The 223,443-nt window shown below is 64.2% G+C and carries 224 protein-coding genes, 7 tRNA genes and 1 pseudogene (2 of these 232 cut by a window edge); 127 read left to right on the top strand and 105 right to left on the bottom strand.

Translation table 11 applies throughout. The features are described from left to right. The 3 genes from J2X11_RS01980 to J2X11_RS01970 form a co-directional block, all read left to right on the top strand. On the top strand, positions 1-678 hold the 3' portion of the coding sequence (locus J2X11_RS01980) for a TIGR03619 family F420-dependent LLM class oxidoreductase (RefSeq protein WP_309966084.1). It extends 195 nt beyond the left edge of the window; only the last 678 of its 873 coding nucleotides appear in the window; its start codon lies off the left edge, out of view; its stop codon occupies positions 676-678. An 88-nt stretch (positions 679-766) separates the two neighbouring features. Further along, a complete protein-coding gene (locus J2X11_RS01975; protein ID WP_309966081.1) occupies positions 767-1,099 on the top strand; it encodes a YciI family protein in 333 nt (110 codons plus the stop codon). Continuing rightward, the gene (locus J2X11_RS01970) at positions 1,096-2,307 is read left to right on the top strand and encodes an RNA polymerase sigma factor (RefSeq protein WP_309966079.1); all 1,212 of its coding nucleotides are present in this window, start codon (positions 1,096-1,098) and stop codon (positions 2,305-2,307) included. The genes J2X11_RS01975 and J2X11_RS01970 overlap by 4 nt, the downstream gene beginning before the upstream one ends. Here J2X11_RS01970 and J2X11_RS01965 read toward each other — a convergent pair. After that, positions 2,297-3,304: a TIGR03617 family F420-dependent LLM class oxidoreductase gene (locus J2X11_RS01965; protein ID WP_309966076.1), complete on the bottom strand. Its 1,008-nt coding sequence runs from the start codon at positions 3,302-3,304 to the stop codon at positions 2,297-2,299. The two genes, J2X11_RS01970 and J2X11_RS01965, sit on opposite strands and share 11 nt — an antisense overlap. A 35-nt stretch (positions 3,305-3,339) precedes the next feature. Between J2X11_RS01965 and J2X11_RS01960 the strand changes: the two genes are divergently transcribed. Next, on the top strand, positions 3,340-3,885 hold the full coding sequence (locus J2X11_RS01960) for an MOSC domain-containing protein (protein ID WP_309966073.1): 546 nt from the start codon (positions 3,340-3,342) through the stop codon (positions 3,883-3,885). On the opposite strand, the gene J2X11_RS01955 is transcribed toward J2X11_RS01960, so the two are convergent. Continuing rightward, entirely contained in the window at positions 3,882-4,358 is a 477-nt protein-coding gene (locus J2X11_RS01955) for an SRPBCC family protein (protein WP_309966070.1), read from the bottom strand. The genes J2X11_RS01960 and J2X11_RS01955 overlap by 4 nt on opposite strands. Before the next feature lie 9 nt (positions 4,359-4,367). Continuing rightward, complete coding sequence (locus tag J2X11_RS01950; RefSeq protein ID WP_309966067.1) at positions 4,368-5,438, bottom strand: aldo/keto reductase; 1,071 nt, start codon at positions 5,436-5,438, stop codon at positions 4,368-4,370. A 54-nt stretch (positions 5,439-5,492) separates the two neighbouring features. Between J2X11_RS01950 and J2X11_RS01945 the strand changes: the two genes are divergently transcribed. Continuing rightward, positions 5,493-6,104 (top strand): NIPSNAP family protein, encoded by a 612-nt coding sequence (locus J2X11_RS01945; RefSeq protein WP_309966064.1) that lies wholly within the window; start codon positions 5,493-5,495, stop codon positions 6,102-6,104. Here J2X11_RS01945 and J2X11_RS01940 read toward each other — a convergent pair. The 5 genes from J2X11_RS01940 to J2X11_RS01920 all read right to left on the bottom strand — a co-directional run bounded on the left by J2X11_RS01940 (position 6,101) and on the right by J2X11_RS01920 (position 11,655). Beyond that, positions 6,101-6,718: a maltokinase N-terminal cap-like domain-containing protein gene (locus tag J2X11_RS01940; RefSeq protein ID WP_309966062.1), complete on the bottom strand. Its 618-nt coding sequence runs from the start codon at positions 6,716-6,718 to the stop codon at positions 6,101-6,103. The two genes, J2X11_RS01945 and J2X11_RS01940, sit on opposite strands and share 4 nt — an antisense overlap. A gap of 9 nt (positions 6,719-6,727) precedes the next feature. Beyond that, the gene (locus J2X11_RS01935) at positions 6,728-7,567 is read right to left on the bottom strand and encodes a transglutaminase family protein (RefSeq protein ID WP_309966058.1); all 840 of its coding nucleotides are present in this window, start codon (positions 7,565-7,567) and stop codon (positions 6,728-6,730) included. After that, complete coding sequence (locus J2X11_RS01930) at positions 7,564-8,490, bottom strand: alpha-E domain-containing protein (protein ID WP_309966055.1); 927 nt, start codon at positions 8,488-8,490, stop codon at positions 7,564-7,566. The genes J2X11_RS01935 and J2X11_RS01930 overlap by 4 nt, the downstream gene beginning before the upstream one ends. After that, positions 8,484-10,070 (bottom strand): circularly permuted type 2 ATP-grasp protein, encoded by a 1,587-nt coding sequence (locus J2X11_RS01925; protein WP_309966052.1) that lies wholly within the window; start codon positions 10,068-10,070, stop codon positions 8,484-8,486. The genes J2X11_RS01930 and J2X11_RS01925 overlap by 7 nt, the downstream gene beginning before the upstream one ends. Positions 10,071-10,149: 79 nt before the next feature. Next, entirely contained in the window at positions 10,150-11,655 is a 1,506-nt protein-coding gene (locus J2X11_RS01920) for an MDR family MFS transporter (RefSeq protein ID WP_309966051.1), read from the bottom strand. Positions 11,656-11,893: 238 nt separating this feature from the next. On the opposite strand from J2X11_RS01920, the gene J2X11_RS01915 reads away from it, so the two are divergent. Then, positions 11,894-12,331 (top strand): HNH endonuclease, encoded by a 438-nt coding sequence (locus tag J2X11_RS01915; protein ID WP_309966048.1) that lies wholly within the window; start codon positions 11,894-11,896, stop codon positions 12,329-12,331. Here J2X11_RS01915 and J2X11_RS01910 read toward each other — a convergent pair. Next, positions 12,328-13,224, bottom strand: a complete 897-nt coding sequence (locus J2X11_RS01910; RefSeq protein WP_309966045.1) for a siderophore-interacting protein — start codon at positions 13,222-13,224, stop codon at positions 12,328-12,330. The genes J2X11_RS01915 and J2X11_RS01910 overlap by 4 nt on opposite strands. A 23-nt stretch (positions 13,225-13,247) precedes the next feature. Between J2X11_RS01910 and J2X11_RS01905 the strand changes: the two genes are divergently transcribed. From J2X11_RS01905 to J2X11_RS01895, 3 genes are read left to right on the top strand one after another with little or no spacing between them, the layout of a single operon-like run. Beyond that, positions 13,248-13,709: a hypothetical protein gene (locus J2X11_RS01905; protein WP_309966042.1), complete on the top strand. Its 462-nt coding sequence runs from the start codon at positions 13,248-13,250 to the stop codon at positions 13,707-13,709. A gap of 20 nt (positions 13,710-13,729) precedes the next feature. Next, a complete protein-coding gene (locus J2X11_RS01900; protein ID WP_309966039.1) occupies positions 13,730-14,851 on the top strand; it encodes a lipid II:glycine glycyltransferase FemX in 1,122 nt (373 codons plus the stop codon). Further along, positions 14,848-15,879 (top strand): alanine racemase, encoded by a 1,032-nt coding sequence (locus tag J2X11_RS01895; protein WP_309966036.1) that lies wholly within the window; start codon positions 14,848-14,850, stop codon positions 15,877-15,879. The genes J2X11_RS01900 and J2X11_RS01895 overlap by 4 nt, the downstream gene beginning before the upstream one ends. Here J2X11_RS01895 and J2X11_RS01890 read toward each other — a convergent pair. Next, entirely contained in the window at positions 15,876-18,266 is a 2,391-nt protein-coding gene (locus J2X11_RS01890) for a transglycosylase domain-containing protein (RefSeq protein WP_309966033.1), read from the bottom strand. The two genes, J2X11_RS01895 and J2X11_RS01890, sit on opposite strands and share 4 nt — an antisense overlap. Positions 18,267-18,482: 216 nt before the next feature. On the opposite strand from J2X11_RS01890, the gene J2X11_RS01885 reads away from it, so the two are divergent. Next, a complete protein-coding gene (locus J2X11_RS01885; RefSeq protein WP_309966029.1) occupies positions 18,483-19,058 on the top strand; it encodes a PadR family transcriptional regulator in 576 nt (191 codons plus the stop codon). A gap of 41 nt (positions 19,059-19,099) precedes the next feature. Next, positions 19,100-20,179 carry an inositol-3-phosphate synthase gene (locus tag J2X11_RS01880; protein ID WP_309966026.1) on the top strand — a complete coding sequence of 360 codons (1,080 nt, stop codon included), beginning with the start codon at positions 19,100-19,102 and terminating at the stop codon, positions 20,177-20,179. A 72-nt stretch (positions 20,180-20,251) separates the two neighbouring features. Here J2X11_RS01880 and J2X11_RS01875 read toward each other — a convergent pair whose 3' ends face one another. The 3 genes from J2X11_RS01875 to J2X11_RS01865 form a co-directional block, all read right to left on the bottom strand. Beyond that, complete coding sequence (locus J2X11_RS01875; protein ID WP_309966023.1) at positions 20,252-20,548, bottom strand: hypothetical protein; 297 nt, start codon at positions 20,546-20,548, stop codon at positions 20,252-20,254. A gap of 61 nt (positions 20,549-20,609) precedes the next feature. Further along, positions 20,610-21,188, bottom strand: a complete 579-nt coding sequence (locus J2X11_RS01870; RefSeq protein ID WP_309966020.1) for a TetR/AcrR family transcriptional regulator — start codon at positions 21,186-21,188, stop codon at positions 20,610-20,612. Continuing rightward, positions 21,185-22,618 carry a CCA tRNA nucleotidyltransferase gene (locus tag J2X11_RS01865; RefSeq protein ID WP_309966017.1) on the bottom strand — a complete coding sequence of 478 codons (1,434 nt, stop codon included), beginning with the start codon at positions 22,616-22,618 and terminating at the stop codon, positions 21,185-21,187. Before J2X11_RS01865 ends, J2X11_RS01870 begins: the two co-directional genes overlap by 4 nt. 45 nt (positions 22,619-22,663) lie before the next feature. Between J2X11_RS01865 and J2X11_RS01860 the strand changes: the two genes are divergently transcribed. The 5 genes from J2X11_RS01860 (at position 22,664) to trxA (ending at position 29,387) form a co-directional block, all read left to right on the top strand. Beyond that, positions 22,664-24,724, top strand: coding sequence for a DUF6049 family protein (locus J2X11_RS01860; RefSeq protein WP_309966015.1), 2,061 nt, complete (start codon positions 22,664-22,666; stop codon positions 24,722-24,724). Next, entirely contained in the window at positions 24,717-26,351 is a 1,635-nt protein-coding gene (murJ, locus tag J2X11_RS01855) for a murein biosynthesis integral membrane protein MurJ (protein WP_309966010.1), read from the top strand. The genes J2X11_RS01860 and murJ overlap by 8 nt, the downstream gene beginning before the upstream one ends. A gap of 60 nt (positions 26,352-26,411) precedes the next feature. Next, positions 26,412-27,983, top strand: a complete 1,572-nt coding sequence (locus J2X11_RS01850) for a protein kinase family protein (protein WP_309966007.1) — start codon at positions 26,412-26,414, stop codon at positions 27,981-27,983. 79 nt (positions 27,984-28,062) lie between these two features. Continuing rightward, positions 28,063-29,019, top strand: coding sequence for a thioredoxin-disulfide reductase (gene trxB / locus J2X11_RS01845; RefSeq protein WP_309966004.1), 957 nt, complete (start codon positions 28,063-28,065; stop codon positions 29,017-29,019). 35 nt (positions 29,020-29,054) lie between these two features. Then, the gene (gene trxA / locus J2X11_RS01840) at positions 29,055-29,387 is read left to right on the top strand and encodes a thioredoxin (protein ID WP_309966001.1); all 333 of its coding nucleotides are present in this window, start codon (positions 29,055-29,057) and stop codon (positions 29,385-29,387) included. Positions 29,388-29,467: 80 nt separating this feature from the next. Here the strand turns inward: trxA and J2X11_RS01835 are convergent, their stop codons facing one another. From J2X11_RS01835 to rpmH, 8 genes are read right to left on the bottom strand one after another with little or no spacing between them, the layout of a single operon-like run. Further along, complete coding sequence (locus J2X11_RS01835; RefSeq protein ID WP_309965998.1) at positions 29,468-30,361, bottom strand: ParB/RepB/Spo0J family partition protein; 894 nt, start codon at positions 30,359-30,361, stop codon at positions 29,468-29,470. Then, positions 30,361-31,308 (bottom strand): ParA family protein, encoded by a 948-nt coding sequence (locus J2X11_RS01830; RefSeq protein ID WP_309965995.1) that lies wholly within the window; start codon positions 31,306-31,308, stop codon positions 30,361-30,363. Before J2X11_RS01830 ends, J2X11_RS01835 begins: the two co-directional genes overlap by 1 nt. A gap of 43 nt (positions 31,309-31,351) precedes the next feature. Continuing rightward, a complete protein-coding gene (gene rsmG, locus J2X11_RS01825; RefSeq protein WP_309965993.1) occupies positions 31,352-31,987 on the bottom strand; it encodes a 16S rRNA (guanine(527)-N(7))-methyltransferase RsmG in 636 nt (211 codons plus the stop codon). 1 nt (position 31,988) lies between these two features. Continuing rightward, positions 31,989-32,462: a Jag family protein gene (locus tag J2X11_RS01820; protein WP_309965989.1), complete on the bottom strand. Its 474-nt coding sequence runs from the start codon at positions 32,460-32,462 to the stop codon at positions 31,989-31,991. Continuing rightward, the gene (gene yidC, locus J2X11_RS01815) at positions 32,462-33,466 is read right to left on the bottom strand and encodes a membrane protein insertase YidC (RefSeq protein ID WP_309965986.1); all 1,005 of its coding nucleotides are present in this window, start codon (positions 33,464-33,466) and stop codon (positions 32,462-32,464) included. The genes J2X11_RS01820 and yidC overlap by 1 nt, the downstream gene beginning before the upstream one ends. After that, a complete protein-coding gene (gene yidD / locus J2X11_RS01810) occupies positions 33,451-33,717 on the bottom strand; it encodes a membrane protein insertion efficiency factor YidD (RefSeq protein ID WP_309965983.1) in 267 nt (88 codons plus the stop codon). The genes yidC and yidD overlap by 16 nt, the downstream gene beginning before the upstream one ends. Continuing rightward, positions 33,714-34,028: a ribonuclease P protein component gene (gene rnpA, locus J2X11_RS01805; protein ID WP_396127845.1), complete on the bottom strand. Its 315-nt coding sequence runs from the start codon at positions 34,026-34,028 to the stop codon at positions 33,714-33,716. Before rnpA ends, yidD begins: the two co-directional genes overlap by 4 nt. 25 nt (positions 34,029-34,053) lie before the next feature. Then, positions 34,054-34,191, bottom strand: a complete 138-nt coding sequence (rpmH, locus tag J2X11_RS01800; protein ID WP_309965974.1) for a 50S ribosomal protein L34 — start codon at positions 34,189-34,191, stop codon at positions 34,054-34,056. A gap of 352 nt (positions 34,192-34,543) precedes the next feature. Here rpmH and dnaA point away from each other — a divergent pair, with 352 nt between their 5' ends. The 5 genes from dnaA to J2X11_RS01775 all read left to right on the top strand — a co-directional run bounded on the left by dnaA (position 34,544) and on the right by J2X11_RS01775 (position 40,087). Continuing rightward, entirely contained in the window at positions 34,544-36,007 is a 1,464-nt protein-coding gene (gene dnaA / locus J2X11_RS01795) for a chromosomal replication initiator protein DnaA (protein ID WP_309965971.1), read from the top strand. A 385-nt stretch (positions 36,008-36,392) separates the two neighbouring features. Further along, the gene (dnaN, locus tag J2X11_RS01790; protein ID WP_309965968.1) at positions 36,393-37,535 is read left to right on the top strand and encodes a DNA polymerase III subunit beta; all 1,143 of its coding nucleotides are present in this window, start codon (positions 36,393-36,395) and stop codon (positions 37,533-37,535) included. 20 nt (positions 37,536-37,555) lie between these two features. Next, positions 37,556-38,476, top strand: a complete 921-nt coding sequence (gene gnd / locus J2X11_RS01785) for a phosphogluconate dehydrogenase (NAD(+)-dependent, decarboxylating) (RefSeq protein ID WP_309965966.1) — start codon at positions 37,556-37,558, stop codon at positions 38,474-38,476. 5 nt (positions 38,477-38,481) lie between these two features. Next, on the top strand, positions 38,482-39,606 hold the full coding sequence (gene recF, locus J2X11_RS01780; protein ID WP_309965963.1) for a DNA replication/repair protein RecF: 1,125 nt from the start codon (positions 38,482-38,484) through the stop codon (positions 39,604-39,606). Continuing rightward, positions 39,599-40,087: a DciA family protein gene (locus J2X11_RS01775; protein WP_309965960.1), complete on the top strand. Its 489-nt coding sequence runs from the start codon at positions 39,599-39,601 to the stop codon at positions 40,085-40,087. Before recF ends, J2X11_RS01775 begins: the two co-directional genes overlap by 8 nt. Before the next feature lies 1 nt (position 40,088). Here J2X11_RS01775 and J2X11_RS01770 read toward each other — a convergent pair whose 3' ends face one another. Continuing rightward, a complete protein-coding gene (locus J2X11_RS01770; RefSeq protein ID WP_309965957.1) occupies positions 40,089-40,883 on the bottom strand; it encodes a phosphatase PAP2 family protein in 795 nt (264 codons plus the stop codon). A gap of 226 nt (positions 40,884-41,109) precedes the next feature. On the opposite strand from J2X11_RS01770, the gene gyrB reads away from it, so the two are divergent. The 6 genes from gyrB (at position 41,110) to J2X11_RS01740 (ending at position 47,847) form a co-directional block, all read left to right on the top strand. Continuing rightward, the gene (gyrB, locus tag J2X11_RS01765; protein WP_309965953.1) at positions 41,110-43,095 is read left to right on the top strand and encodes a DNA topoisomerase (ATP-hydrolyzing) subunit B; all 1,986 of its coding nucleotides are present in this window, start codon (positions 41,110-41,112) and stop codon (positions 43,093-43,095) included. A gap of 10 nt (positions 43,096-43,105) precedes the next feature. Next, positions 43,106-45,655 carry a DNA gyrase subunit A gene (gene gyrA, locus J2X11_RS01760; protein WP_396127844.1) on the top strand — a complete coding sequence of 850 codons (2,550 nt, stop codon included), beginning with the start codon at positions 43,106-43,108 and terminating at the stop codon, positions 45,653-45,655. Next, positions 45,652-46,485, top strand: coding sequence for a DUF3566 domain-containing protein (locus J2X11_RS01755; RefSeq protein WP_309965950.1), 834 nt, complete (start codon positions 45,652-45,654; stop codon positions 46,483-46,485). Before gyrA ends, J2X11_RS01755 begins: the two co-directional genes overlap by 4 nt. 54 nt (positions 46,486-46,539) lie before the next feature. Beyond that, a tRNA-Ile gene (locus tag J2X11_RS01750) sits at positions 46,540-46,614 on the top strand. A gap of 151 nt (positions 46,615-46,765) precedes the next feature. Continuing rightward, a tRNA-Ala gene (locus J2X11_RS01745) sits at positions 46,766-46,838 on the top strand. 154 nt (positions 46,839-46,992) lie between these two features. Further along, positions 46,993-47,847, top strand: coding sequence for an alpha/beta hydrolase (locus J2X11_RS01740; RefSeq protein WP_309965947.1), 855 nt, complete (start codon positions 46,993-46,995; stop codon positions 47,845-47,847). Here the strand turns inward: J2X11_RS01740 and J2X11_RS01735 are convergent. The 5 genes from J2X11_RS01735 to J2X11_RS01715 form a co-directional block, all read right to left on the bottom strand. Further along, entirely contained in the window at positions 47,844-48,131 is a 288-nt protein-coding gene (locus J2X11_RS01735; protein WP_309965943.1) for a hypothetical protein, read from the bottom strand. The genes J2X11_RS01740 and J2X11_RS01735 overlap by 4 nt on opposite strands. Positions 48,132-48,181: 50 nt before the next feature. Continuing rightward, complete coding sequence (locus J2X11_RS01730) at positions 48,182-49,027, bottom strand: FkbM family methyltransferase (RefSeq protein WP_309965940.1); 846 nt, start codon at positions 49,025-49,027, stop codon at positions 48,182-48,184. 34 nt (positions 49,028-49,061) lie between these two features. Continuing rightward, positions 49,062-51,725, bottom strand: a complete 2,664-nt coding sequence (locus J2X11_RS01725) for a dipeptide ABC transporter ATP-binding protein (RefSeq protein ID WP_309965937.1) — start codon at positions 51,723-51,725, stop codon at positions 49,062-49,064. Position 51,726: 1 nt separating this feature from the next. Further along, positions 51,727-52,809: an ABC transporter permease gene (locus J2X11_RS01720; protein ID WP_309965934.1), complete on the bottom strand. Its 1,083-nt coding sequence runs from the start codon at positions 52,807-52,809 to the stop codon at positions 51,727-51,729. 77 nt (positions 52,810-52,886) lie between these two features. Beyond that, positions 52,887-54,521, bottom strand: a complete 1,635-nt coding sequence (locus J2X11_RS01715; protein WP_309965931.1) for an ABC transporter substrate-binding protein — start codon at positions 54,519-54,521, stop codon at positions 52,887-52,889. Between the two features lie 168 nt (positions 54,522-54,689). Here J2X11_RS01715 and glyA point away from each other — a divergent pair, with 168 nt between their 5' ends. From glyA to J2X11_RS01700, 3 genes are read left to right on the top strand one after another with little or no spacing between them, the layout of a single operon-like run. Beyond that, positions 54,690-55,967, top strand: coding sequence for a serine hydroxymethyltransferase (gene glyA, locus J2X11_RS01710; RefSeq protein WP_309965928.1), 1,278 nt, complete (start codon positions 54,690-54,692; stop codon positions 55,965-55,967). Further along, the gene (locus tag J2X11_RS01705) at positions 55,964-56,689 is read left to right on the top strand and encodes an SURF1 family protein (RefSeq protein ID WP_309965926.1); all 726 of its coding nucleotides are present in this window, start codon (positions 55,964-55,966) and stop codon (positions 56,687-56,689) included. Before glyA ends, J2X11_RS01705 begins: the two co-directional genes overlap by 4 nt. 4 nt (positions 56,690-56,693) lie before the next feature. Further along, a complete protein-coding gene (locus J2X11_RS01700) occupies positions 56,694-57,032 on the top strand; it encodes a DUF3817 domain-containing protein (RefSeq protein ID WP_309965923.1) in 339 nt (112 codons plus the stop codon). Here J2X11_RS01700 and J2X11_RS01695 read toward each other — a convergent pair whose 3' ends face one another. Beyond that, the gene (locus J2X11_RS01695) at positions 57,033-57,809 is read right to left on the bottom strand and encodes an enoyl-CoA hydratase/isomerase family protein (protein ID WP_309965920.1); all 777 of its coding nucleotides are present in this window, start codon (positions 57,807-57,809) and stop codon (positions 57,033-57,035) included. A 193-nt stretch (positions 57,810-58,002) separates the two neighbouring features. Between J2X11_RS01695 and J2X11_RS01690 the strand changes: the two genes are divergently transcribed. Continuing rightward, the gene (locus J2X11_RS01690) at positions 58,003-58,518 is read left to right on the top strand and encodes a peptidylprolyl isomerase (protein WP_396127864.1); all 516 of its coding nucleotides are present in this window, start codon (positions 58,003-58,005) and stop codon (positions 58,516-58,518) included. Positions 58,519-58,652: 134 nt separating this feature from the next. Further along, positions 58,653-59,342 (top strand): rhomboid family intramembrane serine protease, encoded by a 690-nt coding sequence (locus J2X11_RS01685; RefSeq protein WP_309965914.1) that lies wholly within the window; start codon positions 58,653-58,655, stop codon positions 59,340-59,342. 67 nt (positions 59,343-59,409) lie between these two features. On the opposite strand, the gene J2X11_RS01680 is transcribed toward J2X11_RS01685, so the two are convergent. Beyond that, a complete protein-coding gene (locus J2X11_RS01680; RefSeq protein ID WP_309965912.1) occupies positions 59,410-59,643 on the bottom strand; it encodes a cell division protein CrgA in 234 nt (77 codons plus the stop codon). A gap of 94 nt (positions 59,644-59,737) precedes the next feature. On the opposite strand from J2X11_RS01680, the gene J2X11_RS01675 reads away from it, so the two are divergent. Then, complete coding sequence (locus tag J2X11_RS01675; RefSeq protein ID WP_309965909.1) at positions 59,738-60,469, top strand: DUF881 domain-containing protein; 732 nt, start codon at positions 59,738-59,740, stop codon at positions 60,467-60,469. A 41-nt stretch (positions 60,470-60,510) separates the two neighbouring features. Here J2X11_RS01675 and pknB read toward each other — a convergent pair. The 6 genes and pseudogenes from pknB to J2X11_RS01645 form a co-directional block, all read right to left on the bottom strand. After that, positions 60,511-62,190: pseudogene (gene pknB / locus J2X11_RS01670) on the bottom strand (Stk1 family PASTA domain-containing Ser/Thr kinase); the annotation flags it as partial. Between the two features lie 76 nt (positions 62,191-62,266). After that, the gene (locus tag J2X11_RS01665) at positions 62,267-63,739 is read right to left on the bottom strand and encodes a peptidoglycan D,D-transpeptidase FtsI family protein (protein ID WP_309965903.1); all 1,473 of its coding nucleotides are present in this window, start codon (positions 63,737-63,739) and stop codon (positions 62,267-62,269) included. After that, positions 63,736-65,106: an FtsW/RodA/SpoVE family cell cycle protein gene (locus tag J2X11_RS01660; protein WP_309965899.1), complete on the bottom strand. Its 1,371-nt coding sequence runs from the start codon at positions 65,104-65,106 to the stop codon at positions 63,736-63,738. The genes J2X11_RS01665 and J2X11_RS01660 overlap by 4 nt, the downstream gene beginning before the upstream one ends. Continuing rightward, a complete protein-coding gene (locus tag J2X11_RS01655) occupies positions 65,103-66,377 on the bottom strand; it encodes a PP2C family protein-serine/threonine phosphatase (RefSeq protein WP_309965895.1) in 1,275 nt (424 codons plus the stop codon). The genes J2X11_RS01660 and J2X11_RS01655 overlap by 4 nt, the downstream gene beginning before the upstream one ends. A 3-nt stretch (positions 66,378-66,380) precedes the next feature. After that, positions 66,381-66,857 (bottom strand): FHA domain-containing protein FhaB/FipA, encoded by a 477-nt coding sequence (locus J2X11_RS01650; RefSeq protein ID WP_309965892.1) that lies wholly within the window; start codon positions 66,855-66,857, stop codon positions 66,381-66,383. Further along, entirely contained in the window at positions 66,857-67,576 is a 720-nt protein-coding gene (locus tag J2X11_RS01645; RefSeq protein ID WP_309965888.1) for a DUF3662 and FHA domain-containing protein, read from the bottom strand. The genes J2X11_RS01650 and J2X11_RS01645 overlap by 1 nt, the downstream gene beginning before the upstream one ends. A 160-nt stretch (positions 67,577-67,736) precedes the next feature. On the opposite strand from J2X11_RS01645, the gene J2X11_RS01640 reads away from it, so the two are divergent. After that, positions 67,737-67,819: transfer RNA gene (locus J2X11_RS01640), tRNA-Leu, on the top strand. A gap of 105 nt (positions 67,820-67,924) precedes the next feature. Here J2X11_RS01640 and J2X11_RS01635 read toward each other — a convergent pair. The 3 genes from J2X11_RS01635 to J2X11_RS01625 are packed head-to-tail and all read right to left on the bottom strand — an operon-like array spanning position 67,925 to position 70,047. Next, positions 67,925-68,410 (bottom strand): hypothetical protein, encoded by a 486-nt coding sequence (locus tag J2X11_RS01635; protein WP_309965885.1) that lies wholly within the window; start codon positions 68,408-68,410, stop codon positions 67,925-67,927. A gap of 44 nt (positions 68,411-68,454) precedes the next feature. Beyond that, positions 68,455-69,711, bottom strand: coding sequence for a YncE family protein (locus J2X11_RS01630; RefSeq protein ID WP_309965883.1), 1,257 nt, complete (start codon positions 69,709-69,711; stop codon positions 68,455-68,457). A 48-nt stretch (positions 69,712-69,759) separates the two neighbouring features. Next, positions 69,760-70,047 carry a WhiB family transcriptional regulator gene (locus J2X11_RS01625; RefSeq protein WP_309965880.1) on the bottom strand — a complete coding sequence of 96 codons (288 nt, stop codon included), beginning with the start codon at positions 70,045-70,047 and terminating at the stop codon, positions 69,760-69,762. Between the two features lie 55 nt (positions 70,048-70,102). On the opposite strand from J2X11_RS01625, the gene J2X11_RS01620 reads away from it, so the two are divergent. Next, complete coding sequence (locus tag J2X11_RS01620; protein ID WP_309965877.1) at positions 70,103-70,903, top strand: crotonase/enoyl-CoA hydratase family protein; 801 nt, start codon at positions 70,103-70,105, stop codon at positions 70,901-70,903. Positions 70,904-70,936: 33 nt separating this feature from the next. Continuing rightward, positions 70,937-71,695, top strand: coding sequence for a class I SAM-dependent methyltransferase (locus J2X11_RS01615; protein ID WP_309965874.1), 759 nt, complete (start codon positions 70,937-70,939; stop codon positions 71,693-71,695). On the opposite strand, the gene J2X11_RS01610 is transcribed toward J2X11_RS01615, so the two are convergent. Continuing rightward, positions 71,696-71,971: a DUF2277 domain-containing protein gene (locus J2X11_RS01610; RefSeq protein ID WP_309965871.1), complete on the bottom strand. Its 276-nt coding sequence runs from the start codon at positions 71,969-71,971 to the stop codon at positions 71,696-71,698. A 21-nt stretch (positions 71,972-71,992) separates the two neighbouring features. After that, positions 71,993-72,520, bottom strand: a complete 528-nt coding sequence (locus tag J2X11_RS01605; protein WP_309965869.1) for a TetR/AcrR family transcriptional regulator — start codon at positions 72,518-72,520, stop codon at positions 71,993-71,995. Positions 72,521-72,624: 104 nt separating this feature from the next. Between J2X11_RS01605 and J2X11_RS01600 the strand changes: the two genes are divergently transcribed. Then, entirely contained in the window at positions 72,625-74,145 is a 1,521-nt protein-coding gene (locus tag J2X11_RS01600; protein WP_309965864.1) for an MFS transporter, read from the top strand. 51 nt (positions 74,146-74,196) lie between these two features. Here the strand turns inward: J2X11_RS01600 and J2X11_RS01595 are convergent, their stop codons facing one another. From J2X11_RS01595 to J2X11_RS01585, 3 genes are all read right to left on the bottom strand, one after another. Next, on the bottom strand, positions 74,197-74,481 hold the full coding sequence (locus J2X11_RS01595; protein WP_309965861.1) for a hypothetical protein: 285 nt from the start codon (positions 74,479-74,481) through the stop codon (positions 74,197-74,199). A gap of 89 nt (positions 74,482-74,570) precedes the next feature. After that, positions 74,571-75,101, bottom strand: coding sequence for a hypothetical protein (locus tag J2X11_RS01590; RefSeq protein ID WP_309965858.1), 531 nt, complete (start codon positions 75,099-75,101; stop codon positions 74,571-74,573). A 31-nt stretch (positions 75,102-75,132) separates the two neighbouring features. After that, on the bottom strand, positions 75,133-75,684 hold the full coding sequence (locus J2X11_RS01585) for a TetR/AcrR family transcriptional regulator (protein WP_309965855.1): 552 nt from the start codon (positions 75,682-75,684) through the stop codon (positions 75,133-75,135). 46 nt (positions 75,685-75,730) lie between these two features. Here J2X11_RS01585 and J2X11_RS01580 point away from each other — a divergent pair, with 46 nt between their 5' ends. The 3 genes from J2X11_RS01580 to J2X11_RS01570 all read left to right on the top strand — a co-directional run bounded on the left by J2X11_RS01580 (position 75,731) and on the right by J2X11_RS01570 (position 80,112). Beyond that, complete coding sequence (locus J2X11_RS01580) at positions 75,731-77,272, top strand: carboxyl transferase domain-containing protein (protein ID WP_309965852.1); 1,542 nt, start codon at positions 75,731-75,733, stop codon at positions 77,270-77,272. A 78-nt stretch (positions 77,273-77,350) separates the two neighbouring features. Beyond that, entirely contained in the window at positions 77,351-79,204 is a 1,854-nt protein-coding gene (locus J2X11_RS01575; protein WP_309965848.1) for an acetyl/propionyl/methylcrotonyl-CoA carboxylase subunit alpha, read from the top strand. After that, positions 79,201-80,112 (top strand): hydroxymethylglutaryl-CoA lyase, encoded by a 912-nt coding sequence (locus tag J2X11_RS01570; protein WP_309965845.1) that lies wholly within the window; start codon positions 79,201-79,203, stop codon positions 80,110-80,112. The genes J2X11_RS01575 and J2X11_RS01570 overlap by 4 nt, the downstream gene beginning before the upstream one ends. On the opposite strand, the gene J2X11_RS01565 is transcribed toward J2X11_RS01570, so the two are convergent. Further along, on the bottom strand, positions 80,104-80,481 hold the full coding sequence (locus tag J2X11_RS01565; RefSeq protein WP_309965842.1) for a YunG family protein: 378 nt from the start codon (positions 80,479-80,481) through the stop codon (positions 80,104-80,106). The two genes, J2X11_RS01570 and J2X11_RS01565, sit on opposite strands and share 9 nt — an antisense overlap. 30 nt (positions 80,482-80,511) lie before the next feature. Beyond that, entirely contained in the window at positions 80,512-81,180 is a 669-nt protein-coding gene (locus J2X11_RS01560; RefSeq protein WP_309965841.1) for an EcsC family protein, read from the bottom strand. Positions 81,181-81,220: 40 nt separating this feature from the next. On the opposite strand from J2X11_RS01560, the gene J2X11_RS01555 reads away from it, so the two are divergent. The 3 genes from J2X11_RS01555 to J2X11_RS01545 all read left to right on the top strand — a co-directional run bounded on the left by J2X11_RS01555 (position 81,221) and on the right by J2X11_RS01545 (position 83,218). Next, positions 81,221-82,186, top strand: a complete 966-nt coding sequence (locus J2X11_RS01555; RefSeq protein ID WP_309965838.1) for a phosphotransferase — start codon at positions 81,221-81,223, stop codon at positions 82,184-82,186. 65 nt (positions 82,187-82,251) lie between these two features. Beyond that, positions 82,252-82,839 carry a leucyl/phenylalanyl-tRNA--protein transferase gene (gene aat / locus J2X11_RS01550; RefSeq protein ID WP_309965835.1) on the top strand — a complete coding sequence of 196 codons (588 nt, stop codon included), beginning with the start codon at positions 82,252-82,254 and terminating at the stop codon, positions 82,837-82,839. A 97-nt stretch (positions 82,840-82,936) separates the two neighbouring features. After that, the gene (locus tag J2X11_RS01545; RefSeq protein WP_396127843.1) at positions 82,937-83,218 is read left to right on the top strand and encodes an HU family DNA-binding protein; all 282 of its coding nucleotides are present in this window, start codon (positions 82,937-82,939) and stop codon (positions 83,216-83,218) included. Positions 83,219-83,270: 52 nt separating this feature from the next. On the opposite strand, the gene J2X11_RS01540 is transcribed toward J2X11_RS01545, so the two are convergent. After that, a complete protein-coding gene (locus J2X11_RS01540) occupies positions 83,271-83,588 on the bottom strand; it encodes a rhodanese-like domain-containing protein (RefSeq protein ID WP_309965833.1) in 318 nt (105 codons plus the stop codon). A gap of 160 nt (positions 83,589-83,748) precedes the next feature. Between J2X11_RS01540 and J2X11_RS01535 the strand changes: the two genes are divergently transcribed. The 3 genes from J2X11_RS01535 to J2X11_RS01525 all read left to right on the top strand — a co-directional run bounded on the left by J2X11_RS01535 (position 83,749) and on the right by J2X11_RS01525 (position 85,684). After that, complete coding sequence (locus tag J2X11_RS01535; RefSeq protein ID WP_309965830.1) at positions 83,749-84,144, top strand: ATP-binding protein; 396 nt, start codon at positions 83,749-83,751, stop codon at positions 84,142-84,144. A gap of 34 nt (positions 84,145-84,178) precedes the next feature. Beyond that, positions 84,179-85,015, top strand: coding sequence for a DUF5926 family protein (locus tag J2X11_RS01530; RefSeq protein ID WP_309965827.1), 837 nt, complete (start codon positions 84,179-84,181; stop codon positions 85,013-85,015). A 75-nt stretch (positions 85,016-85,090) separates the two neighbouring features. After that, on the top strand, positions 85,091-85,684 hold the full coding sequence (locus J2X11_RS01525) for a carboxymuconolactone decarboxylase family protein (protein WP_309965824.1): 594 nt from the start codon (positions 85,091-85,093) through the stop codon (positions 85,682-85,684). Here J2X11_RS01525 and J2X11_RS01520 read toward each other — a convergent pair. Continuing rightward, positions 85,653-86,567 (bottom strand): sigma-70 family RNA polymerase sigma factor, encoded by a 915-nt coding sequence (locus tag J2X11_RS01520; protein ID WP_309965821.1) that lies wholly within the window; start codon positions 86,565-86,567, stop codon positions 85,653-85,655. The two genes, J2X11_RS01525 and J2X11_RS01520, sit on opposite strands and share 32 nt — an antisense overlap. Positions 86,568-86,571: 4 nt before the next feature. Further along, on the bottom strand, positions 86,572-87,753 hold the full coding sequence (locus J2X11_RS01515; RefSeq protein WP_309965818.1) for an arginine deiminase: 1,182 nt from the start codon (positions 87,751-87,753) through the stop codon (positions 86,572-86,574). Positions 87,754-87,896: 143 nt separating this feature from the next. On the opposite strand from J2X11_RS01515, the gene J2X11_RS01510 reads away from it, so the two are divergent. The 5 genes from J2X11_RS01510 (at position 87,897) to J2X11_RS01490 (ending at position 93,868) form a co-directional block, all read left to right on the top strand. After that, on the top strand, positions 87,897-89,111 hold the full coding sequence (locus tag J2X11_RS01510; protein WP_309965815.1) for a fibronectin type III domain-containing protein: 1,215 nt from the start codon (positions 87,897-87,899) through the stop codon (positions 89,109-89,111). A 65-nt stretch (positions 89,112-89,176) separates the two neighbouring features. Then, positions 89,177-89,887, top strand: a complete 711-nt coding sequence (locus tag J2X11_RS01505) for an HAD family hydrolase (protein ID WP_309965812.1) — start codon at positions 89,177-89,179, stop codon at positions 89,885-89,887. A gap of 35 nt (positions 89,888-89,922) precedes the next feature. Further along, complete coding sequence (locus J2X11_RS01500; protein ID WP_309972263.1) at positions 89,923-92,367, top strand: glycoside hydrolase family 65 protein; 2,445 nt, start codon at positions 89,923-89,925, stop codon at positions 92,365-92,367. A 75-nt stretch (positions 92,368-92,442) separates the two neighbouring features. Then, on the top strand, positions 92,443-92,820 hold the full coding sequence (locus tag J2X11_RS01495) for a hypothetical protein (RefSeq protein ID WP_309965810.1): 378 nt from the start codon (positions 92,443-92,445) through the stop codon (positions 92,818-92,820). A 43-nt stretch (positions 92,821-92,863) separates the two neighbouring features. Continuing rightward, positions 92,864-93,868 carry an adenosine deaminase gene (locus tag J2X11_RS01490; RefSeq protein ID WP_309965806.1) on the top strand — a complete coding sequence of 335 codons (1,005 nt, stop codon included), beginning with the start codon at positions 92,864-92,866 and terminating at the stop codon, positions 93,866-93,868. Here J2X11_RS01490 and J2X11_RS01485 read toward each other — a convergent pair. Beyond that, positions 93,861-95,255 (bottom strand): leucine-rich repeat domain-containing protein, encoded by a 1,395-nt coding sequence (locus J2X11_RS01485; RefSeq protein ID WP_309965801.1) that lies wholly within the window; start codon positions 95,253-95,255, stop codon positions 93,861-93,863. The two genes, J2X11_RS01490 and J2X11_RS01485, sit on opposite strands and share 8 nt — an antisense overlap. 190 nt (positions 95,256-95,445) lie before the next feature. On the opposite strand from J2X11_RS01485, the gene J2X11_RS01480 reads away from it, so the two are divergent. Both J2X11_RS01480 and J2X11_RS01475 read left to right on the top strand, forming a co-directional pair. After that, entirely contained in the window at positions 95,446-95,778 is a 333-nt protein-coding gene (locus tag J2X11_RS01480; protein WP_309965798.1) for an ArsR/SmtB family transcription factor, read from the top strand. A 1-nt stretch (position 95,779) separates the two neighbouring features. Continuing rightward, positions 95,780-96,259 (top strand): SRPBCC domain-containing protein, encoded by a 480-nt coding sequence (locus J2X11_RS01475; RefSeq protein WP_309965795.1) that lies wholly within the window; start codon positions 95,780-95,782, stop codon positions 96,257-96,259. Here the strand turns inward: J2X11_RS01475 and J2X11_RS01470 are convergent. Then, positions 96,256-97,869, bottom strand: coding sequence for a bifunctional phosphatase PAP2/diacylglycerol kinase family protein (locus J2X11_RS01470; protein WP_309965793.1), 1,614 nt, complete (start codon positions 97,867-97,869; stop codon positions 96,256-96,258). The two genes, J2X11_RS01475 and J2X11_RS01470, sit on opposite strands and share 4 nt — an antisense overlap. 87 nt (positions 97,870-97,956) lie before the next feature. On the opposite strand from J2X11_RS01470, the gene serS reads away from it, so the two are divergent. Further along, complete coding sequence (gene serS / locus J2X11_RS01465) at positions 97,957-99,225, top strand: serine--tRNA ligase (protein WP_309965790.1); 1,269 nt, start codon at positions 97,957-97,959, stop codon at positions 99,223-99,225. Next, positions 99,222-100,004 carry an HAD family hydrolase gene (locus J2X11_RS01460; RefSeq protein WP_309965787.1) on the top strand — a complete coding sequence of 261 codons (783 nt, stop codon included), beginning with the start codon at positions 99,222-99,224 and terminating at the stop codon, positions 100,002-100,004. Before serS ends, J2X11_RS01460 begins: the two co-directional genes overlap by 4 nt. Here the strand turns inward: J2X11_RS01460 and J2X11_RS01455 are convergent, their stop codons facing one another. From J2X11_RS01455 to J2X11_RS01445, 3 genes are all read right to left on the bottom strand, one after another. Continuing rightward, entirely contained in the window at positions 100,005-100,562 is a 558-nt protein-coding gene (locus tag J2X11_RS01455; RefSeq protein ID WP_309965784.1) for a WhiB family transcriptional regulator, read from the bottom strand. It abuts the gene before it with no gap. Positions 100,563-100,637: 75 nt separating this feature from the next. Further along, entirely contained in the window at positions 100,638-101,141 is a 504-nt protein-coding gene (locus J2X11_RS01450) for a bacterial proteasome activator family protein (RefSeq protein WP_309965781.1), read from the bottom strand. A 9-nt stretch (positions 101,142-101,150) separates the two neighbouring features. Beyond that, positions 101,151-102,125, bottom strand: a complete 975-nt coding sequence (locus tag J2X11_RS01445; protein ID WP_309965778.1) for an NAD(P)H-quinone oxidoreductase — start codon at positions 102,123-102,125, stop codon at positions 101,151-101,153. 61 nt (positions 102,126-102,186) lie between these two features. Between J2X11_RS01445 and J2X11_RS01440 the strand changes: the two genes are divergently transcribed. From J2X11_RS01440 to J2X11_RS01420, 5 genes are all read left to right on the top strand, one after another. Beyond that, positions 102,187-102,963, top strand: coding sequence for a carbon-nitrogen hydrolase family protein (locus tag J2X11_RS01440; protein ID WP_309965776.1), 777 nt, complete (start codon positions 102,187-102,189; stop codon positions 102,961-102,963). Next, the gene (locus J2X11_RS01435; protein ID WP_309965772.1) at positions 102,960-104,015 is read left to right on the top strand and encodes a hypothetical protein; all 1,056 of its coding nucleotides are present in this window, start codon (positions 102,960-102,962) and stop codon (positions 104,013-104,015) included. The genes J2X11_RS01440 and J2X11_RS01435 overlap by 4 nt, the downstream gene beginning before the upstream one ends. A 43-nt stretch (positions 104,016-104,058) precedes the next feature. Then, positions 104,059-104,147 (top strand) — tRNA-Ser (locus J2X11_RS01430). 4 nt (positions 104,148-104,151) lie between these two features. Next, on the top strand, positions 104,152-104,574 hold the full coding sequence (locus J2X11_RS01425) for a hypothetical protein (protein WP_309965770.1): 423 nt from the start codon (positions 104,152-104,154) through the stop codon (positions 104,572-104,574). A 73-nt stretch (positions 104,575-104,647) separates the two neighbouring features. Further along, positions 104,648-104,734 (top strand) — tRNA-Ser (locus J2X11_RS01420). A gap of 134 nt (positions 104,735-104,868) precedes the next feature. On the opposite strand, the gene J2X11_RS01415 is transcribed toward J2X11_RS01420, so the two are convergent. After that, positions 104,869-105,306, bottom strand: coding sequence for an EamA family transporter (locus tag J2X11_RS01415; RefSeq protein ID WP_309965768.1), 438 nt, complete (start codon positions 105,304-105,306; stop codon positions 104,869-104,871). 53 nt (positions 105,307-105,359) lie between these two features. On the opposite strand from J2X11_RS01415, the gene J2X11_RS01410 reads away from it, so the two are divergent. The 3 genes from J2X11_RS01410 to J2X11_RS01400 are packed head-to-tail and all read left to right on the top strand — an operon-like array spanning position 105,360 to position 107,181. After that, entirely contained in the window at positions 105,360-106,145 is a 786-nt protein-coding gene (locus tag J2X11_RS01410) for an MBL fold metallo-hydrolase (RefSeq protein ID WP_309965765.1), read from the top strand. Between the two features lies 1 nt (position 106,146). Further along, entirely contained in the window at positions 106,147-106,917 is a 771-nt protein-coding gene (locus J2X11_RS01405) for a potassium channel family protein (RefSeq protein ID WP_309965761.1), read from the top strand. Beyond that, positions 106,918-107,181: a hypothetical protein gene (locus J2X11_RS01400; protein WP_309965759.1), complete on the top strand. Its 264-nt coding sequence runs from the start codon at positions 106,918-106,920 to the stop codon at positions 107,179-107,181. A 57-nt stretch (positions 107,182-107,238) separates the two neighbouring features. Here the strand turns inward: J2X11_RS01400 and J2X11_RS01395 are convergent, their stop codons facing one another. Beyond that, complete coding sequence (locus J2X11_RS01395) at positions 107,239-109,056, bottom strand: phosphoenolpyruvate carboxykinase (GTP) (protein ID WP_309965756.1); 1,818 nt, start codon at positions 109,054-109,056, stop codon at positions 107,239-107,241. Positions 109,057-109,260: 204 nt separating this feature from the next. After that, positions 109,261-111,084, bottom strand: a complete 1,824-nt coding sequence (locus tag J2X11_RS01390) for a hypothetical protein (RefSeq protein ID WP_309965753.1) — start codon at positions 111,082-111,084, stop codon at positions 109,261-109,263. A 138-nt stretch (positions 111,085-111,222) separates the two neighbouring features. Here J2X11_RS01390 and J2X11_RS01385 point away from each other — a divergent pair. Together J2X11_RS01385 and J2X11_RS01380 are read left to right on the top strand one after the other, a co-directional pair. After that, a tRNA-Arg gene (locus J2X11_RS01385) sits at positions 111,223-111,295 on the top strand. 329 nt (positions 111,296-111,624) lie between these two features. Further along, positions 111,625-112,155, top strand: a complete 531-nt coding sequence (locus J2X11_RS01380) for a hypothetical protein (RefSeq protein ID WP_309965751.1) — start codon at positions 111,625-111,627, stop codon at positions 112,153-112,155. A gap of 4 nt (positions 112,156-112,159) precedes the next feature. Here J2X11_RS01380 and J2X11_RS01375 read toward each other — a convergent pair whose 3' ends face one another. Together J2X11_RS01375 and J2X11_RS01370 are read right to left on the bottom strand one after the other, a co-directional pair. Then, entirely contained in the window at positions 112,160-112,696 is a 537-nt protein-coding gene (locus J2X11_RS01375) for a hypothetical protein (RefSeq protein ID WP_309965748.1), read from the bottom strand. A gap of 52 nt (positions 112,697-112,748) precedes the next feature. Next, a complete protein-coding gene (locus tag J2X11_RS01370) occupies positions 112,749-115,118 on the bottom strand; it encodes an ATP-dependent DNA ligase (RefSeq protein WP_309965745.1) in 2,370 nt (789 codons plus the stop codon). Positions 115,119-115,268: 150 nt separating this feature from the next. Between J2X11_RS01370 and J2X11_RS01365 the strand changes: the two genes are divergently transcribed. Further along, entirely contained in the window at positions 115,269-116,033 is a 765-nt protein-coding gene (locus tag J2X11_RS01365; RefSeq protein ID WP_309965742.1) for a sigma-70 family RNA polymerase sigma factor, read from the top strand. 1 nt (position 116,034) lies between these two features. On the opposite strand, the gene J2X11_RS01360 is transcribed toward J2X11_RS01365, so the two are convergent. Further along, positions 116,035-116,532: a hypothetical protein gene (locus tag J2X11_RS01360; RefSeq protein WP_309965739.1), complete on the bottom strand. Its 498-nt coding sequence runs from the start codon at positions 116,530-116,532 to the stop codon at positions 116,035-116,037. Positions 116,533-116,681: 149 nt separating this feature from the next. On the opposite strand from J2X11_RS01360, the gene J2X11_RS01355 reads away from it, so the two are divergent. Then, a complete protein-coding gene (locus tag J2X11_RS01355; protein WP_309965736.1) occupies positions 116,682-117,395 on the top strand; it encodes a GAF and ANTAR domain-containing protein in 714 nt (237 codons plus the stop codon). Here J2X11_RS01355 and ku read toward each other — a convergent pair. After that, positions 117,392-118,237, bottom strand: coding sequence for a non-homologous end joining protein Ku (ku, locus tag J2X11_RS01350; protein WP_309965733.1), 846 nt, complete (start codon positions 118,235-118,237; stop codon positions 117,392-117,394). The two genes, J2X11_RS01355 and ku, sit on opposite strands and share 4 nt — an antisense overlap. Before the next feature lie 67 nt (positions 118,238-118,304). Between ku and J2X11_RS01345 the strand changes: the two genes are divergently transcribed. The 3 genes from J2X11_RS01345 to J2X11_RS01335 are packed head-to-tail and all read left to right on the top strand — an operon-like array spanning position 118,305 to position 120,789. Beyond that, the gene (locus J2X11_RS01345; protein ID WP_309965730.1) at positions 118,305-119,543 is read left to right on the top strand and encodes an NAD(P)/FAD-dependent oxidoreductase; all 1,239 of its coding nucleotides are present in this window, start codon (positions 118,305-118,307) and stop codon (positions 119,541-119,543) included. Between the two features lie 12 nt (positions 119,544-119,555). Further along, positions 119,556-120,143, top strand: coding sequence for a hypothetical protein (locus J2X11_RS01340; RefSeq protein ID WP_309965727.1), 588 nt, complete (start codon positions 119,556-119,558; stop codon positions 120,141-120,143). A 25-nt stretch (positions 120,144-120,168) separates the two neighbouring features. Beyond that, complete coding sequence (locus J2X11_RS01335; protein ID WP_309965724.1) at positions 120,169-120,789, top strand: Pr6Pr family membrane protein; 621 nt, start codon at positions 120,169-120,171, stop codon at positions 120,787-120,789. On the opposite strand, the gene J2X11_RS01330 is transcribed toward J2X11_RS01335, so the two are convergent. Further along, positions 120,764-121,447: a cache domain-containing protein gene (locus J2X11_RS01330; RefSeq protein WP_309965721.1), complete on the bottom strand. Its 684-nt coding sequence runs from the start codon at positions 121,445-121,447 to the stop codon at positions 120,764-120,766. The two genes, J2X11_RS01335 and J2X11_RS01330, sit on opposite strands and share 26 nt — an antisense overlap. A gap of 43 nt (positions 121,448-121,490) precedes the next feature. After that, on the bottom strand, positions 121,491-122,234 hold the full coding sequence (locus J2X11_RS01325; RefSeq protein WP_309965719.1) for a FadR/GntR family transcriptional regulator: 744 nt from the start codon (positions 122,232-122,234) through the stop codon (positions 121,491-121,493). A gap of 137 nt (positions 122,235-122,371) precedes the next feature. Between J2X11_RS01325 and J2X11_RS01320 the strand changes: the two genes are divergently transcribed. The 5 genes from J2X11_RS01320 to J2X11_RS01300 all read left to right on the top strand — a co-directional run bounded on the left by J2X11_RS01320 (position 122,372) and on the right by J2X11_RS01300 (position 127,795). Further along, a complete protein-coding gene (locus tag J2X11_RS01320; RefSeq protein ID WP_309965715.1) occupies positions 122,372-123,436 on the top strand; it encodes an ABC transporter ATP-binding protein in 1,065 nt (354 codons plus the stop codon). A 35-nt stretch (positions 123,437-123,471) separates the two neighbouring features. Continuing rightward, entirely contained in the window at positions 123,472-124,653 is a 1,182-nt protein-coding gene (locus tag J2X11_RS01315) for an extracellular solute-binding protein (protein ID WP_309965711.1), read from the top strand. 86 nt (positions 124,654-124,739) lie between these two features. Beyond that, positions 124,740-125,579, top strand: a complete 840-nt coding sequence (locus J2X11_RS01310; RefSeq protein WP_309965708.1) for an ABC transporter permease — start codon at positions 124,740-124,742, stop codon at positions 125,577-125,579. Between the two features lie 9 nt (positions 125,580-125,588). After that, on the top strand, positions 125,589-126,389 hold the full coding sequence (locus J2X11_RS01305; RefSeq protein ID WP_309965705.1) for an ABC transporter permease: 801 nt from the start codon (positions 125,589-125,591) through the stop codon (positions 126,387-126,389). A 47-nt stretch (positions 126,390-126,436) separates the two neighbouring features. Beyond that, positions 126,437-127,795 (top strand): NAD-dependent succinate-semialdehyde dehydrogenase, encoded by a 1,359-nt coding sequence (locus J2X11_RS01300; RefSeq protein ID WP_309965702.1) that lies wholly within the window; start codon positions 126,437-126,439, stop codon positions 127,793-127,795. Positions 127,796-127,798: 3 nt separating this feature from the next. Here the strand turns inward: J2X11_RS01300 and gabT are convergent, their stop codons facing one another. Together gabT and J2X11_RS01290 are read right to left on the bottom strand one after the other, a co-directional pair. Continuing rightward, complete coding sequence (gabT, locus tag J2X11_RS01295) at positions 127,799-129,130, bottom strand: 4-aminobutyrate--2-oxoglutarate transaminase (RefSeq protein WP_309965698.1); 1,332 nt, start codon at positions 129,128-129,130, stop codon at positions 127,799-127,801. Positions 129,131-129,149: 19 nt separating this feature from the next. After that, positions 129,150-129,488, bottom strand: coding sequence for a DUF3817 domain-containing protein (locus J2X11_RS01290; RefSeq protein ID WP_309965694.1), 339 nt, complete (start codon positions 129,486-129,488; stop codon positions 129,150-129,152). 56 nt (positions 129,489-129,544) lie between these two features. On the opposite strand from J2X11_RS01290, the gene J2X11_RS01285 reads away from it, so the two are divergent. Further along, on the top strand, positions 129,545-130,189 hold the full coding sequence (locus tag J2X11_RS01285) for an ACT domain-containing protein (protein ID WP_309965691.1): 645 nt from the start codon (positions 129,545-129,547) through the stop codon (positions 130,187-130,189). Here J2X11_RS01285 and J2X11_RS01280 read toward each other — a convergent pair whose 3' ends face one another. After that, entirely contained in the window at positions 130,190-131,071 is an 882-nt protein-coding gene (locus J2X11_RS01280; RefSeq protein ID WP_309965688.1) for a short-chain dehydrogenase/reductase, read from the bottom strand. Between the two features lie 112 nt (positions 131,072-131,183). On the opposite strand from J2X11_RS01280, the gene J2X11_RS01275 reads away from it, so the two are divergent. From J2X11_RS01275 to J2X11_RS01265, 3 genes are read left to right on the top strand one after another with little or no spacing between them, the layout of a single operon-like run. Then, positions 131,184-132,707, top strand: coding sequence for a Re/Si-specific NAD(P)(+) transhydrogenase subunit alpha (locus tag J2X11_RS01275; RefSeq protein ID WP_309965684.1), 1,524 nt, complete (start codon positions 131,184-131,186; stop codon positions 132,705-132,707). Between the two features lie 5 nt (positions 132,708-132,712). Next, positions 132,713-134,101, top strand: a complete 1,389-nt coding sequence (pntB, locus tag J2X11_RS01270; RefSeq protein WP_309965681.1) for a Re/Si-specific NAD(P)(+) transhydrogenase subunit beta — start codon at positions 132,713-132,715, stop codon at positions 134,099-134,101. Positions 134,102-134,123: 22 nt separating this feature from the next. Continuing rightward, entirely contained in the window at positions 134,124-134,255 is a 132-nt protein-coding gene (locus J2X11_RS01265; RefSeq protein WP_309965678.1) for a hypothetical protein, read from the top strand. Here the strand turns inward: J2X11_RS01265 and upp are convergent. Then, complete coding sequence (gene upp, locus J2X11_RS01260) at positions 134,252-134,893, bottom strand: uracil phosphoribosyltransferase (protein WP_309965675.1); 642 nt, start codon at positions 134,891-134,893, stop codon at positions 134,252-134,254. The genes J2X11_RS01265 and upp overlap by 4 nt on opposite strands. Positions 134,894-135,000: 107 nt before the next feature. Here upp and J2X11_RS01255 point away from each other — a divergent pair, with 107 nt between their 5' ends. From J2X11_RS01255 to J2X11_RS01225, 7 genes are all read left to right on the top strand, one after another. Further along, positions 135,001-135,468, top strand: coding sequence for a tRNA adenosine deaminase-associated protein (locus J2X11_RS01255; RefSeq protein ID WP_309965672.1), 468 nt, complete (start codon positions 135,001-135,003; stop codon positions 135,466-135,468). Between the two features lie 14 nt (positions 135,469-135,482). Continuing rightward, positions 135,483-135,917, top strand: coding sequence for a tRNA adenosine(34) deaminase TadA (tadA, locus tag J2X11_RS01250; protein WP_309972262.1), 435 nt, complete (start codon positions 135,483-135,485; stop codon positions 135,915-135,917). Beyond that, entirely contained in the window at positions 135,917-136,993 is a 1,077-nt protein-coding gene (locus tag J2X11_RS01245) for a GNAT family N-acetyltransferase (protein WP_309965669.1), read from the top strand. The genes tadA and J2X11_RS01245 overlap by 1 nt, the downstream gene beginning before the upstream one ends. Before the next feature lie 73 nt (positions 136,994-137,066). Next, positions 137,067-138,161: a CE1758 family FMN-dependent luciferase-like monooxygenase gene (locus J2X11_RS01240; RefSeq protein WP_309972260.1), complete on the top strand. Its 1,095-nt coding sequence runs from the start codon at positions 137,067-137,069 to the stop codon at positions 138,159-138,161. Further along, positions 138,158-138,766, top strand: coding sequence for a CE1759 family FMN reductase (locus tag J2X11_RS01235; protein WP_309965666.1), 609 nt, complete (start codon positions 138,158-138,160; stop codon positions 138,764-138,766). Before J2X11_RS01240 ends, J2X11_RS01235 begins: the two co-directional genes overlap by 4 nt. 53 nt (positions 138,767-138,819) lie before the next feature. After that, a tRNA-Ser gene (locus tag J2X11_RS01230) sits at positions 138,820-138,909 on the top strand. Between the two features lie 313 nt (positions 138,910-139,222). Then, positions 139,223-141,499 carry a beta-glucosidase family protein gene (locus J2X11_RS01225; RefSeq protein WP_309965663.1) on the top strand — a complete coding sequence of 759 codons (2,277 nt, stop codon included), beginning with the start codon at positions 139,223-139,225 and terminating at the stop codon, positions 141,497-141,499. A gap of 4 nt (positions 141,500-141,503) precedes the next feature. Here J2X11_RS01225 and J2X11_RS01220 read toward each other — a convergent pair whose 3' ends face one another. Together J2X11_RS01220 and J2X11_RS01215 are read right to left on the bottom strand one after the other, a co-directional pair. After that, positions 141,504-142,337 carry an acyl-CoA thioesterase domain-containing protein gene (locus J2X11_RS01220; RefSeq protein WP_309965660.1) on the bottom strand — a complete coding sequence of 278 codons (834 nt, stop codon included), beginning with the start codon at positions 142,335-142,337 and terminating at the stop codon, positions 141,504-141,506. A gap of 29 nt (positions 142,338-142,366) precedes the next feature. After that, complete coding sequence (locus J2X11_RS01215; RefSeq protein WP_309965657.1) at positions 142,367-143,989, bottom strand: PD-(D/E)XK nuclease family protein; 1,623 nt, start codon at positions 143,987-143,989, stop codon at positions 142,367-142,369. Positions 143,990-144,075: 86 nt separating this feature from the next. Here J2X11_RS01215 and J2X11_RS01210 point away from each other — a divergent pair, with 86 nt between their 5' ends. The 5 genes from J2X11_RS01210 to J2X11_RS01190 all read left to right on the top strand — a co-directional run bounded on the left by J2X11_RS01210 (position 144,076) and on the right by J2X11_RS01190 (position 148,548). Further along, positions 144,076-144,876 (top strand): SDR family oxidoreductase, encoded by an 801-nt coding sequence (locus tag J2X11_RS01210; RefSeq protein ID WP_309965654.1) that lies wholly within the window; start codon positions 144,076-144,078, stop codon positions 144,874-144,876. Continuing rightward, complete coding sequence (locus J2X11_RS01205) at positions 144,873-145,940, top strand: NAD(P)H-dependent amine dehydrogenase family protein (RefSeq protein WP_309965651.1); 1,068 nt, start codon at positions 144,873-144,875, stop codon at positions 145,938-145,940. Before J2X11_RS01210 ends, J2X11_RS01205 begins: the two co-directional genes overlap by 4 nt. A gap of 88 nt (positions 145,941-146,028) precedes the next feature. Continuing rightward, on the top strand, positions 146,029-147,099 hold the full coding sequence (locus tag J2X11_RS01200; protein ID WP_309965648.1) for an NAD(P)H-dependent amine dehydrogenase family protein: 1,071 nt from the start codon (positions 146,029-146,031) through the stop codon (positions 147,097-147,099). 4 nt (positions 147,100-147,103) lie between these two features. Then, positions 147,104-147,799, top strand: a complete 696-nt coding sequence (locus tag J2X11_RS01195) for a hypothetical protein (protein ID WP_309965645.1) — start codon at positions 147,104-147,106, stop codon at positions 147,797-147,799. A gap of 80 nt (positions 147,800-147,879) precedes the next feature. Continuing rightward, complete coding sequence (locus J2X11_RS01190) at positions 147,880-148,548, top strand: hypothetical protein (protein WP_309965642.1); 669 nt, start codon at positions 147,880-147,882, stop codon at positions 148,546-148,548. On the opposite strand, the gene J2X11_RS01185 is transcribed toward J2X11_RS01190, so the two are convergent. Beyond that, a complete protein-coding gene (locus tag J2X11_RS01185) occupies positions 148,545-149,141 on the bottom strand; it encodes a TetR family transcriptional regulator (protein ID WP_309965639.1) in 597 nt (198 codons plus the stop codon). The two genes, J2X11_RS01190 and J2X11_RS01185, sit on opposite strands and share 4 nt — an antisense overlap. 130 nt (positions 149,142-149,271) lie before the next feature. On the opposite strand from J2X11_RS01185, the gene J2X11_RS01180 reads away from it, so the two are divergent. Continuing rightward, on the top strand, positions 149,272-151,380 hold the full coding sequence (locus tag J2X11_RS01180; protein ID WP_396127842.1) for an acyl-CoA dehydrogenase family protein: 2,109 nt from the start codon (positions 149,272-149,274) through the stop codon (positions 151,378-151,380). Here the strand turns inward: J2X11_RS01180 and J2X11_RS01175 are convergent. Next, a complete protein-coding gene (locus J2X11_RS01175; RefSeq protein WP_309965634.1) occupies positions 151,366-152,607 on the bottom strand; it encodes an alpha/beta hydrolase in 1,242 nt (413 codons plus the stop codon). The two genes, J2X11_RS01180 and J2X11_RS01175, sit on opposite strands and share 15 nt — an antisense overlap. Positions 152,608-152,673: 66 nt before the next feature. On the opposite strand from J2X11_RS01175, the gene J2X11_RS01170 reads away from it, so the two are divergent. Next, positions 152,674-154,062, top strand: coding sequence for a WS/DGAT/MGAT family O-acyltransferase (locus J2X11_RS01170; RefSeq protein ID WP_309965631.1), 1,389 nt, complete (start codon positions 152,674-152,676; stop codon positions 154,060-154,062). Here J2X11_RS01170 and J2X11_RS01165 read toward each other — a convergent pair whose 3' ends face one another. Then, positions 154,063-155,013 carry an alpha/beta fold hydrolase gene (locus tag J2X11_RS01165; protein ID WP_309965628.1) on the bottom strand — a complete coding sequence of 317 codons (951 nt, stop codon included), beginning with the start codon at positions 155,011-155,013 and terminating at the stop codon, positions 154,063-154,065. A gap of 93 nt (positions 155,014-155,106) precedes the next feature. Here J2X11_RS01165 and J2X11_RS01160 point away from each other — a divergent pair, with 93 nt between their 5' ends. From J2X11_RS01160 to J2X11_RS01150, 3 genes are read left to right on the top strand one after another with little or no spacing between them, the layout of a single operon-like run. Beyond that, positions 155,107-157,272, top strand: a complete 2,166-nt coding sequence (locus J2X11_RS01160; RefSeq protein WP_309965625.1) for an acyl-CoA dehydrogenase — start codon at positions 155,107-155,109, stop codon at positions 157,270-157,272. Continuing rightward, on the top strand, positions 157,269-158,591 hold the full coding sequence (locus J2X11_RS01155) for an OB-fold domain-containing protein (protein ID WP_309965620.1): 1,323 nt from the start codon (positions 157,269-157,271) through the stop codon (positions 158,589-158,591). Before J2X11_RS01160 ends, J2X11_RS01155 begins: the two co-directional genes overlap by 4 nt. After that, positions 158,588-159,754, top strand: coding sequence for a lipid-transfer protein (locus J2X11_RS01150; protein WP_309965617.1), 1,167 nt, complete (start codon positions 158,588-158,590; stop codon positions 159,752-159,754). The genes J2X11_RS01155 and J2X11_RS01150 overlap by 4 nt, the downstream gene beginning before the upstream one ends. Before the next feature lie 138 nt (positions 159,755-159,892). Here the strand turns inward: J2X11_RS01150 and J2X11_RS01145 are convergent, their stop codons facing one another. Genes J2X11_RS01145 through kstD form a run of 3 tightly spaced genes read right to left on the bottom strand, consistent with a single transcriptional unit; the run spans position 159,893 to position 163,047 of the window. Next, entirely contained in the window at positions 159,893-160,495 is a 603-nt protein-coding gene (locus J2X11_RS01145) for a class I SAM-dependent methyltransferase (protein WP_309965614.1), read from the bottom strand. Between the two features lie 21 nt (positions 160,496-160,516). After that, entirely contained in the window at positions 160,517-161,386 is an 870-nt protein-coding gene (locus J2X11_RS01140) for a MaoC/PaaZ C-terminal domain-containing protein (RefSeq protein WP_309965611.1), read from the bottom strand. Continuing rightward, positions 161,386-163,047: a 3-oxosteroid 1-dehydrogenase gene (kstD, locus tag J2X11_RS01135; RefSeq protein ID WP_309965608.1), complete on the bottom strand. Its 1,662-nt coding sequence runs from the start codon at positions 163,045-163,047 to the stop codon at positions 161,386-161,388. Before kstD ends, J2X11_RS01140 begins: the two co-directional genes overlap by 1 nt. Positions 163,048-163,095: 48 nt before the next feature. Between kstD and J2X11_RS01130 the strand changes: the two genes are divergently transcribed. From J2X11_RS01130 to dmpG, 3 genes are read left to right on the top strand one after another with little or no spacing between them, the layout of a single operon-like run. Then, a complete protein-coding gene (locus J2X11_RS01130) occupies positions 163,096-163,920 on the top strand; it encodes a 2-keto-4-pentenoate hydratase (RefSeq protein WP_309965605.1) in 825 nt (274 codons plus the stop codon). A gap of 5 nt (positions 163,921-163,925) precedes the next feature. Next, on the top strand, positions 163,926-164,822 hold the full coding sequence (locus tag J2X11_RS01125; protein ID WP_309965602.1) for an acetaldehyde dehydrogenase (acetylating): 897 nt from the start codon (positions 163,926-163,928) through the stop codon (positions 164,820-164,822). Then, a complete protein-coding gene (gene dmpG, locus J2X11_RS01120) occupies positions 164,819-165,922 on the top strand; it encodes a 4-hydroxy-2-oxovalerate aldolase (RefSeq protein WP_309965599.1) in 1,104 nt (367 codons plus the stop codon). Before J2X11_RS01125 ends, dmpG begins: the two co-directional genes overlap by 4 nt. On the opposite strand, the gene J2X11_RS01115 is transcribed toward dmpG, so the two are convergent. Then, complete coding sequence (locus tag J2X11_RS01115) at positions 165,919-166,725, bottom strand: isocitrate lyase/PEP mutase family protein (RefSeq protein ID WP_309965596.1); 807 nt, start codon at positions 166,723-166,725, stop codon at positions 165,919-165,921. The two genes, dmpG and J2X11_RS01115, sit on opposite strands and share 4 nt — an antisense overlap. 89 nt (positions 166,726-166,814) lie before the next feature. On the opposite strand from J2X11_RS01115, the gene hsaA reads away from it, so the two are divergent. Genes hsaA through J2X11_RS01095 form a run of 4 tightly spaced genes read left to right on the top strand, consistent with a single transcriptional unit; the run spans position 166,815 to position 170,419 of the window. Beyond that, positions 166,815-167,981 (top strand): 3-hydroxy-9,10-secoandrosta-1,3,5(10)-triene-9,17-dione monooxygenase oxygenase subunit, encoded by a 1,167-nt coding sequence (gene hsaA, locus J2X11_RS01110; protein ID WP_309965594.1) that lies wholly within the window; start codon positions 166,815-166,817, stop codon positions 167,979-167,981. Then, positions 167,981-168,883, top strand: coding sequence for a 4,5:9,10-diseco-3-hydroxy-5,9,17-trioxoandrosta-1(10),2-diene-4-oate hydrolase (hsaD, locus tag J2X11_RS01105; RefSeq protein WP_309965591.1), 903 nt, complete (start codon positions 167,981-167,983; stop codon positions 168,881-168,883). Before hsaA ends, hsaD begins: the two co-directional genes overlap by 1 nt. Then, entirely contained in the window at positions 168,880-169,779 is a 900-nt protein-coding gene (hsaC, locus tag J2X11_RS01100) for an iron-dependent extradiol dioxygenase HsaC (protein ID WP_309965588.1), read from the top strand. The genes hsaD and hsaC overlap by 4 nt, the downstream gene beginning before the upstream one ends. 19 nt (positions 169,780-169,798) lie before the next feature. Beyond that, complete coding sequence (locus J2X11_RS01095; protein WP_309965586.1) at positions 169,799-170,419, top strand: flavin reductase family protein; 621 nt, start codon at positions 169,799-169,801, stop codon at positions 170,417-170,419. Positions 170,420-170,446: 27 nt separating this feature from the next. Here the strand turns inward: J2X11_RS01095 and J2X11_RS01090 are convergent, their stop codons facing one another. Then, the gene (locus tag J2X11_RS01090) at positions 170,447-170,899 is read right to left on the bottom strand and encodes a pyridoxamine 5'-phosphate oxidase family protein (RefSeq protein ID WP_309965583.1); all 453 of its coding nucleotides are present in this window, start codon (positions 170,897-170,899) and stop codon (positions 170,447-170,449) included. A gap of 95 nt (positions 170,900-170,994) precedes the next feature. Beyond that, entirely contained in the window at positions 170,995-171,897 is a 903-nt protein-coding gene (locus J2X11_RS01085; protein WP_309965578.1) for an alpha/beta fold hydrolase, read from the bottom strand. 91 nt (positions 171,898-171,988) lie between these two features. Between J2X11_RS01085 and J2X11_RS01080 the strand changes: the two genes are divergently transcribed. The 6 genes from J2X11_RS01080 to J2X11_RS01055 all read left to right on the top strand — a co-directional run bounded on the left by J2X11_RS01080 (position 171,989) and on the right by J2X11_RS01055 (position 177,578). Next, the gene (locus J2X11_RS01080; RefSeq protein ID WP_309965575.1) at positions 171,989-173,464 is read left to right on the top strand and encodes an FAD-dependent oxidoreductase; all 1,476 of its coding nucleotides are present in this window, start codon (positions 171,989-171,991) and stop codon (positions 173,462-173,464) included. Next, positions 173,461-174,579: a hypothetical protein gene (locus J2X11_RS01075; protein WP_309965571.1), complete on the top strand. Its 1,119-nt coding sequence runs from the start codon at positions 173,461-173,463 to the stop codon at positions 174,577-174,579. Before J2X11_RS01080 ends, J2X11_RS01075 begins: the two co-directional genes overlap by 4 nt. Positions 174,580-174,581: 2 nt before the next feature. Beyond that, positions 174,582-175,178, top strand: coding sequence for a TetR/AcrR family transcriptional regulator (locus J2X11_RS01070; RefSeq protein ID WP_309965568.1), 597 nt, complete (start codon positions 174,582-174,584; stop codon positions 175,176-175,178). A 33-nt stretch (positions 175,179-175,211) separates the two neighbouring features. Continuing rightward, positions 175,212-176,495, top strand: coding sequence for an FAD-binding oxidoreductase (locus tag J2X11_RS01065; protein WP_309965566.1), 1,284 nt, complete (start codon positions 175,212-175,214; stop codon positions 176,493-176,495). A 20-nt stretch (positions 176,496-176,515) separates the two neighbouring features. Further along, complete coding sequence (locus J2X11_RS01060) at positions 176,516-177,136, top strand: alpha/beta hydrolase family protein (protein ID WP_309965563.1); 621 nt, start codon at positions 176,516-176,518, stop codon at positions 177,134-177,136. A 79-nt stretch (positions 177,137-177,215) separates the two neighbouring features. Continuing rightward, a complete protein-coding gene (locus J2X11_RS01055; RefSeq protein ID WP_309965560.1) occupies positions 177,216-177,578 on the top strand; it encodes a YciI family protein in 363 nt (120 codons plus the stop codon). Positions 177,579-177,609: 31 nt separating this feature from the next. On the opposite strand, the gene J2X11_RS01050 is transcribed toward J2X11_RS01055, so the two are convergent. The 5 genes from J2X11_RS01050 to J2X11_RS01030 are packed head-to-tail and all read right to left on the bottom strand — an operon-like array spanning position 177,610 to position 183,101. Continuing rightward, complete coding sequence (locus tag J2X11_RS01050) at positions 177,610-178,650, bottom strand: acyl-CoA dehydrogenase family protein (protein ID WP_309965557.1); 1,041 nt, start codon at positions 178,648-178,650, stop codon at positions 177,610-177,612. Next, on the bottom strand, positions 178,647-179,609 hold the full coding sequence (locus J2X11_RS01045) for an acyl-CoA dehydrogenase family protein (protein WP_309965554.1): 963 nt from the start codon (positions 179,607-179,609) through the stop codon (positions 178,647-178,649). Before J2X11_RS01045 ends, J2X11_RS01050 begins: the two co-directional genes overlap by 4 nt. After that, the gene (locus J2X11_RS01040) at positions 179,606-180,739 is read right to left on the bottom strand and encodes an acyl-CoA dehydrogenase family protein (RefSeq protein WP_309965551.1); all 1,134 of its coding nucleotides are present in this window, start codon (positions 180,737-180,739) and stop codon (positions 179,606-179,608) included. The genes J2X11_RS01045 and J2X11_RS01040 overlap by 4 nt, the downstream gene beginning before the upstream one ends. Then, positions 180,736-181,587, bottom strand: a complete 852-nt coding sequence (locus tag J2X11_RS01035) for an enoyl-CoA hydratase (protein ID WP_309965547.1) — start codon at positions 181,585-181,587, stop codon at positions 180,736-180,738. The genes J2X11_RS01040 and J2X11_RS01035 overlap by 4 nt, the downstream gene beginning before the upstream one ends. Next, on the bottom strand, positions 181,584-183,101 hold the full coding sequence (locus J2X11_RS01030; RefSeq protein WP_309965544.1) for a FadD3 family acyl-CoA ligase: 1,518 nt from the start codon (positions 183,099-183,101) through the stop codon (positions 181,584-181,586). The genes J2X11_RS01035 and J2X11_RS01030 overlap by 4 nt, the downstream gene beginning before the upstream one ends. 81 nt (positions 183,102-183,182) lie before the next feature. Between J2X11_RS01030 and J2X11_RS01025 the strand changes: the two genes are divergently transcribed. The 6 genes from J2X11_RS01025 (at position 183,183) to J2X11_RS01000 (ending at position 188,437) form a co-directional block, all read left to right on the top strand. Next, entirely contained in the window at positions 183,183-184,361 is a 1,179-nt protein-coding gene (locus J2X11_RS01025) for an acyl-CoA dehydrogenase family protein (protein WP_309965540.1), read from the top strand. Continuing rightward, positions 184,358-185,161 carry an SDR family oxidoreductase gene (locus tag J2X11_RS01020; protein ID WP_309965537.1) on the top strand — a complete coding sequence of 268 codons (804 nt, stop codon included), beginning with the start codon at positions 184,358-184,360 and terminating at the stop codon, positions 185,159-185,161. Before J2X11_RS01025 ends, J2X11_RS01020 begins: the two co-directional genes overlap by 4 nt. Before the next feature lies 1 nt (position 185,162). After that, positions 185,163-185,753 (top strand): TetR/AcrR family transcriptional regulator, encoded by a 591-nt coding sequence (locus J2X11_RS01015; RefSeq protein WP_309965533.1) that lies wholly within the window; start codon positions 185,163-185,165, stop codon positions 185,751-185,753. A gap of 79 nt (positions 185,754-185,832) precedes the next feature. Next, positions 185,833-186,981, top strand: a complete 1,149-nt coding sequence (locus tag J2X11_RS01010; RefSeq protein WP_309965529.1) for an acetyl-CoA C-acetyltransferase — start codon at positions 185,833-185,835, stop codon at positions 186,979-186,981. 2 nt (positions 186,982-186,983) lie between these two features. Then, complete coding sequence (locus J2X11_RS01005; protein WP_309965525.1) at positions 186,984-187,979, top strand: NAD-dependent epimerase/dehydratase family protein; 996 nt, start codon at positions 186,984-186,986, stop codon at positions 187,977-187,979. Positions 187,980-188,002: 23 nt separating this feature from the next. Next, positions 188,003-188,437 carry an SRPBCC family protein gene (locus J2X11_RS01000; protein ID WP_309965522.1) on the top strand — a complete coding sequence of 145 codons (435 nt, stop codon included), beginning with the start codon at positions 188,003-188,005 and terminating at the stop codon, positions 188,435-188,437. Here the strand turns inward: J2X11_RS01000 and J2X11_RS00995 are convergent. Next, positions 188,412-189,032 (bottom strand): TetR/AcrR family transcriptional regulator, encoded by a 621-nt coding sequence (locus tag J2X11_RS00995; protein WP_309965519.1) that lies wholly within the window; start codon positions 189,030-189,032, stop codon positions 188,412-188,414. The two genes, J2X11_RS01000 and J2X11_RS00995, sit on opposite strands and share 26 nt — an antisense overlap. Before the next feature lie 66 nt (positions 189,033-189,098). On the opposite strand from J2X11_RS00995, the gene J2X11_RS00990 reads away from it, so the two are divergent. Further along, positions 189,099-189,593, top strand: a complete 495-nt coding sequence (locus J2X11_RS00990; RefSeq protein ID WP_309965516.1) for a cupin domain-containing protein — start codon at positions 189,099-189,101, stop codon at positions 189,591-189,593. On the opposite strand, the gene J2X11_RS00985 is transcribed toward J2X11_RS00990, so the two are convergent. Beyond that, on the bottom strand, positions 189,590-190,375 hold the full coding sequence (locus J2X11_RS00985; RefSeq protein WP_309965513.1) for an SDR family oxidoreductase: 786 nt from the start codon (positions 190,373-190,375) through the stop codon (positions 189,590-189,592). The two genes, J2X11_RS00990 and J2X11_RS00985, sit on opposite strands and share 4 nt — an antisense overlap. Continuing rightward, positions 190,372-191,913, bottom strand: a complete 1,542-nt coding sequence (locus tag J2X11_RS00980) for a hypothetical protein (RefSeq protein WP_309965510.1) — start codon at positions 191,911-191,913, stop codon at positions 190,372-190,374. The genes J2X11_RS00985 and J2X11_RS00980 overlap by 4 nt, the downstream gene beginning before the upstream one ends. 46 nt (positions 191,914-191,959) lie before the next feature. On the opposite strand from J2X11_RS00980, the gene J2X11_RS00975 reads away from it, so the two are divergent. The 4 genes from J2X11_RS00975 to J2X11_RS00960 all read left to right on the top strand — a co-directional run bounded on the left by J2X11_RS00975 (position 191,960) and on the right by J2X11_RS00960 (position 196,094). Continuing rightward, the gene (locus J2X11_RS00975; protein WP_309965506.1) at positions 191,960-192,520 is read left to right on the top strand and encodes a TetR/AcrR family transcriptional regulator; all 561 of its coding nucleotides are present in this window, start codon (positions 191,960-191,962) and stop codon (positions 192,518-192,520) included. An 85-nt stretch (positions 192,521-192,605) separates the two neighbouring features. Beyond that, on the top strand, positions 192,606-193,517 hold the full coding sequence (gene cysD / locus J2X11_RS00970; protein WP_309965503.1) for a sulfate adenylyltransferase subunit CysD: 912 nt from the start codon (positions 192,606-192,608) through the stop codon (positions 193,515-193,517). After that, positions 193,517-195,355, top strand: a complete 1,839-nt coding sequence (gene cysC / locus J2X11_RS00965) for an adenylyl-sulfate kinase (RefSeq protein WP_309965500.1) — start codon at positions 193,517-193,519, stop codon at positions 195,353-195,355. The genes cysD and cysC overlap by 1 nt, the downstream gene beginning before the upstream one ends. Next, positions 195,348-196,094, top strand: coding sequence for a 3'(2'),5'-bisphosphate nucleotidase CysQ (locus J2X11_RS00960; RefSeq protein ID WP_309965498.1), 747 nt, complete (start codon positions 195,348-195,350; stop codon positions 196,092-196,094). Before cysC ends, J2X11_RS00960 begins: the two co-directional genes overlap by 8 nt. Here J2X11_RS00960 and J2X11_RS00955 read toward each other — a convergent pair. From J2X11_RS00955 to J2X11_RS00935, 5 genes are read right to left on the bottom strand one after another with little or no spacing between them, the layout of a single operon-like run. Continuing rightward, positions 196,091-196,996, bottom strand: a complete 906-nt coding sequence (locus J2X11_RS00955; RefSeq protein ID WP_309965495.1) for an esterase/lipase family protein — start codon at positions 196,994-196,996, stop codon at positions 196,091-196,093. The two genes, J2X11_RS00960 and J2X11_RS00955, sit on opposite strands and share 4 nt — an antisense overlap. A 46-nt stretch (positions 196,997-197,042) precedes the next feature. Then, entirely contained in the window at positions 197,043-198,110 is a 1,068-nt protein-coding gene (locus J2X11_RS00950) for an NAD(P)H-dependent flavin oxidoreductase (RefSeq protein WP_309965492.1), read from the bottom strand. Continuing rightward, on the bottom strand, positions 198,107-198,883 hold the full coding sequence (locus J2X11_RS00945) for a CoA-transferase subunit beta (RefSeq protein WP_309965489.1): 777 nt from the start codon (positions 198,881-198,883) through the stop codon (positions 198,107-198,109). Before J2X11_RS00945 ends, J2X11_RS00950 begins: the two co-directional genes overlap by 4 nt. Further along, entirely contained in the window at positions 198,880-199,776 is an 897-nt protein-coding gene (locus J2X11_RS00940) for a CoA transferase subunit A (protein ID WP_309965486.1), read from the bottom strand. The genes J2X11_RS00945 and J2X11_RS00940 overlap by 4 nt, the downstream gene beginning before the upstream one ends. Then, a complete protein-coding gene (locus tag J2X11_RS00935; protein WP_309965484.1) occupies positions 199,773-200,531 on the bottom strand; it encodes an enoyl-CoA hydratase family protein in 759 nt (252 codons plus the stop codon). The genes J2X11_RS00940 and J2X11_RS00935 overlap by 4 nt, the downstream gene beginning before the upstream one ends. A 48-nt stretch (positions 200,532-200,579) precedes the next feature. Here J2X11_RS00935 and J2X11_RS00930 point away from each other — a divergent pair, with 48 nt between their 5' ends. Genes J2X11_RS00930 through J2X11_RS00920 form a run of 3 tightly spaced genes read left to right on the top strand, consistent with a single transcriptional unit; the run spans position 200,580 to position 202,700 of the window. Next, on the top strand, positions 200,580-201,326 hold the full coding sequence (locus J2X11_RS00930; protein WP_309965481.1) for an SDR family oxidoreductase: 747 nt from the start codon (positions 200,580-200,582) through the stop codon (positions 201,324-201,326). A gap of 29 nt (positions 201,327-201,355) precedes the next feature. Beyond that, positions 201,356-202,234, top strand: coding sequence for an SDR family oxidoreductase (locus tag J2X11_RS00925; RefSeq protein ID WP_309965478.1), 879 nt, complete (start codon positions 201,356-201,358; stop codon positions 202,232-202,234). Positions 202,235-202,259: 25 nt separating this feature from the next. Then, a complete protein-coding gene (locus J2X11_RS00920; protein ID WP_309965475.1) occupies positions 202,260-202,700 on the top strand; it encodes a limonene-1,2-epoxide hydrolase family protein in 441 nt (146 codons plus the stop codon). A gap of 2 nt (positions 202,701-202,702) precedes the next feature. Here J2X11_RS00920 and J2X11_RS00915 read toward each other — a convergent pair whose 3' ends face one another. From J2X11_RS00915 to J2X11_RS00885, 7 genes are read right to left on the bottom strand one after another with little or no spacing between them, the layout of a single operon-like run. Next, complete coding sequence (locus tag J2X11_RS00915) at positions 202,703-203,452, bottom strand: SDR family NAD(P)-dependent oxidoreductase (protein WP_309965473.1); 750 nt, start codon at positions 203,450-203,452, stop codon at positions 202,703-202,705. After that, positions 203,449-204,525 (bottom strand): NAD(P)H-dependent amine dehydrogenase family protein, encoded by a 1,077-nt coding sequence (locus tag J2X11_RS00910; protein WP_309965470.1) that lies wholly within the window; start codon positions 204,523-204,525, stop codon positions 203,449-203,451. Before J2X11_RS00910 ends, J2X11_RS00915 begins: the two co-directional genes overlap by 4 nt. After that, the gene (locus tag J2X11_RS00905; protein WP_309965467.1) at positions 204,522-205,007 is read right to left on the bottom strand and encodes a carboxymuconolactone decarboxylase family protein; all 486 of its coding nucleotides are present in this window, start codon (positions 205,005-205,007) and stop codon (positions 204,522-204,524) included. The genes J2X11_RS00910 and J2X11_RS00905 overlap by 4 nt, the downstream gene beginning before the upstream one ends. Then, positions 205,004-206,086 (bottom strand): NAD(P)H-dependent amine dehydrogenase family protein, encoded by a 1,083-nt coding sequence (locus tag J2X11_RS00900; RefSeq protein WP_309965466.1) that lies wholly within the window; start codon positions 206,084-206,086, stop codon positions 205,004-205,006. Before J2X11_RS00900 ends, J2X11_RS00905 begins: the two co-directional genes overlap by 4 nt. Then, positions 206,086-207,642, bottom strand: a complete 1,557-nt coding sequence (locus J2X11_RS00895) for a succinic semialdehyde dehydrogenase (RefSeq protein ID WP_309965463.1) — start codon at positions 207,640-207,642, stop codon at positions 206,086-206,088. Before J2X11_RS00895 ends, J2X11_RS00900 begins: the two co-directional genes overlap by 1 nt. Further along, positions 207,639-209,258, bottom strand: coding sequence for a GMC family oxidoreductase (locus tag J2X11_RS00890; RefSeq protein WP_309965460.1), 1,620 nt, complete (start codon positions 209,256-209,258; stop codon positions 207,639-207,641). Before J2X11_RS00890 ends, J2X11_RS00895 begins: the two co-directional genes overlap by 4 nt. A gap of 14 nt (positions 209,259-209,272) precedes the next feature. Then, positions 209,273-210,436, bottom strand: a complete 1,164-nt coding sequence (locus tag J2X11_RS00885; RefSeq protein WP_309965457.1) for a steroid 3-ketoacyl-CoA thiolase — start codon at positions 210,434-210,436, stop codon at positions 209,273-209,275. A 113-nt stretch (positions 210,437-210,549) separates the two neighbouring features. On the opposite strand from J2X11_RS00885, the gene J2X11_RS00880 reads away from it, so the two are divergent. Continuing rightward, entirely contained in the window at positions 210,550-211,791 is a 1,242-nt protein-coding gene (locus tag J2X11_RS00880; RefSeq protein ID WP_309965453.1) for a cytochrome P450, read from the top strand. 62 nt (positions 211,792-211,853) lie between these two features. Here the strand turns inward: J2X11_RS00880 and J2X11_RS00875 are convergent, their stop codons facing one another. The 7 genes from J2X11_RS00875 to J2X11_RS00845 are packed head-to-tail and all read right to left on the bottom strand — an operon-like array spanning position 211,854 to position 219,016. Continuing rightward, the gene (locus tag J2X11_RS00875; protein WP_309965450.1) at positions 211,854-213,023 is read right to left on the bottom strand and encodes a thiolase domain-containing protein; all 1,170 of its coding nucleotides are present in this window, start codon (positions 213,021-213,023) and stop codon (positions 211,854-211,856) included. Further along, complete coding sequence (locus tag J2X11_RS00870; RefSeq protein ID WP_309965447.1) at positions 213,020-214,081, bottom strand: thiolase domain-containing protein; 1,062 nt, start codon at positions 214,079-214,081, stop codon at positions 213,020-213,022. The genes J2X11_RS00875 and J2X11_RS00870 overlap by 4 nt, the downstream gene beginning before the upstream one ends. Further along, complete coding sequence (locus J2X11_RS00865; RefSeq protein ID WP_309965445.1) at positions 214,078-215,034, bottom strand: Zn-ribbon domain-containing OB-fold protein; 957 nt, start codon at positions 215,032-215,034, stop codon at positions 214,078-214,080. The genes J2X11_RS00870 and J2X11_RS00865 overlap by 4 nt, the downstream gene beginning before the upstream one ends. Before the next feature lie 52 nt (positions 215,035-215,086). Continuing rightward, positions 215,087-215,539 (bottom strand): nuclear transport factor 2 family protein, encoded by a 453-nt coding sequence (locus J2X11_RS00860; RefSeq protein ID WP_309965443.1) that lies wholly within the window; start codon positions 215,537-215,539, stop codon positions 215,087-215,089. Further along, positions 215,536-216,663 (bottom strand): NAD(P)/FAD-dependent oxidoreductase, encoded by a 1,128-nt coding sequence (locus J2X11_RS00855; protein ID WP_309965441.1) that lies wholly within the window; start codon positions 216,661-216,663, stop codon positions 215,536-215,538. Before J2X11_RS00855 ends, J2X11_RS00860 begins: the two co-directional genes overlap by 4 nt. Then, entirely contained in the window at positions 216,660-217,532 is an 873-nt protein-coding gene (locus J2X11_RS00850) for a DUF1295 domain-containing protein (RefSeq protein WP_309965439.1), read from the bottom strand. Before J2X11_RS00850 ends, J2X11_RS00855 begins: the two co-directional genes overlap by 4 nt. Beyond that, positions 217,529-219,016, bottom strand: a complete 1,488-nt coding sequence (locus J2X11_RS00845; protein WP_309965437.1) for an FAD-dependent oxidoreductase — start codon at positions 219,014-219,016, stop codon at positions 217,529-217,531. The genes J2X11_RS00850 and J2X11_RS00845 overlap by 4 nt, the downstream gene beginning before the upstream one ends. A 57-nt stretch (positions 219,017-219,073) precedes the next feature. Here J2X11_RS00845 and fadD8 point away from each other — a divergent pair, with 57 nt between their 5' ends. Continuing rightward, positions 219,074-220,648, top strand: coding sequence for a fatty-acid--CoA ligase FadD8 (fadD8, locus tag J2X11_RS00840; protein WP_309965435.1), 1,575 nt, complete (start codon positions 219,074-219,076; stop codon positions 220,646-220,648). Between the two features lie 3 nt (positions 220,649-220,651). Here fadD8 and J2X11_RS00835 read toward each other — a convergent pair whose 3' ends face one another. After that, positions 220,652-221,215 carry a DUF2834 domain-containing protein gene (locus J2X11_RS00835; protein WP_309965433.1) on the bottom strand — a complete coding sequence of 188 codons (564 nt, stop codon included), beginning with the start codon at positions 221,213-221,215 and terminating at the stop codon, positions 220,652-220,654. Positions 221,216-221,295: 80 nt separating this feature from the next. Between J2X11_RS00835 and J2X11_RS00830 the strand changes: the two genes are divergently transcribed. Both J2X11_RS00830 and J2X11_RS00825 read left to right on the top strand, forming a co-directional pair. Further along, positions 221,296-221,907, top strand: a complete 612-nt coding sequence (locus J2X11_RS00830) for a TetR/AcrR family transcriptional regulator (protein ID WP_309965430.1) — start codon at positions 221,296-221,298, stop codon at positions 221,905-221,907. A gap of 32 nt (positions 221,908-221,939) precedes the next feature. Further along, on the top strand, positions 221,940-223,443 hold the 5' portion of the coding sequence (locus J2X11_RS00825) for a phytoene desaturase family protein (RefSeq protein ID WP_309965427.1). The gene runs 65 nt beyond the window's last position; only the first 1,504 of its 1,569 coding nucleotides appear in the window; the start codon lies at positions 221,940-221,942; its stop codon lies off the right edge, out of view.

Raw genomic sequence — 223,443 nt, 5'->3', positions numbered from 1 at the left:
ATGATCCTCTGCGCGCACCTGTTCGCCGTCACCACGACGCTGCGCCTGACGCCGTTCGTGCTCAAGCTCCCCGTACGCCCGCCGGTGCTGGTCGCCAAGCAGGCGTCGTCGCTGGCGTTCCTGTCAGGCAACCGCCTCGGACTCGGTGTCGGCATCTCGCCGTGGCCCGAGGACTTCGCCAACCTGCAGGTCGACTGGGCTCGCCGCGGCAAGCGCATGGACGAGTGCATGGACATCCTGAGTGGCCTCACCCGTGGTGAGTTCTTCGGCTACAAGGGCGAGTTCTACGAAATCGACGAGCTCAAACTGGCCCCCGGCGCAACCGAGAAGATCCCACTCCTGGTCGGCGGTCACGTCGATCTCGCGCTGCGCCGCGCCGTTCGCAAGGGCGACGGCTGGATGCACGCCGGCGGCGACGGTGAAGAACTCGACCGCCTCCTCGTACGTCTCGCCGAGATCCGTAAGGAAGAGGGCGACACCCGCGACGACTTCGAGGTCCACGTCATCTCGTACGACGCGTACGACCTCGACGGCATCAAGCGCCTCGAGGACAAGGGCGTCACCGATTGCATCGTCGGCTTCCGGGTGCCCTACATCAAGGGTCCGGACACCGAGCCGCTCGACAAGAAGATCCGTCACCTCGAGCAGTACGCGGAGAACATCATTCACAAGTTGTGACGCAGGTCACACTCTGAGTTGTCCGAACCGGGCTGCGCCATTCGTCCCATCGGTGAGACGTTCACATCCACCAGCGAAAGGTACGACCATGACTCAGTACGCAGCCCTCATCTACACCGCCGACACCGACCCGTCAGAAGAGACCGGCACGTTGTATGACGAGTTCGGCAACAACAACGGCGCTTCACTCCGCGGTGGAGCCGGGCTCCACCCGACCTCGACTGCCACGACCGTTCGCGTCCAGGGCGGCCGAGGTGGCGACGTCGTCACGACCGACGGACCCTTCGCCGAAGCTCGCGAGGTCCTCGCTGGCTTCTACCTGATCGAAGCAGCCGATCTCGACGAGGCCGTCAAGATCGCGGCGCAGATCCCCGGTGCTTGGGAGGGCGGCGTAGAGCTGCGTCCCACACTGGACATGTGACCGAAGCATCCTCGGCGCTGGCCGAGATCGTTCGAGGTGAGGGTCGTCGCGTGCTGGCGACCCTCATCCGGACGACCGGCAGCGTCACGCTCGCCGAGGACGCCGTACAAGAAGCCGCCATCGAGGCGCTCAAACACTGGACCGCCGAGGGCCTCCCTGACAATCCGCGCGCATGGCTGACGACCGTCGCGCGCCGCAAAGCCGTCGACATGATCCGGCGCGACGCCAACCGTACGGACAAGGAGGTGGAGGCCATGGACCTGACCGGACCGGCACCCGACCTCCCGGAATCTGTTGTACGCGACGATCTCCTGCGGTTGGTCTTCACCTGTTGTCACCCGAGCCTGTCGCACGCCTCGCAGACGACTCTCAGTCTCAACACGCTGTGTGGTCTGAGCATCGCCGACTGTGCGCGGCTGATGCTGACGACCGAGACCGCGATGGCCCGCCGGCTGGGTCGCGTCAAGCAGAAGATTGCCGTCGCCGGAATCCCCTATCGGATCCCGTCGGATGCTGAGCTGCCCGAAAGGCTGGATGCCGTCGCCTCGACGGCGTACCTGATGTTCACCGCCGGAATTGCCGGCGAAACCGTACGCCCAGAGCTCTGCGATGAGGCCATCCGACTCGCGCGGCTGCTCGGCGAACTGATGCCGGACGAGTCGTCACTACAAGGACTGCTCGCACTGATGCTGCTCACGGACGCCCGCCGTATGACTCGCATCGACGCAGCCGGAGACCTCGTCCTTCTGGCCGACCAGGACCGCTCGCAATGGGATCGCGCCAAGATCGCCGATGGGCTCGAACTGGTCGAACGTGCGCTCAAGCGATCCCGGCATCGTGCCGGTCGCTTCGAGCTGCAGGCTGCAATCGCGGCCGTCCATGCGTCAGCGACGTCGAGCGACGACACCGACTGGGCCGACATCGTCGAGTTGTACGACGCGTTACTGCTCGTCGAGCCGACCGACGTAGTGCGCCTCAACCGAGGAGTCGCACTCGGCGAACGCGACGGCCCGGCGGCTGGCCTCGCAGCTCTCGACGAGCTCGAAGGTCTCGACCGCTTTCATCTGTGGCATGCGTGCCGCGCGGAACTACTCGTACGTATTGGCCGTACCGGCGAAGCCGCCGCGGCATTCGATGCTGCACTCTCGTGCGACCCACCAGCCGCAGATCGTCGCCATCTGGAGCGACGGATTGCGGCTAGTCGCTGACGAGGTCGATCGCGAGCATTTTGTCCGTGTCGTAGTTGATCGAGGTGATGACGCGCTGGGCCGAACCCGCGAAGCGGGACCGGAACTCTGCGCGCGCCGTGTCGAGATCACCGACGACCGCGAACATCTCCAGGACCTCGTCCGGGATGAGGTCGCCGAGTTCGGTCCACCGACCGCTCTTGGTGTACGCGTGCGCATCCTTGTGCAGATCGCCCCACCCGTGGTGTTCAAGCACCGGGACGTACGCCGGTGTCGACGCGTAGAAGCCGATCTGACGCTTGGTGCCGGCGATCGCTGCTGCCACGTCCTCATCGGTTCGACCTGTCGCAACCATGCAGAGCACCGATGTCGTGAACGGCTCGTCGGCATGGGCACCACCAGCACGACCAGCGGCCACGGTCGGGACGATGACCTCGTCGAGGTAGCTGCGCGAAAGCAGCGGATGACAGATCAGTCCGTCGGCGACAGCGCCTGTGGCAGCCAGCATCCGTGGTCCGACGGCCGCCAGCCAGATCGGCGGAGGACCGCCATCGATCGGACCCGGGTTGAACAGCGGCGGCAGGAGGGTGTGGTTGTAGAAGTCGCCCTGGAAGTCGAGCTTCTCGCCGTTCTGGAAGCTGTCGAAGATCGCTCGCAGCGCCTCGACGTACTCCGACATCCGAGGTGCAGGACTGGACCACGGCATATCGAAACGTCGGGTGATGTGCGGCTTGATCTGGGTTCCGAGCCCAAGGATGAGTCGCCCACCGCTCAGCCGGTGCACGTCCCAGGCCGAGTAGGCCGTCGACATCGGCGTACGAGCGAACGCAATCGCGACCGAGCTGCCGATCTGGATTTTGCTCGAGGCCTGGCCTGCAAGCGCGAGCGCGATGTACGGATCGTGGGCGGCTTCGGCGACGAACAACCCACCGACTCCACGTGCTTCGGCTTCTTTTGCAACGCCGGCGATTTCGGCGGCGTCACCATGGAATGCAATGTCGAGGATCGGATCAGTCACGCGCCTGAGCATAGGGTCCCGGTTATCTTCGAGGTGTGGACTTGGAGATCGTCACACTCGTCGTGTCACCGCGGCACGCGTACGAGGGCCGTCCTACGGATGGTGTGGCACCGTTCGACGGGGTCGAGGTCGTCGACTCGGTACGCGTACGAGCGCACAAAGGACTCGTCGGCGATCGCTACTTCGGCACGAAGTTCGCATACGCCTCAGTGACCCTCATTGCCGAGGAGTCAATCCACTGGCTCGAGGGTGAGTTGGCGGCAGGGCCGTTCGATCCTTCGCTGGCCCGGCGCAACGTCGTGACCCGCGGGCTCGACGTCGACGCTCTCGTTCGGATGTCATTCACCCTCGACTCAGGCAGCGGGCCGATCCGGTTCAGGTCGATCACCCCGGCCAACCCCTGCGCGTGGATGAACGAGGCCTTCGCTCCGGGCGCGCACCAGGCGCTGCGGGGCCGCGGCGGCATCCGCTGCGAGCCGCTCGACGACGGGGACCTGTCGGTCGGCCGCGCGACGATCAGCGACATCGAGCCACTGCCGCCTGAAGAGCTCAACCGCCGGGTCAAAGCGGCGACGACCTAGCCCTCTGCGGTGACCTTGATCCGCTCGAGCGTCGCGCGCATGCCCTCGAGAAGTGTCTTCGTGAACTCGTCCTGACCTCCCATGAACCCGTCGGTGAGCTCGTGGGAGAGATCGGAGATGCCGTCCGGCGTCACGCGCCGCTGGGTCAGCACCGTCCCCTCAGCCGACGGGGCGAGTGCGAACGACCACACGGCCCAGTTCTCCTCAACGCGGAACGCAATCTCGCGTCCGACCTCAAAGCGAACGATCTCGGCGTGGGTCGTCCACTCCAACTCTCCAAGCTTGTTGCGGTTGGTGAACTGGGCGCCGAGCTCACAGGTCTCGAAGCCGTCACGCAGCCTGGTCGAGGTGACCTGCGGACTCCATTCGGACATGAGTCGTACGTCGCTCACCAAGTCCCAGACAACCCCCACTTCTGCTGCGATCTCGACGGACTGCTCGAGCAGGGGGCGAACGGCGTTGGCATCATCCATGCGCCGAGCCTAAAGGTCGGCGGACACCTTCCAGAGATCGACGCCCTTGGCATCGCCGGCGAACGTATCGATCGCCGCGAGCTCTTCGTCGGTGAAGTCAGTGTTGGCGGCGGCCGCGAGGTTCTCGTCGAGCTGGGCTGTCGACGAGGCTCCGATCAGTGCGGAGGTCACACCTCCTGGACGCAGGATCCAGGAGATCGCCATCTGCGCGAGTGACTGATTGCGCATCTTCGCAATGTCGGCGAGACCCTGAAGTCGCTCAAGGTTGTCCTTCGTGAGTACGCCCTCGTCCAGGCTTCCGCGGTTGACGGCGCGCTCGACCGGATCCGTGCCGAGGTAGCGATCCGTCAGCAGCCCCTGTGCCAGCGGCGAGAAGCCGATCGACCCGAGGCCGTGATCGTCGAGCACTGTCAGCAATCCACCTTCGACCCACCGGTTGAGCATCGAGTAGGACGGCTGGTGGATCACCAACGGCGTACCCAAGTCACGCGCGACAGCTATGGCCTCCGCCGTGCGTTCGGGTGAGTACGACGAAATGCCCGCGTACAACGCCTTGCCCTGTCCGACGGCGGTATCGAGCGCCATGATCGTCTCCTCGACCGGAGTGCCCGGATCGGCGCGGTGCGAGTAGAAGATGTCGACGTAGTCGACGCTCATCCGCTCCAGCGATGCATCGAGGCTCGACAGGAGGTACTTGCGCGAGCCGAGCTTCCCGTACGGGCCTGGCCACATCTCCCAACCGGCCTTGCTCGAGAGGATCAGCTCATCGCGGTACGGCTTGAAGTCCGTACGCATCATGCGGCCGAAGTTCTCCTCCGCAGAGCCAAACGGAGGTCCGTAGTTGTTGGCCAGGTCGAAGTGCGTGATGCCCTTGTCGAACGCGTGACGCAGCACCTCGCGCTGAGTGGCGAACGGTCGGTCGTCTCCGAAGTTCCACCAAAGACCAAGCGAAATCGGCGGCAACAGCAGACCCGTCGTACCGACCCTGCGGTAGTCGAGGTGCTGGTAGCGATCCTCGGCAGCGACGTACGGGCGGTGGGTGTCGGGGACGGCGTCGGCGTAGTAGCGCTCTTCGGTCATGGCGACCACGCTAGCGCGATTCGAAAGGTCGGCGCCCGGCCGTAGTGTGACGTCATGCCTCATCTGTCAGACCGGTGCTGCTCCGTCGTTGAGCTCCGTCAATACACCATGGTTCCCGGCCGCCGCGATGAGTTGATCGAGGTCTTCGAGCGCGAGTTCGTCGAGACGCAGGAGGCCGTCGGCAGCCACGTGGTCGGCATCTTCACCGACCTCGATGATCCCGATCGGTTCGTCTGGCTGCGTGGCTTTGCATCCAACGACGAGCGCAGCACCGCGCTGCGGGCGTTCTACACGGGACCCGCCTGGCGGGCTCACGGCGCGCAGGCCGCCGCCACGATGACCGACTCCGATGACGTCCTCCTCCTGCAGCCCGGTCGCGGGCTGCCCGAGACGTCGGCAAGCGAACCCAGCACCTACGGCGTGACGGTGTACGCGCTCGAGCCGGGCACCGATGATGCAGCCGCCGTTTCGGCAGCGCCCACCGACGCGCTTGCTGTGTTCCGAACGCATCCAGGCCCCAACGGATTCCCAGCGCTGCCCGTACGCGAGGGCGAGCAGGTCGTCGTCGTACTCACCGCCGGTGACCCGTCTGAGACGCCGCTGCCCGGCGCAACCGTCCTGCAGCAACTGCGGCTCGCGCCCACTCCGCGGTCCGCATTGCGTTAGCGCAAGCGCGCCACCGCGAGCAGTGCGGACTGGACGCCGTCCCACTGTCCGGTCAGTCGGTGATCGCCCATCGTTTTGGCGCCACCCTCGAGATCGTGAATCAGCACGAGGTTCGGGCCTGACGTCTCCATCAACGTGCCCTCGTCGGTCACTTCGGAGCCGAGCAGCTCGATTGTCTCGATCTCCGCACCCGGCACACCGCTGCCCTGCACCGTCACCACAGGGTCGACGGCCACGGTCTCCGTGCCGGTGTCGCGGACCAGCGGTGCCTGAGTCCCGCCCGTCAGGATCGTCGTACCAAGAGCCGCTGCAAAGACCGGATCGCTCGTGGCGTCGTATGCCCATCGGGGGCCCAGCACGCTGTGGTCCATCGTGCCGATGAGTCGCCCGCCGTCGAGCGGAGCGGCCCGGTACGTCATGGCCGCTTGGTACGTATGACCGTCCGCGGTGAGGATGATCGACTCCATGCCGACTTCACCGTCAGGGTCGTCGAACCGGAAGGAACCCAGCGGCTTGATCTCGCCACCGTGGAACCACGGTTGCTGCGGCATCCACTCTGCGAGCAGCTCGCGCTTCGACGGGACCAGTTCGGCAGTGCCATGCAAAAGAGCCATGGCGAGAACCTATCGAAGGCGGGTGATCTCCACGCCGACGAAGAGCTCCGACCCGCCGGACGTCGAGTAGATGCCACGCAGCGGTGGACTGTCGGCATAGTCGCGACCCTTGGCGACGACGACATGGCGCGAACCGGGGGTGATCGCGTTGGTCGGATCCCAGCCGACCCACTCGCCGTCCCACCACTCGATCCAGGCGTGTGACTCACCAGCGACGGTCTCGCCGACCTCGGGATCGGGCGACGGATGCAGATAGCCCGACACGTACCGCGCCGGGATGCGCGCCTCGCGCAGCGCACCCAGCGTGAGGTGCGCAAAGTCCTGACAGACACCGGTCTGCTCGGTCCACGCATCGGCTGCAGTGGTCGTGACTTCGGTGCTTCCGGGTACGTACGCGATCCGCTGATACAGGAACGTCATGACGGCCATTGCGTAGTCGGTCGGCGTGGCGGCGGCCGCGCGCAGAGGTGCGAGCTCTGCAAGCAGTTCCGGTGCCGGTGCGACCCAGCTGCTCATCGCCAGGAATTCGCACCATTCGTCCTGCACTGCGTCGAGAGCTTCCCAGTCGACGCCATGGGGTTCGGGTGGTGTGCCTTGGGTGTCGACGATCGATGTTGCCACGACCGACAGATCCTGGTGCGGATCGTGCACCTCGAAGGACGTGACGGTGGTTCCCCAGTAGTCGCGGTACTCGTACGACCAAGGGGCCGGCGAGATCTCGAGGCGCGACCGCAGCACGTACTGCTCGGAGGTCGTCATCGGCGTCATACGTGCTTCGTTGAAGGACGCCATGGCGCCCTTCTCGTAGTGGTAACCGGTGGTGTGCCGAATGCGGAGCTGCATTGTCATAGCAACACTCCTCCGCGCCAGGTATGTGCCTCGGACTCGGCGAAGTAGCGCGCTGACACGGCATCGCTGGCTGCGGCGCAACTGCGCTGCAGACGCTCCATCTCAACCGGCAGGTCGAAGACGATGTCAGCGAGCGGACGATATTCGAGCTCGGTACGCGCTCGACCCAGCAGTCGTTGCGCCTCGTCGCTGAATCCGGAGCGCTGGCCCGACGACTCGAGCTTGGTCAGCGCCTTTTCGGCCTGTGCGAGTGACGACACGATCGAGCGCGGGAACCAGCGATCGAGGAGCAGGAACTCGGCGGCCTGGCGATCGGCCTCGATCCCGCGGTAGGCGCGGATGAAGCTTTCGTACGCACCGCAGGCGCGAAGCGTTGTCGGCCACGCGACCTGCGGACCCGAGGCGAGGGCCGCCGTCGAGAGCAGGCGAGCCGTCATGTCGACACGCTCAATGCTGCGGCCGAGCATGTAGAACTGCCAGCCTTCGTCGCGCGACATCGTCGAGTCGGCGATGCCGGAGATCATCGCCGTTCGGTTGCGCACCCAAGTGAACATCTCGGGCGGCCGCATCGCCTGGGCGGCCGAGAGTCCGCGCCAGGTCGTGTTGATCGCGGCCCAGATGTCGGTCGACAGCGTCTCGCGTGCTCGGCGCGCGCTTTCGCGGGCGGCACCGATCGCAGCGGCGATCGAGACAGGCGAATCAGCGTTGTGGGCGAGCAGATCGAGGATCAGCCAACGGTTGGGAATGCCGGTGTAGTCCTCAACGCCCATGACGGACAGGAGCTGCTCGCACGACGTGCGCTCGTCCATACCGGGGTCCTCGATCAGAACCTGCATCTGTACGTCGAGGATGCGCGCGGTGTCGTCGGCACGCTCAAGGTAGCGGCCGATCCAGAACAACGACTGCGCGATGCGGCTCAACATGAGGGGCCCTCCTGCTGTTGCTGCTGCTCTTGCTCCTGGACCTGGACGCCGCGCGTATCGGAATCGAAGGCCGGGCCTGCGGATTGGGTAATGCCCGCGATCGGCGTCGCGGTCGGGGCCGTCTCGCCGGCGTCTTCGGGTTCGCTCAGCCCGGCGAGCACCCACGTGTCCTTGGATCCACCACCGCGGCTGGAGTTGACGATCAGCTCGCCCTCCGGCAATGCCACACGGGTCAGGCCGCCGGGCAGGACCCATACGTCGTCGCCGTCGTGCACTGCGAACGGACGCAGGTCCACGTGACGCGGACGGATGCCGTCTTCGACGAGCGTCGGCACGGTCGACAGCGAGATGACGGGTTGGGCAATCCAAGCGCGGGGATCGTCCAGGATCTTGCCGCGCAACTCGTCGAGCTCGTCCTTGGATGCGGCCGGGCCAATCACGATGCCCTTGCCGCCCGAGCCGTCGACCGGCTTGAGCACCAGCTCATCGAGCCGGTCGAGCACTTCTTCGCGCTGCTCTGGTTCACCCACGCGCCAGGTGTCGACATTGCGAAGGATCGGCTCCTCCGACAGGTAGTAGCGGATCAGGTCCGGTACATAGGTATAGAGAAGCTTGTCGTCTGCGACACCGTTGCCGACTGCATTCGCGATCGTCACGTGGCCGGCTCGAGCAGCATTGATGATGCCGGGAACGCCGAGGGCCGAATCGGCACGGAACTGCACCGGGTCGAGGAACTCGTCGTCGATACGCCTATAGATGACGTGCACCGGCTCGAGGCCGTTCGTCGTACGCATCATGACGCGACCCGAACGGCATACGAGGTCGCGGCCCTCGACGAGCTCGACGCCCATCGTGCGTGCGAGCAGCGTGTGCTCGAAGTATGCGGAGTTGTAGACGCCTGGCGTCAGCACGACGACCGTCGGATCGCTGACACCGGCGGGTGCCGCCTTGCGAAGGGCAGCGAGCAGCGCCTGCGAGTACTGCGCCACCGGGCGGATGCGGTGATCTGCGAACACCTCGGGCAGCGCCGCCGACAGTGCGCGGCGGTTGGTCATGACGTACGAGACTCCCGACGGCACACGTACGTTGTCCTCGAGCACTCGGAAGTCACCATTGCCGTCGCGGATCAGGTCAACGCCGGCGACGTGCACGCGTACGCCGTTCGGTGGTTCGAGTCCGGCGACGACGCGGTGATAGTGCGGCGAGGTCATGACGGTGTCGCGCGGCACCACACCATCGGCGAACAGTTCGCCGGGGCCGTAGGCGTCGGCCAAGAATCGTTCGAGCGCCAAAACACGCTGGCGTACACCACGCTCGACGTGCTGCCAGTCCTCGGACTCGATCAGACGCGGGACGATGTCGAGCGGGAACGGGCGCTCCTCGCCAGCAACGCCGAAGGTGACGCCCTGCTCCAGATAGGACGAAGCGAGGGAGTCGGCGCGGAGGCGGATCTCCTCGGCGCCCATCTTCAGGAACGATTCGTGGATCGTCCCGTAATTTTCGCGTACCTCGGACTTCTCGAACATCTCGTCAAAGCCCGCGACGGGACCGTAGCCGTCGAAGAGCTCTGGTGTGTCCACGCCCTCGACCGTAGCGCGGATATGTCACAGGCGCGTTTCAGCGTCGGCCGCTCGCCCGGCCGACGCTGATGAACACGACTCAGTGGTGCGCGGGCGCCGCCGGGAGATCTGCCTTGGCGGGCAGCATCAGCGAGAGCACAATGACAACCGCTCCGAACACTGCGCCAGCAACGAATGCCCACTGCAGACCTCCGACGAACGCCTGGTCTGCCGTTGAACCGCTGGACACAAGGCTCTCTGAACGGTTCTCGAGGATCACTACGAGGGCCGCGGTGCCAATCGCTCCGGCGACCTGCTGCAGCGTGCCGAGGATCGAGCTGCCGTGCGAGTACAGCTCAGGCGGCAGCGCACCCAGTCCGAGCGTGAACACCGGAGTGAAGATCGCCGCAAGGCTGAGCATCAGCAGGACGTGCAGGCCGAGGAGCAGCGCGTATGAGGTGCTCTCGTCGATCACGCGGCTGATGGTGAACAAGGCGACGACCATCAGAATCGAACCGGGAATCACCAGCGGACGTGCGCCGATCTTGTCGTAGATGGCGCCGATGCGCGGGCCCAGCAGACCCATCGCCAGACCACCGGGCATGACGAGCAGGCCGGTCTGCATGGCCGACAGTCCCCGCAGCTGCTGCAGGTAGAGCGGCAACAGGATCATCGAACCGAGGAACGCCATGAACGCCATCGACATCAGCACCAGGGTGACGGTGAACGTACGGTGCTTGAACGCCCGCAGGTCGAGCAGCGGGGCTTCGACGCGCTGCAGGCGCAGCTGCCACAGAGTGAAGAGCGCAACCAGGGCGGCGCCACCACCGATCAACAGCGTGAGCTGGCCGGTGCTGCGAGCACCGACCTCGCTGAGGCCGTAGACCAATGTGCTGAAACCGAGCGCGGCAACCGCGACGCTGAACCAGCTCACCGGTGCGGTGTTGGTCTCGCCAACGTTCTTGAGGTGTCGCAGGCTGAGCACGGAGACAACCACTGCGATGGGCAGCATGAACGCGAAGATCAAACGCCACGAGCCGAGGTTGAGGATGAGTCCAGATACAGCCGGACCCATGGCCGGTGCAACCGAGATCGCGAGCATCATGTTGCCCATGACGCGGCCTCGGGCCTGCTCAGGAACGACCGTCATGACCGTGGTCATGAGGAGCGGCATCATCACTGCGGTACCGGCAGCCTGAACCGCGCGACCGACGAGAAGCATCTCGAAGATCGGCGCCGTACCGCAGATGATCGTGCCGATGCCGAAGGTCGTCATCGCGATTGTGTACGCGGAGCGCGTGGTCACACGCTGCAGGAACCAACCCGTGATGGGGATGACCGCTGCCATCGTCAGCATGAAGATCGACGAGATCCACTGCGCGTCGCGCGCCGCCACGTTGAAGTCGTCCATGAGGTGCGGAATCGCGTTGAGCATGATCGTCTCGTTGAGGATCACGACAAATGTCGCGGCGACGAGCAGCTTGATGACGAGCGGGGTCTTGAAGGTGTCGCCGGACTCATCCGACGCTTGGCTGAATTCGGCCTCGAACTCGGCGAGCTCAGGCTCTGTCGACGCTTCAGGAACGCCGTCGGTGTGCGCGGTCATGAGAGATCCTTCGATTCAGGTGTTCGGGGGCCGGTCGACCGCCCTTCATCTATACGACGAACGGGATACGACCATTTCGACATACGGATCAGACATTTTCTTGACCGACGTACGTTGACTGCCAACTGACGCGGGTGCGCACATATTCCGAGATCACGACACTGATTGAGATTCGATCTCTTTTAGGGCATTTCCCTGTGCTGACGGATACGCTTTCGCTCAGAAAGGGGCCGGAATCATGGCGGATGCATACGTCCTGGTACTCAACGCGAGTTACGAGCCCCTCCAGCGTGTGTCGATGCGCCACGCGATCAAGATGCTCGTTCGCGAGGTCGCCGTCATCGAGGAAGAGGCCGGCGGATCGTTCGGCCCGTTCCCCAAGCCCAAGGTCCTACGACTCGTTCGCTACGTCGTGACTCGTTGGATGCACCGCCGATCCAACCTCTGCACCAAGAGCGCCATCAAGGCACGCGACAAGATGTGCGCCTACTGCGGCGGCCGTGCGGAGACCGTCGACCACATCGTTCCGCGCAGCCGAGGCGGAACGCTCACGTGGGACAACGCCGTCGCGGCCTGCGTCCGGTGCAACCACCGCAAGGCCGATCGCACACCAGCCGAGGCCGGTATGCACTTGCTGCTCACCCCTGCGCAGCCGCAATACGTCGTCGTGGCTTAGAGCCCTACGGACTCGTATATGTCGTCGAGTGCGTCGAGATAGGCGCCTTCGTCATCGCCGACTGTCTTCTGCACTTCCTCCGCCTTCGCGAGGACGACATCGGCGACCTCGTCGTAGCGGGCGTTCCACCTCTCGGCGTCGACCTGCCAGTAGCCACAGGTGTAGAAGTCGGACTGGGGCCAGCCGAGCTCACGACGGAGGTGGCGGCGTGCGGCGCGACTCGCGCGTGCCTCGCCGGCGAGCCAGACGTAGCGATCACCGTCAGGCAGCTCCCGTGAGGTGACCGCTTCAGCGAGCGCATCGGCGATGTCGGTGTCCTTGGCGACGACCTGCCAGGTGATGTTGACGTCCGCGGCACTCGGCAGCGGGATCTCGTCGGCCGGATCGGTCAGCACGATGACGGCGTCGACGCGCTGACCCGGATCGAGTCCGCGCAGGATGCGTGCGATAGCCGGCACCCCGGTGATATCGGCGACGAGCAACTGCCAACCGACACCCTTTCGCGCGGCATACAGACCGTGCGGCTGGATCAGCCCGACGCGATCACCAGGCTTGCAGTTGCGAGCCCAGTCCGAGCCGATGCCTTCATCGTGCAGGGCGATGTCGAGGTCGAGCTGGGTCTGGCCCTCGACGATGCGGTGATCGGAGATTGTGTAGACCCGAGGTGCCAGCTCGGGCGCACCCTCGGGGTACGTGAACTCCCACCTGTCGCCGATCTCCGGCAGCGCCAGGGTCGTTCCCGGCGGCGGGATCAGCACACGTACGTACTCATCCGGAATGCCAGTCGAGGCATAGCCTTCGAGGTCACCGCCAAGTGTGACGGTGACCAGATGGGCGGACAGCCTGGCAGTGCCAAGCACTTCCGCATCGAACGTACGTACTCCTGAAGCCATGCAAGTTAGGTTACCCTAATCTCATGAGACCCCAAGTCGTGGACCGATCGTCGGTCATCAACGCCTCTAAGTCGGCGGTCTGGGATCGCATCATCACCCCCGAAGGCATCAGCGACGAGATGCGTCCGTGGATGACGATGAGCATGCCTCGCGGAACGGAGGAGCTCACGATCGACAACGTTCCGGTCGGCGAGCCACTGGGCAAAGCATGGATGCGGCTGTTCGGCCTCATCCCGTTCGACTACGACGCGCTCACCATCGCCGAGCTCGACCCTGGCAACGGCTTTCACGAGAAGTCGACGATGCTGAGCATGCGTCGCTGGGAGCACGAACGCACCCTGACCGAGATCGATGCCGACAGCGTCGAGGTCCACGACCGGTTGACCTTCGAAGCCCGGCTCCCACTGTTCGGGCCGATCCTCCGCCGCATCGTCACGGCGTTCTTCGCGCACCGGCACCGTCGGCTCGCGCGCTACTTCAGCTGACGCGTTGGTAGCGTGGAGCGGTGACGTCAACGCTCGCGGTCCGCTCCATCAGCACACCCGAGCACCTCGACTTCGTACGCAGTCGCTCCTCGGTGAGCTTCCTGCAGACGCCCGCCTGGGCCACGGTCAAGAACGAGTGGCGCGGTGAGTCGATTGGCTGGTTCCGCGGCGAGACTCTGGTTGGCGCTGCGCTCGTGCTCTATCGCCAGCTTCCGAAGCTCCAGCGCTACCTCGCGTACATCCCCGAAGGTCCCGACATCGACTGGCATGGCGGCGATCTTGCGGATTGGCTCACGCCGATGGCAGCGCACCTGAAGTCGCAGGGAGCGTTCGGCATCCGGATGGGTCCGCCTGTCGTGGTGCGCCGGTGGAATTCGACCACGATCAAGGCAGCCATCGCCGATCCCGTACTCACGTCACTGTCTGACGTGCCGGCCGATGTGAGCGACGATGCGGCTCTCGACCTGCGGCAGTCACTCAAGAAGCTCGGCTGGAAAGAGCTGGATGCCAGCGGCGGCTTCACCGCCGGGCAGCCGAAGTTCAACTTCCAGATCCCGCTCGCCGATCGCAGCGAGGACGATGTGCTCGCCGGCATGAACCAGCTCTGGCGACGCAACATCAAGAAGGCAGCGAAGCTGGGCGTTGAGGTGACCACCGGTACCAAGCCAGATCTGCCCGCGTTTCACGAGGTCTATGCCGAGACCGCTGTACGCGATCACTTCACGCCTCGGCCGCTGTCCTACTTCGAGCGGATGTGGGACGCGCTCAATGCTGAAGAGTCCGACCGTCTCGTGCTCTACCTGGCGCATCACGAGGGCGACCTGGTTGCCTCGACGACGATGGTCCGCGTCGGCCTGCACGCCTGGTACTCGTACGGCGCATCCACGACAGCCAAGCGCGAGGTACGCGGATCCAACGCGATCCAGTGGCAGATGATCCGCGACGCGATGGCGGCCGGTGCGACGATCTACGACATGCGCGGCATCACCGAGACGATCGATCCGGATGACTCGCACGCGGGTCTGATCCAGTTCAAGGTCGGCACCGGTGGCGAAGCAGTCGAGTACCTCGGAGAGTGGGATCTCCCCCTCAACCGCGCCCTCTACCTTGGTTTCACTACCTATATGAGGAGCAGAGGATGAGCTTCGAGCTCCGCGTCGATGCTGAGCGCTGGCGCCGTGGACTCCGCGCGCTGACCGAGTCGACTCCCGGCATCGTGCCGGTGATCAAGGGCAACGGCTACGGATTCGGCCGCGACCTCCTCGCCGCCGAGGCAGCTGACCTGGGGGTGGGTTCGATCGCCGTCGGTACGTACGCCGAGGTGCCGGGCGCACTCAAGGCTTTCGCTGGTGACGTGATGGTGCTGTCGCCATGGCGCCCGTTCGATGGCGACGTTGTCTACGACAAGCGCCTCATTCATACCCTCGGACGAGTCGACGACATCGCAGCTCTCGCCGCCGACCATGCCGACAGTCGCGTGATCATCGAGGGCGAAACGTCGATGGCGCGCCATGGCTTCGACCGCCACGAGCTCGCGGCCGCCGTCGAGGCTCTGGGCGACCTGAAGGTCGAGGGCTTCGCGATCCACTTGCCGATGACGGGTCACAACCTCGCCGAGGCCGAGAGTTGGGCCGCCGCCCTCGCAGCTTCACAGGTCGAGACGACCACGTTCTTCGTCTCGCACCTCACGCCCGACGAGCTCGCCACAATTCGCGAGCGTCGGCCACACCTCGACGTACGTCCACGCATCGGTACGACCCTGTGGCTCGGTGATCTCGGAGCACTGTCCGTACGAGCGACCGTGCTTGACCGGCACCAGCTCGCACGCGGTGAGCGGGTCGGCTACCGCCAGCGCTCGATGCCGCGAGACGGCCACCTGCTGATCATCGCCGGCGGCACGAGTCACGGCATCGGCCTGGAGGCACCCAAGGCATCCGCGGGCGCGATCCAACGAGGCAAGTCACTCGCCAAGGGCGGGCTAGAAGCAGCTGGCTTCTCGCTGTCGCCGTTCACGATCGACGGCAAGCAGCGCTGGTTCGCCGAGCCGCCTCACATGCAGGCGAGCATGGTCTTCCTGCCAGCTAGCGCAGCGGTGCCCGAAGTGGGCGACACCGTCGAGGTGGCGGTTCGGTTCACCACCGCCACCTTCGACGCCGTCGTTCTCGCCTAGCTTCGGTCTGGGACCGGGATCGGCTCAAGCTCGCCCATGCGGCGGCGGTACAGGTAGCCCGCGAGGATCAGCGGAATCAGCTTCCACTCACCACCGCTCCAACCGGTGCAGAAGTCCTCACCGATCACCGGGTCGTGCCAGGTGCCACCGGCTGCGATGCAATCGGCCTCGTTCGTGGGCTCTGGTGTTCCCTCACAGGGCCCGTTGCCAGGCTCCGACGGGCACTGGTCCACCGGCACTGGGTCGACGCACTTCGTCTTGGCGTCGTTCAGAACCTTCGGCGGATCGCACTTCGGCGGCGGCGGGTTGATACAGCCGGTCTTTGCCTCGTTGAGGATCCGGTCGCCATTGCACTTCGGCGGCGGCTTCTTGTAGTTGGTGCCCTTGGTCGACTTGATGTTGGCAGCCGGCGGGAACGTGCCGCAGTTGGCTGGATCAAGCGCCAGGTTCATGAACGTACGGAACGTGATGGCCGGGTAGGTGCCGCCGTAGAACGGGTTCATGTAGCCCTCGAGCTGCTCGTTGCCCTTGCCGCGGTTGTACATGACCGCAGTGGCGAGCTTCGGCGTGATTCCGGTGAACCACGATGACGAGACGCGCGAGGTCGGGCCTTCGCCAGCTGTCGCCGTACCGGTCTTTCCACCAGTCGGGCACACCGTACGGGCTTGAACGCCAGTTCCGCTTCGTACGACTCCGCGCAGAGCAGCGATCGTGTCCGCGGCGACGTCTTCCGGAATAGCCTGCTCAGACTCGTTCTTGTGCTCGTACAGGGTTTCCTTCTTGCGGAAGTCGGTGACCTTCTTGATGACGTACCAGTCAGCCTTCTTGCCACTGGCCGCGATCGTTGCGTAGGCATTGGCCATGTCGATCGGTGGGACCTTCTCATAGCCGAGAGGCACACCCAGGACTTCGCGGTTGAACTTGTCCGTGACGTTGGTCGGGATACCCGCTTCATTGGCCGCGTCGAGGACCTTGCCGGGTCCGCCGCCCATCTGGTCGACGAGGTCAACGAAAGCGGTGTTGATCGACTTCTCGGTCGCCTTGGACAGCGGGACCTTGCCGAACGACTGACCACCACTGTCGCCCTGGTTCTCGATCTCGACGCCACCGTCGAACTTCAGCGGCGAGTCACCGTTGAGCTGGGTCTTGAGGCTGTAACCATCCTCGAGTGCCGCAACCACCGCGAACACCTTGAACGTCGAGCCCGGCTGCGTGCCGAGAGTCGCCCAGTTGAGCTGGCTCTTGAGGTAGTCGGGTCCGCCATATAGAGCACGCACCGCGCCCGTTCCTGGCTGGATCGAGACGAGCGCCGTGTGGAGGTCCTTGAGTCCGGCCGGCTTCACTGCCTTGACCGCGGCGACAGCGTCCTTCTGCTTGTTGTAGTCGAACGTCGTGATGATGCGAAGACCTTGTCCATCGATCTGAGACTCGCTGAACTCGCGGTCGAGCATTTCCTTCTTGACCATGTCGAGCAGGAATCCCTTGGATCCCTTGTAGCGGTTGTTCTCCTTGAGTTTCGCAACCTCAGGCAGCTTGTCCTGCCACTCGTTGCGCTGATCGGCCGTGATGGCGCCCGACTTCAACATCCCGTCGAGCACGTAGTGGAATCGCGGAGTGATGCGTGACTCTGCGCCCTCGGTGTACGGGTCGTAGAACGACGGGCTGTTGATGATCGTCGCGAGCAGCGCCGACTCCTGGAAGTCGAGCTCCTTGGCAGGCTTGTCGAAGTACGTCTGCGAGGCGACTTCGAGACCGTACGAACCGTTGCCGAAGTAGATCGTGTTGAGGTAACCCTCGAGGATTTCCTTCTTAGTCAACTGGTTGTGAATCTTGATCGAGAGGATCGCTTCCTTGACCTTGCGGGTGTAGGAGCGTTCTTGGTTGAGGTAGAGGATCTTGACGTACTGCTGGGTGATCGTCGACGCGCCACCCTGGATTTGACCGCTGGTCGCGTTGTTGCGTGCCGCGCGGATGATGCCCTTGAAGTCGATGCCGCGGTTTGTGTAGAAGGAGCGGTCCTCGGCGGCGATGACAGCGGCCTGCATCGAGGCGGGCATGTCGGACAGCGGGATGCTCTCGCGGTCCTGCGTCGCGAAGGAGCCGATTCGATGCTTGCCGTCGGAGTAGTAGACCTTGGTCGTCTCGGTCTGGAACGCAGCGTTGGGATCAGGGATCTTGATGAACTGGTAGAGCACAAAGAACAAGATGGCGCCGAAGAGGATGCCGACGACGCTGAGGAACGCGACCCAGCGAAGTGCCGCGGTGTACCAGGGGCCGTGGCCGCTGATCTTCCACGAAAAGGCCCGCAGCTTGCTGGGCTTGTTGGGGTCCTTCTTTTTGCCCTTGCTGCTGGCCTTCGTTGCTACTCGCTTGCGTTGTGCTGCCAAGACTCCGTCTACCTCCGTCGGGATCCCATGAATGGATCCGTCATCGACCAAGTGTGCCGAACGTACCTGAGAGATCGATAATCGGCTGCCGTGCCGCGTGTCGAGCATCACCCTACGGCGTACGCAAAGACCCATTGGCGCGACATGGCGATGCGATGTATCGTTCCGATATAACAGGTCTGCACAAACGGCAGACCAACGAACGAAAACAGGACGATGACCAAACGCGGCGCGGCACTCGAGGTTGCAGTTCTCGGACTGCTTCACGATGCCCCCATGCACGGATACGAACTGCGCAAGCAGGTCAACGTCCTGCTCGGCTGGACCCGCGTTCTCTCCTACGGCACCCTCTACCCCTGCCTCAAGGCACTCGGCAAGTCCGGCTACATCGTGGCCGACGAACCCAGTGACGTGGCAGGACGTGGACGCCGCGGTCGCATCGTCTATCGCCTCACGGCTGAGGGCAAGGAATTCTTCGCGCAAGCGCTCGAGGAGTCCGGCCCCGCAACGTGGGACGACGAAACTTTCGGCGTACGGTTCGCATTTTTCTCGCGTACCGATTCGCCGACGAGGGTTCGCATCCTCGAGGGGCGGCGTAGCCGTCTCGAGGAGCGTCTCGAGAACGTCCGTACGGCAGCACAGCGCGGACGCGAACGGGTCGACTCCTACACGTTGGAGCTTCAGAAGCACGGGCTCGAATCGGTCGAACGCGAAGTCAAGTGGCTGACCGAGCTGATCGACCGCGAGCGCTCCGGCGGGTACGACACGACAGAGAACGACAAGACAAAGTGACCAGTTCATCTCAAAAGATGGCAACTAATGGAGGAGAACCCATGGGTTCGGTACGCGTAGCAATTGTGGGTGTGGGCAACTGCGCCACGTCCCTGATCCAAGGCGTCGAGTACTACCGCAACGCATCTCCCGAGGGCACTGTCCCCGGTCTGATGCACGTGATGTTCGGTGACTACCACGTCAGCGACATCGAGTTCGTTGCAGCATTCGACGTCGACGCCAAGAAGGTCGGCTTCGATCTTTCCGAGGCGACGCAGGCCAGCGAGAACAACACGATCAAGATCGCTGACGTTGCGCCGACCGGTGTCATCGTCCAGAAGGGCAACACGCTCGACGGTCTCGGCAAGTACTACCGCGAGACCATCGAAGAGTCGGACGCTCCTGCGGCTGACATCGTTCAGGTCCTCAAGGACACCAAGGCTGACGTTCTCGTCTCCTACCTTCCGGTTGGTTCGGAAGAGGCTGACAAGTTCTACGCCCAGTGCGCCATCGACGCGAAGGTTGCCTTCGTCAACGCGCTGCCCGTCTTCATCGCTTCCGACCCCGAGTGGGCCAAGAAGTTCGAAGACGCCGGCGTCGCGATCATCGGTGACGACATCAAGAGCCAGGTCGGCGCCACCATCACGCACCGTGTGATGGCCAAGCTGTTCCAGGACCGTGGTGTTGTGCTCGACCGCACGTACCAGCTGAACGTCGGCGGCAACATGGACTTCAAGAACATGCTTGAGCGTGACCGTCTTGAGTCCAAGAAGATCTCGAAGACGCAGGCTGTGACGTCGAACATCGATCACGACCTCGGCGCCAAGAACGTACACATCGGCCCGTCGGACTACGTCCAGTGGCTCGATGACCGCAAGTGGGCTTACGTCCGCCTTGAGGGTCGCGCGTTCGGTGACGTTCCCTTGAACCTCGAGTACAAGCTCGAAGTTTGGGACTCGCCCAACTCGGCCGGCATCATCATCGACGCCATCCGTGCGGCGAAGATCGCCAAGGACCGTGGCATCGGCGGCGCTCTGCTGTCGGCTTCGTCCTACCTGATGAAGTCGCCCCCGGAGCAGCGTCCCGACGACCTCGGTCGCGAGAAGCTCGAAGCCTTCATCCGTGGAGACGAAGAGCGCTGATCGCTCGTACAGACACAAAGGACCGGTTCCCGCCAGGGAGCCGGTCCTTTCTGTATGTCGCGGTCACCGTCCTCAGGACTGCGGGTGCATCCCGCGTGGCAGCGGAAACTTCAGGTCAGGCGGCATGAAGAAGTTGCCGTCGCGCAGCCTGAGAATCAAGAGAACCGCGGTGATTGCGCCGGTAGCAGCCAGGAACACCCCCGCCACCAACGTCGTGGCAGCAACTGCTCCCATCGCGGCGTGAGGCAGACCGAGCACCGCGACAACGACGCTGCCTGCGAGACACACGAGCGCGGCCACCACCGACCAGAACACGTCCAGCCAGATGATCACCCTCAGGGTCCCGTCGTACTTCGTGGTCGCTCTCATGACTTCAGCATCGCGCCACGAGGTACCCGTGTCGATTACCTCTGAGGGAATGGCGCCATGCTCAGCCGACCGAGTCGAGCAGGGCGCTGATCGTGCGACGCATGACTGCGAGCGCCTCATCCGGGCCCAGCTTGTAGTCGTCGCGCAACGCCTGCCACGCGGGCCAGCCTGTCGCCGCCATCAACGCGAACTTCAGGTCGTCGGAGCCATCGGCTGCAATCTCCTGAGCAAAGACAGTCTCGACCTCGAGGCGCAACCGGCGGATGTGTGCCTCGCGACTGCGCTTCAGAGTCGGCGAGAACGGTTCTCCGAGAACCGCCGACCGCGCCGCGGGCGCGATGTTCTCCAGCCGCCGCGCACGCTCTGCGCAGAATGTGGAGATGCGCTCGTCGAGCGGCTGGCTCGGATCGATGGGCTGGCGCAGCTCGTCGTCCGCAGCCATCCAGTACGCGGTGGTCTCGTTGAGAAGTGCCTCAAGGTCCTTGAAGTTGGCCCACAACGTACGTACCGAGACGCCGGCTCGATCGGCGATCACCTTGGCCGTCGGCTTGAGCTCGCCCTCGAGCAATAGCGCCGTGTGCGCCGCGACGATCGCTTCGCGGGTGCGCTCACCGCGCGCGACTCGACCGTCAGTGGTCACGATCGGGCAGCCCAGAAGGACTTGAGTGCTTCAGTCGCGTCCGCTTCGCTCAGCGGGCCGCGATCCATACGCAGGTCGAGTAGGAAGCGGTAGGCCTCACCCACCTCGGGACCAGGTCCGATGCCGAGGATGGTCATGATCTGCGCACCATCGAGGTCCGGCCGCATCGCGTCCAGCTCTTCGGCCTCAGCCAACACAGCGATCCGCTGCTCGAGCTCGTCGTACGTCCGCTGTAGGCGGAGAGCCTTCTTGGCGTTGCGGGTTGTGCAGTCGGCCCGAGTGAGGATGTGGAGACGCTGCAACTGGTCGCCGGCATCGCGTACGTAGCGGCGTACGGCTGAGTCAGTCCACTCGCCGGATCCGTAGCCGTGGAAGCGAAGGTGGAGCTCGACGAGCTTGGCGACCTGGTCGATCAGGTCGTTGCTGTAGCGAAGTGCGCGCATGCGCTTGCGTACGAGCTTGGCGCCCACGACATCGTGGTGATGGAACGTGACCGTGCCGCCCTCGACAAACCGGCGAGTCTTGGGCTTGCCGATGTCGTGCAGCAGCGACGCGAGGCGAATGACCAGGTCCGGGGCACTCTCGAGACGTGCTTCAAGCGCGATTGCCTGCTCCAGCACAGTCAGCGAGTGCTCGTAGACATCCTTGTGGCGATGGTGCTCGTCGCGCTCGAGGATCAGCGCCGGAAGCTCGGGCAGCATCTGCGCGGCCAAGCCCGTCTCGACCAGCAGCCGTAGTCCGGCCACTGGGTCATCACCGATGAGCAGCTTGTTGAGTTCATCGCGTACGCGTTCAGCCGACACGATCTCCAGGCGCTCGGCCATGTCGGTCATCGCACTGACGACTTCGGGTGCAGCCGTGAACCCGAGCTGGGACACGAAACGTGCCGCACGCATCATGCGCAGCGGATCATCGCTGAACGACTGCTCGGGCGTGACGGGTGTCCGCAACGTGCGGGCCTCGATATCGGCGAGGCCTCCGAACAGATCGACGAACTCCGCCGACGGCAGCCGGATCGCCATCGCGTTGACCGCAAAGTCTCGTCGCGAAAGGTCGCCATCGATCGTGTCGCCGAAGTTCACCTCGGGCTTGCGGGACGACGCGTCGTACGCGTCGCTCCGATAGGTCGTGATCTCCAGGTCGTGCGAGCCCTTGCGCAGGCCGATCGTGCCGAATTCGCGACCGACATCCCACATCGCATCGGCCCAGGAGCCGGTAATCCGCTCGATCTCGTCGGGCTTGGCCGACGTTGCAAAGTCCCAGTCGTTGCCGGGGCGGCCAAGCACGGCATCGCGTACGGGTCCGCCAACAATCGCGAGCTCATGGCCGGCATCGGTGAAGAGCAGGCCAAGCTCGGCCAGGAACGAGTTGTCCGCCAGCACAGCGTCGATCCTGGCCCTGCGATCGGGGGTCAGCTCTGACGTGGGCACGGGGACATACTCTATCGGCCACCCGACGACCTCTAGCATGTTCAGGTGAGCAGCCATCGTCGTCGCATCAGCATGGCGCTCCTGACGACGATCGTTGCGACGCTTCTTGTCAGCGCTCCCTCTCAGGCGGCCGACAAGGATCCCGACCTCGCCGTCACGATCACGACCCTCAAGCCGAGCTTTCTCAAGGCCGGTTCGGATGTCACCGTACGAGGCACGATCACCAACAACGACGATCACCCGTGGCGCAAAGTTCAGGCCTACCTCGTCATCCCCACGAACCCCTTCACGACTCGCGCGCAGCTCGATGACGCGATCGCCAACGGCGCCGCCAACTCCGGTACGCGGGTGATCGAGACCGGCGCATACGACGAGCTCGGCACTCTCGCCCCCGGACGATCGGTCGCTTTCCAGGTCAAGGTGCCGCACGAGCAGCTCGGCATCTCGGGGAGTGCCGGCGTCTACCCGATGGGCGTGCAGGTCCTCGGTACGGACACCGACGGGTCTCGCAGCAATGATGCGATCGCGGCAGCGACGACCTTCCTGCCGAGCATCGCCCCCGGTCAGAAGCCTGTTCCCACGACAGTCGTGTGGCCGTTCCTCGTGCCGGACTACCGGGCAGCCGACGGCAACTACCACGACCCACTGGCCACGCTGACTTCCATCGGCGCGGGCGGCCAGCTACGCAACCTTCTCGATCTCGCGAAGAGTCTTCCGCCGCGATCGTCGACGGTCCTGCTCGATCCCGCGCTCCTGGTCGGCATCGACGACATCGCCAACAAGAGGCTCATCGCCAAGAAGGTCGAGCTCACCGACCTACAGGCGTCGCAGGCGGAGCGGTTCCTGCAGGAGCTGCTGGCGTACGTACGTTCGCAGAACGTCTGGATTCTCGGGTTTGACCGACCCGACGTCCTCGCCCTGACCGACAATCCAGATCTCCGCCGCGGTCTCACAGCCGCAGTCGACACCGCGACTCGATCAGCCCTCACGACGTACCAACTGACCGGTCGCCGCGTCACCTGGCCGACCAAGAACGGCGCCACCGCCGGGCTGCTGCGAGCTGAACGCCGCGATGGCGAGACCCCGCTGATCGTCACGCCGTCGTCAGTGCCGGGATGGGAGCGTCGGCTGGGCTCGATCGTCAGTTACGAATCCGCGAGTGGGCCCATTCCGCTGCTGGTCAACGACGTAATCGCCAACGTTCCAGGCGGATCGTCCGTCGTGAGCCTCCGTCAGCGCATCCTCAGCGACGCAGCCTTGGCCGGACTCCAGCGCGCGCTTGATCCAACGTCTCGGGCGGACGCCGTCACCATGGTCGATCCGACCTGGAACCCGGGTCCCCGACCCACAACTGGTGGACTCGCGTCTGTCTTCAGCTCACCCTTCACCAGCGGGTCGACACTCGATGACGTACTCACGCGGCAGGTGTCGAAGTACTCCGGCCGTGTGCCGGCGAAGTCGACCGCACGTACGGTCAGTCGAGCACAGCTCCAGGCGGCCTCAGACCTCAGCAAGGCCGGTGACGCACTGACCTCGATCGTCACCGACGACGACCAGAGCGTCGACGCTACCTACTCTCGCGAGGTCGCTGGACTCCTCGGCGTACGTTGGCGCAGCGATCCACCACTCGGCATCTCCGTGGCCAACAATCTGGCTTCACGCGCGGTGGCTGAGATGGCCAAGATCAAGATCGAGGGTCCACCCTCTGTGACTCTGTCGAGCTCGTCAGGCGGTTTCCCGCTGACGATCATCAACGAGACCTCCTACGACCTGCGAGTCGGCATCGACCTCGACTCCAGCAACCCTGCTCTTGATGTCCCCTCGGTCAAGCCGGTGAACATTGCCGCCGGAGAGCGGCAGACCCTCACGGTCAACATCGACCTCGGCCAACAGAGCACCACGCAGCTGACGGCGAAACTAGTCTCGTCCGGCGGCGCGGTGATTGCGGAGTCCAAGGCGTTCAATGTCCGCTCCAGCCAGATCGGTGTCGTGCTCTGGGTCGCGATCGGTCTTGCCGGCGTATTGGTTCTGGTAGCGCTGTTCCGCCGCTTCCACCGACGTCGTACCGGGAGCAGTACAACCGAACGGCTAGCCGACGATGACTGACGCCGGCATCGCACGCGCGAGCGCCTGGATGGCGCTCGGCACGATCTTCTCCCGCATCACCGGTCTGCTACGGATGCTGCTGCTGGTATTCGTGATCGGCAAATCGCTCGATGCCGACATCTTCGACACAGCCAACACGATCCCGAACGCGCTCTACATCCTCGTCGCCGGCGGCATCTTCAACGTTGTCCTGGTGCCGCAGCTTGTCCGCAGCATGAAACAGGACCCCGACGGCGGCGATGCGTACGCAAACCGTGTCATCACCCTCGGTCTGCTCGTCCTCGCCACCGCGACGGCGATCCTGATGATCGCTGTCCCCCTGCTACTGCACGTCTTCTATGACGGCGAGCTGTTCTCGGCTGCCAACGCCGAGCAGCGCGAGTCCGCCCAGCTCCTCATGCTGCTGTGCATGCCGCAGGTCTTCTTCTACGGCGCGTTCGTCCTGGTCGGCCAGGTGCTCAACGCCCGCCAGCGGTTCGGACCGATGATGTGGGCGCCAATCGTCAACAACCTTGCTGCCATTGCAGTACTTATCGTCTACGCGATGGTCTTCGGTTCGTCCGACGGAGTCGATGGATTCACGACCTCACAGGCGCTATTGATCGGCCTCGGATCTACGGCCGCCATTGCCTTGCAGACAGCCGTGCTGGTCCCATTTCTTCGCCAGGCCGGCTTCCATTTCAAGCCTCGCTTCGACTTCCGTGGTGTGGGCCTGAGCCACACTCTGCGCCTCGCCCTGTGGACGCTCGGCTTCATCGTGGTGAACCAAATCGCCTACATCGTGATCATCCGGCTCGGCAACCGGGCGACCCTCGAAGGCGCCGCCAACGGCGAGGATGCCGCCGGTTCGTACGTCTACGGCCTCGGCTTCTTGGTCAGTCAGGTTCCGCACGGGGTCATCACCGTCTCGCTGGCAACCGCGATCATCCCGATGTTGTCGAGCTTTGCCGCCGACCGTGAGTTCGGTCGCTTCCGCATCGAGTTGGCCCGCACCGTGCGCCTGGCGCTCGTCATTATTGTTCCCCTTGCCGTGGCCATTGCGTGCCTCGGACAGCAGATCGCGACGATCACCAACCTTGCCGGAAACCTCGAGGGCGGCTCGACCGCGATCGGATGGGCTATCCAGGCGTTCTCGATCGCGATGGTCGCCTTCACCGTGCACTACTTGATGCTGCGCGGCTTCTACGCCAACGAGGACACCCGTACGCCGTTCTACATCCAGGTCGTCATCGCCGCGGTCAACATCGTCGCGGCGGTCGCATTGACGTCGCTGGTCGAGCCGGCACGCGTCGCCATGATGCTCGCGTTCGCCTTCGGCATTGCCTACGTAGTCGGCTCGATCCTGTCGACAACACTCCTTGGCCGAACCGTTGGATCCGTGATCGATCGCGAGATGCTCGTCTTTGCTGGCAAGCTCGTCGTTGCAGCCGGCGTGGCCGCCGTCGCGATGCTCGCCAGCGCGGCAGGTCTCGAATCAGCGGGTCTGGACCAGTCCAAACCGTCCGGCGGATTGCCGACAGCGATCATCGCGGGTACCGGCGGCGCTACTGCCTTCGTGATCGCGACCAAGCTCCTGCGGATGGACCAACTGTCGTACCTCGTGAAAACCCTGCGCCGCCGGGCCTGATTGCCCACGACTGCGCTGTGCGGCCCGTAGCATGGCCGGTGAGCGTAGAAGGGGCGGTTGATGAGCGACAGGCGGCCACTGGCCTCCGGAGATGTGCTCGCGCACCGTTACGAACTCCAGGACCTCGTAAGCGAAAAGCTCGGCTCGACGACGTGGCGGGCACACGACCAGATTCTCAACCGCAATGTCGGCATCGAGATGCTGTCGAGCTCCGATCCGCGTGCCGATCACTTCCTCGAAGCGGCGCGCGAGTCCACGTCGGTCACGGACCCTCGATTCTTGCGAGTTCTCGACCTGATCGAGGACGAACAGCGCCACCACCTCGTCGTACGTGAATGGGCACGCGCGTTCCCGCTCGATCAGCTGCTGGCTCAGTCACCCCTGCCCAACCGCCGTGCGGCAACGGTCGTGGCTGAAGTTGCAGAGGCGATCGCTCACGCGCACGAGCACGGCGTTTACCACCGCCGCCTCACCCCGCACCAGGTACTGCTCAAGGAGTCCGGAGCCGTACGGGTCGTCGGTCTAGGCGTGACGACGGCGCTGTCACCTGTCGGCCGCCACGACTCCCTGGCGGATCTGCAGGCGTACGAGCAGCTCGACGTCCAGGCGCTCGGCAAACTGCTCTACGCGTGCCTGGTGAGCCGCTGGCCCGGCGCACAGGTCGACGGACTGCGCGCTGCACCGACCGAGCACGGGCGGTTGCTGCGCCCGCGTCAGGTGCGCGCCGGTGTTGCCCGTGACGTCGACACCGTCGCCGACCGCATTCTCGGAGTTCCGCCCCTCCACCACGAGTCTCCGCTCCGCAGTGCCGCAGACATCGCCCGCACACTGCGGCTGTCTGGCGAGGACGAAGAAGTGCACGACGAGCAACCAAGCCTCACGGGCATTTCGTCACCCGATCTCCTGCGCCTCGACCCCGTCATCCGTCCGGTCGGGCCACCCCCCGGGCTTGAGCCGCCACGACGTCGCCCCAAGGCGTACGAGCCGGCTCCCCCGACCACCATGGAACGCAATGTCGAGCGCGCCCGCCTGGCTGCGAAGGGCGACCGCGGACTGGTCCTGCTCGGCGTTGGTGTGGTGGTGCTGATCGCGACCGTGCTCGCCTTCCTGGTCGGCCGCTCGACGAATGACAGCCCTAGCGACGCGATCGACGAGTCCTCGCCCATCCGGATCCTTCCGGTGCAACGCGTGGGTGACTTTGATCCCTTCGGCGACGACGGTGAGGAGAACCCCGGACTCGCGCGACGCGCTATCGACGGCAAGCTCATCACTGGGTGGCAGACGTCCAACTACCTCGGATCGGCATCGCTCGGTGGACTCAAGGACGGCGTCGGCCTCGTATTCGACCTCGGCGGGCCTCGGGAGGTCGACAGTGTGCGCATTCTGCTCGGCGGCACGCCAACCGACCTGTCGATCTATATCGCCCCTCCCGATGAGAAGAAGGTCCCGCGAACGCTGAAGGACCTCAGGCAGGTGGCGGTGCTCGATGGCGCCGGTGTGGACGCTTCCATGTCGCTCGAATCAGGCGAGGTGACCCGCTATCTGATCGTGTGGCTCAGGAAGGTTCCTGAGGTCGAACCCGGGTCCTTCAGAGGCGAGATTCGGGAAGTTGTCATCCGCGGACGGTCCTAGTCCGGGTTCACCCAGCTTCCGGAATACCCGCAGCCTAGGATTCGTTGTGTCAGTGACTTCAGATTAAGGCGAAAACGCAATGAGCGACGACGTACGCAACCTCATCATCATCGGCTCGGGACCTTCGGGCTACACCGCTGCGATCTACGCTGCCCGTGCCAACCTCAACCCTCTGGTCTTCGAGGGTTCGGTGACGGCTGGCGGCGCCCTGATGAACACGACTGACGTTGAGAACTTCCCCGGCTTCGAGGACGGCATCATGGGCCCCGAGCTCATGGACAAGCTGCGCGCCCAGGCCGAGCGCTTTGGTGCCGAGCTGATCACTGACGACGTCACCGCTGTCGACCTCCAGGGTGACATCAAGACCGTCAGCCTCGCCGATGGCAAGACCTACAAGGCCAAGGCTGTTGTCCTCGCCATGGGCTCCGGCTACCGCAAGCTTGAGGTCGAGGGCGAGGACCGACTCTCGGGTCACGGCGTCAGCTGGTGTGCGACGTGTGATGGCTTCTTCTTCCGTGAGCAGAACATCGTCGTCGTCGGCGGTGGCGACTCTGCACTCGAGGAAGCCACCTTCCTGACCCGCTTCGCGAGCAAGGTGACTCTGGTCCATCGCCGCGGTGAGTTGCGAGCCAGCAAGATCATGCAGGACCGTGCGTTCGCCAACGACAAGATCGAGTACGCCTGGAACTCCGAGGTCGCCGAGATCCACGGAACCGACAAGCTCGAGGGCCTTACTCTTCGCGACACCGTGACCGGTGAGCTCCGCAAGCTGGATGCGACCGGACTCTTCATCGCGATCGGACACGACCCGCGATCGGAGCTCCTCAAGGGCCAAGTCGAGCTCGACGACGAGGGCTACGTTCTCGTCAAGCCCGGCACGACCGAGACCAACGTACGAGGAGTGTTCGCTTCCGGCGACCTCGTCGACCACACCTACCGCCAGGCCATCACGGCCGCCGGCACAGGCTGCGCTGCATCACTCGATGCCGAGCGCTACCTCGCTGACATCGAGCACGGAATATCTGTCAGCGCCTGACGTTTAACTAGTTACAGACCTCAAGGAGACACACCATGGCAGAAGGCACTCTCGCGGCCGTAACGGACGCCAACTTCGACGAGCTCGTCCTCAATGCTGAGGGCCCCGTGCTTGTCGACTTCTGGGCCAGCTGGTGCGGCCCGTGTCGTCAGCTCGCTCCGATCCTCGAAGAGATCGCGACCGAGAAGGGCGAGAAGTTGACGATCCTCAAGATGGACGCGGACGCCAACCCGGTCACGCCGGCCAAGTACCGGGTCACCGGTCTTCCGACGATGAACCTCTACTACAAGGGTGAAGTTGTCCGATCGCTCGTGGGCGTTCGTCCCAAGTCCGCGATCCTCAGTGAGCTCGAAGAGCACACTGCCTGATCCCCAGCAACACAACGAAAGACCCGGCCCCTCACGGGAGCCGGGTCTTTCTATATCGCTAAGTCGTTATGTCGATAAACCTACTTGTTGCCTTTTGGATCCATCATGTCGACGATGCGCTCGAGGTCCTCGAGCGTTGCGAACTCGACAGTGATGCGTCCCTTGGACCGGCCGAGGTCGACCTTCACCCGAGTGTCGTAGCGCTCTGAGAGCCGCTCTGCGAGGTCGGCGAGCTTCGGGGCCGACATGGTCGGCCTGACCTTCCGAGCTTCCTTGGTGGCCTTCGGACCGACCGCCACGATCTCTTCAAGAGCACGTACCGAGAGCCCTTCGGCAACGACTCGAGTCGCCAGTCGATCTTGGATCTCGGTGTTCTCGATACCCACCAAAGCTCGGGCATGGCCGGCCGACAGAACGCCAGCAGCGACACGTCGCTGGACTGCCGGGGTCAGCTTGAGGAGCCGGATGGTGTTGCTGATCTGAGGACGCGAACGACCGATGCGGGTCGCCAGCTCGTCATGGGTGCAGCCGAAATCTTCCAGCAGCTGCTGATAGGCCGAAGCCTCTTCCAAAGGGTTCAGGTTGGATCGGTGGAGGTTCTCCAGGAGTGCGTCTCGAAGCAGGTCCTCATCCGAGGTGTCCCGGATGATGGCACCGATGGTGTCCTTGCCAGCCAGGCCATGGGCTCGCCAACGACGCTCGCCCATGATCAGCTCGTAGCGATCCTTGGCGACCTCGCGGACGACGACCGGCTGGAGAAGTCCGACCTCCTTGATGGAGTGGACGAGCTCTGCCATGTGGTCTTCGTCGAAGACCTGTCGTGGCTGTCTGGGGTTGGGCACCACCTGATCGAGAGGAAGCTCGGCGAACCTGGCTCCCTCGATCTGCTGGAGTCCTGATGCCTTGGCCTCTTCAGGACCAGAAGGGATCAGAGCTTCAAGACCGCGTCCGAGTCCTCGACGTGTCGCGGCCATCAGCTGCTCTCCTTGGAACTGGCGATCGTGATTTCACGAGCCGCCTCGAGATAGGACAGCGCACCAGACGATGCACCGTCATAGGTCAGCACAGACTGCTGATAGCTCGGTGCCTCAGAGATCCGCACCGATCTGGGTATCGCGGTCTTGAGTACCTTGTCGGCGAAGTAGGCGCGCACCTCTTCGGCAACGCCGGATGACAGCCGCGTGCGCGCATCAAACATCGTCAGAAGGATCGTGGTGATCTCAAGCTTGGGATTGAGGTGCGACCGGATCAGTTCGATGTTGCGCACCAACTGACCAAGACCCTCGAGCGCGTAGTACTCGCACTGGATGGGAATGAGTACCTCGCGGCCAGCCACCATCGCATTGACGGTCAGCAGGCCCAGCGACGGCGGGCAGTCGATCAGCACATAGTCGATTCGGTCGCCCGCTTCCACGCAATCCTTGAGATAGGCCTGCAGGGCACGGTCGAGGCGGGACTCACGAGCAACCAGCGACACGAGCTCGATCTCGGCGCCAGCGAGGTCGATCGAAGCCGGCAGAACCGTCAGACCCTCAATGTCGGGGCACGGGCGTACGAGCTCGTCGAGATCCGTGCCGTCAACGATCGCCTCGTAGACACCAGGCGTGCCCTCTTGGTGAGGGATGTTCAGCGCTGTTGAGGTGTTGCCCTGTGGATCGAGATCGATGACCAGCACCCGAAGTCCACGCATAGCCAGCGCAGCAGCGATGTTGACGGTAGTCGTGGTCTTGCCAACGCCACCCTTCTGGTTCGCCACGACGAAGACACGGGTTTGCTCGGGCCTATCGAAGCGTTGCGCCTCGGACACGCGCTGGGCCAGTTCTACGTGCTCCTGGGCCTCCGCGGCCAACGGAGTGGAGGCGTCATGGCTCGGCACGGGTGTGGCGCCGTAGGACGCGGCCGATGGTGCGGGTGAGTTCACTTCGCTCCTTCGGTGGTTTCACGTGAAACATGACCAATGCTGCTCATTTGGTCACCTCCACCACGGTCGTGGGGTTGTCAGCTTCCCCGTACGTCGAGACCACGATAGTCGTCGCGCCCAGTCGGTGAAGGGTCGCCGTCGAAGCCTTTACTTCTTCTTCGGCCGTACGCCCCTTCAGGGCGAGGAGAACACCGCCCTTGCGGACCAATGGAAGGCACCAGCGACCCAGCTTGTCCATGGGCGCCACCGCACGGGCCGTCACCACGTCGTATGTCTCCTTGACGTCTTCTGCTCGTGCGCGCAGGACAGTCACGTTCGCGAGCCCCAGCTTCACCACAGCCTCGTCCAGGAAGGTCGTACGGCGCAGCAGGGGCTCGATCAGCGTCACCTTCAGGTCAGGGCGAGCAATCGCCCACACCAGGCCTGGAAGGCCCGCACCGGTGCCCACGTCCGCCACGGTGGCTCCCTGAGGCACACGCGGGAGAACGACGGCTGAGTTGAGGATGTGGCGGTCCCACAGGCGCGGAACCTCGCGCGGACCAATCAGCCCACGCACAACGCCTTCGGTGGCGAGAAGATCTGCGTACTGCTCCGCCACAGGGAGTTGTGACGAGAACACCCCCGCCGCGGACGACGGGGGTGTTTCACGTGAAACATCGGGGCGCTCGTCAGAGCTCATGTCACTCCGAGGCCGGCAGGACGACGACGTAGCGCTGGGGCTCGACGCCTTCTGACGCGCTGTTGAGTCCGGCGGCTGCAACGGCGTCGTGGACAACCTTGCGCTCGAACGGCGTCATGGCCGACAAGGACACAGACGCCTCGCCACCCTTGACCTTCTCTACAGCGCCTTCGGCAACTGCGACCAACTCGGTACGGCGTGCGGCACGGAAACCTGCAACGTCGAGCATCAGACGGCTGCGCTCACCGGTCTCGCGGTAAACCGCGAGGCGAGTCAGCTCCTGCAGAGCGTCAAGCACTTCGCCGTCGCGACCGACCAGGTGGTCAAGGTTGCCACCGACGATTTCAACGGCTGCACGGTCGCCATCGACGTCCATGTCGATGTCGCCATCGAGGTCAGCAATGTCGAGCAGTTCTTCGAGGAAGTCGGCGGCGATGTCGCCTTCCTTCTCCAGTTCTTTCGCGAGGTCACTCATCAGACGTCCTTCTCTGGATCCTTGGCCGTGATGTCCGGCTTCTTCTTTGGCTGCTGTGGCTTCGCCGGCGGCGAGGCCTTCTTGCGCTGGCTGCGCGGCTGGTTCTTCGGCTGCGCACGTGGCGCGGGCTTGGGAGCCTCGATCTCGGGGTTCTTCAGCGGGTCTTCGGCCACGGTCTTGCCGCGTGCCTTGTCACGGTCCTGCTTCGCCTTGAATGCAGGCGTACCGGGCGCCGGGTTGCGGCGGATCACGTAGAACTGCTGACCCATGGTCCAGAGGTTCGACGTGGTCCAGTAGATGAGGACGCCGAGGGGGAAGGCCACACCACCGACGGCAAAGACGACTGGGAGTACGTAGAGGAGCATCTTCTGCTGCTGCGCGTACGGACCGCTCATTGCATCAGCGGGCATGTTCTTGGACATCAGTTGACGCTGAGTCGTGAACTGGGTGATGCACATCGCGACGACCAGCGTCATCGTGAGGATGCGCGTCTCAGTCAGTTCCGTCTTGAGGAACGTGTCGGCAATCTTGGCGCCGAGCAGTTTGGCGTTCTCGAGCGAAGCAGCGTCGCCAATGCTCAGGAAGCCCTTCGGGTCACCGTGAGTCGCGCGATCAATCGTGCGGAACAGCGCGAAGAAGATCGGCATCTGCAGGATCAACGGGAGGCACGAGGCAAACGGGTTGGTGCCGGTTTCCTTCCAGAGCTTCATCTGCTCCTGGGTCAGCTTCTCGCGATCGTGTGCGTACTTCTTCTGAAGCTCCTTGATCTGCGGCTGCAGGAGCTGCATGTTGCGGCTCGACTTGATCTGCCGCACGAACAGCGGGATCAGCGCAGCGCGGATCGTGATCGTCAGACCAACGATGGCCAGCGCCCAGGTCCAGCCTGAGTGCTCGGGCAGGCCGAGTGCCTGAAATGCACGGTGCCAAGCCAGCAGCACTGCGGAGACGGCGTAGTAGAGCGGCGTCATGATGGCCGATCCGATGTCGCCTAGGAAGCCGAACATTGTTCTCCTCTGTGCTGGTTCACGTTCTTGAGACTGTGTGTCTGTGGGACGGGGTCATATCCACCGGCGGCCCAGGGATGGCACCGCATCACGCGACGCGCAGCCAGATAAACCCCTCGGATCGCACCATGAGTCTCCACGGCCTGCAAAGCGTAGGCGGAGCAGGTCGGATGGTAACGACACACCTGGCCGTACAGCGGGCTGATCGCGAAGCGATAGGCCTTCAGGAACCAGATGATCGGGTACTTCATCGGGCACCGCTTCGCGACAGTGCCAGGTCGAGTTCACTCGCGAGCGTCGACGAGGGTGACCCAGCGCTCGACGGTAATGCCCGCACAACGACCTTCGTGCCAGGCGGAAGCGAGGTGACCCTCTCCCGCATCAGGTGCCGCAATTGACGCTTGACCCGGTTGCGGTCAACGGCAGATCCGACGGCTTTGCTCACGACGAAACCGACGGACGTGGGTCCGCCGGTTCCTGGAACGACATGTGTGACAAGGGTGGGTTGTACGCCTTTGGCCCCACGACGAATCGTGTGCCGGAAGTCCTCCCCGGTGCGCATGCGTTGAGCGCGCGCGAGCAACGACTCAGGCAGACAGCTTGGCGCGGCCCTTGCGGCGGCGATCAGCGAGGATCGCGCGGCCGGCGCGGGTGCGCATGCGAAGGCGGAAGCCGTGCTTCTTGGAGCGACGACGGTTGTTCGGCTGGAAAGTACGCTTGCTCATGAGTTCCTCACGGGGGATTGGACCGTTTCAACGGCCACCGCTCGCCCACGACACGAATCGCATTTCGTGGGCACACGGCAGTCGTCGCTTAGCACGACTAGTCCACGGTACGCGGTGCCTTCACGGACGGTCAAACTGATACCCATACGCCACCTCAGTCACAACGTCCACGCGACACGCCGAGAAGGTTGGACAAGCTGGGGAAAACCGCTTGTATGCGCTCAGTAAGGCTGCTAGCGTCACCGCGGTATCGACTTTTCCACAAGGCCCACCATGGGCCTAATTTGCATTCACAACCTGTGGAAAACCATGTGGAACACATACTTTGAATGACCCTGTCGGGAGGCATTGGATGAGCGACGGCCAGGAGCCCACTCCCGAGGAGTACCTCGATTCGGTGTGGCAGCAGGCTGTCGACACGCTCTCCCCCGGCGCCAAGGTGTGGGTCTACTCCGCCAAGCCGCTGAGCCTGCACGACAACATCATGATCGTCGCCGTCCAGGACGATCTGACTCGTGCGCAGCTCGAGTCCCGAGTGCGGCCTGCGCTTGAGCACGCCATCAGCATGGCGCTCCAGCAGGAGACGCGACTGATCGTCACGATCGAGCCAGCAACCTTGGATCGGATGAGTCAACAAGACGACTTGTCGACAAACTCGCAGAATGGTGTCGCGGTCGCTGAAGACCTTGACGAAGACCTCGATGAGGACGACCAGCACGAGTTCGTTCCGAGCTGGGCCGAGCGCAAAACCGCCCCGCCGCGCATCGGAAGCGTCGCCGAAGCCAGGCTCAACCCGCGCTACCTGTTCGAGAACTTCGTCATCGGTTCATCCAACCGCTTTGCGCACGCCGCAGCAGTGGCAGTCGCCGAAGCACCCGGCAAGGCATACAACCCGTTGGTCATCCACGGTGAGTCCGGACTTGGCAAGACGCACCTGCTTCACGCCATTGGCCACTACGTGCTCAATCTCTACCCGTCATCACGCGTTCGCTACGTCAGCAGCGAAGAGTTCGTCAACGACGTCATCAACGCGATCGGTGAGAACCGTACGTCTGCGTTGCGTCGCAAGTACCGCGAGATCGACGTTCTTCTGGTCGATGACATCCAGTTCATCGAGCGCAAGGAAGCCACGCAGACCGAGTTCTTCCATACGTTCAATGCGCTGCACAACGAGAACAAGCAGATCGTCATGACGTCGGATCGGCCGCCCAAGAACCTCACGACGCTCGACGATCGTCTGCGCAACCGCTTCGAGTGGGGACTCACCACGGAGACACTGCCCCCAGATCTCGAAACTCGTATCGCCATCCTTCGCAAGAAGGCAGCCAACGAGAAGCTGACCGCGCCGGCCGATGTCCTCGAGTTCATCGCGAGCAAGGTGCAGACCAACATCCGTGAGCTCGAAGGTGCACTCATCCGTGCCACGGCCTTCGCCAACCTCAATGGCACGACGGTCGATCTCCAGCTCGCCCAGATCGTGCTCAAGGATCTGATCGCCGAAGGTGAAGAGCCTGACATCTCCGTCGGCATGATCATGGCCCAGACAGCTGCCTACTCAGAGTTCTCGATCGACGACTTGTGCAGTGCCAACCGCAGTCGCAACCTGGTGCTCGCACGCCAGATCGCTATGTACCTCTGCCGTGAGCTGACCGAGATGTCCCTGCCCAAGATCGGCCAGGAATTCGGCAATCGTGACCACACCACGGTGATGCACGCCGATCGCAAGATTCGCAAGCTGATGGCCGAAAAGCACGCCGTCTACAACCAGGTCACTGAGCTCACAGCCCGCATCAAGCAGCAGGCTCGCCAGTCATGACCCGTGAATGGCCTATCGGGACCATTCACATCTGGGGAAGAGTCTGTGGGAAAACCCTCAGGTCACGTGGACATCTGATGTCCCAGTGTGAACACGGTGTGAACGCCGGACGGATGTTCACAAGCACCCGTAGGTTCACCCACTCCAACACCACAGGTTGTCCACCGGTCGAAATGCTCTCTGACCAGCACAAAAACGGGTTTTCCACCGAATCCACAGACGCTACTACGACGACTACTCTTCTATATCTCGACAAGACCCGTGGAAGTCACAGTTCGTCCCACATGTGGACGACCAAAACAGACCTTCCCCTGGCTACCTCCGCGCGTACGTCGCGTGGCAGGATTCATCCCCACGGCTCCCGTCTTCGGAAAGGCCCCACCACGTGAAGTTCCGCATCGACCGCGACACACTCGCGGACGCCGTCGCATGGACGGCGCGCAGCTTGCCCAACCGTCCGAGCGTCCCCGTGCTGGCCGGCCTGCTCATCGAAACGGCCTCCGACGGACTCACACTCTCGGGATTCGACTACGAGACCTCCACTCGCGCGACGCTCCCGGCTGAAGTCTCGGCTGATGGCCGCGCTCTGGTTTCGGGCCGCTTGCTCGCCGAAATCGTGAAGTCCCTGCCGCCGAAGCCGGTAGAGGTCACCCTCGACGGAACCAAGGTTCAGGTTGTATGCGGCAACGCTCGGTTCAGCCTGCAGACGATGCCGGTCGAGGAATACCCGCAGCTGCCCGAAATGCCCACGGCTTCGGGCACGATCAAGGCTGACGACTTTGCTACTGCGGTCGCCCAGGCGAGCGCTGCCGCTGGTCGCGACGAAATGCTTCCGCTGCTGACGGGTGTGCGCCTCGAGCTTGAGGGCTCGACCATCTCGCTGATGGCCACCGATCGATTCCGCGCTAGCCTCCGTGATTTGCAGTGGTACCCCGAAAAGGCCGACATCTCGGCCCAGGCGCTGGTTCCGGCCCGTGTTCTTGGCGAGACTGCGCGTGCGCTCACCGCTGGAGGCGACATCACGATCGCCGTTTCCTCGGGTGACGCGGGTGATGGACTCATCGGATTCGAAGGCGTGGTGGGCAACGGCACCCGCCGTACGACGACTCGACTCCTCGAGGGTGACTTCCCCCGCGTACGTCAGCTTTTCGCGGCAGCGCCTGAGACTGTGGCCTATGTCGACACTCAGCAGTTCGTCGACTCGGTCAAGCGCGTGGCCCTGGTTGCCGAGCGCAACACCCCTGTTCGCCTGAGCTTCTCGGACGGGCAACTTCTCCTCGAGGCCGGCAGCGGCGAAGAGGCGCAGGCGTCTGAGTCACTCGAAGCCACGATCAACGGTGCGGACATCTCGATCGGCTTCAACCCGAACTATCTGCTCGAGGGTCTGGCGGTCATGTCCGATCCGGTCGTGCACCTGTCGTTCACCCAGCACACGAAGCCTGCAGCAATTTCGGGCGTCCAGGAGATTGGCGCCGATCCCGACGCTGCCTTCCGCTACTTGATCATGCCCGTACGTTTGCAGAACTGAACCTCGCAGTACTGAATCTTTTGGAGGCCTCGGCCATGGAAATCGGTCTCGTCGGACTCGGCAAGATGGGTGGCAACATGCGCACCCGCCTGCGCAACGGGAAGGTCGGCGTCGTCGGATACGACCGCAATCCCGAGGTCAGCGACGTCGCGTCACTTGCCGAGATGGTCGAGAAGCTCCCGTCACCCAAGGTCGTCTGGGTCATGGTCCCGGCCGGCGACATCACTCGCGCCACGGTCACCGAGCTGATCGAGTTGCTCGACAAGGGCGACGTCATCATCGACGGCGGCAACTCACGCTGGACCGATGACGAGGTTCACGCGGGGCTCGCAGCTGAAAAGGGCATCGGATACATCGACTGCGGTGTCAGCGGAGGTGTCTGGGGTCTCGAAAACGGCTACGCGCTCATGGCGGGTGGCGACAAGGCCGACATCAGCAAGGTGCAGCCGGTGTTCGACGCGCTCAAGCCCGAAGGTGACTCCGGATTTGTGCACGCGGGCCGCGTCGGAGCGGGCCACTTCTCCAAGATGGTTCACAACGGCATCGAGTACGCCATGATGCAGGCCTACGCCGAGGGCTACGAGCTTCTCGAAAAGGTCGACATCGTCGACAACGTCACCGCGGTTTTCGATTCGTGGCGCCAGGGCACCGTCGTTCGTTCGTGGCTGCTCGACCTGCTGGTCAAGGCGCTCGAAGAGGACCCGGGCCTCTCAAAAATTCGCGGCTACGCCGAGGATTCAGGCGAGGGCCGGTGGACCGTGGAGGCCGCGATCGACAACGCCGTCCCCGTACACACGATCGCCGCGTCACTTTTCGCTCGCTTCTCGTCGCGTCAGGACGAGTCGCCGGCGATGCAGGCAGTTGCCGCGATGCGCAACCAGTTCGGCGGTCACGCGGTACAGGCTGCAGCTGAAGCAGGGCACGACCCCAAGGACGCCTAGCTCGCATGCACGTTTCCCGGCTGTCCTTGCACGACTTCCGGTCGTACGCCGCAGTTGAGATTGACCTCGAACCCGGAGCGACAGCGTTCATTGGCGCCAACGGTCAGGGCAAAACCAACCTCGTCGAAGCCATCGACTACCTCTCCCGCCTGGAGTCACACCGAGTCGCGAGTGACACCCCGCTCGTCAAAGCGGGTGCCGACCAGGCGGTGATCCGGGCCGATGTCGTCAAGGGAGATCGCACCGCGCTGCTCGAGCTCGAGATCACACCAGGCAAAGCCAATCGTGCGCGGATCAACCGGGGAGCACTGCCGCGTACGCGTGACCTCGTCGGCGTGCTCCGAACCGTCATGTTCTCGCCCGATGACCTCGACCTGGTCAAGGGAGACCCCTCGGATCGCAGAAAATTTCTCGACTCACTGCTGGTTCTGCGCACGCCGCGGCTGGCCGGGGTTCGCTCGGACTACGAACGAGTGCTCAAGCAGCGCAACACTCTGCTCAAGTCGGCCGGCCGACGTAGAGATGCGGATCTTTCAACCCTCGACATCTGGGACGAGAACCTCGCGCGTACGGGCGCCGAACTCATCGCCGAGCGACTCAAACTGCTCGACGAACTCGACCCATTCCTCGGCGAAGCGTACGTACGCGTCGCCGCCGAAGCTGCTCCGGACCGGCGTGAGATCACGGCGACCTACAAGCCATCGCTTGAGCTCGCGGAAGACCTACGAGACGCGGCAACGATTCACGGCGCGCTCCTTGAAGAGGTGGCCCGGCGTCGAGGCGACGAGATCGATCGAGGTATCAGCCTGGTCGGTCCGCACCGTGATGACGTGACGCTGGTCATCGGATCGCTCCCCGCGAAGGGCTATTCCAGTCACGGCGAATCCTGGTCACTGGCGCTCGCGCTGAGGCTGGCGTCCTTCGAATTGCTGCGCAAAGATGATGACGACCCGGTGCTGATCCTCGACGACGTGTTCGCGGAGCTCGACCAAGGTCGCCGACAGCAGTTGGCCGAGCTCGTTGGTGATGCCGAGCAGGTTCTGGTCACAGGTGCAGTTGCCGAAGATGTGCCGGATGCCCTCAAGGGTCACCGGTTCAGAGTCGCTGGTGGGGAGGTTGTTCGTGACTGAACCCGAAGAGCAAGACGCGCTGCGACTCGCCCGCGAGATCGCCAACAGCTACCGCGGCGCCAAACAGACCGGCCAGAACGCCAAGCGAAAATCACGCCCATCGAAGCCTGCCCGACCCAATCGCGACGAACCGAGCGCTTTGAGCGATGTGCTCGGCGAGCTCGTCGAGAACCAGGGTTGGACCGAGAAGCTCGCGTCTCAGCGGGTGTTCACCGATTGGCCCAAGATCGTCGGCGCCGAGGTGGCGCAGCACTCCGAGGTGATCGCGTTCGAGGACGGCGAGGTCGAAGTACGTACCGACTCGACCGCTTGGGCGACTCAGTTGCGGATGTTGGCGCCGCGCATCGTGGCCAAGCTCAACGAAGAGTTCGGTGACGGTTCGGTGCTGCGCATTGTCGTACGTGGACCGCAGGCGCCGTCCTGGAAGAAGGGCCTTCGCTCCGTGAAGGGTGCGCGGGGTCCGCGCGATACCTACGGCTGAGCTACTCCGAGGGTGAGACGGCGGCGGCTGCGACAACGAATAATGCGGTCACGGCTGTCACGGCGCCAAGAACGAGTGAGGCCTGAGTGAACCCGACCCAGCCGTAGGCAGGGCGTACGCCGACCGCCACCAAGAACGCGAGCCCCCCGACGCAACCGGCGGCGGCGCTGACGAGTGTTCCGCGCACTGGGTGGCGCGGCCCGTGGATGGCTGCCGCGACCACCGCAGTCCACAGCAGACTGATCGCCAATGCCGCCATCACATCGGCCGGGCGATGCCAGCCAGCGACGACGGTGGATGCGCCCGTGAGTGTTGTGGCGAAACCGCCAGCAAGGGCGACGACCGGGCGAAACACTCCCGGCGCCACCAACAAGGCGGCGCCAACGGCGCTTGCGACAACAGTCGTGTGACCGCTCGGCAAGCTGTTGAGAGTGCCGAGGCCGAGGTCGGGTCGCTCGAGCACGCTTTCCTTCAGAATCTGGGTTGTGAGGTTCGCGCCGACCAACACCACCGCGGCGGCAGCGCCGATGCGCGGCTGACCTCGCAAGAGTGCGACCACGGCACACGCCAGGGCCACAGCCAAAATCGCGCCGATCGACACGTACCCAAGCACGCTGAGGAGAGTCAGTTGGGCGTCGCGACCCGCGATGACGGTTCGCATCGCGGAGTCATCCCACTGCTGGCCGCGGTCAGAATTGAGCGCGAACCGTACGAGCAATGCCAGTGTCGCAACCGAGACGAACGCCGTCGCCACAGCTGCGGCTGTGGTGTCGCGACGGGTTGCGGTGAGGGACATACCTCAACGATGCCTGATGGATCCCAGCGACCAATCTCCGAGGTCCACGATGCAAACCGTGACCGCATTTTCAGCGCCAAGGCCCTATCTGGGCTCAGATGGGGACCTCCCACGTCGTCACAGACGCCCTTCTGTGGCTCTGAGGGCCACGTAGGCGTCAAGAAACCACTCCCGAAACATGTGGGTAGAAGCTGGGAGGCCCGTAACCGGCCCGTATACTGATTAGGTGAGCCAAACTCCAGATCCTGAAGCAACATATGACGCCAGCAACATCCAGGTTCTCGAAGGACTGGAGGCCGTACGCAAGCGTCCCGGTATGTACATCGGCTCCACCGGTGAGCGAGGACTGCACCACTTGGTCTACGAAGTCGTCGACAACTCAGTCGATGAAGCACTCGCGGGCTACGCCAGTCACATCAAGGTCATCATGCAGGCCGACGGTGGAATCCGGGTCGAGGACGACGGTCGTGGCATCCCAGTTGATGAGCACCCGGAAGAAAAGATCCCGGCGGTGACACTCGTGCTCACCTCTTTGCACGCGGGCGGCAAGTTCGGCGGTGGCGGCTACAAGGTGTCGGGTGGTCTGCACGGCGTCGGCGTTTCGGTCGTCAACGCGCTGTCGACCAAGCTCCACGTCGAGATCAAGCGCGATGGCTACCGCTGGACCCAGTCGTTCACGTACGGCGAACCTGACGCGCCACTCAAGCGCCACGAAAAGACCGACGAGACCGGCACCACGACGACGTTCTTCGCCAGCGCCGACATCTTCGACACTGTCGACTACAGCTACGACACACTCAAGACGCGATTCCGAGAGATGGCGTTCCTCAACAAGGGCCTCGAGCTCGTGCTGCGCGACGACCGCGAGCACGAAGGTGATGACGAGTCGGCTGACGAGATCGAGCGTGATGCGAGGTTCCGCTACGACAAGGGACTGGTCGACTACGTCGAGCACATCAACGTTGGCAGCAAGTCACCGATCCACCGCGACATCATCGCGCTCGAGTCCGAGGACGAGTCCAAGGGACTGTCGCTTGAGATCGCGATGCAGTGGAACGACAGCTTCATCGAGTCGGTCCACACCTTCGCCAACACGATCAACACCCACGAGGGCGGAACGCACGAAGAAGGTTTCCGTGCGGCCCTGACCACGACGGTCAACAAGTTCGCCACCACCCAGGGTCTGATCAAGAAGGCGACCGACAACCTGTCGGGCGAGGACATCCGTGAAGGTCTTACGGCGATCGTCTCGATCAAGCTCGAAGAGCCACAGTTCGAAGGTCAGACCAAGACCAAGCTCGGCAACAGCGAGGCCAAGTCCTACGTACAGTCCGTCCTCAACGACGAGCTCGGCGCATGGTTCGAGCAGCACCCCGCCGAGGGCAAGACGATCGTCCGCAAGTCGATTGACGCGGCGACCGCTCGTATGGCGGCCCGCAAGGCTCGCGACCTGGCGCGCAACCGCAAGGGACTGCTCGGTGGTGGCGGACTTCCGGGCAAGCTCGCCGACTGCTCGTCGCGCGATCCCGAAGAGTGCGAAGTCTTCATCGTCGAGGGCAACTCGGCCGGTGGTTCCGCCAAGGGTGGCCGTGATCCTCGTACGCAGGCGATCCTCCCGTTGCGCGGCAAGATCCTGAACGTCGAGAAGGCGCGCATCGACAAGATCCTTCAGAACGCGGAGGTCCAGGCGATCATCTCGGCGCTCGGCACAGGCGTGCACGAAGACTTCGACATGGCCAAGCTTCGCTATCACAAGATCGTGCTGATGGCCGATGCTGACGTCGACGGCCAGCACATCTCGACGCTGCTGTTGACGCTGCTCTTCCGGTTTATGAAGCCGCTGATCGATGCCGGCCACGTCTACCTCGCGCAACCGCCGCTCTACAAGATCAAGTGGAGCAACTCCCCCGACGAGCTCGCCTACTCCGACCGCGAGCGCGATGCGCTGCTCGAGTCGGGTGCGACGGAGGGCAAGCGTCTTCCCAAGGAAGTCGGCCAGCAGATCCAGCGCTACAAGGGTCTTGGTGAGATGAACGACAGCGAGCTGTGGGACACCACGATGGACCCGGCCAACCGAATTCTGCGACAGGTGACGCTCGAGGACGCGGCGATGGCCGATGAGATGTTCACGATCCTGATGGGTGAGGACGTCGAGCAACGACGGGCCTTCATCCAGCGCAACGCCAAAGACGTACGTTTCCTCGACATCTAAGGGATAGACCGTGACTGAAACGACCCCTCCCGAGCACGACCGCATCGAAGGCGTTGAGCTGCAGGACGAGATGCAGCGCTCGTACATCGACTACGCGATGAGCGTTATCGTGTCGCGCGCTCTGCCCGACGTACGCGATGGCCTCAAGCCAGTGCACCGCCGCGTTCTCTACGCGATGTTCGACGGTGGCTACCGACCCGACCGCGGATTCTCCAAGTGTTCGCGCATCGTCGGTGACGTGATGGGTCAGTACCACCCGCACGGTGACACCGCGATTTACGACACCCTCGTACGTCTCGCCCAGCCGTGGGTGATGCGCGCACCGATGATCGACGGCCAGGGCAACTTCGGCTCACCGGGCGACGATGGCGCTGCCGCCATGCGTTACACCGAGTGCCGTCTCGCTCCCATCGCGATGGAGATGGTGCGTGACATCAACGAGAACACTGTTGATTTCCGTCCCAACTACGACGGACGCTCGCAGGAGCCGACAGTCCTGCCGGCCCGCATCCCCAACCTCCTGGTCAACGGCTCGGCCGGCATCGCTGTCGGCATGGCGACCAACATTCCGCCGCACAACCTGATCGAGGTTGCCGAAGGTGCGCAGTGGGCGCTCGCCAACCCCAAGGCCAGCAAGGAAGAACTTCTTGCGGCGCTGCTCGAGCGGATCAAGGGCCCCGACTTCCCGTCGGATGCTTTGATCGTCGGCACCAAGGGCATCGAAGACATGTACCTCACGGGCCGCGGTTCGGTCATGATGCGCGCCATCGTCTCAATCGAAGAAGACACCAAGGGCCGCATCCAGCTCGTTGTCACGGGACTGCCCTACCAGGTCAACCCGGACAACCTGATGCGCAAGATCGCCGAACTGGTCAACACCGGTCGCATCCAGGGCATCTCGGATCTGCGCGACGAGACGTCGTCGCGCGTCGGCCGTCGTATCGTGATCGAGATCCGCAAGGACGCCGTCGCACGCGTTGTGCTCAACAACCTCTACAAGCACACCGAGCTGCAGACCAACTTCAGCGCCAACATGCTGGCCCTGGTTGATGACGTGCCTCGTACGTTGACGCTCGATCAGTTCGTCAGCCACTGGATCAACCACCAGATCGAAGTCATCCAGCGGCGCACTCAGTACCGCCTCGACGAAGCTGAAGCACGCGCGCACATCTTCCGCGGTCTCGCGAAGGCACTCGATGCTCTCGATGAGGTCATCGCCTTGATTCGTCGCAGCCCGACGGTCGAAGAGGCACGCGCCGGACTCATCAAGCTGCTCAAGATCGACGAGCTCCAGGCCAACGCGATCCTCGAAATGCAGTTGCGCCGTCTTGCGGCCCTCGAGCGCCAGAAGATCATGGACGAACTGGCCGCCCTCGAAGAAAAGATCGCTGACTTCAAGGACATCCTGGCCAAGCCTGAACGTCAGCGCTCGATCGTGTCCGAGGAACTCGCCGGAATCGTCGACAAGTTCGGCACTCCTCGCCGCTCGCAGATCATCCCCGCCGATGGCGATCTGTCGGACGAGGACCTCATCCCCGATGAGGAAGTCGTCGTGACGATCACCAAGGGTGGCTACGCCAAGCGCACCAAGACCGACCTCTACCGAGTGCAAAATCGCGGTGGCAAGGGCGTACGTGGTGCCGCGCTGCGCGGCGACGACATGGTCAACCACATGTTCTCGACCACCAGCCACCACTGGATTCTGTTCTTCACCACGGCTGGGCGGGTCTATCGGGCCAAGGCCTACCAGCTGCCCGAAGCGGGCCGCGATGCGAAGGGTGGACACGTCGCCGGACTGTTGTCGTTCCAGCCCGACGAAGAGATCGCACAGGTACTCGCCATCCGTGACTACGAATCGGCGCCGTACCTCGTGCTCGCCACTCGTCGCGGTCTGGTCAAGAAGACCCGACTCACTGACTACAACAGCCCGCGCCAGGCCGGCGTCATCGCGATCAACTTCCGCGAGGACGACGACGAGCTGATCGGTGCCGAGCTGGTCAACCCCGAGGATGACCTGCTGCTGATCTCGCGCAAGGCTCAGTCGATCCGCTTCAAGGCCGACGACGAGCAGCTGCGTCCGATGGGCCGTGCAACCTCGGGTGTCACCGGCATGAAGTTCCGCGACGGTGACGCGATGCTCTCGATGACGGTGATCCGTCAGGAGAACGCAGACCAGGACGAAGTCCCCGAAGAGGACCAGCTGTACGTGTTCACGGTGACCGATGGTGGCTTCGCCAAGAAGACGCGCATCGACGCATACCGTCAGCAGGGACGTGGCGGACTCGGCATCAAGGCTATGCAGATCACCGACTCTCGCGGAGAGCTTGTCGGCGGTTTGGTGCTCAAGGACAGTGACGACGTCATCAGTGTCACGGCGGGTGGACAGGTCACCCGTAGTCTCGTAGCAGGTGTGCCTGTGAAGGGACGTGACACGATGGGGGTGAGTTTCGTCAAGTTCAAGGGGGATGACCGCGTCGTGACTATTGCACGCAACGCTGAGCTTCCGTCGGACGAGACCTCAACGGAGGAACCGTCGACTGACGAGGAGCAGAGCGAGTGAACGACGAACGGCAAGAGCCAGACTCGGTCCCGGGTTCTGGTGCGGGGGACGCTGCCACGTCGCAAGCCATTCCGCGCCTGCCCAAACCCGTGAAGAAGATCGCTCCGAAGAAGAAGCCCGGACTCAAGCAGGCTGAGGCAGCAACCGACGAGTCGTCGGACGATGTAGCAACGGACGAAGATTCCACCGACGAGACCGAGACCACGGAGGCGCCTGCGGTGAACTCCATGGGCTCGGAGACCGACAAGGGTCGAGCTCGAGAGATCGCGGCCGCCGAAGCAAAGATCGCGCCCACCAAGGCCGAGAAGCCTCGTCGAATCGAACCGGTGAAGCCCACGCGGCCGTTGACCGCGGCGGACTACGCACGTACGACGACTCCGTCGCCGGCGACCACGTCCGTTATCCCCGCTGTGAAGGACGAGCCATTGGCTGCCGCACCGGCAGCGGCGCCAGCCGTTGCGTCCAATCGCCAGGCGAGCCTTCGCCTCAATCACATCGAGCCGTGGTCGGTAGCGCGCATCGCGTTCGCCGTCTCGGTGGCAATGATGATCGTTGGCGTGGTGGCCATGACGATCTTCTGGGTTGTTCTCAATGTTGCCGGTGTCTGGGACCAGGTCAACGAGGCAGTTACGTCGGTGCTCAGCGATGATTCGTCGAGCTTCGACATCACTGACTATCTCGGGTTCTGGCGCCTGATTGGCCTGACGTTGGTGCTGTCTGCGATCAACGTGGTGTTGATGACAGCACTCGCCACGATCGGTGCTCACCTCTACAACCTCGCGGCTCAAGTTCTCGGTGGCGTCGAGGTCACGTTCGGCGAGGAGAACTGACTCCACCCGTTTTGGGCCGGAGCATGGCGGTGCGGTAATGTTCATCGCTGTTGCGGGCGTATAGCTCAGCTTGGTTAGAGCGCATCCCTGATAAGGATGAGGTCCGAGGTTCAAGTCCTCGTACGCCCACTCGACGGAAGGTCATGATGAAGAAATTCATAGCCCTCGGGCTCGCCGCAGCAGGCGTGTTCTGGGCCATCGGCCAGTCGAAGAAGTCACCCGCGACCGACCACTGGGCCGCCGCGAGCGACAAGGTCTGATAACTACATTCCACCCTCACGGGGCCTTAGCTCAGTTGGTAGAGCGCTGCCTTTGCAAGGCAGATGTCAGGAGTTCGAGTCTCCTAGGCTCCACAAGACGTGAACCCCCACCACCGTTCTGCGGTAGGTGGGGGTTTGTCGTTGATTGGTGGGGGTTCACGTCTTGTGACCACAAGCGAGCGACTCGAGTCGGGCCCCACCACCGATGGCTTGCGATCACGCCGTAGGCGCCCGCTACTCTCGGCGCATGACTCGCGAGGACGTGACGTTCCAGTCCGATGGCGACGAGATTGCTGCCTGGCTCTATCGCGGCGGCGATGTCTGCGTCGTCATGGCTCACGGGTTCTCACTCACGCGACACGATGGCCTGGACACCTACGCAGAGGCGCTCAACAATGCTGGCGCCACGGTCTTGGTCTTCGACCATCGCTACCTGGGTGACTCTGGCGGTGAGCCGCGGCAGCGGATCCGGGTCAAGGAACAATCCGAGGACTACCGCGCCGCGATCGCGTACGCGCGCGCTCTCGACAGGGTCGATCCCGAGAAGATCGTCCTGTGGGGCTACTCGTTTGCCGGCGGTACGTCAGTCAACGTCGCGGCAAGCGATCCGCGCATTGCGGGCGCGATCCTGCTGTGCCCATTCCTCGACGGCCGGGCACGCGTACTCGGGACGACTCGACGTACGCCGTGGGTCGCGACGCGAGTCATGGGTCGCGCCATCAGAGATCGGCTCGGATCATCCAGCACGATCAAGGCAACTGGAGAACCGGGCGAGATGGCCGCGATGTCATTCACGGGAGAGGCCGCAGGATTCGCTGCGTGCACGAGCAGCGCGTGGATCAACGAGGCGTCGCCGGGAGCATTTGCCACCATCGCGACACATCGCCCCGTCACCAAGGCGAAGCGACTGGGCATGCCGGTATGGGTTGGTCTTGGGGAGAAGGACATCACCGTCTCGGGCAAAGCCATCCAGAAGTTGGCTGCCAAAGCTTCCAACGCTGAACTGCATCGCTACGACATCGCACACTTCGAGCCGTTCCACGGCAAGGATCCGGCCCTGATCGCCGCCGATCAGGCCGACTGGTTCACGCGAACGTTCTAGAACGACCCTCCACCCGAACCGGGCGATGGTTCGGGTTCCTTGTCGCCTTTGACCTTGTGGACGACCTTCGAGCCAGCGTCGCTCGCGACATCGGCGATCTTGGATCCAACGTCTGATGCGGTGCTCTTCACGGCCTGCTCGACCGAGTCGGCTGCACCTTGGACGACAGGCTTGTTCCATGCCTTCGTCGCCTGGCGCTTGATCTGTTCATACCGCTCGCGTCCGGCGCGCGAGCCGAGGACGTACCCGGCAGCACCGACGACGAGAACTGAAAGCTTCTTCACGCTGACCACTCCTTCCCCCGACATGTACCCCGTTCGGGAGAAGCCACACGTCAACTGACGTCGAGCCGAAGTCCCAGCGTGCGGCACAGTGCGGAGATATGCCCGACCTTCTCCGCAGGTACGAGGAGATGGTTCCAGGCGTCATCGAAGAACCACAGGCGGTCACGTTGCCGCAATTCGCCCGGCGCCATGGCAAAGGCGAAGTAGTTGTCCCTTGCCAGGAGGTCTTCCATCGGTCCGCGCTCGGAGTTGCCGAGCACCTCGACCGTCAAGATGGGGCGGTGCGTCGCCAAAACCCCTCTGCCGCCAGAGATGACCGCGTGCTCATGGCCCTCGACGTCGATCTTCATGAGCGAGATGGTCTGGTCGCCAAGCGTCTGCGCGAAGTCGTCGAGCGTGATGGTGGGAATAGTCCGCTCGACGTGCTCTCCGCCTACCGCCTGAATGTGTGTCATGTCGAGCGACGAACTGGTCGAGACGAAGCCCTGATCGTTGATGGTCTCGTAAAAGGTGAATGCTCCGGTCTCATTCGAGAGACCCAACGGTTCGATCGTGATGCGTGCAGCAAGCTCTGGGTTCAGTTCGACGTTGTGCCGCAACAGTTCGCGTACGGACTCCAGCGGCTCGAAGGCGACGGCGTGCACCGCTGGATCGGCGGCGGTCACCGCCAAGGCGTAGAGCCCGGTATTGGCGCCGACGTCGATGAACAGTCCCGGATCAGTCCTGCTCAGCTCGATCAGGATGTCGACTGTGGGCGTCTCGTACGCGGCCAGGCCCTGCGCCTTGACGGCGTTACCCACAATGTCGAGATCGCTCGATGTGCTAAATCGGAATGAGTCGGCCAAGCCGGGGTGATGCACATCGAAGTGCTCGGCCAACTCTGCGCGACGCTTCACAACCCCCCTCAATCTGGGCGACTCGCTCACTATGTCAGGAGATGTCGGTCAAGAGGTGTCCGCGCTCTTCGCGACGACGACGCTGTTCGACCGGATCAGGTACGGGTACGGCAGCGATGAGTCGCTTGGTGTACTCCTCCTGCGGGTTGCCCAACACCTGTTCGCGCGGTCCGATCTCGACGAGCTTCCCGTCCTGCATCACCGCTACGCGGTTGGCGAGGGTGTCGACGACCGCCAAGTCGTGGCTGATGAACAGGCATGCGAACTGCAGGCGGTGCTGAAGCTCGGTGAACAGCTCGAGCACGCGAGCCTGCACGGAGACGTCGAGCGCCGACGTTGGTTCGTCGGCGATCAGCAGATCAGGATCGAGCGACAGCGCACGCGCGAGGCTGACGCGCTGACGCTGACCTCCCGAGAGCTCGTGCGGGAAGCGTTCCGCGTACGAACCGCCGAGCTCGACGCTCTCCAGCAGTGAGCGGACCTTGGCGTCGACTTCCTTCTGGGTCATCTCGGTCTGTACGTGGAGCGGCTCGGCGATGCACTGACCGATCGACATACGAGGGTTCAGTGACGAAGCAGGGTCCTGGAAGACGAATCCGAACCGCGACCGGTACGGACGCAGCTCGCGATCGGACAGCCCGGAGATCCGGTTGCCCGACACATCGATCGTTCCCGAGGTGGGTTGCTGCAGGCCAACGGCCGTACGTCCGATCGTCGACTTGCCGGAGCCGGACTCACCGACCAGTCCGAGCACTTCACCCTTGCGCACCTCAAGTGACACATGGTCGACGGCGCGGAATGTTGGCTGCCCGAAACGACCCGGGAATTCGACCACGAGGTCGTCGACCTTGAGTACGAGTTCGTTGGCGTCGACGAGTCCCGGACCATTCTCGCGGCCGAGGTGTGGCACGGCATCGAGCAGCGCACGCGTGTACGGGTGCTTCGGCGATGCGAACAGCTCACGCGATGGTGCCGACTCAACAACGTTGCCGCGATACATCACGACGACGCGGTCGGCCATGTCGGCGACGACACCCATGTTGTGGGTGATCAGCACGATCGCGGTGCCCAAACGGTCGCGCAGCGACAGGAGCAGCTCGAGGATTGCGGCCTGAACCGTCACGTCGAGCGCAGTCGTCGGCTCATCGGCGATGATCACGTCAGGCTCACAGGCAATCGCCATCGCAATGACGACGCGCTGCTTCTGTCCGCCGGAAAGCTGGTGCGGGTAGTAGTCGACGCGGTGCTCGGAGTCGGGCATGCCGACCATCTCCAGCAGCTCGACCGCGCGCTTGCGGGCGTCCTTCTTGGAGATCTTGGTGTGTGCCTGCAAACCTTCGACGATCTGCCACCCGACGGTGTAGACCGGGTTGAGCGCAGTCGACGGTTCCTGGAAGACCATCGAGACCTGGTCGCCGCGAATCGGACGCAACTTGTCCTCAGACATACCGAGCAGCTCGCGGTTGCCGAGAGTGACCGAGCCGCCGACCTCTGCGCTCGATGGGAGCAGGCCGAGAATGGCGCGCGAGCTGACCGACTTGCCGGAACCTGACTCACCCACCACGGCGACGACCTCGCCAGGAGCGACGTCGAAGGTCACGCCGTTGACGGCGTGGACTTGCCCACCGTCGGTCTGGAAGTTGACCTCGAGATTGTTGAGGGACAGCGCCACGACGCGTTTGGGATCCGCGGCGGCAGGTGCCGTACGAACCTCAACCGCAGCGTCCTCGGCGCCGGTGACTTCCTCGAATTTATGGGCGATCTCAGCCTCGTCAGCCGACGTGGTGTCGGTGCCGCGGTTGCGCAGCAGCGGATTGAGGATGTCGTTGAGGCTCTCGCCGACCAGCGTCGCGCCCAGCACGATCAGCACGATCGCGAGACCTGGGAAGACACCGGTCCACCAGATGCCGGAGGAGGCATCGGGCATCGCCTTGTTGAGGTCATAGCCCCACTCAGCTGCGGCCGACGGCTCGATTCCGAAACCGAGGAATCCGAGGCCGGCCAGGGTCAGGATCGCCTCCGACGCGTTGAGCGTGCCGATGACCGGAAGCGACTGCGACACGTTCGAGAAGATGTGCTTGCGCAGGATGCGCGGCGTACGCACGCCAACGACACGGGCGGAGTCAACGTAGGGCTCGACCTTCACCGCAATCGTCGCGTTGCGGATCACGCGGAAGTACTGCGGTATGAAAACCACGGTGATCGAGATCGCCGCGGCCATGATGCCGCCGAAGGCGCTGCTGTTGCCGCCAGACAGAACGATCGCGACGACGATCGCGAGGAGCAGCGACGGGAATGCGTACAGCGCATCCATGACGAGCACGAGGATTCGGTCGAGCCAGCCACCGAGGTAGCCCGACACCAGGCCGAGCGGTACGCCGATGATGCCCGAGAGCAGCACCGCGAGAAGAATGACCTCGACAGCCGTGCGTGTGCCGTAGATGACGCGCGACAGCACATCCGTGCCACCGACCGTCGTGCCGAACCAGTGGGAGGCGGACGGTGCTTGCTGTGTACCGAACACCACGCCATCGGCAGTTCGATCGGCGTTGAAGTTGTAGGGCGCGAGCCATGGCGCGAAGATCGCGATGAACAGGAACGCGGCGATGATCGCGAAGCCCAGCAGCAGCATGAAGCGTTGCAGGCCGTGGGACTGGCGCACGATCGTGGGGACGAACTTCTTGGCAATGCTGGCCATGTCAGAACCTCACTCGGGGGTCGACGAAGGCGACGATGACGTCGATCAGGAAACTGGTCACACCGACGATGATCGCGATGAGGGTGACGATGCCCTGGACGGCCAGGAAGTCGCGTTTGATGAGGTACTCAGCGAGCTGATAGCCGAGGCCCTTCCACTCGAAGGTCGTCTCGGTCAGGATCGCTCCGCCGAGCAGCAGGGCAATCTGCAGACCCATGACGGTGACCACCGGGACCAACGCGTTACGGAACGCGTGCTTGTTGAGGACGCGCCGCTCGCTGACACCACGGGCGCGAGCCGCGGTGACGTAGTCCATGCGCATGGTCTGGAGCAGGTTGACGCGTACGAGGCGGAGGAACACACCGCCGGTGAGTAGACCGAGAGCGATCGCCGGGAGCATGGCGTGCTTGAGTACGTCACCGATCATCGCGGGGTCACCCCACAGGATCGCGTCGAGAATCATGATGTGGGTGTGCGGGTTGACGTCCTGCAGAGTCAGCTCGGTGTTGACCGAGGCGCGCCCGGAGGACGGCCACCCGAACGGCGAGAAAGCCAGCTTGAGCAGGAGTCCGACGAAGAAGACGGGTGCGGCGTACACGAGGATCGCGAAGAGCCGCAGCATCACGTCGGGCAGACGGTCGCGGTAGCGGGCTGCGAGGCGCCCAAGGGGAATGCCGATCGCGAAGGCGACGATGAGGGACCAGAACGCGAGCTCGAGAGTTGCGGCGCCGTTCTCGACGAGGATCGTCGACACCTGGCGATTGTCGGTGAGAGTCGTACCGAAGTCACCGCGGAACAACCCGGAGAGGTACTCCCAGTACTGCGTCAGGATCGGGCGATCGAGACCGGCTTCGGCCTTGCGCTCTGCGATCTGCTGTGGAGAGAGGCGCCCGCCGAGCGCTGCTTGGATCGGGTCGCCGATGACTCGCATGAGCAGGAACACCATCGTGACGAGGACCCACACCATGGGAACCAGGAGTGCGGCGCGTACGAGGAGGTAGCGGGTCAGTGGACTGGGTCCACCGCGGCGTCTCGGTTCAGCCTCGGGTGGGCCCGTCGGTGCCATGATTTCTGCGGTAGTCATCGAAACCTACTTTTTCTGGTTGCTTTGAGAAGCGAGAAGGCGGGTCCGGCCTGAGCCGGACCCGCCTCCTCATTGGTTCACTTCGACAGCGAGGTGAAGCGGAACTTGAACGAAGCGTCGAGGGTTTCCTTGACGCCGTCCACACCGTCCACAGCCACGGCCACCGAGGTGCCCGTCAACAGCGGGAGGTAGGGAACCAGGTCCGCGAGGCGGGTCTGGATCTCCGCAAGCGTCGCTTCACGCGATGCCTGGTCACCATCAGTGCGCTCATCGTCGAGGAGCTTGGTCATCGTGGGATCCGCGAATTCCGTTGCCTCGTCGTTGTAGTGCGAGTTGGTGAAGTTGCCGCTCTTCTTCTTCTCCGTGTCGTACGGAGTCAGGAACGGCGACAGGTAGTTGTCGGCGTCCGGGAAGTCCGGGAACCAACCGAGCTGGAACACGGGGTACGTGTCAGCCGGGTACTCCTCGGAGTAGGTGACCCACTCAGTCGACTGCAGGTTGATCTTGAACAGTCCGGTCGCCTCGAGCTGACGCTTGACCGCGGCGTACTCCTCGGCCGAGCTCGAACCGTAGTGATCCGGGTTGTACTGCAGTGCGATCGTGACCGGAGTCTTGACGCCCGCATCGGTGAGGAATTTCTCCGCAGCGGCCTTGTCCGGTGCGTCACCGTAAGCGTCCTTGAACGCCTCGGTTGCGCCAGCCTGTCCGTCCGGAACCATCGAGTACGCAGGCGTGTAGGTGCCCTTGTAGACCTCGGTGGAGAGCTCCTCGCGGTTGATCGACGAGGCCATGGCCTTGCGGATCGCCAGCTTCTGGTCGGCGTCGTCGCCGGGCATCTTGTTCAGGTTGAACGTGATGTAGCGAAGTTCGCCACCTGCTCCAACCTCAACCTTGAGACCGTCGGTCTTCTCAAGGTCGGCGAGGTCGGTCGGCGTCAGCGAACGGTAGGCGACATCGATGTCCTTGTTCTTGATGTCGAGCTTGAGGTTCTCAGCCTTGGCGTAGTACTTCATCGTGACCTTGTCGGTCTTCGGCTTGCCGTACGTGCCGTCGTAGTCCGGGTTGGCCTTGAACTCAGCGAGCTGGTTCTTGCTGTACTTGGTGATCGTGTACGGACCGGAGAAGCCGTTGGCCTTGACCGCGGCGTCATCGTCGAGAACCTTGTCCGCGGGGTAGGTGTCTTCGTCGACGATCGGACCAGCCGACGTCACGAGGATCTGCGGGAAGGTCACGTCGTTCGGTGCTGCAAGCGTGAACGTGACGGTGGTGTCGTCGGTCGCTTCGACGCTCTTCATCGCACCCAGGAGCGGCGCGGGGCCGTTCGGGTCAGCAATGTCGACGATGCGCTTGTATGAGAACGCCACATCGGAAGCCGTGAGGTCGTTGCCGTTGGCGAACTTCAGACCTGACTTCAAGGTGCAGACGTACTTAGTGGCGTCCTTGGCATCGAATTCGCACTTCTCAGCTGCGTCAGGAGTGAGCTCCGTGCTGCCGGCCGGGAAGTTGAGGAGGTACTGGTAGACCTGCGTCTGGACGTTCAGCGAGCCATTGTCGTACGAGCCGGCCGGGTCGATCGAGACGACCTTGTCAGTCGTACCGACGATGAGGCCTGCGCCGCCGCCGCTGTCCTTGCCGGAGCCACACGCGGCAAGCGCGAGCCCTGCAAGTGCGGTGGCCGCGACGAGCGCGGTTCCGCGTCGGAAGTTCTTCATTGCTCTCCTACATGTTCGAGCCGCGTTGTGCGCAGCGAAGTTGTCCGGATGGTGGACCGAGCCTTCCCGACGCTACCTGCCCGAAGCGCGGGTGGGACCTGCGCGAAGATTGCGATTTGGTTACTGTCCCGCGGTCCCGGCGATTAGGCCACGTCGTACGCTTTGGGCATGAGCCACAACGAGCATCTTGCTGACTTCGACCCCGACATCGCGGCCCTTCTCGATCTTGAGCTGCACCGCCAGCAGTCGACGCTCGAGATGATTGCGTCCGAGAACTTCGCCCCGGTTGCGTCCCTCGAGGCGCAAGGCAGCGTCCTCACCAACAAGTACGCCGAGGGCTACCCGGGCAAGCGCTATTACGGCGGCTGCGAGTTCGTCGACCAGGTCGAGACCATCGCGATCGATCGCCTCAAGCAGCTGTTCGACGCCGAATACGCGAACGTTCAGCCGCACTCCGGTGCTCAGGCCAACGCCGCTGCGCTCCACGCGATTGCCACGGTGGGCGACACGATCCTCGGCCTCGATCTGGCCAACGGCGGTCACCTCACTCACGGCATGAAGCTCAACTTCTCGGGCAAGCTCTACAACCCGATCGCCTATCACGTGGTTCCCGAGACCGGACTCGTCGACATGGACGAAGTACGTGCCCTCGCCCACGAGCACAAGCCGACCGTGATCATTGCCGGTTGGTCGGCCTACCCCCGTCAGCTCGACTTCGCGCTGTTCCGTGAGATCGCCGACGAGGTTGGCGCGAAGCTCTGGGTCGACATGGCGCACTTCGCTGGACTCGTTGCAGCTGGCCTCCACCCGAGCCCGCTCCCCCACTCGCACATCGTGACCACGACGACCCACAAGACGCTGGGCGGTCCGCGCGGTGGCGCGATCCTCACCAACGACGAAGAGATCGCCAAAAAGATGCGTTCGGCGGTGTTCCCCGGACAGCAGGGCGGACCGCTGGAGCACGTCATCGCAGCCAAGGCTGTCGCCTTCAAGATGGCGCTCGAGCCGGCATTCAAGGAGCGCCAGGAGCGCACCATCGAAGGCGCCAAGATTCTCGCCGAGCGCTTGACCGCTGCTGACACCAAGGCAGCTGGCGTCAACGTGCTGACGGGTGGCACCGACGTGCACCTCGTACTCGTTGACCTGCGCGACTCAGAGCTCGACGGCCAGCAGGCCGAGGACCGTCTTCACGAAGTCGGCATCACGGTCAACCGCAACGCTGTGCCGAACGATCCGCGTCCGCCGATGGTGACGTCGGGTCTGCGCATCGGTACGCCGGCGCTCGCGACCCGCGGCTTCGGCGCCGAAGAGTTCACTGAGGTCGCCGACATCATCGCTTCGGCACTGTTGCCGGGTGAGGTCGACATCGAGGGACTGCGCAAGCGGGCAACCGTTCTGGCTGAGCGCTTCCCGCTCTACCCAGACGTCAAGCCGTTCTTGGCGTGAGCCTGAGGCAGTGGTTCCGCCCGGGACTGCTGGGCCTTCACGCGTTCGCTGCGGTAGCCCTGGTCGCGTGCGTCGTGATGGGGCTGTGGCAGCTCGGCGTCTATGACTCGCGCCAGGAGCATGAGCGCGCTGACTCGCAGACCGTCCCCCGCGTTGCACTCGACGGCCTGTGGGGTGCCGACGATCCCTTCGAGAGCCGACTCAACCAGCGCCCCGTGACGATCGATGGCGAGTTCGCGCCTGCCGATGAGCAGATCTGGGTGGCGGGCAAGGTGCAGGACGGCCGCACCGGCGTCTGGCTGCTGGCCCCCGTGAAAGTCGGCGATGCCGCGCTCGCGGTCGTACGTGGGTGGGCCCCGGCGGTGACAGAGTTTCCGGACGTCCCTGCTGGTCAGGTGACGATCGAGGCCACTCTCCAGGGCGGTGAAGGTGGCGGAGCGCCGTTCGATCCCAAGACGCGCGAGATCGGTGCAGTACGCATACCGGCGCTGACGAATGAGCTGCCATACGACCTCTACTCCGGCTTCGCGATCAGCACGACGGCCGAAGTCTCAGGCGGACTGGCGCTGGCCGATCCCCCAACCAAGGACGTGCCGTGGACGACTGGCCTGCGCAATCTCGCGTACGCATTGCAGTGGTGGGTGTTTGGAGCGTTCGCGCTCTTCATGTGGTGGCGGATGACGACCGAGAGCGTGGCCGCTGCGAAGCCGAAGGTAGCCTGACGCCGTGAAGAATCCGAGTGGGCCGCTGCGGCCGTACCAAGTCATCGCCACTGTCGTGGGCATCAACCTGATCTTCGTGTTCACGGCCGCGTTTGCTCAGCGAGCCACCGACGACACGTCGTGGTGGAACCGCAACGACAGCCTGATCTTCACGATCGACCAGGTCCACGGGTTGCTGTTCATGGCACTTCTCGTGCTGATTGCTGTTCTGGCGACTCGCAACGGATGGAAGCCGGCGTTCACGATCTCGACCATGTTGTTGGCAACGATCCCGTTCGTCAGCTTCTGGGCCGAGCGCCGCACAACCCGCAAGGTACGCGGCGCGCAGACTGCCGCCGCCTGACTACTTGCCGCTGAAGGTGGCGTTGCCGGGGCCGTCCTTGAGGAACGACTCCATACCGCCCTGCAGGTCTTCGGTGTTGAAGAGCTCGGAGGCGATCGCCGTCGTGTGAGCGTTGGCCTCGGGTACGCCGCCGGCTTCGAAGTGTCGAAGGATGTCCTTCGCGGCACCGAATGCCTTGGTCGGGCCGATCGCGATCGAGGCGACCAGCTCCATCACGGCATCCTCGAACCCATCGACCGGTAGCACCCGGTTGATGGCGTTCCACCGCTCCAGAGTTGCCGCGTCGTACAGGGCGCCGGTGAATACGAACTCCTTGGCGCGGCCGACACCTGCGCGGGAAGCCAGGCGCTGGGTTCCACCCATGGTCGGCGTGAGTCCGATGACTCGCTCGACCAAGCCGAACTTCGCCTTCTCGGAGGCGACGATGATGTCGCACGCGAGCGCCACCTCGAAAGCCCAGGTCAGGGTGAGGGCGTGCGCTGCGAAGAATGTCGGGATCGGCAGTGCCGCAACGCGGTCTGGCAGCTCAATCATCCGGTCGTACAGCGCCTTGGTGTCGGCAAGCGTCTTCTGGTCGTGAAACTGCGAGACGTCGACTCCGCCTGACACGATCTTGCCTTCGGCGCGAATGAGCAGCGCGCGCGGCAACGACGCCTCGACCTCGTCGAGGGCGCGGTCGAAATCGGCGTGCATCTCGATCGAATAGAGGTTGACCGGAGGTTCGCTGAACGTCAGTACCGCGATGTCATCGCCGACTCGCTCCACGGTGACCGCCATCAGCTGGCGGCTGGATCGTAGGAGCCACCCTTGTCGGCGACCGCGTTGCGGAACGCGATCACCACAGCGGCTGCAATGGCGAGGAAGAAGACCTTTTTGAACATGTCCCCCACCGTATAGGTGGCACTTTGAGTGACGTGAAACGATGGTCAGGATCACACCGAGAGGAATACCCCCTGTGGCATCGAAGCTGATGGCAACATTCAAGACCAACCACGGCGACATCGTCGTTGAGCTCTTCCCCAACCACGCCCCCAAGACCGTCGAGAACTTCGTCGGTCTCGCCGAGGGCACCAAGGAATGGATCGACCCCGAGACCGGCCAGGTTTCAAACAAGCCGTTGTACGACAACCTTGTTTTCCACCGCATCATCCCCGACTTCATGCTGCAGGGCGGCGACCCGCTCGGCTCCGGCATGGGTGGCCCCGGCTACCAGTTCGAGGACGAGTTCCATCCCGACCTGCAATTCGATCGGCCCTACCTCCTGGCGATGGCAAATGCCGGACCGGGAACCAACGGCTCGCAGTTCTTCATCACCGTGATCCCGACGGCTTGGCTCAACCGCAAGCACACCATCTTCGGCGAAGTTGTCGATGATGCAAGCAGGGCTGTGGTTGACGCGATCGCCGTTGTCGAGCGCGACCGTTTCGACCGCCCGATCGAGCCCGTGACGCTTGAGAAGGTTGAGATCGCGCGCACTGAGGGATGAACCTCCCTGCGCAGGACTATCGCTGCTATCGCCACCCTGATCGCGAGGCTTACATCTCGTGTCAGCGGTGCGAGCGGATGATCTGTCCTGACTGCATGCGCGATGCGTCAGTGGGATTCCACTGTCCTGAATGCGTGACGGAGGGCGCGAAGACAATTCGCGCCCCCCGCACCATCGCCGGCGGTGCGGTGTCGGCGTACGACGGCCTGGTCAGCAAGATCCTGATCGGGCTCAATGTCGTCGTCTACATCCTCCAACTGGCTACCGACGACAGAGCAGGGTCGGTCTGTCAGCATGGGGCGATGCAGTCATATGCCGTCGCTGACGGCGACTACTGGCGACTGCTGACGGCGGCTTTCCTGCATGGCAGCCTGCTGCACATCGCGTTCAACATGTACGCGCTCTATCTCTTCGGACCATTCGCTGAGAAGGCTCTCGGCACCGTGCGGTTCATCGCCGCATACATCACGATGGCGATCGCCTCATCGGTGTTCGTCTACTGGCTCGAGACCCCGCAGATTCCAACCATTGGTGCTTCGGGCGCGGTGTTCGGCGTCTTCGGCCTGGTCCTCCTGCTCTTGCTGAAGGCCAAACAGGACGTCACCACTCTCCTGGTGCTGCTCGCGATCAACGCGGTCATCAGCCTGCAGGGAAATATCAGTTGGCAGGGTCACCTCGGCGGTTTCGTCGCGGGCTGCATCCTGGGCGCGGCGTTCGCGTACGCCCCGAGGGAACGCAAACAGGCTGTTCAAGTGCTGGTGTTCGCGGGTGTGTGGATTGCGATGATCGCCGCCATCGTCATCCGTACAGGTCAGCTCAGCTAACAGCGGTGTTATTTATCCACTCCTGTGCACACAGGTGTGGATAACTACAACCGTGTAATTCGACCAGTCACTCCCACTTCATGGCGAAGCCAAAGGCCGCCACGATGAAGCCCATGCCGATGACGAGATTCCACTGGCCGAGATCGGAGTAGAACGGGATCTCAGTCTTGCCATCACTGGTCGTGTAGAACACGACGATCCAGATGAGCCCGATGACGCCCGAGATGACCATGGCTGGTCCGGCCCAGCGGTTGCCGATCACGTTGGACTTGGGGGCCTTGGGTGCTTTGTCTTTCGCCACGACGAACTCCGGATGGTTGCTGCGGCTCTGGTCCGCATCGAATGGGTGCTCTCGGATAGCGTAGTTGGCGACGGTGCAGCGAGGGAGTTCAGGTATGGCCAGGGTCGGCAAGCACGAGCGGCAGAGCTGGACGTTGGCCGTTCTGTCGATCTGTGTGGTTGCGGGCTTCCTCTTCGTCGCTGCGTCGATCAACTCCGACGGCACGGACCTTCGCCCGGCCGGCGGTGACGTGGGCTCCTTGCTCAAGGAACGCTCGGAGCGCATCGCGCACCGACGTGACGATGCACGCGAGTTGAGATCCGACATCGATTCGCTCTCGGCAGGGGTCTCGGGCGCCGCGCTCGACGACTACCGCGACAAGGTCGCCAAGCTCGAACAGCCGACCGGACTGACGGCGCTCCATGGTCCGGGCATTCGCGTCACGCTGACCGATGCTCCCAAGAGTGTTGATCCGGAGGGTGTCGACCCCAATCTCCTGGTGGTGCACCAGCAGGACATCCAGGCGTTCGTCAACGCGCTGCTCGTCGGTGGCGCCGAGGCGGTCTCCCTGCAGGGCCAGCGGCTGATCTCCACGACCGGCATCAAGTGCGTCGGCAACACCGTGGTTCTTGACGGTGTGCCCTACTCGCCGCCCTATGTGATCGAGGCAATCGGCAACAAGTCGACAATGAATGACGAACTGGCGAGGTCACCCGAGACCACCAGCTACCGCCTTTACGTGCAGGCGTACGAGCTCGGCCTCAAGATCGAGACCCTTGAGGACATCGACATGAAGCCTTACGGCGGACCGGTCAGCCTCGAGTATGCGCGCGCGACTTCGTCCTAAGGGTCTTCAGGATCTGGTACGCCCGGGTTGGTCGAGACGGTGATCGTCACCGTCGTTCCCGGAGGAACGACCGTTCCCTCAGGCTTGTCCTGAGCTGCGACTTCGCCTTCGGGTGACAGTGACGCGGGATCCTCGGTGACGTTGACGTTGAGTCCTGCGTCCTCGAGTGCATCGATCGCATCAGACTTGCTCATCCCGACGACGTTGGGCACGGTCGACTGACCCTTGGAGACCTTCAGCGTGACGGTGCTTCCGAAGTCGACGACCTCGCCAGCGGGCGGGTTGCTGTTGATCACCTGATCCTTGGGCAGGCTGCTGTCCTCCTCGGACTTCTTGACCTTGAGTCCCTTGTCCTCGAGCACCTTCTTGGCTTCGTCATACGAGAAGCTGTCGAAGTCCGGAATCGTGACCTGCTCCGGACCGGAGCTGACGATCAGCGTGATCTCGCTCTTCTCGTCGACTTCCTCGCCAGCCGGCGGGTCGGTCGCGATGACGAGACCTTCCTTGAGCTTGTTGTCAGTGCGTTGCTCGGTCTCGGCGGCAACCGAGAAACCGTCGTTTTCTAGTGCGCGCGTGGCGGTGTCGACCGGCATGCCGGTGACGTCCGTGACCTCAACCTGCGGGACCTCCGGCGGCGGCTCGGTCATCTTCATGATGCCCCAGACCAGTGCGGCAAGCAGCAGGACGCCAACGATGCCGATGCCCCACCACTTGGCGGTGTTGTCGTCGTCCTCGTCCTCAGGTGGCAGCGCACGGCGACCTCCACCCACGGTGGTTGTTGCGGCAGCCGGTGCAGCGGGCGCGAGCTGGGTGGTGGCCCCAGCGGCGACGGTTGCGGTCGTCGGCGCATCCACCTGGAGGCCAGCGATAGCGCGCTCAATGTCCTTACGCATGTCAGCGGCGCTCTGGTAGCGGTCTTCGACCTTCTTCGCCAGTGACTTGGCAACGATGTTGTCGATGGTGGAGCTGACATCCGGGTTGAGCTGCGACGGAGGGCGAGCCTCTTCGCGTACGTGCTGGTAGGCCACCGACACCGGGCTGTCGCCGACGAACGGCGGACGACCGGTGAGGAGTTCGTAGAGCAGGCAGCCGGTGGAGTAGATGTCGCTGCGAGCGTCGACGGTCTCGCCGCGAGCCTGCTCGGGCGAGAGGTACTGCGCCGTACCGATGACAGCTGCCGTCTGCGTCATGGCAGACGAGGTGTCGGCAATGGCGCGGGCAATGCCGAAGTCCATGACCTTGACCTGGCCAGACGGGGTCAGCATGACGTTGGCCGGCTTGATGTCGCGGTGGATGATGCCGTTGCGGTGGCTGTAGTCAATGGCGCTGAGTACGTCGGCCGTGATCGAGAGGGCGCGCTCGGGCAGGATCTTGCGACCGTCGGCTGCACCGCGCATGATGTCGCGCAACGTCTGGCCCTCGATGTACTCCATCACGATGTAGGGGACGTGGTTGCCGTGCTTGTCGATCGATTCGCCGGTGTCGTAGACCGCGCCGATCGACGGGTGATTGAGGGCCGCAGTCGACTGGGCTTCCTTGCGGAATCGCGCCTGGAACGTGTCGTCAGCCGCGAGGTCTGAGCGAAGCTGCTTGACGGCTACCGTACGGCCGAGGCGCAGGTCGCGGCCCACTCGCACGTCGGCCATACCGCCGCGTCCGAGAAGCCCACCGAGCTCATAGCGCTCGCCGAGGCGGATTGGCTCATCGACGGGTTCGGTCATGATGTCAGTCTCTCAATACGGTTGTTGGAAGTATGAACTGGTTCGGTGCGCATCGCTGCATTGGACGTTGGTGTGGTCATTTGCCGAGCACCGCTTCGATGACGGCTCGGGCGATCGGCCCGGCGAGTCGGCCACCCGAGATCTCGTCTCGACCAATGTCGGTGGACTCGACGAGAACGGCTACGGCGACCTTGGGGTTGTCGGCAGGTGCGAACGCTACGAACCACGCGTAGGGCGGGCGATCCGGTGTCGACTGAGCCGTACCGGTCTTGCCGCCGACCTCGACTCCGGGGATACGAGCCGATGTTGCCGTACCGACGTCGACCGTGCTGATCAGCATCCGGCGAAGTTTCGCCGCGTTGGACGGACTCATCGCTTCACTAATCCGCTCAGGCTTGGCCTGATCGAGAATGCTGAGGTTGGGCGACCGTACGGTCTTCACGACGTACGGCTTCATGACGTTGCCGTCGTTCGCGACGGCCGCGGTGACCATGGCCATCTGCAGCGGAGTCGCGGCGACCTCGAACTGGCCGATGCCGGAGAGTGCCAGCTCGGTGCGCTCCAGCGGCCGATCGACGGGCGCGAACCGGCTTGCGTTGGACGGCAGCTGTGTCAGCGGTGTGGTGCCGAAGCCGAACTTCTCCGCCTGCTCAGCGAGCTTTTCCTGGCCGATCTTGAGCGCGAGGGAGCCGAAGCTGACATTGCACGAGACGTTGAGGGCGCGTTCAAGGGTGATGGGGTCGCCGCCGCAGTTGCCGCCGTCCTGGTTGGGGAGTTTGAACGACGTACCGGGGAACGACAGGCTGCGGCCACCCTTGACCTTGTCGCTGGGATCCATGTCGAGGTTCTCGAGGGCAGCGGCGGCGGTGACGAGCTTGAAGGTCGATCCGGGTGGCAGAACTTCTTGCGCCGCACGGTTGGACATCGGCCGGTTCGGGCTGGTGGTCAGCTGCTCCCACGCCTTCTGGACCTCGCTGAAGTCGTGACTGGCGAGTCGGTTCGGGTTGTACGACGGCTGGGTCACCATGGCGAGGATGGCGCCGGTCTGGGGGTCAATCGCGGCGACGGCTCCCTTGGTGTCTTCGCCGAGTGCCTCGAGCCCACTCGCTGCGGTCTTCTGCGCCAGCGGGTCGATCGTCAGTTCAACGCTGCCGCCCTTGGGTTGTTTGTTGGAGACGAGGTCGACGACTCGGTTGACGAAGAGACGGTTGTCGCTGCCGGAGAGCACACCGTTCTCGGTGTTCTCGATGCCCCGGTCGTTGCCGAAGATGTAGGAGAAGTAGCCCGTGATCGGCGCGTACAGCTTCCCGTCGGGGTAGCGGCGCTGGAACTTGTATTCGTCCTTGCTCTTCACGCTCTCGGCGATGGGCTTGCCGCTGACGAGGATCGGACCGCGATCGCGCGAGAACTCCTCGTTGATGACGCGCTTGTTGCCGGTCTTCGCGTTGAGGCTGTCGGCCTGAACGAACTGCACGTAGTTGACGTTGACCAGCAGCGCCATGAAGAGCACGAGGGCGGCGATGGCGATATTGCGAATGGGGCGATTCATCGCTTCACCACCTGCGTCTCCTCGTCGTGCTCGAACGTGGAGATCTCAGGCGCCGGTCGACGTGTCTGGTCGCTGATGCGCAGCAGTAGGCCGATGATCACCCAGTTCATGACAATCGATGAGCCGCCTTGCGCCATGAAGGGCGTCGTCAGACCCGTCAGTGGGATGAGCCGGGTGACGCCGCCGATGACGACGAACACCTGAAGCGCGAACGAGAACGCGAGGCCCGCTGCAAGGAGCTTGCCGAAGGCATCACGGCAGGTCAGTGCGATGCGGAGACCGCGCTCGACGATGAGTCCGTAGATCATCAGGATGGCCATCAGGCCAGCGAGTCCGAGCTCTTCACCCATCGACGCGGCGATGAAGTCGGAGAACGAGAACGGGGTCAGTTGTGGACTGCCCAGACCCCAGCCTTGGCCGAGCACACCACCGTGCGCCAGACCGAACAGCCCGTTGATGATCTGGCCGTTGCGGTCCGGGTCGCCGAAGGGATCGAGCCAGGCGTCGAATCGGACGCGTACGTGGCCGAAGGCCAGGTAGCCGAAGTAGGCACCGAGGACGAACAGCACGGCACCAACGACCAGCCATCCGGCGCGCTCGGTGGCGACGTAGAGCATCACGACGAACAAGCCGAAGAACAGCAGCGACGACCCAAGGTCGCGCTGGAAGATCAGGATGCCGACGCTGATGAGCCAGCCGGCCAGGATCGGGCCGAGGTCGCGACCGCGGGGCAGGTCGATGCCGGCAATACGGCGGCCCGCCAGGGCGAGCGCATCACGCTTGACGACGAGATAGCCCGCGAAGAAGATCGCGAGGCATACCTTCGCCGCCTCACCAGGCTGGAAGCTGAACGGTCCGAGGTTGATCCAGATGCGTGCGCCGTTGATGGTGCGGCCGATGCCGGGCATCAGCGGGAGGATCAGTAGCAGGATGGCGACGGCGCCGAACGTGTAGGTCAGTGTCTGCAGTCGGCGGTGGTCACGTACAAGGATCAGGATTGCGGCGAAGGCGGCGATACCGATCGCAGTCCAGACGAGCTGGCCGTTGGCGAACGCTTGGCGATCAGCGTTGACCTGCTGTCGGCCGAGGTCGAGGCGGTAGATCATCGCAAGGCCGAGGCCGTTGAGTGCGATGACGAGCGGGACCAGCACCGGATCGGCGTACGGGGCGACGCGACGCACGATCAGGTGCGTGGCGACGGCGACGACGATCAGAGCGAAGCCGAGCTTGTAGGTGTCACCCGGGATGGTGCCCTCGACCCCAAGTCCTACGGCCGCATATGCAGAGATCCCGATCGTCACCGCCAAGACGGTGAGAAAGAACTCGGCCCCCCGGCGCTTGCGAGGCACCCATGCGGGCGTGGTCATCGCAGCCATACCGCCGAAGAGGTCGACGTCTCTGTGTCTTTGGGTTTGGGCTTGGGAGTCGGCGTTGGGGTCGGCTTGATGGCGACCTGGTCGAGATTCTCGACAATCTGCTCGGCCTCAGCGCGGCTCGACGCCTCGATCCCTGCTCGCACTTGCTTGGCACGGAACTCGGGCAGCGTGGAGACCTCGACCTCGGTGATCTCGTCGACGTGTTGCAACGTGATGCCGGGGATGTCTGCCTGTACGCCCTTGTAGATCGTCACCTTGCCTTCGTGCGATGCGACGAAGTACTGGTTCTGTGACCAGTTGTAAGTGACACCACCGGCGATCGCGAGGATCGCGGCGATCGCGATTCCGAGGGCGGTCCAGCGGAGCCAGCGCCTGCTGCTCGGCGGGCGAGGTGCGTACCGGATCTCTTCGGGGTCGATGGTCTGCGACTCGGCGGTCTTGGGATCGGAGCGCCGACTCGTACGCGGGCGCGCGGGCCCGGCGGCGGCGCCGACCAGCTGCGGCTGCCCGTCGGATGACGCCAAGTTCTCGTCGACCGCGGCGTCCTTGTCGACGAACTCGGCGATGACGACGGTGACGTTGTCGTAGCCGCCGGCTTCGAGCGCCAGACGGACCAGCTCGGTCGCAGCGAGGTCGATCGTCTCGGCGCTGAGGGCCATCTCGATGACGTTGTCGCCAACCATGTCGGAGAGGCCGTCGCTGCAGAGGAGGTAGCGATCACCGAGCATCGGCTGGAGCCAGTTGTAGTCAGCCTCGTTGTCGTCGCGTCCCAGCAGAGCACGCAGCAGCAGGGAGCGATGCGGGTGTACGCGGGCTTCGTCGCGGCTGATCTTGCCTTCATCGACCAGGCTCTGGACGAACGTGTGGTCGGTGCTGATCTGCTCAAGCACGCCGTCGCGCAGACGGTATGCGCGCGAGTCACCCAGGTGAGCGAATGCGATCTTGGAGCCGTCCCACAGCATCGCCTCGAGTGTCGTGCCCATGCCCTCGACCGCAGGGTCGTTGCGAATCAGTTGACCGAGGCGGGCGTTGGCATCCGTGACGGACTGCCGCAGAGCATCCATGGCGTCGCCTTCGAAGCCTTGGTCGAGCTGACGAATGATGTGCATCGCCTCTGCCGAGGCGAGGTCGCCCGCGGCCGCACCACCCATACCGTCCGCGATCACCAGGAGTCGCGGACTGGCATACCCGGAGTCCTGGTTGGCGGGTCGGCGCAGACCGGTGTCAGTCAGCGCGACATAGCGATAGGTAAGAGACGTCATGGACTACTTCTGGAGCTCGACGATGGTCTTGCCGAGTCGGACGGCGATGCCGATACCGATCGGGATGGGCGAGGTGATGCGCTGGCTGCCGAGGTAGGTGCCGTTGGTGGATCCGAGGTCTTCGACGAACCACTGCTCGCCGTTGGTCGCGAAGCGGGCGTGGCGCGTCGACACATAGTCATCGTCGAGTCGGATTGCAGCGTCGGTGCCGCGGCCGAGCAGGATCGGCTTGTCCCCAAGGGGAACACTCTGACCTGCGTTGGGGCCGGAGACGACCTGCAGCTTGGTGGGTACGCCGCGTGGAGCCTTGCGGGCACGCGCCGTCGGTTTGGCCTTGGCCTTCGCCTTGGCCGGACGCACCTGAACGGGTGCCTTGGTGCCGAAGATGTCAGATCGGATGACCGAGACCGCCGACAGCACAAAAAGCCAGAGCACAGCCAGGAATGCGAGCTTGATCAGCGTGAGGGTCAGTTCTGACATCAGGGTGCACCCGTCAGTCGAACGACAATGACGGTGTTGCCGAGGCGAATCTCGGCCCCGTCAGTCACGACACCGCTGCCCACCTTGTGCCCGTTGAGGATCACGCCGTTGGTCGAATCGAGGTCGGTGACGGTGACGTCAGTGTCACCGCCGTTGCGGCTGACCGCGATCTGAGCATGGCGGCGAGAGATGCCTGGGTCGTCGATTTTGAGGTCGGCCTCGTTGCCTCGACCGATGACGAGGCCGGGAGGACTGATGGGGTGCTTCATGCCGTTGACCTCGATGACCACGCCGGATGAGCGGACGGCCGTCTCGGTCATGCGCTGACCTTCGACCGGGGTGACGGCGGAGTTGGTGCGGCTGCGTACGCGGAACCGTCCGGTGCTCAGCTCGCCCGTCTGCTTGAACTCGATGTTCAGTGGACCGGTCATCGTGTAGCGCTGGTCGACGACGTGCTCCTTGACCAGCGTCGCCAGCTCTTCGGCGAGCGTTCCGCTGAACGGCGCCAAGCGCTCGAAGTCGGTTGGTGAGAGTTCGACGGTGAAGTCGTTGGGCACCAGCATGCGCTCGCGTGAAAGGACGTGCGCGGAGTTGTCGACCTCGCGCTGCAGGGCAGCGGCGATCTCGACAGGTTGGACCGCGCTGCGGAACGCGCGCGCGAAGGCGCCGGTTACGGCTCCTTCGAGTCTTTGCTCAAATCGCTGCAGCACCCCCGCCATCAGCTTCCGCCTTTCGTTGTCATCACTGGTGTTCCCTGCGATCGTATCGGGCGACGTCGCAGAGGCGACTTCTCGTGCGCTGCCGGAGTGACGAATCGGACAGCATTTCAGCCTGTTAGACTCATTCCTCGGTCCTGCGCATCGATTGCCGGGGCCGTACGCGCGAGTGGCGGAATGGTAGACGCGCTGGCTTCAGGTGCCAGTGTCCGCAAGGGCGTGGGGGTTCAAATCCCCCCTCGCGCACAAATGACGAAGACCCCGACAACGCTTTTCTGTCGGGGTCTTCGACATTTATTAGGCAGAGTGGATTGGAAGGAGCCGCTCCGGGCTCCCTCGCATGTTTGTCCGTTAGACGAGCTTGAGCCAGGCCACCATCAGTTCGGTTGCCAGTTGGTCGTCATCCACGGTTCCGTTCACATTGGCGACCACCTTGTACAGGACGTCGCCCTTCTTCGCGTACAGGTCGCCTGATTGAACGTAGGAACCGGCCGGCAGTTCTGGGTTGTCGAGCATCGTCGCGTACTGGGGATCGGGGTTGGCGTAGTTGTCAATATCGAACTGGTCGGTGTCGATCAGGAAGTACACGCCGACGTTGTTGTCGTCGCCCACGTACGCACACCCGACGGTGCCCTGGTCCTCGACAGGCAGAACCTTGGCGCCGATGATCGATTCAACATCGGCTTCGGACGGAATCGACGAACAGGCGCCCTTGTCGTCCGAGGCCTGGGAGGTGTCGTCGCCCGACCCTCCGGTGTCCTTGGTGTCGCTGCCGCATGCGGTCAGGGTGAGGGTGGATACGGCGATGAGAACCACAAAAACACGGGAGAGAATCATGGGCCGACCATATAAGCATCCGCCCGGATTGCGGCAGGTTTCGACTACTTCCAGGCGTTGATGGTCGCTGCCGCGACGCGGCCTTCGCGGACACGCTGCGGGTGATCGCCGACCGCGATGCGCTTGATGATCTTCTTGGTCGCGTAGTCGATGACCGCAACCTGATCATTGCCGCTGGTCGACATCCAGCACGTCTTGCCGCCGGGGCCGGTGGTGGCCCAGTACGGCTTGGGGCCGACATCGAGGATCTTGTAGCTGAAGGTCTTGCGGCTCACGATCGCCGCGTAGTCGGACATCGTGCCGGCCACGCACAGCGAGGTGCCGGCCGCGTTCATCGCGATGCCGTGGTGCGCGGAGTTGAGAACGTACTTCGACTTGGGAATCTTCTGTGCGGCTGCGCTTTGCGGGAGGTTGGCCAAGCGGACGACCTTGCCGGCGCCCTTGGTGTCGAACTCGACGAACCCGTGGAAGTACGAAACCTGCAGGTAGACGTACCGCTCGTCAGGAGCGACTGCCATCGGCCGCACTGCCGAACTCATACCGGGGTAGCCCGCCTCGGCGAGCTTGGCGCCCATGTCCCACGTCTTCAGGATCTTGAACGACTTGTTGTCGACGATCTGGAAGACCTGCTTGCCCTTCGCGATCTTGTTGACGCTGCCGTTGCCGCTCAGATCCGCGGGCACGTAGACGCGACCGATGCTGGCGTGGAAGATCTTGCCGCCGTCCTTCGTGTAGTTGCTCTCATGGGGTGTATCGCCTGAGGGGAACTCGCGGAGCTTGGCGCCGGTACGGATGTTCAGCTCGTGCACCTTGTTGGCCGTCGAATCGGAGACCAGGAGCTTGGTGCCGTCAGGAGAGACGCCCATGTGATCGGTGCGGTAGCCCTCCATCGGGAAGCGCCACACGATCTTGCCGCTCGCGATGTTGATGCCGACAACATCGGCCAGGCTCGGACGCGAGACGGCGAGGATCTTGCCGTCGGGGGTGCTGAACATGTCGTCGTTGAACTGGTCGTGGCCTTCGCCGACCAGCTGTCCGATCGCGAGATAGAACGCCAGCGCGACCGGGTCCTTCTGAATCGCGGCGATCCGTTCCTTGCGGTCGGGTGCGACGTCGATGCGCTTGAGTCGCTTGAACGTCACCGGGTCAATGACGTCGGTCGTGCCGTCCCAGTTGTTGCCGACAAACATGACGGTCTTGGGAGTGGTGGTCGCGGCATCTGCGCCCCCTCGGGCGATGGTCCATACGGCCATCGGGGCGATCAGAGCAAGAACAAGCGAGAGCTTCAGTGTGCGGCGCATGACGTAATCAACGCGCGGACACTGCTGTTGGTTATGACAACGAGTGGTTCAGCTCGCGACTGAGCGCTGCCCGACCATCTCGGCACGCTCGGATTCGCTGAGCCCTCCCCACACGCCGTACGGCTCCTGCGCCCTGAGCGCGTGCTGGCGGCAACTCTCGATCACGGGGCACTGACGGCACAGGGCCTTGGCGGCGTCTTCACGGCGGATGCGCTTGGCACCACGCTCGGCTTCCGGCGAGAAGAAGACCTCCGAGTCCATGTCCATGCACAAACCGTCGTACTGCCAGTCGTACACATCCATCAGGGGTAGGGGGAGCCTCTTGATGTTGACCATGACCCCTATTTCCCCGAATGGCCGTTCCCTAAACGTGTGCAGATAACATCGCGGAATGACTGAACCGCGGGTGATCACCGAGATCGACGGCCAGATCGCGTACGTGTGGCTCAACCGGCCCGACAAGCTCAACGGCGTCGACCTCGAGCTGATCGAGGAGCTCATCGCAGCAGCTGAGGCGCTCAAGTCGAATCGCGACGTCCGCGCAGTGGTCTTGCAGGGCAAGGGACGCTCGTTCTGCGCGGGCCTCGACTTCGGCGCAGCCTTCAAGGACAAGAAGAAGGTCGCACGCTTCTTCCTCGCCGGCCCCCGCCTGGTCAACAAGTTCCAGAAGGTCACGACGATCTGGCGCGATCTGCCCTTGCCGGTCATCGCCGTGGTGCACGGCCATTGCTACGGCGCAGGTGTGCAGCTCGCCGCCGGTGCTGACTTCCGGTTCACGACCCCCGACGCAACGTGGTCAATCCTGGAAGCCAAGTGGGGTCTGGTGCCCGACATGGGCGGAACTGTCCCCTTCGGTGATCAGATGAAGGCCGATGACGTCATGCGACTGTCGATGACGGGCGAGCAGATCACTGGAACGCGCGCCGTCGAAGTCGGACTCGCAACCGAAGCAGTCGACGAGCCGATCAAGGCGGCGCTTGAACTCATCGAAAAGCTCGTCGAACGGTCGCCGGACTCGGTCGCAGCGACCAAGAAGCTCCTGTACGCCAACCGTCGCGGCAGCCTTCGCGCCGCGTTGAGGCTTGAGCGCAAGCTCCAGGCGACGATGTTCAAGTCGGTCAACACCAAGATTGCTCGCGAGGCCGCGACGGCCAAGCAGCCGGCGGCATACAAGCCCCGTACCTTCAAATAGGGTCCGGTCGCGCACCGTTGCTAGGGTGTCCCGGTGGCCGAGAAGAGCAAGAAGGTAGCCAACCAGTACGAGCGTGGTTACGACTACACGAAGTACTGGGACAATCGCGACTACGAGAACGCCGCCGAGCACATCGCGATCCGGCGCCTCCTCAAGGGTCAGCACTACGGCAGCGCAGCCGACATCGGCGGTGGCTTCGGTCGCCTGTGCATCCTGCTGCGTACGTTCGCCGACAAGGTCACTCTTGCCGAGCCAGCCGCGAGCCAGCTCGAGGCAGCCAAGAAGGTGCTCGAGGGCACCGACATCGTGCAGGCGCAGATGCAGGCCGACGACCTCAAGTTCGCCGATGGCGAGCTCGACCTGGTGACGATGGTCCGCGTCATGCACCACATCCCCGAGCCGTCAGCTGAGTTCGCCGAAATCTCGCGCGTCCTGGCGCCGGGCGGCACCGCGATCATCGAGGTCGCCAACTACGGCCACTTCAAGAACCGTCGCCGTCACAAGAAGGAAGGCATCGAGCTCCCCAAGGAGCCGGTCAGTATCCGTACGGTCAAGGCCGACGAGCCGGACGCGATTGCCTTCGTCAACCACAACATCGACACCGTCGTGGGACAGCTCGCCGCGGCAGGACTGACGCTCGAGAGCAAGCTCTCGGTGTCCAACCTTCGCAGTGAGCGGGTCAAGAAGACGCTGCCGAAGAGCGCGATGCTGTTGATCGAGCGCGCGACTCAGAAGCGTCTGGCGCGCAACAACTTCGGCCCGAGCATCTTCCTCAAGCTCCGCAAGGCGTAGTTAGCCCGCGGTGGCGTAACGCTTCGCGGCGCGTTCCTTGGCCTTCGCGGCCTCGATCTCGCGATCCTTCGGCGGAGCGTTGGTCACCAAGTCCTCGAGCAGGTGCCCCGTGATGTGGGCGATCTCGGCAACGGCGTTGTTGAACGCTTCCTCGTTGGCCTTCGACGGCTTGGTCGATCCACTCACCTTGCGGACGTACTGGAGCGCGGCAGCCTGGACCTCATCATTGGTCGCGGCGGGCTCAAAGTTGTGAAGGGTTCGAATGTTTCGGCACATGCCTTCAGGCTAGATCAGCCCCTAGAGCACGTCGAGACGTCGGAGCACGTTGCGTACGTGAGTGAGAGCGCCCTTCGCCTGCAGCCCCATCGTGTCGTCGAAGTAGAGGCCGTCGCCGATCAGCTGGATCGTGCGAGCGAGTGCCTCGTCGCCGAGGTGCTCACGCAGCACCGTGAACCAGCCATCGCGAAGGTCGGCCAAGGCTTCCGACGCGCGCTGGTCGTGCTCCTGGGCGATGCGTGCCGCGGCGACAAGAGCGCGGTCGAAGTCGCTGCCGGTGTGCGCTGAGGTGCTCAAGTAGTAGTCGACGGGACCCTTCTTGGCCGTACGCATCTTCGCGGCGTCTGCGGCACCTTGCTCGCGCAGTCGAGCGAGCATGCCGACGACCAACTCGTCCTTGCTCGGGAAGTGATAGAGCAGCCCGCCCTTGGACACCTTGGCGTCGGCGGCAACGGCATCGAGGGTCGCGGCTCGGCTTCCGGCGGTCACCAGAAGGGTCTCGAAGGAGTCGAGGACCCGGTCCCGGGTCGATCGCTCAGCGGCTGCCATGCGCCCAGCCTAATGGAGGGGAATATCACCCTCGCTCCATTCGTTCTCTATACCGTCCAGCCGGTACAGTAGAACGCAACAGATGCAGCAGAAGGAGGACAGCTATGACGATCATTGACTCGCGCTATGTCGCGGACACAACGCGCCGCGCAGGACCACGAGAGTGGATCGCGCTTGCGGTGCTGATGCTGCCTGTTCTCCTGACCTCGATCGACAACACCGTGCTGAGCTTCGCTCTGCCTCAGGTGAGTTCGGCGCTCCACCCGACGGGTGAGCAGATGCTGTGGCTCGTCGACATCTACCCGCTGATGCTCGCGGGACTCCTGGTTCCGATGGGCAGCCTCGGCGACCGCATCGGCCGCCGGCGACTGCTGCTGATCGGTGCGATCGGTTTCGGCATCGCGTCGGTATGCGCGGCATACAGCCCGACAGCTGAGGCGCTGTTCGCTTCGCGTGCGCTGCTCGGTGTATTCGGCGCGACGCTGATGCCGTCGACTCTGTCGCTGATCCGCAACATCTTCGAGAACCGTGAAGACCGTCGGCTCGCGATCGCTGCCTGGGCAGCGATGTTCGCCGGCGGCGCGGCGCTCGGTCCAGTTGTCGGCGGATGGTTGCTCGAGCACTTCTGGTGGGGCTCTGTGTTCTTCATCAACGTGCCGATCATTGCGATCTTCCTGATCGCCGCCGTCGTGCTGCTCCCCGAGTCGCGCGACCCACGTCCGGGGCGCATCGACGTGCCCAGCATCGGTCTGTCGCTCGCAACCATGCTGCCGATCGTGTTCGCCATCAAGCAGTTCGCCGAGCACGGCATCAGCGACCTCACGGTTCTGAGCCTCGCGATCGGTGTTACGAGCGCGGTTGTGTTCGTACGTCGCCAGCAACGCATCGCAGACCCGATGATCGACCTCGCGTTGTTCTCGGATCGCGTGTTCAGCGGCGCCATCGTCGCGAACCTGCTGAGCCTCATGGGCTACGCCGGATTCATCTTCTTCGCCGCGCAGTTCCTGCAGCTCGGCATGGGGCTGTCGCCGATGTCGGCCGCCATGGCGCTCTTGCCTGGCCTGCTCGTCACAGTGCTCGGTGGCTTCGCTGCTGTGCGCCTCGTGCGTTTCGTGCCGGCGCGGGTTGTTGTTGCTGCCAGCTTCGTGATGTCCGCTTCGGGCTACGCCATCGCGGCATTCCTCGGCACGCCGTCGACGTGGTCAATCATGGTCGCGTTCGCTGTGCTCGGACTCGGTATCGGTTTGGCGGAAACGTTGACGAACGATCTGATGCTCAGCAGCGTTCCGCCGAACAAGGCGGGAGCGGCTTCGGCCATCTCGGAGACTGCGTACGAGGTTGGCGCCGTGCTGGGTACGGCCGTACTCGGCAGCGTGCTCACCTCGACGTACCGCTCACACCTCACGGTGCCGGCGGTCGCGCAATGGGGCGAGAACGACTCGTCGTTCGAGTCGCTCGGCGGCACGGTGCAGTACGCGGAGTACTTCCCGAACGTCGTTGGCGAGCGACTGATGGCGTCCGCGCAGGCGGCGTTCGACCTTGGTGTTCAGCGCACGTCGGCGGTGGCGATCGTGATCGCCCTCGCCGCAGCCTGGGTCGCCTGGCGCACGCTCAAAGACGCCTGACCACCAAGAACGCCCCCGGTGATCCGGGGGCGTTCGACTTTTGGTCTAGAGCTACGCCTTCTTCTTGAGGAGCAGGCCGAGCACGATCGTGACAATGGTGCCGAGCACGCCGCCGCCGACGGCCTGACTGGCAACCGCCGTGACGTCAGTACCCGCGGTTCCGGAGCCGAGAACGCTCGTCAGCAGACCACCCAGACCGCCACCGACGCCACCACCCAGGATGCTGCCGAGTCCGCCGGGGCTGGGGGTCTTGGGCTGCTTCTCGGCAGCCTGACCGCCTGCTGCACCGGCAAGGACGCTGGCGATGATTCCGCCGAGACCGAAGTCTGTTGCCATCAGGTTCTCCTTCTAGATGTCGCCTGACGGTTCAAGCGAACGGTTTCAAACTAGACCCGTCGCGAGCCGGAATGGAAGCATCTCAACGCTCAAGCAGGCGCGCCGAAAAAGCCCTGTGCCTTGGTTCCGGACGAGTCCAGGCTGTCGCCGAGTTTGCCGAGAGCCGCACCGACGTTGCCGAGGATGTCAGCCAGTCCGACCAGGTCGTCAGCGAGTCCGCCGAGGCTGGTCGTCGTGCCGTGGATGGTCTTGGCAGCACCGCTGAGCTGCTTGGCGGGACCGCCCATGAGCGGCACACCCTTGATGTCGTCAGCCGCGTCAGTCACGAACTTGGCGACCGAGGCGAGGTTCTCGGCGATGGATCCGAGCGTCTTGGCGCTGCTGCCGAGCTTGGTGGTGGCACCGGACTTGCCGTCGTCGCCGACCAGTGCGAGTCCTGCTGCGCGAGCCTGACCGCCCGCCTCGGACAGCCCGCTGGCCAGGGTGCGAATGAGGTCGGGGATCTCTTTGGCGAACTGAGCACTGTTGGCCAGATCGTCCTTGTTATCCCAGACGAGGTCGATGACTTCTTGCAGCTTCTTAGAGTCGAAGCCGCCGAGCAGCTTGCCGAGATCCACCATGGTGAGCTCCTGAAGTTTGGGTGCTCGAATCCTATGAGAGCAGAGCCGCCCGAGCCATACGCGCCAGTCGAGCCCGCATCGCCGGTGCGCTGATCCGGGCACTGTGCGGGGTGGAGTTGATCAGGCCAAACGTCGCTTGTACGCAGGCCCGGGCCTCTTGGGGCCCGAGATCACCGCGCAGCGAACGTACGGTGTCGACCCACACGTCGATATAGGCGAGCTGCAAGGAGCGCACTTCCTTGCGACCGGCACTCTCGAGGTTGGCCCACTCGCGTTCCTGGATGACGATCAGCGCGGGATTGCTCAGCGCGAAGTCGATGTGCCAGCCGATCAAGCCCTCGAGCGCCTCACCCGGAGTGTTGGCTGCATCTCGGCGCGCCAGTCCCTCCGCGAGCAGGCGTTCACTGATCGCCGTGAGCGACTGCGTCAGGATGTCGTTTTTGCTGGCGAAGTGCTTGTAGAGTGCGGGACCAGAGATGCCACACGCATTTCCGATGTCATGCACGGACACACCATGGAAGCCTCGCTCAGCGAATAGCTTGGCTGCGGTGTCGAGAATCTGCTGCGGGCGTCGAACGGTCACAAGAGCAGAGTAGCCGATTCTGGTTAACGACTGTTAACCTTTTGCCATGCGTGAACTGGTTGACGATCTGCGTGCCCGCTTGGCCGCTGTCCGTCTCGGAGGCAACGAGAAGTCGCGTCAACGTCATGTTGACCGCGGAAAGCTGCTGCCCCGTGACCGGATTGATCATCTGCTTGACCCGGGCTCGCCCTTCCTCGAGATCGGCGCGCTGGCCGCGTACGACATGTACGGAGGCGAGGTGCCGAGCGCTGGCGTGATCGCTGGCATCGGCCGAGTGAGCGGCCGCGAATGCGTCATCGTCGCGAACGACGCGACCGTGAAGGGTGGCACCTACTACCCGATGACGGTCAAGAAGCACCTTCGTGCGCAGACCATTGCCGCGGAGAACCACCTGCCATGCGTCTACCTCGTCGACTCAGGTGGCGCGTTCCTGCCGATGCAGGACGAGGTCTTCCCCGATCGCGAACACTTCGGCCGCATCTTCTTCAACCAGGCCCAAATGTCGGCGAAGCAGATCCCGCAGATTGCCGCTGTCATGGGTTCGTGCACCGCCGGTGGCGCGTACGTACCGGCGATGAGCGACGAGACGGTCATCGTGAAGGACCAGGGCACGATCTTCTTGGCCGGTCCCCCATTGGTGAAGGCTGCAACCGGCGAGGTCGTCACCGCCGAGGACCTGGGCGGTGGTGACGTGCACGCCCGTACGTCCGGTGTCGTCGATCATCTGGCCGACGACGACGAGCATGCTCTGCAGATCGTCCGCTCGATCGTCGGAACGCTTGAGCGCCCCACAAGCCTGCCGCCGCCGCACGAGTCGGTCGAACCTCGCGAGGATCCCGAAACGCTGTACGACGTTGTCCCGACCGACGGCCGCACGCCGTACGACGTGCGGGAGGTCATCCGCCGGCTTGTCGACGATTCGCGTCTCCATGAGTTCAAGCCGCTGTACGGCGAGACTCTGGTCTGCGGCTTCGCCCGAATCTGTGGCTACCCCGTCGCGATCGTCGCCAACAACGGCATCCTGTTCAGCGAGTCATCGCTCAAGGGCGCGCACTTCGTCGAGCTCGCCAACCAGCGCGGCATTCCGCTGGTCTTCCTGCAGAACATCACCGGCTTCATGGTCGGGCAGGAGTACGAGAACCGTGGCATCGCCAAAGACGGCGCCAAGCTCGTTACGGCCGTCGCATCATCGGTCGTGCCGAAGTTCACGGTCGTGATCGGTGGCTCGTACGGCGCTGGCAACTACGGCATGTGCGGGCGTGCGTACGATCCGCGATTCCTCTGGATGTGGCCCAACGCCAAGATCTCGGTGATGGGCGGCGAGCAGGCCTCGGCCGTGCTGGCAACCGTGAAGCGCGATGGAATGGAAGCCCGCGGCGAGGAATGGTCGGCGGAGGACGAGGCCGACTTCCGCGCTCCGATCCGCGAACAGTTCGACGCGCAGGGCTCGCCCTACTACTCCAGTGCGCGGCTGTGGGACGACGGCATCATCGACCCCGTCGACACGCGTCGCGTCCTGGCTATGGGGCTGCAGGTCGCCACGGCCGTACCGACTCCCGAACCGCGCTTCGGCGTCTTCCGAATGTAGCGAGCCTATGGTTACGCAACGTTGTCTCTGCCGCACCGAGCGTGTGGTCCAGTTAGGTCTCCGAGGAGGGTCACGGCGATGACATTCAGTTCTGTTCTTGTCGCTAACCGCGGCGAGATTGCTCGCCGCGTGATTCTCGCCTGTCGCGAAGCGGGCCTTCGTAGCATCGCGGTCTACTCCGACGCCGATGCTGACGCGCCGTACGTGCAACTCGCCGACGATGCCGTGCACCTCGGGCCGACTGCGGCCAACGAGTCGTACCTCAACATCGACCGACTGCTCGCTGCTGCGAAGGAGTCGGGTGCCGAGGCGATCCACCCGGGTTACGGATTCCTGTCGGAGCGGGCCGAGTTCGCTCGCGCGGTCGTTGGTGCCGGGCTCGTGTTCATCGGCCCGACGGCCGAGGTCATGGACGCGATGGGCCGCAAGGACAGGGCACGGGCGATTGCCGAGAAGGCCGGCGTACCGGTCACTCCGCAGTTCGATCCGACCAACGTTCCTGCCGACGCGTACCCCGTACTGGTCAAGGCCGCGGCCGGCGGAGGCGGCAAGGGCATGCGCATCGTCGAGGACGCCAAGGACTACGCGCCGGCGCTTGAGGCCGCGCGGCGTGAAGCTGCCTCGGCCTTCGGCGACGACACGATGCTGGTGGAGAAGTACATCGAGTCAGGCCGTCACGTCGAGGTGCAGGTCTTCGGCGACAACGCGGGCAATGTCGTGCACCTCTTCGAACGCGACTGTTCGGCCCAGCGTCGCCATCAGAAGGTTGTCGAGGAAGCGCCCGCCTTCGGTCTCAGTGACGATCTCCGCTCAACGCTCCACGATTCGTCCGTCGCGCTGTGCAAGGAGGTCGGCTACACCGGCGCCGGCACAGTCGAGTTCCTCGTCGCTGGCGGTGAGGCCTACTTCCTCGAGATGAACACCCGGCTACAGGTCGAGCACTGTGTCACCGAAGAGATCACAGGGCTCGACCTGGTGCAGTGGCAGTTCACGGTCGCCGCGGGTCAGGACCTGCCGCTTGCCCAAAACGAGATCACGTCGACGGGTCACGCCATCGAGGTGCGTGTGTACGCCGAGGACCCCTACACGGGCTTTCTTCCGCAGGCCGGTCACGTGCTCGACGCCGCTTGGCCGGATGCCGCACGAGTCGAGACGGACCTCGAGCGCAACCACGACGTGTCGACCGCGTACGACCCGATGCTCGGCAAGGTGATCGTGTCGGGTGCGGATCGAGGCAATGCGATTGCTGAGATGGTCGCGGCGCTGGACAACACGGGTCTGTTTGGCATCACGACCAACACCGGTTTCCTGCGCCGGCTCGTCGCGAGCGACGAGTTCGCGGCGGGCGAAGTGCACACCGGCTGGCTCGACAGCGACGCTTCGGCGGACCTGCTCGAACGCCCGACGGTGCCCGAGGAGGCGGCGGTCGCGGCCGCCAAGTTACGGGCGCGCTACATGACGCTAGACGGCGAAGCGCCGTTCTCGGTCAACGACGGCTGGCGCTCCGGCGGTGACCCAGCGCCAACCCTGGTTGAGCTGGACGATGAAGACGGCGGCCGCTGGTCATACGCCTTCCAGATCGAGGACTACGCCGACGCTGGCGCGCTCGCGATCATCGAGGGCGATCACGTCTTGATCTCGTGGCACGGTGCAGTCTGGACGTTCGAGACGCCAGACCCGATGCGCGGCGGTCACCAACGAGGTGCTTCGACGGAAGCCGATGTCGTCTCCCCCATGCCCGGGACTGTGCTGCGGATCGATGTCGCCGAAGGTGATGTGGTCGCACTCGGAGACCGCCTGGGTGTGGTTGAAGCCATGAAGATGGAGCTCGCCTTGCTGGCTCCGTACGACGGCGTCGTCGCGCATGTCGGTGCGGCGGTCGGCGATCAGGTGCCGATCAAGCACTTGCTGTTCACGGTGGATCCGGCGTGATCGTCCGCGACGCGGAGCTTCCGAAGCAGGTCACGATCTATGAGGTCGGACCTCGTGACGGTCTGCAGAACGAGTCCGTCATCGTGCCGCTTGAGGTCAAGGCCGAATTCATCGACCGCCTCGTCGCGGCTGGACTGCCGATCGTCGAGGCGACCAGCTTCGTACATCCGAAATGGGTCCCACAGCTCGCCGATGCGGCTGAACTCGTCGCACGCCTTCAGCTCGATGGACCGGTGCCGCTGCCGGTGTTGGTGCCCAATGAACGCGGCCTCGATCGTGCCCTCGAGGCGGGCTGCACGCACATCGCAATCTTCGGCAGCGCGACGGAGACCTTCGCGCAGAAGAACCTGAACTCAACGCTCGATGATCAGTTCGCCATGTTCGGGCCCGTGGTCGTCCGCGCTCGGGAGGCCGGACTCGACGTGCGCGCATACGTCTCGATGTGTTTCGGCGATCCGTGGGAGGGCGACGTTCCGATCGACCAGGTCGTCACCGCGGGCAAGCGCCTGCTGGATCTCGGCGCATCGCAGCTCTCACTGGGCGACACGATCGGCGTTGGAACGGCAGCTCAGGTCGGAGCGTTGATCGACGCGTTCGGTGAGTCAGGCGTTGGGGTGCAGAGCCTCGCGATGCACTTTCACGACACGTACGGACAGGCGCTTGCGAACGCCTATGCCGCGCTTTGCCACGGCATCACGACCTTTGATGCTTCGGCTGGTGGTCTCGGCGGATGCCCGTACGCCGAGAGTGCCACCGGCAATCTCGCCACCGAGGATCTCGTCTGGATGCTCAACGGTCTCGGCATCGAGCACGGCGTCGACCTGGAAGCGCTTGTCGCGACCAGCGTGTGGATGGGTCAGCAGCTCGGCAAGGAGCCGGCCAGCGCCGTCGTACGCGCCCTAGGCTGACTGTGCCAAGCGAGCCGTCACCCGCGACGCGAGCAAGGCGTATTGCGTGTCCATGCGCGTCTTGCCGGTCGGTCGGACAACTTCCATCGCTCCGACCACGTGTTCGTGAGGGCCGAACTGCTCCAGCGTGAGGTCGACCTGCTCGCCATCAGGAAGCCGGTTCCACCAGTGGAAGTCGACACGCTGACCGTCAACGATGACCTCACCCATGACCAGCGATCCGCCGAAGAAGTCGTGCAACACGAGGGCAGTCGTGGCGCACTGGCCGCGGGACGGATTGTCGGGAGTCCAGTCCGCAACATCCTCGGGCGCACAGGTGTCAGGTCCCCAGGACTCGCGCAGTGCGAGGATCACGGCTTCGAGCGTCATGCGGACGACGGTAGGCGTCGGCACTGACAACTAGATGCGGCGTTCCTTGAGCTCGTCGGCGGCGTAGGCACCGATCTGCCACGTTGCGTACGCGTCACTGGATCCGCCGACGGCACCGCCGAGGAATGGCACCCGGCGACCGATCAAGGTCACCACGCGGCGGCCGGCCGTACGAGCGACCAGCTCGGCCGTCACCTCGCGCGAGAGCGTGTTGTCGAGTTCGGGGTCGTGCACGGGAGACGTTGCCAGTGCCATCGGCGACGATGGAAGTCGCTTGTGCTTGAGCAGGTCGCGTACGGAGTCCTCGCCGAGCATGCAGGCGAGGATCGCGTTTCGTACGCGCGGATCCTCGAGGTCGTAGCCGCGCAGGTGCGCGATCCCGGCGACGAGATGGCACTGCACGAGCGTCACGCCCACGACGTTGGCTGGCATCGCGATGGCCATCGCGGCGAATCCGCCGAGGTTGGTCACGAACCCCTGGACACCGGCCAGACCGGAGTGAAGACGGATGAGGCCACGTACGGCCAACTCGACATCACCGTTGTGGTCGACGAGCTTGGTGTCCGCAGTTGCCGCTGCAGAACGGAGTGGTCCGATGCCGTCGATCGCTTGGTCGAGCACCGTCCGCACATAGCCAGACGCGACCTGGGGAGCCAGCTTGGTGGCCGCAGTTGCGGCGAGCTTGCCTCGGACTCCCATCTGGCAAGCATAGGAGGACGCTCGTTACTACGCTGATCGCATGGGTCGTCCGTTCTCTGAGCACGTCGCCAGCGATGAGTGGCGCCGTACGGCCGAGGACTGGATCGGCGACCACCTCGCCACGAGCGGCCGTTCGGTCACCGGCGAGATCACCCAGCCCCGCGTGCGCCCGTGGTCGACACAGCTCGTCGTGCCGACGGATGCCGGGACCCTCTGGTTCAAGGCCAACTGTGCGTCGATGGCATTCGAGCCGCTGCTGCACGCGGAGCTGGCGCGTATCGTGCCGGACGCCGTGGACGTGCCGTTCGCGATCGACGCCGACCGTGGATGGATCGTGACCGAAGATCGCGGTACGACGCTCGGCGACAGCCACGAACCCACCGCGGACGACTGGCGAATGCTGCTCGCCGAGACGGCGCGCATCCAGCGCGTGGTGGCCGATCACCGTCAAGACCTGATTGCCACCGGACTGCCGGACTGCTCGCCAATCACAGTGCCGGAACGATTCGACCGGATCGTCGACACGTTCGCAGGCCTTCCTGACGACCATCCGTCACATGTTTCGCCGGACCTTGAGCGTGAGCTGCGAGCCAAGCGCGATGCCATCGCAGACGCGGCGCAGTTGCTGGTCGAGGGACCACTACCGGCCACGTGGCAGCACGGCGACCTTCACCCGTGGAACGTGTTCGCGCCCGCAGATGCGGGTTTGAGGATCTTCGACTTCGGTGACGGCCAGTGGTCGCATGCTGCTGAGGTGCTCAGCGTCCCGTACGGCTGGATCGAGGCGCGTACGGAACTCGTCTGGGGCGATCTCGTCGATGCCTACACGGACGTCTGGGGGCTCACGGTCGCCGAGCTCGCCGGTCAGTGGGACGCAACAGCCCTGACTCAGCCGGTCAATCGCGCGCTGACCTGGTGGGCCTGCCTCGCAGACGCCACCGCCGCTGAGTGGAAAGAGTGGGGAGACGCTCCGCTCTACCACCTGAAACGCGTCCTCGAGCCGTGAGCCCGCAGCCGTTGGCGCCGTCGCCGTGGAGATTCGAACCCGACGAGTGGCCGGATGAAGATTGCGTGGCGGGCGGGGCGGATCTCGAACCCGGCACGATCGTGGATGCGTACCGACATGGAGCGTTCCCCATGCCCCACGACGGCGAATTGCTGTGGTGGTCGCCGATGCAGCGCGGAATTCTGGTGCCGTCGACACTCAAGGTCTCCCGATCCCTGAAGAGGTCGGTGCGCCAGCTTTCGGTGACCGTCGATGAGTCCTTTGAGGAAGTCATCGATGCTTGTGCCGACCCGACTCGGCCCGGGAGCTGGATCGACGGCGCGATCCGCGAGGCGTACGTGAACCTCCACCGACTCGGCTGGGCGCATTCCGTCGAGACCCGCGATGCCGACGGTGCCCTGGTGGGTGGACTGTACGGACTCAGCATCGGGGGGCTCTTTGCCGGAGAGTCGATGTTCCACAAGGTCACCGATGCGTCGAAGGTTGCCCTCGTCGCGCTGACCGAGATCGTTGGCGACAGTGAACTGATCGACGTGCAGTGGTGCACCCCGCATCTGGAGTCGCTCGGCGTCGTGGAATGGCCCCGCGTGACCTATCTCGAGGCACTCCCGGCGCTCGTCGCTGGGCAACCTCTGTCAGAATGGGCGCGATAGCAGCAGTAACAATCACGGAGGCCCACGGGGGGCCAAGGATCTGTTGGCGAGAGTTCATAGACTGGACGTCGCACATCACCATTCATGAGGAGCATTTGTGGCCATTTCCCGCAACGAACTCGTTGCCGCCCTTGCGTCGAAGGCAGGCACCAGCAAGACCGAAGCCGACGCCGTACTTTCTGCGTTCAGCGAGATCCTCGTCGAGGCTGTTTCCGGCAACGGTGACAAGGTCTCGATTCCGGGCATCCTGTCCGTCGAGCGCGTCGAGCGCGCAGCCCGCGTGGGCCGCAACCCCTCGACCGGCGAGACGATCGACATCCCTGCAGGACACGGAGTCAAGCTGAGCGTCGGTTCGCGCCTCAAGGCGGCAGCCAAGTAGCAGCGGCACCTTTCAGCGCCATCGGATCTTTCCGGTGGCGCTGTTTTCTGCCCTAGGCGACGACCGGTCGGCCGGCTGCTTCCCACAGCTCCATGCCACCGGTGAGGTTGACGACGTCGTGTCCCTGGGCATGGAGCCAACCCGTCACGCGCGCTGATCGACCGCCGACGTGGCATACGACGATGGTGTGAATCGCCGGGTCAAGTTCGCCGACTCGAGACTGAATCTGGCTCATCGGTATGTGGATGGCGCCGTCGATATGTCCGGCATCCCACTCATGCTGCTCGCGCACATCGAGCACGACGAGATCGGCCGGAATCGACTCGGGGATCGCATTGATGTCCGTGGTCGGGACGCTTTGTTCGTTCATTTGTACAGTTTCTCTCACGGGGATTGAGCGTGGGAGAGGGGTCAATGGGTGCGCCGAGTAGCGATGAACCCCCTCGAATGGTTACTTTGGACTATATGCAGGTCAGTCACCGGAGCCTTGCGCGCTGCGCAGCTCCGGCTTTCTCGGGTAGGTGGTCCAGATGAAGTCGCATGACATCGTTCGCCTCCCGTTTGAGCTTTCGACGCCGAGCATCGCTCGGACGAGGCTTGCAGCCTTTCTGACCGTGCACCGCGCATCCAACGCCGTCATCGATGACGCGCTCATCGTGATCAGCGAAATGATTGCCAACGCCGTCAGCCACGGCATGCCGAAGCAGGACGGCACCATCGAGATTTCGTGGAGCATCAGCGGCACTCTGCTTGAGCTCAGCGTCCATGACGGCGGCATGAGCGAGCCGCTCAAGCCCGTCGACTTTGACGAGGATTCGCTGAGTGGTCGCGGCCTGTCGATCATCAATCGGGTTGCCGATCGTTGGTGGGTCGACATGTCGCAGGGCACGCGTGTCAACGCCGAGCTCGTCATGGGCCTGCACTGATCACTGCACCGCCCCCCGCATAGACTCGCCCCTCGTGGGCAAGAAATCGCGGAACAAGAACAAGACCGTCAAAGAACGTATGCCGTTCGTTGCGCGCACCTTTGAGGGTCTCCCTGGCGAAGCCGACTGGATCGCCTTGCGCGAGTTCGTCCCCTCGGCCACCGCCTACGTGACGCTCAAGACCGGTCAGAAGGTACGCGTCTGTTCGTCGCTGCCGGGCTCCGGCGCCGGCATCGTCCGCCCCGACGGTGAGATCTGGCTCGGCCTGCAGGTGGCCCACAACTTCGGCGACATCAGCCGCGATCTGGCGCACGTCGTCGAGACCGGCCTTGAGACTGAGCCCGGCCGGCCCATCCCGCTGACCGACCCGGGCGTCGGCGCCCGTATGCAGGACCTGATCGACCCGGCCAGCCCGTTCGATGTCCAGATGCACGACGGCTTCGACTACTGGATCGAAGGCCAGGACGATGCGCCCGGCACCGCTGAGGCGCTGGCCGACGCCAATGACACGATCGCACCGACCGTTCGGCTCGACTCGGTCGACTCGGCGTACTGGACTGAGATGAGTCCGCACCGCTGGCTCCGCTGGGTCATGACCCACGACGAGCAGAAGCTCCTCAACGCCTTGGCCCGCTTGCGCGTCGCTGGCGCTGACACCCTGGGCGATGGCAGCAAGCTGATTGGCCACTTCCGCGCGCACGGTCTGCTCGTACCGGTCTGGGAGTTCGAGGTCGACGCTGCCGGTGTGGAGAAGCCCGCTGCCGAGTTCGCCAAGCGACTCGATGAGGCGCTCACAGACGACAGCCCGCTGACTGCCGAGCAGCGGTCAGCACGCAGTGCCCTCACAAGCCGCCAGGTGACGATCCGCTAGTCCTGTCACATCGTGGCGAGGTACGTCGTCTGAGGGGTGAGTGGCGCACCGGCGCCGCAGGACAGGAGTCACCCAATGTCTCGCATTCCCGCCCTCAGCCCCCAGGACGCCGGACCGATCATCAAGGTCGGGTACCGGATGGCCCGCAAGCAAGTCGGCGAGGTGCCCGAACCGTTCGCCGTGATGGCGCACCATCGCAAGCTCTTCGTTCTCGCGGCTCGTCACGAACTCGCGCTGCAGAAGGCGATGCACGTCGTACCCGAGTCGCTGATCCAGCTCGCGGTCTACCGCACAGCGTGGACCGTTGGATGTTCGTGGTGCGTCGACTTCGGCTCGATGCTGATGCGGCTCGACGAGCTCGACGTCGATCGGCTCAAGGAGATCGGTGAATTCGAGAACTCGGACAAGTACACCGAGGCCGAGCGCGAAGTCATCCGCTACTCAGACGCGATCACCGCCACCCCAACGACCGTGACGGACGAACAGGTCGCGTCGCTCGTCGAGAAGTACGGCAACGCTGGCGTCCTAGAACTGACCTACCAAATCTCCCACGAGAACCAGCGAGCTCGGATGAACCACGCACTTGGCATCACGGATCAAGGCTTCAGCACTGGCGATGCGTGCCGGGTTCCGTGGGCTACGGACGAGCTGGCCAGTCAGGAAGCTTGACGCCGCCTTGCTTCCCGGGGTTGGCGATGTCGTACGACGCGCAGACCTTGCCGTCGCGGACTGCGAACGCTGCAACCCGCGGCGGCGAGCTGAGTTTGTCGGTCTCGCCGGTCCAGCCGTACGTAACAAAGCCAAGTTCCCCGTTCACCAGGACCGGTGTCATCGCCAGGAGTGCATCTGGGCCGTAGCGGTTCATCAGTCCGATGTAGAAGCGTGCGAACTTCTCGGCTCCGTGGATCACGTTGACCGCGGTGTTCGTCGTGCCGTTGGCGTCGCCCATCACGATCGCATCGGGGTGCAACGTCGCGATGATGGTTTTGAGATCACCGGTGGCCATTGCCTCAACGAATCGGGTGACCGCTGCGAGGTGTTCCTCGTCGGTGACGGGAGGTGGCGGCTCAGCAACGGCCTTACGCGCTCGCGACGCGAGCTGACGGGCGTTGGCCGGATCGACGTCGAGCACCTCGGCGATCTCATCGAAGGGCACGTCGAAGGCATCGTGGAGTACGAATGCCACGCGTTGCGCGGGTGGCAGGACCTCGAGGACGACCAGCGCTGCAAACCGAGCATCCTCATCGCGAACGAGGGCGGAGAGCGGATCGTCCTTAGCGTCGAACGCCGTCACGACGGGCTCAGGCAACCATTGCCCCACGTACGTTTCCCGCCGCTTGGCGGCTGAACCCAGTCGGTCGAGGCACAACCGGCTGACGACGGTAGTGAGCCAGGCCTGCAGGTTGCTGATGTCCGCGTCGGTCCGCTCAAGCCTGAGCCAGGCGTCCTGCACGGCGTCCTCGGCATCGACCACGCTTCCGGTCAGCCGGTAGGCAACGTTGAGCAGTCGAGGCCGCTCGGTCTCGAAGGCTTCAAGAGTTGCTGTCTGCATTGGCTCAGTCGCGGTCGATCGGACAGGACATGCAACGGGGGCCACCGCGTCCCGATCCGAGCTCGGAGCCGCTGATCGCAATGACCTCGACTCCGTGCTCCTCGAGGCGTGCGTTGGTCTGTTCGTTGCGTTCGTACGCGACGGCGAGGCGGGGACCGATCGCCAAGGTGTTGTTGCCGTCATCCCATTGCTCGCGCTCGGCCGTGACTGGATCGAGACCGGTGTCGATCTGGTGCAGCTTGTCGATCCCCATCGCCTCGGCAGCGGCATCGAAGAACGACGCTTCAGTGCCGACGACGAGTTCACCGTTCACCAGCGTGACGGGGTGAGCGCGCAGGTTGCTCGCCATGTTGGGGTACATCACGACGGTGTCGACATCGACCATCGTCACGATGGTGTCGAGGTGCATTGTGGCGCGCTCCTGGGCGATCGGAACGGCGAGCACCGTACGGGCAAGGCCGCCCTCGAGCACTTCGCGAGCGAATCGCTCGAAGCCAGCGGGAGTCGTACGTTCGCCGACGCCGACTGCGAAGACGCCGGGCGCTAGGAGGAGGACGTCGCCGCCTTCGAGATGCTCGAGATGAGGTCCGTGTGCACGGGGCGTTCCGACAAATCGGGGATGGTGCTCGTAGATCAGGCCGGTCAGCTGGGTCTCGCGTACGCGGGCCGGCATCGCGAGGCTGGTGATCGCGACGCGACCCGGAAGCCAGACCGACGAGTCGCGAGTGAACAACAGATTGGGCAGGGGATCGATCAAGAAGCTCTCGGACGGGAGCAGGCTGGTGACGATGCTGCGGAAGCTCGTCACCTCGTCGTTGCGCAAGCCGGCCGTCAGCGTCAGGGCGAGCTCGGCCGGTGATTGGTCGGTCATGACGCGGGCAATGTGGCCGCGCAGCCCGTCGCCGAGGCGCAGGCTCGAGGTCGTCGCCTCGATGATCCCGGCGCGTACGTCGGCCTCGATCAGGGACTCGGCAAGCAGGTCCATCAAGTAGAGGACCTCGACGTCATGGTCGCGAAGCGCCTGGGCGAACGCGTCGTGCTCTTCCTGTGCGCGGCCAACCCAAGGCACGCCGTCGAACAAGAGCGAGTCGTTGTTGCGCGGAGTCAGTCGTGCGAGCTCAGGACCCGGGCGGTGCAACATGACCGTCCGCAGCCGACCAACTTCACTGTCTGCACCCAACGCCATTCCAACACCCTAGTGAAGCGAGGTGTCTTGAGCATGTGTGGCTGTGACGTGCTCGCGATTCCGCGAGTTTGGCTGCGCGGGCATCGGACTTCACTTAGCGTCAGGGATGGCGTTCTTACGCCGCACTCTCGAGGAGACTCCCAATGTCCGCATTCCCCGCCCGCTCTCGTCTGCGTGCACTTGCTTTGGCCGTCGTATTGGTCGCCATCGCTCCGGTTCTCGTTTCGTCGCCTGCCGCGGCCATTCTTCAGACGATCACCAACACTTCCCCGCCGACGGTCACCGTGGCCGCTGGAGGAGTTCCCGAGGTTGGCAGCACTGTCACTGCCTCGCCCGGAACATGGAATCCGTCCTCGGGAGTCACGTTCGCCTACCAGTGGTTGGCCGATGGAGCAGATATCGCCAACGCCACGGCCGCAAGCCTGCCCGTGACGTCGGCTCTACTCGGCAAGAAGCTCTCGGTCCGTGTGACCGGGTCGGGATTCCTTGACACGCCCGGTACTGCCACGAGCGCGCAGACCGCAGCAGTCGACAACCCGACTGTCCGAAATCTGACCCTGCCCACGCTCACCGGGACGTTCAAGATCGACAACACGGTCGGTTCCAGTACAGGCACCTGGTCGCCGAGTGGCTCCACCTACGCGCGCCAATGGTTCGCTGACGGTGTGGCAATAGCTGGCGCCACCGCCACGACGTACAAGCTGACGGCAGCCGAGGTCGGCAAGCAGATCTCGGTTCGCGTGACGGCCGCGAAGGCCGGGTATGTCACGGGCGCCGCTACGAGTGCGCTCAGCACCGCAGTCCAGCCTGGCGTCATCACCAACCTTGGCGTTCCCACGATCTACGGAACCCTCAAGGTGGGACAGACCATCGGAGCCAACCCCGGATCCTGGTCACCCCTCCCAACGGCTTACAGCTACCGGTGGTTCGCCAATGGCACGCTGATCCCCGGCGTGACGACCAAGACCTTCGTCCCTGACCAGACTCTGTACGGAAAGACTCTCAAGGTTGAGGTCACCGGCACCAAGACCGGATACACGTCGGCAGCGAGCCAGAGCGCGACGTCGGCGGCGCTTGGATGCTCAGTGTCCGTGCCGACCGGCCTGACGTCGTCGTCAGTGACGACTTCGAAGATCAGGGTCAATTGGACCAAGGCCTTCTGCGCGACCAAATACGTCGTGAGCTACCGGCTCGCAAATGCCACGGAGAAGACGAATGTCGTGGTCGGCGACGTCTCGACGTACTTGCTCACGGGGCTGCTTCGCGCAAGGTCGTACCGCATCTGGGTGGCGGCAATCAGCGCCGATGGCGTCCAGTCGGCATTCACTCCGAGCATCCTGGTCAAGACCGCTTCGTAGAAGCGTTAAGCGTGACGTTGGGCGTTGGACATCGCTCGGCAACATGGCGGCCGTACGCTTGATGTGTGGACTGGAACGACTACGACGCCGCCCTGTTCGACCTTGACGGCGTGATCACGCCGACGGCCGACGTACACATGCGCGCCTGGGCGCAGATGTTTGGTGAATTCCTCGCGAACCGGGGTGTCGCCGAGCCGTACGTCGACGCCGACTACTTCACGTACGTCGACGGCAAACCGCGCTACGACGGCGTACGGAGCTTCCTCGAGTCGCGAGGTATCGACCTGCCTGAGGGCAAGCCGACCGATGAGCCGACGGCCGAAACGGTCGCAGGCCTCGGTAACCGCAAGAACGTCGTGTTCGAGCAGATTCTCGAGACCGAGGGCGTCGAGGCCTACCCGGGCTCGGTCAAGCTCGTACAGGCACTGGTCGATCGCGGCATCCAGGTCGCGATCGTGTCGAGCTCCCGCAATGCGCCTGCCGTGCTCAGGGCAGCCGAGATGATCGATTACTTCCCGGTCATCGTTGACGGCCGTGTCGCTGCCGAGCGCTACCTCGCCGGCAAGCCCGCACCGGACACCTTCCTGGACGCCGCCCGCCAGCTCGACGTACCCAAGGAGCGCGCGGTCGTACTTGAGGACGCGCTGTCGGGTGTCGCTGCTGGCCACTCCGGCGACTTCGGCCTGGTGATTGGCGTCAACCGCGGCGTCGGCGCAGACGCACTTCTCGAGCACGGTGCGGACATCGTCGTCGACGATCTGGAGGAGCTTCTGTGAGCCCCAGCCACGTTGCGCCGACGCACCACGAGTTCATGGATCGCGCCCGGTTCCCGGTCGACGAGTGGCGCCTCATCGAGCGCCACATCAACCCCGCCGACCTCGGCACGACGGAGACGCTGTTCTCGGTGGGCAACGGTTACCTCGGCATGCGCGGCAATGTCGACGAGGGCCGTGACTCCTTCTCGCACGGCACGTTCATCAACGGCTTCCACGAGACCTGGCAGATCCATCACGCCGAAGAAGCCTTTGGCTTCGCGAAGGTCGGCCAGACCATCGTCAACGCTCCCGACGCGAAAGTCATCCGGCTGTACGTCGACGACGAGCCGCTTCTGCTGCCGATCGCCGATCTGGTCGAGTATGAGCGTGACCTCGACTTCCGCTCGGGTGTCATGTCCCGATCGATCCTGTGGCGTACGCCCGGTGGCAAGCGGGTTCAGATCAAGTCGCGACGCATGGTGTCGTTCACCCAGCGTCACCTCGCAGTGTTGACCTTCGAGGTCACGATGCTCGACGACTACGCGCCGGTCGCAATCTCGTCGCAGATCCTCAACCGTCAGGACGGCGAGGACGAGTACCACGTTCGCTCGATGGCGATGGGTGAAGGAGTCGACCCGCGCAAGGCCAGCGAGATGCGCCACCGTGTGCTGCTTCCGGAGGGCAACTCTGGCAACCTCGCCGACGGCCGCGTCACCCTGGGCTACAAGTGCGCCGAGAGCGGTATGACGCTCGCCGTCGCCGCAGATCACCGGCTCGAGACAGCCAACGCCTACTCCAAGCGCATACAGACCGACGATGACCTGGCCAAGCTGACGTACCGGATTGATGCTGAGCCGGGGCAGCCGATCACGCTGACCAAGCTCGTCAGCTATCACACGTCTCGCGGCGTCCCGTCGCGCGAATTGCTCGACCGTTGCCGACGCACCCTCGATCGGGCGCAGGAGGAAGGGCTCGACAAACAGTTCGCCGACCAGCGCGCATACCTCGACGAGTTCTGGGCTCGCTCCGACATCGAAGTGGTGGGTCAGCCGGCCGTGCAGCAGGCGCTCCGCTGGAACCTCTTCCAGATCGCCCAGGCATCGGCTCGCGCGGAGGGCACCGGTATCCCGGCCAAGGGTGTGACTGGCTCGGGCTACGGCGGTCACTACTTCTGGGACACCGAGGTCTACGTCCTCCCATTCCTCACGTACACAACGCCGCGGGCAGCCCGCAACGCGTTGCGCTTCCGCTACACATTGCTCGACGCGGCCCGCAAGCGCGCGAAGGAGCTGGCGCAGAAGGGCGCGCTGTTCCCGTGGCGCACGATCAACGGCGAGGAGGCCTCGGCCTACTACGCCGCCGGCACCGCGCAGTATCACATCGACGCCGACATCTCGTATGCGTTGAGTCAGTACCTCGCAGCCACTGGCGACATCGACTTCCTCACTCGTGAGGGCATCGACATGCTCGTCGAGACCGCTCGTATGTGGGTTGACCTCGGCTTCTGGCGCAACGAAGAGGACGGCACATTCCACATTCATGGGGTGACCGGCCCAGACGAGTACACGACGGTCGTCAACGACAACCTTTTCACCAACGTGATGGCGCGCTTCAACCTGCGCCGTGCCGCGGCGGCCGTACGTGAGCTCGCGATTCGTGATGGCGTCGAGTACGACCAGGTCGTCTCTCGACTGGAGCTCGAAGAGTCCGAGATCGTCGCGTGGGAGCGTGCAGCCGATGACATGGCGATTCCGTTCGACGAGCACCTCGGCGTGCACCCCCAGGACGAGCACTTCCTCGAGCGCGAGGTGTGGGATCTCGAGAACACGCCGCTGGAGAAGCGACCGCTGCTGCTGAACTACCACCCGCTGGTGATCTACCGCTTCCAGGTGCTCAAGCAGGCAGACGTCGTACTGGCGTTGTTTCTGCAGGGCGATGAGTTCAGTGCCGAGGAGAAGCGCGCAGATTTCGAGTACTACGACCCGATCACGACGGGCGACTCAACGCTTTCGGCGGTCGTGCAGTCGATCATCGCGGCCGAGGTCGGCTATCACGATCTGGCTCTGCGCTATTTCATGTCGGCGCTGTTCGTCGACCTCGCTGACCGTCACCAGAACACCTCGGACGGCGTGCACGTCGCGTCGACCGGTGGCGTGTGGAGCTCGCTGGTCGCCGGCTTCGGTGGCTTCCGCGATCACGGTGGCGTGTTCAGCATCGACCCGCGTCTGCCCGAGACGTGGGACTCGCTGGCCTACCGCGTCACGCTGCTCGGCACCCGCGTCAAGGTGACCGTACGTGCGGATGAGCTTGAGCTCGAGATCGAAGACGGCAAGCAGGCAACGCTGCGCGTACGCGGTGAAGATGTGACTGTCCTCCCGGGCGACCCGGTCACCGTCCCGCTCAAAGGTCAGGGTCCACGCCTGAACGGTGAACCGCCTCCCGTGCCTGGCCGCCGTCGCTCGGACGGCACCATCATCGCCGCCATCGTCCCCGGCACCTGACGCATACTGAGCACGATTTCGGCGGTTTCTAGGCGGAAATGCCCAGAAGATGTAAACATCGAAGATGTGCTCACAGTGACCTGGAAGACGGCAACCGGCGAGAGCGGTGAAGTCGCGCTTGTCGACGACGACAAGTGGACTTTTGGTCGCTCCGGAGGTGCTGAAGAGAACACGGTGACCGCAGACGATCCAGCGGTCAGCCGCACCGCGCTGGTGATACGCGACAGCGGTCCGGGCCCCGTCGTGTTCCGTGGGCAGATCGACAACGGCGCCAAGGTGGCACTGATCAGCGTCATCGGGTCGACGACCTGGCTGGAAGAAGGCACTGCAGGCAATCTCAGTGCTGAGGAGAACCGGGTTGAGTTCTCGATGGGCGACGAAGTGCTGATCACGATCGACGTGACGTTCGATGATCGCGGCACCGTCGTCGAACGCCAGCAAGCCGCTGAGTAGCCACCCTTCCTCTCGCCCCGCTACGCCGGAATAGTGTGAGTCTGTGACTTTCATTGAGGGGCTCCCCAAGGCGGAGCTGCATGTCCACCACGTCGGATCTGCTTCACCGAGCACGGTCGCTGAGCTGGCCGCACGATACGAAGGCGACACGCCCGTCCCCGCCGATCCGGCGCTGCTGGCCGACTACTTCACTTTCACAGACTTCGGGCATTTCATCGAGGTCTACCTCGCGGTGGTCGACCTTCTCCGCACGCCCGAGGACCTGTGGACGCTGACCTACGATGTCGCGCGAGACCTCGCAGCGCAGAACGTGCGATACGTCGAACTGACCTGCACGCCATACACGTCAATCCAGGTGGGCATCTCAGCCGAGGAGTACTGCGAGGCGCTGGAGGATGCACGGCGCAAGGCTGAGGTGGACTTCGGCATCGCGATGCGCTGGATCTTCGACATCCCGGGCGAGTCAGGCGTTCCGTCGGCTGACGTCACTCTCGACACGGCATTGCGCCTCCGTCCCGACGGACTCGTGGGCTTCGGTCTCGGCGGGCCCGAGGTCGGCGTACCGCGTCCGCAGTTCGCTCCGCATTTCGAGCAGGCGATCGCTGCCGGGTTGCATTCGGTGCCGCACGCAGGCGAGTCGACCGGCCCCGAGTCGATCTGGGACTCGCTCAACTACCTGCACGCCGAACGGATCGGCCACGGCATTGCCGCTGCCCAAGACCCGGCGCTCATGGCATACCTCGCCGAGAACCAGATCACGCTCGAGGTCTCCCCGACGTCGAACGTCTGCACGCGCTCGGTGCCGTCACTTGCAGAGCACCCGCTGCCGACGCTCGTCGCCGCAGGCGTGCCAGTGACGATCAACTCCGACGATCCGCCGATGTTCGGTACGACGCTCAACGCGGAGTACGCGATCGCCCAGGACCTGCTGGGCCTGGATGACGCCGGAGTGGCCGAGCTGGCGCGCGCGGCCGTACGAGCATCGTTCGCCGACGACGCGGTGAAGCGCGATCTCCTCGCCGAGATCGACGCCTACGCGGCTAGCTGACATACGACACGTACGTCTTGATCGTGCTGGTTCGGTGCGAGTGGGAGTTGTAGCCCGCGACCTTGACGGACCTCGTGCCGTACGAGGTGCTGGACTTGAAGCTCACCCACTTGGCGATCGTGCCGTTGGCGTCAGCGCGACCCTTGTAGCGAGTCACGCCACCAAGGATGATCTTGACCCGCTGGTACTTCTTGTAGCCGGTTCCGACCACCACGAACTTTTCGCCGCGATGCACTGTGGTCGCGGAGACGACCAAGCGCTTGTATGGCGAGCTGATCCGAGGCGATGCTGGAGAAGTCACGACGAGAGGATCGGCGTCCAAGAACGTCGCAGTCGCGGTAACCGTGAGGCGTCGACCGGCGTCGGTCTTCGTCGGAACGTAGGTCGATGCTGTCGCATCGAGGATCGGCGTGCCATCAACGTTCCACTGGTAAGCCACGGTCGCATTTGAGTCGACCGGACCCGGGTCTGCGGTCAACGTGTAGGTCTCGCGAGTCTTTCCAGTGATGGTCGGTGCGAGTCCTTCGAGGTAGGGCTTGGTCGTGTAGCCGTGCCACGGTGATGCGAAACCGGCCGCGAATGCAGGCCGGTAGCGCACGACGAGCGATGGATTCGCCGTGTCAAACGATTCCTCCGCTGTGCCGGCATCGAGGACCGTCGGAGCCGCTCCGGCAAACGTCACCGAGCTCAGCCCTGAGTTCATGTCAAAAGATCTGTTGGCGATGTTGGTGACGCTGCTCGGGATGTTCACGTCGACCAGCGCGTTGCCCCAAAACGCGTAATTGCCGATGGAGGTGACGCCGTCTGGAATCGTGATGCTGGTCAGGGCGTTCGACTCGAGCAGGCTCTCTGGAATCGTGGTCAGGTTCTTAGAGATCGTGGCGACGGCAATGTTGTTGAGCGCAAACACATTCTGGCCCATGGACGTGACGCTGTCTGGGATCACGATCGAAGTGAGGTCGTTGGCCGCGAATGCGTTGGAACCGATTGTGGTGACGCTGTTGGGGATCGAGACTTCCGTCAGTGAGTTTCCCTGGAAGGCCAGCTGGCCGATCTTCGTGAGGTCGGCCTCGATCGTGACACTGGTCAGTCCCTTGTTGGTGAAGGCCTGGAAGCCGACTTCCTTGACGTCATAGACGACGCTGTTGATGGTCACCGACTCGGGGATCGTGACGTCGGTTCCAAAGGATGCGTCGTAGGCCGAGACCGTTGCGCCCTGGTCGGGTGCTGAGTCGGTGGCCGTGAATGTGATGCCCTTCTCGTCGGTGACCGTCACATTGAAGGCGTTGGCGGCGGGCGCCATGAGCGTCATGACCCCGAACACCGTGGCAAGAGCCGCGAGCAGTGCAGTGAGTCGGATCTGGGCGGAGAGTTTGCTCCCGAGCATGTGTGGATTCCCTACTGTGCGGATTTCGCGGAACGAAGCGGTTGTTGGACGCTCGTATCAGTTTCCGAGCAAGCGTTCGGAAACCACGATAGATGAAGATCCGCCGCATCGCGAGCACTGTGATGGGAGTCATGGCTTGACGCATCCATAACCCTGTGGTTATCTATAACCAAGTAGTTATGGAGATGCGATGAATGACGATCAGCTCGACCTCGTGTTCGGCGCCCTGGCCGACCGGACCCGCCGCGCCATCCTGGCCCGGCTTGCCGAGACCGACGCCAACGTCGGCGACCTCACGGCACTGTTCACGATGTCCCAACCGGCGATCTCCAAGCACCTCAAGGTGCTCGAACAAGCCGGGCTGATCTCGCGCAACCGTCAGGGCACCATGCGCCTCAGCCACCTCCAGGCCGAGCCGCTCAAGGGCGCGACTGGCTGGCTTGTCGACTACCGCACGTACTGGAGCGAGAGCTATGACCGGCTCGACGAGCTCTTTGCATCACTCAACAACAAGGAGCAATGACATGAACACGACAGACACCCTCACGATCACTGCACCCGAGGGCACCCAGAACATCGAAATGTCGCGGGAGTTCGACGCCACCCGCGAGCAGCTGCTGGCAGCCCACATGGACCCCGAGTTGTTCGCCAAGTGGGTCGGGCCGAGGGGCTACGAGATGACGATCACCCAGTTCGAGCCCCGGCATGGCGGCGCCTACGCATTTGAGCACCGCAACCCCGAGGGCAACAACTTCGCATTCCGCGGCGTCTTCCACGGGGAGCCGACGGTCGAAGGCTTCAACCAGACGTTCGAGTTCCTCGGAGCTCCGGGCGAGATCTTCTTCGAGCAGTTCTGGTTCGAAGACCTCGGCAACGGTCGTACGCTGCTCCGCTCCAGGTCGACCGTCTCGAGCGTCGAGATCCGTGACGCCATGGCCAAGGACATGGTTTCCGGTGTCGTAGAAGGTTACGAAAAGCTCGACGAGCTGCTCGCCGCGCTCTAGAACTCAGCGGGTGCCAGAGCGACCGGGACGCGTACGAGGAGTACTCCCGGCTGCACTTCGGCGGTGATCTCGAGGCCTTCGCCTACGGGGTCACCGTCGAGCTGCATCGGCATCGGCTTCTCAGCGCGGATGACGACCTTGCGGCCCTTGAGCCGGCCGAGTTGCTCGTTCGTACGGCGCCCTCGGCCGAGCACACGAACGAGGATCGCGAACCAACCGATGAAGCGCTTGGGTGCGATCACCACGACGTCGAGCAGACCGTCATCGATCTGGGCATCGGGCAACAACGGGATGCCGCCCTGCAGGAATCCCACGTTGCCGACCACCACGGTGCGAGCCTTGAACTTCTGGAACTCGCCATCGTCGACCGAGATCTGCACCTTCATCGCGGGATAGCGGGCAGCCTTCACTCCGGAGACGAAGTACGCGAGCCAGCCGACCTTTTCCTTCAGCTGGTCGTCGACGCCGTTCATGATCATGGCGTCCATCCCGAGACCGGCCATCACCAGAAAACAGGTGTCGGTGCCGGAGTCGGTCTTGTATGTGCCGAGGTCAATCGCCCGGTCCTGCCCGCTGAACGCGACATCGAGCGCGTCGCGTGTGTTGAGCGGGATGCCGAGGTTGCGGGCGAGTAGGTTGCCGGTGCCGTGGGGCAAGATGCCGACGGCTACGCCCGTACGGGCGACCTCCTCGCACACAGCGCGGACTGTGCCGTCGCCGCCAGCCGCGAGGATCAGGTCGACCTCGGCTTCGAGCGCAGCCAGTGCCTGGCCATAGCCGGGATCCTCGATCGTCGTCTCGAACCAGAGCGGCTCGCTCCAACCGTCGCGGGTGGCGACGGTACGTACGCGCTCCTTGAACTCCTCGACGTCGGCGATCTTCGACGGGTTGAGGATGACTGCGACGCGTTTGCGGCCCGAACCGGTCAGCACAGCGAGCTCATGGGGCAGTCGGGTCGCGTCGGTGACCAGCAGCAGCCACAGGCCGAGGGTGACCGCGATACCGAAGCTGAGCCCGGCGACGACGTCACTCAGGTAGTGGACGCCGAGGAAGATACGACTCGCACCGACGCCGAGACCCAGCAGTACCAGTGCGGCGATCATGATGCGGCGACGCCAGCCTCGGCCGGTGATGACGATCGCCATCAGCACGGCAATCGTGAAGAACATTGCAGATCCGGCGGAATGGCCGCTCGGGAACGAGAACCCGCCGATCTCGTGAAGCGAGTTGTCGTAGACCGGACGATCGCGACGGAAGATCAGCTTGAGCAGGGCATTGCCACCGATCGCGGCGATGCCACTGACGGCGATCCAGAGTGCGACCTGGCGCTCGCGGCGATACAGCGCGTACGCCGCTCCAGCCGCGAGAGCGATGCCGCACCACAGGTTGCTGAAGATGACCGCGACTACGTCGAGAAAGTCGACGAGTCCGGGACGGCTCTGGCTGAAGTCGTACGCAGCATCGCCAACGTTGTCGTCAAGTGACTGGAGCGGATCCCATCCGGCAGCGACGAGGATCGCGAGCACGACGAACAGCCCGGTCAGGCCGGCGATGACACGGGTGAGCGCGCCGGCATGACTGGGCTCTGCACGACGCAGGTCGAACGACACGGCTCCTCGCTTCTTCCGGGCTGATCAGAGTCGCCCCAGCGTATATGGAGCGCTGAGTCCTACCGACACGACAGATAGGCTGGCACCGTGATCGACCCCCGAATTCTGCGAGAAGACCCCGACGCCGTACGTGCAGCTCAACGCCGCCGCGGTGAGTCCGTTGACATCGTCGACGAGCTCATTGCCGCTGATGAGCAGCGCCGGTCGTCGATCGCGACGTTCGAGGCCGTACGTGGTGAGCAGAAGAACCTCGGCAAGCTGATCCCCAAGGCCCAGGGCGACGAGAAGACGGAGCTGCTCGCCCGCACCAAGGAGCTGAGCCAGCAGGTCAAGGATGCCGAGGCAGCGCAGTCACAGGCCGCTGAGTCATTCGACCAGCTCATGAAGCAGCTGCCTAACCTCGCCTCGGCCGACGCCCCGCAAGGTGGTGAGGACGACTTCGTCGTGCTCGACACGGTTGGCACGCCGCGCGACTTCGCCGCCGAAGGCTTCGAGCCGCGCGATCACCTCGAGCTCGGGCAGATGCTTGGGGCGATCGACACCGAGCGTGGCGCCAAGGTCAGCGGCGCACGGTTCTACTACCTCACGGGTGTTGGCGCTCAGCTCGAGCTCGCGCTGACGCAGGTCGCGATGAGCAAGGCCGCCGCCTGGGGATTCACGCCGATGATCCCGCCCGCGCTGGTCAAGCCGCGCGCGATGGAGGGCACCGGCTTCCTCGGCCAGGCTGCCGATGACGTCTACTACCTGGAGAAGGACGATCTCTACCTCGTCGGTACGTCGGAGGTGCCGCTCGCGGCCTATCACTCCGACGAGATCCTCGAAGCTGAGCAGCTGCCGAAGCGCTACGCCGCGTTCAGCCCCTGCTACCGCCGCGAGGCAGGCTCGTACGGCAAGGACACCCGCGGGATCTTCCGCGTGCACTGGTTCGACAAGGTCGAGATGTTTGTCTACACGACGCTCGACCAGGCGGCTGCCGAGCACGAGCGCCTGCTCGGCTGGGAGCGCGACTGGCTCGACGCCCTCGAGCTGCCCTACCGCGTCATCGACGTGGCCTCGGGCGATCTCGGGCTCTCGGCGATCCGCAAGTTCGACTGCGAGGCGTGGATCCCGACGCAGGGCAAGTACCGCGAGGTCTCGTCGGCGTCCAACTGCACCGAGTTCCAAAGCCGTCGACTCGACATCCGCGTACGTGGCGACGAAGGCACCGCACCTGCTGCGACGCTCAACGGCACCCTGTGCGCCATGACGCGCACGATCATCGCGCTGCTCGAGAACGGTCAGCAGGCTGACGGATCCGTGCGCCTGCCCGCTGTGTTGCATCCATTCCTGGGTGAGGTCCTGAGGCCGCTCGCGTGACCTGGCGTCCCAAGCTGGTGGCGCTCGACGTCGACGGAACGCTCGTCGACGGCGACAACGTGATGACGCCTGCGGTTCGCGAGACCGTACGTGCCATCCGTGAGTCCGGTATCGAGACGGTCATCACGACCGGCCGAGCGATCCCGGGAGTGCTCAACACCGCGGCTCTGCTCGACTTCGACGACGCGTACGCGATTGCCAGCAACGGCGCGATCGTGTTCACGTACAACCCGGTCGAGATCCTCAATCTGGTGACCTTCGACGCGAGTGAAGCCGTACGACGTGTGCTCGAGCATGTGCCCGACGCGCTGGTCGCGGTCGAGGACATCGGGGTGGGCTACCGCCTCAACAAGCCGTTTCCGTCGGGAGAGATCAACGGCAAGATGACGGTCGAACCGGTCGAGTCGCTGATCTCCGAACCGGTGACGCGCGTCGTCATCCGTTCTCCCGAGCACAGCCAGAAGGAGTTCGCGACACTTGTCGAGGACCTGGGGCTCTCCGATACGAACTACTACATCGGTTACACGGCCTGGCTCGACCTTGCACCGGAAGGCGTCAGCAAGGCGTCCGGGCTGACGTTCTTGTGCGACCGTCTCGGCATTGCCGCCGCCGACGTACTAGCCGTGGGCGACGGCAACAATGACGTCGAGATGGTGAAATGGGCAGGCCGAGGCGTAGCGATGAGCCACGGGCCCGCGTCACTGCTGGCCGTTGCCGATCACGTCACCGGCACGGTCGAAGAAGACGGCCTGGTGGCCGAGCTTCAGCGCTACCTCTAGTCAGGCCACCTGGCTCGACTCGAGTCCGTCGAAGCAGTCCAGTACGTCGTCGATCGTCGGCAGCGACGGAATGCTCGCCAGTCCGGACGCCGCATCCTTCTTCATTTCGCGGGCACGTCGCATGTGCCGCTTGATGGTCGATGTCGAGCAGTCGAGCCGCTCAGCCAGCTGACCGCAGGTGTCCTTGGGGTACGCGTGCCGCATCGACATCACGGCATCGTGACTCAGAGGTCCGCCACCCACGCGTGCCCCACCAAAGGCGAACGCCGGCTGTGCGACCTGGATGCCGAGCTCAGCGCGCATGCGATGTCGGTCGGTTTCGCTCGTGCAGGCGACAAAGCCCGACACGTCGACCTCGACGACAGCTCGGTAAAGGCAGTCGACCATCAGAGGGCAACCAGCGCACTTGCGGTGCGCGGATGCTCGCTTGGCCGACAGCTGTGCCCACTCAGCCGCCGAGACTTCATGTCGCGCTGGCGGATTGTGCAGGTTCTCGTCGTGGAATACCTCCGGCTCAAAAATGCACGGAGGCGTCGTCATTTCATCAACGATGGTCATGGGCTCCCTCTTCCCAATCGACTGACGCCTACTGTTTCTCCCCCAGGCGACGCCAGCTCACATCTGATATTGATTCTAGAGGTACATTCCTCCGGATGTGTGATCTGAACCGGTTGTATCCGAATCGTCACCTTTGGTGTCGTTTGGACCCGGTAGAGCCAGACGCATGTTCTGGAACTGCGCCTGCGCCTGAACTTGTTGGGCATACAAGGCCGCTTGGATGCCGTGGAACAGGCCTTCGAGCCATCCGACCAGCTGAGCCTGAGCGATCCGAAGCTCACCTTCAGACGGCGTCTCGTCGTTGAACGGCAGGCTCAGGCGCTCGAGTTCGTCGACCAGCTCCGGAGCGAGACCGTCCTCGAGCTCCTTGATCGACTGCAGGTGGATGTCGCGCAGCCGTACGCGGCTGGCCTCGTCGAGCGGCGCTGCCTTGACCTCGTCGAGGAGCTGGCGAATCATCCCGCCGATCCGCATCACCTTGGCAGGTTGGGCGACCAGGTCTGAGAGTGAGGTTTCAGACGTCGTCGCCGGCACCGGCTGGCCGTCGGGACCAATGATCTCTGGCTGCTCTTCAGTCATACATTCACCCTAGTTGAGGGTCAGAAGGACCTTGCCGGTGTGGGAGGAGTCCTCGAGTACCTGGTGCGCGGCGCGTACGCCTTCGAGTGGATAAGTCGCATGGATGATCGGCCGTACGGTGCCATCCGCGACCAATGGCCAGACCTGGGCCACCATCGCGGAGACGATCGCAGCCTTCTCGGCTGTCGGCCGGGCGCGCAGCGATGTCGCCATGACGGCGGCGCGCTTCGTCAGCAGCGCTCCGATGTCGAGCTCGCCCCGGAGTCCGCCCTGTAGGCCGATGATGACGAGGCGGCCTGCGGTCGACAGCACTGAGATGTTTGCAGCGAGGTACTTGGCGCCCATGATGTCGAGGATGACGTCTGCGGTGACGCCTTGCTCCTTGAGCACGTCGGCGAAGTCCTGCTCGCGATAGTTGATGACAATGTCTGCGCCCAGCTCGCGACAGAACGCCGCCTTCTCCTCCGAGCCGACCGTCACCGCGACGCGAGCGCCGAATGCCTTGCCGAGCTGAATGGCCATGGTGCCGATGCCGCTGCCGCCACCGTGGGCGAGCAATGTCTCGCCGTTCTCGAGCTTGCCCATCATGAAGACGTTCGACCAGACCGTGCAGGCGACTTCCATCAGTCCTGCCGCGTCGAGGAGCGAGACGCCACGAGGCACGACGGCGACCTGTCCGGCGGGTACGGCGACGTACTCGGCATACCCGCCACCGCTGAGCAGGGCGCACACCTGCGTACCGGGCGGAAGATCGGTGACGCCTTCTCCGACGGCGGCAATGGAGCCCGAGCACTCGAGACCGAGGACTGGCGTTGCACCGGGCGGCGGGTCGTACAGACCCATTCGCTGCATCAGGTCAGCACGGTTGACTCCCGCGGCGGTGACTTCGATCAGGACCTCGCCGGGGCCCGGTTCGGGCACGGGAAGGTCGACCACCTCGAGGGCGTCGACATTGCCTGGTTGGGAGACCACTACGGCACGCATGCTCGTACGCTACTCACTCATTCGGCTGGGCAGTCAGGCTGCACCTGTCAAGATTGCCTTTATGCGTGTCGCACTGGTCCAGCTCGTCTCGACGACGGACTCCGCAACCAACCGTGCTGAGATTGCAGGGCAGCTGGCCGCATTGACCCCATCGGATGGCCTCGACCTGGTCGTGTTGCCCGAGGGAGCGATGCACGACTTCGGCGCTCCAGACCTCGATCTGGCTCCTGTCGCCGAACCCCTCGACGGACCGTTCGTACAACTGCTGACAGCAGAGGCTCAGCGACTCCAGACGACGTTCATTGCCGGGATGTTCGAGCAGACCGATGGCTTGCCGTTCAACACGCTGGTCGTTGTCGACGGTGACGGTCTGCGCGCGACGTACCGCAAGATCCACTTGTACGACTCGTTCGGCTATCGCGAGTCCGACCGGCTTTCGCCCGGCGCGATCGAGCCTGTCGTTGTCGAGATCGCTGGGCGCCCTGTCGGATTGATGACCTGTTACGACCTTCGCTTTCCCGAGCACGCTCGTGCGCTGGTTGATGCGGGTGCCGAGCTGCTGGTCGTACCGGCCGCGTGGGTCGCCGGCGAACACAAGTTGCACCACTGGCGGACCCTGCTGACCGCTCGCGCGATCGAGAACACGGTGCACGTTGTTGCTGCCGCACAGGGCGGCGACCGCTACACCGGACACTCCGCGGCGATCGATCCATGGGGCTCTATCGTTGTCGAGGCCGAAGATGCCCCAGCGATTCTGCAAGCGGTTCTCGCGGCCAACGACGTGGCGCACGCGCGCGAGGTCAACCCATCGCTCGCCAACCGAAGGATCAGGTCATGAGCCGTACGCCGAAGGGTGGACGACGCAGGCTGGACTCGTCGGTGCCCCCTGTGTACGACGTACCGACCCGCGAACCTCGGATCGAGTCAGCTCGCACCCTCAGGCTCGTCATGGCGTTGGTGTTCCTTGCCTGGGTTGGTGGCACGGTCGGAGCAGGCACGGCCGTCGTCGCCGTCGACAGTCCGACGTGGGTCGAGCGGCCTTCAGCTGCATTGCTGATGGTTGTCTTCACGATCGGTCTGACGCACCGCGGCGGCGGATTCATGCGCATCTGGCTTCCTCTCGTGACTCTGCTCGGAGTGCTGGCGGTGGTCCTTGAGACCAACATGCTTCTCGCGGCATCGGCCGCTGTCACGGCGATCCTCGCGGCGGTGTGGGCTGTGCTGGTGACCCGGCCGGCTCCCTCGGCGATCGCGTCAACGCGCGAATACACCGTCACGCTCATGGTTGCGCTGAGCGGAACGCTCGCGGTCGCGGCATGGAATGCGCCAGTCAACTACCAGCGCTTCAACCTGGCGGTGCTGATCGTCGCCCTCGGTCTTGTTATCACCCTGGTGTGGAACCTAGGTGCTGGCCTGCATGGTTTGGGTCGGCAGCACTTCCTGATTCTGGCGGGCATTGCCGCGGTCGTGGTCCTGGTGCTCGTCTACAGCAGCTTGGTTCGCAGCAACGGATCACAGTCGCTCGTACGTGCGATCGACGATGCAGTGATATGGATGCGTACGCACATCAACGGCGTACCCAGGCCGGTCGAGGTGTTCGTCGGTTTCCCGGCCCTGATCGTTGGCGTCTCTCTGCGGGCCAAGCGCCGCGAGGGTTGGTGGGTCCAGGTCTTTGCCGTGATTGGCACCGGAGTCATGACCACGTCGTTGGTCACCCCCGGCGCGTTCCCGACGTACATCGGTCTCTCGACGCTCTACTCAGCGATCCTGGGTCTGATCGTGGGACTGATCATCAGGCATCAGGTGGTGCAGGAACGGTCCGCGCGGGCGGCCAGAGCGATCGAGGACATCGTGCGAGTGGAGCCACCTCGCTTCGCTCCACTCAAGTAGTGCGACAATTTATCCCGGCGCAGCACCTTGGTGTTGCCACCCAGGAGGGGTGCCGGAGCGGCCGATCGGAAGCGCCTTGAAAGCGCTCGCTGGCAGCAATGTCAGCCGCGGGTTCGAATCCCGCCCCCTCTGCTCTATGAATTACCGTCTCGATCGTCGCTTCGTCCTGCGCTCCCTCGGCATCAACGTGATGACGCTCGGGACCGTCACTGTCGGTGCCTTCCTACTGCCTGGCATCTGGGCGTGGGTGTTCGCCGGGCTGGCTGTGCTGCTCCTCACCAACGCGGTGTCGATGGCGGTCTGGCCACCGGTCGTGGTTCGCACGACCGATGACGATGTGCGCGTTGGCGGACGGTTGACGGTCCGACGAATCACTACGCCCTGGTCCGAGGTCGAGGGCGTTGATCACGCGGACGGTCGGCTCTACTTCACCCGTGGCGACGAGACGATTCTGAGCTTCCCGATCGCGTACGTCGGTCCACGCGGTGAGGAACTCGTACGCGACATCTACGACCGTCTCAACACCGCCAACGGTTACACCCGCTTCAACCCGAGCTGAGTCGAGTCCCGATTCGTCGGGGACGCCCTGCGGTCGGTATCCTGTTCCGGTTGCCTGTTTCGACGGGCGGCGGGGAGGTGTCGCATAGTGGCCTAGTGCGCCCGCCTGCTAAGCGGGTTGAGGTTTAAACCTCTCGCGAGTTCAAATCTCGCCACCTCCGCCGCATAAGCGAGAAGCAACGCTCGAGTGACCAGTCACCCATGGTGGCTGGTCACTGTGCTTCGTAACCAGGGCGGAGCTCGCTCCGCCACAAAGCAAGGAGCAAGGATCGGGCAACCGACCTTGCTCCTTTTGCTATGTCCAGGCCAGCAGGACTGCTCCGGCGCCGACCAGGACGACACCGATCCATTGCTTGGGCTGCAGGTGCTCGCCCAGCAGTGTGACGCCGAAGATCGCGACGAGTACGACGCTGAGCTTGTCGACGGGCGCGACGAGCGATGCGGGCCCCAGCTTGAGTGCTCGGAAGTAGCAGATCCAGGATGCTCCGGTCGCGAGCCCGGACAGGATCAGGAACACCCAGGTCTTGGTCGAGAGCGGTCCCGGCGAATGGAACTTGCCGAGCAGCAGGAGGATGAAGCCGAGCGTCACGAGGATGACGATCGTACGAATGAACGTCGCGACATCGGAGTCGACGTCTTTGACGCCGACCTTCGCGAAGATCGCCGTCAGCGCCGCGAAGAAGGCTGAAAGTCCGGCCCAGAACGGCCAGGACTGAATCAGCGTCGAATCCATTGGATCCCCTCGTTTCTCGACGGCGCGCGATTCGATCCGTCAGGATTCAGCGTATGCGCGTAACCCACCTGAACTGCGGAACGATGAACCCACCGACGATGTCGCCCATCGTCTGCCATGTCCTGTTGTGCGAGACCGATGACGGATTGGTGCTGGTCGACAGCGGCCTGGGTCGAGCGGACTTCGCCGACCCGAAGCGAATGGGACCAGGACGGTTCCTGACTCGCCCCGCTCGTGAGGACTCGGGGACTGCCGCCGCGCAGGTCGAGGCACGCGGTCACGCGTTGTCCGACGTCACGCACATCGTGCTGACGCACATGGACTTCGACCACATCGGCGGCGCCGCCGACTTCCCCGAAGCCATCGTCCACACGACCGCTGACGAGTACGACTGGGCCGTAGCCAATCCGGACTTCATGTCCAAGCAGCGCTATTCGCAGAAGCAGTGGGCGTACGCGCCGCGGTTCGAGACACACTCCGGCCCCGGCGATGCGTGGAAGTTCGGCCTGACTGGCATCTCGGTTCTGCCCGGCATCACGTACGTACCGATGCCCGGGCACACCAAGGGCCACGCGGCCGTTGCGGTCGAGCCCGATGGAGGAGGCCTCCTGCTTCACGCAGGCGACGCGGTCTTCGACGCGAGCTCGTACACGCCGACGTCGCCGGCGGGCACGCCGCTTGGCAAGATCGGCAAGCTCCGGGCGTTCGAGAAGGTCATGGCGCAAGACGGCAAGAAGCTCGCCGGCAACCACGCGACCCTCGCGCGTCTCAATGGCGAAGACGGCGTGACCGTGTTCAACGCCCACGACAAGCGCATCTTCGACGACCTGGCTGGCTGAGATGGCAGATCTCGGGGTCGTGCGGGACGACGAAAAGAGTCCGATCTCGGACAGATTGGAACTCCTTGCAGTCGGCCTTGCGTTGGCGTTCCTCGTTGCGTACGCGTTGCCGATTCTTCGGCCAGATTCCTCGAGTGAAGTCATCGACCTGTGTCGAGTCATCGTGTGGGCTACTTGGGCCCTGCTTGCGATTGAGGTCGGTATCCGACTCTGGCACGCGGACAGCAAGACCGAATTCTTCAAGAGTCGCTGGCTCGACGTTCTAGCAGTCGCCCTTCCGGTACTGAGGCCGTTGCGACTACTTCGTCTCTTAGTGGTGCTGAGTGCGCTTCAGCGATTCGTCGGGCACTCACTGCGAGGGCGTATTGCCATCTACGTCGGGGGATCCCTCGCGCTGACCTCATTTGTCGGCGCACTCGCCGTGCTCGATGCTGAGCGGAAGAGTCCTGATGCAAACATTTTGAACTTCGGGGATGCGATCTGGTGGGTTGCAACCACCCTGTCGACCGTCGGCTACGGCGATCACTATCCAGTGACGAACGTCGGGCGAGGCGTGGCGGTCGCGTTAATGATCGTTGGCGTGGCGTTCCTGGGTGTTGTGACTGCATCGCTTGCAGCGTGGCTTATCGAACAGGTGCGGGAGATCGAGGCCGAGTCCGACGCGATTCAGCGCCGAGACATCCTTGCTGTGCATGAAGAGGTTCGGGAGCTGCGAGCCCAGCTCGCGCAGCGAGATCGCGCGGTCGATGATGCCTCGCCGCCTGAGGACTAGATGAGCCTCGACTGGTGGCTACGGAACAACGACAGCGGGAAGCTCATCCTGTTCCAGTTCCCCAATCCGGCGCTGTGGGTGTTCTTCGCCGCGACCGCGCTGCGTTGGAGCCCATACGACGAGGTCGACACTGAGCTGCGCTGGATCGGTTCAGGAGCGCTGATCGTGTGGGGACTGGACGAGCTCGTACGAGGTGACGCCCCGTACCGACGCATTCTCGGTGCGATCGTTATCGGGTGGCAGGTCGCCAACTTGCTGAGCTGACCAGGCCAGAAACGAAAAGTGCCCCGGACCGAGGTCCGGGGCACTTCTACGTTTGGGTCAGGCTTCGAGGCGAGCCTTCAGGCCATCGAGCTCAGTCCAGAGCACGGCCGGCAGGGTGTCGCCGAACTGCTCGAACCACTCGTTGATCTGCGGGATCTCGGTCTTCCACTCGTCAACGTTGACGGAAAGCGCCTTCTCGAGCTGCTCGGTGGTGACATCGAGACCGTCGGTGTCGATCGACGAGGCCGGGGGCACGAGGCCGATCGGCGTCTCGCGGGCTTCAACCTTGCCCTCTACGCGGTCGATGACGTACTTGAGGATGCGGCTGTTCTCGCCAAAGCCGGGCCACAGGAAGCCACCGTCTTCGTCGCGGCGGAACCAGTTGACGTAGAAGACCTTGGGGAACTTCGACTCGTCGTTGTTCTTGGCCATGTTGATCCAGTGACCGAAGTAGTCACCAGCGTCGTAGCCGATGAACGGCAGCATGGCCATCGGGTCGCGGCGGACGATGCCAACCGCGCCAGTCGCAGCAGCGGTGGTCTCCGAGGAGAGCGTCGCGCCCATAAACGTTCCGTGGGTCCAGTCGCGGGCCTCGGTGACGAGGGGGATCGTCGTCTTGCGGCGGCCACCGAACAGGATCGCGTCGAGCGGGACACCGTTCGGGTCGTCGTACTCGTCAGCCAGCGTCGGGCACTGCTTGATCGGGGTGCAGAAGCGGCTGTTGGCGTGGCTCGAGAGCTCGGTGCTCTCCGGAGTCCAGTCGTTGCCCTTCCAGTCGGTCAGGTGGGCCGGCGGCTCGTCCGTCATGCCCTCCCACCAGATGTCGCCGTCGTCGGTCAGAGCAACGTTGGTGAAGACCGAGTTGCCCTGCTCGATGGTGCGCATCGCGTTGGCGTTGGTGTCCCAGCCGGTGCCCGGTGCAACACCGAACAGGCCGAACTCGGGGTTGACGGCGTACAGGCGGCCGTCGGCACCGACGCGGATCCAGGCGATGTCGTCGCCGATCGTCTCGACCTTCCAACCTGGGATGGTCGGCTCGACCATCGCGAGGTTGGTCTTGCCACAGGCGCTCGGGAAGCCGGCGGCGATGTACTTGACGACGCCTTCGGGGTTCGTGAGCTTGAGGATGAGCATGTGCTCGGCCATCCAGCCGTTGTCGCGGCCCATCACCGAAGCGATGCGGAGCGCGTAGCACTTCTTGCCGAGGAGGGCGTTTCCGCCGTACGACGAGCCGAACGACCAGATCATGCGCTCTTCGGGGAACTGCACGATGTACTTGGTGTCGTTGCACGGCCACTTCACGTCGGCCTGGCCTTCAGCCAGCGGAGCGCCGAACGAGTGGAGAGCGGGGACGTAGTCAGCTTCGGTCTCTTCGATCTTGCTGAGGACGTCCTTGCCGATACGGGCCATAACGGTCATCGAGGCGACGACGTATGCCGAGTCGGTGATCTCGATGCCGAACATCGGGTTGTCGGACTCGAGGTGACCCATGACGAACGGGATGACGTACATCGTGCGGCCCTGCATGCAGCCGTCGTAGAGGTCCGTCATGATCTTCTTCATGTCGGCGGGGGCCATCCAGTTGTTGGTGGGCCCTGCGTCCTTCTCGTCGACGGAGCAGATGTAGGTGCGGTCCTCGACGCGTGCCACGTCATTGGGATCAGATGCGCAGTAGAAGGAGTTGGGCTTCTTCTCAGCGTTGAGACGCTTGAAGGTGCCGGCTTCGACGAGCTTGTCGGTGATGGAGACCCACTCTTCGGGGGATCCCTCGCACCAGTAGATCTCGGAAGGCTTGGTGAGGGCGGCTACTTCGTCAACCCAGCTCTGGAGCTTGGCGTAGGTCGAACGGTAAGTAGTGATGGTGTCTAAAGACATGTGTGAACTTTTCCTTCTCGCGCATCGCGAATCAAGCGCATTGATTCGCACTTCCCGGCAATCGACGTGTCGGCAGGGATAGCTGATGTGTGATTTTCCGTCTCCGACGGGCGAAGACGATCGACTGACTCTACGCCGGGGAAGCAATCAAAGCCCAGCGAGAGACGGGTGAAGATAGTCACATCTCCACCCGTCCCCGCGGTCCTACTTCTTGTAGGCGAACCTGATCGTGTAGTTGCCGCTGACGATGCCGGGTGCACGAATCTCGCGGAATGACTCACCGACTCCGCCACCGAGCTTGCGGTATCGAAGGTATGCCGTGAGGTCGTCCTGACGCGGCTGCGTGAGGAGCAGGTCGAGCAGTTCGTCGAGGCTTTCGGGCTCATAGACGTCGCCCTCTTCCTCGTCGACGAACTCTTCGCCGAACTCCTCGTCGTAGTAGTCGTCGAAGGACTGTCCGGCCAAGTTGAGAGTTCCGGACTTGGTGGCACGGGTCGACATCTTCCAGGCGAAGTCGAGGTTCTCGGGAGCCGCGTCACTGTCGACTGGAGCCTTCAGCTTGAGTCGCAGATCTACGGTCGCGCCACGCTTGGTCTTGATCACGCCGCCGTTCTCTACGGTCTTCCAGGTCGCGCCCGACTTGTATTGCGCGCTGGCGATCTTGTACTTGCGGTAGTCAGGCGAGAGTTCCGACTCAATCTCGACGTCGGTGATCTTGACCTTCTCGAACTGGTTCGACAGAAGTGCTTCGACGTCGCTAGCAGCTTCGTATGCGACATCCTCAGGGAAGTACTGCGATGTCGAGTAGCGCTGCGTACGTTCGAAGGTCTGCGGGAACGGGGTGCCTTCGCGCGTGTACGTGATGGTCCACGTCATCAGAGACTCACCGGCGCCGTACTGGTTGAGTACGGCGATTGCGTCGCCGGCCACCTGCGTCGCGACGACGTATGAGAGCGCGAACGGCACGCTGACCTTGGTGGTCGACTCCTTTGTGTCGCCAAGCCCGGTCGAGGTGCTGTGCACGTTGATCGGCGAGTGCGACTGTCCGATCGTTCCGAGGATTCCCTGGAGGCGGTCCTGGTTGATCACACCCTTGACGGTTCCGACGTTCGCGAGCTTGTACGAGCCAAACGCGTCGGGCTGGATGGTAACGGTGCTGGCGCCGTGGAAGGTCTCGTTGGACTTGCCGCTGAACTCGTCAGGGTGTCCAAAACCGATGACCTTGCCCGCACAGATCGCGGTGACTGTGCCGACTGCGGCGGTGGTCACCTCTCCATAGGAGAAGGTCGTGGCGAGGTTGCCTCCGACGACGATCGGGTAGTTGACGGGCGCGGACGACTGGCCGATCGCATCGACGAAGCCGGACTTCTTGTAGCTGCTCTTCGACTGCAGCGACGGTGAGCGCTTCGCCTGCTTGTTCGCGATGTCTGCGGGGGCTCCGCTGACCTGCTTCTTCGGACGCAGCATGCGGGGCTGGCCGAGGGACGCTTCTCCCTCGCTCGCGCTCTGCAGCGACGCGATGGCGCTCTTTGAAGCCGGAGCAGGCGCCGCAGTTGCCGCGTTGTACTTCGGGTTCTTCAGGTCGTACATGTACGTCGCGGGGGTCACGCCAGCAATGTCGCTGGGGCTATTGCTGAACCCGTATGAGACGGCGCCGATCAGGTCGCCTGTCGCGTCGTCGTAGACCGGTGAGCCGGACATGCCAGCCCAGATGCCTGCGTCGATCGAGCCGTCAGACTTGGTGATGCGGCTGTCTTCCATCTTGAAGACCGGCAGGTCCATTCCGGGACCGATGCCGTTCTGGATGGTCCGCAGGTAGACGCCATGGAACTCTTCCGGCGTCGTACCTTCCACAGTGGTCAGACCTGTGACCGGTTGACCTGGTGCGAGGGTCGAAGTGTCGTACGCATCGGGACAGTTGTCTCCGATGGCTGAGTAGGAAGCGGTTGCCGTTGCGGCGAGACCTCCCACGACTAAGGCACTCACGGCTGTGAGGCTGGCAAAGGCATGCAGGGGTCGCGTCGTCATGGGGTCCTCCCCGATGGACAGATGATGGCAATCCCGACGCTATGTCACCGGGAGGTCAGCCGTGGAGCATTCGTGAAACCGACCGGATTTTCGCTCGGGTCGGGGCCACGCTAGAATCAGCGAGGCCCTTCGGGGCAAGCGCCCGTAGCTCAACGGATAGAGCATCTGACTACGGATCAGAAGGTTAGGGGTTCGAATCCCTTCGGGCGCGCAACACCCGCCTCGTACTGACCGATCAGGTCGTACGAGGTTTGTCGTTTCTGGGTGCGCCTCGTTGCCGGTTACGTGCATAGTGGCAACACACGTGATGTGTTCTCGGATTACTTCTGAGGAGCTCCCATGGCCAGATGGATCCCACGGCAAGTTCCGACTCTCGCAGGTGGTCAAGCGCCCGGTTCGCCGACGTTCGGTACGGGCGGAGGTCAACTAGCCCAACCTGCTCAGCCAGGCCAACCGGTTGAACCAGCCCAACCTGCTCAGGCTGCGGCATCAGATACCAAGCACAACCAACAGCCTTCGACGGAAGCTTGCGTCATCGCGTTGGCGCTCCTCGTCGTCGGCAGTGTTGTGGCGACGCTGCTTCTCGGCACAAAGTGGGGCCCCACCTACATCCCTGCGGCGGGGATCGGCGCATTCGCCCTTTTCTACGTCGCCGCGCAGGCGATCGAGCGCTTGGTCGAAGTGTTGGTCGGGCTGATCCCTGCCCGTTGGACCTTCGACAAGCCCGCGGCGCTCAAGAGCCTCGATAGCGCGATTGTCGCCGCTGAAAATGCGCCAGGCGGGGGCACGAGCAAAGATGCCGCCAATGCGAAAGCAAATTTGGAACAGGTCGTTGCCAACCGGACGATGGTGACTTTCGGTCTGGCAGCGGCCCTCGGGACCGTCTTGTGCAGCTACTTCGAGGCGAACTTCCTGGCGGCGCTTGGTGTCAAGATGGGGACCGGGTTTGGCAACGAACTACTCACGGTCCTCGTCACAGCTCTGGTGATCGGTGGCGGCTCAAAGCAGCTGCACGACCTCATCACCAAGGTGAGCAAATCCAACGCCAGCGCGTCGGCTGCCGGAAGCTAGCTGACTACGTCGTCTTCTTGGCCGGGGCGGACTTCTTGGCAGGGGCCTTCTTGGCCGGGCTGGCCTTCTTCGCTGCCGCCTTTTTGGCCGGTGCCTTCTTTGCCGGAGCCTTCTTCGCTGCAGTCTTCTTCGCAGGCGCTGCGGGCTTAGCCGTCGGCGTCGGCGCCGGACGTGGCTGTGTGTACGACGGTGTTGGGGTGTTGCTGGCGACGCGGCGTGCAGCGGCGACCGCAGCGGCACCGGCACCGGTGACCAGACCGAGCAATGCGACCTTCTTGACCTTGCCGCGCTTCTTCTTGGGCTTGGCCGCATCGGGGATGTGGTCGGAGACGCTGTCGGGGATCTTCTCGAAGAGCTCGTCGCGCAACTCGAGCAACTGCTTCTTGTCGGGAATCAGGTCCTTGAGGTCCTCGCGATCGGGCAGACGGTTCTTCACCTCGTCACGGAGGCCGGGAGCACGATCAACCAAGTCCTTCGCCTGATCGGCGAGCCCGTCGATCTGCGCTTCGATCTTGTCGCGGATGGCCTTCTTGAACTTCATGTGCTCTCCTCGTGATCGTGCCCGTGGCCCCATCGTCGCAGGCTGGTGCTCGTCATTCCAGCCGTACGTCAGCCGGGTTCTTGTCCGTACGTACCCCGCGCCAGCTCGGATGACGCAGATTGCCGCTGTGCGTCCACTCGCCGAACTGAACTTCGCCGACGATCTTCGGCGTCACCCAGCGTGCGTCACGCTCGACGTCACGAGGAACCTCGACGAACGGACTGGTCTTCCGCTCCAGTGGCGTCAGGGACTTGAGCAAGGCTTCGAGGGTGCGCTGGGTGAAACCGGTGCCAACCTTGCCGACGTACTGCAGACCGTCGTCGCCGGGTATGCCCAGCAGCAGCGATCCGATGGTCCCGCCGCGCGATCCCGTCCCCGGCTTCCATCCACCGATGACGACCTCTTGCATCCGCTGGTGCTTGATCTTGATCCACGAGGACGAGCGCTTCTCCCCGACGTACCTGCTCTCGCGTCGTTTCGCGATCACGCCTTCGAGTCCCAGCTTCTTGCTCGATGCGATGGCTTTGGCGAGCGTGCCTTCGTACGCGGGTGGCACCAGGATCGTGTGGCCATCGTCGACATCGAGCTTGGCCAGGGCTGCGCGCCGATCGACGTATTGGTCATTGCGTATGCCCTGACCATCCGTCGCCAACAGGTCGAACACCATGTACGTCGCCTCGACCCGCTCTGCGGCGGCCTCGACCTCAGCGGGTTTGGTCAGCCCCATCCGCTGTTGCAGGAGTCCGAAGTCGGGAGCGCCGGCATCGTTGAGGGCAACGATCTCGCCATCGAGGATCGAGTCGTTGAGCTCGAGCTCGGCGAGAGCTGCAACCACCTCCGGGTACGCAACCGTCACGTCATTGCCCTTGCGGGTGAACAACCCGATGTCGTCCCCATCGACGACGGCGATCGCCCGGATGCCGTCCCACTTCATCTCGAAGGCCCAGTCGGACTCTTCCTCCAGGTCCCCTGGAGTTCCGAGCGTTGCCAGCATCGGTGGGACGAACTTCTTGGAAAGGCTATTTGTCGACTTTTGTACGGGGGCCTTCTTGGCTGGCGCCTTCGCCTTGTCTTGCATCAGATGGATCAGCCAGTTCTTGCCGGTCTTGATCAGCGCAAACTTGGGGGCGCCCTCAAGTTCGCCCTTGGTGCCGGTCAGCGTGACGATGACTTCGTCATCGCGCCACTTCTCGAGCTCGTACGTTCCGGCGTCCCAGATCCACGACTTGCCGGCGCCGTACTCGCCCTTCGGGATCGTTCCCTCGAAGGTCGCGTACTCGAGCGGGTGATCCTCGGTCTGGACCGCCAGGTGATTCTTGGACGGGTCGGTTGGCACTCCCTTGGGCAGAGCCCAAGAAACGAGCACACCGTCGTGTTCGAGTCGGAAGTCCCAGTGCAGTGCGCTGGCATGGTGTTCCTGGATCACGAAGGTGTTGCCGTCGCTCGCGACCGGGCTGCCGATCGGCACAGGCTCCGGAGTTTTGGAGCCATCGCGCTTCGCTCGATATTCGACAAGCCGGTCGGTCGATGGCGTCGGCCCGACTAGGTGAGCCATCGGGTCTTTGCGCTTCTTCATCCGGGCCAGCACCTCTTCGAAGGAAAGCTGGCTGAGGTTGGGGTCGTCGAGCTCCTTCCACGTACGCGGCGTTGCCACGTTGGGTTCGAGCGTGCCGCGCAATGAGTAGGGAGCGATGGTCGTCTTGGAGGCGTTGTTCTGGCTCCAATCGACCAGGACCTTGTCTTTGCGGAGGCTCTTCTTCATGTCGCTGACCACGAGGTCCGGCAGCTCCGACTCCAGTGCTTTGGCCAGCTCCTTGGCGAACGCGTTGATGTAGTGGGAGTCCTGCGAGCCGTCGAGGCCGGCGTACAGGTGGATGCCTTTGCTGCCGCTGGTCACGGGCACGGCGTCGAGTCCGATGTCCTGCAGCATCTGCCGAGCCACCCTGGCGACCTCCGCGCACTCGGGCAGACCGGCACCGGGTCCCGGGTCGAGGTCGAGCACCAGCCGGTCAGGGTTCTGAGGTGTGCCGCGGCGATTGACCTTCCACTGCGGGACGTGAAGCTCGATCGCCGCAACTTGTCCGGCCCACGCGAGGGCTGCGGCGCTGGTGAAGACGGGGTATTCCTTGGTGTCCTTGCTGTGCTCGACGGCTACCCGTCGGATCCAGCTCGGCGCAGAGTCCGGGAGGTTCTTCTCGAAGAACACCTCGCCCGGCTTGTCGGTTGAGCCGACGCCGTTGACCCAGCGCTTGCGGGTCGTCAGCCGGTCGGCGAGATGCGGGAGAAGGATCGGCGCGATCTCGACGTAGTAATGGATGACCTCGGCCTTGGTGGTCCCGGTCAGGGGATAGATCACCTTGTCGGGATTGGTCAGGCGGAGGCGATGACCGGCGATCGACACAGTCTGAGGCGCATCGGCCAACGGTAGTCCTCCAGCCTCAGATCAGTCGGCATAGTCCGAAAGAACTACGCCGAATAGTCATTTCGGGTTGTGCTCAGCCGCGACACGTGCAAGGGTGGGGATGCCGGTTGAGCAAAAGCCGCGCACGGTTTCGACTCCTTGGAGTATCCCGTGAATGCAGCTCCCGTTACCACCATTGATGACACCACAGACCTTCTTGAGAAGGCCGCAGATGCCGATGCCCAAGAACGAACCGTCCTCGAGGACCAGCTCGTGCACCGCTATCTCGGCCTGGCGACGCACCTTGCTGGGCGATACGTCGGACGCGGCGCTGACCGCGAGGACCTCGTCCAGGTGGCCAGCTTTGCACTGGTCAAGGCGATACGCGGCTTCCATCATGATCGTGGCGAGTTCGTCCCGTTTGCGACGGTGACGATCCTTGGCGAGATCAAGAAGTACTTCCGTGACTACTGCTGGGGAGTACGACCTCCTCGCCGCGTCCAACAGCTCCAGGCAGACATGGCGGCTGCCACGGAGCGACGCATGCACTCCTATGCGCACACCCCGGACGATGCAGATCTCGCTGCAGAGCTCGGCACGGAGGTCGCGGACATCCGTGAGGCGCAAGCGGCACGAAGCTGTTTCTCACCCTCCTCGCTGGATCAGCCGATTCGCATCGGCGGACGCCCGCTCGGTGAAGGGCTGCCGGTGGAGGAGTCTGCCTACGACTTCATTGAGGAGTGGGTGAGTGTCGCTCCTCTATGTCAGCGACTCACTGATGCTGAGCGAGAGCTCCTCTATCTTCGGTTCGTCGAGGACAAGTCTCAGCAGGAGATTGCGGCGATCATCGGCGTCAGCCAGATGCAGGTGTCGCGACGTCTCTCGAAACTGCTCGAGTCATTGAGGTCCGAGGTGCTGGAGTCCTCGGCGGCATGACTCAGCCGAGGTCGACAAACCGTGTGGTGAACGAGTTGCCATCGGTGTGAGCGACCTTGGTCGAGACCTCGTCGACGATCGAGACGGCCAGGTGCTCGATCGGCGGCGGCTCGGATGCCGGGGCGTCGCCAACGGGTGAGTGCCAGATCAATGACACATCGTGGTGACGACCGCACGCCTTGCACAAATCTTGGAGGCGCTTCGCGTCGCTCTCGTTGGCGGGTTGCTCGCAAACCGCGATGACCGTCGCGTGCGGACCTACCCTTCCGGCGAGACCTTCGAGGGCTCGTTGCCCCGCGACAGTGTCGAGCCGGCAGATGACGTTCTCCGCGGACTTCAACCAACCGGTTTCCACACTGACCGCGTGTGTACGGCAACCACGTCGCCCAAGCTCCGCGCTCAGAGCGTGGTCGATCCGGCCGTTGTCTCCGAACAACGTGATGGTGAGGGTCGCAGCGTCTCGGATGGGAGTTGTGAGCGGGTCTGGGCGATCGGTCATCCGACGTCCTTTCCGGTTCACACCGGTTGTGTTGATCAGTCGGTCAGGCGTGACGTACCCATGGGTCTGGACACCAAACAAATCACGGTAGGTTTCCGGCGCGACTTGTGGTTTCCTGTAGCCGCACAGAATCTAGCGAGGGGTGAGCAATGGACACTTCGTTTTTTTCAGAGATGGCGCTCGAGCTGCACAACGAGCCCACAGCAGAACGCACCATCGAGCGCATTGCAGAATTCGCGATGACCGCGACCAGCTGCGACGACGCCGGAATCATGCTGGTCAGAGGGCGGAACCAGATCGAGACTGCGGCGGCCACGTCGAGTCGCGTAGGTGAGTCCCACAACCTTCAAATCATCTTCGATGAGGGCCCATGCCTCGATGCGATCGAGGGCGGACCGCTCTACCTGTCGAACGACACCGCCGCGGATCTTCGCTGGCCCGCGTGGGGCCCGGCTGTCACCGAGCTCGGAATGCGAAGCGTGCTCAGCCTCCGTCTTGAGACGCGTACGCGCCGATACGGTTCGCTCAATCTTTACGCAGACCGCACCGACGCCTTCGATGACGACGACGTGGCTGTCGCCTCCATCTTCGTGACTCATGCCTCGATCGCACTTTCCAGTGCTCACAATGAAGAAGGGCTGCAGGTCGCGATCGATGCGCGCAAGCTGATCGGACAGGCGCAAGGCATTCTCATGGAGCGTTACGACCTCGACTCGACGCGCGCGTTCGAGTTCCTGCGTCGACTGTCGCAGCACCACAACATCAAGCTGCGCGATGTTGCTTCATGGGTAGTCGAGCACCGCACCTCGGACCATGTCGACCTCGCCGTTACCCCGCCCGAGGGTGAACCGGCAGCCGTCTAGGACGTCTTGCGCGCTGCGGTCTTCTTGGCGGGCTTGGAGGCGGCCTTCTTGGTTTCCTTCTTGCGCTCGACGCTGCGCTTGAGGGCTTCCATCAGGTCGACGACCTCGCCGCCATCCGCCTCTTCCTCGGGCTTCTCGCCGAAGGTTGCCTCGGTGTCGATCGAGTCGCCGCTCTCGAGCTTGGCCTCGACCAGGGTGCGGAGCTGTTCCTGGTAGTCGTCCTTGAAGTCCGAGCTCTGGAAGTCGGCCGCCAGTGAATCGACCAGCTGAGCAGCCATGTCGCGCTCTTTGGCGCTGATACGCACGGTCTCTTCGAGGATCGGGAAGTCGACTTCGCGCACTTCGTCGTCCCACAGCATCGTCTGCAGGATGAGTACGCCATCACGTACGCGCAGCGCTGCCAGCCGAGTCTTCTGTCGCATCGCGAACGTAACGATCGCCGTACGATCCGAATCCTCGAGTGCCTTGCGAAGCAGAACGTACGGCTTCAGCGCCTGATCCTCAGGCTCGAGGAAGTAACTGCGGTCGTAGCGAATCGGATCGATCTGGTCGTCGGGGACGAACTCGAGGACCTCGATCTCACGGGTGTATTCGGCAGGCAGCGACTGGAAATCTTCGTCGGTCAATACGACGGTGCGCGAGCCGTCGTCGTACGCCTTGTCGATGTCTTCGTAGGCGACGACCTTCTCGCACACTTCGCAGCGGCGCTGGTAGCGAATGCGCCCGCCGTCCTTGTTGTGGACCTGGTGCAGGGACACGTCATGGCTCTCAGTCGCGCTGTAGAGCTTGATGGGCACGTTGACCAGCCCGAAGCTGATGGCGCCCTTCCAGATCGATCGCATAGGTACAAGTGAACCCCGAGCAGGGTTCGAGCGCTAGTCGCGGCCGATTTGGCCCCACAATGGAGCCATGAGCTCCCGCCCCGAGCACGTCATCGTCGTAGGTGCGGGCATGGTCGGTCTTTCGACCGCGTGGTTCCTCCAGCGCGAAGGGATTCGCGTCACCGTGGTCGACCGCGGCGGCGTCGCAGCGGGCTCCTCATGGGGCAACGCCGGGTGGCTCGCGCCATCGCTCACCCTGCCGCTTCCCGATCCGGCGATTCTGGCCGGTGGCATCAAGGCCACGCTGAGCCCGTCGTCGCCCGTGTATGTGCCGCTGACGACCAACCCTCGACTGCTGAAGTTCCTCGCCGACTTCACCCGACACTGCACGTCGTCGAAGTGGCGTGCGGCGATGACAGTGTTCAACCAGGCGAACGCGATGGCACTCGATGCCTTTGACGAGCTCGAAGGACTGAGCGAGCCGACCAAGCCTGCGGAGCCGTTCATCGCGGCATTCGCATCGGAGTCCGATCGGCAGAAGCTGATCGACGAGTTCGACCACGTGGCCGAACTCGGTCGGCGGACTGCATACTCGCTGCTCGACAGCGGCGAGATCCATACGCTCGTCCCGACCTTCGGCGAGGCTGTGACCTGCGGTGTTCGGCTCGCTGAGCAGCGGTTCATCAACCCGGGCCGCTTCGTTCATGCCCTCGCAGACTCCGTACGCGTTCGTGGAGCGGAGATAGTCGACGCCGACATACGCGAGATCCGCGACTCCGGCGCCGGCGTGGAGCTTGAGGTCAGAAATGGCGAGCCGCTGGTCGCTGATGCCGTGGTGGTCGCCACCGGAACGTGGCTTGGGTCGTTGGCCCGCGATTTCGGTGTCTCGACGATCGTGCAGGCAGGTCGCGGCTACAGCTTCACGGTGCAGCCCGAGCACATGCCGGTCGCGCCGATCTACTTCCCGGCGCAACGGGTGGCAGCCACGCCGCTCGGCGATGGGCTGCGCGTCGCCGGAATGATGGAGTTCCGCAAACCCGATGCGCCCCTCGATCCGCGCCGTATCAAGGCGATCGTCGATGCGGCCAAGCCGATGTTGACCGGAGTAGACTGGGAAGCGCGTTCCGACGAGTGGGTCGGTTCTCGCCCCTGCACCGCTGACGGTCTACCGCTCGTGGGCCGTACGAAATCTCCGCGCGTATTCGTGTCTGGTGGCCACGGGATGTGGGGCATCGCCCTCGGCCCCTTGAGCGGCAAACTGCTCGCCGAGCAGATCGCGCGCGGTGAGGATGCAGGGCTGCTTTCGTCATTCGACCCCCTGCGCTGAGAGACTCAGGTCATGACCGAAACTCGCTTTGCCCTGCGTCAGAAGATCACCCTGATGGTCAACCGGTATGAGCTGTACCCGCTTGCCGACGACGGGACCGAAGGGCCGCTGATGGCATTCGCCGAGCAGAAGCGGATGGCGTTCAAGGAGCAGGTCACGTTCTACACCGACGCCGCCAAGACCGATCCGATCTTCGGGTTCAAGGCGCGCACACGGATGGACCTCGCCGCGACGTACGACGTCACCGACAAGGACGGCAACCCGATCGGCGAATTCCGCAAGGACTTCGGCAAGTCGCTGCTGCGCTCGACCTGGCACCTGTCGACACCGGACGGACTCACCTCGGTGGGTCAGGAGCGCAGCCAGGGCGTCGCGATCGCCAGGCGAGTCCTGGACCTCGTGGGGGAGCTGCCGATCTTCCTGCGCTTCCACTTCGACTTCACGGCGCCCGATGGGCAGATCATCCTCACGTCGGAGCGTCAACGGTCGCTGAAGGACCGGTATGAGCTCACGGTCCCCAAGCTCGAGAGCGGCTGGCAGCTCGACTGGAGAGTCGCCACCGCGATGGCCGTTGCGCTCGATGCACTGCAGGGGCGCTGACGTTCTGAGCCGCTAGTCTCGCCGCATGAGTCGTCTCTGGCATGGCGCCATTGCCCTGATCGCCACCGTTGCCCTGGTCGTGCAGTTCGTCCTGGTGCTCGACCGTGATGGCAGCGTCGTCAATTTCTTCAGCTACTTCACTGTCGAGTCCAACATCTTGGTCGCGATCGCCTGCTGGCTGGTCGTCCTGAAGCCGGAACGGGGCGGTACGGCGTTCGGCATCCTGCGTCTCGGCGGGTTGGTCGGAATCACGATCACCGGCATTATCTTCTCGACCATCCTCGCCGGAGCCGTGAAGCTTGACGGGGTCGACTGGTGGACTGACAAAGCGTTCCACTACGTGGTGCCTGCGATGGCGGTGGTCGGTTTCGTGTTCCTCAAGCCTCGCACTCGGTTGGACAAGAGTGCGCTCTGGTTCCTGGTGTGGGCGATGGGCTGGCTGGCGTACACGCTGATCCGAGCCGAGGTGGGATCACCGAAGTACCTGGTGGAGGACGGCAAGTTCTCGAAGGTGCCGTACGACTTCCTTGACATCGACGCGCACGGTACTGGCGCCGTGGCGATCGTCAGCGTCGGTGTTCTGGTGCTCGCGTTGGCGATCTCGACGTTCTACATCCGGCTCAGTCGACCGGCCGTTCACGTCTGACGACCGACATCGGAAGGTCGCGGCAGGGAACGACTTCGGCGTACGTCGACAGGTCGAGAAGGCTGCCGGTCGCAAGGTGCGGATCGGCCGACACGACCGTGCGTCCCTGGTCGTTGACGAGTGTTGCGTCGGCGGACCGTAGTGACGGGAGAAGCAGGCCCTCGAGGGTCTCGACCAGGGTGTCGGCTCCGACGACACCGACCATCGAGCCTCTCGAGATCACTGGCGCGGTCGAGGTCATGACGTACTCGTCAGTGCACACGAAGTCGACGTAGGGGCCGGTGACGTACGGCTGCCCGGTGCGTTCCGGCGTACGGAACCACGGGTGACGGGTGTAGTCGAGCGGGTCGCCTGTGCCTGGCGCATCCGACTCAGCGAGCAGCTGCTGGTCGTCTCCCTGCCACCACGCCAAGTAGAGCGGCTCGTCGCTCAGTGCGTTGCGGGCGGCCACGTAGCCCGCGCCGACGATGTCGGCTGTCGCGAGGAATCCGCGAACGTGCGGCTCGATCTGCGCACGGGCGACCGCCGAATCGACGGGACCTTGGTCGAACAGCTCGACGAGGAGTCCTCGCATCGTCTCGAGCTCGGCCAGGATGCCGTGGAAGTGGCGCTCGATGGTTTCGACGCACGTGGAGAGTTCAGCGGTCTGGACCTTCATGTCGGTCCTCCTTGGGCGCGTGGGAGTCGAAGTCGTGGGTTGATCATGGCATCGCGGCGTGCAGGTCGGCCAGCCTTTCGAGCGCATCACCGATGTGCTCGCGTACGCATCGCCGAGCCTCGTCGGACGCGTGCGCCTCGATCGCGTCGACCAAGGCGAGGTGTCGCGCTGCGGTGGCGTCCCGGAAAGCCGGGTCGGAGAGCGGGAGTCGCAAAAGCGCACCAATGTCGGCTTCAAGACGTACGACTTCGCGCGTCATGCGCGCGGACTGGGTGAGCGCAGCGACCGAGAGATAGAGCTCTGAGTCGGCATGCCGCCATAGCCCGACGTCGGTTTCGTTCTCGTCGACCAAGAGAGCGCGCAGGCCCTCGATGTCCGAGGCGTCAGCCCGTTCGGCAGCGAGCTCGGCGCATCCGGCCAGGATCACGCCGTAGATCGTGCCGCGGTCACGCAGTTCGACACGGGACATGGCTGCAAGGCGACTGCCCAGCTCGGCGCCGCCGCTTGGTTCGGGACGGGTGACGAAGCTTCCGCCGCCTCGCCCACGGGTAGTGGTGACGAGTCCTTGCGCGCGCAGGGCGACGAGCGCTTCGCGCGCGGTGACGGTGGCAACTCCGAGCATCGCGGCCAGCTCGGGCTCGCTTGGCAGGCGCTCGCCGTCTGTCAGGACGCCGGAACGGATCGCCTCAGCCAGCCGGTTCTCGACGCGGACGGCACGACCCTCGTCCCCCAAAGGCGCGAAGATCGCGGAGCGCGTACGCGTCGCTGGCCTCCGCACCGTCGCCATGTCATCCCTCGATCTCGTAACCGGATCGTTGCAATCCGGGTGTAGCCAATTAATATCTGGTCCCATATGATTTTGCCACCGCGTGGCCCAGGTCACACCGGAACTGCTTCGTCCGCCGACCGAAGGAACCATCAGCGATGGCCGTCAGTACGTCCGCCGGATCACCGCCGAGCGTAGCCGCGTCGCCGGGCACCGCGATCTCGCTGCGTGGCCTCAGCAAGCACTTCGGTGACGTCAAGGCTGTCGACGACGTTGATCTCGACATCGCGGATGGCGAGTTCTTCTCGATGCTGGGGCCATCAGGATCTGGCAAGACGACCGTGCTGCGCCTGATCGCGGGCTTTGAGCAGGTCACGGCCGGAACGATCGAGCTCGCGGGCGAGGATGTCACCGCCAAGGCCCCGTTCGACCGCGACGTCAACACGGTGTTCCAGGATTACGCGCTGTTCCCGCACATGAGCGTGCTCGACAACGTCGCGTACGGGCTGCGGGTACGCGGGATTAAGAAAGCCGCTCGCCGGGCGCAGGCCGGCGAGGCGCTGGACATGGTCCAGCTCTCACATCTGGGCAATCGGCAGCCGGGTCAGCTATCGGGCGGCCAGCGGCAGCGGGTCGCTCTGGCTCGCTCGATCGTCGTGCGCCCGAAGGTGCTGCTTCTCGACGAACCACTCGGCGCCCTCGACCTCAAGCTCCGAGAGCAGATGCAGGTCGAGCTCAAGCAGCTCCAGCGCAACCTCGGCATCACGTTTGTGTTCGTCACGCATGACCAAGAGGAAGCCCTGACGTTGAGCGATCGCGTCGCGGTGTTCAGCGAGGGCAAGATCGTGCAGCTCGGCACCCCGCGGGAAATCTACGAGCAGCCCTCTTCGGCGTATGTTGCCTCGTTCGTCGGTACGTCCAACATCTTCGACAGCACCACCTCGAGCCGACTTCTGGGCCGCGAGGGCACGCACGCGCTTCGTCCCGAGAAGATCACGCTGCACCCGTCGGGGTCGACCATTACCGACGCCGGCGTGATCCGTACGGAAGGCGTCATCACCGAGTCGATCTACCTCGGCACCGGGCATCGCATTCATGTACGACTCCACGACGGCACGGGGATCGTCGTGCTCGAGCAGAGCACCGGAGGCAAGACCGACGATCAGCGGGGCGACGAGGTCCTCGCGACCTGGTCGGTCGATGACCTCGTACCACTCACGTGAAGGTTCCAATCCCACCACGAAAGATGGAGACACCGATGAGAATGACAACCCGAAGGAGCAGGAGGGCTTTCGGCGCCCTGCTCGCCAGCTGTGCCCTCGTCGCACTCGCTGCATGCGGCGGCAGCGACTCCGAAGGTGGCACGGCAGTCAAGAAGCTCGGCAAGAACGAGAGCAAGGTCTCGATCCTGGCGTGGCCCGGCTATGTCGAGGACGGCAGCAACGACCCCAAGGTTGACTGGGTCACCGCCTTCGAGGACGAGACGGGATGCCAAGTCACCAGCAAGTCATACGGCACCTCCGATGAAGCGTTCAACCTGGCCAAGACCGGCGACTACGACGTGGTTGTCGCGTCCGGTGACCTCACGGCTCGCATGGTCGCATCGAAGGAAGCAGTTGAGGTCAACACCGACCTCATCCCGAACTACGAGGGTGTCTACGACTTCCTGAAGGACAAGGACTGGAACACGTTCGACGGCAAGCACTACGGCGTCCCGCACGGCTATGGCGCCAACCTGCTGATGTACAACGAGGACGAGGTCAAGCCCGCTCCAACGTCTTGGTCTGCGGTGTTCGATCCGACCGAGGCTGCGAAGTACAAGGGCAAGGTCACGGCATACGACTCGCCGATCTACATCGCTGACGCGGCGCTCTACCTGATGAAGCATCAGCCGGAGCTCAAGATCGAGAACCCGTACGCACTTGACGAGGACCAGTTCAAGGCCACGATCGACCTGCTCAAGGAACAGCGCAAGAACGTCGGCGAGTACTGGTCGGACTACCTCAAGGAGATCTCCGCATTCGAAACCGGTGACTCGGTCATCGGAACGACGTGGCAGGTCATCGCGAGCTCGGTCGCGAAGTCGAAGGTCAAGGCGATCCTGCCCGAAGAGGGCTCGACCGGATGGTCCGACACCTGGATGATCTCGTCGCACGCCAAGAGCCCCAACTGCGCGTACGCATGGCTCAACTACATCGAGTCGCCTGAAGCCAACGCCCAGGCAACCGAGTACTTCGGTGAGGCTCCCAACAACCCGGGTGCCTGCGACTTCGCGAGCGACAAGTCGTTCTGCGAGACGTACAACGCCGGAGACGAGGAGTTCGCCAAGCAGCTCTGGTACTGGCAGACGCCGATCGCCGAGTGTGTCGACGGTCGTGCTGACGTCACGTGCATGGACTACTCGGAGTGGACGAAGGCCTGGACGGAGATCAAGGGCTAGGTAGAAAGACAGATATGTCGGTAGACACAGCTCGCGCAGCCGTTCCCCCACCGCGGGGGACGGCTGCGCGGCGTGTCTCATCGACCTTGAATGCCAGACCGCGTACTCGGCTCGCGCTGTTGCTCGCTGCTCCGCTGACGTGGCTGGTGATGGTGTACGTCGTGGCGCTTGCGGCGCTGTTGGTGTCGGCGTTGTGGACTGTCGACAGCTTCACCGGCGAGATCAATCGCAGCCTGACGTTCGACAACCTCAAGGAGATCACGACCGAGTCGCTCTATCGGACCGTCACTTTGCGCACGGTCGGAGTCGCGGCACTTGTCACGGTGATCGACATCCTCATCGCGCTGCCGATCGCGTTCTACATGGCCAAGCTCGCCTCGAAGCGTATGCAGCGGATCCTCGTCATTGCGGTCCTGACGCCCCTCTGGGCGAGCTACCTCGTCAAGGCGTTCGCGTGGCGGTCAGTGCTGTCGGACGGCGGCATCTTCCAGTGGGCGGCGAGCAGGATCGGCCTCGACACCCCCGGCTATGGCCTCACTGCTGTCGTCATCACCCAGGCGTACATCTGGTTGCCGTACGTCATCCTGCCGATCTTCGCCGGACTCGAACGGGTGCCGAACTCTCTGCTCGACGCCTCGGGCGACCTTGGCGCCTCGACGTGGCAGACCATGCGCACAATCGTTCTGCCGATGCTGACGCCGGCGATCATCGCGGGCTCGATCTTCAGCTTTTCGCTGACGCTCGGCGACTACATCACGGTCAACATCGTCGGCGGTGCCAACCAGATGCTCGGCAACCTCGTCTACACCAACGTCGGTGCGGCCAACAATCTGCCGCTGGCAGCGGCGATCGCCCTGATTCCCATCGTCATCATGGTGGGCTACCTGACGGCAGTGCGCCGTACGGGTGCCCTCGAGAATTTGTAGGCATACGCGATGACCCTGAGCACCTCCATACGACGTCTCCTCGCGGGACTGACCGCCCTGATCCTGCTGCTCATGTACCTGCCACTGGCCGTCGTCGTACTCAACTCGTTCAACACGAGCCGGTCGCTGACCTGGCCGCCGCCGGGGTTGACCTTCGACTGGTGGCAGCGCGCATTCCATAGTGAGGGAGCGCGTGATGCCGTCATCACCAGCGTCGAGGTGGCGCTGGCATCGACCGTGATCGCGCTGGTGCTGGGCACCCTGATGTCGCTGGCGCTCCAGCGTTACGACTTCTTCGGCAAGAGCTCGGTGAACCTGCTGGTGATCCTGCCGATTGCATTGCCGGGCATCGTCACGGGCATCGCACTCAACAACGCGTTCCGCGGGATCCTCAGCCTCCAGCTGTCGATCCTGACAGTGATCATTGCCCACTCGACGTTCTGCATCGTCACGGTCTTCAACAACGTTCAGGCCAGGCTGCGTCGTATGGGGGGCAACTTCGAGGAGGCTTCCGCTGATCTGGGCGCTGGCGTCTGGACGACGTTCCGGCTGGTGACGTTCCCGCAGCTCCGCTCTGCCCTACTGGCGGGTGGACTGCTGGCATTCGCCCTCAGCTTCGACGAGATCATCGTGACGACCTTCACGGCCGGTGCAGGTGTCAAGACGCTGCCGATCTGGATCCTCGACAACCTCTTCCGGCCCAACCAGGCACCCATCGTCAACGTCGTTGCGGTCGTCCTGATCCTGCTGTCGGTCCTCCCGATCTGGCTCGCCCAGAAGATCAGCGGCGACAACGAGGCCTTGCGTTAGATGACCATGATGGACGAACCACGCGTAATCCGAGACAGGAGCCAGCCATGACCCACCCCGCCTACCAGGTGACCAACCCGGCTTCCGGTGAGGTCGTCGAGACCTACGACACCGCGACGGACGCGGAGATCCAGACTGCGCTCACGGCATCCCACTCGGCATACGCCTCATGGAAGGACGTCCCGATTGCCGACCGCGCGGAGGTCGTCACGAAGGTTGCGGTGCTGTTCGCGGAGCGCGCCGACGAACTCGCGGCCATTGCGACCACCGAGATGGGCAAGCCGCTCAGTGAGGGCGTCGAGGAGGTCGAGTTCTGCGAGGCGATCTTCAAGTACTTCGCGACTGAAGGCCCCACCTTGGCTGCCGACCAGCCGATCAAGACGTTCTCAGGCGGCACGGCGGTCGTCCAGAAGCTCCCGGTCGGGCCATTGCTGGGGATCATGCCGTGGAACTTCCCGTACTACCAGATCGCACGTTTTGCAGCGCCCAACCTGATGCTCGGCAACACCATCATCCTCAAGCACGCCGAGTCGGTGCCGGGATCAGCGCTGGCGGTCGAGCAGATCATGAAGGACGCCGGGGTGCCCGACGGTGTGTACGTCAACGTGTTTGCGTCGCACGATCAGATCGAGACGATCATCGCCGATCCACGGATCCAGGGCGTCTCACTGACGGGATCGGAGCGGGCAGGTTCGATCGTCGCAGCGCTGGCGGGCAAGAACCTGAAGAAGTGTGTCCTCGAGCTGGGTGGGTCTGACCCGATGGTCGTACTCGACACCGCGGACCTCGACGGAGTTGTCGGCAATGCGTGGGACTTCCGGATGTACAACACGGGCCAGGCTTGCAATGCCAACAAGCGGATGATCGTGATGGACGACCTCTTCGACGACTTTGTGAGCAAGTTGACCGAGAAGGCGCGCGCGATCGAGCCCGGCACCTTCTCACCCGTGTCGTCGCGGGCTGCGGCGGAAGCGCTCGCCGGCCAGGTCGACGACGCGGTCAGCAAGGGTGCCACGTTGCACGCCGGCGGCGAGCTGAGTGAGGCGCCGGCTGCGTTCTATTCGCCGGCGGTGCTGACCGGGGTCACGAAGGACATGCGGGCGTACTCCGAGGAGCTGTTTGGACCGGTGGCCGTCGTCTACAAGGTCGGCAGCGATGAAGAGGCGTTGGCGCTCGCGAACGACACTGCTTATGGACTGGGCGGCTCGGTGTTCAGCGCCGATCCGGCACGCGCCCAGAAGATTGCGCAGCAGCTGGAGGTCGGTATGGCCAACGTCAACTCGACCGCCGGCGAAGGTGCCGAGATCCCGTTCGGTGGCGTCAAACGTTCTGGCTTCGGGCGCGAACTCGGCCCGCTCGGTATGGACGAGTTCGTCAACAAGCGGATGTTCTTCGTCGCCGACTGATGCCTAGCGAGCGGCCTCGAACGCCGCAGCGACGACGTCGAGGCCCTCGGTCAGCAGCTCATCGCTGATCGAGAGCGGCGGCAGGAATCGCACCACGTTGCCGTATGTCCCGCAGGTGAGCACGATGACTCCGGCTTGGTGAGCGGCCGTGGCGATGGTGCTGGTCAACGCCGGATCGGGTTCGTCGGTTCCACTCTTGACGATCTCGACCGCGATCATGGCACCGCGCCCGCGTACGTCTCCGAGGCGGTCGTCATCGGCTTGGAGCCGGTGCAGCTTGCCGAGCATGAGCTGCTCGATCTGACGAGCTCGTTCGACCAGTCCCTCGGCCTCGATGGTCTCGATCGTCGCAAGGGCGGCTGCGCAGGCGATGGGATTGCCGCCGTACGTTCCGCCGAGACCGGACACGTGGGCGGCGTCCATCATCTCGGAGCGACCGGTGACGGCCGAGAGTGGCAATCCGCCGGCGATGCCCTTGGCCGTGACGATCAGGTCGGGTACGACGTCGTCGTGCTCGCAGGCGAACATCGCACCCGTACGCGCGAATCCACTCTGCACCTCGTCGGCGATGAACACCACGTTGTTGGCGGTGCTCCATTCCTGCAGACCTGCAAGGAATCCCTCAGCGGGGACGATGAAGCCGCCTTCGCCTTGGATCGGCTCGATCACGATGGCGGCAAGGTTGTCGGCGCCTACCTGCTTCTCGATGTACGTGATCGCACGGCGGGCGGCGGTGGTGCCGTCGACATTCTTGTCATCGCGGTACGGGTAGGACAGCGGCGCCCGGTAGACCTCGGGTGCGAACGGTCCGAATCCGCTCTTGTAGGGCATCGACTTTGCGGTCAACGCCATCGTCAGGTTCGTGCGCCCGTGATAGGCGTGGTCGAACGCCACGACGGCCTGCTTCTTGGTGTGTGCGCGGGCGATCTTGATGGCGTTCTCGACCGCCTCGGCACCTGAGTTGAACAGTGCAGTCCGCTTGTCGTGGTCGCCAGGGGTCAGCCTGTTGAGCGCCTCCGCCACGGCGACGTAGCCCTCGTACGGGGTGATCATGAAGCACGTGTGCGTGAATGCTTCGACCTGCTCGCGCACGGCATCAACGACGCGAGGTGCGCTGTTGCCCACTGTGGTGACGGCGATGCCGGAGCCGAGATCGATGAAGGAGTTGCCGTCGACGTCCTTCACGATCCCGCCGCCAGCCTCAGCGGCGAAGACAGGCATTGTCGTGCCGACGCCTCGGGCGACCGCGGACTGCTTGCGCGCCATCAGTTCGACCGACTTGGGGCCAGGGACAGCACTGACGAGGTTGCGGCGTTGCTCGAGCGAGGCTGACATGCGTCGATTCTCGCTCTGGTCAGGCGACGCCGTCCAATATTCGCGCAGACTGACCGAGCAGTCCACGACGGTCGGCGACGACCTCGAAGACATACGTGAAGAACGGCGGGATGCTTGCCGCCAGGGCGAGCAGCGTCGTCTTGTGGCTCCAGCTGAAGGATCGGCGAGCGACGAGGGTCGTGAGGACGTACGCAACGAAGATGACTCCGTGCGTCATGCCGGCGACGGGAACGCCACCTTCACGCAGTCCGAAGGGCTCGGACTCGAGCACGTACTTGCAGAACATGGCTGAGAGCAGCAGAGCCCACGAGATGGCTTCGGCGATGGCGACGGTTCGGAATGCAGTTCGGGTGTTCACGGCGGCCACGGTACCCGCGTAACCAGATCGCAATATGAGGCGGGGACAATGTGAACATGGCATTCCTGCTGCGTGTTGAGCTTCCGGACGTGCCCGGATCGCTCGGCGCGCTCGCAACTGCGCTCGGTGGTGCGGGTGCCGACATCGAAGCGATCGAGATCGTCGAGCGTCAGTCGAGCGGTCGCGTCGTCGATGACGTGCTGCTCGAACTGCCCCCTCGGCTGATGCCGGATGCGCTGATCACCGCGTGCCACAAGCTCGATGGCGTACGGGTGCACTGGATCTCCCGCTACAACGCTGGCGCGAACCTGAGCATGGACCTCGAAGCCGTTGAGCGGTTCACGGCGGATCCCGAGAACGCGATCGCCGAGCTGGTCAACGTCATTCCGGCGACGTTCCGTACGGACTGGGCGATGGCTCTGCACAAGGTCGACGGCCAGGTCGCGGTAATGTCGAAGTCGTCGACGGCTCCCAAGCTCGTGCCCGACGCCGAAGCTTGGCTGTCGATTCGCAGCGCCAAGATCCTGCCGGAGATCGACGCCTGGGACTCAACAGTGCTCGCCGCGTCTCCTGCCAAGGACCGCAAGGGTCACCGCTTCGTACTCGTGGTCGGACGCCACGGTGGACCGGAATTCCTCGCGTCCGAAGTTGCCCGCCTGGGTCACATGGTCTCCCTGGCGGCCTCCGTACAAACGGTCTAGCTACTCCGCTGGCTTCGTCACTGGCGTATGCGAATGGTGGAAGCGGCCGAGAGCGTCGACCTCTTTCTCCATCTGCGGTACGGCGCCGGCGGCAATCTTGCGTACGAGCGGCCAAGCCAAGGGGGAGTTCATCAGCGGCTTGGTCCAGTTGGAGACCAGCACTGACTTCTTGACGTAGACGCGCGCCTTGCGCTTCTCGAAGCCCTTGAGGATCAGGTCGATGCAGTCCTCGATGCTGGTGGTCGCGTTGGATGGCCAGGGCAGCTTCTTGCGGACAGCCTTGAACGTCGGCAGGTCGGCTTCGGCAACGCGGACAATGTCGGTGTCGACCCACGACGGGTGGCACACGCCGACGCCGATGCCGAGGTGCGCGACTTCCTGCTTGTAGGCGATGGCCAGCATCTCGGCGCCAGCCTTGCTGGCGTTGTAGGACGCGAGGCCCGCGAGCGCGGCGAACGATGCCTGAGATGCGACGACCAACGCGTAGCCGTCGGTCTTCTCGAGGTACGGCGTCGCGTACTTGAGAGTGCGGAACACGCCGTTGATGTTGATGTCGACCACGCGCTCGAAGGCATCGTCTGAGATCTGACGGACGGTGCCGTACGAGGCGATGCCTGCGTTGGCGAGCACGAAGTCGATCTGTCCGAAGTGTTTGGCCGCGGCATCGATGGCGGTCTTCATCGCTTCGCTGTCGCGTACATCGGCTTCCCACCAGGCGGCCGACTCGCCGAGCTCTTCGGAGAGCTCCGTGAGGAGCTCGGGCTCGAGCCCGAGGAGGGCGACTTTGCCGCCCTTAGCGACGAAGCCGCGGGATACGCCGGCACCGATTCCGCGTGCGGCGCCGGTGATCAGAGCGACCTTGCCATTGAATGTCTGGGTCATCCGATTAACATACCGTCGGTATCTGAATTGCGGAAGGAAACCGAGCGCCCAGAAATGAGACACCTGTCTCATGGGGTGGTCGGCCCGCCGCTCGACCGATAGGTTCTGCCGAATGAGTGTCGTGGGAGTGGTCGCTGAGTCGGCCGCAGGTGAGACCCGGGTCGCTGCGACCCCCGAAACTGTTGGCAAGCTGATTGGCCTCGGATACGACGTTGTCGTCGAGTCCGGCGCTGGCGAGGCAGCCAGCTTCACCGATGACGCGTACGCCGAGGCTGGCGCGACGATCGGTGATGCGTGGGGCAGCGAGATCGTGTTCAAGGTCAACGCGCCGAGCAGCCAGGAGATCGCCAAGCTTGTCGATGGCGCGACTCTCGTCAGCTTGATCAGCCCGGCGCTCAAGCCTGAGCTGGTCGACGAGCTCGCCACGAAGCCGATCACGGTACTGGCGATGGATGCCGTGCCGCGCATCTCGCGTGCCCAGTCGCTCGATGTGCTGAGCTCGATGGCCAACATTGCGGGCTACCGCGCGGTCATCGAAGCCGCCAATGTCTTCGGCCGGTTCTTCACCGGCCAGATCACCGCCGCCGGCAAGGTCCCACCGGCCAAGGTTCTCGTCGCGGGTGTCGGCGTCGCCGGCCTTGCTGCGATCGGTACGGCCAGCAGCCTGGGCGCGATCGTACGAGCGACTGACCCGCGTGCTGAGGTCGCTGACCAGGTCGCATCGATCGGCGGCGAGTACATCCCCGTCGATGTCGAGACCGAGCAGAGCACTGACGGATACGCCAAGGCGACATCCGAGGCGTACGACAAGCGGGCCGCCGAGATCTACTCGGAGCAGGCCGCCGACGTCGACATCATCGTCACGACCGCGCTTATCCCCGGCCGTCCCGCACCCCGACTCCTGACCGCTGCAGATGTGGCGAGCATGAAGCCGGGCAGCGTCATCGTGGATATGGCGGCAACCCAGGGCGGCAACGTCGAGGGCACTGTTCCCGGCGAGGCCATCGTCACCGACAACGGCGTGACGATCATCGGCTACACCGATCTGCCGGGTCGCCTCCCAACTCAGGCGTCGCAGCTCTACGGCACCAACCTGGTCAACCTGATGAAGCTGCTGACCCCGGGCAAGGACGGCCAGATCGTCCTGGACTTCGAGGACGTCGTACAGCGAGGCATCACCGTCGTACGCGATGGCGAGAAGACCTGGCCGCCGCCGGAGATCCAGGTCTCGGCTGCACCAGCCGCTGCCAAGGTCGCTGAGCCTGTCGCAGTGGCACCCAAAAAGGTCGCATCGCCTGCGCGCAAGTTCACGCTGGTGGGCCTCGGTGTCCTCGCGCTGTTCCTCGTCAACGCCTACGCGCCTGAACCGCTGCCGCAGCACTTCACCGTGCTCGTGCTGGCGATCGTGATCGGCTACTACGTGATCGGCAAGGTGCACCACGCGCTGCACACGCCGCTGATGTCGGTGACCAACGCGATCTCCGGCATCATCGTCGTCGGAGCCATGCTCCAGATCGCCGACGATGACACCACCATTCAGGTGCTCTCGTTCGTGGCGATCCTTCTCGCCAGCATCAACGTCTTCGGTGGATTCGCCGTGACCCGACGCATGCTCAGCATGTTTTCGAAGGGCTGATCGGTATGGATTCCCAGAGCATCGCCACAGCTGCGTACATCGTCGCGGCACTTCTTTTCATCTTCAGCCTCGCCGGGCTGTCCAAGCACGAGTCCTCACGCCAGGGCGTCGTTTACGGCATCGCCGGTATGGCTATCGCGCTCACTGCAACCTTCGTGGTCGTTGCTGACATCGGTGACGGCAGCACGATCGCGCTACTAATCGCAGCCGTCGTGATTGGTGGCGCTATCGGTCTGTGGCGTGCACGCGTCGTTGAGATGACCGGTATGCCCGAACTGATCGCCCTGCTGCACTCCTTCGTGGGTCTCGCGGCCGTGCTGGTCGGTTGGAACGGCTACCTGGAGCACCACAAGTTCGCGCTCCAGTCGCTCGAGGACATCCACAACGCTGAGGTCTTCATCGGCGTCTTCATCGGTGCGGTCACGTTCACCGGGTCGATCGTCGCGTTCCTCAAGCTTTCGGCACGTATCTCGTCGGCACCGCTGGTGCTGCCGGGCAAGAACGTCATCAACCTCGGCGCACTGGGTGCTTTCTTTGCGCTCACGGTCTGGTTCGTCATCACGCCGAGCCTTGGCCTGTTGATCGCCGTCACCGTCGTCGCGCTGCTGCTCGGTTGGCACCTCGTCGCCTCGATCGGCGGCGGCGACATGCCGGTCGTCGTATCGATGCTCAACTCCTACTCGGGTTGGGCCGCAGCGGCATCGGGCTTCCTGCTCGACAACGACGCATTGATCGTCACCGGAGCCCTCGTGGGCTCGTCGGGTGCGTACCTCTCTTACATCATGTGCCAGGCGATGAACCGCTCGTTCATCTCCGTCATCGCGGGTGGCTTCGGCATCGAAGCGGCCTCGGACGATGACACCGACTACGGCGATCACCGCGAGGTCAGCGCCGAGGACACCGCCGAGCTGCTCAAGAACGCCAGCTCCGTGATCATCACGCCCGGCTATGGCATGGCTGTCGCACAGGCGCAGTACCCCGTCGCTGATTTGGTCCGCAAGCTCCGTGAGCGCAACATCGAGGTGCGCTTCGGCATCCACCCCGTCGCGGGTCGCCTGCCTGGCCACATGAACGTGCTGCTCGCGGAAGCCAAGGTCCCGTACGACATCGTTCTCGAGATGGACGAGATCAACGACGACTTCTCCAGCACCTCCGTGGTCCTGGTGATCGGCGCCAACGACACGGTCAACCCCGCAGCCGCGGAAGATCCGACCAGCCCGATTGCGGGTATGCCGGTCCTCCACGTCTGGGAAGCCACCGACGTCGTGGTGTTCAAGCGATCGATGGCGACTGGCTACGCCGGCGTACAGAACCCGCTGTTCTTCCGAGACAACAGCCAAATGCTGTTCGGCGACGCGAAGGACAAGGTCGAGGAGATCATCCGCGCGTTGTGAATGCGTGTGGGATCGTTAGTCCATGGACAAGCCCGAGTATGACCGCCCGAACAATGACGACGACACGGGTAACAAGGCGCTGATCTTTCTGGTGCTGGCCATCGTGGTGGTCGGCATCATGTACGGAATCTTCAACACCGACGTTCTCGGTTAGTCGACAACGCCGTACAGGCGATCTCCGGCGTCTCCTAGACCGGGAACGATGTAGCCCAGCTCGTTGAGCTTTTCGTCGAGCCCTGCCGTCACCAAGTTGACCGGCACGTTGATGTTCTCGAGCTCCTTCTCCATGCGGGCGATGCCTTCGGGCGCCGCAAGGAGCGTGATCGCGGTGATGTGGTTGGCGCCGCGTTTCACCAGGAAGTCGATGGCCGTGGCGAGTGAGCCGCCGGTGGCGAGCATCGGGTCGAGCACGTAACACTGACGCCCCGTCAGGTCGTCGGGCAGCCGCTCGGCGTACGTGACCGCTTCCAGCGTCTCCTCATTGCGCACCATGCCGAGGAAGCCGACCTCGGCTGTGGGCAGAAGTCGCTGCATGCCCTCGAGCATTCCGAGGCCTGCACGGAGGATCGGTACGACCAAGGGTCGCGGGTCGGTGAGTCGTACGCCCTTGGCGACCGCCACGGGCGTTTTGACGTCAACCGGGGACACGCGCACGTCGCGAGTGGCCTCGTACGCGAGCAGCGTCACGAGCTCATCGGCGAGGCGTCTGAACGTCGGAGAATCCGTACGTTCGTCGCGGAGCTTGGTGAGTTTGTGCGAGATGAGCGGGTGATCGGCGACGTGTACCTGCATGCGACGAGAGTAGCGACATGAGGCTCGGGTCTGTCACCATCACAGAGAGGCCGCCGTTAGGCGGTCCCGTGACGTGCCGAGACTGAGTTCGATCAAGGAGGTGTGCCATGGCTGAGGACGATGTCGACTTCGCAGTGGCCGCCTACCGCGACGAAGGTGAGTGGCAGGTCGTCGAGCTGCACGCGACCATCGGCGAAGACGTTGACGAACTGAGTGAGGCGCTCACCCGCTTCCCGTCAGAGGTCGGCGTACTCGGGCTGGTCTCGATGGACGACGACTTCTTCGTGATCCTGCGGCGTTCTGGTGAGCAGGTACGTGCGCTGCTCTCGGACGTGACTGCCGTGACCGACTGGCCGTTGGCCGTTGGCGTTGCCGACCTGCTCGACCTGCCGGATCCCGAGGACCCGAACGATCCACAGCCTGTTGGCGATCTCGACATTCTCAGCGATCTCGGCATGCCTGGCCTCGAACTGAGCGTGCTGTGCGATGACGACGATCTCTTTCCCGAGGACATCCTCCGCGATGTCGCCGACCGTCTCGGCTTTGGCGACAAGCTCGACGCCATCATCGGTTGATGTTCGACGCATTGATGCGGCAGGCGCTCGACCTGGCTGTGACCGCTGCCGATTCCGACGACGTGCCCGTGGGCGCGATCGTCATCGATGCCGACGGACTGGTGATCGGTCGTGGTCGCAACACCCGCGAGCGTGATGCCGACCCAACGGGCCACGCCGAGATCGTTGCAATCCGCGAAGCCACCGAGGCGCTGGGTGAGTGGCGGCTTGAAGGCTGCACTCTCGTGGTGACGCTGGAGCCGTGCACGATGTGTGCCGGCGCGATCGTGGCGTCGAGGCTCGAGCGGCTGGTCTTCGGCGCTTTTGACGAGAAGGCTGGAGCCGTAGGGTCGTTGTGGGACGTCGTGCGCGATCGTCGCCTCAACCACCGACCTGAGGTGGTCAGTGGCGTGCTCGCTGATGAGTCCTCGACCCTGCTCAGGCAATTCTTCGAGAGGCACCGTACGTAATGACTGATGTCGTCATCGACGAGCTGATCCCTCCGGACAGCCTCGTTGGTCCCGGGGGGGACGAGTTCCGAGAACTGATCGAGATGCGCAACCTGGTGGAGACCGACACCCTGGGGACCGACGCACTCGCGGCCACGCCGGAGTCGATCTTCCCGCACTTCACTAGTAGCTCGCAGAAGAGCCGTCGCCACTTTGTCGTTCGCGACGGTGGTCGGATCATCGCGCGTGGGCTGATGGGTTGGCTGACCGCTGAGAACGCGCCGGCCGTGTCGATCATGGCCGACGTGCTGCCGTCACATCGTCGTCGCGGGATCGGTTCCGCTTTGTTTGCGTACCAGGAACGGCTGGCTGCAGACCTCGGTCGCCACGTCCTCCAGGCCGAGGCGATCCATACGTCGTCGGTCGGTGGGGAGCGGGTCGTACCGTCGACCGGCTTCGGCGACGTACCTGCCAACGACCCGGGCGTGCAGTTCTTGCTCCACCATGGCTATCGGCTCGAGCAGGTGGCGCGCATCAGCAGTCTTGACCTGACGAACACTGCTGCGTCACTCGAGGAACACCGCCGAGCGGCGCAGGAGAAGGCGGGCGCGGACTATCGAATCGTGCACTGGTCAGGCCGTACGCCCGAGAAGTGGCTCGAGCAGAAGGCTGCACTGTCGACCGCCATGAGCGTGGATGAGCCGTCCGGTGGGCTGGAAGTCATCGCCGACGTTTGGGATGCCGATCGCGTACGCGAACACGACGATCGCCAGGAGGGCAGCGGCCGGATCATCTACACGTCGGCTGCCGAACACGTTCCGACCGGCACGCTCGTCGCGCACACCGAGCTCGGTCGTCTGGAGGGGGACAACCAGCCTGCCGTACAGGAAGACACCCTCGTGCTGCGAGCGCATCGCGGTCACCGACTCGGCATGCTGCTCAAGGCCGTCAACGCGCAGAAGATGCTCGAGCAGGCGCCGGACACCCCGCAGATCACGACATTCAACGTCGAAGAGAACGAGCCGATGCTGCGCGTCAATATCGACCTGGGCTTCCGCCCCATCGGCGCTGAAGGCGTGTGGCAGAAGCGGGTCTGATCGGGAATACAGCATGTGAGAAACTAGTTGAACATTCCACAACGTTCTTAAAGGAGAATGCGGGATGACCAGCATGCAGTTCGGACTGTTCTCAGTCGGTGACGTGACGCCCGATCCCACCAATGGGACCGTCCAGACCGAGCACGAGCGCATCAAGAACACGATCACGATCGCCAAGAAGGCGGAGGAGATCGGACTCGACGTCTTTGCGACGGGCGAGCACCACAACCCGCCGTTCGTACCGTCGTCACCCACGACGACGCTCGCGTACATCGCGGCGCAGACCGAGAAGCTCATCCTCTCGACCTCGACGACGCTGATCACAACCAACGATCCGGTCAAGATCGCCGAGGACTACGCGACGCTGCAGCACCTGGCCGATGGCCGTATGGATCTCATGCTCGGTCGCGGCAATACCGCTCCGGTCTACCCATGGTTCGGCTTCGACGGCTCGAAGGCCATCGAGCTGACCGTCGAGCATTACCAACTGCTGCGCCGGCTGTGGGATGAAGACGTAGTCACCTGGCAGGGCCAGTTCCGTACGCCGCTGCAGGGATTCACGGTTACGCCGCGCCCGCTCGACGGGGTGCCGCCGTTCGTGTGGCACGGCAACATCCGTACGCCGGAGGTTGCTGAGCTCGCTGCGTTCTATGGCGACGGCTACTTCGCCAACAACATCTTCTGGCCCAAGGAGCACTACGTCCGGTTGATCGACTTCTACCGCCAGCGCTACGCCCACTACGGGCACGGCGAACCGGAGCAGGCAATCGTCGGTCTCGGCGGCCAGTTCTTCATCCGCAAGAACAGCCAGGACGCGGTCAAGGAGTTCCGTCCCTACTTCGACAACGCGCCGGTCTACGGTCACGGACCCTCACTCGAGGACTTCACCTCGCAGACGCCACTCACGGTCGGCAGCCCGCAGGAGTTCGTCGAGAAGACGCTGACCTTTGCCGAGTACTTCGGTGACTACCAGCGCCAGCTCTTCCTGGTCGACCATGCAGGTCTGCCGATCAAGACGGTGCTGGAGCAGCTCGATGAGCTCGGTGAGGTGTTGCCGCAACTTCGCGCGGAGTTCGATGCTCGCCGGCCGGCGAACGTACCGGATGCTCCGACCCACGCGGCACGCGTTGCCGCCAAGATCGCCGCTGCCGAAGAGGCGACAGTATGACGAACATCGTCGCCATCTCGGCCGGACTGAGTGACTCGTCGACGACGCGCCTGCTGGCGGACCGGTTCGCCGAGTCGGTGAAGCGCAAGTACGGGGACGCGACCGTCGAGGTGGTTTCGCTGCGCGAGTTGGCGCACGAGATCACCGACGCAACGCTGACCGGCTTCGCACCTCCACGCCTGCAGACCGTGATCGACAAGGTCCTCGCGGCCGACGGACTGATCGTCGTCACGCCGATCTTCAAGGCGTCCTACCCAGGGCTGTTCAAGTCGTTCTTCGACGTACTCGACGCTGAAGCGCTCACCGGGAAGCCGGTCGTGCTCGCGGCTACGGGTGGCACCGCCCGGCATTCGCTGGCGATCGACTTCGCGATGCGCCCGCTGTTTGCTTACATGCAGGCGCTGACCGTACCGACTGGCGTCTTCGCCTCCCCGTACGACTGGGGCTCCGAGGGTACGAACGCGCTCGGTGAGCGCATCGATCGCGCGACCGCCGAGCTGGTGAGCCTGCTCAAGGGTGCCGGTACGGGGCGCGGACCATCGGATGACATCGACCTGTTCAGCGACACGTTCCTGTCGATCTCGAACCCGCCCACCGCTGACTGACGGCGCCTATCCCGATTGGGTCGGGACACCTCACGTCCGGTAACCTCTTCGGCGGTGGCGTGTCCGAGCGGCCGAAGGTGCAACACTCGAAATGTTGTGTGGGTTCACGCCCACCGTGGGTTCAAATCCCACCGCCACCGCCAAACGCGAGAAGGCCTCACCCCGGTTTTGGGTGGGGCCTTGTTGCGTTTCTCGAGCACGAAGCCGGCGGGAATGCGGAAAGCCCGGCCGGGAGGGAGTCCACGGGCCGGGCCTAAATCCGCAGAGGCGGGAGGGAGTTGCCGTCTGCAAGATGAATAACGCGGCTCCGACCGTCGGGTTACGCGGTATCGCCGACCTTCTTCTACGGATCTCGATTCGTAACAGACCCGTCCTAGAACTCGTTACAGTTTCGCAACCGGGTACGGAGCGCGTTTGAAACGCTGCCCTCCTGGACCGCTTCGAGGAAGGACTCCCATGCGCGCCACTCTGGAGAACCGTGGGGGCCGCCGTTTAGGTGTCCTTGTGGCGGCATTGGCGATGGCCGGCTCTGCCCTAGCGCTCTCGCCCGCAGCAGCCGAGACGACTACTGACGCCTGTAGCTGGATGGACGCGTCGAAGACGCCGAAGGTGCGCGCGCAGGAACTGGTTGCGGCCATGACTCTGGACGACAAGATCCAGATGGTCACCGGCATCGGCATCCTCAATCCCAAGGCTCCGAACAAGGGTGCCTCTGGTGTGATCGTCGGCAACCCGCGGCTGTGCCTCCCGGACCTCGTGCTCAACGACAGTTCCGGCGGAATCGGCTTCAACCAGAAGGGCACCACTGCCTTTCCTCAGGGCGTTACGCAGAGCTCGACCTGGAACGCCGACTTGATCAAGGCGTACGGCAAGGTGCTGGCGAACGAAGCGGTCGCCAAGGGCGTCAACGTCATCCTTGGCCCGGGCATGAACATGTCGCGCAATCCGTTGGCGGGTCGCAACCTGGAGTATGCGGGCGAGGATCCGCACCTGACGACCCAGATGGGTGTGGGCCTGATCAAGGGCATTCAGTCAAAGCCGGGCGTGATGGCCGATGCCAAACACTTCGTGCTCAACGAGCAGGAGACCGACCGCATGATCAACTCGTCGGAGGTCGACGAGCGGACGCTGCGCGAGATGTACCTTCCGCCGTTTGTGGCCGCCGTCAAGGCTGGCGTCGGTTCGTTCATGTGCTCGTACAACCGGGTCGACTCTGTTTACGCCTGCGAGAACAAGGCGCTGCTGACGGATCTCCTCAAGAAGGAGATGGGCTTCGATGGCTTCGTGATGAGCGACTGGGGCGCGCACTTCACCACCGCGGACGCCGCGAACGCAGGTCTCGACATGGAGATGGCTGGCGACGGCTACGCGGGTATCTCCCAAGCGCAGCCCGCAAAGTGGGGACCGAAGCTCAAGGCTGCGGTGGAGGACGGTTCGGTGCCGCAAGCGCGAGTGGACGACATGATTCGCCGCATCGCGACCCCGATGTTCCGGCTCGGCCTGTTCGAGCACCCGCCCGTCACTGGTGACGCGGCAGCAAAGGCGGTAGCGACGACTCCGCAGAGCCTCGCGATGGCCAAGAAGATCGCGGAGGAGGGATCGGTTCTGCTCAAGAACTCCGGCAAGATCCTCCCGCTGAAGTCGTCAGCCAAGAAGATCGCCGTCATTGGTCTGCCAGCTTCGACGCTCGGTGCCCAGCTTTCGTCGCAGGGATTCGGCAGCAACCACGTACCAGTCTTCGGGCTGCATCCCGACGTCTCCGACCCATTGGCCGCACTGAAGAAGCGTGCTGCGGTCAATGGCACCAAGGTCTCCTACGACACCGGCACGGTCCCGCCGCTCGCCGGTCTCGCCGCCAAGGACGCAGACGCGGCGATCGTCTTCGTCGGTAATGCCGAGATCGAGGGTCAGGACCGGACGGACCTGACGCCGCGACAGGCGTACTGCAATCCGTTCCTCGAGGTGCTCCAAGGCCTGGTCAGCCGATGCTTTGGTATCCCCGGAGACCAGGACGCGCTGGTGAAGGCCGTGGTTGAGGCCAACCCCAACACGATCGTCGTGCTGCAGAACGGTGGCCCGCTGGCCATGCCGTGGCTGGACTCGGTCAAGGCGGTCGTCGAGAACTGGTACCCCGGCCAGGTGGATGGCGACGCGATCACGAGCCTGCTCTTCGGCGACTCCAACTTCTCCGGAAAACTCCCCATCACCTTCCCCAAGCAGGTGGGTGACGGACCGCTGCGTACGCCCGAGCAGTTCCCCGGCGTGACGGGGACGGACGGCATCCCGCGCTCGACCTACAGCGAGAAGCTCCTCATCGGCTACCGGTGGTATCAAGCCAAGAACATCAAGCCGCTCTTCCCGTTCGGGTACGGCAAGTCCTACACATCGTTTGCCTTCTCCGGCCTCAAGGTCACTCCGAAGGCCGGTGGCGCCGCGACCGTGAGCGTGAAGGTCACCAACACCGGTTCTCGTTCCGGCGCCGAGGTGGCTCAGGCGTACGTCGCGTTCCCCAAGGCGGCCGGCGAGCCGCCACTGCAGCTCAAGGCCTTCAAGAAGATCTTCCTGAAGCCAGGCAAGTCCGCAAGCATCACGCTCACCCTCGACCGCAGCGCCTTCTCGATCTGGAAGAGCGGCTGGACCGTCACGCGAGGTTGCTACAAGGTTCGCGTGGGTAGCTCGTCGGCAGATCTGCCGCTCGCCAAGTCGATCGCGCGTGGCGGCGGAACCTGCTGATCCTCTAGGAGAGGCGTTCGCCCTCGTCGGTGTATTCCATGTTTTCGAAGCTGACGGGGCGCTTGCCGTTGGCCAATGAGGTCACCATCGCCGTGCCAAGAGGGCCAGCGCGGTCGTAGACCTCTGCCGTACCGACGGCGATGCCATCGATCTCCACGCGGTCGGTAGCTGACAGCCCGACCTCCATGCTCACGGGCTTGCGCGCGAGAGCGAGGGTGATGTCGGTGTTGATGTACTGGACACCTTCGGTGCCCCAGTTCACGACCATGCTCGTGCCGTCAGCGATCGCTGCGACGGACTGGAACGGCGTGCCGGCTTCACCGTCAACGACGGGCAGTCCGACCTGCCAGGTCTGCTTGCGACCGGCGTTCTGGTGCTCGGGGAACGACTGTGACCAGTCGGCATCGCTCTTGAAGAACGGCACCCGGGGCTGGTCACTGACTGGAGCAACGTCGACCGGTGGGGGTACGGGGTGGTCTTCGGCGGTCCACACTTCTCCGCCAGCGTTCTCCGTCGGAAGCAGGAAGATGCAGCTGGCGCGCGCGACGCGTACGTCGCCTTGCATCAGTGCGGCATCGATCAACGCGAGGCGTCGTCCCTCGCGGATGACCTCAGTGACGACGGTGCATGGCGCCATCTTGGCGGGCTGGAACAGGTCCACCGTGTAGCGCGCGGGGATCAGGTCCGTACGGCCGATCTCGGCCAACTTGGTCTCCAGACCGCGGGCGAGCGCGCCACTCACGGCGACGCCGTGCATCTGGTCCGGGCTCCACATGCTTCGGGCAATGTCACCGGGAACGAGCTGGTCGTTCTCAAGGGTGAACATGGACAGGTTCATGGAGAAAGAGTGGCAGGCCCGCGGTTCGGCTAGAACGGCGGCGGTGGATCGTCGATCGGATCGAGCACCGGGCCGCTACCGCCGACGGTCTTCTGGAACGCCTCGCTGTCGGGGCACCACTGACTGACTGGGCACCACAGGCAGTGCTCCCCAGGGTTGGTCTCCCAGGTCGAGTCAAAGTGCCAGCGGCCCGCGGCAGACGCCAGGTCATCGTTGGCCATCGTGAGGGTCTCGCGGTCGTCGAGATCCCAGGCGAAGAGGTCGCTGCCGTCGGGAGTCAGCACCTCGACTTCGACGGTCGCGTCCGTCGCTCCGTACGCATCCTTCAGCCCACTCGAGAGCATCGAGAGCAGAAAGGCGATCTGGGTTGTCTGACCGTAGACCTGCTCAGCCCCGCCCTTGGGCAGCGAGCTGCTGGTCTTGAACTCGCGGATGATCAGGCGATCGCCGATCCGATAGACGAGATCGGGCTTGGTCACCGTGACGACATCGGCGTCAACGTCGAATCCGAACGACGACTCCTCGACCGCGAGCACCTCGACGGAGTCGGCAGAGAGTGGGCACGTCGAGACGTGATGGCGAAGGAATGGGTACGCGACGGCGTACTCCTCAGGAGTCATCACTCCTTGCGCGGGGCCCATGCCGGTGCCCGGCTCGGGCAGGTCAGCGTCGGTGCAGCCAACCGATCGCCTGTGCGCCGCCTCGAGCCACTCGTGCACCAGGAGTCCGCGAGTCTGCGCCTCGGTGTACTCATCGGTCCGCGGCAGATGGAGGTCTGAGGCGAGCAGCCATTGGGCGGGGCAGACGCGGTAGCGATCGAGGTCCGACGGAGCCACCGAGCGCGAGGCGTAGCCCTTGGCGTCCTGCCCCAGCATTCGAGGCATCGGTACGAGGGCGTCACAGATGCCGGCGATTTTGCACGAGCTGCAGCCGAAGCCCGGTCGTACGTCCGCGAAGTCGCCCAACCCACCAACGACGCCGCGGGCGTGCGCGTCGTACTCCTGTGTCGCCTGCTCCGGGCTGCCGTCGAACAGAATGCTGAGACTGCCGTCGACGGCGCCGATCTCGACGACGCGTACGCGGGTGACCGCGGGCAGGCCGTCGTACGACGCCGCGATGTGCGCCGCGGTGTGGGCCCACAACATGTCGTCTTCGGTCGGCTTGGCGTGAGCAGCACCGAGGCGGTAGCGCCGGACTTCCCGGATACCGAATTCGGTGCTGTAGAGCGGCCCCCACACGTTGAGAGTCCGAGGCGGTCGGCCGATCGACGGGCTGTCGCGGATCATGCGGAGCTCGCCGATCTCGTCCTCGAGGTCCCAGTGAGCCTGAAGGATGTTGGGCACGGCTCGCATCACGTAGGGGCGCAGTAGCCGGTGCATCTTGCGCCGCTCGACCTGTTCCTGGAGCCACGCCATGAGGGTCGCCGGATCGTTGGCCTCGTCGGCGACGTGAGCACTGCGTACGAGCTGGGCGACCTCACCGAGGATGAACGTCTTCTCCGAACCGAACGACCGCTGCCATCGATCGGAGCTGACCTCAGGGCGGATCTTCAGCGCCATCGACGCGCCGCACGAGTCGTGGTTGGCGATGTCGGTGGCGGAGATTCGCAGGTTCTCTCGGTTGCCGATGAGATCCCGCGAGAAGTCCTGCACCCGTGCAGCATATTGCGCGGTGTAGAGACTTTGGGCCGCCTCGTCAAGACTAGAACGTGTTCTAGTTTGCTGCTAATGTCCCCGCCATGGTGCTTGAAAGATTCCGTCTGGACGACCGCGTAGCCGTCGTCACCGGAGCCGGCCGAGGGATCGGAGCCGCTAGTGCTCTCGCTCTCGCAGAAGCCGGCGCCGACATTGTCCTTGCCGCTCGAACTGAAGATCAGCTCAAGGAGGTAGCCACCCAAATTGAGGCCCTCGGTCGCAAGGCGGTCATCGTCGCTGCCGATCTGCAGGATCTCGACCAGGTCGCTGCCCTTGCGCAGACTGCGGTCGACTCGTTTGGCCGCCTCGACATCATCGTCAACAACGTTGGTGGCTCGATGCCGAAGGAGTTCATCAAGACCAACGTCGCCGCAATGGAAGGCGCGTTCCACTTCAACGTCTCGACGGCTCACGCCCTGACGCGTGCTGCTGTGCCGCACCTGCTCAAAGGCGATGGCGGCTCCGTCGTCAACATCTCGTCCGTTATGGGGCGAGTCAGCGGTCGCGGCTACCTCGCGTACGGCACGGCCAAGGCTGCGCTCGCGCACTGGACGCGCCTCGCCGCTCGTGACCTCTCACCCCGCATCCGCGTCAACGCCATCGCCGTCGGATCCGTCGCGACCTCCGCCCTGGAGCTCGTGACCGGAGACGAAGGCTTGACGGCACAGATGGAGTCCAACACTCCGCTGCGCCGCATCGGCGATCCCGATGACATTGCAGCCACTGTGCTGTTCCTCGCCAGCCCCGCCGGCGCTTACCTCACCGGCAAGATCATCGAGGTCGACGGCGGCATCGATCAGCCCAACCTCGACATGGGCTTCCCCGACCTAGGAGTACCCGAATGACCCTGCGCGTCGTCCAATGGAGCACCGGCAACGTCGGTCGTCATGCCATCGCCGGCATCGATGCTCGCCCCGATCTCGAGCTCGTCGGCCTTTGGGTCTCAAACCCCGACAAGGTCGGCCAGGATGCCGGACAGCTCGCTGGCCTCGGCCGCGACCTGGGTGTGCTCGCGACCAACAGCGTCGACGAGATCCTGGCGCTCAAGCCCGACTGTGTCGTCAACTGCGCCATGGCCGACGACCGTCTCTTCGAGGCTATCGCCGACCTCGAGCTGCTCCTGGCTGCTGGCATCAATGTTGTCTCGAGCGGACCGGTCTTCCTGCAGTTCCCTGCGGGGCCGGCGCTCGGCATGGCTGAAGGCGTGAAGAAGGCTGCCGTCGCCGGCGGTGTCTCGCTGTACGTCAACGGTGTCGACCCGGGCTTCGCCAACGATGTGCTCCCGTTGGTGCTGACCAGCGTCAGCGAGCGCATCGATCAGGTGCGCTGCTCCGAGGTGCTCAACTACAACACCTACAACCAGCGCATGATCGTGTTCGACGTCATGGGCTTTGGCATGCCGATGGATCACGTCCCGATGCTGCTGCAGCCGGGCATCCTGTCGATGGCGTGGGGCAGCGTCGTGCATCAGATCGCCGCCGGACTCGGTCTCGAGCTCGACAGCGTCGAGGAGTTCTACGAACGCCTTCCCGCGACTGAGACGTTCGACATCGACTGCGGAACCATCGAAGAGGGGACCGTCGCCGGTCTGCACTTCGAAGTACGCGGCATCGTCAACGGCAAGCAGGTCGTCGTCCTGGAGCACGTCACCCGCGTCCACGACGAGATCGGTCCCGACTGGCCGCAGCCTGCCGGCTTGGGTTGTTACCGCGTCGAGATCAAGGGCGAGCCCAACTACACACTCGACCTGCAGCTGCTCGGAACCGACGGCGACCACAACACCGCCGGCCTCAAGGCAACGGCGATGCGCTTGGTCAACTCTGTTCCGGCTGTGGTCGCAGCTCAGCCGGGACTCGTCACCGCACTCGATCTGCCGCTCGTGACTGGCAAGGGATTGGTTGTCACGTGAACGAGCGAAGCGAGAGAGCCATTCAGGCTAGGAATTCGAACGCGACTCGAGCCATCGATGTCGCGAGCGTCTTCGATGGAGGCGACTCATGAGCAAGCGGATCGTGGTCTGGGGCACGGGCTTCGTCGGCAAGCTCGTACTCAATGAGGTCTTTGACCACCCCGAGTTCGAGCTCGTCGGTGTCGGCGTCAGCAACCCGGAGAAGGTCGGTGTCGACGTCGGTACGCTCTGCGGCCGCGACCCGGTCGGCATCCTGTGCTCGGATGACCTCGATGCTCTCGTCGCTCTGAAGCCTGACGCGCTGGTTCACTACGGCCCGACCGCGCAGTACGCCGACGAGAACATCCGCGTCATGACCGCATTCCTGCGCGCAGGTGTCGACGTCACGTCGACCGCCATGACGCCATGGGTCTGGCCGGGTATGAAGCAGAACCCCGACATCTGGATCGATCCGGTCACCGAAGCCTGCAAGGCCGGCGGTTCCTCGTGCTTCACCACGGGTATCGATCCCGGCTTCGCCAACGACCTGTTCCCGATGACTCTGATGGGTCTGACGTCAGAGGTCCGTGTCGTACGTGCGCTCGAGATCCTCGACTACTCCAACTACCTCGGCGACTACGAGGACGAGATGGGTATCGGCCGCGAGCCGGAGGTCAAGGCACTACTTGAGCACACTGACATCCTTGTGATGGCCTGGGGCGCGACCGTCCCGATGATGGCCGAGGCTGTCGGCATCGAACTCGACGAGATCACCACGACGTACGACAAGTGGGTCACCGACGTCGAGGTGCCAAGCGCCAAGGGGCCGATTGCTCCGGGCCATGTCGCCGCGGTCGACTTCACGATCAACGGCATCTACAAGGGTGAGACCCGTATCCAACTGCGCCACATCAACCGTGTCGGCGAGAACTCTGCGCCTGACTGGCCGCGTGGTGCGAACGATGATGTCTACCGCGTCGAGCTCGAGGGCACGCCGTCGATCACTCAGGAGACTGCGTTCCGCTTCGACGACGGCAGCGGCCGCGATGCGGCAACCGCTGGCTGCCTAGCGACCGGTATGCGTGCTCTCAACGCGGTCTCGGCCGTCAACGACCTGCCTCCGGGATGGGTGACCGCACTCGACCTCCCGCTCATCGCGGGACGCGGCAACATACGCTGAAGTAATGCTGCCCGACCGGTCCGAGGTACTCGCTCTGGTCCGGTCGTCGCCTGCGTTCGTTGCCGAGTTCGACAAGGCCGGTTGGATAGACATCTTCGGAAGCCTGCACGTTGTGGAGGATCCCGTCGGGTCGCGCCCGGTCCGTTCGTCCGAGTCCGGCGGGCTTGGCCGGTTCTGGGACACGTTCATCGCGCCCAACAAGATCGAGTTCGAGGTCGTCAACGATTGGATCGACGGCTTCGATGTCGTGCGCGACGTATCGATCGTGACCACGCTGCGCCCTGGCGTCGTCGTACGTACGCCGGCACACCTTCTCTACGAGACCGCGTTCGAGGACGGCGTGCTCAAGGTGCGTCGCATGGCCGCACACTGGGAGCCGCGACCGGTCTATCGACAGCTGATGAAGCCGTCTCGGGCGCACCTCGGTGCCGCCATCGGCCAGTTCGCCCGCATGTTCCGGATCCTCGGAGTTGTCCAGTCGCTGCAGTTCATCGGCGCATCTCGCTACTTCGGCTGGCGTCGCAAAAGGTCTCTCCGGGATGCCTTGGAGTCAGAGGGCATCAGCGAGGTCTCGAAGCTGATCGCGTCCGGACGGGTGGTGACGGCATCGTGCGTGGTCGGCGGGAAGCCCAGCACCGTGGTGGCGCGCTACTTCAGGGGCTACGGCATGTCGATGGTCACGTTCAGCGACCTGGCCTAGTCAGAACCGGGAAAACCCCACTGCGGAGCGGTCCTGCTGCGTGAAATCATCGCACTGCCTGCCACCCGATCTGGAGCGCCATGAACCTCGCCACTTTCCTCGCCAGCAAGGGATTCCTCATCGGCGCCGCCAGCGTGGTTGCCGCTGGCGCCATCACGTTCGGCGTGGTCCAGGCGTCCGGAGATGATGATCCGTCCGCGGCACCCAGCCCCGAGGACACGACCACGGCCTCAGCTTCTGCGACGCCGTCCGCGACACCGAAGCCAACCAAGACGGTGACCGCGATTCCGACGCCGACCACCCCTACGGCGACGCTGACGACGCCAACAACGTTGCCCCCGACGGCTCCGGTGAAGAGCCTGGCCATCTCGGCATTCAGCGTGACGCCCAAGGACATGTACGAGACGCTCGACTCGAGCTCTAACGTGAAGTGTCACTCGACGGATGACGCCTCATCGTCGTCCGACTACACGTACGCCAAGCTCAAGGCGACCATCGTTGGCGCCGGCGTGACGTCGGCGAAGGTGACCTTCGCGTACAAGGGACATTCGGGCGGCGGCGACATGGACAAGGATGACTCGACGCACTGGAGCCAGACGGTCGGTGGTTGGAACCTGGAGCCGCCGGACTACTACACGTACTCAGCACACACCGTGACCTGGGTCCTCACGGTCCGCGACCGACAGGGCCACACGGCGACTGCAACCCGGACGAACACCCTGCACGGGTGCCACGCCTCGAAGGACTAGCGCAGGAGCAGGCGTACGGCGACGTCGACCGACTTGGTCACGTCTTCTGCCGGGGTGCGGCCGGTAACCCAGCCCATGAGCGCGGTGAACCAGACGTCGCTGATGACGCGGACGATTGCCGTGTCCTCGTCGGTCGGCTCACGGTTCTCTTCGGTGCCGTCGATCGCGCGGGTGATCATGGCGGTCAGCTTCATACCGACGAAGTGGATCTCGTCGGCGACTGAGGCGTCGGCAAACATGAAGGCGCGAGTCAGTGCCTCTGTGAGTTCGGGCTGCTGCTGAAGAGCCGTGGTCGTGTGGCCAAGGATGTACATGACGCGCTCGTGCGGGGTGTCGCCGGGAACTTGCCGGTTGCGCGACTGCTCTTCGGCCCGGTCGAACTGGCGACCGAGGGCGGTGACCAGGAGATGGATCTTGGACGGGAAGTAGCGGTAGAGCGTTCCGAGTGCGACATCAGCGTTGTCAGCGACGGCCCGCATCTGGACTGCGTCGAACCCGCCCGAGTCGGCGAGAGTGATCGTGGCGTCGAGAATGCGGCGGCGGCGCTCACGCTGAGCGTTGGAGCCGGGAGTTGTCTCCGTCACGCTGGTCATGCGTCATCGTCTCCTGTCCACGGCTGCTGCTGAAACCAGCCACGCCGAACCTCGGTATGATTATTGAAACACGTTCTAGATTTGGAGGCGACCCTCAATGCCGGTCGGCGTGACGCGGGACCATCTCGAATTGAGCACCAGCCTACGGTCATGGGCTGCTGGCCTCGACGGTCCCTCCGCTCTGCGAGACGTCGAGAACGAAGCCTCCGCGGGCTTTGCCAAAACCTGGCAGTCCGTCGTTGAGGCGGGCCTCTCCGGAATCAGCATTGCCGAGTCCCAGGGCGGCGGCGGCGGAGACCTGCTCGACCAGATGGTCGCGCTTGAGTCGGCCGCATACGCGATGCTTCCCGGGCCTCTGTTGAGCACGACGGTTGTCGCTCAGATCGCCGCACAGGCGGGTGCAGGCGACGTGGTCGCGGCCATCGCTGAGGGCGCTTCTGCAGGCGTTGCCGTGAGTGGTGCGCTCGTGTTTGACGGCTCCGGAGCGTCCGGCGACCTCGATGCAGCGATCGACATCGTCGACGCAGCCTGGCTCCTCGCCCCGACCACCGATGGCGGGTGGATCCTGATCGGCGCCGACGGGTGGACCGCCGAGCCCGAGATTGGCGTCGACCTTTCCCGTCGTGGCGGTCGCGTACGAGTCGCAGCCGAACAGGTCGTACAGCTCGAAGGTGTCGACACTGACGCCGTACGCCGCGTGCTCATTGCTCTCGCCTCGGCGGAAGCCGCGGGCATTGCGCAGTGGTGCCTCGACACCGCAGTCGACTACGCCAAGGTGCGCGAGCAATTCGGCAAGCCGATTGGATCGTTCCAGGCCATCAAGCACCTCTGCTCGCAGATGCTCGAGACCACCGAGTCGATCAACGCAGTCACGTGGGATGCCGGCACCGCCATCAGCGCTGGCGCACCGACGGGCGAGGCCGACTTCGCAGCGGATGTCGCCGCAACCGTCGCGCTTCACGGCGCCGTCTCGGTTGCTCGCGACTGCATCCAGGTCCTTGGCGGCATCGGGTTCACGTTCGAGCACGACGCACATCTCTATCTACGTCGAGCCGTTGCGCTCGATCTGACTGTCGCTTCGCTGACCGGGGGCACCGAGCAGTCGGCGACCCGTCTGGCCCGCCGAGCCATCTCCGGCCAGCGCCGCTCGTTCGAAATCGACTTCGAGGGTGCAGACACCGAGTTCCGCGAAGCCACCCGTGGTGGCGTGGACGCGATCGCCGCACTGCCCGCTGACCAGCAGCGTGCTGCCCTTGCCGATGCCGGGTACCTGACACCGCACTGGCCCAAGCCCTACGGACTCGACGCCGGACCGGTCGAGCAGCTCGTCGTCGACGAGGAGCTCGCTCGCGCGGGAATCACTCGCCCCGATTTGGTGATCGGCGCTTGGGCTGTCCCGACGATCGTCGAGCACGGCACGGCCGAGCAGCACGCGCGGTTCGTGAAGCAGACCTTGCTCGGCGACATCTTCTGGTGCCAGCTGTTCAGCGAACCCGGCGCCGGCTCCGACCTGGCAGCGCTGAGCACGCGGGCAGTGCAGGTTGACGGTGGCTGGCAGCTGACGGGTCAGAAGGTCTGGACCTCACGAGCCAAGGATGCGCAGTGGGGCATCTGCCTGGCCCGTACCGACAAGGACGCCGGTCACAAGGGCATCACCTATTTCCTCGTCGACATGACCTCCAAGGGCATCGACATCCGCCCGCTGCGCGAGCTCACCGGTGACGCGATGTTCAACGAGGTGTTCCTCGATGACGTATTCGTCCCGGATGACTGTGTCGTGGGCGAGGTCAACGGCGGATGGAAGCTGGCTCGTACGACGTTGGCCAACGAGCGCGTAGCGATGGGCAGCTCAAAGCTCGGCGTGAGCACCGAACGCGCGGTCGATCTGATCGCTGATCGCGAGTCTGACACGGATGCCGCTCTGGTCGGCCACCAAGTCGCGCTCGCGACGCTGTGCCAGTTGCTCGGCGTGCGGACAACGCTTCGCTCGATCGGCGGCCAAGGCCCCGGTCCTGAGTCGAGCGTCGCCAAGCTGCTCGGCGTCAAGAACCGTCAGGAAGCGGCGGAGCTCGTCGTCGACCTGCTGGGACCTTCAGCGCTCTTCACGCACGACGATCCGCAGATCACCAAGGACGTTCACGAGATGCTGCTCAACCGCTGCCTCTCGATCGCCGGCGGCACGACGCAGATCCTGCGCAACGTCGTCGCCGAACGCGTCCTCGGACTACCTCGCAGCTGACGCCTTCTCGGCCTTGGCTCGGTGCCACTGGAGCCAGCGCGACACTGCAGCGATCGTGTGCTGGCTGCGTATGGAGGAGAACACCTCGAACGCGTGCTGAGTGCCAGGCAGTTCGGCGTACGTGATCGATGCGTCGGACTTCTCCTTGAGCGCAGCGACGAATGTTCGTGCCTGGTTCACGGACACGACGGTGTCGTTGGTGCCGTGAATGACGAAGAAGTCAGGCGTGTGCTCTGTGACGTGCGACAGCGGCGATGCCTGGATGAAGTCATCGAGGTCGGTCTTGGGGTCCTTGCCGAACACGCGCGGTCCGAGGAAGGCATCGCGCATCTCGATCGCTGCCCGCTCGTTGGTGATGCCGGCGAGATCATAGACACCGTAGAACGGGACACAGGCCGAGATCGACGTGTCAGCTTCCTCGAACCCGGGCTGGTAGTCAGCAAGGCCAGGAGTGAGTGCTGCGAGAGCAGCCAGGTGACCTCCGGCTGATCCGCCGGTGATCGCGACGTACGACGAGTCGCCGCCGTACTCCTTGATGTTCTCGTGGACCCACGCGATCGCACGCTTCACGTCGACGATCTGAGTCGGGAACTTGTACTTGGGCGCGAGTCGGTAGTTGACCGAGACGCAGACCCAACCTTGCTGGGCCATTCGGTTCATGAGGAGCAAACCCTGCTGCTCCTTGTTGCCGATCGTCCAGCCTCCGCCGTGAACCTGGATCAGGACTGGGGCGCCGCTGAGTTCGCGATCCTTGGGCTTGTAGATGTCGAGATGGGCCTTGCGGCCACCTTCGGTGTACGGAACGTTGCGGAGCACTTCGACGTCACGCTGCTTGAGGCTGAACGGGCGGGCGACGGAACCGCGCGGCAGTCGGAGGTCGACCGGGCCGGGAAGCTCAAGCTCGTCGAGGTAGCCGTCACCGATGCTCTCGCGGAGTGCTGCATCGAGTTCGGTGCCCGTACGACGCGCGCCGGCAATCGTGTAGCCCAGCAGTCCAGCGGCGGCGACTCCGGCGAGGAGTCCGATGCGCGATGCCTTGCCTCGACGTACGGTCAGCTCGGCGGCGGTGTCAATGGCAGCGGCACCGAGCAGGTGAGGAGCGAGCTCGCTGGTCGGCCAGCCGAACGCGAAACTCGGGATCGCGGACCAACCATTCCGCTGTGGGCGGACGGCATTGACGGCGAGAGCAGCGAGCGTGAACTGACGGCGTGCGTATCCGCGTGACATTTGTGGCTCCCTCGGCGTTACTTCACTGACACGTAGAACAGGTTCTAGCAGATCTAGGATACGACCATGGATCGACTCAGTGGACTTGACGCCAGCTTCCTGTACCTCGAGAGCGGCGCGCAGCTCATGCACGTATGCGGTGTGATCGTGGTTGATCCCACGACGATTCCGGGCGGCTACGACTTCCAAACGTTCAAGAAGGAGCTCTCGAATCGCGTCGAGGGCATTGCGATGTTCAACCGCAAGCTCAAGTTCGTACCCGGCGGAATCGACTTCCCGGTCTGGGTGACCGACGACGAGTTCGACATCGATCGGCACGTTCACCGGATGGCTGTTCCCTCACCGGGCAGCGACCGCGAGTTGTCGGAAGTGTCGGGCCACCTGGCCGGCATTCCGCTCGACCGGTCTCGCCCGCTGTGGGAGATGCACGTCATCGAGGGTCTGGCCAACGGCAAGATCGCGATCTTCTCCAAGATGCATCACGCGTCGGTCGACGGCGTCTCGGGATCCAACATGATCTCCTACCTCTGCAGCCTCGAATCTGACGCGGCTCCGCTGGACACCAGCTCCGCAGAGCACCAGCGCGCCCCTTCCAATCTCGAGCTGATCGGCCGCGGTGTTCTGGCGACGGCGACCAAGCCGTGGCAGATCGTCCGTCTGACTGCGCCGACAACCCGGACTCTCGTCGAGACGAGCCGTCGCGCGCGCCGAGGTACGGCGATGGCGGCCCCGCTGACTGCTCCTCGTACGTCGTTCAACTCCACGATCACCGGGCATCGCTCGATCGCGTACACCGACGTGTCGCTCGACACGATCAAGGACATCAAGAAGGCAGTCCCCGGTGCGACGGTCAACGACGTCGTATTGGCGCTCAGTGGTGGAGCTTTGCGCCGCTACCTGCAGGAGCGTGGTGAGCTGCCTGAGACGTCGCTGCTGGCGAGCGTCCCGGTTTCGGTGCGTTCCGAATCAAAGCGTGCAGGGCGCAACCAGGTGTCGTCGATGTTCTGTCGGCTCGGCACCGACATCGAGGATCCGCTCGACCGCATCACCGGAATGGCGCAAGCCAACGTCAACGCCAAGGAACACCACAAGGCGGTTCCGGCCGACACGTTGCAGGAGTGGGCTGAGTTCGCCGCACCTCGTACGTTCGGCCTCGCCGTACGTATGGTGTCCGACCTGCGTCTCGCCGACCGCGCGCCGGTGATTCACAACCTCGTGATCTCGAACGTTCCCGGTCCGCCGGTGCCGCTCTACTTCGTTGGTGCTCGGATCGACGCTCTCTATCCGCTTGGCCCGGTCTTCCACGGCGCCGGACTCAACCTCACCGTGATGAGCAACAACGGTCTGATGCACATCGGTGCCATCGCCTGCAGCGAGCTCATGCCACGTCCATGGGACCTGATCGACAAGTTCCCGGATGAGCTCGAGGCCATGCGCAAGGCCGTCCTCGGCTAACTACTTGGCAGAGGCCAACTGGCGATCGCGAGCGCGGGCTGCCACATCGAGTGCCGCCTCAACGAATACGGGTACGAATTCCTTGTACTCGAGCACACAGCCAGCGTGGCCGCACTCTGCCTTGTGGACCGTGGCGTCAGGGATGAGCTCCGCCAGTTCGAGCTGGCGCTCCGGTGGTATGACGTGGTCGTTGGCGGTCACGACGACGGCAGTGGGCACATCAACCATGTTCAGCCAGGGTGACGAGTGGTGTCGCCCGAGTGAAGCCACGGCCTGACCAACAGCCCAGGCGCTCGTCGAGCGGAACTGCTTCATGGCCCATCGAACGGTGTCAGTGCTGTCTGCGTCGATTGCGTCGACGGCCGCAACACTGGCGCGGTTGATCGTGGCCGAGCGTGACAGCGTGGTGCTCAAGCGCATGCTGAGTTCCATACCGGCGTGGAAGACGCGTTCGCGGCCATTCGTACGAAAGTGCGCTGTGCTTGCTGCCAGGACGATCCCGCTGATCAGATCGGGGCTTTGGCGCCAGACTCGCTGCGCGACGATGGATCCCATCGAATATCCAGCGACGATTGGCTTGTCCAGTTTCAGGGCATCGATCACCGCACCGACGTCATCCGCGCAATCGGAGATCAGGAACTTGTCGGACATGATGCCGCGGCCGTGCCACCGCTGATCGAACGTGATGACCCGGAAATGCTTGGACAGCTCGGGGATCGTGGGGAACCAGGTCAGCTGACCGGTGCATCCGACGGCGTGCAGCAGGATGATCGTGGGAGCGTCGGGAGTCGGTCCGGGTATGTCGGTGAGCCAGGTCTGGCCTCGGCGGCGCAGCTTGAGCCAGCGTCCCTCGGGAAGGTCGACATCGGGGACGTCAAAGAGGTCCCAGGTCGATGGGTCCGGGAGGAGGGGGCGCACGGCGCCAAACATCTTCTTGACCGGGATGGTCACGAGGTACTCCCTTACTCGACTTCCCCAAGAATAGAACACGTTATAGTTTCGGAGCGGGCGAATTGCCCAATGCCTGCAAAGGAGACGATCTGCGTGGACTCGGTACTTGATGAGGTGCGCTCCGTCATTGGCGACGTGCTCGACCGCGGCGATGGCTCATGGCGCGCCCTCCAGGAGTCCGGCTTGCTCGCGCTCGCTGCGCCCGAGAAGCTCGGCGGCGAAGGACTTGGCCTGACCGAGATCTCCGTACTGCTCCACGAGGTCGGCCGTCGCGCCGCCAATCTGCCCGTATGGGAGACGGTCGCCTGCGGCCTGCTGCCCCTCGTACGTTCTGGCTCAGACGACCTGCAGGCTGATCTGGTCCCCAAGGTTCTGGCTGGGGAACTGAAGTTCTCGCCCGCCCTCGGTGAGCCCGGTGTCGCGCTGCCGACTACCCCCACGACAACGTTCGACGGCACGTCCGTCACTGGCACCAAGGTCGGCGTCCCTGTTCTCGAGGGCTCCACGATCCTGCTCGTCTCCGCGGGCGGTGTCGTTGCGCTTGTCGACGCTGATGGCGCCGGAGTCAGCAAGGTCGACACTCTGACGTCCCGCGACACGACCGAAGCGACCTACACGTTCGACGCAGCACCCTCGCTGGGCGAGCTCGATGCAGCCGTCGTACGCAGCCACGCGATCGCCGGCCTCGCTGTCCTCGGCGCAGGAGTCGTCGAAGGTGCCCGCGACCTGACCGCTGGCTACATCAAGGACCGCAAGCAGTTCGGTCGCTCGCTCGCCGAGTTCCAGGCCGTCGCTCAGCAGATCGCCGACGTCTACATCGGCTCGCGCACATTCACGCTGACCGCGACTGAGGTCGTACGTCGCCTCGACGCGGGCGACCCGGCTGACGACGATCTGGCAATCGCTGCGTACTGGTTCGCCAACCGCGCACCGGCGCTGATGCAGATCTGCCAGCACCTCCACGGCGGCATGGGCGTCGACGAGACGTATGACATGCCCCGCTACTTCGCTTCCGTACGCGACGTTGCTCGCCACCTCGGCGGACCGGCCGCGCTCGCCGACGTGCCCGTCAACGAGACGGCCGGCAAGAACGCCGAGCTCACCGTTGAGGAGCGTGCGTTCAAAGCCGAAGCCCGCGACTACCTGATGAACCTGGTCAGCGACGAGGACCGCGACGAGATGCGCAACAACCGTCACGGTCCTGCCTACCACCGCATCATCAAGAAGATGGGTGCCGACAACTGGATGGGCGTCGGCTGGCCCAAGGAGTACGGCGGTCAGGGCCGCGGCGTCATTGAGCAGCAGGTCTTCGTCAACGAGGCGTCGCACGCCGACGTCCACCTCCCGTCGGTCACGCTGCAGACGGTCGGCCCGACGCTTCAGGCGTACGGCACCGAGAAGCAGAAGGACATGTTCCTCGCTGACATCATCACCGGCGATGTGCACTTCGCGATCGGCTACAGCGAGCCCGACGCCGGCACCGACCTCGCTTCGATGCGCACCAGCGCCAAGCGCGACGGCGACCACTACATCGTGAACGGCCAGAAGATGTGGACCACGGGCGGTCACGCAGCCGACTGGGTTTGGCTCGCCGTACGCACCGATCCCGATGCGCCTCCGCACCGCGGCATCTCGGTGTTGATCGTCGACACCAAGGATCCCGGCTACTCATGGACGCCGATCGTCACCAGCGACGGCTCGCACCACACCAACGCGACCTACTTCAACGACGTACGCGTCCCCGTCGACATGCTGGTCGGCGAGGAGAACCGCGGTTGGAGCCTCATCACGACGCAGCTCAACCACGAGCGCGTCATGCTCGGCCCCGCTGGCCGCATCGAAGGTCTGCGCGACCTCGTACGCGAGTGGGCCGAGGGACGTACGGCTCCGGATGGCACTCCTGTGCTCGAGGTGCCGTGGGTGCGCGACACCCTGGCTCGCGCCACCGCTTCGTTCCGCGTCAACGAGCTGCTCAACTGGGCCGTCGCGAATTCTCCGGCGTCGGACAAGACGACCGTCGCTGATGCGTCCACCTCCAAGGTGTTCGCCAGCGACGAGGTTCAGAAGCTCGGCATGGCGCTGACCGACGTCGTCGATGCGTTCGGCGATCCATCCGATCCCGAGACTGGCCGCCTCGCCGAGTACCTCGACAAGACCGCCAAGCGCAACCTCGTGTTGAGCTTCGGTGGCGGCGTCAACGAGGTGCAGCGCGAGCTGATTGCCATGTTCGGCCTCGATCTTCCAAGGGTTCCACGATGACAGATCCGATCATTGAACTGACCGACAAGATCAAGGCGCGAGGCAAGAGCCCTGCGCGTTTGGCGCCGGACCCGGTCAATGGTCCGATGATTCGGCACTGGGCCGAAGCAATCGGCGACACCAACCCGCGTTGGGCTCCCGGACCTGACACCGAGGCGCCGCCCGCAATGGCGCAGGTGTGGACGATGTACGGGCTCAACCCCGAGCGGATGCCGAACGACCCGCTGCCGGACACGATGCAGGTGCTCGACGACGCCGGATTCACCTCGGTGCTCGGCACCAACTGCGACCAGACCTACGCGCGCACTCTGAAGCCCGGCGAAGTGCCGAGCATCAGCACGTACCTCTCAGACGTCATGGGCCCCAAGAAGACCGGCGTCGGCGAGGGCTACTTCATCACAACCAAGAGCGTCTGGACCGTCGGCGACGAAGAGGTCGCGACGATGACGTTCCGCGTCCTCAAGTTCAAGCCCGGCACCGGCCGCGCCTCGGTCGACAAGACGAAGTCGTCGCGGCCGATGATGAACAAGGACACCTCTTTCTTCTGGGAAGGCACCCAGGCAGGCGAACTGCGCATCCAGAAGTGCAACGCCTGCGGCGAGCTCCGCCACCCACCCGGACCCGTCTGCCCGAAGTGCCATGCGATGGATCGCGGCTTTGTCGTCGCATCGGGCAAGGGAACGGTTCGTTCGTTCCTGGTGCACCACGCTCCCGTCGTACCCGGCAAGCAGCTCCCACTCACGCTCGCGCTGGTCGACCTCGAAGAGGGCGTCCGGATGATTGGCGAGGTCAAGGGCGACGTCGCGATCGGCGATGCCGTCGAGGTCTGGTTCGACCCAATCGATGATGAAGTGACGCTTGCCAAGTGGCAGCCCGCTGGCACCCCGGCTCCGGAGCCTGCGCCCGAAGAGAATCCCCCGCCGCTACGCGCTACTTTGCGGGAGGTACCCCCATCCGACATCCCGGTTTGGGAGGTGCCGATCACGCCGACGCTCGTCGTTTCGACGGCGCTCGCTACTCGCGACTTCCAGGATGTCCATCACGACCGTGACCGCTCGATCGGTCATGGAAGCAAGGACATCTTCATCAACATCCTCAGCACGACGGGACTCGTGCAGCGCTACATCACCGACTGGGCGGGCCCGCAGACGCAGATCCTTTCCTGCGCGCTTCGCCTCGGAGCGCCGGCGTACCCGTACGACACGCTGCGCTTCACCGGCAACATCGTGTCCGAGGAGGACGGCGTGACGACGATCGACGTCACCGCTGCCGTCTCGATCGGCAACCATGCGAACGCACGACTGGAGATCCGCAAATGAACACTTTCAGTGGTGCAGCCGCGATCGCCGGAATTGGCGCGACCGAGTTCTCGAAGGAGTCGGGTCGTTCGGAGCTGCAGCTCTCGGCCGAGGCGACTCTTGCCGCTCTCGCGGATGCGGGATTGTCGACGTCTGATGTCGATGGACTCGTCACGTTCACGATGGACAGCACCTCCGAGATCGCGCTGGCGCGTGAGCTCGGCATGGGTGACCTGCGCTTCTTCAGCCGCATCAACTACGGCGGCGGCGCTGCCTGCGGAACGGTGCAGCAGGCGGCCATGGCTGTCGCTACCGGCGTCGCCGATGTCGTCGTCGCCTACCGCGGCTTCAACGAGCGGTCGGGTCAGCGGTTCGGTCAGGTCCAGAAGTGGGCAGCCGAGCAGGTCAACACCAACGGTCTCGACAATGCCTGGTCCTACCCGCACGGCCTCTCGACTCCGGCCGCCACGGTCGCGATGCAGGCCCGTCGTTACATGCACGAGTACGGCGCAACCTCGGCCGACTTCGGCGCGGTTGCTGTTGCTGACCGCAAGCACGCCGCGAAGAACCCCAACGCGTTCTTCTACGAGAAGCCGATCACGATCGAGGACCACCAGAACTCACGGCTGATTGCTGATCCGCTGCGACTCCTCGACTGCTGCCAGGAGAGCGATGGCGCTGTCGCCATCGTCGTCACGTCCACTGAGCGCGCTCGCGACCTCAAGGCCGGAGCTGTGCCGATCCTCGCCGCCGCCCAGGGCAGCGCCGCAGATCAGTTCGTGATGACCTCGTACTACCGCGACAACATCGGCATCCCCGAGATCGGCGTTGTCGGTCGTGAGCTGTGGCGTCAGTCAGGTCTGACACCGGCAGACATCCAGACCGCGGTCCTCTACGACCACTTCACGCCGTACGTGCTGATGCAGCTCGAGGAGCTCGGCTTCTGCGGACGTGGCGAGGCCAAGGACTTCATCGCCAATGGCGCGATCGAGATCGGCGGCAAGCTGCCGCTCAACACTCACGGCGGCCAGCTCGGCGAGGCGTACATCCACGGCATGAATGGCATCGCCGAAGGCGTACGTCAGATCCGCGGAACCTCGGTCAACCCGGTGCCGGACGTCGAGAACGTGCTGGTCACAGCGGGTACTGGCGTACCGACCTCAGGCCTCGTCCTCGGCAAGTAGGTCGCGACCACCCTGCCCCTAGCCCCGAGGTACGAGGGGCGGGAGCGAAGCGAAGGGGCGCACGACGAGAGGCTCGCTCGAGCCATTCGTCTCACCACGCTTCGGCCTCGTTCCTCGGCCTCCCAGTCGCTTCGCTCCTTAGCGGACGAGTTTGGCCAGCAGGCAGAGCCAGCCGGTCTCTTCGTCATCGTTGGAGCGTTCGGTCCACTCGGGAGTCAGCCCGGCCTGCGCGAGTGAAGCTGTGAAGTCGTCCTCCGTACGGAGCACCCGGTAGTAGGGATTGCCTGACTCGCCGTCCTGCCAACCCGCGTCCTCGCCGAGAGGTATGGAGACAAGGAAGCGGCCGCTCGGACTCAACGCCGCAGCAACCTTCGCGAGGACGACGCCAAGATCATCGGACTCCATGTGTTGCAGAACGTGGAGCGTGACGACGGCGTCGTAGGGTCCGCCGAGGTTGTCGTTGATGGCGTCGAGCCGGTCGACTGACTTCCCACGTGAGCGCTGGAAGTCGATGAACGCCTGGGTGATGTCTGTACGTCGTACGGTCAGCCCGGCGTCCTCGAGCTGGTCGGCATCCCAACCTGGGCCGGAGCCAATCTCCAGGACGTGAGCTCCGGGCATCGTCTCGATCAGACGCGTCAGGCCGCCAGACAGGACGTGGCCGCCCTTGGTGTCGCGCGCGTATTCGTCGGCGATCTGTTCGTATGACTCAACAGTTCGCGCGTTGGGCGAAGGCTCCATGCCTTCGACCCTAGGTCGGGATCAGCGACGAGTCACGAAGCAGTCAGCCAGGGCCGGGCGATTGTCGTCGCCAACCGTGACTGTCACTGCGATGCCTTCGGGCTCATCCCATGCGTTGATCGACAGCGTCTCGCCCGGGAACACGACGCCGGCGAAACGAGCGCCGAAGCCGCCCACCTTGCTGGCATCGCCGTCGAGGAGCAGGTCGATAACTTCGCGCAGCACGATGCCGTACGTCGCGAGGCCGTGCAGGATCGGAGCCGGGAAGCCAGCGCCAGCTGCGAATGCCGGGTCGGCGTGCAGCGGGTTGCGGTCGCCGCAGAGGCGGTAGAGCAGGGCCTGCTGCGGGGTGACGGTGTACGACGCGGTGCCATCGGGCGCACGGTCGGGCACGGCGATGGCATTGCTCTCGCCTCGGTTGCCGCCCCAGCCACCCTCGCCCTTGACGAAGATCGAGGAGCGTACGCGCCACAGCTCGGCACCGTTCGGATCGACCGCGACACCTTCTTGCCAGATGACGGCAGCCTTGCCCTTGTCCCAGACGTCCGTGATGGTCGTCGTCAGCGTGGCAGAGCCCGAGGTGGGCAGCGGCGACGTGAGGTGGACTTCCTGGGCGCCGTGAACGACCTGGGTCAGCGTGATGTCGCAGCCCGGCAGGTCGAGCGACGGGGGGTTGGTCTCGTGGAACGACGGCGCGACGACCGCGAAGCTCGGCAGTACCTGGAGTGCGTCGGAGTCGAGCGTCCAGCGGAGCGCGTCGGCCGACATGTTGTCGCCGGGACGCGATCCGGCACCAACGGCAAGCTGATAGAGCAGTACATCGCTGCTGGTCCAGGAGAATTCCTGGGTTCCGACGGTGGCGCCGATGGCGACGTTGGGATCGATTGGCATCAGGCTTTGCCCTTCGCAATGTCTTCAGCGGCGAGGTAACCGAACGTCATCGCGGGGCCGATGGTCGCGCCGGGACCGGCGTACGTGTGACCCATGACGGCCGACGAGACGTTGCCCGCGGCGTACAGACCTTCGATGACCGAGCCGTCAGCGCGAAGTGCGCGCGCACGCTCGTCGGTGACGATGCCGCCCTTGGTGCCGAGGTCGCCCGGCACGATCTTGACGGCGTAGAACGGGCCCTGGTCGATGCTGTGCAGCGACGGGTTGGGCTTCACGCGTGGGTCGGCGTAGTAGCGGTCGTACGCGCTGTCGCCGCGGTGGAAGTCCTCGTCGTTGCCAGTCTTGGCGAAGCCGTTGAAGCGCTCGATCGTCGACTCGAGCGCGTCGGTGGGAACGGCGATCGCCTCGGCGAGCTTGGCGAGCGACGATGCCTTGACCACGGCGCCGCTCTTGAGCCAGCGACCCGGGAACGGCTGACGCGGACCGAGCCCGGCAAAGAGGTAGCGGTTGCGGTAGCGCTGGTCGATGATCAGCCAGGCCGGGACGTGCGAGACGCCAGTGGCCTCGCCCTTGTAGATCTCGTGAGTTGCCTCGACGTACGGCAGCGCCTCGTTCATGAACCGCTTGCCGGCCGAGTTGACGATGATCGAGCCGGGCAGGTTGCGCTCCGACAGGCAGAACCATGGGCCGTTTGGCAGCGGGATCGTCGGGCCCCACCAGGCGTCGTCCATCATGTCGATCGCTGCGCCGATGGCGACGCCAGCTTCGATGCCGGCGCCGGTGTTGCTCGCTGCGGCGGTGCTCCAGTCGGCGTTGGTCGGCGTGGGGAGGTACTTCTCGCGCAGACCTTCGCTCTTCTCGAATCCGCCAGAGCCGAGGATCACGCCGCGGCGGGCACGGATGACGATTTCCTTGCCGTCGCGCTGAGCGCGTACGCCGACGACTCGACCGTTCTCGATCACCAGTCCGGTGAGCTCAGTCTCGTAGTAGACGGGGACCTTGGCGTCGACCAGCGCTTTGCGGAGGCTGATCGTGAGGGCGTTGCCCATCGCGTACATCTTGCGACCGAGCAGCGAGCTGATCACCCGCATGATGACGACCCGCATCATCGTGAGCGGTCCACGAATCGATCGCATGCCGAGGCTGATCTTGCGGAAATCGGCCTGGGTAACGATGAGGTTTGCCGGCGCCTTGGCGTACGGCGGGTGCAGACGCTCGAGCTCGTCGCCGAGGATGCGGCCGTCCATCGGGATTGGCTCGACGCTGCGTCCCTGCGAGCGGCCGCCCGGCTGCTCGGGGAGGTAGTCGGAGTAGCCGGGAACCCACTTGAGCTTGACCGGGGTCTTGTTGAGCAGGAAGTCGATGACCTCGGGGCCGCGGTCAAGGAACGTCTCGCGACGGATCTTGGGGACTTCGTCGCCGACGATGGCCTGTAGGTAGTCGCTCGCGTCCTGGCGGTCAGTCGCGCTGACCTGGCCGGCCGCCTTGAGAGCAGCGTTGCCGGGAACCCAGACACCGCCGCCGGAGCGCGCGGTGGAGCCACCGAAGAAGGCGCTCTTCTCGATCAGGACGGTGTCGAGGCCATGGTCAGCAGCGGCGAGAGCGGCCGTCATACCGGCGCCTCCGGCTCCTACGACGACGACGTCATACGTCTCTTCCATGGGACCTCCGTCGGGGTGAACTACCGCAAAACTGTAACAGGTTCTAGTATGACGGTTGTGTCCTCCATGAAGGCTGATTCCGCCGCCATCGCTGCCGCGACCGAGCGGCTTGCGCAGGCGCTGGCAACCCGAGTGCCGTGCGCAGCAGTGCGCGATCTGATCGGGACTGATGACTTGCCCGCGGCATACGCCGTGCAGCAGGGACTCGTGCAGAAGCGGCTGGCGCTGGGCGCGACTGTCGTTGGCCGCAAGATCGGCGCCACCTCCGAAGCTGTTCAGAAGCAGCTGGGCGTGGATCAGCCAGACTTCGGCTACCTGCTCGACGAGATGGATGTGAGCTACGGCGTCGACGGCACCCCGATCTCGATGCGCACCCTCGTGCAGCCTCGAGTCGAAGCGGAAGTCGCCTTCCGACTGAGCCGTGACATCGATGTCCCCGAGGACCAGATCACCCTCGACTTCGTACGCGAGTCCGTTGACGTGGCGATTCCCGCGTTGGAGATCGTCGACTCGCGCATCGAAAACTGGAATATCGAGTTCACCGACACCGTCGCCGACAACGCGTCGAGCGGCCTCTATGTCATCGGCGACGCGGGCCTCCCGCTGTCGGAGATCGAGCCGCGCGACGTCGTCATGAGCCTCACCATCAATGACGAAGAGCGTTCGGCCGGCACCGGTGCTGCCTGCTTGGGCGATCCTCTTGAAGCGCTGAGGTGGCTCGCCGTTCAGGCCGCACGCTTCGGCGACCCGCTGCGTGCGGGACACCTGATCTTGTCCGGGGCCTTGGGGCCCTTCGTGCCGTTTGCCGCGGGTGACCGCGTGACGGCTTCCATCAGTGGGTTCGCGCCCCTGACCGTCTCCTTCGAGGAGTAAGAAATATGACCCGCAAAGTCACCGCGGCCATCGTCGGCCCGGGCAACATCGGAACCGACCTGCTCTACAAGCTGCTCCGCAGCGATGTCATCGAGCCGCGCTGGATGATCGGCGTTGACGCCTCGTCCGAAGGTCTCAAGCTCGCTCGCGATCGCGGCGTCGAGGCATCGCATGAGGGTGTCGACTGGCTGCTCAAGCAGGACGAGCTGCCCGAGCTGATCTTCGAGGCGACCTCCGCGTACGTCCACCGCGAATACGCACCCCGTTACGAAGAGGCCGGCATCAAGGCGATCGACCTGACGCCCGCCGCTGTCGGACCCGCGGTCATTCCGCCGGTCAACGGCGAAGAACACATCCTCGCTCCCAACGTCAACATGATCACCTGTGGCGGCCAGGCCACGATCCCGATGGTCTACGCCGTCTCGCGCATCGCGCCCGTGCCGTACGCCGAGATCGTCGCTTCGGTCTCCAGCGCTTCGGCCGGTCCCGGTACCCGCGCCAACATCGACGAGTTCACTCGTACGACCAGCAACGGCGTGATGACGATCGGTGGTGCCGAAAAGGGCAAGGCCATCATCATCCTCAACCCGGCCGAGCCGCCCATGATCATGCGCGACACGATCTTCTGCGGTGTCAGCGCCGATGCCGATCGCGACGCGATCTCGCAGTCAGTGTTCGACATGGCGAAGTCGGTTCAGGAGTACGTACCGGGCTACCGACTTCTTCAGGATCCGCAGTTCGATGACGCCAGTGAAGCCACGATGGGTATGACCAAGGTCAGCATCTTCGTCGAGGTCGAAGGCGCCGGTGACTACCTGCCCCCGTTCGCAGGCAACCTCGACATCATGACCGCCGCCGCGACCCGCGTCGGTGAGTCGATCGCAAGGGAGATCGTCCGATGAGTACTGCACCTTCCGTCTCCAGCCTCGACACCTCGATCGACTCGCTCGCCCGCAAGTGGTCGGACACTGACAAGTCGAGCAAGCTCGACCTGCGGCTGACCGACACCTGCCTGCGTGACGGCTCGCACCACAAGCGTCACCAGTTCGTGCCGCAGGAGGTGCGCGACATCGTCGGCGCTCTCGACTCTGCCGGCATCCCGATCATCGAGGTCACCCACGGTGACGGCCTGGGCGGATCGTCGTTCAACTACGGCTTCTCCAAGACGCCCGAGCAGGAGCTCATCAAGCTCGCCGCCGAGACGGCCAAGAAGGCGCGCATTGCCTTCCTGATGCTGCCCGGTGTCGGCACCAAGGACGACATCCGAGCTGCCCAGGACAACGGTGGTCAGATCTGCCGCATCGCGACTCACAGCACTGAGGCCGACACGTCGCGCCAGCACTTCGGTCTGGCTCGTGAGCTCGGTCTGGAGACCGTCGGCTTCCTGATGATGAGCCACACGGTTTCGCCTGAAGTTCTGGCTCAGCAGGCTCGGATCATGGTCGACGCCGGCTGCCAGTGCGTATATGTCGTCGACTCTGCAGGCGCGCTGATCATGGAAGGCGTCGCCGACCGCGTACACGCACTCGTTGCCGAGATCGGCAACGAAGCCACGATCGGTTTCCACGGTCACGAGAACCTCGGCCTCGGCGTCGCCAATACTGTCGTCGCAGCTCGCGCAGGTGCCACCCAGATCGACGGTTCGGTACGTCGCTTCGGCGCCGGAGCGGGCAACACCCCGCTCGAGGCGTTCATCGGTGTCGCCGACAAACTCGGCTGGAACACCGGCGTCGACTTCCTGCAGATCGTTGATGCGGCTGAAGACGTCATCCGCCCGGCCATGCCGGAGGAGTGCACTCTCAACCGGATGACCCTGATGATGGGTTACGCCGGTGTCTACTCGTCGTTCCTCAAGCACGCGGGCAACGCCGCCGATCGCTACGGCGTCTCCGGTGCCCAGATCCTGCTCGAAGCCGGCCAGCGCAAGCTGATCGGTGGCCAGGAGGATCAGCTCATCGACATCGCCCTGATGCTGAAGGCAAAGAACGAGGCCAACGCTTAGTCGCTGCCCAGCTTCTGCTGGAACTCGCCGTACGAAATAAGGCCGTCGGCGAAACCGAATGTGCCGTGCTCGAGCATTTCGCGTCCGGCGCGGTCGACCAGGCTGAGAGCTGCGCGCGTCAGGGTGCCGCCGATGCTGATCCGGGCGACGCCCAGGTCGCGCAGGGTGGCTGCGTCGAGCACCGGCTCGACCAGTCCTGCGACGACGTTGACCGGCGCACCGATCTCGGCGGTCAGTCGGCCAATCTCGTCGGCATCGCTGACGCCTGGGACGAAAATGCAGTCGGCTCCGGCGTCGACGTACTGCTCTGCGCGCCGGATCGTCTCGGCGAAGGCGTCCGGGTGACTGACCATGTACGTGTCGGTGCGCGCATTGAGTACGAACGATCCAGCGGGCGCAGCGCTTCGTGCGGCTTCGAGCCGTTCGCGCCCCTCTTCGACTGAGAACAGCCCTCCGGATGGGGTCGCGTCCTCCAGGTTGCCGCCGACGACTCCGATCGCGACGGCCGCGGCGACGGTCGATGCGACCTGGTCGGGGGTGTTGCCATACCCGGACTCGAGGTCGGCGCTCACCGGGCAGTCCACCGCTTCGACGATCAAGGCGATGCAGTCGAGCATGTCGGCGCCGGTCATGCCAGCGTCGGGGAGGCCACGACTGAAAGCGATTCCGGCGCTGGTCGTGGCAATTGCTGGGAAGCCGACCTGCTCCAGCAAGCGTGCCGATCCGCCGTCCCACGCATTTGGCAGGATGAATCCGGCACCAGGCCTATGGAGGGCCAGGAACGCTGCAGCGGCGGCATTCATATCGCCAGTGTCGCAGGTTGACCCACCGATGGACTTAATACTAGAACGTGTTCTAGTATTGCCCGTAGACGATCTCCCAAGGAGCTGCAATGACCCAGGCTGTACTGGATGGCGTACGAGACCTCCTTCCCACGCTGCGCGAGCGCGCTGACGAGACTGAGCGACTTCGCCAGGTCCCCGAGGCCTCGGTCAAGGAGTTGGAAGAGACTGGCTTCTTCCGCCTGCTTCAGCCCAAGCGCTTCGACGGCCTCGAGGCCGACCCGATCGACTTCTACACCGCTGTCGCGCTCATCGCATCGGCCTGTGGCTCGACCGGTTGGATCTCCTCGGTCCTCGGTGTTCACCCGTGGCAGGTCGGCCTGTTCCACGACGACGCGCAGCAGGCTGTCTGGGGCGCTGACACCAGCACCCGCCTGAGCTCGTCGTACGCACCCACCGGCAAGGCGACCATCGCCGAAGGTGGCTACACGCTCGAGGGTCGCTGGAGCTTCTCGTCCGGCTCGGCTCACGCCAGCTGGGTGCTGCTCGGTGGCCTCGTCTCCAACGAAGAGGGCCAGATCGTCGACTTCAAGACGTTCATGGTTCCCCGCGAGAAGTACGAGATCGTCGACGTCTGGAACGTAGTCGGCCTCGCCGGCACCGGCTCCAACGACATCGTCGTTGCCCCGACGTTCATCCCCAACGAGTTCACGCTCTCCATGGGTGACACCGGTCGCTGCTTCGGTCCCGGTCAGGAGCAGAACACCAGCGATCTCTACAAGCTGCCGTTCCACTCGCTCTTCACCACGACCATCACGGCTCCGATCGTCGGCATGGCACGCGGTGCCTACGCCGAGCACGTCGAGCAGCAGCAGGCTCGCGTACGCGCTGCTTACCTCGGCGAGAAGGCTTCGTCCGACCCGTTCGCAGCCGTACGTATCGCTCGCGCTTCCAGCGAGATCGACGCGGCTTGGGAACTCTGCATGGCCAACATCCGCCAGGAGCAGGCGCTCGTCGCCAAGGGTGAGAAGATCCCGATCCCTCTGCGCCTCAAGGTTCGTCGCGACCAGGTGCTCGGCACCCAGCGCGCGATCGACGCGATCGACGTTCTCTTCGAGTCGTCAGGTGGCCGTGCGCTGGCCAACGGCACTTACCTGCAGCGCGCCTGGCGCGATGCTCACGCCGGTCGTGTCCACGCAGCCAACGATCCCGAGCGCGCACTGCAGATGTTCGGCATGTCGGAGTTCGGTCACAAGGTCGACCCAGGGATGTACTGATGGTCCCAAGTGGCGACAAGGCGGTCGACCGCGAATCAACCCGCCGTTCCGCCAAGGCCGGCGACCTCACCCTCAACTACTACGAGGCCGGTGAGCCGACCGCTGTTGGTGGCGGCCTGCCTCTGGTGATGCTGCACGGTGGCGGACCCGGTGCTTCGGCATGGTCCAACTTCGGCTCGGCCCTTCCGGGCTTCGCTGAGGATTTCCGTACGCTGCTCGTCGATCAGCCCGGCTTCGGGCAGAGCGACAAGCCGCCGGTTGTTGGCAACTACTTCCGCCACTCGGCCACGATCATCAAGGACTTCCTTGATGAGCTCGGCATTGAGCGCATCCACCTCCTCGGCAACAGCCTGGGCGGCGGCACCGCGGCACGCTTCGCACTGATGTACCCCGAGCGTGTGGGTCGCCTCGTGCTCATGGGCCCCGGCGGACTCAACCTCAGCCTTTTCCACGCCGATCCGACCGAGGGCGTCAAGCGCCTCATGGACTTCGGCGCTGCCCCGACTCGCGAGTCGCTGCGGGCGTTCATCTCCACGATGGTCGTCGACCAGTCCCTGGTCACTGACGAACTCGTCGAAGAACGCTTCGCAGACGCCACGGCACCGGGAGCGCAGGAAGCCATGCAGTCGATGGGCATGTCCTTCTGGAATCCCGACAGCTTCGAAGACGGCCTGATCTGGCGAGATGCTCACCAGCTCAAGCGGCCGACGCTGCTGACCTGGGGTCGCGAAGACCGGGTCAACCCGCTCGACGGTGCGTTCGTTGCGCTGAAGATGATCCCCAAGGCAACGCTGCACGTGTTCCCCAACTGCGGACACTGGGCGCAGATCGAGGCGGCTGACGAGTTCCGCCAGGTCTGCACCGCGTACCTCTCCAACCATGTCGAAAGGAGCCGTTCATGACCATCGACATCAAGTCCATGGGTTATGCCCGGGTCGCCTCCACCAACCTCGACGACTGGAAGCAGTTCGCCGGCAAGGTGCTCGGCCTGGCCGAGGGCCGTGGCCCCAACCCGGACAACCTCTACTACCGCATCGACGAGGTCTCGGCCCGTCTGGTGGTTTTCCCGTCTGACACCGACCAGCTCGACTGCGTCGGCTGGGAGCTTGCCGACCACGACGCGCTCCAGGCTGCTCGCGAACACCTCAGCAAGGCTGGCGTCCAGAGCACCGAGGGCACTCCTGAGGAACTGGCCGAGCGCCGAGTCCAGGAGCTCGTACGGTTCACGGATCCGTTCGGCAACGTCTTTGAGCTGTTCCACGGCATCACGTACGAATCACGCCCCGTCGTGACCCCGTACGCCGCAAAGTTCGTGACTGGCGACCAGGGCATGGGCCACGTCGTCATCCCTGTCGATGACGATGTCGAGGCACTCAAGTTCTACCGCGACGTCCTCGGCTTCCGCCTTCGCGACTCCATGTCGATGCCCGGCGAGTTCGTCGGCAAGCCCGCTGGCTCCAAGATCTGGCTGCGCTTTCTCGGCGTCAACCCGCGTCACCACTCGCTGGCGTTCCTCCCGATGCCCAACCCGAGCCGCTGTGTTCACCTGATGCTCGAAGTCGACAAGCTCGACGATGTCGGCCGCGCGCTCGAGCGCGTCAAGAAGCACAAGGCGCCCCTATCAGCGACGCTCGGCCGTCACATGAACGACGAAATGGTCTCGTTCTACGTGAAGTCGCCCGGTGGATTCGACATCGAGTTCGGTTGCGAAGGTCTCACGGTCAGCGACGAACGCTGGGTTGCTCGCGAATCGACCGCTGTCTCGTACTGGGGCCACGCGTTCGGCCAGTCCGGTTAGGGATGAAACAGTGGGCTCCGTGACTGACGCAGAACTCCCCGACGGCATCAGCTCCGACGCCGCCAAGTCGTGGCCGTCCCGTGAGCTGATCGACTCCTACCTCGGTGGCCACCATGAGCTCTTCTCGTGGCGCCCGGGTGAAGTTGTCGAGATCGACGGCGAGGCTGCCCAAGCTGCTGCTCGCCAGTACCGCGATGTACTCGGCCAGTACGCCAGCGGCGTCACGGTCATCACCACAGTGCAGGGCGGCAAGCCGGTTGGCATGACCTGCCAGTCGTTCACCAGCGTTTCACTCGATCCGCCGTTGGTCGCGTTCCTCCCGCAGAAGACCTCACGTGCTTTCGCGGCGATCCGTCAGACCCGCAAGTTCTGCGTCAACATCCTCGCCGCGGACCAGACCGAGATCTCCAATGCCTTTGCATCGCGGGCCGAGGACAAGTTCGCTGGCGTCGCATGGGACCTCACGGCCAATGGCACTCCTCGACTCGAGGGCACGGTTGGCTGGGTCGACTGCACTGTCCAGGACGTGCACGAATCTGGTGACCACTACCTCGTGATCGGCAAGGTCGAAGGTCTCGGCGAGGGCGACGCTGACAAGCCGCTGTTGTTCCACCAGGGTCAGTACCGCACCACTGAGTAGTTCGGAATGAAGCAGTCTCCGAGACACTCAGCGGGGTCGGGTTTCAGTCCGTCGTACCGGCATCTCGGATAGCGGATCCCAGCCGGCATCCAGTTGGCGTCCGCTCAGCTCTCCCCACCGAAGTCGGAGGAGCAAGGGCCGCGCGCCGCCGGCCCACGGTCGTGGTTCCCAGACTCGGTTGATGTGAGCAGCCTCGGCCGGGTCGGTGACGATTTCCGTCTCACCGCGGGCCACGACGCTGCAACCGCGGCGGTAGTTGTGCCTGATGTAGTCGACCTCGAAGGCAACTGTGACACCGCAACCATGAGTGGCCAGGAGGCTGTCGGGCGAGGTGCGCATGATGATTGCTTCATCGACCACCGAAAAGTTGATCGGCAAGATGTGCGGGCCATCGGGTGCCGAGAACGCTATTCGTCCCAGGACCTCGGCCCGAAGGATCGATTCACATTGCCAATAACTGAGTTCCACGGGGTTGGGCATCGTGGCACCTCCATCCCACCTGTGTTGGCCAGCGTCACACGCGCCTATCGGCCCACATAGGGGCATTGGTCCTACGTCGTTGGCGTCACGGTCGGCTAGCCCCCGTTACGCCTGAGTTCGCGAAGCTCCTCGCGGGTGAACGAGCTCGGGTCGGTCGTATGCAGGAAGTCGACGAGGATCTCCACGAAGCCTGCGGGATCCTCTGCATGAGGGAAGTGCCCGATACCTTCCATGACGGCCAGCCGACTGTTGGGCATGACCGCATGAGCCTGATGGGCGTGCTCGACCGGAATGATCTTGTCTCGGTCTCCCCAGACAATCAGCGTTGGCATGTGCGCAGCCAGGTAGAGACGGGTGACAGCGCTCACCGACTGACCTCCCGGGTCGATCACAGCGCGAATCGTCCGCACGAATCCTCGACGGTTCGTTGCGTCGGTCAGGGACTCGTACGAGCTCCAGATCTCGCCTGCAGCCGGGTTGTGGATCCCCCGACGCTCGAGGAACTGAGCGACCGAGCGCCCGTACCGACCAGCGAAAGCTGGAAACACGACCGGAAAGACATACTCGGCACCGGGCAGCGTCACGAGGCGAAGCATCAGGTTGACTTCGCGGCCAAGCCCGCCGGCATCGACGAGCACGAGTCGTTCGCAGATCTCGGGAAACTGGTACGCGAACTGCAGAGCCACGCCGCCACCGAAGGATTGACCCACGATGGTGGCTCGCTCGATGTCGAGGACATCCAAGAAGTCGCGTGTGTTGCTCGCGTGGTTGCCAAGCGAGTAGTCGCCGTGCGGCTTGGCCGACTCGCCGTGGCCGAGGAAGTCGGGAGCGATCACGGTGTAGTCGTGCTGCAGCAACCGCATCGCGGGGATCCACGTCTTGGAGCTGCCAGCAATCCCGTGGAGCAGCAGCAACACCGGCCCCTGGCCAGCGCGACGGTAGGCGACTCGTTCGCCGTGCAGGGTGACGTGCTCTACGGGGAAATCCTCGACGGTCATGTGCGCATCGTGTCAGATCCTCCTGTTGACGGCGCTCTCGGCCAATCATACAATCATCCAGACTTTGTATGATTGACCTGAAAGGCCGGGAATGACCCTCGGACGTACTGCAGTAGTTCTCGGTGGAAGCATGGCGGGGCTGTCAGCCGCTGGTGCACTGGCTCCCCACTTCGATGAGGTGCTGGTTCTCGAGCGCGATCTGCTGCCGCATGACGCAGAGCACCGCAAGGGGGTGCCGCAGAGCAAGCACCCTCACTTCCTGCTCAACTCGGGACGGCGGGCGCTCGGAGTGCTGTTCCCCGGCTTCGAAGCGGACCTCATCGCCGCTGGCGGTATGCCGCTGATTGCGTCGATGGACACAGCTCATATGACTGATGTCGGCTGGTCGCCGCGCAAGCGGGGTGCGCTGGACATGGTCTACGGTTCGCGCCTGCTGATCGAGCGGGTGCTGCGCGACCGCGTACGAGCACTTGGCAATGTCACGATCCGAGAAGGTGTCTCGGTCACCGGCATCAAGATCGATGACGCGGGTCGGGTCACCGGCGCGAAGTTCAGCGGCGAAGAGGTCGATGCCGATCTCGTGGTCGACGCACTTGGTCGTGGCTCGAAGGTCTCCGACTGGCTCGTCGCTGCAGGTCAGCCAGAGGTTCCGGTCATCACTCTCGACGCCAAGGTCACCTATGTGTCGCAGTGGTACGACCTTCCCTCGGCCGAGGAGCGCGCTGACACCTGGTGGTGGCAGCACATGGTCATCATGCCGACGGAGAAGAAGGGCGATCATCCGAAGGAGCACGAATACCTGAGCAACTTCTTCCCGATCGAGGGCAACCGTTCGATTGCGTGCATGGGGTCGTGGGGTCTGGACATGCCTCACAACGAGGAGGAGTTCATCGCTGCAGCCAACAACCTGCAGACTCCGAAGTTCGCCGCCGCCATGGAGGCATCAACGCCGACGTCCGAGGTGCACCTGACGAAGTCGACGGGCAACAAGTGGCGCCGCTACGACAAGCTGCCTCACGCACCCGAGGGCGTCGTCTTCATCGGCGACTCGATCTGCGCGTTCAACCCGTTCTACGGCCAGGGCATGAGCTCGGCCGCGCTCTCGTCCGTACGCCTGAGCGGCGCCCTGCAATCGACCACCGCACTCGATCCCGCGTTCTACCAGGGATTCGTCGCCAGCCAGGCCAAGGAATTCAAGGTCCCGTGGTCGATGGCGATGGCCCGCGACCGTGGCTACGACTGCGCCACCGGTACTGAGACGGTCGCGCCGTGGATGCGCAAGATCCTGGCGTCCGTCGGAGCGTCGATGTTCAACCTCATCACCGGAGCGGCGCGCGAGGACCAGGTGGTGGACGAGCACTTCGCCCGGGTCTTCAACCTCGACGAGCCGATCGGGACGATGATGCGGAGTCCGCGGGTCATCTTCGGACTGCTGCGCTACAAGGTCAAAGACGTCTTCGGTCGTCACAAGATCCCGTTTGGATTCGACCCCCAGCTGGATCCGCCCGGCAAGGACTGGTCTGTTGAAGCTGGCACTGCCGTACCTGAGCTGGAGGCATCACGATGAGCGCACTGATTTCGTCTGCAACGTGTGAAGAAGCGGCCGAGGCCGTCACGCAGAAGCTCGGCTTCGACTGCCATGACGTCAGCCCGGTTGTCTCGGTACACAACCCCTTCGGCCTGGCCAACTGGACGCAACCGGTGCTCGAGCTGCTGATCATCGCTGGTGCGATCTTCGCGCTGGTGCATGCGATTCGCCGCTTCCGCGAGGGTGATCCGGTCAACCTGGCGTTCTGGTTCGCGCCACTGGTCTACCTGTTCGTCACTGAGCCGCCGCTCTACTTCCCGGAGTGGTTTGGTCTCGACAAGCAGTTCGGCTTCATCTTTGCCCACAACATCTTCACGGTGCAGTTCATGTGGGATCGTCTGCCGCTCTACATCATCGCGATCTACCCGGCATTGGCTCAGCTGACGTACGAGCTCGTACGAGTGCTCGGTGTCTTCAAGCGTGGTGCACTCGCTGGTGCCGTGGCAGTCGCGTTCGTATGTCAGGTGTTCTACGAGATCTTCGATCAGCTCGGCCCGCAGCTGAAGTGGTGGGCTTGGAACGACGCCAACCAGGACGTCAACCACCCGGCACTGGCCTCTGTCCCTATGAGCAGCATGGTGCTGTTCGCCTCGGTCTCGTTCGGCGTCCTGACGTTCCTCATCGTGAAGTTGGTCGGCTCGAAGTCGGCCGATGGGGGACCACGTCGCGGCTGGTCGCTCACGTGGCGCATCCTCCTGGCTGGCGCGCTGGCTCCGCCGGCGATGGGCTTGTTCGGTATCCCGGCGAGCTTCTTCGGTGGCGACACCCCCAATGTCACCGGCCAGGCCTGGGTCATGGGCATTGAGCTCGGCCTCATCTGGCTGGCCGGCGCATGGGTCCTGTTCACGCAGCGCCGTCACGAGTCGGAGCCGATGACACCGTTCGCGCGGATCTATCCCGCGGCCTGGGTCATCGTGTTCGCTGGGCTCTGGCTCGCCTCGTTGCCGGAGTTCCTCGACGCCAAGGACGGCATCACCAGCGACGGCACACCCATCGGCAGCGGTCTCTACACGATCCTCTGCTTCGTGGGCGCCGCCGGAATTCTGTTTGTGCTCTTCTCCGGACGAAACAAGGCCAAGGTCGCGGTGGGCTGAGCGTGGGCCATCACGGCTGGCAGGGCAATCCGCCGCATACGGAAGATGATGCGAAGCTGCGCATCATCGCTGCCACGCGCTCGTGCGTGGAGAAGTTCGGCGCCGCCAAGACGACCGTCTCGGTCGTCGCCACCGAACTGGGCGTGACGCGGCAGACCGTCTATCGGTACTACCCGAGTCACTCCGAGCTGCTGGAAGCTGTGGCGCAGGCGGGACTCGCCGACTTCGTTCAGCGGATGACCGCGCACTTGGCAACGTTCGACTCCGCGGCCGACGTGGCCATCGAGTCAATCGTGTGGTCCATCGAGGAGATTCCTCGCGAGCCGAGTATCGGTCTCCTGCTTCAGGCGGGTGAGACCGAGGTCTTCAGTCGCGACGTCACGACCACGATGTCGTTCTCGATCGGTGCCGACATCCTCCGGGACATCCCCGTCGACTGGAGTGCAATCGGCGTCCAGGACGACGAGCTCGAGGGCCTGGCCGAGATGCTGATGCGATTGTTCGTCTCGCTCCTCCAGTACCCGGCAGACCCGCCCCGGTCGGCCGACGACATCCGGTCGTTCGTACGTCGTTGGCTGGGGCCAGCTCTCAACGCTTGACCCCAAGTTTGGTTGAGGTTCTAGGGTCGTCATATGACGATCGACCACATCGCTGCCATACGTCCGGGCGACGCTGACTACGACTCTGCACGCGCCACGAAGTACGACACGGGAACGCCTGCACTGATCCTTCAACCGACCTCGCCGGGTGAGGTGGCCGAGTCTGTTCGCCACGCTCAGGCCGAGGGTCTTCCGATAGCCGTCCGCAACGGCGGCCACAATGCGCTCTCGTACGGAACCATCGACGACGGCCTCATCATCGACCTGTCGAAGCTCGATCAAGTCGAGATCCTGGGCGATCACCGCGTACGAATCGGTGGTGGCGCGACTTGGGGTCCCTCCGCTACGGAGCTGGGCAAGCATGGCCTCGCGATCAGCTCAGGTGACACGCTTTCGGTCGGGGTTGGCGGCCTGACCCAGGCTGGCGGGATCGGCTGGATGGTCCGCAAGCACGGACTCGCTCTCGACAACCTGCTCGCAGCCGAGGTGGTCACCGCCTCGGGTGATGTCGTACGGGCTTCGGCTGCCGAGAACGAGGATCTGTTCTGGGGACTGCGCGGAGGTGCAGGCAACTTCGGTGTGGTCACCGCGCTCGAGTTCCAGGCTCAGCCCGTCACGACCGTGCATTTCGGGACGATTGAATACGCGTTGGAGGATCTCGATCAGCTGGTGAAGGGCTGGGCTGCCACGATGCGCACCGCTCCGGACGAGTTCACCGCGACTTTGGCGCTGCGGCCGGCATTCGGACCTTTCCCCGCCGCCGCGATCCTCTTCCTCTGCCTTGCCGGCGACGACTTGGCGGCGATCGAGCCTTTCCGTGCCATCGGCAAGGTCGTCGCGGAGGACATCTCCGAACACGTGTACGCCGAGGTGCTCGAGGAGGGACCACCTCATCAGGAGGTCACGCCGGTGATCGGCAACGCCTTCGTGGAGTCGGTCGACGAGCCGCTCATCACCGCGGTCACGGAGGCGTACTCAGCTGGTGGCCGCGTGGTCTTCCTACGCGGCCTCGGCGGCGCCTACGGCCGCGTCGATCCGTCGGCCACGGCGTTCGCCCATCGGAGGGCCGAGGCGTTGATCGTGTCGGCCGCGTTCATGAACCCGGAGTCAACGGATGCTGACTTCGAGCATGCTCGAGCCGTATGGCGCACGATCGGTGATCAGGGCTTCGGGTCCTACTCCGGGTTCCTCGGATCGGACACCGCAGAGGACATCGCGGCGCTCTGGCCGAAGGACACCCTTGACCGGCTGCGCGAGGTGAAGCGCGCCTGGGATCCGGACAACGTCTTCCGGCGCAACTTCAACATCGCTCCCTAGGCGGTCCGTACGATCTCTGCATGACCGAGCTCGCGGTTTCGCTGGTTCCGACCCCGCACGGTGACGCGCGAGTGCATCTCGCACGCCCGGACGTCGATCCCATTGGGCTGATGATGCTCGGCCACGGAGCTGGTGGGGGCGTGACGGCTCACGACCTCACCCTTGCGAGCGAGGAGGCGCTGCGGGCTGGGCTCGTGGTCGCCCTGGTCGAGCAGCCATACCGAGTAGCGGGACGCAAGGCTCCTGCTCCTCCTGCTCAGGTCGATGCAGCATGGATCGAGGTTGCGTCGCAGGTGCACCCGGAGGACCTGCCGCTGGTCGTTGGTGGGCGATCGTTTGGTGGCCGGGTTGCCTGCCGAACGTCCGGTGCTGTGGGCGCGACGGGAGTTCTGTGCCTTGCATTCCCGTTGCATCCGCCCGGTCGCCCCGAGAAGTCTCGACTCCTCGAGCTCACTGCGGTGACAGTGCCGACACTCGTCGTGCAAGGAGATCGTGACCCGTTCGGCGTACCGGATCCGAAGACCTTGCAGGAGGAAGTCACGCTGGTCGTGGTGTCAGGAGATCACTCCTTGAAGAAGGAAGCGCCCGCGATCCGCTCCGCCATCTCCATCTGGCTGGCTGATTTGATTTCAGGTGCCTAGGTTTGTCGTATCGGCGTGATGCCGTTCGTAGTGAAAGTAGGAAGCGGTCAACAGGGCCGCTGTGACTGAGGAGAAATCCATGACGCACTACTTGCTGTCCGTCCACGGCCCCGCTGAGATGGGCGAGTTCGGAAACTACGCCTCGAAAGAGGAGATGGAAGCGGCATTCGTCACGACTGGCGTCTTCAACGAGAAGTTGCGGACCGATGGCTACTGGGTCTTTGCCGGTGGTCTCGCCGCCGCGTCGTCAGCAACTGTCGTCGACGGCACAGGCGAGAAGCCGCTGGTCGTCGACGGTCCCTACCTTGAGACCAAGGAGTACATCGGGGGGTTCTGGATCATCGATGCGCCAGACCTCGACGTGGCGCTGCGCCTCGCGACCGAGGGCTCGAAAGCCTGTGGAGGCCCGGTCGAGGTTCGCCCGTTCGACGGCCTGGCCTGAGCAGTCCCGAATCAGTGCGCGACGTTCGTCTTCAGATGAGCGTCGCGCGCTGCTGGTGCGGCAGGCCGAACAACTGGTTGAGAGCCTGAGCGCGCTTGAGGATCAGATGCGCGTCGTGTTCCCAGGTGATGGCGATTCCGCCGTGCAGCTGTACGGTCTCGCCGCCGACCTCGACGGCAGCGTCGCTGCAGTACGAGCCAGCGGCGGCAGCCAAGCGATCGGCGTTGGGTGCGTCGTTGACGTGAGCCTGAACAGCAGCCCACGCTCCGGCGCGAGACATCTGCACTCGTACGAGCAGGTCCGCCATGCGGTGCTTGAGCGCCTGGAACGAGCCGATCGGACGACCGAACTGCTCACGCGTCTTGGTGTAGTCGACCGTCATGTCGAGACCGCGCTGTGCGCAGCCGACCTGGAGCGCGGCAGCGGCAAGGGTGCCGACGCGATGAGCCGTCGCAAGAGCTGATGCAGCGTCGAGCGTGATGGTCTCCGCCGTTACGCCGTCGAACTCGAGGGTGGCAAAGCTGAGGGTGGGGTCGAGTCCGGCGACCTTCGTACGGCTGACAGCCGACGGGTCGACGCTGAAGAGTCCGACGCCGCCATCGTGCTCAGCGGCTACGAGGATGATCTCGGCGACATCGCCGTACAGGACAGCCGACACCGATCCGGTGAGCTTGCCGTCCTCGAACGTGACGCCGACGGGCGCATCGGCCGGTCCGGTGACGCCAGACCACGCGAGCGTTGCAACGGTGCCCGCGGCGATCTCTTCGAGCAGCGGGCTGTCCGTCAGCGCCGCGGCGGCAGTAACAGAAGCGAGAAGGGGAGAAGGTGTCAGCGCGCGGCCAAGCTCTTCGAGCACGACGTATGTTTCGGCGAGGGTGAACCCGGCTCCGCCAGACTCCTCCGGGATCGCGAGCGCGGCGACGCCCATCTGCTCGCACAGCGTCGACCAGAGCTCGGCATCGAAGCCATTGAACGCATCGCGGACAGCCTGGCTGTCGGAGCGCTTGTCGAGCATCTTGCGCACCGAGCGGGCCAGCTCGATGTGATCCTGCGAGGGGACGAGGTCCGTCATTTCGACGGGCTCAATGAACTGGGAGAGGCCAGCAGCGATGCGAGCACCCGCTCGCGGTGGAATGCCGGAGTGCCCCACGCCGTCTGCAGCGCACGGATGCGAAGTAGCCAGCGGCTCAGGTCGTACTCAGCCGTGTAGCCGATCGCGCCGTGGACCTGCAGGCCTACGCGAGCCGCGATGTTGGCAGCTTCCGCGCTCTGGATCTTGGCCGCCGAGACCGCGCGCGGTGTCGGGTTCATGGCGGCGCCGTAGATCAACGGTCGAGCGAAGTCGAGAGCAATACGTACGTTGGCCAGCTGGTGCTTGATCGCTTGGTACGAGCCGATCGTGCGGCCGAATTGGGTGCGCTGCTTCACGTACGTGACAGCGTCGTCGAGCACCCGCTCGCCGGCACCGAGCAGCTCAGCCGAAGCGGCAAGAACTGCGAGGTCGAACGCGGCATCCAGATCGCCGTGGTCGACAGCGGCTCCAGCCGTGACGCTGAACAGACGACGAGTGGGATCGACGGAGGAAACTGCGTCGCCGAGGTCGGCCTGCTTCAAAGCCCCATCGGCCACGAAGTAGCGCTCGCCTGCGACGTCAGCGTCGACTGCGTACGGAGTGTGCGGGGGTACGGCCACCGTGGCAACGGCGCCGTCGGCGATCGCCGTACGTTCGGGCCCGGTGAGTGCGGTGGCGAGGTACGCCGCCGACTCGATCCACGGGCCGGGTACGGCATGACGCCCGAGGATCTCGAAGGCGCAGACCAGCTCGACCGGGGTTGCACCGAGTCCGCCGTCTTCTTCAGCAATGAGCAGTCCGGAGACGCCAACTTCGGCGATGCGCTCCCAGAGTGCTTCGCCCGGCTTGGTGTCGCCCTCGCCCCAGGCGCGGTTGGCCGCGACCGGATCGGCTGCAGCGATCTGTCCGTCGAGCGCTGACATGAAGTCGCGCTGGTCGGAGGTCAGTTCGAACTTCATCCGCGTGCCTCTCGGGGGAGTCCGAGAATGCGCTCGGCGACAATGTTGCGTTGGATCTCGTTGGTTCCCGCGTAGATCGGGCCCGACAGGGAGAACAGGTAGCCGTCGGTCCAGGCGGACTCGACTTCGGCCTCGGCGCCGCGCAGGTCGAGCGCGCTTTCGTGCAGCGCGACGTCGAGCTCGCTCCACCAGACCTTGTTGACCGAGCCAGCAGCGCCAATGTCGCCACCGTCGGCGAGCTTCGTGACCGTGCCCCAGGTGTAGAGGCGGTATGCCTCGGCGCGCACCCACGCGTCAACGACAGCGCTGGAGAGTGCCGGGTTGGGACTGTCGGCGTAAACCTCGACCAGTCGGTCGGCTGCTGCGCAGAATCGGCCGGGCGAACGAAGCGAGAGGCCGCGCTCGTTGCCGGCGGTGCTCATGGCCACGCGCCAGCCGTCTCCCGCATCGCCGAGTACATCGGCATCGGGCACGAAGACGTCGTCGAGGAACAGCTCGGCGAAGCCGGCTTCACCGTCGAGCTGGGCGATCGGACGTACCGTCACGCCTTCGGCATCGAGCGGGAAGCAGAAGTAGGTGAGACCGCGGTGGCGCTCGGCCTCCGGGTCAGAGCGGAACAGGCCGAAGCCCATGTGCCCGTACGTGGCGCGCGACGACCAGGTCTTCTGACCGTTCAGCAGCCAGCCACCATCGACCCGCTTCGCGGTCGACCGCAGCGAGGCAAGGTCGGATCCGGCCTCTGGCTCGGACCAGGCCTGGGCCCAGATGGTCTCGCCGGTCGCCATCGACGGCAGCCAGCGCTGCTGCTGCTCAGGTGTGCCGTGATCGAAGATGATCGGTGCGAGCAGGAAGATGCCGTTCTGGGAGACGCGTCCGGGGGCGCCAGCGCGGTAGTACTCCTCTTCGAAGATGACCCACTCGATCAGCGAAGCCCCGCGGCCACCGACCTCCTCGGGCCACGACACGACGGACCACTTCGCGTCGGACAGCTTCTTCTCCCACGCCTGGTGGGCGGCGAAGCCGTCGGCGGTGTCCATCGACGGAAGTGTCTCGGTCGGAACGTTGGCGGCCAGCCAGGCGCGAGCCTCGTCCCGGAACGCGAGCTCCTCGGGGGTGAATTCCAGGTTCACTCTTGTTCCTTGTTCTTCTTGGCCATCGACTTTGCGTCGAGTCCGCCGAGCGAGTCGGCCCCGACTTCGGCGTTGTGGGCGTGGGCGAAGTGGTGCAGGCCGAATACGGAGTCCATACCGGCGCGCATGCCCTGCAGGTCCTCGGCCTGGTTGACGGCCTTCTTGGTGAGGGCGAGTCCGAACCGGGGCATCTGCGAGATGCGGCCAGCCAGTGCGAGGACGGTGCTCTCCAGCTCTTCGGCGGGCACGACCTGGTTGACCATGCCGAGCTCGTGGGCGCGCTGAGCGGAGAAACGGTCACCGGAGTAGAGGAATTCCTTCGCGGCACGCGGGTTCATGACCCACGGGTGAGCGAAGTACTCGACACCGGGGATGCCCATGCGTACGACGGGATCGGAGAAGAACGCGTCGTCCGAGGCGATGATGAAGTCGGCCGACCAGGCGAGCATCAGACCACCCGCAATACAGGCACCGTGCACCATCGCGATGACGGGCTTGGGGATCTCGCGCCAGCGGCGGCACATCCCGAGGTAGACCTCTGATTCGCGGGCGTAGCGGAGGTCGCCGCCCACTTTGTCGACGTGGGTCCAGTGGATGACAGCCTTGCGATCGAACTCGACGTCGACGTCGCGACCCGGCGTGCCAATGTCATGCCCGGCGCAGAAGTGCTTGCCGTTGCCGGCGAGCACGATGACCTTGACGTTGTCGTCATCCGTCGCGCGCACGAAGGCAGCGTCGAGCGCGTACGTCATGGCGGAGTTCTGTGCGTTGCGGTACTCCGGACGGTTGAGCGTGATGCGAGCGACCTGGTCGATGACCTCGTATGTCACAACTTCTTCTTCGGTCACGATGTGCTCCTCAGATCGTTCTTCAGGACTTTGCCGGACAGGTTGCGGGGCAACGCGTCAACGAACGCGACCTCACGGGGTGCTTTGAAGTTGGCGAGCCGCTCCCGAGCGAACGCGATCACGGCGTCGGCGTCAAGGTCGCTGTCGGGACGTCGTACGACGAATGCCTTGCCCACCTCGCCGAGACGATCGTCCGGGATGCCGATGACGGCCGCGTCGACCACGCCATCGAGGCGTACGAGCGCCTGCTCGACCTCGGCGGGATAGACGTTGAAGCCGCCGCAGATGTACATGTCCTTGAGCCGGTCGGTGATGCGCAGGTAGCCGCGCTCGTCGAGTACGCCGACATCGCCGGTATGGAGCCAGCCGTCGGCGTCAATCGCCTCGGCTGTAGCCGCCGGATCGTCGAGGTAGCCGAGCATGACCTGCGATCCACGGAGGAGGAGCTCGCCTTCTTCGCCAGCGGGAAGATGCTCGCCGGTCTCGGGGTTGGCGATCGCGGTCTCCATGCCGTCGATGGCCTTGCCACAGGTGGTGGCAATGGTCTCGTCGGCATCGCCGCGGCGGCACATCGTGGCGACGACGCACTCGGTCATGCCGAAGGCCGTGATCACGAGGTCGAAGCTGAGCTCGGTCTGCAGGCGCTCGACCAGGGCAACGGGTACGTTCGCCGCTCCTGTGTTGGCGAAGCGCAATGAAGAGGTGTCGGTGGTCGGGAACTTCGGCGACTCGAGCAGGCCCAGGAAGATCGCTGGAGCACCGGGGACCATGGTGATCCGCTCTGCCGCGATCAGATCGAGTGCCGCGTCGGCGTCGAAGGTCGCCATCGGGTAGATCGTGCATCCGCGGATCAGGCCGGTGAGTGCGCCGATCTTGTAGCCATACGAGTGGAAGAACGGGCTGATCACGAGGTAGCGGTCATCGCTGGTGACTTCGCCGACTGCGCTCCAGCTGGCTCCGGATGCAACGCTCTGCTGGTGCGAGCTGAGCACGCCCTTGGGGCGGCCGGTCGTACCCGAGGAAAACAGGATGTCGGCAATGTCGTCGGGGGAGACAGCGTCGGCGGCGGCTTCGACGGCCGCGAGGTCGGCGTCGCTGGACTCGAGCGAGCCGAGATCGGCGAGGTCGAGGATCTTCGCGTTGGGTGCGACGGCGCTGAGGTCGGCGATCTGCGACTTGCCGAGGAATCCATCGGCGACGATCACCAGTGAGGCGTCGGTGCGCTCGACGAGTCCGCTGACTTCGTGAGCCGTGTAGCGCGAGTTGGCGGGCACCAACGTGCCGCCGGCGTACGTGACGGCGAATCCCGCGACGACCCACTCAATGCTGTTGGGGGCCCAGAGCACGACGCATCCGCCGGGCTCGAGACCCTGAGCGCGGAAGGCGGCCGCCGTACGGCGAACCTGCTCGTGCAGCTCGGTGAAGGAGAGGGTGCTGCCATCCATGAAGTACGCCGGAGCGTCGCCAAATTCGTTGGCCGCGCGGCGTACAAGTCCAGGGACGGTGTTGCCCACTGCACATCCTCTCAACAAACCAAACACTTGCTTGGTAGGCTACCTTAGCGGAGTACGACCCGGAGCAGGAAGGAGCCAGCGGTGAGCACTGCAACCGATGACGCTGCCTTCCGCGAGGAAGTACGCACGTGGCTGGCCGAAAACCTGACCGGCAAGTGGGCTCACCTCAAGGGTGTGGGCGGTACCGGCAGCGGTGAGGACGCGTACGACGAGCGCCTGGCCTGGAACCGTCACCTCGCCGAGCACGGCTGGACCTGCCTCGGCTGGCCCGTCGAGCACGGAGGTCGCGGGCTGAGCCTCGCGCAGCAGGCCATCTTCTATGAGGAGTACGCCCGCGCCGATGCACCCGAGACGGTCAACCACCTCGGCGAGAAGCTGCTCGGCCCGACGCTGATCGAGTTCGGCACCGACGAGCAGAAGGCGCGCTTCCTTCCCAAGATCCTCTCGGTCGAAGAGCAGTGGTGCCAGGGCTACTCCGAGCCCGGCGCCGGCTCCGACCTCGCAGCGGTCAGCACCAAGGGTGTGCTCGACACTGGTGCTGGATCGGGGGCGGAATGGGTCGTCGATGGCCAGAAGGTATGGACGTCCTGGGCGCAGGAGTCCGACTGGATCTTCGTGATCGCCCGCACCGAGCCCGGCTCATCGCGCCACCACGGCCTCTCGTTCCTCCTGATGCCGCTCGATCAGGAGGGCATCGAGATCCGTCCGATCGAGCAGATCACTGGCGGCCGCGAGTTCAACGAGGTCTGGTTCACCGGTGCCCGCACCGACGAGTCGATGATCCTCGGCGAACCCGGCGACGGCTGGAAGGTGGCGATGGCGCTGCTCGGCTTCGAGCGCGGTGTCTCCGTACTCGGCCAGCAGGTGGGCTTCGAGCGGGAGCTCAACGACCTGATCGAGCTCGCTCGCAGCAACGGCTCGCTCGATGACCCCGTAGTCCGTGACCGCCTCGCGCAGCACAGCGCCGAGTTCGAGGTCATGCGCGTCAACGCGATTCGATCGCTGACCGAAGCCACACCCGGTGCTGACAACGTCGCCAAGCTCGTCTGGGCCAACTGGCACCGCCGACTCGGCGAGCTCGCCATGGAAGTCTGCGGTTCTGGAGCGCTGGTGACCAACGGCGAGATGTACGACCTGACTCGCTGGCAGAACCTCTACCTCTTCTCTCGCGCCGACACGCTTTATGGCGGCAGCGACGAAGTTCAGCGCAACATCATCTCCGAGCGCGTGCTCGGCCTACCGAGAGAAGCACGCGGATGACCGTCATGCGTCCGGAACAGCCCACTCCTGACTACGTTGAGGGCCACAACCTCCTCGCCGGCAAGGTCGTAGTCGTGACGGCAGCAGCCGGCGCCGGCATCGGCGCCTCAGTCTCCCGCCGCGCGCTCGAAGAGGGTGCGGCGATGGTCGTCATCAGCGACACCCACGAGCGTCGCCTCGAAGAGTCGCGCGCAGCGCTCGGTGCCGAGTTCGGCGAAGATCGCGTACGCGCCATCACCGTAGACGTGACCGACGAGGCTCAGGTTCAGGCGCTCCTCGATGTTGCCGACGAGCATGGCGGCGTCGACATCATGATCAACAACGCAGGACTCGGCGGCACCGCCGACGTTCTGGAGATGGCCGACGAGGACTGGTCACGCGTTCTCGACATCACCCTGACCGGCACGTTCCGCTGCGTACGCGCTGCTGGCAACCGAATGAAGGACGCTGGCAAGAAGGGCGTCATCGTCAACAACGCCTCGGTCATCGGCTGGCGCGCGCAGGAAGGTCAGGCGCACTACGCGGCTGCCAAGGCTGGCGTCATGGCACTCACTCGTTGCGCCGCTCTCGACGTCGCGCCGTACGGCATCCGCGTCAACGCGGTCTCGCCGTCGCTCGCTATGCACCCGTTCCTCGCCAAGGTCACCAGCGACGAGCTGCTCCACGAGCTCAAGCAGCGTGAAGCCTTCGGCCGCGCCGCCGAGCCGTGGGAGGTCGCCAACGTGATGGTGTTCCTCGCCTCCGACTACTCGTCGTACCTGACCGGTGAAGTCATCTCCGTCTCGAGCCAGCGAGCCTGACATGACGTCCCAGGCGCAGACTTCGACCCGACGCGATGAGCTGCTCGCCATCGCGGCGGAGCTGTTTGCGACCAAGGGGTTCAAGAACACGACGGTCCGCGACATCGCCGACGCCGCTGGCATTCTGAGCGGTTCGCTCTATCACCACTTCGACTCCAAGGAGTCGATGGTCGACGAGATCCTGTCGTCGTTCCAGGAGGAGCTCTTCGGCAAGTACGCCGAGATCGTCGCCGGTGACGCCGACCCGCGAGCCAAGCTCGACGCCGCCGTGCGCGTCTCGTTCGAAGCGATCGACCGCCACCGCAACGAAGTCGCCATCTTCCAGAACGAGGCCGACTACCTCGGCACGTTTGAGCGCTTTGCCTACCTCGCCGACCGCAACCAGCAGTCGCGCGACGTCTGGCACGCGCTGCTCAACGAGGGTGTCAGTTCTGGCGCACTGCGCCAGGACCTCGACATCGAGCTCGTCTACCGCTTCATTCGCGACACCGTCTGGGTCGCAGTCCGCTGGTACCGCCCGGGCGCCAAGCTCAGCCACACCGACATTGCCAATCAGTACCTCACCATCCTTCTCGACGGGATCACCTCATGAACGAGCGAAGCGAGAGAACAATCAAAGGAGCAGTCATGCCGTTGTCTTCCTACAGTGGTTTTCTCAAGGAGGCGACGGCATGACCGAAGCATTCATCGTTGACGCAGTTCGTACGCCGGTTGGCCGGCGCGGGGGGTCGCTCTCCCAGATGCACTCCGCCGACCTCGGCGGCCACGTCCTCAAAGCCCTCGTGGACCGCACGGGCGTTGACCCGGGTGCCGTCGACGACGTGATCATGGGTTGCTGCGACACGATCGGCTCGCAAGCCGGTGACGTCGCACGTACGGCTTGGCTCGTCGCTGGACTCCCCGACCACGTCCCCGGCGTGACGATCGACCGCCAGTGCGGCTCGTCGCAGCAGTCGGTGCACTTCGCCGCTCAGGGCGTCATGTCCGGAACCCAGGATCTCGTCGTCGCTGGCGGCCTGCAGAACATGAGCGCCATCCCGATCTCAGCCGCCATGCTCGTCGCCGACCAGTACGGCTTCACAACACCGTTCGCCGAGTCGCCGGGTTGGCAGGCTCGCTACGGCGACCAGGAAGTCAGCCAGTTCCGTTCGGCCGAGATGATCGCCGAGAAGTGGGACATCACCCGCGAGCAGATGGAAGCGTTCGCTCTCGCGTCGCACGAGCGCGCTCGTACGGCCATCGCCGAAGGTCGCTTCAAGTCCGAGATCGCTCCCGTCGGTGACTTCGAGACCGACGAGTGCCCGCGCGAGACGTCGATGGAGAAGATGGCCGGCCTTGAGCCACTGGCTCCCGGCGGTCGCATCACCGCCGCCGTTGCCTCGCAGATCAGCGATGCCGCTAGCGCGGTCCTCATCGCCTCCGAGCAGGCCGTCAAGGACCACAACCTGTCGCCGCGCGCCCGCGTGCACCACCTATCCGTACGCGCCGACGACCCGATCTGGATGCTGACTGGTCCGATCACGGCGACCAAGCACGCTCTGGCCAAGGCCGGAATGTCCGTCGGCGACATCGACCTGTTCGAGTGCAACGAGGCGTTTGCCTCGGTCGTTCTCGCCTGGATGCAGGAGCTCGACGTCCCGCACGAGAAGGTCAACGTCAACGGCGGCGGTATCGCCCTCGGTCACCCGATCGGCGCCACCGGCACCCGTCTGATGACGACGATGCTCAACGAACTTGAGCGCACAGAAGGCCGGTACGGCCTGCAGGTCATGTGCGAAGGTGGCGGACAGGCAAACGTCACCATCATCGAACGGATCTAAACGTGCGTGTTCTGATCACTGGCGGCACTGGATTCGTTGGTGGTTGGACGGCAAAGGCGATCCAGGATGCCGGCCATCAAGTACGTTTCCTGGTCCGTGACCCGGCCAGGCTTGCGATCAGCGTGGCAACTCTCGGCGTTGACACCGGCGACTTTGTCGTCGGGGACATGACCGACGCCGAAGCCGTCAAGACTGCACTGACAGGGTGCGATGCGGTTGTTCACGCTGCCGCGGTGGTGACCACCGACCCGAAGCGGGCCGAGGAGATGATCGAGGCCAACCTTGCCGGGGCTCGAAACGTCCTTGGCCAGGCCGTGGATCTCGGACTTGATCCAATCGTCTCGGTTTCCAGCATCACCGCACTGTTTCAGCCGGACCTCGAAACCTTCTCAGCTGACCTTCCCCCCTCTGGGGGTGGCGATGGGTACGGCGTGTCGAAGACGCGCGTGGAGGACTTCTCTCGCGAGTTGCAGGAGTCGGGCGCGCCGGTGGTGATCACCTATCCCGGAATGGTCATGGGACCGGCTGCAGGCAATCAGCTCGGCGAGGCCGCCGAGGGCGTCGAGTCGGTGCTTCGAATGCGAACGGTCCCGGGGCGAAGCGCTGCGTGGACCATCATCGACGTCCGTGATTTGGGCCTCTTGCATGCGTTGTTGCTCATGCCCGGAAAGGGCCCGCGCAGATTTATGGCGGGTGGTCAGCAGTTGGTTGCCCCAAAGTTGGCCCGGGTTCTCAGCAAGTCCGGCGGCAAGCGCATCGTGCACGTGCCAGTGCCAGATGTGGTGCTGCGGCTTATGGGTCGAGCAGCGGATAAGGCGCGGCCAGTGCTGCCAGCGTTGCTCAAGGATGTCACCGCCGCAGGCATGGATTACTACACGCATATGCCCCCGTCCGATGACAGGCCAGCTGAGGCCGAACTCGGGATGACGTGGCGGACGACTGAGCAGACTCTCACGGACACGGTGACGTCACTTCGCGCAATCGGCCGACTGCGTTAGCGGATCCGCAATATGGTCTGAACATGGCCGTCAGTGGAACCACCGAATTCGACGTCAACGCGACTCCCGAGCAGGTCATGGACGTCGTGGCCGCGATCGAGGATCTGCCCAAGCGTTCCAGCGCTCACAAGTCGGCTGAGGTCGTGTCGCGCCATCCCGATGGGCGCCCGCATCGCGTGCGCGCACAGGTGTCGGCCGCGGGCATGAACGACGAGGAAGTCACCGACTACACGTGGAACGGACTCAACTCGGTGACGTGGGAGATGGTCGAGAGTTCGATGCAGTCCAAGCAGGTCGCGACCTACACGCTCACCCCCACCGCCGCGGGTACGCACATCAAGCTCGACCTCGAGATCGGCGTCAAGGTGCCGCTGCCCGGCTTCTTGCTCAAGCGCGTACTCAAGAGCGCTCTCGACTCAGGAAGCAAGGACTTCAAGAAGTACGTCGAGTCCCTCTAGGCGGGCTTCCGGCGAGTGCGGCTTGGAGCATGCTTCTGGCTGACCACTGCATGAGCTCTGTGGCCTTCTCGCGTGAGAGTCCACCGATGTCGGTCAGCCATACGAGGGCTTCGATCCCGGTGGCGCTGCGGATCGCGAGAACGAGGCTGCGAATCTCCGCGTCGGACAACTGCCCCTTCAGCGGTTCGAGGGCTTCGGTGATCCATGCAATGGCACGCCCCTGGCGAAGCGGCAATCCCTCGTCGGGCTCAGCCTCGAGCGACAACCTCAACATGGTTCGCTGCTGTTGTTCGGTTTCGAGGACCAACCTGCCAAAGGTCCTGACCACTTCGTCGAGCCGCTCGACGGGGTCGTGACTCTGCGCATCGGACAACATCGAGGTGGTCGCAGTTTCCGGATGCGCCGCCGCCAACAGTGACCGCTGGTTGGGGAAGTAGCGGTAGGCGGTCGTCCGCGAGATGCCTGCCGCGATGGCGGCCTCCTCGACGGTCGGGGCTCGTCCTTCTCGCACCTGAACCTGCGCGGCAGCTACCAAAGCTTCGCGTGTTCGCTGCTTCTGATTGCTGCGCCCTCCGACTTCATACGCCATTGACATACGGCTCATGATACTGCAATGTCGTTATGGTACTTAAGTCCCATAAACGAATTGGAAGTGGTCATCATGAACGAACTGACAACGGCCTCGCCGATCATGCGCAATCGCGAGGAGTGCGAGCAGCGCTGGTTCTATGGCGGCGGCCAGTTCACTTGGCTCGCCACGGCGGAGGAAACCGGCGGAGCGTTCTTCCTGTTCGAGGACATCATGGAGGGCGGAAAGGTCACGCCTCTGCATACGCATCCTGCCGACGAGACGATGTACGTGATCGAGGGCGAAATCCTGGTGCACATGGACGGAGTCGAGCAGCGGGTCGCAGCGGGCGGGATCATGTTCGCACCACGCGGCGTCCCTCACGCATTCACGGTTGTGTCTGAGTCCGCGCGATTGCTTGACTTGCACACGCCTGGAACCTGTCAGGCGTTCTACCTCGGCGCCAGTGAGGTCGTGACGGCTGAGCATCCGGCGTCAGGCGTCGTCGACTTCGACAAGATCGCGGCGTCTGCCCAGGCCAATGGCGGTATCGAGATCCTCGGTCCGCCGCCGTTCGCTCCGCGCTAGAGGGCCCAGCGCTCGGGGGCGTTGGGGTGCAGCATTGCGTCTGTGCCGCCGTCGGCATAGACGACTGCGCCGACCATCAGACTGCTGGCGTCTGACAGAAGGAACGCCACCAGTGCAGCGATCTCTTCGGGTCGTCCCATGCGGTTGATGGCTGACGGGTACGCCGCGACGAGTGGTCCGACCTCGGGATCGGCGAGGAGTTGCTCGGTCATCGGGCTGTCGATCGAACCCGGCGCCACGGAGTTGAGCCGCGTGCCCTGTCCGATCCAGGCCTCGGTCACGCCCTCCCGCCGAGCCCACCAGGCCAGGCCGGCCTTGGTGCCGGGGTAGACGGTCAACGGATCGGCGTCGGCAGCGTCTGCGCGGGCCGCTTCCTCGTCCTCCGTAAGACAGAGTTCAGCGGTCGAAGCGCGCCAGTTCGGCATACCGGTGATCGAGTTCGAGGCGATGAGCACCACGCTCGAGGTCCCGGCGGCCGCCAGCTGAGGCTTGAGGCCGCGTACGAGCGCAACGGCACCAAAGAAGTTGACCGACACGATCTTGGCCGAGTCTGCGCCGGCCACACCGACGATGCCAGCGCACGGCACGAGTCCGTGTACGACGTCCGTCAGGTTCTGGACTCCGGCGACAGCATCCGCGCGGCCTTCGGCCGTCGACAGGTCGGCGACCACATCGGCATCGCGGAGGTCGACTGTGATGACTCGGTCACCCTGCTCGCGGAGCAGAGCGGCGGTTGCGGCGCCGATCCCGCTGGCAGCACCGCTGACGACGTACGTCTTCATGAGTCCTTGATCCTGACCAGACCGGCCAGCGTCGCAATGTATGCGGCACCGTCGGGTCCGAGGTAGATGGCGGCGTAGTGGTTGTTCCACTGGACGCCGGTACCGGTGAGTCGACTCCACTTGGTCTTGCCGGTGCGGATGTCGATCGCCGTGAAGTACCAGGCGTCGAGCGTGTTGGTCAGGGGATCAGTCTGCTTCGGCTTCGTGTACGCGTACAGGAGGCCGTTGCCGAGCGACGCCTTCGCCACTGAGCTTGGGGCGATCTCGTCGCTGGTCCACGCGACGTGACATCCCGTCTTGTCGACTTTCACGCGGGCGAGGCCAGGTGTGGTCGTCTGCCCGAGGATCGTCGTCGTCGGTCCGCCGTAGCCGTAGTTGTTCTCGATGATGAACGAGTTGCCGGCGGCAACGAGACTGTTGTCGGTGGTGCCGGCGTTCGCCGCGAGGGTGGGTTGCTTGCAGTGCAGGCGACTCTTCACACCCTTGCGACGGTCGTAGACGAGGACATTTGTCTTCGGATCTGCGTTGTCGTTGATTGCGACCCACTTCTCACCGAGCAAGGTCGGCGTTGTGCCTGAGCCTTGCGACAGATTGCCCGTCTTGAGGCGGGTGCCGCGATCGTATGTCCGACGCCAGGTCGTCTTCGGCGTCCCCGAGCTGGTGGCGTCGAGTCGATAAAGCGCGTGAGTCGAGACGACGTACATGCCGCCGGTCTCGTCGGTGGAGACCGAGTTGGTGACTTCCTCGCCCACGGGCAGGTGCACCGTCTTGATGGCGCCGGTCGTCCGGTTGAGCGTGCCGACAATGCCCTGCTGCGTGAAGAACCAGAGACGGCCCTTCCAGTCGGGCATGGTTGCGATCAGGCAGTCGGATGCTGGCACCTTGTCGGCGAGTGACCATTCCTTCTGCTTGATGAGCGTGCCGTCGGCCTGGACCTTGATCTTCAGGACCGTCTTCTTGGCCGTCGTCGGGTAGGCCACGTCGTTCTTGTCGAGGAAGAAGTACGTGCCACCGCAGATGTCGGTGAACGGGTTGGCCGCGGTGGCCAGATTGCGAGCCGAGGTGCGGAGCTCGGAGATCGGCTTGAGCGTGACGGGGTCGATCACCATCATCCCGAAGCCCTCGAGTCCACCACACAGTCCGACGATGCGATTCTTGGAGTCGAACGCGATCGTGGCGCACTCACGGATGCCGTATGACGCCGAGCTGACCTTGAGGTTCTTGCCCAGCGGGCCGCTCACCTTGTACGCATCTGACGCATACGCGTCGTTGTGCATCGTGTTGGTTCCATCGGGCGACAGGTACGGGTTCTGCGGGATCGTCGGATGCGAGATCGGATTCTTGGCCGCTGCCGCACCGATGAACTTCGGCACCAACAGATCGGTGGGCAGTGAGGGGATCGGAAGTCCGCTGATCGCCGGGATCGGCGGGAGGGTCACCTCGGGGGTCGGCACTGGGGCAGCCGAGGACTGAGGTCCAGCGATGACGAGAGCCGCAAGCATGGAAGCTCCGGCGAAGAGTGGGAGAACGCGACGCATCCGAAGACTGTAACCGTTCGGTTACAAGGCTGTATAGACTTCTCAGATGGTGAGCGAAGTGAAGCCTCGAGGTCGCGAGGAGATACGTTCCGCGGTTCTGACCGCGACGAGCGCGCTTGTCGCCGAACGCGGCCCTGATGGCTTCTCCGTACGCGATATTGCGGCGCGAGCTGGCGTCAACCACGCGCTGGTGCATCGTCATTTCGGTACCAAGGCGGATGTCTTGGAGCAGATGCTCGCCGCAGATGCCCAAGGTGTCGTCGAGGCGGTCGTCCAATCTGGACTGCCCACGCGAGGGGAGGCCTCACCCGATGTTGTTGCTGAGCTCCTCGACCTCCTGGCTGCGAGTCCTTCGTACTGGCGCACGCTCGTCCATGCAGTGCTCGACAGTCCGGAGGCGGCACTTCCCGGGACCGCGTCGACGACTGAGTTGTTCTCGGGTCTGTGGCGCGACAGCGACCCGGACGATGCGGTGCAAACGTCGGTCGCCGGCATGTCTGTGCTGGGCTGGCTGATCTTCGGCAAGTTCATGAGCGACGCCACGGGGGCCGACCCCGAGGACGTGCGCCGGGCTGTCGCCGAGCACGTGTCGCGTCTCATGCCCTAGAAGGGCTTGCGGTCGGGGCCTACAAGATGCAAAACTAGAACATGTTCTACTTTTCCGGTATTGCATCGACCAGGCAGGCTGACTCGTGACGACAACGTACGAACTCACCGACCTCGACAAACTCGAGGCTGAAGCGGTTCACATCTTCCGTGAGGTGGCTGCGACCATCGAGCGCCCGGCGCTGCTCTTCTCGGGCGGCAAGGACTCGGTTGTCATGTTGCACCTGGCGACCAAGGCGTTCTGGCCCGCTCCCGTTCCGTTCCCGGTCATGCACATCGACACCGGTCAGAACTTCGACGAAGTCATCAAGTTCCGCGACGACACGGTCGAGCGCTTTGGCCTCCGTCTCATCGTCGCCTCGGTGCAGGACGACATCGACGCCGGCCGTGCCACCGAGATCGGCGGCCCGCTAGGACCTCGCAACAAGCTGCAGACCATCTCGCTGCTGCGCGGCATCAAGGAGAACCAGTTCGGTGCCGTGTTCGGCGGTGCCCGCCGGGACGAGGAGAAGGCCCGCGCCAAGGAGCGCGTCTTCAGCTTCCGCGATGAGTTCGGTCAGTGGGACCCCAAGAACCAGCGCCCCGAGCTGTGGAGCCTCTACAACGGCCGCCACCACAAGGGCGAGAACATGCGCGTCTTCCCGCTCTCCAACTGGACCGAGCTGGACATCTGGAAGTACATCCTTCGCGAGCAGATCGATCTGCCGGAGCTCTACTACGCGCAGACCCGCACCGTCGTCGAGCGTGACGGCATGCTGCTCGCCGTCAACCGGTTCATCGAGCCGGAGAACGGCGAAGTGCCGTTCGAGGCGATGGTCCGCTTCCGCACCGTCGGTGACGCCACCTGCACCGGCTGCGTCGAGTCGGACGCGGTGACTCGCGAGCAGGTCGTCGACGAAGTTGCTGCCGTACGTGTGACTGAACGCGGTGCGACTCGCGCCGATGACCGCATCTCTGAAGCTGGCATGGAAGACCGAAAGAAAGAGGGCTACTTCTGATGTCGCAGCTTCTGCGTATCGCCACGGCTGGAAGCGTGGACGACGGCAAGTCGACCCTCATCGGTCGGTTGCTGTTCGACGGCAAGTCGATCTTCGAAGACCAGCTGAGCGCTGTCGCCACAGCGAGCGCTGCTCGTGGTCACGAGGGCCCCGACCTGGCGCTGCTGACTGACGGTCTGCGCGCCGAGCGCGAGCAGGGCATCACGATCGACGTGGCCTACCGCTACTTCGCGACTCCCAAGCGCAAGTTCATCATCGCGGACACGCCTGGCCACATTCAGTACACGCGCAACATGGTCACCGGTGCGTCCACCGCGGACGTCGCGCTGATCCTGATCGACGCCCGTCACGGCGTGCTCGAGCAGTCGCGTCGCCACGCGTTCCTCGCGACCTTGCTCGGCATCCCGCACGTCGTGCTCTGCATCAACAAGATGGACCTCGTCGACTTCTCCGAAGATCGTTTCAACGAGATCCGCGAAGAGTTCGCAGCGTTCGCGACAAAGCTCGAAGTCGCCGACCTGACGTTCATTCCGATGTCAGCACTGTCGGGCGACAACGTCGTCACGCACAGCGCCGCGATGCCTTGGTACGACGGACCGGCGCTGCTGCACCACCTCGAAGGGCTGCACGTCGCTTCCGACCGCAACCTCATCGACACGCGTATGCCGGTGCAGTACGTCATCCGCCCGCAGCAGGCCGACTTCCACGACTTCCGTGGTTACGCCGGCACGATTGCTGGTGGCGTCTTCCGTCCGGGCGACGAAGTCGTGGCACTGCCTTCGGGCTTCTCGACGACGGTCACCAACGTCCTCGGCCCTGGCGGCACCAAGCTCGACGAAGCGTTCACCGGTCAGGCCGTCACGATCGAGCTCGCCGACAACATCGACATCAGCCGCGGCGACATGCTGTGCCGCCCCAACAACCGTCCGACGTCCTCGCAGGATGTCGACGCGATGATCGCTTGGATGGACACCGACCTGTCGCTGTCCACCGACTCGACCTACACGATCCTGCACACGACGCGGGAGACCCGTGCGTCAGTCAAGAGCCTCGAGTACCGACTCGACATCAACACGCTGCACCGCGACGAGAAGGCAGCCAGTCTCGGACTGAACGAGATCGGCCGCGTGAAGCTGCGTACGCAGAAGCCGCTGCACTTCGATCCCTACCGCCGCAACCGCGAGACCGGTGGATTCATCTTGATCGATGACGCCACCAACCGGACTGTCGCTGCGGGCATGATTCTGGGTGAGACCCAGAACGAGCCCAACATCGTCTGGCACAGCGGTGCTGTGACGCGTGAGCACCGCAAGACGAAGGGTTCAACCCTCTGGTTCACCGGCCTGTCCGGCTCGGGCAAGTCGAGCGTTGCGGTCGAGGTCGAACGCCGTCTCGTCGCCTCAGGTCTGCCCGCGTACATCCTCGATGGCGACAACCTGCGGCACGGCCTCAACGCCGGCCTGGGCTTCAGCCCCGAGGATCGACAGGAGAACGTACGCCGAGTCGCAGAAGTCGCCAAGCTCATGGCCGACGCGGGTGTCGTTGCGATCGTCTCGCTGGTCAGTCCATATCGCGAGCACCGCGATGCGGCACGAGCCGGCCACGAGGCCGACGGCTTGCCGTTCTTCGAGATCTTCATGGACACCCCGCTCGAGGAGTGCGAGGCGCGTGACCCGAAGGGTCTGTACGCCAAGGCTCGCGCGGGCGAGATCCCGGAGTTCACCGGCGTCAGCGCACCGTATGAAGCTCCACAGCGCCCTGACCTGCTGCTGCGCCCGAGCGATGGTGACGTCGATGCACTCGCGACGCTGGTCATCGAGCGGATGCAGCGTGACTGACTCCGAACTCGCCGCGTCTCTCGCCGAGCAGGCGGGTGAGCTGCTGCTCGATCTGCAGCGCACCTCCTCGCTGACCGGCAAGGAGCTCGGCAAGGCTGGCGACGCGAAGTCCAATGAACTGCTGTTGAAACTCCTGGCAGCCGAACGTCCGGATGACGCCGTGCTGTCGGAGGAGTCGGTTGACTCAGCCGCGCGACTGTCGGCCGATCGGGTCTGGATCATTGATCCGGTCGACGGCACCCGCGAGTACGGGATGGAGGGTCGCACCGACTGGGCCGTTCACGTTGCCCTGTGGGAGCGCGGAGCCACCGGATCACAGATCACCGCCGCTGCCGTCGCGCAGCCAGCATTGTCGACGGTCTACTCAACGGGCATTTCGACGGCCACGAGGGTTGAGCGCGAAACCCCGATCTTCCTGATGAGCGCCAGTCGTCCACCGGCCTGGGGCGCTGCGGTCGTCGAAGCTTTCGGCGCCGACTCGCAGCCGATGGGCTCGGCCGGTGCCAAGGCGATGGCCGTGCTCCGCGGAGATGCGGATGCCTACCTGCACGACGGCGGCCAGTGGGAATGGGACTCAGCAGCGCCGGTCGGTGTCGCTCTCGCAGCAGGTCTGCACGCGACACGTGTCGACGGATCACCGCTGACGTACAACGCCGCTCACCCGTACTTGCCTGATCTGCTCATCTGTCGAGCCGACCTCGCCGAGGGCTTGCTCGCGGCCATCGCCGCCGCAGGCTAGGGGCCGACGAACGGCAGGCTGAGCGTGCAGACGATCGGCCGGGGATGGGCTGGATCGAGGAAGTTGAGCACGTACAGGCTGGCATTGCGATCAGCCGCGATCTCGAAGTGCTCGCTGTAGTCCTGCGCGCACTTGTCCTGGACGACGATGTTGGTCATGCCCTTCTCGCTGCCGCTTGTGTAGGGACGGACGAGCTCGTCGTACTTCGTCATGATGTTCAGGTAGCGCACACCCTTCACGGCGACGCCGCCCTTGCGGATCTCCTTCATGAACGACGAGTTCTTGTCCATCTCGCCCAATGCCGGGGCGAATGGGAGTGACCCGGCGCCGGTGCCAAGAATTGCGGTGAGTTGCGCCGGAACGATCTCCGTGCCGTGCCACAGCGGGGCCAGCGAGATGTGGTTGTAGACCTTCTTCGCGCCGCCGTAGAACTTCAAGTAGTACGTCGGCATCAGGGTGCCCTGGGAGTGGCCGATGATGTCGACCTTGCTGGCCTTCGTGGACTTGAGCACGCGATCGACGAAAACGTCCAGCTCCTTCGCGCTCACCCGCATGCTGCCGAGACCGGCGAGGGCGTTGAGCGGGTAGGGAGCGGGCAGGGCGCCGTAGGTCAGCGCGTAGACGCAGTAGCCGTTGTTCTTGAGCAGCGGCCCGTATGTCTGCCAGTTGGTGCTGTGGTTGCCCAGCGTGCCGTGTGTCAGGACGACCGGACGGGGATGCGCCTTCGAGGGCTTGCACGTCCAGTCGTTCGTGCCAGGTGCGTTCGCGTTGGGAGTTCCACCGATCATCGCGGCCGGCAGAAAGTTGTACGGCACGGGCAGCGGCTTGGTCGCCGCCGTTGCGGGCGACCCGGCGAGGAGCAGGGCAATGACAACTGTTGCCAGGGTGATCAATCGGCGCATGAAGACTCCAATGAGAGCGCGTTCTGCTCAGATCAACGATCAGAGACTAGATGAGGTACGAGCTGCCGCGCTTGAGAGAAGCTGCGGCTTCGGTGACGACCCGGTCGATCAGCTCTTCGCAGGTCGGCAGGTCGTTGATCACGCCGACGACCTGTCCCGATGCGAGTACGCCAGCGGTCGGGTCACCCTCGACGAGGCCGGCCTTGAGCATCATCGGGGTGTTGGCTGCGAGTGCGAGCTGGCCGAGCGTACGACCCTGTTCCTTGCGCATTGAGCGCCCGTCGATCGCGAGCTGCTTCCACGACATGCCGGCCATCTTCTTGAACTCGAGCGTGCGCTTCGCGGTCGGGATGATTCGGCGCAGACCGGATCCGGCCTCGACTTGCTCGACCAGCTCGGTGCGGAGCATGCGGTGCGGCATACCGTCGACCTTCTTGGTGACCACGGTGTCGTCCAAGGTGGCTGCGAGGTAGCGCTGCTTCACGGCTTCTGGCACGCGGCTGTCGGCGGTAAGGAGGAAGCGCGTGCCCATACCGACGCCTGCAGCGCCATACGAGAGCGCGGCGGCCAGGCCACGACCGTCGAAGAAGCCACCAGCGGCGATGACCGGGATGTCGACCGCGTCGAGCACGGTCGGGAGAAGGAGCGTGGTGGGCACGGAGCCGGTATGTCCGCCGCCCTCGCCGCCCTGAATCATGACGGCGTCGGCGCCCCACGAGGCAACCTTCACCGCGTGCTTGGGGAGTCCGACGCTGGGGATCACGACAATGTCGTGCTCCTTTAGCTTGGCGATCAGCTCGGGCTTGGGTGCGAGTGCGAACGAGGCGACCTTGACGCCGTACTCGATCAGCAGCTCGCAGCGAGCTGGTGCGTCCGCAGCATCAGCGCGAAGGTTCACACCGAATGGCTTGTCCGTGCGTTCCTTGACCTCGATGATCGCCTGCTCGAGCTCCTGGATGGTCATCGTCGCCGAGGCGAGGATGCCGAGGCCGCCTGCATTGGCGGTGCCGCTGACCAGGCTCGGCCCAGCAACCCAGCCCATGCCGGTCTGTACGACCGGGTGACGTACGCCGGTGAGCTCGGTGAGGGGAGTCTTGAGCAGCTGGTCGATCATTTCGTTGCCTCTGCCGTCACCGGCGGGACCTCGCGGTCGCGCAGTGTCTTGGGATCGAGCACGTTGCGGATGATCATCAGCTCGGTCTCAGTGGGCTCCCGGGTGACCGGGACCTCCGCCGGGATGGAGAGCTCGAAGCCTGTGGCTTCGATGACTTCGTCGATCGTCACACCTGGGTGCACGCTGAGCAGGCGCACCGTGTCACCCTCGCCCTTGACGTCGAAGACGGCCAGGTTCGAGACGATCCGGTGGATGTCGTTGTACTTCGAGGCGCCAGGACCAGCGGCCTTGGCGCGGGCCGGGCCGACGCCCGAGACGATGTCGACGTTCTCGACGAAGACGCGGGGACCGTGCTTCGGCACCCAGTAGGACGTCCGGTTGTTGACCGTGTTGCCCGGTGCGCCGCGCGAGCCGAGCAGCTGACGCTTCGGCTGGGCGAAGTCGCCGATCGCCGAAATGTTCTGGTTGCCCTGCTTGTCGACCTGAGTGGCGCCCATCATCACGTGACGCTTGCCGTACGCGACGACGTCGAACACGCGACGGAACGGGATCCAGCCTTCGACGACATCGGCCTTCGCGAACAGCGGCGGAGTCCCACCGAGGAACAGCGACTCGCCATCGGAGATGACCAGATCAGGGTTGGACGTGAGCTTGGCGAGCCGGACACCCAACATCGGGAGCATGCCCATCGGGCTGGCGAAGATCTCGCCGTCCTCGGCGAAGGCGTCGGCAATGGCGGCGGCGCAAACCTCTGCGCGAGAGAACTCGGTCACTTGGCTGCCTCCTCGGCGGCGAAGGCAGCGACGGCTGCCTGGTAGGCGGCTTCGTCACCGGCGAGGAAGCGCTGCTCGAAGGCAGTCCACTCCTCGTCGGTACCACCGGCTGCGGCGGCGTACGCCTTCTGGAACTTCTCATCACGTTCGTAGTCGGGCGTGCAGGTCGTGAAGTGCGCTCCGTTGGGCGTCTCGACGACTCCGTCGATTGCCATTCGGCTGATCAGGAGTCGCTGGACTGCTGTGTCGACCGTGAGCCCAGCGGTGTCGACGATCTCCTCGCAGGTCAGGTACGCCTTGTCGGCGGCCTGCACAAACAGATCGTCAAAGTACGGATCCGGGCCCAGGTAGGTCGCATTGCCGTGCGCGTCAGCACGGTTCATGTGAACGAGTGCCACGTCGAGCTTCAGCGCGGGAACCGCAGTGAAATCCTCGAAGTCGCCGTTCTCGTCGGCATACGGGCTGGTGACGGTCTTGATCCAGGTGTTGTTGACCAGGACGTCCGAGCCGAGGCCGGCGCGCATCGGGAGGAACGGGAGGCGCTGCGCGGCGGCGTACAGGCCGGTCTGGAACATCCCCTCGTCGAGCTCGACGACCTCAGGGATCGTGCCGTTCTGGCGTGCACGCTGGAAGTTGGGCTCGAGGGGGATCGAGTCGAGCGAGACGAACGCGTAGATGACCTTGCGGATCTTGCCGGCGCGGGCGAGCAGGCCGACATCGGCGCCGCCCCAGCTCACGATGGTCAGGTCCTTGAGGTCTGAGCGCAGGATCGCGCGGACCAGTGCCATCGGCTTGCGCCGTGGGCCCCATCCGCCGATCCCGATCGTCATCCCGTCGGAAAGCTGAGCGACGACCTCATCGATCGTCATCTGCTTGTCGCGTGGCTTGCTCACTTCTTGCCCTTCTCTGTTCCGGCGAAATCGTCGCGGAGCTCATCGCTCACGCCCATGAGGTTGAGCTCGTACGTGAATCCCTGCTCAAACCGGTAGCTGTGGTTGACGTCGACCGGCTCGATACCGTTCAGCGCCTCCTTGGCTGCCCGGATGACGCGGCCATCCTTGGCCGCGATCTCCGCAGCCACGGCCAGCGCGGCGGCGTCGAGCTCGTCGCGAGGGACAAGCCGGTAGATCGAGCCGAAGCGGTGCAGCTCGGAGGCGGGGATGGTTGCTGCGGTGAAGTAGAGCGAGCGCATCATTTGCTGGGGTACGAGACGCGCCATGTGCGTGGCAGCGCCGAGCGCGCCCTGGTTGACCTCGGGTACGCCGAAGTAGGCGTCGTCGCTGGCGACCACGATGTCGGCATTGCCGACCAGGCCGACGCCACCCCCGACGCAGAAGCCGTTGACGGCCGCGATGACGGGAACGGCGCACTCGTAGACAGCCTTGAAGGCGGCGAAGCAGCCCTTGTTGGCGCCGAGCAGCGCGTCGAAGCCAGTGGTGTTCTGCATTTCCTTGATGTCGACGCCGGCGTTGAAGCCCTTGCCCTCGGCGCGGAGCACCACGACCTTGACGGCGGGGTTGGCAGCCACGGCATTCAGCGCCTCGGCCACGTCGAACCAGCCCTGCACGGTCAGGGCGTTGACGGGGGGCTGGGACATCGTGACGACGAGGATCCCGTCGTCACGAAGTTCGCTGGTGACTGCAGACATGGAGACCCTTTCGTACACAACCAAGCACTTGCTTGGTACTGTACCAGCATGGCACTCACGATTGACCTCACGGGCAGAGTCGTTCTGGTCACCGGCGGCTCGCGCGGGATCGGCCGCGGCATCACCGAGACGTTCGTCTTTGCCGGTGCCACGGTGGTCACCTGCGCCCGGTCCGAGGCCGAACCGTTCCCCGGCACGACGCACGTGCAGTGCGACGTACGCGACCCCGAGTCAGTTCAGGCGATGATCGACGGCATCGTCGCCCAGCACGGACGACTCGACGTACTGGTCAACAACGCCGGTGGCGCTCCCGCAGCACTCGCTGCAGAAGCATCGCCGCGGTTCCACGACAAGATCATCGGCCTCAACCTCAGCTCTCCTTTGTTGGTCGCCCAGGTGGCCAACCGGGTGATGCAAGAGCAGGGCAGCGGCGGCTCGATCATCAACATCTCGTCAATCAGTGCCAACCGCGCAGCCCCCACGATTGCCGCGTATGCCGCCGCCAAGGCTGGCATCGACTCGTTGACCCGCAGCCTCGCGATGGAATGGGCGCCCAAGGTCCGAGTGAACGCGATCGACGTGGGGCTCTGCCGTACCGAGCAGACCGACGACCACTACGGCGGCGACGAGCGTGTCGCCAAGATCGAGTCCACCATCCCGCTCGGCAGGATGGCTCGCCCCGATGAGGTTGGCAACGTCGCTGTGTTCCTCGCCAGTGACCTCGCCTCGTATGTCAGCGGTGCCAACGTCGGCTGCGATGGCGGCGGCGAACCCCCCGTATTCCTCCACGTCTGATCCATCTCTTAACCAACATCAGGAGAACCATGAGCTTGCTTGAAGGCCGCATCGCCATCGTCACCGGAGCTGGACGCGGCATTGGCCGGGCCCATGCGCTCGAGCTGGCTCGCCAGGGCGCGAAGGTCGTCGTGAACGACTTCGGTGTCTCCAACAACGGTGAGAAGACCGATTCGCCCGCCCACGACGTCGTTGCCGAGATCGAGGCCATCGGTGGCGAGGCTGTGGTGAATGGTGCTGACGTCGCCGATTTCGAGCAGGCAGAGGCGATGGTCCGACAGGCGATCGACACGTTCGGTGGCCTCGACATCCTCGTCAACAACGCTGGCTTCGTGCGGGATCGCATGCTCGTCAACGCGACCGAGGAGGAGTGGGACGCTGTCATCAGGGTTCACCTCAAGGGTCACTTTGCTCCGCTGCGGCACGCTTCGGCGTACTGGCGTGCGGAGTCCAAGGAGGGCCGCCAGCGGGCTGGCCGGGTCATCAACACCACCTCAGGTGCGGGCCTGCAGGGCTCGATCGGGCAGATCACCTACTCCACGGCGAAGGCCGGGATCGCCGGTATGACTCTGGTCGCCGCTGCCGAGCTCGGCCGAGTCGGCGTCACCGTCAACGCGATAGCACCGGTGGCGAAGACCCGGATGACCGAGGGAGCCTTCGACACCTCCGAGATGGCCTTGCCAGAGGACAACTCTCCGATCGTCGCCTGGCTGGCTTCTGAGGCTGCCGGCCACGTCACGGGTCGAGTCTTCGAGAGTGATGGAGGCAAGCTCACCTTGGAGGAAGCTTGGAACCACGGGGCTGCCCGCGACAAGGGCTCTCGCTGGGAGGCCACCGAGCTCGGCGAGGTCGTCGATGCCCTCATAGCCGAAGGCGCCGCCCCCGAACCGGTCTACGGAGCCAGCTGAGATTTGGGATGACTAGGCTGTTCGAATGACTGATCAGCCGACTGTCACGAACACCCCTGTCGACAACACCGACATCGTGAAGTCCTTTCTTGAGGCACTTCAGGCGCAAGACTTCGACACGTTCGCCAGCCTCGCCGCAGAGGATCTCGTGTACCAGAACGTCGGTTTGCCCACGATTCGCGGCGGCAAGCGCGTGGTGAAGCTGATGCGCGGTATGGAAGGCAAGGCGGGCTTCGAGGTGAAGTTCCACCGCAATGTGGCCGAAGGTGCGACGGTGCTCAACGAACGTACGGACGCCATCGTGTGGGGCCCGCTGCGCCTGCAGTTCTGGGTGTGCGGCGTGTTCGAGGTCCACGACGGTCGGATCACGTTGTGGCGCGACTACTTCGACTTCTACGACATGGTGAAGGCGACGTTCCGTGGAATCGTCGGCATGGTTATCCCGTCGGTCCGCCGGACGATGTGAGATCAGCCGGCCAGGTGGCCGTGGTCGACCATCTGGATACTGCCGTGGACTGACGAGGCGTCGTCGGATGCCAGGAAGGCGATGACTGCGGCGACGCTGTCGGCGGTCATCATGCCGCGCTTCGCTGCGACCCGCATGATCAGCTCCCAGTCGGCGTCGTCGGGAACGCTGATGGTCGCGACCTGCGGGGTGTCCATGCCACCTGGGCAGACGCAGTTCACGCGAAGCGGCGTCTTCAGGTACTCGATCGCCAAGGCCTTGGTCAGACCGACAATGCCGTGCTTGGCAGCGGTGTAGGCAGCCGAGTAGGCCTCGCCCATCACGCCAGCCACCGAGGCGACGTTGACGATGTTGCCGGAGGTCTCGAGCAGATGCGGGATTGCGGCCTGGCAGAGATAGAACGCGCCGCTGAGGTTGAGGGCGATATCTGCGTCCCACTCGTCCTCGGTGACATCGGTGGTCACTCGGAAGTCGTGGCGACCAGCGTTGTTGACCAGTACGTCGAGTCGCCCGTACGCGTCGACAGCCGCAGCGACGGCAGCCCGACAATCGGCTGGCGAGGCGACATCGAGAGGTCCGAAGCGAACCTCGCCTGGAAGATCAGCGCAGGACTCGGCGACCTCAGCGAGCTTGGCCTGATCGCGAGACGCGGCATAGACGAGGCCGCCACCGGCTGCGAACCGACGTACGGTCGCCGCGCCAAGCCCGGAGGACGCTCCCGTCACCAGGATGCTCTTGCCGGTGAACGTCATACGCCCACGATTCCGCGACCGGTGACCAGCGGCAGATCCAGCGCCGTAACCAGGCCGGGCTTCGCGGCGACGACCGCGGGCACTGCGTTCACCAGGCGCTGGGCCGTGATGATCATGCCGCTGTCGTTGTGGTCACCGAACTCGCCTTTGTGGGTGAAGTCGACTGTCATCATCGGCTCGCCGGTGATCTCGATCCGGTAGGAGCCGTCGCCGCTGGCGGGCTTGGGCCAGTCCGGAGCCTGGTCGACATGCGTTCGGGTCACGTGCTCGACGACGATGCGGGGCTCGCCATCGACCATGCCGATGACCTCGAACCGTACGGCCGCCATCGTTCCTGCCTTGATGTCGACGCAGACGGTCGACATGTCAGCCTCGGCGGGAAGTCGCTCGACGACTTCGACGAGTGGCTCGTCGAGGGTGACGCCGAGTCCAGCTGCCATCTGGCGCACCACGGGACCCCACCCGGATGCGAGCATGCCGGGTTGCCAGAGTGGCGCGACTTCGTCGATGGGCTTGCCGAATCCGAAGATCTCTCCCATCGTGACGGCCTGGTCGTACGTCGAGTAGTCGGCGATCTCGAGCACTCGCACCTGGTCGATCCGCTGGCTCAGCGAGGTGAGTTGCAGAGGGAATATGTCGTTGGCCCAGCCCGGATCGATGCCGTTGGCGTGCAGGCTGGCATTGCCCGTCTTGCCGGCCTCCTCGATGCGCTCCCACATCGAGTCAGGAAGCGTCGGGTTCGGGTAGAGGAGGATGACAGGACCGCTGGCCACGACGTTGATGCCGGCCTCGAGGAAGCCGACGAGATCCTCGTAGGCCTCGAAGAACCGGTCTTCGGTGATCGCGCAGTAGACGATGCAGTCCGGCTTGGCGGCGAGGACCGAGTCGCGATCAGTGCTGGCGATGACGCCGAGGTCGCGACCGAGGTCGGCCAGCTGGCCGGCATCCTTGCCGTCCTTGTCAGGGTTGCTGACGAAGACGCCGACGAGCTCGAGCTCCGGATTGCGGTCGATGCCGGCGATCGCGTGGCGACCGAGAGTGCCGGTCGACCAGACCGCGACGCGCGTCGTCATACGACGTGTGACGGCAGGACGCAGGCGGTGTCGAGTCCGAGGATCCGGTTGAGGCGTCCGAACGACAGCCACGAACCGATGCACATGCTGAGCTCGACGACCTCGCGCTGGTCGTACTCAGCGAGCATGCGCTTCCAGAACAGGTGGTCGATGCTGTGGTGGTCCGACGCGTACAGCTCGGCGTACTCAGCGGCCAGGCGCGTACGTTCGTCGAACGCGTCCGTGGTGCGCCAGTTCTGTACGGCCTCGTCGAAGGTGTCTTCGACCTTCTCGCCGTCGCGCTCGGTACGCCAGTCCTGGCAGAACAGGCAGCCGTTGATCTGGGCGATGCGGAGGCGTGCTGCCTCAAACTCGCGGAGACCCAGGGTCGAGTCGGAGTAGACCTTCAGCGCCATCGTTGCCGCTGCGCCGCCGATCCCGGGGACCATTTCGCCCCATACGTAGTTGATGGGGTCTTTGCCTTCGGGTACGTCGATGATCATGCTGTGACCGTCCTTGAGAGCTTGCCTACACCGGGGATGAGCGGAACCTGGAGTGCGTCGTACAGACCGGGCTCGTTGTCCTTGAGCCAGGGGATCGAGTTGACGATGCGGCCGACGGCCGTGGCGTTGCCGCCTGAAGCGCGGTTGCCACCTTCGTCGGTTGCTTCGACGTTGACCTCGATGCGCGGACGACCTTCGATGATGACGCGGTGGGCGCCATCGCCGCCATCGGGCGGTGAGGGCCAGTCGGGTGCGCAGTCGGGGTGGATGCGGGTGACGTGCTCGACGATGATCTTGACCTCGCCGTCGATGACGCCCTGCACCTCGAAGCGCAATGCGCCCTGGGTGCCCTTCTCGAACGTGCCCATCGCTGCGTTCTCGACGGTCTCGTCCAATGCGCGGCGTTCGACGTGTTCGGTGATCTCGTCGACCTCGACGCCGAGCGCCTTGGCAATGAGCCGCACCTGGCCGCCCCACACCATCGACGGGATCGTCGGAGCCACCATCGGCGGTTCGTAGTCCATGGGCTCACCCATGCCGATCAGGAAACGTACGGAGTCCTGCTGGTCGTACGTCGTGTAGTCGAAGATTTCCTGGCAGCGGATCTGGTCGATCGTCGAAGCCAGGCCGCTGATCAGCACGGGCAGGATGTCGTTGCCCCAACCCGGGTCAATGCCGGAGACGAAGAGTGAGCCTCCGCCTTCCTTGACCGCAGCAAGGATTGGATCGCGGAACTCCGCGGGAGCTGAGTCGGGGTCGTACATCCCGTAGAGCGACGGCGTGACGGCGACGATGCCGAGAGCGATCGCCTTGTTGATGTCAGCGAGTGCCTCTTCGGGACGGATCTCGCCGGATGCCGCATAGACGAGCGCATCAATGCCCGCGAGCGTGCCATCGATGTCGTCCGTGGCAGCGACGCCGAGGGTGCGACCGACGTCGGACAGATCGCCCGCGTCCTTGCCGACCTTCTCGGGGTTGTGCACGATCACCGCAGTGAGGTCGAGCTCGGGATGAGCGTCGACCGCACGAATGGACGCGCGACCGACGTTCCCGGTACCCCACACCGCTGTGCGGATCATTAGCGGAGGCGAGTTTTGCGCATGATCTTGAGCGAGGTCTGGGTCTGCTTGGCGTACGCGTCGTACGTCTGCTTGCCCTGCGGCCCCATGACCTGCTTCTTGAGTACGCCGATGTTCTGCGCGTCGGTGTACTTGAGCAGTCCCTGGTCTCCGTGGCGGGCGCCGACACCGGACTGCTTCAGGCCACCCGAGGGTGTGCCCTTCGAGGCGTAAGCGGTCGCAAGGATGTCGTTGATGTTGACGTTGCCCGAATCGATGCGGCGAGCAACCTCACCGGCGTGGTTCAGGTCCTTGCTCCAGACCGAGGCATTGAGTCCGTAGTCGGTGTCGTTGGCAAGAGCGATGCCCTCGTCCTCAGTCTTGAAGCGGTAGAGGCCAACAACCGGACCGAACGTCTCTGTCGCGCCAGCGAGCATGTCCTTGGTGACACCCTCGAGGATCGTCGGCTCGAAGAACGCGGGGCCGAGGTCGGGGCGCGCGTTGCCGCCCGTGAGGACCTTTGCGCCCTTCGCCTTGGCGTCCTCGACGTGCGAGACGACGCGGTCCTTGTGATCGACCGACACGAGCGAGCCCATGTCAGGCAGGAAGTCGTACGCGGCGCTGACGTTGAGCTTCTGCGTCTCGGCCACGAACTTGTCGCGGAACTCGTCGTAGATCGAGTCGTGGATGTAGAGACGCTCGATGTGCATGCAGATCTGGCCGGAGTTGCCGAAGCTGCCGAACAGGGCCGCGTGTACGGCTTCGTCGATGTTGGCGTCCTCGAGAACGAGCATCGGGTTCTTGCCGCCGAGCTCAAGGCAGGCGCCGATGAGGTTCTTGCCGGCGAGCTCACCGATGACGCGGCCAGTCGCCGTCGAACCGGTGAACATGACGTAGTTGGCGTTGGCCAGCATTGGGCCGCCGACATCGGGGCCCTCGCCGCAGATGACCTGAACGAGGCCGGGCGGAATGCCAGCCTCTTCGAGGAGCTGGATGCCGAACAGCGGAGACAGCGCGGTCTTGTTGTCGGGCTTGAGCAGGACAGCATTGCCAGCGATCAGCGCCGGGATGGTGTCAGAGACGCCAGTCGCGAACGGGAAGTTCCACGGCGCGATGATTGCGACGACACCCTTGGGGCGACGGACCTCGGTCGAGTTCGACAGGAACGGAACCGGACCCGCGTGCTTGCTGTCCTTGAGCAGCTTGGGCGCGCGCTTGATGTAGTGGCTCGTGCCCATCGGGATGTCGCAAGACTCTTCGAACGCCATCCGACGGTTCTTGCCGCTCTCGGCCTGGATGAGGTCGGTGATCAGCATCTGGTTGTCGATCACGAGGCGGTGGAACTTCTTCATCACGCCAAGGCGCTTCTTGACCGACCACGAGCCCCAGATCTCCTGGGCAGCACGTGCGTCAGCACTCGCCTTGACGATGTCGGCCTCGGACGACTGAGGCAGCTCGACCAGCAGATCGCCGGTGTAGACCTCAGTCAGCTTCCAGGTGTTGCCGGTGCTGCCGGGTACGCGCTTGACCAGGCTGTCCAGGAACTCCGGCGTGAGGCTTGCCGGCCGGGTGGTCATGAGCCGAGCACCAGGTCGGCTGCTTTGTCGCCGATCATGATCGAAGGTGCGTTCGTGTTGCCACCGATGATCGAGGGCATGATCGATGCATCCGCGACGCGGAGGCCTTCGATACCGCGAACCTTGAGGTCGGGGCCGACAACCGCGCGGTCGTCGACGCCCATACGACAGGTGCCGACACCGTGATAGACGGTCGTGGCCCGGTTGAGGACCTCGGCCTTCATGTTCGCCGCGTCGTACTCCGGTCCGGGGTGCAACTCCTGCTTGACGTTGCCGCCGAAGGCAGCCGACTTCATGATGTCGCGGATGATCTCGACACCCTCGGCCAGAACCTGCTGGTCGCCGGGCTCCGCGAGGTAGTTCATGTCGATCAGCGGTGCTGTTTCAGCGTCTGCCGATGCGAGGCGGATCGTGCCGCGGCTGCGCGGGTAGATCAGCGTCGACATGACGGTGATCGCCTTTCGTGGATCGACCTGGTGGCGAACCGGCGCATCCTGATTGGGCGACGGGTAGGCCCAGGGCAGAACGTGCAGCTGCAGGTCGGGCACGTCAGTTGCGAGAGACGTACGTACGAACGCGACGGTCTCGAACACTGAGTTCTCGAGGAACGATCCACCGACCGTGAGCTCCTTGGCGAGTCCGCGGGCGAAGTACGACGCCTTCCCCTTGTGCCTCGCGTTGGGCATGATCCACGTCGTCGGTACGAACAGGTGGTCGTGCAGGTTCTCGCCGACGGGGAGGTCAGCCTTGACCTCGATGCCGTGCTCCTTGAGGTGATCGGCGGGGCCGACTCCCGAGAGCATCAGCAGCTGGGCCGAGCCGATGAATCCGGCGGAGAGGATGACTTCCTTGCCGGCGCGGAGCGTACGACGGTTGCCCTTCTTGTCGAGGATCTCGACGCCAGTGGCGCGACCGTTCTCGATCACGACCTTCTGCGCGTGGACTTCAGTCAGGACCTCGAGGGTCGGACGGTCGGCGTTGGTGATGTAGCCGCGCGACGACGAGTAGCGCTTGCCGCTGTCGGCGCTCTGTTGGAAGTGGCTCACGCCCTCCTGCTCGGCAGCGTTGTAGTCCTTGAGGATCTTGACGCCGAGAGTGTCGGCAGCGGCCTGCTCGAACTGCAGTGCAGCCTCGGTCCGCTGGGTGTGGCGCTGAACCTTGATCGGTCCGCTTGCACCGCGGTACTCGTTGGCACCGTCTTCGAAGTCTTCGACGCGCTTGTAGGTCTCGTTGACCGAGTCAGCGTCCCAGCCGGTGTTGCCTTCAGCTGCCCACGAGTCGTAGTTGGCGCGGTTGCCGCGTACCCAGAGCAGGCCGTTGACCGAGCTCGAGCCGCCGAGAACCTTGCCGCGGGTCTGCGGGATGACTCGGTTGTTCATGTGCTTCTGGGGTGTTGTGTAGTAGCCCCAGTCGACTGTCTTCTTGATCTTCGGCTCGGCGTGCATCGGGCCGATCATGCCGGGCTTGGTGACCAGCATCGAAGAGTCCTTCTTGCCCGCTTCGAGCAGGATCACGGATGCGCCGGATGCGGCGAGACGTGATGCGACGGCGGATCCAGCGCTGCCGGCACCGACGACGATGTAGTCAGCTTCGTCGCGGGTTTGGTTCTTAGCCATGAATGTCTCTCTTGTCAGATTCGTTCGATGATGGTGCCCGATGCCTGCGCCCCTCCGGCGCACATCGAGATGAGGGCGGTGCTTGCATCGCGGCGCTCGAGTTCGTGCAGCGCAGTCGTCAGCAACCGGGTGCCGGTCGAGCCGACGGGGTGTCCGATGGCGATGGCGCCACCGTTCACGTTGATCTTGTCTTCGGGCACCGAGTGCACCTTGGCCCACGACATGACGACGCCGGCGAAGGCCTCGTTGACCTCGCAGATGTCGATGTCGGAGATCGACATACCGCTGTCCTTGAGGAGCTTCTCGGTGGCTTGCACGGGTCCGTCGAGGTGGTAGTACGGGTCGGAGCCGACCAGGCACGAGGTGATGATGCGGGCGCGCGGCTTGAGGCCGAGCGCATCAGCGAGGTCAGAGTCCATCAGCAACATTGCCGAGGCGCCGTCGGAGATCTGTGAGGACGTACCGGCGGTGTGCGTGCCGTCCGGGAGGACCGACTTGAGGGTGGCGAGCTTCTCGAGTGAGGTCTCGCGGATGCCCTGGTCGGCGGTCACGATCTGGGTTTCGCCGGTGGGCTTGCCCTCTTCGTCGAGCACGGGTGCCTTGATCGCGAACGTCTCGCGGTCGAAGTGTCCTGCGTCGCTGGCGGCCTTGGCCTTCTCCTGCGACCAGAGGCCGAACGCGTCGACATCAGCGCGGGAGAAACCACGGTCGCGGACGATGCGGTCTGCACCTTCGAACTGATTGGGCAGGTCGATCGACCAGTCGCTGGGGCGCGGGTCGCCGGTTCCGGGGGGCACGTTGGCACCCAGTCCGACGCGCGACATCGACTCAACACCACATGAGATGCCGGCCTTGATCAGACCAGCGCCGATCATCGCGTGAATGAGGTGAGTCGCCTGCTGAGCCGACGAGCATTGCGCGTCGATCTGCGAGGAGGAGGTGGCGTTCGGCAAGCCAGCGTGCATCCAGGCGCGACGAATCATGTTGTTGGATTGCTCGCCGGCGGAGGTGACGTTGCCACCAATCACTTGCTCGACGAGATTCGCGTCGATTCCGGCGCGGGAGATCAACTCGGTCTGCGCCATTCCGAGAAGAACGGCGGGGTGGAGTCCGGCTAGTACGCCATTCTTCTTGCCTTGTGGCGTGCGGACGGCATCAACGATCACAGGGGTGCCCATAGGCTAAAACTAGAACACGTTCTCGTCTTGCACAAGCCTTCCGATTGGACCCGGGCCGTGTAAGGATAGAATCAGAACTAGAACGTGTTGCAGAAACTTACGAGGAGCTTGAAGTGACGACGCTGGACGCTGCCCCCGCCATTCCCGAAGGTTTTGACCCGACGGACCCAATCCTCAACGAGGCAGGCGTTCCGCACGCAGAGTTCCTGGAACTGCGCAAGACGGCCCCAGTTTTCTGGATCGAACAGCCCGAAGAGTCGCGCGCCGGCATGGAGGGTGGCACGGGCTACTGGGCCATCAGCAAGCACGCCGACGTCTCCGCTGTCTCCAAGAGCAACGACTTCGTCACCAGCGAGAACGGCGCGATCATCCGCTTCGCTCCCGACATGACGCGCGACCAGGTTGAGCTGCAGAGCGTCATGCTCATCAACCAGGACCCGCCGGTCCACACCCACACTCGTTCGATCATCAGCCGCGGCTTCACCCCCCGCGCCATCGAGGGTCTGCGTGAAGGCCTCACCGAGCACGCCATCGAGATCGTCAAGGAAGCGATGGAGCGTGGCGAAGGCGACTTCGTCGAGGAGCTCGCCGCCGAGCTGCCTCTCGTGGCCATCGCCAACCTGTTGGGCGTCCCGTTCGAAGATCGCAAGAAGCTCTTCGAATGGTCCAACCAGATGCTGGCCTACGACGACCCGGAGTACAACGCCGATCCCGAGGCCGCGAGCATCGAGATCCTGAGCTACTTCATGGCACTCGCCGAAGAGCGCAAGGCTGATCCGCAGGACGACATCGTCACCAAGCTGGTCACAGCTGGCGAAGACGGCGAAGGCATGGCCTCGGACGAGTTCGGCTACTTCACGATCATCCTGGCTGTGGCTGGCAACGAGACGACTCGCAACGCCATCACGCACGGTATGAACTCGTTCTTCAACAACCCCGATCAGTGGGAGCTCTACAAGAAGGAGCGTCCGAGGTCGGCGGTCGACGAGATCATCCGCATCGCCACCCCGGTCACGTCCTTCCAGCGCACAGCCCTGAAGGACCTCGAAGTCGGTGACGTCACGGTCAAGAAGGGCCAGCGTGTTGGTCTGTTCTACGCGAGCGCCAACCATGACTCGGATGTCTTCGAGAACCCCGAAGAGTTCAACATCCTGCGTGACCCCAACCCGCACCTCGCGTTCGGTGGCCACGGCGCACACTTCTGCATCGGTGCCAACCTGGCTCGCCTCGAAGTCGAGATCATGTTCAACGTGATCGCTGACCTGATCCCCGACATCTCCAAGTTGGCCGAGCCGCGTCGTCTGCGCCACGGCTGGATCAACGGCATCAAGGAGCTTCGGGTCAAGTACGTCTGACCCGCAGCCCATAGAAAAAGCCGTCCACCCTCTCGGGTTGGCCGGCCTTTTCGTTCCCCCCGTTAGTGGCTTGGCTTGTCTGCGCCGACGACCCACATTGCGAAGAACTGTGAGCCTCCGCCGTACGCGTGACCGAGCGCCTTCTTGGCGCCCTCGACCTGGTGCTCACCGGCCTCGCCCATGACCTGCAGCGCGGCCTCACCGAAGCGCAGCATGCCGCTGGCGCCGATCGGGTTGGACGACAGCACTCCACCGCTCATGTTGACCGGGATCTTGCCTTCGATACGGGTCTCGCCCGCCTCAGTGAGCTTCCAGCCGTCGCCCGGCTCGGCGAAGCCGAGGTTCTCGAGCCACATCGGCTCGAACCAGGAGAAGGGTACGTAGATCTCGGCGCAGTCGATCTCGTCGATCGGTGACTTGATGCCGGCCTGCTTCCAGAGCGCGGCCGAAGCGTCGCGTCCTGCCTGCGGGTTGACCTGATCGCGCTCGGCAGCCGTCGTGGGTTCACTGCGCATCTGGGTGCCGTGGATCCACGCCGGGTTCTTGATGTCGGACTTGGCGACCGCATCTTCCGAGGCGATGACGAGCGCGATGGCGCCGTCGGACGACGGGCACGTCTCGTCATAGCGGATCGGGTCCCAGAGCATCTGCGACGCCAGCACCGACTCAACCGTGGTGTCGGGGTTCTGCAGGTGCGCGTACGGGTTCTTGAGCGCGTTCTGACGATCCTTGGCTGCCACGATCGCACCGATGTGAGTCGGGGCTCCCGAGCGACGGATGTACGAGCGCACGTGCGGAGCGAAGTAGCCGCCCGCGCCAGCGTGCACCGGCATGATGAACGGCACCGGCACCGACAGTGCCCACATCGCGTTGGACTCCGACTGCTTCTCGAAGGCAACCGTCAGCACGCGTTCGTGGATGCCGGCCTCGACGAGCGAGGCAGCGACGATCGCGGTCGAGCCACCAACCGAGCCGGCGGTGTGCACGCGGAGCAACGGCTTGCCGGGCGCACCGAGCGCTTCAGCGAGGTAGAGCTCCGGCATCATGACGCCCTCGAACAGGTCGGGCGCCTTGCCGATGACGATTGCGTCGATGTCGTTGAACGTCACCTGCGCATCCGTCATCGCACGGTCGATGGCTTCACGGAGGAGTCCGGCCATCGACACGTCGCCGCGCTTGGCACGGTGGTGCGTCTGGCCGACGCCGATGACGGCTGCGAGCTTGTGACTCATGCGCGGGCCTCCATCGTGAGTACGAGGTTCTGTTGCAAGGCAGGTCCTGAGGTTGCGTGCGCGAGTGCGCGCTGGGAGTCGCCGGCCCATACCTGTCGGGCGGCTTCGCCGATGCGGTTGAGACCGGCGGTGAACATCGGGTTGGCGGTGAGCGCTCCACCCGACGGGTTGATGCGGACGTCGTCGCCGAGTCCAAGGGCGTCCTTGAGGATCAGCTCCTGGTGCGAGAACGGTGCATGGAGCTCAGCGAGATCGACACCGTCGACTCCGGCAGCTGCGCCGGCGGACTTGGTGCTCTCCGAGACCTTGAGGTCGCGGCTGTTGAGCGCGCCGGGTTCGACGCGGTGCTCGAAGCCGGTGATCCATGCCTTGTTGCCCTTGAGCTTGTCGAAGCCCGGAGCGTCAGCGGCGGTGATGATCATGGCCGAGGCGCCGTCGGAGACCGGAGCGCAGTCCCAGCGACGGAGCGGGTCTGCGTACAGCGGCTGGGCGAGGACATCATCAGCAGTCGTGGCGCCCTTGCGGATTGCGCTGTCGTTGCTGGCGGCATCTGTCATCGAACGGGCGACGACATCAGCCATCTGGCTTTCGTCGAACGCGCCGCTCTCAAGACCAGCGCGAGCCTGGATGGCAGCGAGCGAGACGGCGTCTGCCCAGAGAGGCGTCACCGTGTACGGATCCATCTGCAGGGAGAGGACCCGGCGGAGCACACCAGCACTCGACTTGCCGAAGCCGTACACGAGCGCCGAGTCGACGAGTCCGGTCTGGATCTTGACCCAGGCTTCGTACAGCGCCCAGGCGGCGTCCATCTCAACGTGCGACTCCATGACCGGCGGCAATGCACCGATCGCGTCAACCGCCGACACGAACGAGAAGGCTCGGCCGGCAAGGTAGTCGCTTGAGCCCGAGCACCAGAAACCGATGTCGGTCTTGGTCCAACCGGTCTGCTCCCAGAGTTCCTGGAAGATCGGGACGAGCAGCTCCACACACGTGGGGGAGCCGTCGAACTCCTTCATCTGTCGCTGGGAGAACCCAACGATCGCTACATCTCTCGTCACAGGTGCACCTTGTATGTCTCGTAGTCGGCGTCGGGTTCACCCGTCGGCTCGAAGTGGCTGATGTTCGCGATCGTGGTTCCCCATTCGTCGCGGGGCTTCCAGACGGCCTTGACTCGCAGTCCCATGCGTACGTCCGCGGCGTCGATGCCGAGGATCAGGTGCAGGAAGGCGATGTCGGCGCCGTCGAGGAGGACGTAGGCCGAGACGTAAGGAATGGGGATCTGCTGTCCGGTGAAGGGCACGTTGACGATGCAGAACGTGGTGATGGTGCCGTGGTCGGCAACCTCAACCTCGTCGGTCGTCGGGACACCGTCGACCGGGCACGCGCCGCGCGGCGGCACGTAGACCTTCTCGCACACGGGGCAACGCTGACCGATGAGCTTGCCGTCCGCGAGTCCACGGAAGAACTTGGACTCTTCAGGGGAGGCGGCGTAGTCGTAGGCGAGCTTGACCGGGGAGATGATCCCCTCGATCGCGTCGCCTTCGGGTCCGGGTGTTGTCGCGGGTGAGTCACCCTCGGCCTCGAACCAGCGGATGTCGGTGATGGCTCCGACCGGCTCGTCGGCCCAGACGGCGCGCACGCGCATTCCGGTCTGGATGTCGGCAGCCGAGTCGACGGCAACCGCGTGCAGCAGTGCCTTGTCGGCGCCGTCGAGCACGATCTGCGCGAAGGCGAACGGCTTGTCGAGCGGCTGGCCGGCTACGGGCTCGGGGACCCAGGCCCAGCTTTGGACGACGCCAACATCGGCGACGGGCCGAAGCTCGGTGATGGGTGCGAAGGTCGTGCCGTCGTACTCGGGCGGCGGGACTGCCACAGTTCCGTCGGACAGCACGCCGCCGAGGATCTGACGGCGCTTGAGGCCGGTCATGAATCCAGAGAGCGTGGGGCCGAGGGAACGCGTGTAGTCGAACTCGACTTGCAGGGGTGCGTGCAGGGTTCCTAGTTCAGTCACGGGAGAAAGTGAAACACGTTCTAGTTTTGCCTGCAAGCCTTTCCGCCCACGTTTAGGCCGAAGTGAAGCTCGCCATGGTTCGGTTCGGCTCCCAGAACGCCTTCATCGAGGCGACGCGGCCGTCGTCGTTGATGACGTAGACCATGATCAGGTCGGTCGTGGTGTGCGAGCCGTCCGCGAACGAGGTCTTGATGCTGCCGATGTTGGCGCAGGTGTTGCTTCCGGGGTTCGCGAACGAGTCGGTGATCAGGAACTCGAACGTCTCGATCGGGGCGATCGCGAGCTCCCAGAACGCCGAGATACCGGCGTGACCGCGGTGACCTTTGCCCTCTTCGTCGAACATCGACGGGCCGACTGGATCCTCGAGCAGGGCATCTTCGGCGTACACCGTGAGCCACTCGGCGAGGTCACCCTTGGCGACGGCTGAGTACGAGCGCTGTGATGCTTCGCGCGCGGGGTGCGGGTCGTTGGGGGCGTTCCAGATGATGGCGTCCGAGGTGATCATGATTTCTCCTTCGATGGTTTCTTGATTCCGCCGTAGATGCCGCGGCGCACGATCAATGGCTGGAGGACGGTGTCGACCGACCAGTTGGGGATGCGGTAGCCCTTGCCGTTGGGGGCGAAGACGGTGAGGCCGTTGTCCTGGGTTCCGACGACGGATCCCCACCGACGGCGAGGAGGTTTGTAGGGCTGAAGCTTGCCACCCTTGAGATGGGCTCGGATGTTGCGAGCGAGGAGCTTGTCGGCGCGATTGCGCGCTGACGTGCGCAGCGGATCGGTCGCGGCGATGTCGCCGATCGCGAAGATCGCATCCTGGCCGGTCACCCGGAGGTTGGGGTCGACTCGTACGAATCCGCCCTCGTCGAGGAGCTCTGACGGGAGCCAGTCCGAGTTGGGACGTACGCGCCCGACGGCCCATACGACCGCATCCGCTTGGGCCGCGGGCTGACCGGTACTCCACTCGACGGGCTCATGGGTGATCTGGTCGAGGTCGAACCCGGCCGGGATCACGGCTCGGTGGCCGGGGTGGAGTCCCACGCCGCGATCTACCAGAAGTTTGCTGACGCGTTGCCACACACCACGATGGTGTTGCGGCAACGCGGCTTCACCCGGGAAGTAGAGGTCGATCTGCTTGTCGGGCCAGGCGTCGGCGAGATTCGCGGCACTGCCAACCGACGCTGCGCCGCCTCCGATGATCGCGATCGACTGGGCACCGGCGAGCGTCTGATGAGCTGTGGCGACGGCATCGTCGACCTCTGACTCTGTCTGCACGTCCGGGTTTCGCCAGAATCCGTTCGTCACGCCGGTGGCGATGACCAGTACGTCGTACGGTTCGCTGCCGGTCATACCGTCGGCATTCTTGTACGAGACCGTGCGCCCGGCAGGGTCGATGCCGGTCACGGCGCCGTGAACGGTTCGTACGCCGGCCAGTCGTCGATAGCGCTCGAATGGGACGCGGTGGTGCTTGGCCCAGAAGTCAGGTCGAGCCAATCGGAGCCCCAGCTCCTGACCACTGACCATGCCTGGCTTGGTGCCGATGCCGATGACGTCGGCATCGCCGGCGAGGTGGATCGCGGTCAACAGACCGCTGTCACCCAGCCCAGCGACGACAACCCGGGGCTTGCTCAACGCTTGGCCTTCGGGGGCAGTGGCAGGAAGACGGAGACCCGGTCGATCACGTCCTGGTAGTCCGGACGGCGTTCGAGGCTGCGCTTCTCCATCATCGGAATGCTGGCGAACATGAACATCGCGAGCATCGCGATGGCACCGCCGAAGATCCACCACGCGTCATCCGACGATGCAGCGAGTCCGAACAGTGCGAGTGAGACCCAGAAGCTGACCTCGCCGAAGTAGTTGGGGTGACGCGACCAGCCCCATAGGCCGACGTCCATGACCTGGCCCGGGGTCCGGTTCTGGACGAACCGGTAGAGCTGGAGGTCGGCGATGAACTCGATCGCTACGGCGCCGAGGCCGACGATCGTGGCCACGATGTCGAGCCAACCCACGTCGCGCCCGGTGTTCGTGACGACGACGTATGTGGGCGTCAGTGCTGCAAACACCACCATCGTCGGGAAGAAGTGGATCCCGGCGAAGTCAACGATGGCTTCGGACTTGCCGGCCTGCTCCTTGAGCATCGGGTAGCGCCAGTCCTCGTGGTGCATGCCCGGCCAGTTGAAGATCCAGTTGCCCGTGAGGCGGATCGCCCAGGCGGAGATGACCAGCAGGACCAGCCAGAGCCGTGCACCCTCGGCCTCGGTCTCGATCCACCAGTAGACGAAGATCGCCGGCGGGATGACGCTCCAGTAAGCGTCGTAGAAGCTCGAGTTCTTGTAGGCGCGGCTGAAGACGAAGATGACGACCGTCGCGATCACATCAGCGATCAGCGTGTCGAGCCAGAGCTTGTCAGTGCTGGGACCCCAGGCAAGCCAGGCGCCAGCAGCAGCGAACGCTATGACGTACGCGATCAGGACTCTGATCAGCGCTGCGTTCTTGCTCATGCGTTCTCCTCGGCGGTGATGTGCTGGACCGCGCGTGATGCGAAGACCAAAGCCTGACCCAGCGGAGCGCCGGGGCCGGGATAGAACGGGCCGAAGATCGACGCGGCACTGTTGCTGGTGGCGTACAGCCCCGGGATGGGGTCACCGTCGGGTCGAACGACGCGACCGTGTTCGTCAATCACCATGCCGCCCTTGGTGCCGAGGTCCGAGAGTACGAATCGCGCTGCGATGTACGGCGGGGTCTCGAGCGGGATGAGGGTGGCTCCGCCGGTGAAGAAGTTGTCGTACTCATCCTTGCCACGACCGAAGTCCTCATCGACGCCGTTCCTGGCGAACGTGTTGAAACGTTCGACGGTCTCGGACAGATCGGTGAGACCGAGCTTCTCGGAGAGCTCAGCAATGGTGTCGGCCTGGGTCCAGGTGCCTGCCTTGAGGTGCTCGGCCGGATCGCCTTCTGGCATGGCGATGGCTGGCAAGCCGCCGCCCTCGCGGGAATCAAAGACGAAATGCGAGGGGATCCGGTTCGGGGCGCCAGCCATCTGGTTGCCGAACTGGTCGTACGGGAGGCTTTCGTTGGCATAGCGACGACCATCCGAGTCGACCATCACGCCGCCGCGGAAGCCGAGGGTGAAGGAGCCTCCACCCTCAGGCTGCTCGAGACCGGGGCAGAGCCATGCCTTGTCCATGTGGTCGATCGCTGCGCCGAGGGCCTTGCCGGCCTCGATGATCTCGCCGGTGTTGGTTCCGGTGGGCGCCATGGTCCACTCGGCTGCGCCCGGCACGCCATTCGCGCTGCGGAGTGTGTCGTTGCCTTCGAAGCCACCGGCAGCCACGATCACGCCGCGCTCGCCTCGGATCGTCTCGCCGCCCTCGGTGGTGACGCCGACGACGCGGCCGTTCTCAACGACGTAGTCAATGACGTTGTGGTCGGTCAGCACAGTGCCGCCATCGCGTACGAACGCCATCAGCGTTCGAGCGATCAGAGCTTGTCCACCGGAGAGCGTGTTGCGACCACCTTCACCGGCACGGTCGCGCTCGACCGGCGGGCGTACGAGTGCGCCGACTTCGGCGGGCAGTTCGTCGCGACGGATGTTGCTCGGCTGGATCGATCGACCCATCGGTACGCGACCAGGTGCATCGAAGTACTCGGGGAACGGCGACCACTCCCACTCGAAGGCGTCGTCGGCCTCAAGCTCGGCCACGAGCTTCGGCGATTCGGCGAGGAACACCTCAACGTTGGTCGACAACGGCGTGGGCAGAAGCGCCTCGAGGTAGGAGCGCGCGCCCTCGGTCGAGTCGCTGAGGCCAGCTCGCTGCTGCACCTCGGTGCCGGGCAGCCAGCAGGATCCGCCGGAGTAGGCAGACGTGCCGCCGACCAGATTGGTGCGTTCCAGAACCACGGTCTTGAGCCCAGATTTCTGCGCGAGATAGGCCGCGATCAGGGCGCCGCCGCCGGATCCGACAACAACAACGTCGTTCGTCATTCGGTCATGCTAGGGCAAAAACTGGAACACGTTCTATCTGTGTTCTACTCTCTTGCCATGCCACAGACACTCGACACTGACACGTACCGCGGCCCGCACTCGGGCCAGATGCTGCTCCATTCACTCAAGCGGCACCGCAACGCGAACGTGCTTCAGCTGGGCGACAAGACGATCACCGGACAAGAGTTTTCCGATCAGATGAGCCGCTACGTGCGCGCGCTCGAGGACCTCGGCGCCGGCAGTGGTGCAGCCGTTGGGCTGCTCGCAGCGAACCGCCCGGAGGTGCTCTTCATCATCGGTGCGGGCCAGACTCAGGGCTACCGACGTACGGCGTTGCACCCGCTCGGATCGCTCGACGACCACGCATACGTGCTCGAAGACGCTGGTGTCAGTGCCCTCATCGTCGACAACATCGACAAGTTCCTGGAGCGCGCTGAAGGGCTGAAGGAGAAGGTGCCCGGCCTGACGACGGTCATCACGATCGATGACCTCGCGGCCAAGGCAGCGACGTACGAAGACCAGCCTCTCGAAGCCAAGGAGCTGGCGTCCGATCACATCGTTGGAGTGACCTACACCGGCGGTACGACCGGCAAGCCCAAGGGCGTCATCGGTACGGCCTCGAGCATCGCTGCGATGACGCAGATCCAGCTCGCTGAGTGGGAGTGGCCGGAAGCTCCGACCTTCCTGATGTGCACGCCGCTGTCACATGCTGGCGCTGCGTTCTTCGCACCGGTCGTCGCGAAGGGTGGTCGCCTTGTCGTCCTGCCGGGCTTCGATCCGGCCAACGTCCTCAAGACGATCGAGGAAGAGAAGATCACCGCGACGATGCTCGTACCGAGCATGCTCTACGCGCTGATGGATCACCCTGACTCGCACACCCGTGACCTCTCCAGCCTCGAGACCATCTACTACGGCGCATCGGCGATCAACCCTGTCCGCCTCGCAGAAGCGATCGAGCGCTTCGGTCCGATCTTCGCCCAGTACTTCGGCCAGTCCGAGGCTCCGATGGTCATCTCGTATCTCGCCAAGGGCGATCACACGCCCGAGCGCCTTGCCAGCTGCGGACGACCGAGCGCATTCCTGCGCACGGCACTGCTGGGCGAGGACGGCGAGCCTGTCGCTCAGGGTGAGCCCGGCGAGATCTGTGTCGCCGGACCGCTACTGGCTGCCGGCTACTGGAACAAGCCCGAGGAGACCGCCGAGGCGTTCCACGACGGCTGGCTCCACACCGGTGACATTGCGCGTGAGGATGAGGACGGCTTCTGGTACATCGTCGATCGCGTCAAGGACATGATCGTCACCGGCGGTTTCAACGTGTTCCCGCGCGAGGTCGAGGACGTCATCGCCGAGCACCCGGCGGTTGCGCAGGTTGGCGTGATCGGCACTCCGCACGAGAAGTTCGGCGAGGCCGTGACGGCCGTTGTCGTGCTTCGTTCGGACGTTGACACCAGCGACGAGGCGATCGCGACGCTGACCAAGGAGATCCAGGCCCTGGTCAAGGACCGCAAGGGCGCGGTTCAGTCGCCGAAGGACGTCATCATCGCCGACTCGTTGCCACTGACGGCGCTGGGCAAGCCCGACAAGAAGGCGCTCAGGGCAAAGTTCTGGACCGGCGAAAGAAGCGTCGGCTGATACTCAGCTATCTCCTTGGTTCCTAGGGAGGCCGTCCGCGGCCGACCGGGAGCGAGCTTGCGAGCGAAGGGCTGGACTGGCGACCGTAGCGTCGGCTGACACGCGCGCACCGAGGCGGCGCTGACGTTCGACCGTGGCTACGTAGAACGCCCAGCCGAAGGTGAAGCTCGCGAAGAGCGTCACAGCGAAGAACAACCATGGCTGGTTGATGCCGCGTCGTCGACCGTCGACGATAGCGACCAACGGCAGGATCACCACGTTGGCGATGATGAAATCGGCGCCGGCCGAGCTCGCCGCGGGGTTGTCGAACATGAGCTTCATGTACTGCTCCCACGAGCCGTCCCCCACCAGCGGATTGGTGAGCCAGCCGTTGGTGTTCTCGGTGACGAACTTGATGTTGAACGTCCATCCGGCAGCGATCGACGCGATTCCCACGACGTAGAGCACGATCTCGAAGCCAGAGAACATCGGGCCGCTGTCGGGTCGCCGGAAGATCGCCTTGTTGGCTCGAATGATGAGCCAGATGACGACGAAGGCCAGTAGCGCGTGCACGGTGAGCGAAAGCATGGCTACACCGTCGGCCCAACATTGAGTTTTGTCAATGTTGACGGAACTACGTACGCCGAGCCTTGCGATACGTTCTGCGCATGGCCCGGAATCCGCAAACGGCTCGTAGCGAGCGCACCCGCGTCGCCCTGCGGCGTGCGGCTCTCGCTCGGTTCCAGTCCCAAGGAGTCGAGGCGACCTCAGCCGAGCAGATCGCTGAAGACGCGGGCGTCACCCTGCGTACGTTCTACCGGCACTTCCCGTCGAAGCACGACCTGCTCTTTGCCGACTACGACTCTGGCCTCCAGTGGTTCCGGGGAGCCATGGCGGCGAGACCTGCCGACGAGCCGATCGTCGAGTCCGTACGAGCGGCGATCTTCGCGTTCCCGTACGACGTGCAGCCGCTCACTCAGATGGCGGCGTTCCGCGCAGCCGAGCTCGACCCTGACCGAATCGTGGCCCACCTGAGGCAGGTCGAGGCTGACTTGGCGACTGCGATCACCGAGATCTTGCGCCGTCGTTTTGGCGGCGACGATCGGGCACTCGATGTCGTCGTGACCGCGCGTTGCATCGCGGCAGCATTGTTCGGCGCGATGGAAGTCTGGATGCTGCGCGATCGTCGGACGCTCGCGGACCTGGCCGAGGCCAGTCACGCATCGCTGACCGCGCTCGAGAGCGGCTTGGGCGACGACGGGATGTTTCGTCACTATTGACGAAACTGTGCTGAGGGTGCCACCGTGCCGTCATGGCACAGGACACGACATACGACGCCGTCATCATCGGAGCCGGCCACAATGGACTGACCGCAGCACTGCTGTTGCAGCGAGCTGGGCTGCGTACCGTCTGCCTTGAGGCGAAGCGATACGCCGGCGGCATGGCGTCGACCGTCGAGCTCTTCGACGGCTACAAGTTCGAGATCGCTGGATCGGTCCAGCTGCCAACTTCGATGATCGTGAGCAAGGAGCTCGGGCTCGACACCCTCCCGCAAGTCGAGCTCGAGGTGATGTCGGTGTCGATCATCGAAGAAGGCATCGAGCCGCTGATCTACTACACCGACCTCGGCGACGCCGCGGTTCACATGGAGGAGAAACACGGCATCGAGGTCATGATCGGCATGGCCGAGATGATGGGCTGGAGTGCCGCGCCGACTCGCGCTCTCGGCCGATTCGAGGCTGGCACGCTCCCCAAGAGTCTTGATGAGATGTACGCCTGCGCGTCCAACGACGCCGAGCGAGCCAGCATCACCGAGATGCTGTTCGGCAGCGCGACCGACGTTCTTGATCGCTATCTGCCCGACAAGAAGAAGCACGCAGCACTCCGCGGAATGCTCGCCTTCCTCGCAGTGAATTCGACGTACCGAGGGCCCTCGAGTCCCGGTAGTGCCGCAGGTCTGGCCTTCGGCATGGCGGTGCCGGACGAGAACACCGTCCTGACCAAGAAGCTCAAGGGCGGCATCGGCGTGCTGACCCAGCACCTGGCCGATCAGTACGCCGAGGTTGGTGGAGAGCTCAGGCTCGACTCCTCCGTCAGCGAGATCGTCGTGGTTGACGGTGACGTCGCGGGCGTCGTTCTCGACGGAGGTGAACGCATCGAGACGTTCACTGTCGTCTCCGCGGTTGCTCCCGATCTGACCCTCAACTCGCTGGTCACCGATGGTGCGGTGGAGGCCGGGCTCAGCACTCGCCTGGCCGGAATCGATCACCGCGGCAGCTACGTACAGATGCACTTTGCTCTCGATGGAGTGCCGGAGTTCGTGGCGCCGTACGAGTTCCTCAACGATCCGAAGATGCAGAGCGCGATCGGCCTGTTCGCCACACCCGAGGAGCTGCAGCGGCAGTTCGAGGACAGCAAGCGCGGCATCGTCCCGGCGACGCCAGCACTTGCGTTCCAGATCCCGTCTGCATCCGATCCGGACCTGGCTCCTCCAGGCAAAGCCGCGGCTTCGGCGTTCGCGCTGTGGTTCCCGGTCGAGGAGGATCCGTCGGAGTATGCGCGGCTCAAGGCCGAGATGGGCCAGGCCGTAATCGACCGGATCACGACCTTCGCGCCGAACTTCGAGAGCCTGATCCTCAAGCACACAACGTTCACGCCGAAGCACATGGGCACGATGTTCGGAGCGCCAGGAGGCGACTACTGCCACGGCTTGATTCACCCCGACCTGCTCGGTCCCTACCGTCCAGGTCCGGCTGGCTACGTCGATCAGCCCCACAACATCGCAGGCCTCTACCTCGGCAGCGCGGGTTGCTACG

Source organism: Aeromicrobium panaciterrae, from assembly GCF_031457275.1.
Lineage (GTDB): Bacteria > Actinomycetota > Actinomycetes > Propionibacteriales > Nocardioidaceae > Aeromicrobium > Aeromicrobium panaciterrae_A.
This window is presented reverse-complemented; position numbering and strand designations above follow the sequence as displayed.

What these genes read in the sequence shown, in the direction of transcription:
- J2X11_RS00905 (WP_309965467.1), bottom strand. Translation starts at nt 205,007, where the DNA reads ATGATCATCGACGTACCCGAAGGCAAAGACCCCATCAACTACGTATGG.
- J2X11_RS00850 (WP_309965439.1), bottom strand. Translation starts at nt 217,532, where the DNA reads ATGAGCAAGAACGCAGCGCTGATCAGAGTCCTGATCGCGTACGTCATA.
- J2X11_RS00980 (WP_309965510.1), bottom strand. Translation starts at nt 191,913, where the DNA reads ATGCGTCGCGTTCTCCCACTCTTCGCCGGAGCTTCCATGCTTGCGGCT.
- J2X11_RS01155 (WP_309965620.1), top strand. Translation starts at nt 157,269, where the DNA reads ATGACAGATCCGATCATTGAACTGACCGACAAGATCAAGGCGCGAGGC.
- J2X11_RS01455 (WP_309965784.1), bottom strand. Translation starts at nt 100,562, where the DNA reads ATGACCATCGTTGATGAAATGACGACGCCTCCGTGCATTTTTGAGCCG.
- J2X11_RS01195 (WP_309965645.1), top strand. Translation starts at nt 147,104, where the DNA reads ATGCTGCCCGACCGGTCCGAGGTACTCGCTCTGGTCCGGTCGTCGCCT.
- rpmH (WP_309965974.1), bottom strand. Translation starts at nt 34,191, where the DNA reads ATGAGCAAGCGTACTTTCCAGCCGAACAACCGTCGTCGCTCCAAGAAG.
- J2X11_RS00975 (WP_309965506.1), top strand. Translation starts at nt 191,960, where the DNA reads ATGGTGAGCGAAGTGAAGCCTCGAGGTCGCGAGGAGATACGTTCCGCG.
- J2X11_RS00885 (WP_309965457.1), bottom strand. Translation starts at nt 210,436, where the DNA reads ATGGGCACCCCTGTGATCGTTGATGCCGTCCGCACGCCACAAGGCAAG.
- J2X11_RS01945 (WP_309966064.1), top strand. Translation starts at nt 5,493, where the DNA reads ATGCCTCATCTGTCAGACCGGTGCTGCTCCGTCGTTGAGCTCCGTCAA.
- fadD8 (WP_309965435.1), top strand. Translation starts at nt 219,074, where the DNA reads ATGCCACAGACACTCGACACTGACACGTACCGCGGCCCGCACTCGGGC.
- J2X11_RS01335 (WP_309965724.1), top strand. Translation starts at nt 120,169, where the DNA reads ATGAGTCGTCTCTGGCATGGCGCCATTGCCCTGATCGCCACCGTTGCC.
- J2X11_RS01715 (WP_309965931.1), bottom strand. Translation starts at nt 54,521, where the DNA reads ATGAAGAACTTCCGACGCGGAACCGCGCTCGTCGCGGCCACCGCACTT.
- J2X11_RS00985 (WP_309965513.1), bottom strand. Translation starts at nt 190,375, where the DNA reads ATGAAGACGTACGTCGTCAGCGGTGCTGCCAGCGGGATCGGCGCCGCA.
- hsaD (WP_309965591.1), top strand. Translation starts at nt 167,981, where the DNA reads ATGGTCCCAAGTGGCGACAAGGCGGTCGACCGCGAATCAACCCGCCGT.
- J2X11_RS01740 (WP_309965947.1), top strand. Translation starts at nt 46,993, where the DNA reads ATGACTCGCGAGGACGTGACGTTCCAGTCCGATGGCGACGAGATTGCT.
- J2X11_RS01915 (WP_309966048.1), top strand. Translation starts at nt 11,894, where the DNA reads ATGGCGGATGCATACGTCCTGGTACTCAACGCGAGTTACGAGCCCCTC.
- J2X11_RS01275 (WP_309965684.1), top strand. Translation starts at nt 131,184, where the DNA reads ATGAGTGTCGTGGGAGTGGTCGCTGAGTCGGCCGCAGGTGAGACCCGG.
- J2X11_RS01000 (WP_309965522.1), top strand. Translation starts at nt 188,003, where the DNA reads ATGGCCGTCAGTGGAACCACCGAATTCGACGTCAACGCGACTCCCGAG.
- J2X11_RS00910 (WP_309965470.1), bottom strand. Translation starts at nt 204,525, where the DNA reads ATGACGACGCGCGTCGCGGTCTGGTCGACCGGCACTCTCGGTCGCCAC.
- J2X11_RS00995 (WP_309965519.1), bottom strand. Translation starts at nt 189,032, where the DNA reads ATGTCAATGGCGTATGAAGTCGGAGGGCGCAGCAATCAGAAGCAGCGA.
- rnpA (WP_396127845.1), bottom strand. Translation starts at nt 34,028, where the DNA reads ATGCGCACCGGGGAGGACTTCCGGCACACGATTCGTCGTGGGGCCAAA.
- J2X11_RS01835 (WP_309965998.1), bottom strand. Translation starts at nt 30,361, where the DNA reads ATGGCCGCGACACGTCGAGGACTCGGACGCGGTCTTGAAGCTCTGATC.
- dnaA (WP_309965971.1), top strand. Translation starts at nt 34,544, where the DNA reads ATGAGCGACGGCCAGGAGCCCACTCCCGAGGAGTACCTCGATTCGGTG.
- ku (WP_309965733.1), bottom strand. Translation starts at nt 118,237, where the DNA reads ATGCGATCGATCTGGAAGGGCGCCATCAGCTTCGGGCTGGTCAACGTG.
- J2X11_RS01610 (WP_309965871.1), bottom strand. Translation starts at nt 71,971, where the DNA reads ATGTGCCGAAACATTCGAACCCTTCACAACTTTGAGCCCGCCGCGACC.
- J2X11_RS01660 (WP_309965899.1), bottom strand. Translation starts at nt 65,106, where the DNA reads ATGACCACGCCCGCATGGGTGCCTCGCAAGCGCCGGGGGGCCGAGTTC.
- J2X11_RS01655 (WP_309965895.1), bottom strand. Translation starts at nt 66,377, where the DNA reads ATGACGTCTCTTACCTATCGCTATGTCGCGCTGACTGACACCGGTCTG.
- J2X11_RS01400 (WP_309965759.1), top strand. Translation starts at nt 106,918, where the DNA reads ATGAGCCTCGACTGGTGGCTACGGAACAACGACAGCGGGAAGCTCATC.
- J2X11_RS01085 (WP_309965578.1), bottom strand. Translation starts at nt 171,897, where the DNA reads ATGACCGTCGAGGATTTCCCCGTAGAGCACGTCACCCTGCACGGCGAA.
- J2X11_RS01720 (WP_309965934.1), bottom strand. Translation starts at nt 52,809, where the DNA reads ATGACTACCGCAGAAATCATGGCACCGACGGGCCCACCCGAGGCTGAA.
- J2X11_RS01405 (WP_309965761.1), top strand. Translation starts at nt 106,147, where the DNA reads ATGGCAGATCTCGGGGTCGTGCGGGACGACGAAAAGAGTCCGATCTCG.
- J2X11_RS01425 (WP_309965770.1), top strand. Translation starts at nt 104,152, where the DNA reads ATGAATTACCGTCTCGATCGTCGCTTCGTCCTGCGCTCCCTCGGCATC.
- J2X11_RS01300 (WP_309965702.1), top strand. Translation starts at nt 126,437, where the DNA reads ATGACCCACCCCGCCTACCAGGTGACCAACCCGGCTTCCGGTGAGGTC.
- J2X11_RS01620 (WP_309965877.1), top strand. Translation starts at nt 70,103, where the DNA reads ATGACTGAACCGCGGGTGATCACCGAGATCGACGGCCAGATCGCGTAC.
- J2X11_RS01345 (WP_309965730.1), top strand. Translation starts at nt 118,305, where the DNA reads ATGAGCTCCCGCCCCGAGCACGTCATCGTCGTAGGTGCGGGCATGGTC.
- J2X11_RS01145 (WP_309965614.1), bottom strand. Translation starts at nt 160,495, where the DNA reads ATGGAGCCTTCGCCCAACGCGCGAACTGTTGAGTCATACGAACAGATC.
- J2X11_RS01875 (WP_309966023.1), bottom strand. Translation starts at nt 20,548, where the DNA reads ATGAGAGCGACCACGAAGTACGACGGGACCCTGAGGGTGATCATCTGG.
- J2X11_RS01955 (WP_309966070.1), bottom strand. Translation starts at nt 4,358, where the DNA reads ATGGATGATGCCAACGCCGTTCGCCCCCTGCTCGAGCAGTCCGTCGAG.
- J2X11_RS01045 (WP_309965554.1), bottom strand. Translation starts at nt 179,609, where the DNA reads ATGAAGTTCGAACTGACCTCCGACCAGCGCGACTTCATGTCAGCGCTC.
- J2X11_RS00925 (WP_309965478.1), top strand. Translation starts at nt 201,356, where the DNA reads ATGAGCTTGCTTGAAGGCCGCATCGCCATCGTCACCGGAGCTGGACGC.
- J2X11_RS00845 (WP_309965437.1), bottom strand. Translation starts at nt 219,016, where the DNA reads ATGACGAACGACGTTGTTGTTGTCGGATCCGGCGGCGGCGCCCTGATC.
- gabT (WP_309965698.1), bottom strand. Translation starts at nt 129,130, where the DNA reads ATGTCAGCCTCGCTCGAGCAACGCCGCAACCTCGTCAGTGCTGTCCCT.
- J2X11_RS01885 (WP_309966029.1), top strand. Translation starts at nt 18,483, where the DNA reads ATGACCAAACGCGGCGCGGCACTCGAGGTTGCAGTTCTCGGACTGCTT.
- J2X11_RS01280 (WP_309965688.1), bottom strand. Translation starts at nt 131,071, where the DNA reads ATGACCCAGACATTCAATGGCAAGGTCGCTCTGATCACCGGCGCCGCA.
- J2X11_RS01150 (WP_309965617.1), top strand. Translation starts at nt 158,588, where the DNA reads ATGAACACTTTCAGTGGTGCAGCCGCGATCGCCGGAATTGGCGCGACC.
- J2X11_RS00895 (WP_309965463.1), bottom strand. Translation starts at nt 207,642, where the DNA reads ATGACCACCCGGCCGGCAAGCCTCACGCCGGAGTTCCTGGACAGCCTG.
- J2X11_RS01675 (WP_309965909.1), top strand. Translation starts at nt 59,738, where the DNA reads ATGGCCAGGGTCGGCAAGCACGAGCGGCAGAGCTGGACGTTGGCCGTT.
- J2X11_RS01220 (WP_309965660.1), bottom strand. Translation starts at nt 142,337, where the DNA reads ATGAACCTGTCCATGTTCACCCTTGAGAACGACCAGCTCGTTCCCGGT.
- dmpG (WP_309965599.1), top strand. Translation starts at nt 164,819, where the DNA reads ATGAGTACTGCACCTTCCGTCTCCAGCCTCGACACCTCGATCGACTCG.
- J2X11_RS01125 (WP_309965602.1), top strand. Translation starts at nt 163,926, where the DNA reads ATGACCCGCAAAGTCACCGCGGCCATCGTCGGCCCGGGCAACATCGGA.
- J2X11_RS01200 (WP_309965648.1), top strand. Translation starts at nt 146,029, where the DNA reads ATGAGCAAGCGGATCGTGGTCTGGGGCACGGGCTTCGTCGGCAAGCTC.
- J2X11_RS01240 (WP_309972260.1), top strand. Translation starts at nt 137,067, where the DNA reads ATGCAGTTCGGACTGTTCTCAGTCGGTGACGTGACGCCCGATCCCACC.
- J2X11_RS01450 (WP_309965781.1), bottom strand. Translation starts at nt 101,141, where the DNA reads ATGACTGAAGAGCAGCCAGAGATCATTGGTCCCGACGGCCAGCCGGTG.
- J2X11_RS01605 (WP_309965869.1), bottom strand. Translation starts at nt 72,520, where the DNA reads ATGGCAGCCGCTGAGCGATCGACCCGGGACCGGGTCCTCGACTCCTTC.
- J2X11_RS01395 (WP_309965756.1), bottom strand. Translation starts at nt 109,056, where the DNA reads ATGTCTTTAGACACCATCACTACTTACCGTTCGACCTACGCCAAGCTC.
- J2X11_RS01475 (WP_309965795.1), top strand. Translation starts at nt 95,780, where the DNA reads ATGAACACGACAGACACCCTCACGATCACTGCACCCGAGGGCACCCAG.
- J2X11_RS01190 (WP_309965642.1), top strand. Translation starts at nt 147,880, where the DNA reads ATGAACCTCGCCACTTTCCTCGCCAGCAAGGGATTCCTCATCGGCGCC.
- hsaA (WP_309965594.1), top strand. Translation starts at nt 166,815, where the DNA reads ATGACCCAGGCTGTACTGGATGGCGTACGAGACCTCCTTCCCACGCTG.
- J2X11_RS01595 (WP_309965861.1), bottom strand. Translation starts at nt 74,481, where the DNA reads ATGGCAACAGACTTCGGTCTCGGCGGAATCATCGCCAGCGTCCTTGCC.
- J2X11_RS01975 (WP_309966081.1), top strand. Translation starts at nt 767, where the DNA reads ATGACTCAGTACGCAGCCCTCATCTACACCGCCGACACCGACCCGTCA.
- J2X11_RS01515 (WP_309965818.1), bottom strand. Translation starts at nt 87,753, where the DNA reads ATGGCGTTGGGTGCAGACAGTGAAGTTGGTCGGCTGCGGACGGTCATG.
- J2X11_RS01635 (WP_309965885.1), bottom strand. Translation starts at nt 68,410, where the DNA reads ATGATTCTCTCCCGTGTTTTTGTGGTTCTCATCGCCGTATCCACCCTC.
- J2X11_RS01360 (WP_309965739.1), bottom strand. Translation starts at nt 116,532, where the DNA reads ATGACCGATCGCCCAGACCCGCTCACAACTCCCATCCGAGACGCTGCG.
- rsmG (WP_309965993.1), bottom strand. Translation starts at nt 31,987, where the DNA reads ATGAGCTCTGACGAGCGCCCCGATGTTTCACGTGAAACACCCCCGTCG.
- J2X11_RS01415 (WP_309965768.1), bottom strand. Translation starts at nt 105,306, where the DNA reads ATGGATTCGACGCTGATTCAGTCCTGGCCGTTCTGGGCCGGACTTTCA.
- J2X11_RS01285 (WP_309965691.1), top strand. Translation starts at nt 129,545, where the DNA reads ATGGCATTCCTGCTGCGTGTTGAGCTTCCGGACGTGCCCGGATCGCTC.
- J2X11_RS00900 (WP_309965466.1), bottom strand. Translation starts at nt 206,086, where the DNA reads ATGATCCGCACAGCGGTGTGGGGTACCGGGAACGTCGGTCGCGCGTCC.
- J2X11_RS01340 (WP_309965727.1), top strand. Translation starts at nt 119,556, where the DNA reads ATGACCGAAACTCGCTTTGCCCTGCGTCAGAAGATCACCCTGATGGTC.
- J2X11_RS01065 (WP_309965566.1), top strand. Translation starts at nt 175,212, where the DNA reads ATGACGATCGACCACATCGCTGCCATACGTCCGGGCGACGCTGACTAC.
- cysC (WP_309965500.1), top strand. Translation starts at nt 193,517, where the DNA reads ATGTCGCAGCTTCTGCGTATCGCCACGGCTGGAAGCGTGGACGACGGC.
- J2X11_RS01410 (WP_309965765.1), top strand. Translation starts at nt 105,360, where the DNA reads ATGCGCGTAACCCACCTGAACTGCGGAACGATGAACCCACCGACGATG.
- J2X11_RS01130 (WP_309965605.1), top strand. Translation starts at nt 163,096, where the DNA reads ATGACGGTTGTGTCCTCCATGAAGGCTGATTCCGCCGCCATCGCTGCC.
- J2X11_RS01535 (WP_309965830.1), top strand. Translation starts at nt 83,749, where the DNA reads ATGAAGTCGCATGACATCGTTCGCCTCCCGTTTGAGCTTTCGACGCCG.
- J2X11_RS01050 (WP_309965557.1), bottom strand. Translation starts at nt 178,650, where the DNA reads ATGACGGACCTCGTCCCCTCGCAGGATCACATCGAGCTGGCCCGCTCG.
- trxB (WP_309966004.1), top strand. Translation starts at nt 28,063, where the DNA reads ATGAGCGACGACGTACGCAACCTCATCATCATCGGCTCGGGACCTTCG.
- J2X11_RS01500 (WP_309972263.1), top strand. Translation starts at nt 89,923, where the DNA reads ATGGATCGCGCCCGGTTCCCGGTCGACGAGTGGCGCCTCATCGAGCGC.
- yidD (WP_309965983.1), bottom strand. Translation starts at nt 33,717, where the DNA reads ATGAAGTACCCGATCATCTGGTTCCTGAAGGCCTATCGCTTCGCGATC.
- J2X11_RS01580 (WP_309965852.1), top strand. Translation starts at nt 75,731, where the DNA reads ATGCGTGAACTGGTTGACGATCTGCGTGCCCGCTTGGCCGCTGTCCGT.
- J2X11_RS00890 (WP_309965460.1), bottom strand. Translation starts at nt 209,258, where the DNA reads ATGGCTAAGAACCAAACCCGCGACGAAGCTGACTACATCGTCGTCGGT.
- J2X11_RS01010 (WP_309965529.1), top strand. Translation starts at nt 185,833, where the DNA reads ATGACCGAAGCATTCATCGTTGACGCAGTTCGTACGCCGGTTGGCCGG.
- J2X11_RS01115 (WP_309965596.1), bottom strand. Translation starts at nt 166,725, where the DNA reads ATGAATGCCGCCGCTGCAGCGTTCCTGGCCCTCCATAGGCCTGGTGCC.
- J2X11_RS01905 (WP_309966042.1), top strand. Translation starts at nt 13,248, where the DNA reads ATGAGACCCCAAGTCGTGGACCGATCGTCGGTCATCAACGCCTCTAAG.
- J2X11_RS01080 (WP_309965575.1), top strand. Translation starts at nt 171,989, where the DNA reads ATGACCCTCGGACGTACTGCAGTAGTTCTCGGTGGAAGCATGGCGGGG.
- J2X11_RS00935 (WP_309965484.1), bottom strand. Translation starts at nt 200,531, where the DNA reads ATGTCTGCAGTCACCAGCGAACTTCGTGACGACGGGATCCTCGTCGTC.
- J2X11_RS01055 (WP_309965560.1), top strand. Translation starts at nt 177,216, where the DNA reads ATGACGCACTACTTGCTGTCCGTCCACGGCCCCGCTGAGATGGGCGAG.
- J2X11_RS00875 (WP_309965450.1), bottom strand. Translation starts at nt 213,023, where the DNA reads ATGAGTCACAAGCTCGCAGCCGTCATCGGCGTCGGCCAGACGCACCAC.
- J2X11_RS01895 (WP_309966036.1), top strand. Translation starts at nt 14,848, where the DNA reads ATGAGCTTCGAGCTCCGCGTCGATGCTGAGCGCTGGCGCCGTGGACTC.
- J2X11_RS01575 (WP_309965848.1), top strand. Translation starts at nt 77,351, where the DNA reads ATGACATTCAGTTCTGTTCTTGTCGCTAACCGCGGCGAGATTGCTCGC.
- J2X11_RS01175 (WP_309965634.1), bottom strand. Translation starts at nt 152,607, where the DNA reads ATGTCACGCGGATACGCACGCCGTCAGTTCACGCTCGCTGCTCTCGCC.
- J2X11_RS01075 (WP_309965571.1), top strand. Translation starts at nt 173,461, where the DNA reads ATGAGCGCACTGATTTCGTCTGCAACGTGTGAAGAAGCGGCCGAGGCC.
- J2X11_RS01910 (WP_309966045.1), bottom strand. Translation starts at nt 13,224, where the DNA reads ATGGCTTCAGGAGTACGTACGTTCGATGCGGAAGTGCTTGGCACTGCC.
- J2X11_RS01435 (WP_309965772.1), top strand. Translation starts at nt 102,960, where the DNA reads ATGAGCCGTACGCCGAAGGGTGGACGACGCAGGCTGGACTCGTCGGTG.
- J2X11_RS01140 (WP_309965611.1), bottom strand. Translation starts at nt 161,386, where the DNA reads ATGCCAATCGATCCCAACGTCGCCATCGGCGCCACCGTCGGAACCCAG.
- murJ (WP_309966010.1), top strand. Translation starts at nt 24,717, where the DNA reads ATGACTGACGCCGGCATCGCACGCGCGAGCGCCTGGATGGCGCTCGGC.
- J2X11_RS01525 (WP_309965824.1), top strand. Translation starts at nt 85,091, where the DNA reads ATGTCTCGCATTCCCGCCCTCAGCCCCCAGGACGCCGGACCGATCATC.
- J2X11_RS01265 (WP_309965678.1), top strand. Translation starts at nt 134,124, where the DNA reads ATGGACAAGCCCGAGTATGACCGCCCGAACAATGACGACGACACGGGT.
- J2X11_RS01940 (WP_309966062.1), bottom strand. Translation starts at nt 6,718, where the DNA reads ATGGCTCTTTTGCATGGCACTGCCGAACTGGTCCCGTCGAAGCGCGAG.
- J2X11_RS01015 (WP_309965533.1), top strand. Translation starts at nt 185,163, where the DNA reads ATGACGTCCCAGGCGCAGACTTCGACCCGACGCGATGAGCTGCTCGCC.
- J2X11_RS01320 (WP_309965715.1), top strand. Translation starts at nt 122,372, where the DNA reads ATGGCCGTCAGTACGTCCGCCGGATCACCGCCGAGCGTAGCCGCGTCG.
- J2X11_RS01330 (WP_309965721.1), bottom strand. Translation starts at nt 121,447, where the DNA reads ATGAAGGTCCAGACCGCTGAACTCTCCACGTGCGTCGAAACCATCGAG.
- J2X11_RS01020 (WP_309965537.1), top strand. Translation starts at nt 184,358, where the DNA reads ATGACCGTCATGCGTCCGGAACAGCCCACTCCTGACTACGTTGAGGGC.
- J2X11_RS01880 (WP_309966026.1), top strand. Translation starts at nt 19,100, where the DNA reads ATGGGTTCGGTACGCGTAGCAATTGTGGGTGTGGGCAACTGCGCCACG.
- J2X11_RS01695 (WP_309965920.1), bottom strand. Translation starts at nt 57,809, where the DNA reads ATGGCGGTCACCGTGGAGCGAGTCGGCGATGACATCGCGGTACTGACG.
- J2X11_RS00950 (WP_309965492.1), bottom strand. Translation starts at nt 198,110, where the DNA reads ATGATCGACCAGCTGCTCAAGACTCCCCTCACCGAGCTCACCGGCGTA.
- tadA (WP_309972262.1), top strand. Translation starts at nt 135,483, where the DNA reads ATGCGGCAGGCGCTCGACCTGGCTGTGACCGCTGCCGATTCCGACGAC.
- J2X11_RS01600 (WP_309965864.1), top strand. Translation starts at nt 72,625, where the DNA reads ATGACGATCATTGACTCGCGCTATGTCGCGGACACAACGCGCCGCGCA.
- J2X11_RS01305 (WP_309965705.1), top strand. Translation starts at nt 125,589, where the DNA reads ATGACCCTGAGCACCTCCATACGACGTCTCCTCGCGGGACTGACCGCC.
- J2X11_RS01920 (WP_309966051.1), bottom strand. Translation starts at nt 11,655, where the DNA reads ATGACCGCGCACACCGACGGCGTTCCTGAAGCGTCGACAGAGCCTGAG.
- J2X11_RS01555 (WP_309965838.1), top strand. Translation starts at nt 81,221, where the DNA reads ATGGGTCGTCCGTTCTCTGAGCACGTCGCCAGCGATGAGTGGCGCCGT.
- hsaC (WP_309965588.1), top strand. Translation starts at nt 168,880, where the DNA reads ATGACCATCGACATCAAGTCCATGGGTTATGCCCGGGTCGCCTCCACC.
- J2X11_RS01565 (WP_309965842.1), bottom strand. Translation starts at nt 80,481, where the DNA reads ATGACGCTCGAAGCCGTGATCCTCGCACTGCGCGAGTCCTGGGGACCT.
- J2X11_RS01245 (WP_309965669.1), top strand. Translation starts at nt 135,917, where the DNA reads ATGACTGATGTCGTCATCGACGAGCTGATCCCTCCGGACAGCCTCGTT.
- J2X11_RS01645 (WP_309965888.1), bottom strand. Translation starts at nt 67,576, where the DNA reads ATGGCGGGGGTGCTGCAGCGATTTGAGCAAAGACTCGAAGGAGCCGTA.
- J2X11_RS01950 (WP_309966067.1), bottom strand. Translation starts at nt 5,438, where the DNA reads ATGACCGAAGAGCGCTACTACGCCGACGCCGTCCCCGACACCCACCGC.
- trxA (WP_309966001.1), top strand. Translation starts at nt 29,055, where the DNA reads ATGGCAGAAGGCACTCTCGCGGCCGTAACGGACGCCAACTTCGACGAG.
- J2X11_RS00915 (WP_309965473.1), bottom strand. Translation starts at nt 203,452, where the DNA reads ATGACGTTCACCGGCAAGAGCATCCTGGTGACGGGAGCGTCCTCCGGG.
- J2X11_RS01665 (WP_309965903.1), bottom strand. Translation starts at nt 63,739, where the DNA reads ATGAATCGCCCCATTCGCAATATCGCCATCGCCGCCCTCGTGCTCTTC.
- J2X11_RS01625 (WP_309965880.1), bottom strand. Translation starts at nt 70,047, where the DNA reads ATGGTCAACATCAAGAGGCTCCCCCTACCCCTGATGGATGTGTACGAC.
- J2X11_RS01820 (WP_309965989.1), bottom strand. Translation starts at nt 32,462, where the DNA reads ATGAGTGACCTCGCGAAAGAACTGGAGAAGGAAGGCGACATCGCCGCC.
- J2X11_RS01850 (WP_309966007.1), top strand. Translation starts at nt 26,412, where the DNA reads ATGAGCGACAGGCGGCCACTGGCCTCCGGAGATGTGCTCGCGCACCGT.
- J2X11_RS01440 (WP_309965776.1), top strand. Translation starts at nt 102,187, where the DNA reads ATGCGTGTCGCACTGGTCCAGCTCGTCTCGACGACGGACTCCGCAACC.
- J2X11_RS00835 (WP_309965433.1), bottom strand. Translation starts at nt 221,215, where the DNA reads ATGCTTTCGCTCACCGTGCACGCGCTACTGGCCTTCGTCGTCATCTGG.
- J2X11_RS01560 (WP_309965841.1), bottom strand. Translation starts at nt 81,180, where the DNA reads ATGGGAGTCCGAGGCAAGCTCGCCGCAACTGCGGCCACCAAGCTGGCT.
- J2X11_RS01225 (WP_309965663.1), top strand. Translation starts at nt 139,223, where the DNA reads ATGCGCGCCACTCTGGAGAACCGTGGGGGCCGCCGTTTAGGTGTCCTT.
- J2X11_RS01090 (WP_309965583.1), bottom strand. Translation starts at nt 170,899, where the DNA reads ATGCCCAACCCCGTGGAACTCAGTTATTGGCAATGTGAATCGATCCTT.
- J2X11_RS01650 (WP_309965892.1), bottom strand. Translation starts at nt 66,857, where the DNA reads ATGTCAGAACTGACCCTCACGCTGATCAAGCTCGCATTCCTGGCTGTG.
- J2X11_RS01235 (WP_309965666.1), top strand. Translation starts at nt 138,158, where the DNA reads ATGACGAACATCGTCGCCATCTCGGCCGGACTGAGTGACTCGTCGACG.
- J2X11_RS01205 (WP_309965651.1), top strand. Translation starts at nt 144,873, where the DNA reads ATGACCCTGCGCGTCGTCCAATGGAGCACCGGCAACGTCGGTCGTCAT.
- J2X11_RS01315 (WP_309965711.1), top strand. Translation starts at nt 123,472, where the DNA reads ATGAGAATGACAACCCGAAGGAGCAGGAGGGCTTTCGGCGCCCTGCTC.
- J2X11_RS01935 (WP_309966058.1), bottom strand. Translation starts at nt 7,567, where the DNA reads ATGACAATGCAGCTCCGCATTCGGCACACCACCGGTTACCACTACGAG.
- J2X11_RS00990 (WP_309965516.1), top strand. Translation starts at nt 189,099, where the DNA reads ATGAACGAACTGACAACGGCCTCGCCGATCATGCGCAATCGCGAGGAG.
- J2X11_RS01355 (WP_309965736.1), top strand. Translation starts at nt 116,682, where the DNA reads ATGGACACTTCGTTTTTTTCAGAGATGGCGCTCGAGCTGCACAACGAG.
- pntB (WP_309965681.1), top strand. Translation starts at nt 132,713, where the DNA reads ATGGATTCCCAGAGCATCGCCACAGCTGCGTACATCGTCGCGGCACTT.
- recF (WP_309965963.1), top strand. Translation starts at nt 38,482, where the DNA reads ATGCACGTTTCCCGGCTGTCCTTGCACGACTTCCGGTCGTACGCCGCA.
- J2X11_RS01255 (WP_309965672.1), top strand. Translation starts at nt 135,001, where the DNA reads ATGGCTGAGGACGATGTCGACTTCGCAGTGGCCGCCTACCGCGACGAA.
- J2X11_RS01375 (WP_309965748.1), bottom strand. Translation starts at nt 112,696, where the DNA reads ATGAAGTTCAAGAAGGCCATCCGCGACAAGATCGAAGCGCAGATCGAC.
- J2X11_RS01480 (WP_309965798.1), top strand. Translation starts at nt 95,446, where the DNA reads ATGAATGACGATCAGCTCGACCTCGTGTTCGGCGCCCTGGCCGACCGG.
- J2X11_RS01485 (WP_309965801.1), bottom strand. Translation starts at nt 95,255, where the DNA reads ATGCTCGGGAGCAAACTCTCCGCCCAGATCCGACTCACTGCACTGCTC.
- J2X11_RS00830 (WP_309965430.1), top strand. Translation starts at nt 221,296, where the DNA reads ATGGCCCGGAATCCGCAAACGGCTCGTAGCGAGCGCACCCGCGTCGCC.
- J2X11_RS01210 (WP_309965654.1), top strand. Translation starts at nt 144,076, where the DNA reads ATGGTGCTTGAAAGATTCCGTCTGGACGACCGCGTAGCCGTCGTCACC.
- J2X11_RS00955 (WP_309965495.1), bottom strand. Translation starts at nt 196,996, where the DNA reads ATGCGCCGATTGATCACCCTGGCAACAGTTGTCATTGCCCTGCTCCTC.
- J2X11_RS01770 (WP_309965957.1), bottom strand. Translation starts at nt 40,883, where the DNA reads ATGTCCCTCACCGCAACCCGTCGCGACACCACAGCCGCAGCTGTGGCG.
- J2X11_RS01930 (WP_309966055.1), bottom strand. Translation starts at nt 8,490, where the DNA reads ATGTTGAGCCGCATCGCGCAGTCGTTGTTCTGGATCGGCCGCTACCTT.
- J2X11_RS00930 (WP_309965481.1), top strand. Translation starts at nt 200,580, where the DNA reads ATGGCACTCACGATTGACCTCACGGGCAGAGTCGTTCTGGTCACCGGC.
- J2X11_RS01690 (WP_396127864.1), top strand. Translation starts at nt 58,003, where the DNA reads ATGGCAACATTCAAGACCAACCACGGCGACATCGTCGTTGAGCTCTTC.
- J2X11_RS01630 (WP_309965883.1), bottom strand. Translation starts at nt 69,711, where the DNA reads ATGCGCCGCACACTGAAGCTCTCGCTTGTTCTTGCTCTGATCGCCCCG.
- J2X11_RS00860 (WP_309965443.1), bottom strand. Translation starts at nt 215,539, where the DNA reads ATGATCACCTCGGACGCCATCATCTGGAACGCCCCCAACGACCCGCAC.
- J2X11_RS01540 (WP_309965833.1), bottom strand. Translation starts at nt 83,588, where the DNA reads ATGAACGAACAAAGCGTCCCGACCACGGACATCAATGCGATCCCCGAG.
- kstD (WP_309965608.1), bottom strand. Translation starts at nt 163,047, where the DNA reads ATGGAAGAGACGTATGACGTCGTCGTCGTAGGAGCCGGAGGCGCCGGT.
- J2X11_RS01390 (WP_309965753.1), bottom strand. Translation starts at nt 111,084, where the DNA reads ATGACGACGCGACCCCTGCATGCCTTTGCCAGCCTCACAGCCGTGAGT.
- J2X11_RS01445 (WP_309965778.1), bottom strand. Translation starts at nt 102,125, where the DNA reads ATGCGTGCCGTAGTGGTCTCCCAACCAGGCAATGTCGACGCCCTCGAG.
- yidC (WP_309965986.1), bottom strand. Translation starts at nt 33,466, where the DNA reads ATGTTCGGCTTCCTAGGCGACATCGGATCGGCCATCATGACGCCGCTC.
- J2X11_RS01590 (WP_309965858.1), bottom strand. Translation starts at nt 75,101, where the DNA reads ATGGTGGATCTCGGCAAGCTGCTCGGCGGCTTCGACTCTAAGAAGCTG.
- J2X11_RS01060 (WP_309965563.1), top strand. Translation starts at nt 176,516, where the DNA reads ATGACCGAGCTCGCGGTTTCGCTGGTTCCGACCCCGCACGGTGACGCG.
- J2X11_RS01725 (WP_309965937.1), bottom strand. Translation starts at nt 51,725, where the DNA reads ATGGCCAGCATTGCCAAGAAGTTCGTCCCCACGATCGTGCGCCAGTCC.
- J2X11_RS00920 (WP_309965475.1), top strand. Translation starts at nt 202,260, where the DNA reads ATGACTGATCAGCCGACTGTCACGAACACCCCTGTCGACAACACCGAC.
- J2X11_RS01510 (WP_309965815.1), top strand. Translation starts at nt 87,897, where the DNA reads ATGTCCGCATTCCCCGCCCGCTCTCGTCTGCGTGCACTTGCTTTGGCC.
- J2X11_RS01520 (WP_309965821.1), bottom strand. Translation starts at nt 86,567, where the DNA reads ATGCAGACAGCAACTCTTGAAGCCTTCGAGACCGAGCGGCCTCGACTG.
- J2X11_RS01170 (WP_309965631.1), top strand. Translation starts at nt 152,674, where the DNA reads ATGGATCGACTCAGTGGACTTGACGCCAGCTTCCTGTACCTCGAGAGC.
- glyA (WP_309965928.1), top strand. Translation starts at nt 54,690, where the DNA reads ATGAGCCACAACGAGCATCTTGCTGACTTCGACCCCGACATCGCGGCC.
- upp (WP_309965675.1), bottom strand. Translation starts at nt 134,893, where the DNA reads ATGCAGGTACACGTCGCCGATCACCCGCTCATCTCGCACAAACTCACC.
- J2X11_RS01185 (WP_309965639.1), bottom strand. Translation starts at nt 149,141, where the DNA reads ATGACCAGCGTGACGGAGACAACTCCCGGCTCCAACGCTCAGCGTGAG.
- J2X11_RS01325 (WP_309965719.1), bottom strand. Translation starts at nt 122,234, where the DNA reads ATGGCGACGGTGCGGAGGCCAGCGACGCGTACGCGCTCCGCGATCTTC.